Origin of the sequence: Enterobacter sp. ECC-175 (assembly GCF_043968675.1) — a bacterium.
In the GTDB taxonomy this organism is placed as follows: domain Bacteria; phylum Pseudomonadota; class Gammaproteobacteria; order Enterobacterales; family Enterobacteriaceae; genus Enterobacter.
Map to the genome: position 1 here is coordinate 1,485,769 of NZ_CP143776.1, position 228,782 is coordinate 1,714,550.

At 56.3% G+C, this 228,782-nt stretch carries 213 protein-coding genes, 5 tRNA genes, 3 rRNA genes, 1 other RNA gene and 1 other annotated feature (2 of these 223 only partly in view); of the genes, 142 read left to right on the top strand and 80 right to left on the bottom strand.

The genetic code is table 11. The annotated features are described in order from the left end of the window. The 5 genes from dnaE to tilS form a co-directional block, all read left to right on the top strand. Positions 1-1,811, top strand: the 3' portion of a protein-coding gene (dnaE, locus tag V1599_RS06950) for a DNA polymerase III subunit alpha (protein WP_112012867.1). It extends 1,672 nt beyond the left edge of the window; only the last 1,811 of its 3,483 coding nucleotides appear in the window; its start codon lies beyond the left edge, outside the window; its stop codon occupies positions 1,809-1,811. Between the two features lie 12 nt (positions 1,812-1,823). Next, positions 1,824-2,783: an acetyl-CoA carboxylase carboxyl transferase subunit alpha gene (gene accA / locus V1599_RS06955; RefSeq protein WP_112012869.1), complete on the top strand. Its 960-nt coding sequence runs from the start codon at positions 1,824-1,826 to the stop codon at positions 2,781-2,783. Between the two features lie 100 nt (positions 2,784-2,883). Then, positions 2,884-5,025 carry a lysine decarboxylase LdcC gene (locus tag V1599_RS06960; protein WP_395301247.1) on the top strand — a complete coding sequence of 714 codons (2,142 nt, stop codon included), beginning with the start codon at positions 2,884-2,886 and terminating at the stop codon, positions 5,023-5,025. A 66-nt stretch (positions 5,026-5,091) separates the two neighbouring features. Continuing rightward, complete coding sequence (locus V1599_RS06965) at positions 5,092-5,481, top strand: VOC family protein (protein ID WP_395301248.1); 390 nt, start codon at positions 5,092-5,094, stop codon at positions 5,479-5,481. A 58-nt stretch (positions 5,482-5,539) separates the two neighbouring features. Then, positions 5,540-6,826 carry a tRNA lysidine(34) synthetase TilS gene (gene tilS / locus V1599_RS06970; RefSeq protein ID WP_112012873.1) on the top strand — a complete coding sequence of 429 codons (1,287 nt, stop codon included), beginning with the start codon at positions 5,540-5,542 and terminating at the stop codon, positions 6,824-6,826. 28 nt (positions 6,827-6,854) lie between these two features. Here the strand turns inward: tilS and rof are convergent, their stop codons facing one another. After that, positions 6,855-7,115 carry a Rho-binding antiterminator gene (gene rof / locus V1599_RS06975; protein WP_112012875.1) on the bottom strand — a complete coding sequence of 87 codons (261 nt, stop codon included), beginning with the start codon at positions 7,113-7,115 and terminating at the stop codon, positions 6,855-6,857. Beyond that, positions 7,102-7,302 (bottom strand): YaeP family protein, encoded by a 201-nt coding sequence (locus tag V1599_RS06980; RefSeq protein ID WP_112012876.1) that lies wholly within the window; start codon positions 7,300-7,302, stop codon positions 7,102-7,104. The genes rof and V1599_RS06980 overlap by 14 nt, the downstream gene beginning before the upstream one ends. Positions 7,303-7,497: 195 nt before the next feature. On the opposite strand from V1599_RS06980, the gene V1599_RS06985 reads away from it, so the two are divergent. From V1599_RS06985 to nlpE, 3 genes are read left to right on the top strand one after another with little or no spacing between them, the layout of a single operon-like run. Next, on the top strand, positions 7,498-8,043 hold the full coding sequence (locus V1599_RS06985; RefSeq protein ID WP_112012878.1) for a YaeQ family protein: 546 nt from the start codon (positions 7,498-7,500) through the stop codon (positions 8,041-8,043). Then, positions 8,040-8,462, top strand: a complete 423-nt coding sequence (gene arfB, locus V1599_RS06990) for an alternative ribosome rescue aminoacyl-tRNA hydrolase ArfB (RefSeq protein WP_112012880.1) — start codon at positions 8,040-8,042, stop codon at positions 8,460-8,462. Before V1599_RS06985 ends, arfB begins: the two co-directional genes overlap by 4 nt. Before the next feature lie 35 nt (positions 8,463-8,497). Beyond that, a complete protein-coding gene (gene nlpE / locus V1599_RS06995; RefSeq protein ID WP_112012881.1) occupies positions 8,498-9,196 on the top strand; it encodes an envelope stress response activation lipoprotein NlpE in 699 nt (232 codons plus the stop codon). A 50-nt stretch (positions 9,197-9,246) separates the two neighbouring features. Here the strand turns inward: nlpE and proS are convergent, their stop codons facing one another. The 6 genes from proS to metN form a co-directional block, all read right to left on the bottom strand. After that, positions 9,247-10,965 carry a proline--tRNA ligase gene (proS, locus tag V1599_RS07000; protein WP_112012883.1) on the bottom strand — a complete coding sequence of 573 codons (1,719 nt, stop codon included), beginning with the start codon at positions 10,963-10,965 and terminating at the stop codon, positions 9,247-9,249. Between the two features lie 112 nt (positions 10,966-11,077). Next, positions 11,078-11,785 carry a tRNA (N6-threonylcarbamoyladenosine(37)-N6)-methyltransferase TrmO gene (tsaA, locus tag V1599_RS07005; RefSeq protein WP_112012885.1) on the bottom strand — a complete coding sequence of 236 codons (708 nt, stop codon included), beginning with the start codon at positions 11,783-11,785 and terminating at the stop codon, positions 11,078-11,080. Continuing rightward, positions 11,782-12,186: an Rcs stress response system protein RcsF gene (gene rcsF, locus V1599_RS07010; protein ID WP_395301249.1), complete on the bottom strand. Its 405-nt coding sequence runs from the start codon at positions 12,184-12,186 to the stop codon at positions 11,782-11,784. The genes tsaA and rcsF overlap by 4 nt, the downstream gene beginning before the upstream one ends. A gap of 107 nt (positions 12,187-12,293) precedes the next feature. Beyond that, complete coding sequence (gene metQ, locus V1599_RS07015) at positions 12,294-13,109, bottom strand: methionine ABC transporter substrate-binding lipoprotein MetQ (RefSeq protein ID WP_112012888.1); 816 nt, start codon at positions 13,107-13,109, stop codon at positions 12,294-12,296. A gap of 40 nt (positions 13,110-13,149) precedes the next feature. Then, the gene (locus tag V1599_RS07020; protein ID WP_112012890.1) at positions 13,150-13,803 is read right to left on the bottom strand and encodes a methionine ABC transporter permease MetI; all 654 of its coding nucleotides are present in this window, start codon (positions 13,801-13,803) and stop codon (positions 13,150-13,152) included. After that, a complete protein-coding gene (gene metN, locus V1599_RS07025; RefSeq protein ID WP_112012892.1) occupies positions 13,796-14,827 on the bottom strand; it encodes a methionine ABC transporter ATP-binding protein MetN in 1,032 nt (343 codons plus the stop codon). Before metN ends, V1599_RS07020 begins: the two co-directional genes overlap by 8 nt. Positions 14,828-15,015: 188 nt before the next feature. Here metN and gmhB point away from each other — a divergent pair, with 188 nt between their 5' ends. The 8 genes from gmhB to dkgB all read left to right on the top strand — a co-directional run bounded on the left by gmhB (position 15,016) and on the right by dkgB (position 22,124). Beyond that, positions 15,016-15,582: a D-glycero-beta-D-manno-heptose 1,7-bisphosphate 7-phosphatase gene (gmhB, locus tag V1599_RS07030; protein WP_297118381.1), complete on the top strand. Its 567-nt coding sequence runs from the start codon at positions 15,016-15,018 to the stop codon at positions 15,580-15,582. 366 nt (positions 15,583-15,948) lie between these two features. Further along, a 16S ribosomal RNA gene (locus V1599_RS07035) occupies positions 15,949-17,488 on the top strand. A 70-nt stretch (positions 17,489-17,558) separates the two neighbouring features. Further along, a tRNA-Ile gene (locus V1599_RS07040) sits at positions 17,559-17,635 on the top strand. A 42-nt stretch (positions 17,636-17,677) separates the two neighbouring features. After that, positions 17,678-17,753, top strand: a tRNA-Ala gene (locus V1599_RS07045). 180 nt (positions 17,754-17,933) lie between these two features. Continuing rightward, positions 17,934-20,839: ribosomal RNA gene (locus tag V1599_RS07050) — 23S ribosomal RNA — on the top strand. 71 nt (positions 20,840-20,910) lie between these two features. Next, positions 20,911-21,026, top strand: a 5S ribosomal RNA gene (gene rrf, locus V1599_RS07055). Together the 16S, 23S and 5S rRNA genes with 3 tRNA genes alongside form the textbook arrangement of a ribosomal RNA operon. A gap of 55 nt (positions 21,027-21,081) precedes the next feature. After that, positions 21,082-21,158: transfer RNA gene (locus V1599_RS07060), tRNA-Asp, on the top strand. Between the two features lie 162 nt (positions 21,159-21,320). Further along, entirely contained in the window at positions 21,321-22,124 is an 804-nt protein-coding gene (gene dkgB / locus V1599_RS07065; protein WP_112011159.1) for a 2,5-didehydrogluconate reductase DkgB, read from the top strand. Positions 22,125-22,144: 20 nt separating this feature from the next. Here the strand turns inward: dkgB and yafC are convergent, their stop codons facing one another. Beyond that, on the bottom strand, positions 22,145-23,059 hold the full coding sequence (gene yafC / locus V1599_RS07070) for a DNA-binding transcriptional regulator YafC (protein ID WP_112011160.1): 915 nt from the start codon (positions 23,057-23,059) through the stop codon (positions 22,145-22,147). Positions 23,060-23,161: 102 nt separating this feature from the next. Here yafC and V1599_RS07075 point away from each other — a divergent pair, with 102 nt between their 5' ends. From V1599_RS07075 to V1599_RS07085, 3 genes are all read left to right on the top strand, one after another. Then, on the top strand, positions 23,162-24,337 hold the full coding sequence (locus tag V1599_RS07075; RefSeq protein ID WP_112011161.1) for an MFS transporter: 1,176 nt from the start codon (positions 23,162-23,164) through the stop codon (positions 24,335-24,337). Between the two features lie 138 nt (positions 24,338-24,475). Further along, positions 24,476-25,276 carry an endonuclease/exonuclease/phosphatase family protein gene (locus V1599_RS07080; RefSeq protein WP_112011162.1) on the top strand — a complete coding sequence of 267 codons (801 nt, stop codon included), beginning with the start codon at positions 24,476-24,478 and terminating at the stop codon, positions 25,274-25,276. Between the two features lie 78 nt (positions 25,277-25,354). After that, positions 25,355-26,131 (top strand): class I SAM-dependent methyltransferase, encoded by a 777-nt coding sequence (locus V1599_RS07085; protein WP_395301250.1) that lies wholly within the window; start codon positions 25,355-25,357, stop codon positions 26,129-26,131. 51 nt (positions 26,132-26,182) lie between these two features. On the opposite strand, the gene mltD is transcribed toward V1599_RS07085, so the two are convergent. Continuing rightward, on the bottom strand, positions 26,183-27,547 hold the full coding sequence (gene mltD / locus V1599_RS07090) for a murein transglycosylase D (protein ID WP_112011164.1): 1,365 nt from the start codon (positions 27,545-27,547) through the stop codon (positions 26,183-26,185). A gap of 68 nt (positions 27,548-27,615) precedes the next feature. Then, positions 27,616-28,374, bottom strand: a complete 759-nt coding sequence (gene gloB / locus V1599_RS07095) for a hydroxyacylglutathione hydrolase (protein ID WP_112011165.1) — start codon at positions 28,372-28,374, stop codon at positions 27,616-27,618. A 32-nt stretch (positions 28,375-28,406) separates the two neighbouring features. Here gloB and V1599_RS07100 point away from each other — a divergent pair, with 32 nt between their 5' ends. Further along, positions 28,407-29,141 (top strand): class I SAM-dependent methyltransferase, encoded by a 735-nt coding sequence (locus V1599_RS07100; protein WP_395301251.1) that lies wholly within the window; start codon positions 28,407-28,409, stop codon positions 29,139-29,141. Here V1599_RS07100 and rnhA read toward each other — a convergent pair. Then, positions 29,123-29,590 carry a ribonuclease HI gene (gene rnhA / locus V1599_RS07105; RefSeq protein ID WP_395301252.1) on the bottom strand — a complete coding sequence of 156 codons (468 nt, stop codon included), beginning with the start codon at positions 29,588-29,590 and terminating at the stop codon, positions 29,123-29,125. The two genes, V1599_RS07100 and rnhA, sit on opposite strands and share 19 nt — an antisense overlap. A 64-nt stretch (positions 29,591-29,654) precedes the next feature. On the opposite strand from rnhA, the gene dnaQ reads away from it, so the two are divergent. Both dnaQ and V1599_RS07115 read left to right on the top strand, forming a co-directional pair. Then, entirely contained in the window at positions 29,655-30,386 is a 732-nt protein-coding gene (dnaQ, locus tag V1599_RS07110) for a DNA polymerase III subunit epsilon (protein ID WP_220092926.1), read from the top strand. 131 nt (positions 30,387-30,517) lie between these two features. Further along, a tRNA-Asp gene (locus V1599_RS07115) sits at positions 30,518-30,594 on the top strand. Between the two features lie 111 nt (positions 30,595-30,705). Here the strand turns inward: V1599_RS07115 and V1599_RS07120 are convergent. Beyond that, positions 30,706-31,476: an amidohydrolase gene (locus V1599_RS07120; RefSeq protein ID WP_112011169.1), complete on the bottom strand. Its 771-nt coding sequence runs from the start codon at positions 31,474-31,476 to the stop codon at positions 30,706-30,708. 108 nt (positions 31,477-31,584) lie between these two features. Then, a complete protein-coding gene (gene fadE / locus V1599_RS07125; protein WP_395301253.1) occupies positions 31,585-34,029 on the bottom strand; it encodes an acyl-CoA dehydrogenase FadE in 2,445 nt (814 codons plus the stop codon). A gap of 239 nt (positions 34,030-34,268) precedes the next feature. Here fadE and lpcA point away from each other — a divergent pair, with 239 nt between their 5' ends. Both lpcA and V1599_RS07135 read left to right on the top strand, forming a co-directional pair. Then, entirely contained in the window at positions 34,269-34,847 is a 579-nt protein-coding gene (lpcA, locus tag V1599_RS07130) for a D-sedoheptulose 7-phosphate isomerase (protein WP_112011171.1), read from the top strand. A 46-nt stretch (positions 34,848-34,893) separates the two neighbouring features. Continuing rightward, complete coding sequence (locus tag V1599_RS07135; RefSeq protein ID WP_112011172.1) at positions 34,894-35,661, top strand: class II glutamine amidotransferase; 768 nt, start codon at positions 34,894-34,896, stop codon at positions 35,659-35,661. Here the strand turns inward: V1599_RS07135 and dpaA are convergent. Then, positions 35,632-36,372 (bottom strand): peptidoglycan meso-diaminopimelic acid protein amidase, encoded by a 741-nt coding sequence (gene dpaA, locus V1599_RS07140; RefSeq protein ID WP_112011173.1) that lies wholly within the window; start codon positions 36,370-36,372, stop codon positions 35,632-35,634. The genes V1599_RS07135 and dpaA overlap by 30 nt on opposite strands. 299 nt (positions 36,373-36,671) lie before the next feature. On the opposite strand from dpaA, the gene V1599_RS07145 reads away from it, so the two are divergent. From V1599_RS07145 to dinB, 8 genes are all read left to right on the top strand, one after another. Then, positions 36,672-38,015, top strand: coding sequence for a Na(+)-translocating NADH-quinone reductase subunit A (locus V1599_RS07145; RefSeq protein ID WP_395301254.1), 1,344 nt, complete (start codon positions 36,672-36,674; stop codon positions 38,013-38,015). Positions 38,016-38,018: 3 nt separating this feature from the next. Then, complete coding sequence (locus tag V1599_RS07150) at positions 38,019-39,254, top strand: NADH:ubiquinone reductase (Na(+)-transporting) subunit B (protein ID WP_112011175.1); 1,236 nt, start codon at positions 38,019-38,021, stop codon at positions 39,252-39,254. After that, on the top strand, positions 39,247-40,041 hold the full coding sequence (locus V1599_RS07155; protein ID WP_112011176.1) for a Na(+)-translocating NADH-quinone reductase subunit C: 795 nt from the start codon (positions 39,247-39,249) through the stop codon (positions 40,039-40,041). Before V1599_RS07150 ends, V1599_RS07155 begins: the two co-directional genes overlap by 8 nt. Then, positions 40,034-40,672, top strand: a complete 639-nt coding sequence (locus V1599_RS07160; RefSeq protein WP_112011177.1) for an NADH:ubiquinone reductase (Na(+)-transporting) subunit D — start codon at positions 40,034-40,036, stop codon at positions 40,670-40,672. The genes V1599_RS07155 and V1599_RS07160 overlap by 8 nt, the downstream gene beginning before the upstream one ends. Before the next feature lie 6 nt (positions 40,673-40,678). Then, positions 40,679-41,275 (top strand): NADH:ubiquinone reductase (Na(+)-transporting) subunit E, encoded by a 597-nt coding sequence (gene nqrE / locus V1599_RS07165; protein WP_112011178.1) that lies wholly within the window; start codon positions 40,679-40,681, stop codon positions 41,273-41,275. A 10-nt stretch (positions 41,276-41,285) separates the two neighbouring features. Continuing rightward, positions 41,286-42,509, top strand: coding sequence for an NADH:ubiquinone reductase (Na(+)-transporting) subunit F (gene nqrF / locus V1599_RS07170; RefSeq protein WP_112011179.1), 1,224 nt, complete (start codon positions 41,286-41,288; stop codon positions 42,507-42,509). Then, complete coding sequence (gene nqrM, locus V1599_RS07175) at positions 42,509-42,712, top strand: (Na+)-NQR maturation NqrM (protein ID WP_112011180.1); 204 nt, start codon at positions 42,509-42,511, stop codon at positions 42,710-42,712. Before nqrF ends, nqrM begins: the two co-directional genes overlap by 1 nt. A gap of 104 nt (positions 42,713-42,816) precedes the next feature. After that, on the top strand, positions 42,817-43,875 hold the full coding sequence (gene dinB / locus V1599_RS07180) for a DNA polymerase IV (protein ID WP_112011181.1): 1,059 nt from the start codon (positions 42,817-42,819) through the stop codon (positions 43,873-43,875). Between the two features lie 62 nt (positions 43,876-43,937). On the opposite strand, the gene pepD is transcribed toward dinB, so the two are convergent. Continuing rightward, positions 43,938-45,395, bottom strand: coding sequence for a cytosol nonspecific dipeptidase (gene pepD / locus V1599_RS07185; protein ID WP_112011182.1), 1,458 nt, complete (start codon positions 45,393-45,395; stop codon positions 43,938-43,940). A gap of 260 nt (positions 45,396-45,655) precedes the next feature. On the opposite strand from pepD, the gene gpt reads away from it, so the two are divergent. The 3 genes from gpt (at position 45,656) to crl (ending at position 47,921) form a co-directional block, all read left to right on the top strand. Further along, on the top strand, positions 45,656-46,114 hold the full coding sequence (gene gpt / locus V1599_RS07190) for a xanthine phosphoribosyltransferase (RefSeq protein ID WP_003863205.1): 459 nt from the start codon (positions 45,656-45,658) through the stop codon (positions 46,112-46,114). 103 nt (positions 46,115-46,217) lie between these two features. Continuing rightward, positions 46,218-47,462 carry an esterase FrsA gene (frsA, locus tag V1599_RS07195; RefSeq protein WP_395301255.1) on the top strand — a complete coding sequence of 415 codons (1,245 nt, stop codon included), beginning with the start codon at positions 46,218-46,220 and terminating at the stop codon, positions 47,460-47,462. Between the two features lie 57 nt (positions 47,463-47,519). Beyond that, entirely contained in the window at positions 47,520-47,921 is a 402-nt protein-coding gene (crl, locus tag V1599_RS07200) for a sigma factor-binding protein Crl (protein WP_297118190.1), read from the top strand. Positions 47,922-48,023: 102 nt separating this feature from the next. Here the strand turns inward: crl and phoE are convergent, their stop codons facing one another. Next, positions 48,024-49,076, bottom strand: coding sequence for a phosphoporin PhoE (gene phoE / locus V1599_RS07205; RefSeq protein ID WP_297118192.1), 1,053 nt, complete (start codon positions 49,074-49,076; stop codon positions 48,024-48,026). A gap of 304 nt (positions 49,077-49,380) precedes the next feature. On the opposite strand from phoE, the gene proB reads away from it, so the two are divergent. The 17 genes from proB (at position 49,381) to V1599_RS07290 (ending at position 65,236) form a co-directional block, all read left to right on the top strand. After that, complete coding sequence (proB, locus tag V1599_RS07210; RefSeq protein WP_112011186.1) at positions 49,381-50,484, top strand: glutamate 5-kinase; 1,104 nt, start codon at positions 49,381-49,383, stop codon at positions 50,482-50,484. A gap of 11 nt (positions 50,485-50,495) precedes the next feature. After that, positions 50,496-51,749: a glutamate-5-semialdehyde dehydrogenase gene (gene proA, locus V1599_RS07215; protein WP_395301256.1), complete on the top strand. Its 1,254-nt coding sequence runs from the start codon at positions 50,496-50,498 to the stop codon at positions 51,747-51,749. A gap of 111 nt (positions 51,750-51,860) precedes the next feature. Further along, positions 51,861-51,936 (top strand) — tRNA-Thr (locus V1599_RS07220). A gap of 164 nt (positions 51,937-52,100) precedes the next feature. After that, positions 52,101-53,291 (top strand): tyrosine-type recombinase/integrase, encoded by a 1,191-nt coding sequence (locus V1599_RS07225; protein ID WP_395301257.1) that lies wholly within the window; start codon positions 52,101-52,103, stop codon positions 53,289-53,291. Beyond that, complete coding sequence (locus V1599_RS07230; RefSeq protein ID WP_045324667.1) at positions 53,281-54,078, top strand: hypothetical protein; 798 nt, start codon at positions 53,281-53,283, stop codon at positions 54,076-54,078. The genes V1599_RS07225 and V1599_RS07230 overlap by 11 nt, the downstream gene beginning before the upstream one ends. A gap of 107 nt (positions 54,079-54,185) precedes the next feature. Further along, positions 54,186-54,386 carry an AlpA family transcriptional regulator gene (locus V1599_RS07235; RefSeq protein ID WP_045324665.1) on the top strand — a complete coding sequence of 67 codons (201 nt, stop codon included), beginning with the start codon at positions 54,186-54,188 and terminating at the stop codon, positions 54,384-54,386. Positions 54,387-54,408: 22 nt separating this feature from the next. Next, the gene (locus V1599_RS07240; protein WP_227413369.1) at positions 54,409-55,293 is read left to right on the top strand and encodes a hypothetical protein; all 885 of its coding nucleotides are present in this window, start codon (positions 54,409-54,411) and stop codon (positions 55,291-55,293) included. Positions 55,294-55,307: 14 nt separating this feature from the next. After that, entirely contained in the window at positions 55,308-56,312 is a 1,005-nt protein-coding gene (locus V1599_RS07245; protein ID WP_063623700.1) for a P2 family phage major capsid protein, read from the top strand. A gap of 108 nt (positions 56,313-56,420) precedes the next feature. Beyond that, entirely contained in the window at positions 56,421-56,975 is a 555-nt protein-coding gene (locus tag V1599_RS07250) for a host cell division inhibitor Icd-like protein (protein ID WP_074136102.1), read from the top strand. Next, the gene (locus V1599_RS07255) at positions 56,972-57,211 is read left to right on the top strand and encodes a hypothetical protein (RefSeq protein WP_042713601.1); all 240 of its coding nucleotides are present in this window, start codon (positions 56,972-56,974) and stop codon (positions 57,209-57,211) included. Before V1599_RS07250 ends, V1599_RS07255 begins: the two co-directional genes overlap by 4 nt. Continuing rightward, complete coding sequence (locus tag V1599_RS07260) at positions 57,201-57,611, top strand: hypothetical protein (RefSeq protein ID WP_063137331.1); 411 nt, start codon at positions 57,201-57,203, stop codon at positions 57,609-57,611. The genes V1599_RS07255 and V1599_RS07260 overlap by 11 nt, the downstream gene beginning before the upstream one ends. After that, positions 57,608-60,295, top strand: a complete 2,688-nt coding sequence (locus V1599_RS07265) for a DUF927 domain-containing protein (RefSeq protein WP_217801285.1) — start codon at positions 57,608-57,610, stop codon at positions 60,293-60,295. The genes V1599_RS07260 and V1599_RS07265 overlap by 4 nt, the downstream gene beginning before the upstream one ends. A 277-nt stretch (positions 60,296-60,572) precedes the next feature. Then, positions 60,573-60,845 carry an ogr/Delta-like zinc finger family protein gene (locus tag V1599_RS07270; RefSeq protein ID WP_042713596.1) on the top strand — a complete coding sequence of 91 codons (273 nt, stop codon included), beginning with the start codon at positions 60,573-60,575 and terminating at the stop codon, positions 60,843-60,845. 490 nt (positions 60,846-61,335) lie between these two features. Continuing rightward, a complete protein-coding gene (locus tag V1599_RS07275) occupies positions 61,336-62,694 on the top strand; it encodes a hypothetical protein (RefSeq protein WP_395301258.1) in 1,359 nt (452 codons plus the stop codon). 49 nt (positions 62,695-62,743) lie between these two features. Beyond that, entirely contained in the window at positions 62,744-63,643 is a 900-nt protein-coding gene (locus V1599_RS07280; RefSeq protein ID WP_395301259.1) for a hypothetical protein, read from the top strand. A gap of 295 nt (positions 63,644-63,938) precedes the next feature. Then, complete coding sequence (locus tag V1599_RS07285) at positions 63,939-64,715, top strand: hypothetical protein (protein ID WP_395301260.1); 777 nt, start codon at positions 63,939-63,941, stop codon at positions 64,713-64,715. A gap of 200 nt (positions 64,716-64,915) precedes the next feature. Then, positions 64,916-65,236 carry a putative quinol monooxygenase gene (locus V1599_RS07290; protein ID WP_395301261.1) on the top strand — a complete coding sequence of 107 codons (321 nt, stop codon included), beginning with the start codon at positions 64,916-64,918 and terminating at the stop codon, positions 65,234-65,236. A 19-nt stretch (positions 65,237-65,255) separates the two neighbouring features. Here the strand turns inward: V1599_RS07290 and V1599_RS07295 are convergent, their stop codons facing one another. Next, positions 65,256-65,852, bottom strand: a complete 597-nt coding sequence (locus V1599_RS07295) for a helix-turn-helix domain-containing protein (protein WP_395301262.1) — start codon at positions 65,850-65,852, stop codon at positions 65,256-65,258. A 43-nt stretch (positions 65,853-65,895) separates the two neighbouring features. Here V1599_RS07295 and V1599_RS07300 point away from each other — a divergent pair, with 43 nt between their 5' ends. Next, a complete protein-coding gene (locus V1599_RS07300) occupies positions 65,896-66,585 on the top strand; it encodes a B3/4 domain-containing protein (protein WP_395301263.1) in 690 nt (229 codons plus the stop codon). Positions 66,586-66,602: 17 nt separating this feature from the next. Here the strand turns inward: V1599_RS07300 and V1599_RS07305 are convergent, their stop codons facing one another. The 3 genes from V1599_RS07305 to V1599_RS07315 form a co-directional block, all read right to left on the bottom strand. Further along, positions 66,603-67,547: a glycosyltransferase gene (locus V1599_RS07305; RefSeq protein ID WP_395301264.1), complete on the bottom strand. Its 945-nt coding sequence runs from the start codon at positions 67,545-67,547 to the stop codon at positions 66,603-66,605. Between the two features lie 477 nt (positions 67,548-68,024). Then, positions 68,025-69,809, bottom strand: coding sequence for a diguanylate cyclase (locus V1599_RS07310; RefSeq protein WP_395301265.1), 1,785 nt, complete (start codon positions 69,807-69,809; stop codon positions 68,025-68,027). Positions 69,810-69,928: 119 nt separating this feature from the next. Next, positions 69,929-71,038 (bottom strand): AI-2E family transporter, encoded by a 1,110-nt coding sequence (locus V1599_RS07315; RefSeq protein ID WP_395301266.1) that lies wholly within the window; start codon positions 71,036-71,038, stop codon positions 69,929-69,931. 159 nt (positions 71,039-71,197) lie between these two features. Here V1599_RS07315 and mmuP point away from each other — a divergent pair, with 159 nt between their 5' ends. The 6 genes from mmuP (at position 71,198) to tauD (ending at position 77,108) form a co-directional block, all read left to right on the top strand. After that, positions 71,198-72,598 carry an S-methylmethionine permease gene (mmuP, locus tag V1599_RS07320; protein ID WP_395301267.1) on the top strand — a complete coding sequence of 467 codons (1,401 nt, stop codon included), beginning with the start codon at positions 71,198-71,200 and terminating at the stop codon, positions 72,596-72,598. After that, the gene (gene mmuM / locus V1599_RS07325; RefSeq protein WP_395301268.1) at positions 72,585-73,517 is read left to right on the top strand and encodes a homocysteine S-methyltransferase; all 933 of its coding nucleotides are present in this window, start codon (positions 72,585-72,587) and stop codon (positions 73,515-73,517) included. Before mmuP ends, mmuM begins: the two co-directional genes overlap by 14 nt. Before the next feature lie 178 nt (positions 73,518-73,695). Beyond that, positions 73,696-74,658 (top strand): taurine ABC transporter substrate-binding protein, encoded by a 963-nt coding sequence (gene tauA / locus V1599_RS07330; RefSeq protein ID WP_395301269.1) that lies wholly within the window; start codon positions 73,696-73,698, stop codon positions 74,656-74,658. Between the two features lie 10 nt (positions 74,659-74,668). After that, positions 74,669-75,436 carry a taurine ABC transporter ATP-binding subunit gene (tauB, locus tag V1599_RS07335; protein ID WP_112011196.1) on the top strand — a complete coding sequence of 256 codons (768 nt, stop codon included), beginning with the start codon at positions 74,669-74,671 and terminating at the stop codon, positions 75,434-75,436. Then, positions 75,433-76,260 carry a taurine ABC transporter permease TauC gene (gene tauC / locus V1599_RS07340; RefSeq protein WP_395301270.1) on the top strand — a complete coding sequence of 276 codons (828 nt, stop codon included), beginning with the start codon at positions 75,433-75,435 and terminating at the stop codon, positions 76,258-76,260. Before tauB ends, tauC begins: the two co-directional genes overlap by 4 nt. After that, a complete protein-coding gene (tauD, locus tag V1599_RS07345) occupies positions 76,257-77,108 on the top strand; it encodes a taurine dioxygenase (RefSeq protein ID WP_395301271.1) in 852 nt (283 codons plus the stop codon). Before tauC ends, tauD begins: the two co-directional genes overlap by 4 nt. A 198-nt stretch (positions 77,109-77,306) precedes the next feature. Here the strand turns inward: tauD and hemB are convergent, their stop codons facing one another. Beyond that, a complete protein-coding gene (hemB, locus tag V1599_RS07350) occupies positions 77,307-78,281 on the bottom strand; it encodes a porphobilinogen synthase (protein WP_395301272.1) in 975 nt (324 codons plus the stop codon). A 451-nt stretch (positions 78,282-78,732) separates the two neighbouring features. Here hemB and V1599_RS07355 point away from each other — a divergent pair, with 451 nt between their 5' ends. Together V1599_RS07355 and V1599_RS07360 are read left to right on the top strand one after the other, a co-directional pair. Beyond that, positions 78,733-81,510, top strand: a complete 2,778-nt coding sequence (locus V1599_RS07355; protein WP_395301273.1) for an autotransporter outer membrane beta-barrel domain-containing protein — start codon at positions 78,733-78,735, stop codon at positions 81,508-81,510. 92 nt (positions 81,511-81,602) lie between these two features. Continuing rightward, positions 81,603-82,229 (top strand): helix-turn-helix domain-containing protein, encoded by a 627-nt coding sequence (locus tag V1599_RS07360; protein ID WP_112011201.1) that lies wholly within the window; start codon positions 81,603-81,605, stop codon positions 82,227-82,229. Here V1599_RS07360 and ampH read toward each other — a convergent pair. Further along, positions 82,226-83,392 (bottom strand): D-alanyl-D-alanine-carboxypeptidase/endopeptidase AmpH, encoded by a 1,167-nt coding sequence (ampH, locus tag V1599_RS07365; protein ID WP_395301274.1) that lies wholly within the window; start codon positions 83,390-83,392, stop codon positions 82,226-82,228. The genes V1599_RS07360 and ampH overlap by 4 nt on opposite strands. 357 nt (positions 83,393-83,749) lie before the next feature. Here ampH and sbmA point away from each other — a divergent pair, with 357 nt between their 5' ends. Both sbmA and V1599_RS07375 read left to right on the top strand, forming a co-directional pair. Beyond that, on the top strand, positions 83,750-84,970 hold the full coding sequence (gene sbmA, locus V1599_RS07370; RefSeq protein WP_112011203.1) for a peptide antibiotic transporter SbmA: 1,221 nt from the start codon (positions 83,750-83,752) through the stop codon (positions 84,968-84,970). Positions 84,971-84,984: 14 nt separating this feature from the next. Further along, on the top strand, positions 84,985-86,082 hold the full coding sequence (locus tag V1599_RS07375) for a DUF1615 domain-containing protein (protein ID WP_395301275.1): 1,098 nt from the start codon (positions 84,985-84,987) through the stop codon (positions 86,080-86,082). 1 nt (position 86,083) lies between these two features. On the opposite strand, the gene V1599_RS07380 is transcribed toward V1599_RS07375, so the two are convergent. Further along, complete coding sequence (locus V1599_RS07380; protein WP_112011205.1) at positions 86,084-86,386, bottom strand: DUF2755 family protein; 303 nt, start codon at positions 86,384-86,386, stop codon at positions 86,084-86,086. A gap of 249 nt (positions 86,387-86,635) precedes the next feature. Here V1599_RS07380 and V1599_RS07385 point away from each other — a divergent pair, with 249 nt between their 5' ends. Continuing rightward, positions 86,636-86,872, top strand: coding sequence for a DUF2754 domain-containing protein (locus V1599_RS07385; RefSeq protein WP_112011206.1), 237 nt, complete (start codon positions 86,636-86,638; stop codon positions 86,870-86,872). On the opposite strand, the gene ddlA is transcribed toward V1599_RS07385, so the two are convergent. Next, entirely contained in the window at positions 86,869-87,969 is a 1,101-nt protein-coding gene (ddlA, locus tag V1599_RS07390) for a D-alanine--D-alanine ligase (RefSeq protein ID WP_297118275.1), read from the bottom strand. The two genes, V1599_RS07385 and ddlA, sit on opposite strands and share 4 nt — an antisense overlap. A gap of 104 nt (positions 87,970-88,073) precedes the next feature. Between ddlA and V1599_RS07395 the strand changes: the two genes are divergently transcribed. The 6 genes from V1599_RS07395 to adrA all read left to right on the top strand — a co-directional run bounded on the left by V1599_RS07395 (position 88,074) and on the right by adrA (position 93,764). After that, on the top strand, positions 88,074-88,757 hold the full coding sequence (locus V1599_RS07395; RefSeq protein ID WP_297118278.1) for an extensin family protein: 684 nt from the start codon (positions 88,074-88,076) through the stop codon (positions 88,755-88,757). 167 nt (positions 88,758-88,924) lie between these two features. Then, positions 88,925-90,139 (top strand): multidrug efflux MFS transporter, encoded by a 1,215-nt coding sequence (locus tag V1599_RS07400; protein ID WP_297118281.1) that lies wholly within the window; start codon positions 88,925-88,927, stop codon positions 90,137-90,139. A 231-nt stretch (positions 90,140-90,370) separates the two neighbouring features. Beyond that, complete coding sequence (gene iraP, locus V1599_RS07405) at positions 90,371-90,631, top strand: anti-adapter protein IraP (protein ID WP_297118284.1); 261 nt, start codon at positions 90,371-90,373, stop codon at positions 90,629-90,631. 99 nt (positions 90,632-90,730) lie between these two features. Beyond that, entirely contained in the window at positions 90,731-92,146 is a 1,416-nt protein-coding gene (phoA, locus tag V1599_RS07410) for an alkaline phosphatase (protein ID WP_395301276.1), read from the top strand. Positions 92,147-92,237: 91 nt separating this feature from the next. After that, a complete protein-coding gene (psiF, locus tag V1599_RS07415) occupies positions 92,238-92,558 on the top strand; it encodes a phosphate starvation-inducible protein PsiF (protein ID WP_112011212.1) in 321 nt (106 codons plus the stop codon). Between the two features lie 102 nt (positions 92,559-92,660). Beyond that, positions 92,661-93,764 (top strand): diguanylate cyclase AdrA, encoded by a 1,104-nt coding sequence (adrA, locus tag V1599_RS07420; RefSeq protein WP_297118293.1) that lies wholly within the window; start codon positions 92,661-92,663, stop codon positions 93,762-93,764. Positions 93,765-93,780: 16 nt separating this feature from the next. On the opposite strand, the gene proC is transcribed toward adrA, so the two are convergent. Further along, entirely contained in the window at positions 93,781-94,590 is an 810-nt protein-coding gene (gene proC, locus V1599_RS07425; RefSeq protein ID WP_395301277.1) for a pyrroline-5-carboxylate reductase, read from the bottom strand. A gap of 96 nt (positions 94,591-94,686) precedes the next feature. Between proC and V1599_RS07430 the strand changes: the two genes are divergently transcribed. The 5 genes from V1599_RS07430 (at position 94,687) to ppnP (ending at position 97,322) form a co-directional block, all read left to right on the top strand. After that, entirely contained in the window at positions 94,687-95,145 is a 459-nt protein-coding gene (locus tag V1599_RS07430) for a YaiI/YqxD family protein (RefSeq protein ID WP_297118296.1), read from the top strand. Positions 95,146-95,287: 142 nt separating this feature from the next. Next, a complete protein-coding gene (aroL, locus tag V1599_RS07435; protein WP_297118299.1) occupies positions 95,288-95,812 on the top strand; it encodes a shikimate kinase AroL in 525 nt (174 codons plus the stop codon). Positions 95,813-95,856: 44 nt separating this feature from the next. After that, a complete protein-coding gene (gene yaiA, locus V1599_RS07440) occupies positions 95,857-96,048 on the top strand; it encodes a protein YaiA (RefSeq protein WP_112011217.1) in 192 nt (63 codons plus the stop codon). A 237-nt stretch (positions 96,049-96,285) separates the two neighbouring features. After that, complete coding sequence (locus V1599_RS07445; protein ID WP_112011218.1) at positions 96,286-96,963, top strand: AroM family protein; 678 nt, start codon at positions 96,286-96,288, stop codon at positions 96,961-96,963. 71 nt (positions 96,964-97,034) lie between these two features. Beyond that, a complete protein-coding gene (gene ppnP, locus V1599_RS07450) occupies positions 97,035-97,322 on the top strand; it encodes a pyrimidine/purine nucleoside phosphorylase (protein WP_003859131.1) in 288 nt (95 codons plus the stop codon). Between the two features lie 45 nt (positions 97,323-97,367). Here the strand turns inward: ppnP and rdgC are convergent, their stop codons facing one another. Next, the gene (rdgC, locus tag V1599_RS07455) at positions 97,368-98,282 is read right to left on the bottom strand and encodes a recombination-associated protein RdgC (protein WP_112011219.1); all 915 of its coding nucleotides are present in this window, start codon (positions 98,280-98,282) and stop codon (positions 97,368-97,370) included. 123 nt (positions 98,283-98,405) lie between these two features. On the opposite strand from rdgC, the gene mak reads away from it, so the two are divergent. Then, positions 98,406-99,311, top strand: coding sequence for a fructokinase (mak, locus tag V1599_RS07460; protein ID WP_395301278.1), 906 nt, complete (start codon positions 98,406-98,408; stop codon positions 99,309-99,311). 179 nt (positions 99,312-99,490) lie between these two features. Here the strand turns inward: mak and sbcC are convergent, their stop codons facing one another. Both sbcC and sbcD read right to left on the bottom strand, forming a co-directional pair. Next, positions 99,491-102,622 carry an exonuclease subunit SbcC gene (sbcC, locus tag V1599_RS07465; RefSeq protein ID WP_395301279.1) on the bottom strand — a complete coding sequence of 1,044 codons (3,132 nt, stop codon included), beginning with the start codon at positions 102,620-102,622 and terminating at the stop codon, positions 99,491-99,493. Next, a complete protein-coding gene (gene sbcD / locus V1599_RS07470) occupies positions 102,619-103,824 on the bottom strand; it encodes an exonuclease subunit SbcD (protein ID WP_395301280.1) in 1,206 nt (401 codons plus the stop codon). The genes sbcC and sbcD overlap by 4 nt, the downstream gene beginning before the upstream one ends. A gap of 187 nt (positions 103,825-104,011) precedes the next feature. On the opposite strand from sbcD, the gene phoB reads away from it, so the two are divergent. The 8 genes from phoB (at position 104,012) to V1599_RS07510 (ending at position 114,508) form a co-directional block, all read left to right on the top strand. Beyond that, positions 104,012-104,701 (top strand): phosphate response regulator transcription factor PhoB, encoded by a 690-nt coding sequence (gene phoB / locus V1599_RS07475; protein ID WP_112011223.1) that lies wholly within the window; start codon positions 104,012-104,014, stop codon positions 104,699-104,701. 21 nt (positions 104,702-104,722) lie between these two features. Continuing rightward, entirely contained in the window at positions 104,723-106,018 is a 1,296-nt protein-coding gene (gene phoR / locus V1599_RS07480; RefSeq protein ID WP_395301281.1) for a phosphate regulon sensor histidine kinase PhoR, read from the top strand. A 409-nt stretch (positions 106,019-106,427) separates the two neighbouring features. Further along, a complete protein-coding gene (brnQ, locus tag V1599_RS07485; RefSeq protein ID WP_112011225.1) occupies positions 106,428-107,747 on the top strand; it encodes a branched-chain amino acid transporter carrier protein BrnQ in 1,320 nt (439 codons plus the stop codon). An 81-nt stretch (positions 107,748-107,828) separates the two neighbouring features. After that, positions 107,829-109,202, top strand: coding sequence for a proline-specific permease ProY (gene proY, locus V1599_RS07490; RefSeq protein WP_297118332.1), 1,374 nt, complete (start codon positions 107,829-107,831; stop codon positions 109,200-109,202). 161 nt (positions 109,203-109,363) lie between these two features. Continuing rightward, complete coding sequence (gene malZ, locus V1599_RS07495; protein ID WP_297118335.1) at positions 109,364-111,181, top strand: maltodextrin glucosidase; 1,818 nt, start codon at positions 109,364-109,366, stop codon at positions 111,179-111,181. 201 nt (positions 111,182-111,382) lie between these two features. Next, on the top strand, positions 111,383-112,024 hold the full coding sequence (locus V1599_RS07500; protein ID WP_112011228.1) for a hydrolase: 642 nt from the start codon (positions 111,383-111,385) through the stop codon (positions 112,022-112,024). A 48-nt stretch (positions 112,025-112,072) separates the two neighbouring features. Continuing rightward, positions 112,073-112,618, top strand: coding sequence for an antibiotic biosynthesis monooxygenase (locus V1599_RS07505; RefSeq protein WP_112011229.1), 546 nt, complete (start codon positions 112,073-112,075; stop codon positions 112,616-112,618). Between the two features lie 21 nt (positions 112,619-112,639). Beyond that, positions 112,640-114,508, top strand: coding sequence for an amidohydrolase (locus tag V1599_RS07510; protein WP_395301282.1), 1,869 nt, complete (start codon positions 112,640-112,642; stop codon positions 114,506-114,508). A 45-nt stretch (positions 114,509-114,553) separates the two neighbouring features. On the opposite strand, the gene V1599_RS07515 is transcribed toward V1599_RS07510, so the two are convergent. After that, positions 114,554-115,156, bottom strand: coding sequence for a peroxiredoxin C (locus tag V1599_RS07515; RefSeq protein WP_010428037.1), 603 nt, complete (start codon positions 115,154-115,156; stop codon positions 114,554-114,556). A gap of 127 nt (positions 115,157-115,283) precedes the next feature. Then, a complete protein-coding gene (gene acpH, locus V1599_RS07520) occupies positions 115,284-115,865 on the bottom strand; it encodes an ACP phosphodiesterase (protein WP_112011231.1) in 582 nt (193 codons plus the stop codon). Positions 115,866-115,957: 92 nt separating this feature from the next. Here acpH and queA point away from each other — a divergent pair, with 92 nt between their 5' ends. The 7 genes from queA (at position 115,958) to V1599_RS07555 (ending at position 122,623) form a co-directional block, all read left to right on the top strand. Next, the gene (queA, locus tag V1599_RS07525; protein WP_395301283.1) at positions 115,958-117,028 is read left to right on the top strand and encodes a tRNA preQ1(34) S-adenosylmethionine ribosyltransferase-isomerase QueA; all 1,071 of its coding nucleotides are present in this window, start codon (positions 115,958-115,960) and stop codon (positions 117,026-117,028) included. A 55-nt stretch (positions 117,029-117,083) separates the two neighbouring features. Then, the gene (gene tgt, locus V1599_RS07530; RefSeq protein WP_112011233.1) at positions 117,084-118,211 is read left to right on the top strand and encodes a tRNA guanosine(34) transglycosylase Tgt; all 1,128 of its coding nucleotides are present in this window, start codon (positions 117,084-117,086) and stop codon (positions 118,209-118,211) included. Positions 118,212-118,233: 22 nt separating this feature from the next. Next, positions 118,234-118,566 carry a preprotein translocase subunit YajC gene (gene yajC, locus V1599_RS07535; RefSeq protein ID WP_003021544.1) on the top strand — a complete coding sequence of 111 codons (333 nt, stop codon included), beginning with the start codon at positions 118,234-118,236 and terminating at the stop codon, positions 118,564-118,566. Positions 118,567-118,593: 27 nt separating this feature from the next. Continuing rightward, positions 118,594-120,441 carry a protein translocase subunit SecD gene (gene secD, locus V1599_RS07540; RefSeq protein ID WP_112011234.1) on the top strand — a complete coding sequence of 616 codons (1,848 nt, stop codon included), beginning with the start codon at positions 118,594-118,596 and terminating at the stop codon, positions 120,439-120,441. 10 nt (positions 120,442-120,451) lie between these two features. Further along, positions 120,452-121,423: a protein translocase subunit SecF gene (secF, locus tag V1599_RS07545; protein ID WP_112011235.1), complete on the top strand. Its 972-nt coding sequence runs from the start codon at positions 120,452-120,454 to the stop codon at positions 121,421-121,423. 142 nt (positions 121,424-121,565) lie between these two features. Then, entirely contained in the window at positions 121,566-121,931 is a 366-nt protein-coding gene (locus V1599_RS07550) for a VOC family protein (protein ID WP_112011236.1), read from the top strand. Positions 121,932-121,942: 11 nt separating this feature from the next. Next, positions 121,943-122,623 carry a YafY family protein gene (locus V1599_RS07555; RefSeq protein WP_112011237.1) on the top strand — a complete coding sequence of 227 codons (681 nt, stop codon included), beginning with the start codon at positions 121,943-121,945 and terminating at the stop codon, positions 122,621-122,623. Between the two features lie 121 nt (positions 122,624-122,744). Here the strand turns inward: V1599_RS07555 and V1599_RS07560 are convergent, their stop codons facing one another. Together V1599_RS07560 and V1599_RS07565 are read right to left on the bottom strand one after the other, a co-directional pair. Continuing rightward, on the bottom strand, positions 122,745-123,629 hold the full coding sequence (locus V1599_RS07560; protein WP_112011375.1) for a nucleoside-specific channel-forming protein Tsx: 885 nt from the start codon (positions 123,627-123,629) through the stop codon (positions 122,745-122,747). 268 nt (positions 123,630-123,897) lie between these two features. Beyond that, on the bottom strand, positions 123,898-124,437 hold the full coding sequence (locus V1599_RS07565) for a DUF3251 domain-containing protein (protein WP_112011238.1): 540 nt from the start codon (positions 124,435-124,437) through the stop codon (positions 123,898-123,900). Positions 124,438-124,589: 152 nt separating this feature from the next. On the opposite strand from V1599_RS07565, the gene nrdR reads away from it, so the two are divergent. From nrdR to thiL, 5 genes are all read left to right on the top strand, one after another. Further along, positions 124,590-125,039, top strand: coding sequence for a transcriptional regulator NrdR (nrdR, locus tag V1599_RS07570; RefSeq protein ID WP_112011239.1), 450 nt, complete (start codon positions 124,590-124,592; stop codon positions 125,037-125,039). 4 nt (positions 125,040-125,043) lie between these two features. Beyond that, positions 125,044-126,147 carry a bifunctional diaminohydroxyphosphoribosylaminopyrimidine deaminase/5-amino-6-(5-phosphoribosylamino)uracil reductase RibD gene (ribD, locus tag V1599_RS07575; protein ID WP_395301284.1) on the top strand — a complete coding sequence of 368 codons (1,104 nt, stop codon included), beginning with the start codon at positions 125,044-125,046 and terminating at the stop codon, positions 126,145-126,147. An 87-nt stretch (positions 126,148-126,234) separates the two neighbouring features. After that, a complete protein-coding gene (ribE, locus tag V1599_RS07580) occupies positions 126,235-126,705 on the top strand; it encodes a 6,7-dimethyl-8-ribityllumazine synthase (protein ID WP_006176874.1) in 471 nt (156 codons plus the stop codon). Between the two features lie 20 nt (positions 126,706-126,725). Further along, a complete protein-coding gene (nusB, locus tag V1599_RS07585; protein WP_112011241.1) occupies positions 126,726-127,145 on the top strand; it encodes a transcription antitermination factor NusB in 420 nt (139 codons plus the stop codon). A gap of 79 nt (positions 127,146-127,224) precedes the next feature. After that, positions 127,225-128,196, top strand: a complete 972-nt coding sequence (gene thiL, locus V1599_RS07590; protein ID WP_297118375.1) for a thiamine-phosphate kinase — start codon at positions 127,225-127,227, stop codon at positions 128,194-128,196. Between the two features lie 590 nt (positions 128,197-128,786). Here the strand turns inward: thiL and V1599_RS07595 are convergent. From V1599_RS07595 to xseB, 4 genes are read right to left on the bottom strand one after another with little or no spacing between them, the layout of a single operon-like run. Continuing rightward, complete coding sequence (locus V1599_RS07595; protein ID WP_297119698.1) at positions 128,787-129,761, bottom strand: aldo/keto reductase; 975 nt, start codon at positions 129,759-129,761, stop codon at positions 128,787-128,789. Positions 129,762-129,819: 58 nt separating this feature from the next. Beyond that, a complete protein-coding gene (dxs, locus tag V1599_RS07600; protein WP_297119696.1) occupies positions 129,820-131,682 on the bottom strand; it encodes a 1-deoxy-D-xylulose-5-phosphate synthase in 1,863 nt (620 codons plus the stop codon). 24 nt (positions 131,683-131,706) lie between these two features. Next, complete coding sequence (ispA, locus tag V1599_RS07605) at positions 131,707-132,606, bottom strand: (2E,6E)-farnesyl diphosphate synthase (protein ID WP_297119694.1); 900 nt, start codon at positions 132,604-132,606, stop codon at positions 131,707-131,709. A 1-nt stretch (position 132,607) separates the two neighbouring features. Then, positions 132,608-132,850 (bottom strand): exodeoxyribonuclease VII small subunit, encoded by a 243-nt coding sequence (gene xseB / locus V1599_RS07610; protein ID WP_045328337.1) that lies wholly within the window; start codon positions 132,848-132,850, stop codon positions 132,608-132,610. A 172-nt stretch (positions 132,851-133,022) separates the two neighbouring features. Here xseB and thiI point away from each other — a divergent pair, with 172 nt between their 5' ends. Next, on the top strand, positions 133,023-134,471 hold the full coding sequence (thiI, locus tag V1599_RS07615; protein ID WP_112011246.1) for a tRNA uracil 4-sulfurtransferase ThiI: 1,449 nt from the start codon (positions 133,023-133,025) through the stop codon (positions 134,469-134,471). Between the two features lie 114 nt (positions 134,472-134,585). Here the strand turns inward: thiI and yajL are convergent, their stop codons facing one another. Further along, positions 134,586-135,176: a protein deglycase YajL gene (gene yajL / locus V1599_RS07620; protein WP_112011247.1), complete on the bottom strand. Its 591-nt coding sequence runs from the start codon at positions 135,174-135,176 to the stop codon at positions 134,586-134,588. Continuing rightward, positions 135,136-136,050, bottom strand: coding sequence for a 2-dehydropantoate 2-reductase (panE, locus tag V1599_RS07625; protein WP_112011248.1), 915 nt, complete (start codon positions 136,048-136,050; stop codon positions 135,136-135,138). The genes yajL and panE overlap by 41 nt, the downstream gene beginning before the upstream one ends. Positions 136,051-136,174: 124 nt before the next feature. Between panE and V1599_RS07630 the strand changes: the two genes are divergently transcribed. Further along, positions 136,175-136,666, top strand: a complete 492-nt coding sequence (locus V1599_RS07630; protein ID WP_040076922.1) for a YajQ family cyclic di-GMP-binding protein — start codon at positions 136,175-136,177, stop codon at positions 136,664-136,666. A 31-nt stretch (positions 136,667-136,697) separates the two neighbouring features. On the opposite strand, the gene V1599_RS07635 is transcribed toward V1599_RS07630, so the two are convergent. The 8 genes from V1599_RS07635 to V1599_RS07670 all read right to left on the bottom strand — a co-directional run bounded on the left by V1599_RS07635 (position 136,698) and on the right by V1599_RS07670 (position 145,569). Further along, the gene (locus V1599_RS07635; RefSeq protein ID WP_112011249.1) at positions 136,698-138,059 is read right to left on the bottom strand and encodes an MFS transporter; all 1,362 of its coding nucleotides are present in this window, start codon (positions 138,057-138,059) and stop codon (positions 136,698-136,700) included. 149 nt (positions 138,060-138,208) lie between these two features. Next, positions 138,209-139,096, bottom strand: coding sequence for a heme o synthase (cyoE, locus tag V1599_RS07640; protein ID WP_112011250.1), 888 nt, complete (start codon positions 139,094-139,096; stop codon positions 138,209-138,211). Positions 139,097-139,107: 11 nt separating this feature from the next. After that, the gene (locus V1599_RS07645) at positions 139,108-139,434 is read right to left on the bottom strand and encodes a cytochrome o ubiquinol oxidase subunit IV (protein ID WP_006176899.1); all 327 of its coding nucleotides are present in this window, start codon (positions 139,432-139,434) and stop codon (positions 139,108-139,110) included. Further along, positions 139,434-140,048: a cytochrome o ubiquinol oxidase subunit III gene (locus V1599_RS07650; protein WP_297119681.1), complete on the bottom strand. Its 615-nt coding sequence runs from the start codon at positions 140,046-140,048 to the stop codon at positions 139,434-139,436. Before V1599_RS07650 ends, V1599_RS07645 begins: the two co-directional genes overlap by 1 nt. Continuing rightward, positions 140,038-142,029 (bottom strand): cytochrome o ubiquinol oxidase subunit I, encoded by a 1,992-nt coding sequence (gene cyoB / locus V1599_RS07655; protein ID WP_395301285.1) that lies wholly within the window; start codon positions 142,027-142,029, stop codon positions 140,038-140,040. Before cyoB ends, V1599_RS07650 begins: the two co-directional genes overlap by 11 nt. A 16-nt stretch (positions 142,030-142,045) precedes the next feature. Next, positions 142,046-142,993 carry a cytochrome o ubiquinol oxidase subunit II gene (gene cyoA, locus V1599_RS07660; RefSeq protein ID WP_112011253.1) on the bottom strand — a complete coding sequence of 316 codons (948 nt, stop codon included), beginning with the start codon at positions 142,991-142,993 and terminating at the stop codon, positions 142,046-142,048. Between the two features lie 475 nt (positions 142,994-143,468). Then, positions 143,469-144,944, bottom strand: a complete 1,476-nt coding sequence (ampG, locus tag V1599_RS07665) for a muropeptide MFS transporter AmpG (RefSeq protein WP_112011254.1) — start codon at positions 144,942-144,944, stop codon at positions 143,469-143,471. Positions 144,945-144,990: 46 nt separating this feature from the next. Further along, positions 144,991-145,569: a lipoprotein gene (locus V1599_RS07670; protein WP_395301286.1), complete on the bottom strand. Its 579-nt coding sequence runs from the start codon at positions 145,567-145,569 to the stop codon at positions 144,991-144,993. Between the two features lie 305 nt (positions 145,570-145,874). Between V1599_RS07670 and bolA the strand changes: the two genes are divergently transcribed. The 9 genes from bolA to V1599_RS07715 all read left to right on the top strand — a co-directional run bounded on the left by bolA (position 145,875) and on the right by V1599_RS07715 (position 156,242). After that, positions 145,875-146,192, top strand: coding sequence for a transcriptional regulator BolA (bolA, locus tag V1599_RS07675; protein ID WP_112011256.1), 318 nt, complete (start codon positions 145,875-145,877; stop codon positions 146,190-146,192). Positions 146,193-146,522: 330 nt separating this feature from the next. Then, positions 146,523-147,821, top strand: coding sequence for a trigger factor (gene tig / locus V1599_RS07680; RefSeq protein ID WP_112011257.1), 1,299 nt, complete (start codon positions 146,523-146,525; stop codon positions 147,819-147,821). 258 nt (positions 147,822-148,079) lie between these two features. Next, on the top strand, positions 148,080-148,703 hold the full coding sequence (clpP, locus tag V1599_RS07685; RefSeq protein ID WP_112011258.1) for an ATP-dependent Clp endopeptidase proteolytic subunit ClpP: 624 nt from the start codon (positions 148,080-148,082) through the stop codon (positions 148,701-148,703). Positions 148,704-148,830: 127 nt separating this feature from the next. Further along, complete coding sequence (gene clpX, locus V1599_RS07690; RefSeq protein ID WP_112011259.1) at positions 148,831-150,105, top strand: ATP-dependent protease ATP-binding subunit ClpX; 1,275 nt, start codon at positions 148,831-148,833, stop codon at positions 150,103-150,105. A gap of 184 nt (positions 150,106-150,289) precedes the next feature. Next, positions 150,290-152,644: an endopeptidase La gene (gene lon / locus V1599_RS07695; protein WP_112011260.1), complete on the top strand. Its 2,355-nt coding sequence runs from the start codon at positions 150,290-150,292 to the stop codon at positions 152,642-152,644. Between the two features lie 211 nt (positions 152,645-152,855). Further along, a complete protein-coding gene (gene hupB / locus V1599_RS07700; RefSeq protein ID WP_002444653.1) occupies positions 152,856-153,128 on the top strand; it encodes a nucleoid-associated protein HU-beta in 273 nt (90 codons plus the stop codon). A gap of 212 nt (positions 153,129-153,340) precedes the next feature. After that, on the top strand, positions 153,341-155,212 hold the full coding sequence (ppiD, locus tag V1599_RS07705; protein WP_112011261.1) for a peptidylprolyl isomerase: 1,872 nt from the start codon (positions 153,341-153,343) through the stop codon (positions 155,210-155,212). Between the two features lie 151 nt (positions 155,213-155,363). Next, complete coding sequence (locus V1599_RS07710) at positions 155,364-155,744, top strand: helix-hairpin-helix domain-containing protein (RefSeq protein WP_112011262.1); 381 nt, start codon at positions 155,364-155,366, stop codon at positions 155,742-155,744. Between the two features lie 99 nt (positions 155,745-155,843). After that, a complete protein-coding gene (locus V1599_RS07715) occupies positions 155,844-156,242 on the top strand; it encodes a YbgC/FadM family acyl-CoA thioesterase (RefSeq protein WP_006176913.1) in 399 nt (132 codons plus the stop codon). Positions 156,243-156,302: 60 nt separating this feature from the next. On the opposite strand, the gene queC is transcribed toward V1599_RS07715, so the two are convergent. Together queC and V1599_RS07725 are read right to left on the bottom strand one after the other, a co-directional pair. After that, positions 156,303-156,998 (bottom strand): 7-cyano-7-deazaguanine synthase QueC, encoded by a 696-nt coding sequence (queC, locus tag V1599_RS07720; RefSeq protein WP_112011263.1) that lies wholly within the window; start codon positions 156,996-156,998, stop codon positions 156,303-156,305. Positions 156,999-157,063: 65 nt separating this feature from the next. Then, entirely contained in the window at positions 157,064-158,764 is a 1,701-nt protein-coding gene (locus tag V1599_RS07725; RefSeq protein ID WP_395301287.1) for an SgrR family transcriptional regulator, read from the bottom strand. A 101-nt stretch (positions 158,765-158,865) separates the two neighbouring features. Here V1599_RS07725 and cof point away from each other — a divergent pair, with 101 nt between their 5' ends. Beyond that, positions 158,866-159,684, top strand: a complete 819-nt coding sequence (gene cof / locus V1599_RS07730; RefSeq protein WP_112011265.1) for an HMP-PP phosphatase — start codon at positions 158,866-158,868, stop codon at positions 159,682-159,684. A 41-nt stretch (positions 159,685-159,725) separates the two neighbouring features. Here the strand turns inward: cof and V1599_RS07735 are convergent, their stop codons facing one another. After that, positions 159,726-160,772, bottom strand: coding sequence for a PLP-dependent cysteine synthase family protein (locus V1599_RS07735; protein WP_395301288.1), 1,047 nt, complete (start codon positions 160,770-160,772; stop codon positions 159,726-159,728). Positions 160,773-160,887: 115 nt separating this feature from the next. On the opposite strand from V1599_RS07735, the gene V1599_RS07740 reads away from it, so the two are divergent. From V1599_RS07740 to amtB, 5 genes are all read left to right on the top strand, one after another. After that, positions 160,888-161,346, top strand: coding sequence for an Lrp/AsnC family transcriptional regulator (locus tag V1599_RS07740; protein WP_023310581.1), 459 nt, complete (start codon positions 160,888-160,890; stop codon positions 161,344-161,346). Between the two features lie 30 nt (positions 161,347-161,376). Next, on the top strand, positions 161,377-163,149 hold the full coding sequence (locus V1599_RS07745; protein ID WP_395301289.1) for a SmdA family multidrug ABC transporter permease/ATP-binding protein: 1,773 nt from the start codon (positions 161,377-161,379) through the stop codon (positions 163,147-163,149). After that, positions 163,142-164,923, top strand: coding sequence for a SmdB family multidrug efflux ABC transporter permease/ATP-binding protein (locus V1599_RS07750; protein ID WP_297119661.1), 1,782 nt, complete (start codon positions 163,142-163,144; stop codon positions 164,921-164,923). Before V1599_RS07745 ends, V1599_RS07750 begins: the two co-directional genes overlap by 8 nt. 223 nt (positions 164,924-165,146) lie before the next feature. Further along, the gene (gene glnK, locus V1599_RS07755) at positions 165,147-165,485 is read left to right on the top strand and encodes a P-II family nitrogen regulator (protein ID WP_112011270.1); all 339 of its coding nucleotides are present in this window, start codon (positions 165,147-165,149) and stop codon (positions 165,483-165,485) included. A gap of 35 nt (positions 165,486-165,520) precedes the next feature. Further along, positions 165,521-166,807 (top strand): ammonium transporter AmtB, encoded by a 1,287-nt coding sequence (amtB, locus tag V1599_RS07760; protein ID WP_297119658.1) that lies wholly within the window; start codon positions 165,521-165,523, stop codon positions 166,805-166,807. Between the two features lie 85 nt (positions 166,808-166,892). Here amtB and tesB read toward each other — a convergent pair whose 3' ends face one another. Beyond that, complete coding sequence (tesB, locus tag V1599_RS07765) at positions 166,893-167,753, bottom strand: acyl-CoA thioesterase II (RefSeq protein WP_112011272.1); 861 nt, start codon at positions 167,751-167,753, stop codon at positions 166,893-166,895. A gap of 204 nt (positions 167,754-167,957) precedes the next feature. On the opposite strand from tesB, the gene V1599_RS07770 reads away from it, so the two are divergent. Beyond that, positions 167,958-168,485, top strand: coding sequence for a YbaY family lipoprotein (locus V1599_RS07770; RefSeq protein WP_395301290.1), 528 nt, complete (start codon positions 167,958-167,960; stop codon positions 168,483-168,485). Between the two features lie 30 nt (positions 168,486-168,515). On the opposite strand, the gene V1599_RS07775 is transcribed toward V1599_RS07770, so the two are convergent. Further along, the gene (locus tag V1599_RS07775; RefSeq protein WP_395301291.1) at positions 168,516-168,827 is read right to left on the bottom strand and encodes an MGMT family protein; all 312 of its coding nucleotides are present in this window, start codon (positions 168,825-168,827) and stop codon (positions 168,516-168,518) included. A 175-nt stretch (positions 168,828-169,002) separates the two neighbouring features. Here V1599_RS07775 and ffs point away from each other — a divergent pair. The 3 genes from ffs to V1599_RS07790 all read left to right on the top strand — a co-directional run bounded on the left by ffs (position 169,003) and on the right by V1599_RS07790 (position 169,841). Next, an RNA gene (ffs, locus tag V1599_RS07780) (signal recognition particle sRNA small type) lies at positions 169,003-169,099 on the top strand. A 278-nt stretch (positions 169,100-169,377) separates the two neighbouring features. Continuing rightward, entirely contained in the window at positions 169,378-169,629 is a 252-nt protein-coding gene (locus V1599_RS07785) for a hypothetical protein (protein ID WP_112011275.1), read from the top strand. Beyond that, a complete protein-coding gene (locus V1599_RS07790; protein ID WP_112011276.1) occupies positions 169,626-169,841 on the top strand; it encodes a hypothetical protein in 216 nt (71 codons plus the stop codon). Before V1599_RS07785 ends, V1599_RS07790 begins: the two co-directional genes overlap by 4 nt. 61 nt (positions 169,842-169,902) lie before the next feature. On the opposite strand, the gene V1599_RS07795 is transcribed toward V1599_RS07790, so the two are convergent. Then, the gene (locus V1599_RS07795) at positions 169,903-171,324 is read right to left on the bottom strand and encodes a PLP-dependent aminotransferase family protein (protein ID WP_112011277.1); all 1,422 of its coding nucleotides are present in this window, start codon (positions 171,322-171,324) and stop codon (positions 169,903-169,905) included. A gap of 85 nt (positions 171,325-171,409) precedes the next feature. On the opposite strand from V1599_RS07795, the gene V1599_RS07800 reads away from it, so the two are divergent. From V1599_RS07800 to V1599_RS07810, 3 genes are all read left to right on the top strand, one after another. Beyond that, a complete protein-coding gene (locus tag V1599_RS07800; RefSeq protein ID WP_112011377.1) occupies positions 171,410-172,021 on the top strand; it encodes a YitT family protein in 612 nt (203 codons plus the stop codon). A 77-nt stretch (positions 172,022-172,098) separates the two neighbouring features. Then, positions 172,099-173,169: a LacI family DNA-binding transcriptional regulator gene (locus tag V1599_RS07805; protein WP_395301561.1), complete on the top strand. Its 1,071-nt coding sequence runs from the start codon at positions 172,099-172,101 to the stop codon at positions 173,167-173,169. A gap of 102 nt (positions 173,170-173,271) precedes the next feature. Then, positions 173,272-176,364, top strand: coding sequence for a beta-galactosidase (locus V1599_RS07810; RefSeq protein WP_395301292.1), 3,093 nt, complete (start codon positions 173,272-173,274; stop codon positions 176,362-176,364). A gap of 20 nt (positions 176,365-176,384) precedes the next feature. Here V1599_RS07810 and V1599_RS07815 read toward each other — a convergent pair whose 3' ends face one another. Further along, positions 176,385-177,953 carry an EAL domain-containing protein gene (locus tag V1599_RS07815; RefSeq protein WP_395301293.1) on the bottom strand — a complete coding sequence of 523 codons (1,569 nt, stop codon included), beginning with the start codon at positions 177,951-177,953 and terminating at the stop codon, positions 176,385-176,387. A 218-nt stretch (positions 177,954-178,171) separates the two neighbouring features. On the opposite strand from V1599_RS07815, the gene V1599_RS07820 reads away from it, so the two are divergent. Both V1599_RS07820 and ykgO read left to right on the top strand, forming a co-directional pair. After that, entirely contained in the window at positions 178,172-178,432 is a 261-nt protein-coding gene (locus tag V1599_RS07820; protein ID WP_112011280.1) for a type B 50S ribosomal protein L31, read from the top strand. 2 nt (positions 178,433-178,434) lie between these two features. After that, positions 178,435-178,575, top strand: coding sequence for a type B 50S ribosomal protein L36 (gene ykgO / locus V1599_RS07825; RefSeq protein ID WP_003859006.1), 141 nt, complete (start codon positions 178,435-178,437; stop codon positions 178,573-178,575). Here the strand turns inward: ykgO and V1599_RS07830 are convergent. Beyond that, the gene (locus tag V1599_RS07830; protein WP_395301294.1) at positions 178,572-179,282 is read right to left on the bottom strand and encodes a GNAT family N-acetyltransferase; all 711 of its coding nucleotides are present in this window, start codon (positions 179,280-179,282) and stop codon (positions 178,572-178,574) included. The genes ykgO and V1599_RS07830 overlap by 4 nt on opposite strands. Before the next feature lie 101 nt (positions 179,283-179,383). Between V1599_RS07830 and V1599_RS07835 the strand changes: the two genes are divergently transcribed. Beyond that, positions 179,384-180,844 carry a PLP-dependent aminotransferase family protein gene (locus tag V1599_RS07835; RefSeq protein WP_395301295.1) on the top strand — a complete coding sequence of 487 codons (1,461 nt, stop codon included), beginning with the start codon at positions 179,384-179,386 and terminating at the stop codon, positions 180,842-180,844. Here V1599_RS07835 and V1599_RS07840 read toward each other — a convergent pair. The 6 genes from V1599_RS07840 to acrA all read right to left on the bottom strand — a co-directional run bounded on the left by V1599_RS07840 (position 180,792) and on the right by acrA (position 187,645). Beyond that, complete coding sequence (locus V1599_RS07840; RefSeq protein WP_112011283.1) at positions 180,792-181,283, bottom strand: YlaC family protein; 492 nt, start codon at positions 181,281-181,283, stop codon at positions 180,792-180,794. The genes V1599_RS07835 and V1599_RS07840 overlap by 53 nt on opposite strands. Positions 181,284-181,391: 108 nt before the next feature. Beyond that, positions 181,392-181,949: a maltose O-acetyltransferase gene (gene maa, locus V1599_RS07845; protein ID WP_112011284.1), complete on the bottom strand. Its 558-nt coding sequence runs from the start codon at positions 181,947-181,949 to the stop codon at positions 181,392-181,394. A gap of 214 nt (positions 181,950-182,163) precedes the next feature. Beyond that, on the bottom strand, positions 182,164-182,382 hold the full coding sequence (locus tag V1599_RS07850) for an HHA domain-containing protein (RefSeq protein WP_015571250.1): 219 nt from the start codon (positions 182,380-182,382) through the stop codon (positions 182,164-182,166). A 27-nt stretch (positions 182,383-182,409) separates the two neighbouring features. Continuing rightward, on the bottom strand, positions 182,410-182,784 hold the full coding sequence (gene tomB / locus V1599_RS07855) for an Hha toxicity modulator TomB (RefSeq protein WP_112011285.1): 375 nt from the start codon (positions 182,782-182,784) through the stop codon (positions 182,410-182,412). A gap of 498 nt (positions 182,785-183,282) precedes the next feature. Continuing rightward, complete coding sequence (acrB, locus tag V1599_RS07860; RefSeq protein ID WP_112011286.1) at positions 183,283-186,429, bottom strand: multidrug efflux RND transporter permease subunit AcrB; 3,147 nt, start codon at positions 186,427-186,429, stop codon at positions 183,283-183,285. Between the two features lie 22 nt (positions 186,430-186,451). Then, entirely contained in the window at positions 186,452-187,645 is a 1,194-nt protein-coding gene (gene acrA, locus V1599_RS07865) for a multidrug efflux RND transporter periplasmic adaptor subunit AcrA (protein ID WP_112011287.1), read from the bottom strand. A 141-nt stretch (positions 187,646-187,786) separates the two neighbouring features. On the opposite strand from acrA, the gene acrR reads away from it, so the two are divergent. Beyond that, complete coding sequence (gene acrR, locus V1599_RS07870) at positions 187,787-188,440, top strand: multidrug efflux transporter transcriptional repressor AcrR (protein WP_112011288.1); 654 nt, start codon at positions 187,787-187,789, stop codon at positions 188,438-188,440. Positions 188,441-188,552: 112 nt separating this feature from the next. After that, the gene (gene mscK / locus V1599_RS07875) at positions 188,553-191,918 is read left to right on the top strand and encodes a mechanosensitive channel MscK (protein WP_395301296.1); all 3,366 of its coding nucleotides are present in this window, start codon (positions 188,553-188,555) and stop codon (positions 191,916-191,918) included. Between the two features lie 40 nt (positions 191,919-191,958). On the opposite strand, the gene rsmS is transcribed toward mscK, so the two are convergent. Beyond that, positions 191,959-192,150 carry a pleiotropic regulatory protein RsmS gene (gene rsmS / locus V1599_RS07880; protein WP_395301297.1) on the bottom strand — a complete coding sequence of 64 codons (192 nt, stop codon included), beginning with the start codon at positions 192,148-192,150 and terminating at the stop codon, positions 191,959-191,961. A gap of 12 nt (positions 192,151-192,162) precedes the next feature. Further along, positions 192,163-192,690 carry a primosomal replication protein N'' gene (gene priC / locus V1599_RS07885; RefSeq protein ID WP_112011291.1) on the bottom strand — a complete coding sequence of 176 codons (528 nt, stop codon included), beginning with the start codon at positions 192,688-192,690 and terminating at the stop codon, positions 192,163-192,165. 50 nt (positions 192,691-192,740) lie between these two features. Here priC and V1599_RS07890 point away from each other — a divergent pair, with 50 nt between their 5' ends. The 9 genes from V1599_RS07890 to V1599_RS07930 all read left to right on the top strand — a co-directional run bounded on the left by V1599_RS07890 (position 192,741) and on the right by V1599_RS07930 (position 202,142). Continuing rightward, positions 192,741-193,109: a DUF454 family protein gene (locus tag V1599_RS07890; protein ID WP_112011292.1), complete on the top strand. Its 369-nt coding sequence runs from the start codon at positions 192,741-192,743 to the stop codon at positions 193,107-193,109. Positions 193,110-193,269: 160 nt separating this feature from the next. After that, positions 193,270-193,821, top strand: a complete 552-nt coding sequence (gene apt / locus V1599_RS07895; RefSeq protein WP_395301298.1) for an adenine phosphoribosyltransferase — start codon at positions 193,270-193,272, stop codon at positions 193,819-193,821. Between the two features lie 88 nt (positions 193,822-193,909). Beyond that, positions 193,910-195,838 carry a DNA polymerase III subunit gamma/tau gene (dnaX, locus tag V1599_RS07900; protein ID WP_395301299.1) on the top strand — a complete coding sequence of 643 codons (1,929 nt, stop codon included), beginning with the start codon at positions 193,910-193,912 and terminating at the stop codon, positions 195,836-195,838. Then, positions 195,168-195,232, top strand: a sequence feature (DnaX frameshifting element). Its footprint overlaps the gene before it by 65 nt. A 53-nt stretch (positions 195,839-195,891) precedes the next feature. Beyond that, complete coding sequence (locus V1599_RS07905) at positions 195,892-196,224, top strand: YbaB/EbfC family nucleoid-associated protein (protein ID WP_112011294.1); 333 nt, start codon at positions 195,892-195,894, stop codon at positions 196,222-196,224. Further along, positions 196,224-196,829, top strand: coding sequence for a recombination mediator RecR (recR, locus tag V1599_RS07910; RefSeq protein WP_112011295.1), 606 nt, complete (start codon positions 196,224-196,226; stop codon positions 196,827-196,829). Before V1599_RS07905 ends, recR begins: the two co-directional genes overlap by 1 nt. Positions 196,830-196,939: 110 nt before the next feature. Beyond that, positions 196,940-198,814 (top strand): molecular chaperone HtpG, encoded by a 1,875-nt coding sequence (gene htpG / locus V1599_RS07915; RefSeq protein ID WP_112011296.1) that lies wholly within the window; start codon positions 196,940-196,942, stop codon positions 198,812-198,814. A 229-nt stretch (positions 198,815-199,043) separates the two neighbouring features. Continuing rightward, positions 199,044-199,688: an adenylate kinase gene (gene adk, locus V1599_RS07920; RefSeq protein WP_112011297.1), complete on the top strand. Its 645-nt coding sequence runs from the start codon at positions 199,044-199,046 to the stop codon at positions 199,686-199,688. A 124-nt stretch (positions 199,689-199,812) separates the two neighbouring features. Further along, complete coding sequence (gene hemH, locus V1599_RS07925) at positions 199,813-200,775, top strand: ferrochelatase (protein ID WP_112011298.1); 963 nt, start codon at positions 199,813-199,815, stop codon at positions 200,773-200,775. 62 nt (positions 200,776-200,837) lie between these two features. Next, positions 200,838-202,142 (top strand): inosine/guanosine kinase, encoded by a 1,305-nt coding sequence (locus V1599_RS07930; RefSeq protein WP_112011299.1) that lies wholly within the window; start codon positions 200,838-200,840, stop codon positions 202,140-202,142. A 277-nt stretch (positions 202,143-202,419) separates the two neighbouring features. On the opposite strand, the gene ybaL is transcribed toward V1599_RS07930, so the two are convergent. Next, entirely contained in the window at positions 202,420-204,096 is a 1,677-nt protein-coding gene (ybaL, locus tag V1599_RS07935) for a YbaL family putative K(+) efflux transporter (protein WP_112011300.1), read from the bottom strand. Positions 204,097-204,328: 232 nt separating this feature from the next. Next, the gene (locus tag V1599_RS07940; RefSeq protein WP_395301300.1) at positions 204,329-205,531 is read right to left on the bottom strand and encodes an MFS transporter; all 1,203 of its coding nucleotides are present in this window, start codon (positions 205,529-205,531) and stop codon (positions 204,329-204,331) included. Positions 205,532-205,694: 163 nt separating this feature from the next. Between V1599_RS07940 and ushA the strand changes: the two genes are divergently transcribed. Further along, the gene (gene ushA, locus V1599_RS07945) at positions 205,695-207,347 is read left to right on the top strand and encodes a bifunctional UDP-sugar hydrolase/5'-nucleotidase UshA (RefSeq protein ID WP_297119587.1); all 1,653 of its coding nucleotides are present in this window, start codon (positions 205,695-205,697) and stop codon (positions 207,345-207,347) included. A gap of 109 nt (positions 207,348-207,456) precedes the next feature. Here ushA and ybaK read toward each other — a convergent pair whose 3' ends face one another. From ybaK to copA, 3 genes are all read right to left on the bottom strand, one after another. Further along, on the bottom strand, positions 207,457-207,936 hold the full coding sequence (gene ybaK / locus V1599_RS07950) for a Cys-tRNA(Pro)/Cys-tRNA(Cys) deacylase YbaK (protein WP_112011303.1): 480 nt from the start codon (positions 207,934-207,936) through the stop codon (positions 207,457-207,459). Between the two features lie 200 nt (positions 207,937-208,136). Next, entirely contained in the window at positions 208,137-208,931 is a 795-nt protein-coding gene (locus V1599_RS07955) for a TraB/GumN family protein (RefSeq protein WP_395301301.1), read from the bottom strand. A gap of 50 nt (positions 208,932-208,981) precedes the next feature. Continuing rightward, positions 208,982-211,480 (bottom strand): copper-exporting P-type ATPase CopA, encoded by a 2,499-nt coding sequence (copA, locus tag V1599_RS07960; protein WP_395301302.1) that lies wholly within the window; start codon positions 211,478-211,480, stop codon positions 208,982-208,984. A gap of 108 nt (positions 211,481-211,588) precedes the next feature. On the opposite strand from copA, the gene cueR reads away from it, so the two are divergent. Next, complete coding sequence (gene cueR, locus V1599_RS07965; protein WP_112011344.1) at positions 211,589-211,999, top strand: Cu(I)-responsive transcriptional regulator; 411 nt, start codon at positions 211,589-211,591, stop codon at positions 211,997-211,999. Here the strand turns inward: cueR and V1599_RS07970 are convergent. Next, positions 211,996-212,448: an NfeD family protein gene (locus V1599_RS07970; RefSeq protein ID WP_395301303.1), complete on the bottom strand. Its 453-nt coding sequence runs from the start codon at positions 212,446-212,448 to the stop codon at positions 211,996-211,998. The genes cueR and V1599_RS07970 overlap by 4 nt on opposite strands. Continuing rightward, a complete protein-coding gene (locus tag V1599_RS07975) occupies positions 212,445-213,359 on the bottom strand; it encodes an SPFH domain-containing protein (RefSeq protein ID WP_112011348.1) in 915 nt (304 codons plus the stop codon). Before V1599_RS07975 ends, V1599_RS07970 begins: the two co-directional genes overlap by 4 nt. A gap of 135 nt (positions 213,360-213,494) precedes the next feature. Between V1599_RS07975 and fetA the strand changes: the two genes are divergently transcribed. Both fetA and fetB read left to right on the top strand, forming a co-directional pair. Continuing rightward, a complete protein-coding gene (fetA, locus tag V1599_RS07980) occupies positions 213,495-214,166 on the top strand; it encodes an iron efflux ABC transporter ATP-binding subunit FetA (protein ID WP_112011350.1) in 672 nt (223 codons plus the stop codon). Next, a complete protein-coding gene (fetB, locus tag V1599_RS07985) occupies positions 214,159-214,941 on the top strand; it encodes an iron efflux ABC transporter permease subunit FetB (protein ID WP_112011351.1) in 783 nt (260 codons plus the stop codon). Before fetA ends, fetB begins: the two co-directional genes overlap by 8 nt. Before the next feature lie 70 nt (positions 214,942-215,011). On the opposite strand, the gene V1599_RS07990 is transcribed toward fetB, so the two are convergent. The 3 genes from V1599_RS07990 to tesA are packed head-to-tail and all read right to left on the bottom strand — an operon-like array spanning position 215,012 to position 217,348. Beyond that, positions 215,012-215,866 carry a co-chaperone YbbN gene (locus V1599_RS07990; RefSeq protein WP_112011352.1) on the bottom strand — a complete coding sequence of 285 codons (855 nt, stop codon included), beginning with the start codon at positions 215,864-215,866 and terminating at the stop codon, positions 215,012-215,014. Positions 215,867-215,925: 59 nt separating this feature from the next. Beyond that, a complete protein-coding gene (locus tag V1599_RS07995; RefSeq protein WP_395301304.1) occupies positions 215,926-216,735 on the bottom strand; it encodes an SDR family oxidoreductase in 810 nt (269 codons plus the stop codon). Then, positions 216,716-217,348: a multifunctional acyl-CoA thioesterase I/protease I/lysophospholipase L1 gene (tesA, locus tag V1599_RS08000; RefSeq protein WP_395301562.1), complete on the bottom strand. Its 633-nt coding sequence runs from the start codon at positions 217,346-217,348 to the stop codon at positions 216,716-216,718. The genes V1599_RS07995 and tesA overlap by 20 nt, the downstream gene beginning before the upstream one ends. Here tesA and ybbA point away from each other — a divergent pair. From ybbA to V1599_RS08015, 3 genes are all read left to right on the top strand, one after another. Continuing rightward, a complete protein-coding gene (gene ybbA / locus V1599_RS08005) occupies positions 217,319-218,005 on the top strand; it encodes a putative ABC transporter ATP-binding protein YbbA (RefSeq protein WP_112011355.1) in 687 nt (228 codons plus the stop codon). The genes tesA and ybbA overlap by 30 nt on opposite strands. Next, on the top strand, positions 218,002-220,416 hold the full coding sequence (gene ybbP, locus V1599_RS08010; RefSeq protein WP_395301305.1) for a putative ABC transporter permease subunit YbbP: 2,415 nt from the start codon (positions 218,002-218,004) through the stop codon (positions 220,414-220,416). Before ybbA ends, ybbP begins: the two co-directional genes overlap by 4 nt. A gap of 182 nt (positions 220,417-220,598) precedes the next feature. Then, entirely contained in the window at positions 220,599-221,744 is a 1,146-nt protein-coding gene (locus tag V1599_RS08015) for a porin (RefSeq protein ID WP_112011357.1), read from the top strand. 108 nt (positions 221,745-221,852) lie between these two features. On the opposite strand, the gene mnmH is transcribed toward V1599_RS08015, so the two are convergent. The 5 genes from mnmH to ppiB form a co-directional block, all read right to left on the bottom strand. Beyond that, the gene (mnmH, locus tag V1599_RS08020) at positions 221,853-222,923 is read right to left on the bottom strand and encodes a tRNA 2-selenouridine(34) synthase MnmH (RefSeq protein WP_395301306.1); all 1,071 of its coding nucleotides are present in this window, start codon (positions 222,921-222,923) and stop codon (positions 221,853-221,855) included. Between the two features lie 83 nt (positions 222,924-223,006). Beyond that, positions 223,007-224,074: a 5-(carboxyamino)imidazole ribonucleotide synthase gene (gene purK, locus V1599_RS08025; protein WP_395301307.1), complete on the bottom strand. Its 1,068-nt coding sequence runs from the start codon at positions 224,072-224,074 to the stop codon at positions 223,007-223,009. Continuing rightward, on the bottom strand, positions 224,071-224,580 hold the full coding sequence (purE, locus tag V1599_RS08030; protein ID WP_112011360.1) for a 5-(carboxyamino)imidazole ribonucleotide mutase: 510 nt from the start codon (positions 224,578-224,580) through the stop codon (positions 224,071-224,073). Before purE ends, purK begins: the two co-directional genes overlap by 4 nt. A gap of 118 nt (positions 224,581-224,698) precedes the next feature. Then, the gene (gene lpxH / locus V1599_RS08035; RefSeq protein WP_112011361.1) at positions 224,699-225,421 is read right to left on the bottom strand and encodes a UDP-2,3-diacylglucosamine diphosphatase; all 723 of its coding nucleotides are present in this window, start codon (positions 225,419-225,421) and stop codon (positions 224,699-224,701) included. 3 nt (positions 225,422-225,424) lie between these two features. After that, complete coding sequence (ppiB, locus tag V1599_RS08040) at positions 225,425-225,919, bottom strand: peptidylprolyl isomerase B (protein ID WP_000256009.1); 495 nt, start codon at positions 225,917-225,919, stop codon at positions 225,425-225,427. Positions 225,920-226,093: 174 nt separating this feature from the next. On the opposite strand from ppiB, the gene cysS reads away from it, so the two are divergent. After that, a complete protein-coding gene (cysS, locus tag V1599_RS08045; protein ID WP_297119536.1) occupies positions 226,094-227,479 on the top strand; it encodes a cysteine--tRNA ligase in 1,386 nt (461 codons plus the stop codon). Between the two features lie 90 nt (positions 227,480-227,569). Here cysS and V1599_RS08050 read toward each other — a convergent pair whose 3' ends face one another. Further along, entirely contained in the window at positions 227,570-228,097 is a 528-nt protein-coding gene (locus tag V1599_RS08050; protein ID WP_395301308.1) for a metal-dependent hydrolase, read from the bottom strand. Between the two features lie 73 nt (positions 228,098-228,170). Further along, positions 228,171-228,782, bottom strand: the 3' portion of a protein-coding gene (gene malI, locus V1599_RS08055; RefSeq protein WP_395301309.1) for a Mal regulon transcriptional regulator MalI. The gene runs 405 nt beyond the window's last position; only the last 612 of its 1,017 coding nucleotides appear in the window; its start codon lies off the right edge, out of view — the gene reads right to left on this strand; it ends in the stop codon at positions 228,171-228,173.

Genomic DNA, 228,782 nt, shown 5'->3' on the forward strand with positions numbered 1-228,782 from the left:
GCCTGCGCACGCTCACCATCATTAACTGGGCGCTGGAGATGATCAACGCCCGTCGCGAGAAGAACGGCGAGCCGCCGCTGGATATCGCGGCCATCCCGCTGGATGACAAGAAAAGCTTCGACATGCTGCAGCGCTCGGAGACCACCGCGGTCTTCCAGCTTGAATCCCGCGGCATGAAAGATCTGATTAAACGCCTGCAGCCCGACTGCTTCGAAGATATGATCGCGCTGGTGGCCCTGTTCCGTCCGGGCCCGCTGCAGTCCGGGATGGTTGATAACTTTATCGACCGTAAGCACGGGCGTGAAGAGATTTCCTATCCGGACGTTCAGTGGCAGCACGAGTGCCTGAAGCCCGTGCTGGAGCCAACCTATGGCATCATCCTGTATCAGGAACAGGTTATGCAGATCGCCCAGGTGCTCTCTGGCTACACCCTCGGCGGCGCGGACATGCTGCGTCGCGCGATGGGTAAGAAAAAGCCGGAAGAGATGGCCAAGCAGCGCGGCACCTTCGAAGAAGGCGCGAGAAAAAACGGCATTGATGGCGAACTGGCGATCAAAATCTTTGACCTGGTAGAGAAATTCGCCGGGTACGGATTTAACAAATCCCACTCCGCCGCCTATGCGCTGGTCTCCTACCAGACGCTGTGGCTGAAGGCGCACTATCCGGCTGAATTTATGGCGGCGGTGATGACCGCCGATATGGACAACACCGAGAAGGTGGTGGGCCTGGTGGACGAGTGCTGGCGCATGGGGCTGAAGATCCTCCCGCCGGACATCAACTCGGGCCTGTACCATTTCCACGTCAACGATCACGGTGAAATTGTTTACGGGATCGGCGCGATCAAAGGCGTCGGTGAAGGCCCGATCGAGGCGATCATTGAAGCGCGTAACAATGGCGGTTACTTCCGCGAGCTGTTCGACCTTTGTGCGCGTACCGATACCAAAAAGCTGAACCGCCGCGTGCTGGAAAAGCTGATCATGTCCGGTGCGTTCGACAGGCTCGGGCCGCACCGCGCTGCGCTGATGAATTCGCTTGGCGATGCGCTGAAAGCCGCCGATCAGCACGCGAAAGCGGAAGCGATTGGTCAGGCTGATATGTTCGGCGTGCTGGCGGAAGAGCCGGAGCAGATCGAGCAGTCTTACGCTAACTGCCAGCCATGGCCGGAACAGGTGGTGCTGGACGGCGAGCGTGAAACGTTAGGGCTATACCTGACGGGACACCCGATCAACCAGTATATTAAAGAAATTGAGCGCTATGTCGGAGGCAACAGGCTGAAAGACATGCATCCGACGGATCGTGGTAAAATCACCACGGCGGCGGGGCTCGTGATTGCTGCAAGGGTAATGGTCACCAAGCGCGGCAATCGTATCGGCATCTGTACGCTGGATGACCGTTCCGGACGTCTGGAGGTGATGTTGTTCACCGACGCGCTGGATAAATACCAGCAATTGCTGGAAAAAGACCGCATACTTATCGTCAGCGGACAGGTCAGCTTTGATGACTTCAGCGGGGGGCTTAAAATGACCGCCCGCGAAGTGATGGACATTGACGAAGCCCGTGAAAAATATGCACGCGGGCTTGCTATCTCGCTGACGGACAGGCAAATTGATGACCAGCTTTTAAACCGACTCCGTCAGTCTCTGGAACCCCATCGCTCGGGGACCATTCCAGTACATCTCTACTATCAGAGGGCGGATGCGCGCGCGCGGTTGCGCTTTGGTGCAACGTGGCGTGTCTCTCCGAGCGATCGTTTACTAAACGATCTCCGTGGCCTCATTGGTTCGGAGCAGGTGGAACTGGAGTTTGACTAATACAGGAATACTATGAGTCTGAATTTCCTTGATTTCGAACAGCCGATTGCAGAGCTGGAAGCGAAAATCGATTCTCTGACAGCAGTGAGCCGTCAGGATGAAAAACTGGATATTAACATCGACGAAGAAGTGCATCGTCTGCGCGAAAAAAGCGTAGAACTGACGCGCAAAATCTTTGCCGATCTCGGCGCATGGCAGATTGCCCAGCTGGCGCGTCATCCACAGCGCCCGTACACCCTGGATTATGTCCGCCTGGCGTTTGATGAATTTGACGAGCTGGCAGGCGATCGCGCTTATGCTGACGATAAAGCCATCGTCGGCGGTATCGCACGCCTGGATGGTCGCCCGGTGATGATCATTGGTCATCAGAAAGGTCGTGAAACCAAAGAGAAGATCCGTCGTAACTTTGGTATGCCGGCACCGGAGGGCTATCGTAAAGCCCTGCGCCTGATGGAGATGGCCGAGCGTTTCAACATGCCGATCATCACCTTCATCGACACCCCGGGTGCTTACCCTGGCGTGGGCGCGGAAGAGCGCGGTCAGTCTGAAGCCATCGCGCGCAACCTGCGTGAGATGTCTCGTCTGAAAGTACCGGTCATCTGTACCGTTATCGGTGAGGGTGGCTCCGGCGGCGCGCTGGCGATTGGCGTGGGTGATAAAGTGAATATGCTGCAGTACAGCACCTATTCCGTTATCTCTCCGGAAGGCTGCGCGTCCATTCTGTGGAAAAGCGCCGACAAAGCGCCGCTGGCTGCCGAAGCGATGGGCATCATTGCTCCACGCCTGAAAGAGCTGAAGCTGATCGACAGCGTGATCCCGGAACCTCTGGGCGGGGCGCATCGTAAGCCGGAAGTCATGGCCGCTTCTCTGAAGGCGCAGCTGCTGGCAGACTTGGCGGATCTGGACGTGCTGAGCAAAGAAGATCTGCTGAACCGTCGCTATCAGCGTCTGATGACCTACGGTTACGCATAAGCTTCACATTTATCTGAAAAGCCGCACACCGTTGCGGCTTTTTTTTTACCTGCGGTTTAGCCTGGCTATGCTTAGCTGATGTATTTCAAGGAGGTAAACCATGAACATCATTGCCATCATGGGGCCACATGGGGTCTTTTATAAAGACGAACCCATCAAGGAGCTGGAGAAAGAGCTGCAGTCTCTGGGGTATCAGCTTATCTGGCCGCACAACAGCGCCGACCTGCTTAAGTTTATCGAACACAACCCGCGCATCTGCGGCGTGATTTTTGACTGGGACGAATACGATCTGGAGCTGTGCAGCGAAATTAATAAGCTGAACGAATATCTGCCGCTGTACGCGTTTATCAATACCCACTCCACGATGGACGTCAGCGCCCAGGATATGCGCATGGCGCTGTGGTTCTTTGAGTACTCTCTCGGCGTTGCAGAAGATATTGCGACCCGCATCCAGCAATATACCCGTGAGTACCTCGATAACATCACGCCGCCGTTTACCCGCGCGCTGTTTACCTACGTGAAGGAGGGAAAGTACACCTTCTGCACCCCGGGGCACATGGCGGGCACGGCCTATCAGAAAAGCCCGGTGGGCTGCCTGTTCTATGATTTCTTCGGCGGAAACACGCTTAAGGCCGACGTGTCGATTTCGGTTACCGAGCTTGGCTCGCTGCTTGACCACACCGGTCCGCATCTGGAAGCCGAGGAGTACATCGCCCGTACCTTTGGCGCCGAGCAGAGCTATATGGTGACCAACGGCACCTCGACCTCGAACAAGATCGTCGGCATGTACGCCGCGCCCGCCGGCAGTACGTTGCTGATCGACCGCAACTGCCATAAGTCGCTGGCGCACCTGCTGATGATGAGCGACGTGGTGCCGCTGTGGCTGTCGCCTACCCGCAACGCCCTCGGCATTCTCGGCGGTATTCCGCGCCGTGAGTTTACGCCTGCGTCTATTGAGACCAAGGTTGCGGTAACTCCAGGCGCAAGCTGGCCGATCCACGCGGTGATCACCAACTCAACCTACGACGGGCTGCTCTATAACACCAACTGGATCAAGCAGACGCTGGACGTGCCGTCGATTCACTTTGATTCCGCATGGGTGCCGTATACCAATTTCCATCCGATTTACGAAGGGAAAAGCGGCATGAGCGGTGAGCGGGTGCCGGGCAAAGTCTTCTTCGAAACCCAGTCGACGCACAAGATGCTGGCGGCGTTTTCCCAGGCCTCGCTGATCCACATTAAAGGTGAATACGATGAAGACACCTTTAATGAAGCCTTTATGATGCACACCACCACCTCGCCGAGCTATCCGCTGGTGGCGTCGATTGAAACGGCGGCGGCGATGCTGCGTGGAAATCCGGGCAAGCGTTTGATTAATCGCTCGGTGGAACGCGCGCTGCATTTTCGCAAAGAAGTACAGCGGCTGAAAGACGAGGCCGACGGCTGGTTCTTTGATATCTGGCAGCCGGAAGAGATCGACGAGGCGGCGTGCTGGCCCGTCTCGCCGGGCGAAAGCTGGCACGGTTTCCGCGATGCTGACGCGGACCACATGTTCCTCGATCCGGTAAAAGTGACGATCCTGACGCCCGGCATGGACGGGCAGGGCGCAATGAGCGATGAGGGCATTCCGGCCGCGCTGGTGGCGAAATTTCTCGATGAGCGCGGCGAGCGCGGCGTAGTGGTTGAGAAAACAGGGCCTTACAACCTGCTGTTCCTGTTCAGCATCGGAATCGATAAGACCCGCGCGATGGGCCTGCTGCGCGGCCTGATGGAGTTCAAGCGCGCCTACGATCTCAATTTGCGGGTGAGGAACATGCTGCCGGATCTCTATGCGGAAGATCCCGACTTCTACCGCAACATGCGTATTCAGGATCTGGCGCAGGGGATCCACAGGCTGATCCGCCAGCACGATCTGCCGCGCCTGATGCTGCAGGCGTTTGACGTTCTGCCTGAAATGAAGCTTACCCCGCACAGGGCCTGGCAGCAGCAGGTTAAAGGGGAAGTGGAAACCGTTGAGCTGGAAAATCTCGTTGGGCGCGTATCGGCCAACATGATCCTGCCCTATCCGCCGGGCGTGCCGCTGCTGATGCCGGGGGAGGTGATTACCGAAGAGAGCCGCGCGGTGCTCGATTTTCTGCTGATGCTCTGCTCGGTAGGTCGCCATTATCCGGGCTTCGAGACGGATATTCACGGGGCTAAGCGCGATGAGCAGGGCGGTTACTGGGTACGAGTCCTAAAATAGGCCCGGTCGCTTGCCCCGGGCGCGCAGTCGGTTGTAACGTTCAGGGCATCATAAAAAGGAGACCCTATGCTCGGTTTAAAACAGGTTCATCATATTGCGATTATTGCCACCGACTACGCAAAAAGTAAGGCGTTCTACTGCGATATTCTTGGCTTCACGCTGCTCGGCGAAGCCTACCGGGAAGAGCGCGACTCCTGGAAAGGTGACCTCGCGCTAAACGGGCAATACGTGATTGAGCTGTTTTCATTCCCTTTTCCGCCCGCGCGACCTTCCCGGCCGGAAGCCTGCGGCCTGCGTCATCTGGCTTTCAGCGTTGACGACATCGATCGCGCGGTTGCACATCTGGAAGACCACGGCGTGACCTGTGAAGCGATTCGCGTCGATCCGTTCACGGATAAGCGTTTTACCTTTTTCAACGATCCCGATGGTCTGCCGCTGGAGCTTTACCAGCAGTAATGTTCATCCTGTGTGATAATGCCCGCTCAGTACGGGCATTTTTTATGTGTAATTTTCTATGACCTTACCCGCTATCGCACAAGCCGTTTCACCTTACCGCCAGCTGCTGGTGGGGTTTAGCGGCGGGCTGGATTCCACCGTTTTACTCCATCGGCTAAAGCTCTGGCGCGATGCCAATCCTGACGTGCAGCTCCGGGCAATTCACATCCATCACGGACTGAGCCCTCATGCCGACGCGTGGGCGGCACACTGCGAAGCGCTCTGTGCCGGGTGGAAGATCCCGCTCGTGATTACGCGCGTAACGCTGCGGGAAGAGGGGCTGGGCGTTGAGGCACAGGCGCGCAAAGCCCGGTATGCCGCCTTTGCCGACACGCTGCGCGCTGGCGAAGCGCTGGTGACGGCCCAGCATCTGGACGATCAGTGTGAAACCTTTTTACTTGCCCTCAAGCGGGGAAGCGGCCCGGCAGGACTCTCGGCTATGCCTGCGCGCGCTGACTTCGCGGGAGCGCATCTGATTCGACCGCTGCTGGGCGAAACGCGCGCGTCGCTGGAAGCGTGGGCGCAGGAGCACGATCTTCGCTGGATTGAGGACGAAAGCAATCAGGATGACGGCTACGATCGCAACTTTCTTCGCCTTAAGATTTTGCCGCTTTTGACCGCGCGCTGGGCGCATTTCGCCGAGGCGACGTCGAGAAGCGCCGCGCTCTGCGCCGAGCAGGAAGGCCTGCTGGATGAACTGCTGGGGGAGGAGTTGGCTAAGCTGACGTCTGCCGACGGCGCGCTGGCCATTGCGCCGCTTGAGGACGTAAGCGCCGCTCGCCGCGCCGCGCTGCTGCGCCGCTGGCTGGCCTCTCATCATGCGCCAATGCCGTCCCGCGCCATGCTCGTTCGAATCTGGGATGAAGTCGCGCAGGCGCGAGAGGACGCTGAGCCACGCGTGCATCTTAGCGGTTACGAAGTGAGGCGCTATAAGGGCCGCCTCTGGTGGATCGGCGCGACGCCGTCTCTGGCGGATACCGTACTGAGCTGGGCCGATACGAACGACGCGCTGGTGCTGCCCGGCCGCGCGGGCCATGTTTGCCTCGCCCCTTCCGGCAACGTCCGTTTACCTCGAGCCGATGAAGCGGTTACCGTGCGCTTTAAGGCCGGCGGCATGCTGCACATTGTGGGGCGCAACGGCGGGCGCAAGCTAAAAAAAATCTGGCAGGAGCTTAACGTGCCGCCCTGGCGGCGCGATACCACGCCGCTGCTGTTTTACAACGAAACGCTGATTGCGGCGGCGGGCGCTTTTGTTACGCAAGAAGGATGGGCGGAAGAGGGCGTTTGCTTTCAGTGGAAAAGGTAGCGGGCAGCCAGGCTGCCCGTGAAAATTATCAGGATTCGCTTACCACGACGGTGCCGATTTGCGGGTGGCTAAAGCTGGCAATTCTATCAAGGCGCAGTTCGCGCGTTGCGCCCGTTTCTTCTACGACCAGATATTCCACATTTTTGCGTGAAACCAGGTCGCTGGCCTTTGCCTTCAACACCTCGCCATCTTTAAGCTCCAGCGTCAGTAATAAATGATGCTGGCAGGCGAGTTCGAGGTTGTCATAGTCATCACAATTGATGGGTTGATAAGTATCATTCATCGACATAATCGCTCACCAGTAAATTCGCCGCAGCATACGCTGCTTTTTCCCTGACCGATTCAGAAAGGCTCTCATCCGAGGCCATTTCATTTAGCACTTTCAATACACAGCCCAGAGCATCTGGAATATAGCCCAGATCGCCGCTGGCGATTTCCGCATACCGTTTGCGAATTAACTCACAATAATTATTCACATCCCCTCCCGCCAGCGCACTGACTTACTGTGAGATATCCATAAGCCTACGAAGATAAACTCGGTTTAGCAAGGTGACTATACCATACTCATTTAAGCAATATCAGCGCCTTGATGGGGGCTAAACATCAATGTGTAACAGCCTTTTGACGCGGTTTTCGCTACAATGTGCGCCTGATACGAAAGGAGTTTTCTCATGGCGCTGAAAGCGACAATTTATAAAGCGGTGGTCAACGTGGCGGATCTTGACCGCAATCAGTTCCTTGATGCGTCATTGACCCTGGCACGTCATCCTTCAGAAACCCAGGAGCGGATGATGCTGCGCCTGCTGGCGTGGATTAAGTATGCCAACGAGCGCCTGCAATTCACCCGCGGACTCAGCGCGGAAGACGAGCCGGAAGCCTGGCTGCGTAATGACCACATGGGTATCGATCTGTGGATTGAGCTCGGCCTGCCGGACGAGCGTCGGATTAAAAAGGCGTGCACCCAGTCCGCGGAAGTGGCGTTGTTTGCATATAATCAGCGTGCGGCTGAAATTTGGTGGCAGCAGAACAAAAGCAAGTGCGGGCAGTTTGCCAACCTGGCCGTCTGGTATCTGGACGATGAGCAGCTGGCGCAGCTGAGCGCGTTTGCTGGCCGCACGATGGTCCTGCAGGCGACGATTCAGGACGGTGCGATTTGGCTTTCTGATTCTCAGAATAATCTGGAAATTCACTTCACGGCGTGGCAGCCCGCGCCATGATTGTTTTGTCCCGTAATGTCAGCATTCCTGACAGCGAGCTTGAGATCACCGCCATCCGCGCGCAGGGGGCGGGCGGGCAGCACGTCAATAAGGCATCAACGGCTATCCATTTGCGCTTTGACATTCGGGCCTCTAGCCTGCCAGAGTATTATAAAGAGAGCCTGCTGGCCGCTAGCCATCATCTGATCACCAGCGACGGTGTGATTGTGATTAAGGCACAGGAGTACCGCAGCCAGGAATTAAACCGTGAGGCGGCGATGGCAAGGCTGGTCGCCCTCATCAAAGAATTAACCGCAGTGCAGAAAACTCGTCGGGCTACGCGTCCAACCCGCGCCTCGAAAGAGCGCCGGTTGTCGTCAAAGTCGCAAAAATCCACGGTAAAAGCGCTGCGCGGTAAAGTTCGTCGCCCTATGGAGTGACGAAATGGAACACACTTTTTCATAAGGGATTCATTGTGAAAAAAGCACTATTTTCAGCATTAGCCGTGACGACGCTCTTTGCGCTTTTCGGGTGTAACAATCGTTCAGAAACGCAGGTATTACAGCCTGCGCCCACCGAAGAATTAAAACCGATGCAGCAGAGCTGGCGCGGCGTATTGCCGTGTGCGGATTGCGAAGGTATCGAAACCACGTTATTCCTCGAAAAGGATGGCTCTTGGGTAATGAACCAGCGCTATCAGGGGGCAAAAGAACCTTCATCCTTTGCCTCTTACGGAACCTGGGCGCGCACGGCTGAGAAGCTGGTGTTGACCGATACCACCGGAGATAAAACCTATTTCCGCGCTAAAGGTGAAGGAATGGAGATGCTCGATCGCGAGGGCAACCCGATTGAATCTCAGTTTAACTACACCCTCGCGCCGGTAAAAGCGGCGCTGCCTGCTACGCCGATGGCGATGCGCGGCATGTATTTCTACATGGCGGATGCGGCAATCTTTACCGACTGTGCAACCGGCAAGAAAGTGAGCGTAGCGAATAATGCCCAGCTTGAGCGTGATTATGCCGTTGCGCGAGGCAATGACAGCAAGCCGGTGTTGTTGACGGTGGACGGTCATTTTACGGTGGAACCGAACCCGGACAGCGGGGAGCTGGTGAAAACGCTGGTGGTGGATAAAGACGCGAAGTTTGCCGCGGGTAAAGACTGTAGCAGCAAATAGCTTCTTCGAGAGCCAATAAAAAACCCCGCCTGAGCGGGGTTTTTGTTTTTTTAGCCTTTGATGGCTTTTATCAGGTAATCAAGGATGTCGCCGGTCTTGATCATCTGCTTCTCGCCGTTACGACGGTACTTGTATTCAATCTCATCGTTGTCGAGGTTACGGTCGCCGATAACGATGGTATGTGGGATACCGATCAGTTCCATATCGGCGAACATCACGCCTGGGCGCTCTTTACGATCGTCCATCAGCACGTCAACGCCCTGAGCGCGCAGCTCGTTATACAGCTTTTCTGCCAGTTCCTGAACGCGGTAAGACTTGTGCATGTTCATTGGCAGGATGGCTACCTGGAACGGCGCAATGTTGTCCGGCCAGACGATACCGCGCTCGTCGAAGTTCTGCTCAATAGCGGCAGCAACCACGCGCGTGACCCCGATACCGTAGCAACCCATGGTCAGCACTTGGTTACGACCATCTTCGCCCTGAACCGCCGCATTCATGGCGCGGGAGTACTTATCGCCCAGCTGGAAGATATGGCCCACTTCGATACCGCGTTTAATCATCAGCGTACCCTGGCCGTCCGGGCTTGGATCGCCCGCAACCACGTTACGGATATCAGCCACTTCTGGCGTCGCGACGTCGCGGTCCCAGTTAATGCCGAAGTAGTGTTTACCGTCGATGTTAGCGCCAGCAGAGAAGTCGCTCATCGCGGCAACCGTGCGGTCAACGACCACAGGAATTGGCATATTCACCGGGCCCAGAGAGCCAGGACCGGCGTTCACGACGGCACGGATTTCTGCTTCCGTAGCAAACGTCAGCGGGCTGGCAACCTGTGGCAGTTTTTCTGCTTTCACTTCGTTCAGCTCGTGATCGCCACGCACTAGAAGGGCAACCAGCGGGTATGCGCTGCCTTCGGCCGATTTAACCAGCAGCGTTTTAACCGTTTTCTCAATCGGCAGATTGAACTGCTCAACCAGCTCGGCGATGGTTTTGGCGTTCGGCGTATCAACCAGAGTCATCTCTTCGGTTGCTGCGGCGCGTGGCGCTTTTGGTGCCAGGGCTTCTGCAAACTCGATGTTAGCGGCGTAATCAGAGGAGTCAGAGAAGATCACATCGTCTTCGCCGCTCTGCGCCAGAACCTGGAACTCGTGGGATGCGCTACCGCCGATTGAACCGGTATCAGCCTGTACAGCACGGAAATCCAGACCCATGCGGGAGAAGATTTTGCTGTAAGCTTCATACATTTTATCGTAGGTCTCCTGCAGAGATTCCTGAGAGGTATGGAAAGAGTAAGCATCTTTCATCAGGAATTCGCGGGAGCGCATCACGCCAAAACGTGGACGCACTTCGTCACGGAACTTGGTCTGGATCTGGAAGAAGTTCAGCGGCAGCTGCTTGTAAGAGCTCAGCTCGTTGCGGATCAGATCGGTAATGACCTCTTCATGCGTTGGGCCGAGAACAAACGGACGATCGCCGCGATCGGCGATACGCAGCAGTTCGGGACCGTACTGCTCCCAGCGACCACTCTCCTGCCACAGTTCAGAGGGCTGAACCACGGGCATTAACACCTCGATTGCACCGGCGTTGTTCATCTCTTCACGCACGATGTTTTCGACTTTTTTCAGGACGCGCACGCCGGTCGGCAACCAGGTGTACAATCCGGAGGCCAGCTTGCGGATCATCCCGGCGCGCAGCATCAGCTGGTGGCTGATCACTTCGGCGTCGGCAGGTGTCTCCTTCAGAGTGGAGAGCAGATATTGGCTAGTACGCATGTTGTTACGGTTCCATTTCGACGATTTGAACAGGCTGAATCACCAGCCTGACACAAAAAAAGTGGTTTAGTTTACCAGTGTGGCAAAGATGCCAAAAGAGAGAAGGATAAAATTACCTGGGCTCGAGGGCAAAGACTTCGAATCCTGCCTCGGTCACGCGCCAGCGAACGTTAAAATCCAGCAGCCAGACGGCGTAGGTTTTACCTGCATCCTCTTCTTTACGGTAGGCGGGACGGGGGTCCTGAGCCAATACTTCCGCAATAAAGTCACGAAGGTGCGGGTAGCGTTTTTCAAGCTGCGTAAGCTGATCGGCAATCGTCTGCGTGAAATAGACTGGCATATCTGCCCGCGGCGCATCCTGTGCGTAGCTGGCGCGGGCGTTAGGCAGCGATTCCGCAAAAGGTAGATATGGCTTAATGTCGACAACCGGCGTGCCGTCGACCAGGTCGAGGCTGCCAAGCTCCAGGATGACCTTCTCTTTCTCACTGCGTATGCCTTTCAGTTCAACCAGCGACATGCCGATGGGATTTGGGCGAAACGTTGAGCGCGTCGCAAACACGCCCATTCTGGCGTTTCCACCCAGACGCGGTGGGCGTACCGTAGGGCGCCAGCCGCCTTCCATCGTTTGATGAAAGACAAAAAGTACCCACAGATGGCTGAACGCCTCAAGCCCGCGTACGGCATCGCTCTGATTATAAGGCGCAATCAGATGAAGCTCGCCACCGCAGTTTTTGACCAGACCCGGCTGGCGCGGTACGGCGAATTTCTCTTTATAGGGTGAGCGGATGACGCCAATTTGCTCAAACTGAAATGCACTCATTTCGCCGTGATGTTAAGCGCAGAGCCGATGCAAACCGCCTGACGGTAGCAGCCTGGCGTGCCGCTGGTGACTTCACAGCTGTGCAGCAGGACCGCGTTGGCTTTCATCTTCGACGCGTTAATCTGCATGCGCTTACGCGCCGTTGGGATATTCGGCGGTGAGTCCTGATTGGTTGCCTGGCAGGATTCGCCGCTGACTTCACCCAGCTCGCGGAAAGGCTTGCCTACAAGATCGTCGGCTTTGGTGATGATGCGCACCGGTGCGGGGCGCGAGGCTTTCGGTTTTGCTGGCTCCGCTTTTGGCGGGGTTGCAGTGCTTTGAACGGGTTCAACAGGAGATCTGCTTAGCATGGAACAGCCGCTCAGCATCAGTGCTAATAGACAGATCGGTAAAGCACGCATAATAGTTCCTCAATGGATAATCAAAACGTCAGATATTGAATCAGTTGCCCGCATAAATGACAAGGACGGGCATAAGCCCGTCCTGATGATATTACACTGCGGTAAGATTACCAGCCTTTAACAGCGCCGCCGTTAAACACTTTGTTGGCTTCCTGATAAACTTCTTCAGACTGGTATGCCTGAACAAATTTTTTCACGTTTTCCGCGTCTTTGTTGTCTTCGCGCGTCACGATCAGGTTGACGTACGGGGAGTCCTTGTCTTCAACGAAGATGCCGTCTTTCGCTGGCGTCAGGCCAATCTGGCTGGCGTAGGTGGTGTTGATAACGGCCAGTGCGATCTGCGCATCGTCCAGGGAGCGCGGCAGCTGCGGCGCTTCCAGCTCAACCAGTTTCAGATTTTTCGGATTCTCGGTCACATCAAGAACGGTTGGCAGCAGGCCAACGCCGTCTTTCAGCTTAATCAGGCCCACTTTTTGCAGCAGCAGCAGGGAGCGGCCAAGGTTGGTCGGATCGTTAGGTACCGCAACCTGAGAGCCCGGCTGCAGCTCGTCCAGCGATTTAATTTTCTTCGAGTAGCCCGCAATTGGGTAAACGAACGTGTTGCCCACACCGACCAGCTTGTAGCCGCGATCTTTGATCTGCTGGTCCAGGTAAGGTTTGTGCTGGAAGGCATTGGCATCAATATCGCCCTTGCTCAGCGCTTCGTTAGGCAGAACGTAATCGTTGAAGGTCACCAGCTCGACGTCCAGACCGTATTTCTCTTTTGCTACTTTCTGAGCCGCTTCAGCCACCTGCTGCTCGGCACCCACGATCACGCCGACTTTAATGTGATTTGGATCTTTCTCGTCCTGGCCACAACCCACGAGGGCCAGAGAACCAATCAGCGCGCCTACCGCAGCAAAGGTCTTTAATTTAAACGTCATGTCTTATCCTTAACTCGTCGAGTTTGTGTTGTGTGTAACGTTATTTATGCGTAACAGCCCGGACGATACGATCGCCAGAGAATTGGATTAAATAAACCAGAACGACCAGCAATACCAGAACGGTATTCATTACGGTAGCGTTATAACCAATATAACCGTACTGATAGCCAATCTGGCCCAGGCCGCCGGCGCCAACCGCCCCCCCCATCGCGGAATAACCGACGAGGGTAATCAGCGTGATGGTGGCCGCGTTCACCAGGCCCGGCATGGCTTCAGGCAGCAGGACTTTGCGCACGATCTGCATCGGCGTGGCTCCCATAGCGCGGGACGCCTCAATCAGGCCCGTTGGGATCTCCAGAAGCGCATTTTCAACCATACGTGCGATAAACGGTGCTGCGCCCACGGTCAGCGGCACAATGGCGGCCTGCAGGCCGATAGACGTACCAACGATCACGCGCGTGAACGGAATCATCCATACCAGCAGAATAATGAACGGAATGGAGCGGAAGATATTCACCAGCGCGGAAAGCGTGCGATACAGCTTCGCGTTCTCAATAATTTGCCCTGGACGCGTGACGTACAGCAGCACGCCGACAGGCAGGCCAATCACGAAACCAAAGAATCCCGATACGAAGGTCATTGCCAGCGTTTCCCAAACGCCGCGAACCAGCAGCCACATCATCGGCTCAGACATAACCCAGTACCTCTACTTTTACATGGTGTTCTTGCAGCCAGGCAATGGCCGCCTGTGTTTCTTCTTGCGCGCCGTGCATTTCGGTCAGCATGATGCCGAACTTCACGCCGCCGGCGTAATCCATCTGCGCGCTGATAATGTTGTTATTGACGTTAAAACGACGCGCGGTTTCGGAAAGCAGAGGGGCATCAACCGACTGGCCTGTGAACTCCATGCGCAGCATAGGAACGCTGTCTGCCGTGGCTTGAGTTTTTAAACGCTCCAGATAATCTTCCGGAATATCCAGATGCAGCGTGGACTGAATGAACTGCTGCGCCAGCGGCGTCTTCGGATGTGAGAACACTTCGCTTACCGTATCCTGCTCAATCAGTTCACCGTTGCTGATCACTGCCACGCAGTCGCAGATGCGTTTCACCACGTCCATCTCGTGCGTAATAAGGAGGATCGTGAGGCCCAGACGGCGGTTAATATCTTTCAGCAGCTCAAGAATGGAGCGCGTGGTGGCCGGATCAAGTGCGCTGGTGGCTTCATCGCACAGCAGCACTTTTGGATTGCTTGCCAGCGCACGGGCTATCGCTACGCGCTGCTTTTGCCCGCCGGAGAGGTTGGCCGGGTAGCTATCATGCTTGTCGCCCAGCCCGACCAGGTCGAGCAGTTCGGTTACGCGGCGCTTCACTTCATCTTTCGGCGTATTGTCCAGTTCAAGCGGCAGCGCAACGTTACCAAAAACGGTGCGAGAGGCCAGCAGGTTAAAATGCTGGAAGATCATGCCAATCTGGCGACGTGCTTTTGTTAATTCTTTTTCAGAAAGAGCGGTAAGTTCCTGGCCGCCCACCTCAACGCTGCCCTGGGTTGGACGCTCAAGCAGGTTAACACAGCGGATGAGCGTGCTTTTACCCGCTCCCGATGCGCCAATGACGCCATAAATTTGACCAGCAGGAACGTGCAGGCTGACGTTGTTTAGCGCCTGAATCGTACGGTTTCCCTGCTGGAACACCTTGGTGATATTGGAAAGTTTAATCATTAGATTATTTTTATCGTATGTAAGTTAGCCGTGGCATTTTCTTCTGCCAGATACGGGTGATGACCGTAAACAAAATGGATGTTAAGGCATCCAGACGTCTAAATCAATCCAGCTGTGTACGATGAGCACTTTATTGCTTACCAATTCATGAGATACTAGCGGGAAATGCCTTTTTCAGGAGCAAACCGGTGGCAAATTCCGTACCCGCAATTTTTCTCGATCGTGATGGCACTATTAATGTCGATCATGGCTATGTGCATGAGATAGATGAATTTGAATTTATCGACGGCGTAATCGATGCAATGCGCCAGCTAAAAGAGATGGGCTATGCGCTGATCGTCGTGACCAACCAGTCCGGTATCGCGCGCGGTAAATTCACCGAGGCGCAGTTCGAGACGCTGACAGAATGGATGGACTGGTCGCTGGCCGATCGCGGTGTTGATCTTGATGGTATCTACTACTGCCCGCATCATCCGCAGGGAACTGTAGAAGAGTATCGCCAGACCTGTGATTGCCGTAAGCCGCATCCGGGGATGTTCATCTCTGCGCAGGAGTTCCTGCACATTGATATGGATGCTTCCTATATGGTGGGCGACAAATTCGAAGATATGCAGGCGGCTACAGCGGCTGGCGTTGGCACTAAAGTATTAGTGCGTACGGGTAAGCCAGTAACGCCTGAAGCGGAAAGCGCTGCGGATTGGGTGATTAATAGCCTGGCCGATCTGCCAAAAGAGATTAAAAAGAACCAAAAATAGCCTTTTTGGTGAAAAGGTGAGCGGTTAAAATAAAAATGCATTTTTCCGCTTGTCATTCCTCGGCGGCTCCCTATAATGCGCCTCCATCGACACGGCAGATGTGAATCACTTCACAAACAACCCGCTCGGTTGAAGAGAAAAAATCCTGAAATAACGGGTTGACTCTGAAAGAGGAAAGCGTATTATACGCCACCTCGCAACGGTGAGCGAAAGCCGCGTTGCACTGCTCTTTAACAATTTATCAGACAATCTGTGTGGGCACTCAAAGTGACATGGATTCTTAACGTCCTCGGACGAAAAATGAATGCCAAGTCTCTGAGTGAACACGTAATTCATTACGAAGTTTAATTCACGAGCATCAAACTTAAATTGAAGAGTTTGATCATGGCTCAGATTGAACGCTGGCGGCAGGCCTAACACATGCAAGTCGAGCGGTAGCACAGAGAGCTTGCTCTCGGGTGACGAGCGGCGGACGGGTGAGTAATGTCTGGGAAACTGCCCGATGGAGGGGGATAACTACTGGAAACGGTAGCTAATACCGCATAACGTCGCAAGACCAAAGAGGGGGACCTTCGGGCCTCTTGCCATCGGATGTGCCCAGATGGGATTAGCTAGTAGGTGGGGTAACGGCTCACCTAGGCGACGATCCCTAGCTGGTCTGAGAGGATGACCAGCCACACTGGAACTGAGACACGGTCCAGACTCCTACGGGAGGCAGCAGTGGGGAATATTGCACAATGGGCGCAAGCCTGATGCAGCCATGCCGCGTGTATGAAGAAGGCCTTCGGGTTGTAAAGTACTTTCAGCGGGGAGGAAGGCGATAAGGTTAATAACCTTGTCGATTGACGTTACCCGCAGAAGAAGCACCGGCTAACTCCGTGCCAGCAGCCGCGGTAATACGGAGGGTGCAAGCGTTAATCGGAATTACTGGGCGTAAAGCGCACGCAGGCGGTCTGTCAAGTCGGATGTGAAATCCCCGGGCTCAACCTGGGAACTGCATTCGAAACTGGCAGGCTTGAGTCTCGTAGAGGGGGGTAGAATTCCAGGTGTAGCGGTGAAATGCGTAGAGATCTGGAGGAATACCGGTGGCGAAGGCGGCCCCCTGGACGAAGACTGACGCTCAGGTGCGAAAGCGTGGGGAGCAAACAGGATTAGATACCCTGGTAGTCCACGCCGTAAACGATGTCTATTTGGAGGTTGTGCCCTTGAGGCGTGGCTTCCGGAGCTAACGCGTTAAATAGACCGCCTGGGGAGTACGGCCGCAAGGTTAAAACTCAAATGAATTGACGGGGGCCCGCACAAGCGGTGGAGCATGTGGTTTAATTCGATGCAACGCGAAGAACCTTACCTACTCTTGACATCCAGAGAACTTAGCAGAGATGCTTTGGTGCCTTCGGGAACTCTGAGACAGGTGCTGCATGGCTGTCGTCAGCTCGTGTTGTGAAATGTTGGGTTAAGTCCCGCAACGAGCGCAACCCTTATCCTTTGTTGCCAGCGGTTAGGCCGGGAACTCAAAGGAGACTGCCAGTGATAAACTGGAGGAAGGTGGGGATGACGTCAAGTCATCATGGCCCTTACGAGTAGGGCTACACACGTGCTACAATGGCGTATACAAAGAGAAGCGACCTCGCGAGAGCAAGCGGACCTCATAAAGTACGTCGTAGTCCGGATTGGAGTCTGCAACTCGACTCCATGAAGTCGGAATCGCTAGTAATCGTGGATCAGAATGCTACGGTGAATACGTTCCCGGGCCTTGTACACACCGCCCGTCACACCATGGGAGTGGGTTGCAAAAGAAGTAGGTAGCTTAACCTTCGGGAGGGCGCTTACCACTTTGTGATTCATGACTGGGGTGAAGTCGTAACAAGGTAACCGTAGGGGAACCTGCGGTTGGATCACCTCCTTACCTTAAAGAACCTGCCTTTGTAGTGTCCACACAGATTGTCTGATGAAAAAACAGCAGTAAAAATCTCTGCAGGCTTGTAGCTCAGGTGGTTAGAGCGCACCCCTGATAAGGGTGAGGTCGGTGGTTCAAGTCCACTCAGGCCTACCAAACTCCTTTTAAAGGATGAGCGGTACAGAGATTGCAAACGATGGGGCTATAGCTCAGCTGGGAGAGCGCCTGCTTTGCACGCAGGAGGTCTGCGGTTCGATCCCGCATAGCTCCACCATCTTTACTGCATAAACAAGAAAACTTCAGAGTGAACCTGAAAAGGTGCACTGCGAAGTTTTGCTCTTTAAAAATCTGGATCAAGCTGAAAATTGAAACGACACACATATTATGTGTGTTCGAGTCTCTCAAATTTTCGCAATCACAATGATGAATCGAAAGAAACATCTTCGGGTTGTGAGGTTAAGCGACTAAGCGTACACGGTGGATGCCCTGGCAGTCAGAGGCGATGAAGGACGTGCTAATCTGCGAAAAGCGCCGGCGAGGTGATATGAACCCTTGACCCGGCGATGTCCGAATGGGGAAACCCAGTGTGATTCGTCACACTATCGTTAACTGAATACATAGGTTAACGAGGCGAACCGGGGGAACTGAAACATCTAAGTACCCCGAGGAAAAGAAATCAACCGAGATTCCCCCAGTAGCGGCGAGCGAACGGGGAGCAGCCCAGAGTCTGAATCAGCTTGTGTGTTAGTGGAAGCGTCTGGAAAGTCGCACGGTACAGGGTGACAGTCCCGTACACGAAAGCACACAGGCTGTGAACTCGAAGAGTAGGGCGGGACACGTGGTATCCTGTCTGAATATGGGGGGACCATCCTCCAAGGCTAAATACTCCTGACTGACCGATAGTGAACCAGTACCGTGAGGGAAAGGCGAAAAGAACCCCGGCGAGGGGAGTGAAAAAGAACCTGAAACCGTGTACGTACAAGCAGTGGGAGCACCTTCGTGGTGTGACTGCGTACCTTTTGTATAATGGGTCAGCGACTTATATTCTGTAGCAAGGTTAACCGTATAGGGGAGCCGAAGGGAAACCGAGTCTTAACTGGGCGTTAAGTTGCAGGGTATAGACCCGAAACCCGGTGATCTAGCCATGGGCAGGTTGAAGGTTGGGTAACACTAACTGGAGGACCGAACCGACTAATGTTGAAAAATTAGCGGATGACCTGTGGCTGGGGGTGAAAGGCCAATCAAACCGGGAGATAGCTGGTTCTCCCCGAAAGCTATTTAGGTAGCGCCTCGTGAACTCATCTTCGGGGGTAGAGCACTGTTTCGGCTAGGGGGCCATCCCGGCTTACCAACCCGATGCAAACTACGAATACCGAAGAATGTTATCACGGGAGACACACGGCGGGTGCTAACGTCCGTCGTGAAGAGGGAAACAACCCAGACCGCCAGCTAAGGTCCCAAAGTCATGGTTAAGTGGGAAACGATGTGGGAAGGCACAGACAGCCAGGATGTTGGCTTAGAAGCAGCCATCATTTAAAGAAAGCGTAATAGCTCACTGGTCGAGTCGGCCTGCGCGGAAGATGTAACGGGGCTAAACCATGCACCGAAGCTGCGGCAGCGACACTCAGGTGTTGTTGGGTAGGGGAGCGTTCTGTAAGCCGTTGAAGGTGGCCTGTGAGGGTTGCTGGAGGTATCAGAAGTGCGAATGCTGACATAAGTAACGATAAAGCGGGTGAAAAGCCCGCTCGCCGGAAGACCAAGGGTTCCTGTCCAACGTTAATCGGGGCAGGGTGAGTCGACCCCTAAGGCGAGGCCGAAAGGCGTAGTCGATGGGAAACAGGTTAATATTCCTGTACTTGGTGTTACTGCGAAGGGGGGACGGAGAAGGCTATGTCAGCCGGGCGACGGTTGTCCCGGTTTAAGCATGTAGGCGGAGGTTCCAGGTAAATCCGGTACCTTATTAACGCTGAGGTGTGACGACGAGGCACTACGGTGCTGAAGTGATAAATGCCCTGCTTCCAGGAAAAGCCTCTAAGCATCAGGTAACACGAAATCGTACCCCAAACCGACACAGGTGGTCAGGTAGAGAATACCAAGGCGCTTGAGAGAACTCGGGTGAAGGAACTAGGCAAAATGGTGCCGTAACTTCGGGAGAAGGCACGCTGATATGTAGGTGAAGCCCCTGCGGGTGGAGCTGAAATCAGTCGAAGATACCAGCTGGCTGCAACTGTTTATTAAAAACACAGCACTGTGCAAACACGAAAGTGGACGTATACGGTGTGACGCCTGCCCGGTGCCGGAAGGTTAATTGATGGGGTTAGCGGCAACGCGAAGCTCTTGATCGAAGCCCCGGTAAACGGCGGCCGTAACTATAACGGTCCTAAGGTAGCGAAATTCCTTGTCGGGTAAGTTCCGACCTGCACGAATGGCGTAATGATGGCCAGGCTGTCTCCACCCGAGACTCAGTGAAATTGAACTCGCTGTGAAGATGCAGTGTACCCGCGGCAAGACGGAAAGACCCCGTGAACCTTTACTATAGCTTGACACTGAACACTGGTCCTTGATGTGTAGGATAGGTGGGAGGCTTTGAAGCGTGGACGCCAGTCTGCGTGGAGCCAACCTTGAAATACCACCCTTTAATGGCTGGTGTTCTAACGTAGACCCGTGATCCGGGTTGCGGACAGTGTCTGGTGGGTAGTTTGACTGGGGCGGTCTCCTCCCAAAGAGTAACGGAGGAGCACGAAGGTTAGCTAATCCTGGTCGGACATCAGGAGGTTAGTGCAATGGCATAAGCTAGCTTGACTGCGAGAGTGACGGCTCGAGCAGGTGCGAAAGCAGGTCATAGTGATCCGGTGGTTCTGAATGGAAGGGCCATCGCTCAACGGATAAAAGGTACTCCGGGGATAACAGGCTGATACCGCCCAAGAGTTCATATCGACGGCGGTGTTTGGCACCTCGATGTCGGCTCATCACATCCTGGGGCTGAAGTAGGTCCCAAGGGTATGGCTGTTCGCCATTTAAAGTGGTACGCGAGCTGGGTTTAGAACGTCGTGAGACAGTTCGGTCCCTATCTGCCGTGGGCGCTGGAGAATTGAGGGGGGCTGCTCCTAGTACGAGAGGACCGGAGTGGACGCATCACTGGTGTTCGGGTTGTCATGCCAATGGCACTGCCCGGTAGCTAAATGCGGAAGAGATAAGTGCTGAAAGCATCTAAGCACGAAACTTGCCCCGAGATGAGTTCTCCCTGACCCTTTAAGGGTCCTGAAGGAACGTTGAAGACGACGACGTTGATAGGTCGGGTGTGTAAGCGCAGCGATGCGTTGAGCTAACCGATACTAATGAACCGTGAGGCTTAACCTTACAACGCCGAAGGTGTTTTGGCGAAGAGACGAACAATCAAAATTCAGCCTGATACAGATGAACAGAATTTGCCTGGCGGCTTTAGCGCGGTGGTCCCACCTGACCCCATGCCGAACTCAGAAGTGAAACGCCGTAGCGCCGATGGTAGTGTGGGGTCTCCCCATGTGAGAGTAGGGAACTGCCAGGCATCAAATTAAGTAGTAAGCCGGTGCATAAATCCGGTGGTTACAGCAGTCTTCGGTGGAGCGGTAGTTCAGTCGGTTAGAATACCTGCCTGTCACGCAGGGGGTCGCGGGTTCGAGTCCCGTCCGTTCCGCCACTTATTAAAAGCCCTGAGTTAACGCTCAGGGCTTTTTCTTATCCGCTTTATAATTTTTGCTAAATTAGCAAATATCCTCTGCATTTTATGCCCTTTTTCGGCATAACCGTACCAGCGATAATCTTCCTCATAACGCAAATACTATGATTAACGAGGAATAATATGGCTATCCCTGCATTTGGTCTCGGTACCTTCCGCCTGAAAGATGATGTTGTTATCACATCAGTAAAAACTGCACTTGACCTAGGCTACCGCGCCATTGATACAGCGCAAATCTATGAGAACGAAGCGGCCGTTGGTCAGGCAATTGAAGAAAGTGGTGTACCGCGTAACGAGCTTTTTATCACCACAAAGATCTGGATTGAGAACCTCAGTAAGGACAAGCTGATCCCAAGTTTGAAAGAGAGCCTGAAAAAACTGCGTACCGACTACGTGGATCTTACCCTTATCCACTGGCCATCACCTAACGATGCGGTTTCGGTTGAAGAGTTTATGCAGGCACTGCTGGAAGCGAAAAAGCAGGGGCTAACGCGTAAAATCGGGATCTCCAACTTCACTATTCCGCTGATGGAAAAAGCAGTTGCGGCAGTTGGCGTAGAGAATATTGCCACTAACCAGATCGAACTGTCACCATATCTGCAAAATCGTAAAGTGGTCGAGTGGGCAAATCAGCATGGTATACATATCACTTCTTATATGACGCTGGCCTATGGTAAAGCGCTGAAGGACGAGGTAATTGCACGTATCGCAGATAAGCACAGCGCGACGGCTGCTCAGGTCATTCTGGCATGGGCAATGGGGGAAGGTTATGCAGTTATCCCATCCTCAACCAAACGCGAAAACATGGCCAGTAACCTGTTAGCGCTTGAGCTTAAGCTGGATGACGACGATAAAAAAGCGATCGCTGAACTGGATCGCAACGATCGCCTGGTGAGCCCGGAAGGACTGGCGCCAAACTGGGATTAACATGTAATCCCCTCTGTATGCTAAAACCCTCTCACAGCTCCTTCAGGAGCTGTTTTTATATGCTCGCTCAGGAAGTCGATAAATGCGCGAATGCGCGTGCTTACGGCCCTGTCGCTGTAATATACCGCGCTAAAAGGCATTTCTACCGGCAAACGTTGCTCAGCCATCAACTCCACTAGTTCACCGCGGGCTATTTCCTTATCAATCATATAATCAGATAAACAGGCAATCCCATTCCCTTCCAGGCACAGCTGCTTGAGCGTTTCACCGCTATTGGAAGACAGCCCGCACTGAATCTCATGCAGCTGTCCGTCGTGACACGCAACAGGCCAGGTATTGAGCGATGAAGGCTCGGTAAAGCCAAGGCAAAGATGCTGCTTGAGCTCTTCAACCGTCACTGGTTTTCCAAACTGGGCGATATACTCCGGAGATGCGATGATTTTCCGATAGCTGGTAAACAGCGGGCGCGCGCGTAAGCTTGAATCAGTTAATGTTCCCGCCCTAATCGCCACGTCGACTTTTCTTTCAATCAAATTAATAAATGTCTCAGAAGAAACCAATGAGAGCGTCATCTCCGGATACCGTTCACGGAAGGGTTTAATCAGCGGCATCAGAAAATGCAAAACGACAGGCGTTGCCGCATCGATTCGCAGGAGACCGCGCGGCGTGTTACGCGACTCAATAATTTCGGTTTCGGCGGCAGCCATCTCCTGCAGGACCGATTGTACGCGCCGAAAATAGCGCTCACCTTCTTCCGTCAGGCTCAGCTGGCGCGTTGTCCTATTGAGTAAACTCACACCCAGCTTGGATTCCAGCTTTTTCACCGAGCGGCTAACGGCCGAATTAGCCTGTCCCAGCTGTTCCGCTGCGCGGCTAAAACTACCGCTTTCGACAACGGCAACAAAGATCGTTAACTCTTCAGAGGTCGCCTTCATTATTGCACCACCCGCAAAATTAAATTGATATTTTGACCATTTTTGTTATTTAAGCACCGGCGCATACTGCCTGTCATCTTAATTCTGAATACGGAGTATGTTATGCCACTGGCGCTACTGGCCCTGACAATCAGTGCTTTTGCTATCGGTACAACTGAATTTGTGATCGTGGGCCTTATTCCTACGATTGCCGATCGGCTCGCCATCTCTTTGCCCTCTGCCGGGCTATTGGTCTCTATCTACGCACTTGGCGTTGCAGCTGGTGCCCCCGTGCTGACGGCGCTGACCGGGCGCTTTCCACGCAAACAGCTGCTGGTTGCTCTGATGGTGTTGTTTACTGTGGGGAATGTCATTGCATGGCAGGCACCCGACTACACCACGCTGGTCATTGCGCGGTTGTTAACCGGCCTTGCACACGGCGTCTTTTTCTCAATTGGCTCTACCATTGCAACGAGTCTGGTCCCGAAAGAGAAAGCCGCATCGGCCATTGCCATTATGTTTGGCGGTCTTACCGTTGCGCTGGTGACCGGCGTACCGCTCGGCACCTTTATTGGCCAGCATTTTGGCTGGCGCGAGACGTTCCTCGCAGTGTCATTGCTGGGCGTTATTGCGCTCGTTGCAAGCCTGCTGCTGGTGCCTTCCAGTATACCGAGCCGTGCGAGTGCCAGCCTTAAAGAACAGCTCCACGTTTTGACTCATCCACGCCTGCTGCTCATCTACGCGGTAACCGCGCTAGGATACGGCGGCGTGTTCACGGCTTTCACCTTCCTGGCCCCGATGATGCAGGATCTCGCTGGGTTCTCTTCCAACGCGGTGAGCTGGATCCTGCTGGGATACGGCATCTCAGTGGCGATTGGCAATATCTGGGGCGGCAGGCTGGCTGATAAACATGGAGCGGTCCCTGCGCTGAAATTTATCTTTGCAGCTCTGGTTGTGCTGCTGACGATCTTCCAGTTCACCGCATCCATGCAATATGCTGCTCTGGCTACGGTACTGGTAATGGGAATATTTGCCTTTGGTAACGTGCCAGGCCTGCAGGTTTACGTCGTGCAGAAAGCCGAGCTTTACGCGCCAAATGCGGTAGACGTGGCTTCAGGGCTTAACATTGCAGCGTTTAATATTGGTATTGCTCTGGGCTCCATCGTCGGTGGACAAACGGTAGAGCATTTCGGCCTTGCACAAACGCCGTGGATTGGCGCAGTCATCGTGCTTGTGGCATTACTGCTGATTGGCCTGAGTGGCCGCCTTGATAAACCCGCGCGTATTGCCCTCAATTAAAACGCAGCAAGTGCTTGCTTACAAAACTGGAAAGCGGTTTCTTAGAAATTGCGTTGAAAGTGAAGCATAAAGCCCCTATAACAGTAGAACCAGTCCGTTTTCCGGGCTGGTTCATTGCTATAGAGGTTGTTTCCAAAAGTGCGAAAAAATACCTATGCCATGCGCTATGTTGCCGGATTACCCGCGGAGAGGATTTTACCTCCGGGGTCGTTTGCAAGCCTTAGCCAGGCATTACCCGCCGGCGCCCCGTTAAGCAGCGATGAAAAAATTCGCGTGCTGGTGTGGAACATTTTTAAGCAGCAGCGCGCCGACTGGTTGTCCGTGCTGAAAAACTTTGGCAAAGATGCGCATCTTGTACTGTTACAGGAGGCGCAAACAACCCCTGAACTGGTACGGTTTGCGACAACGAATTATCTCGCTGCCGATCAGGTGCCCGCATTCGTCTTACCGCAACATCCTTCTGGGGTGATGACACTTTCTTCTGCACATCCCGTCTATTGCTGCCCATTGCGCGAACGCGAGCCGCTGCTGCGCCTCGCAAAATCCGCGCTGGTAACCGTTTATCCTCTGCCAGACAGCCGCCTGCTGATGGTGGTAAATATCCATGCGGTAAACTTCAGCCTGGGCGTTGATGTTTATAGTAAGCAGTTACTTCCTATTGGCGACCAGATTGCGCATCACAGCGGTCCCATAATTATGGCCGGAGATTTTAACGCCTGGAGCCGCCCACGCATGAACGCGCTGTATCGCTTTGCGCGCGAAATGTCCCTGCGTGAAGTTCGCTTTACCGACGACCATCGCAAAAAAGCTTTTGGTCGTCCTCTTGATTTTGTCTTCTATCGTGGCTTGAGCGTGCATGACGCCTCCGTACTGGTAACGCGCGCCTCCGATCACAATCCGCTACTCGTCGAATTTAGTCCCGGCAAACCTGATAAATAATGGTGTGTCAGGTCTGCCGTGGGGCAGACCGGCTCGCGGTGCTGCCCTTAATTTTTTAACCAACAAAAGGACAGCACAATGACGACAACGACACATTCCCATCATGACAACGTAGAAAAACAGTTTGGCTCTCAGGCAAGCGCTTATCTGAGCAGCGCAGTTCATGCCTCCGGGCGTGACCTGGCGCGTCTTGGTGAACGCCTGTCTGTATTCCCGCAGGCTCATCTGCTGGATTTAGGCTGCGGGGCAGGGCACGCCAGCTTTACGGCTGCGCAGCATGTAGAGCAGGTAACGGCGTACGACTTGTCGAGCCAAATGCTGGACGTTGTCAGAGAGGCGGCTAAAGACAAAGGGCTGAGTAACGTAGCGACGTGTCAGGGCTACGCCGAGTCGTTACCTTTTGCCGATGCATCTTTTGACATTGTCATCAGCCGCTACTCCGCGCACCACTGGCACGATGTTGGACTGGCGCTGCGTGAGGTAAAACGCGTTCTCAAGCCCGGCGGGCTCTTCATCATTATGGATGTAATGTCTCCGGGCCATCCGGTTCGAAACATCTGGCTGCAGACGGTTGAGGCGCTGCGCGACACGTCGCACGTACAAAACTACTCAAGCGGGGAGTGGTTAACGTTTATCACCGAAGCAGGATTGATATCGCATTCATTCATCACGGACCGTCTGCCGCTTGAGTTCAGCTCATGGATCGCCCGCATGCGGACGCCGGAAGCGTTAAGCAAGGCTATTCGGCTGTATCAGGAAAGTGCATCTGCGGAGGTGAAGAAATACTTTGAGCTGCAGGATGATGGCTCCTTTACCAGTGATACCCTCATGGCAGAAGCGTACAAAGCGGGATAAAGCAAAAAGGCACCGAGGGGAATCGGTGCCTTTTAACATTAGGTCTAACGATCAGGAATCCGGCGTAGCGTTGTTTTTCACAAACAGCGTTAGCTGGTCGCCTGGCTGTAGGTTGTCAGTATCATGATTCCAGCGCATCACATCCTTGATGTTCACGCCGTGTCGTTTAGCGATACTGGACAGCGAATCACCCTTGCGTACGCGATAGGTAATGCTATCGCTGTTTCGGGCGAGACGCTGCGCACTGCTACCTGCGCCAACCGTTAGCGTTTGACCGACTTTCAGGCTAGAACCGCGCAGATTGTTCCACTGCTGCAGATCTTTACTGTTCACGCCTAGACGTGAAGCAATGCCCGAAAGCGTATCACCCGAACGGACCTTATAGCTGCGGCTGCTTACCGGTGAGGTATCGGCGATCAGCGTTGACTGAACCGCAGCAATCTCACCAGAAGCTAAAGACTCGCGTAACTGGTCAGCATGTTTCTGCGGGACCATTACATACTGCGGGCCGCTCGCCCCCAGCGTTGAGCCTTTAACACCGGCATTAAAGGTTTTAAGCTTACTAACCGACATACCCGTCATATCAGCGACCTGTTGAATATCAACTGGACTGCTGAGGCGAACGCGCGCCAGTGCACGACTTTCGTCTGGTGTTGGCAGTTGCACACCGTAACGCTTGCTGTTCTTGAGAATATCACTCAGGGCCAGCATCTTGGGTACGTAGATCTTCGTTTCCTGTGGCAGTGAAAGCGACCAAAAATCGGTGGACTTACCACGCGCTTTATTCGCTTTCATTGCCTTCATTACGCGACCTTCACCGCTGTTATATGCTGCGACCGTTAACAACCAGTCGCCGTCAAACATCTTGTTCAGACGTTGCATCATGTCGAGAGCCGCTGTCGTTGAGGCGACAACATCGCGACGCGCATCGTAACTGCGGGTCTGTTTCAAACCATAATTGCGCCCTGTGCTCGGAATGATCTGCCAAATACCTGCGGCATTGGCGCCAGACGTTGCGTGTGGGTCAAAAGCGCTCTCCACTATGGGTAGGAGTACCAGCTCCATAGGCATGTTACGTTTCTTAACCTGCCCGGCTATCCAGTACATATACGGCTCTGCCCGTAACGTTACATCGTGGAGATAGCTCTTATTTCTTAGATACTTCTGTTTCTGTTCGCGAATCCGGCTGTTTTCCGGAATTCCCATCTTTAGCTCGTCGCCAATAGAGGTCCACAAGTTCTGTTCCTGCGCGAATGTTGTCCCATCGTCCAACCATCGTGCCGAACTTGCAAACTTCCCTGCTTCCCCTTGACCAGCTGCAGAAAGGCTCTGTGCGTGCTGTTGTACGTTACTGGCGTTTTGCGCCTGGCAACCGACAAGCAGGACAGAGGCGAGTAATATCGCTTTTGCCTTCATGTGTGTGTCAATAGTTGCTTAAAAGACGAGCGATGATAACGGCGAAATTTTGAAAAGGCAACCCGCATTTATCTGAAGTTATCTTTCTTTGACCTTAACCATGCAAATCGTGCCTCTGGTTGTTGCAAATTTGTTTCTTGGTTAATTTTGTTAATTAAATCAATATCATCAGTTCGTAAAAATAAATTTATTTTACGCTCGTTTTTCAGAATTACGGGCAGTGTTTTTTGGTTTTTTGCACGTAACTCCTTCACTTTCTGGTAATAATCCTGAATCGCGGAATCGTCAGGTAAGATGCTGGCGGAAAACTTCATATTCCCTAATGTATACTCATGTGCGCAACATATGACGGTATCATCGGGAAGTGCATTAATCTTTTGTAAAGATTGATACATTTGCTCTGGCGCACCCTCAAACAGCCTTCCGCAACCGCCTGAAAACAGCGTGTCACCGCAAAAAAGATAAGGTTTACTGTAGAAACAGAGATGTCCAGAAGTGTGACCAGGGGTGGCAATTACGGAAAAATCCCACTGACGTATGTGGATAGTTTCGCCCTCTTTGACTACTTGCGTTGTACCCTTATTTTGTGTCTCAGCGGGCCCATAAATCGCGATATGTGGAAATTTAGCGACTAAATCGGAAACACCACCGACATGATCGTTATGGTGATGCGTTAAAAGAATGGCTTCAGGTATCCAGCCATTTTCATTGATCGCGTGTAATACGGGCGCTGATTCACCCGGATCGACAATGATGCAGCGTTTCTCATCGTCAGATAAAACCCAGATGTAGTTGTCCTGAAAGGCTGGAATACTGATAAGATTCATACATTACCTCTTACAACGTGGCGGATGTGTTGATGAAACCGGCAAGGATACCTCAGGCTGTCGCAGCACCGGAACGTTGGGCTGAGCTGCCCTGGGGTGAATACTATCGCGAGGCGCTTGAACTCCAGCTTAAACCCTGGCTCGCAAAAATGTACGGTTTTCACCTGCTTAAGATTGGCAACCTCAGCGCAGAAATCAATACTGAAAGCTGCGCTATCTCTCATCAGGTCAATGTCTCGCTTGGCGGATTACCCGTTCAGGTGGTCGCTGACCCGCTGCATTTGCCTTTTGCTGAAAAATCCGTTGATGCATGCCTGCTCGCCCATACCTTGCCCTGGTGCAGCGATCCCCATCGACTTCTGCGTGAAGCCGATCGGGTTCTGATTGACGACGGCTGGCTGGTGATCAGCGGTTTTAATCCTTTGAGTTTGATGGGCTTGCGTAAGCTGGTTCCCGTGCTGCGCCGCAAAGCGCCCTACAACAGCAGAATGTTTTCGATGATGCGCCAGCTAGACTGGCTTTCACTGTTGAATTTTGAGGTGCTTTACTATGGTGGTTTCCAGGTCCTTCCCTGGACGCGGCAGGGCGGCCTGCTGCTCAGCACGCATTTGCCCGCGCTAGGCTGCATGCAGTTTATTGTGGCGCGCAAGCGGACGATCCCTCTTACGCTTAACCCAATGAAACAGTCTAAATCGAAATCGCAACTTCGTCAGACCGTTGGCGCCACGCGGCAGTATAAACACCGCGATCAGGATTCAGGCTGGTAGCCGACGTCTTCGTGAATGGGATTAGAGGCCGCCGCACGCGCCAGTTCGTCGCAACGCTCGTTTTCAGGGTGCCCGGCGTGGCCTTTTACCCACTCCCATTTGATTTCGTGCTGGCCTAAGGCAGCGTCAAGACGCTTCCACAGGTCGACGTTCTTAACCGGCTTTTTCTCTGCCGTTTTCCAGCCGCGTTTTTTCCAGTTATGGATCCACTGCGTAATCCCCTGACGAACGTACTGGCTGTCGGTGCTCAGCGTAACGTCGCAGTGCTCCTTAAGCGCTTCGAGCGCGACAATTGCCGCCATCAGCTCCATGCGGTTGTTGGTCGTCAGAAAATAGCCTTCGCTAAAGGTTTTTTCATGCTGACGATAGCGCATAATGGCGCCATAGCCACCGGGCCCTGGGTTACCCAGGCAAGATCCATCGGTGAAAATTTCTACCTGTTTACGCATCTCTGGTAGACTTCCTGTATTTGAAACGATCAGTTAAACGATAAGTCTGACATAAATGACCGCTATGAGCACAGCAATAACTCGCCAGATTGTTCTCGATACCGAAACCACCGGTATGAACCAAATTGGCGCGCACTATGAAGGGCATAAGATCATTGAGATCGGTGCCGTTGAAGTGGTGAACCGCCGTCTTACGGGAAACAACTTCCATGTTTACCTCAAGCCCGACCGGCTGGTGGACCCGGAGGCTTTTGGCGTTCACGGTATTGCCGATGAGTTCTTGCTCGATAAGCCGACCTTTGCGGACGTCGCGGATGAATTTCTGGAATACATCAGAGGCGCAGAGCTTGTCATCCATAACGCATCGTTCGATATCGGCTTTATGGACTATGAGTTCAGCAAGCTCAATCGTGATATTCCGAAGACAAACACTTTCTGTAAGGTCACGGATAGCCTGGCGCTGGCGAGGAAGATGTTCCCCGGCAAGCGTAACAGCCTCGATGCGCTTTGCTCGCGCTACGAAATAGACAACACCAAGCGAACGCTGCACGGCGCGTTGCTCGATGCCCAGATCCTTGCGGATGTCTATCTGACTATGACCGGCGGGCAGACGTCGATGAAATTCAGCATGGAGAATGAATCGCAGCAGACCCAGGGCGAAGCGGGTATTCAGCGCATTGTCCGGCAGGCAAGCCGTCTCCGGGTGGTTTTAGCCAGCGACGCCGAGCTGCTCGACCATGAATCGCGCCTGGATCTCGTGCAGAAGAAGGGCGGAAGCTGCATGTGGCGCGCGTAAAGCGTGCATATGTGTGTGTAAAATCACCGTTTGGGCGATTTTTACAGCAAACGATTCAAATCGTGAGAAAAAGCGTTGACGAGTTCAGAGGCAGACCGTAATATTCGCCTCGTTCCCCAAACGGGAACAGTGGAGCGGTAGTTCAGTCGGTTAGAATACCTGCCTGTCACGCAGGGGGTCGCGGGTTCGAGTCCCGTCCGTTCCGCCACTATTCAGAAGGCCTGAATCAGAAATGATTCAGGCCTTCGTCGTTTTCATCTTATAAAAATATTACGTCACGCACATGCCGGGCCAGACGCAAGCGACGCCCGGCTTTGGTTTAGCCGATGCTAAACGGGTCAGCATCCTGCCAGGCCGGAAATTTCTCCCGATACTCTCTCAGCGCCGTCATCGACAGCTCCGCATCAATTCGCGTGGCCTGATGCGGTTCGGCGGTGGCAATAATTTCACCCTGAGGATTTATTACCCGGCTGTCGCCGCGATAGTGATGTCCATTGCCGTCGGTTCCGACGCGGTTACAGCCCACCACGTAGGCCTGATTTTCAATGGCGCGCGCTACCAGCAGCGCCTGCCAGTGCAGAGAGCGCGGGGAAGGCCAGTTGGCAACGTACAGCGCCAGGTCATAGTCGTTGCGGTTGCGCGACCAGACCGGGAAGCGCAGGTCATAGCAGACCAGCGGCAGGATACGCCAGCCGCGCCACTCAAAGACGATGCGCTCATTACCTGCTTCATAATGATGATGCTCGTCCGCCATGCGGAACAGGTGTCGCTTGTCGTAAACATGTACTTTCCCTTCCGGCTCAACCAGCAGGAAGCGGTTGACCGGCCCGCGCTCGGTTTGCAGCGCGGCGCTCCCGGCAATCAGGGCATTTGTCTGCTGCGCTTTAGCGTGCATCCACGCGACAACCTCTTTCTCTGGCATAGACTGTTTAGCCGCTTCCATGGCGAAGCCGGTGGTGAACATCTCGGGCAGAACGATGACATCGCGCCCGGTAATCTCTTCCAGCTGACGATCGAAATGACGAAGGTTGGCAGGGCCATCCATCCAGACTAAAGGTTGCTGCAAAACGGTAATCTTCAGACCAGACACAATACAGACTCCTCGAAGAACGGCTTTTTCACACTGTAGCACGACATAAACAGAATGGGAGGCAATAAAAAACCCCGCGCAGGGCGGGGTTTGTAGAAGCGAAACGCGTTACGCGGCTTCAGGTTTACGGTGTTTCTCCGGCAGCTTTACCGGCTGCGTTGCCAGCTCGTCCGGTTCGAAATCATCCACGTTAATACTGCGCAGGCGGCTCTCTTCGGCCTTAACCAGTACGGCCGCTTCATCCTGACTGATGATACCGCCAGACAGAGCCTGTTTCGCCAGTTCATCCAGGCGGGTAAACGGCAGGTTCTTGCCCAGCTGCTTGCAAATCTTCTGATGGATTGGGTCGGCGGCCATCACGTCCCGCAGCGCCTCTTCCAGCAGGCCCACCGGATTATGCTCGGTTGGTGCCAGATACTGACCGCGGCCAATGCGTAAACGCGTTGCGCTCGGTATCTGCAGGATCTTCGCCACTTTGTGATCCAGCTTATCTGACGGTGCCAGATAGTGACGGCCGGTCGGGAAGATCGTAGCGCGCAGAAGGCCTGCCACAAAGCGGTTCGGGAAGTTCGCCAGCAGATCGTCAATCGCCTGTTCTGCCTGGTAAAGCGCGTCCTGAACGCCCCAGTGTACCAGCGGCAAATCCGCTTCCTGTCGGCCTTCGTCGTCGTAACGCTTGAGCACCGCCGAGGCCAGGAAGATCTGACTCAGCACATCGCCCAGACGAGCAGAGATACGCTCGCGACGCTTCAGGCTTCCGCCCAGCACGGCCATTGAAACGTCGGACAGCAGGGCCAGGTTGGCGCTCAGGCGGTTCAGGTGCTGGTAGTAACGTTTGGTCGCGTCACCGGTTGGGCTCGCGCTGGTAAGACCGCGCGTCAAGCCCAGCCAGAAGCTGCGCACCTTGTTGCTGCCCACGTGCCCGATATGCTTAAACAGCAGCTTATCAAAAGCGTTTACGTCGTTATTCTGCGCGGCGGCCATCTCTTCAAGTACGTACGGATGGCAGCGGATGGCGCCCTGGCCGAAGATCATCATACTGCGCGTCAGGATGTTTGCCCCTTCAACGGTGATGGCAATCGGTGAGCCCTGGTAGCCGCGCGCCAGGAAGTTGCCTTCGCCGAGCATAATGCCTTTACCACCCGCGATATCCATTGCGTCAATGATGGACTGCTGCGCGCGGTGGGTGCAGTGGTACTTCACAATCGCCGACAGCACGGCCGGTTTCTCGCCAAGCATAATGCCGTAGGTAATCAACGATGCGGCGGCGTCCATCACGTAGGCGTTGCCCGCAATGCGCGCCAGCGGCTCTTCGATCCCTTCCATCTTGCCGATAGAGATTTTGAACTGACGGCGGATATGCGCGTATGCGCCAATCCCCATCGCCACGGACTTCAGGCCGCCCGTAGAGTTCGACGGCAGTGTAATACCGCGGCCAACGGACAGACATTCCACCAGCATGCGCCAGCCCTGGCCGGCCATTTTTGGACCACCGATGATGTAGTCAATCGGCACAAAGATGTCCTGACCGCGGGTAGGACCGTTCTGGAACGGCACGTTGAGCGGGAAGTGGCGACGGCCAATTTCAACGCCCGGCGTTGAGGTTGGGATCAGCGCGCAGGTAATGCCCAGGTCTTCCGCGCCGCCCAGCAGTTTTTCCGGGTCGGAAAGCTTAAATGCCAGGCCCAGCACGGTCGCGATAGGGGCGAGCGTAATGTAACGTTTGTTCCAGGTCAGGCGCATACCGAGCACCTGCTCTCCCTGCCATTCGCCCATGCACACGACGCCGGTATCCGGTATCGCGCCCGCATCGGAGCCCGCTTCCGGGCTGGTCAATGCGAAGCATGGGATCTCCTGACCGCGCGCCAGACGCGGCAGGTAGTGATCTTTCTGTTCTTCAGTGCCGTAGTGCTGCAGCAGTTCGCCCGGGCCTAACGAGTTAGGCACGCCAACGGTAATTGCCAGGATACCCGACACGCCCGCCAGTTTCTGCAGCACGCGAGACTGCGCGTAAGCGGAAAACTCAAGACCGCCATACTCTTTCTTAATGATCATCGCGAAGAAGCGATGCTCTTTCAGGTAGGCCCACAGCTCCGGCGGCAGGTCGGCCATTTCGTGGGTAATCGCGAAGTCGTTTGCCATGCGGCACGCTTCTTCCACCGGGCCATCAATAAAGGCTTGCTCTTCAGCGGTCAGGCGCGGCTGCGGATAGTTATGCAGCTTTTTCCAGTCCGGGTTGCCCTGAAACAGATCGCCTTCCCACCAGGTGGTGCCCGCATCAATTGCTTCTTTCTCCGTGCGCGACATCGGCGGCATCACTTTACGGAAGCCTTTAAACACCGGTGCGGAGATCATGGACTTACGCATCGGTGTAAGATTCAGCGGCAGAAGAATAAGGGCCAGCGGAACCAATACCCAGATATTCCAAAGACCTGCGACGCCAAGCACAGCCGTCCAGGCCAGAAGTATCAGGCTGCTCAGGAATAAACTTACGCGGTGATAGAACAGCACACCGATAAGAACTACGGTTGCGATAATGCTCAAAATCATCATAAAGAAAAGCTCCCTTGCTTGTAGGAGGTCTGACCACTTGTGATGATATGGTTGTAGTTGATGGCATTTCTTTTAGCAATGTGTTTACAAAATAATTACAACCTGGTTCACATTGTTCGCGTTAAGACGGGCACGAAAAATCAAAACGCCCGATGAATCGTATGGCTTAAGCTTCTCGCTTTTAGCGCTATCCGGTACACTCCACTGTGTTATTTCATCAATACTGAAGGATTATCCTCATGTACCAGGATCTTATTCGTAACGAACTGAACGAAGCGGCGGAAACGCTGGCTAACTTTCTGAAAGATGATGCCAATATTCATGCCATTCAGCGCGCGGCGGTTCTGCTGGCGGACAGCTTCAAAGCGGGTGGTAAAGTGCTGTCCTGCGGTAACGGTGGCTCCCACTGCGACGCCATGCACTTCGCGGAGGAGCTGACCGGGCGCTACCGTGAAAACCGTCCGGGCTACCCGGCGATTGCGATCTCTGACGTGAGCCACATCTCCTGCGTGAGCAACGACTTTGGTTACGACTATGTCTTCTCTCGCTACGTGGAAGCAGTAGGCCGTGAAGGTGATGTGCTGCTGGGTATTTCTACTTCCGGTAACTCCGCTAACGTGATCAAGGCGATTGCCGCCGCGCGTGAAAAAGGGATGAAAGTCATCACGCTGACCGGTAAAGACGGCGGTAAAATGGACGGCACGGCGGACGTTGAAATCCGCGTTCCGCACTTCGGTTATGCTGACCGTATTCAGGAAATTCACATCAAAGTGATCCACATCCTGATCCAGCTGATTGAAAAAGAGATGGTTAAGTAAGACTTCGCTGGGGGCACTCTTGCCCCCGCTGTTGTGGAGGTGACGTATGTGCGAACTGCTCGGGATGAGCGCCAATGTGCCAACCGATATCTGCTTTAGTTTCACCGGGCTGGTTCAGCGCGGTGGAGGAACCGGGCCGCATAAAGACGGCTGGGGCATCACATTCTACGAAGGCAAAGGGTGTCGCACGTTCAAAGATCCTCAACCCAGCTTCAATTCGCCGATTGCCAAACTGGTGCAGGATTATCCGATCAAATCCCGCTCGGTGATCGCCCACATTCGCCAGGCAAACCGCGGCGAAGTGGCGCTTGAGAACACGCATCCCTTTACCCGCGAGCTGTGGGGACGAAACTGGACCTACGCGCACAACGGCCAGCTTACGGGCTACAAATCTCTTGAGACCGGTAATTTCCGCCCGGTTGGCGAAACCGACAGTGAAAAAGCCTTTTGCTGGCTGCTGCACAAGCTGACCGAACGTTACCCGCGAACCCCGGGCAACATGGCCGCCGTGTTTAAGTACATTGCGTCGCTGGCGTCTGAGCTGCGCGAGAAGGGCGTATTTAATATGCTGCTGTCTGACGGTCGCTACGTTATGGCGTTCTGCTCCACGAATCTATTCTGGATCACCCGACGCGCGCCCTTTGGCGTGGCGACGCTGCTCGACCAGGATGTGGAGATAGACTTCCAGAAAGAGACCACACCAAACGATGTGGTCACCGTGATTGCGACGCAGCCGCTGACGGGCAACGAAACCTGGCAAAAGATTATGCCAGGCGAGTGGGTACTATTTTGCCTCGGGGACCGCGTAATTTGACGCCAGCTGCGGCTGAACGACTTCGTGGCTCAGCGGCTTGCTGACCACGTAGCGGCCATCAACGATAGAGACCACAGGTGGCTTGTGGGTCTGCTCAAAGTAGTCATAGCCCGGCTTCAGCTGTTTCCAGAAATCAGCGTAGTAAGAGTACTTATGCCGCGCCATGTTGGCATCGGTCATGCGGAACGGGTAGATGCTGACCTGTACGTTGGGCTGACCAAATACCAGCGCCCCGGTCACAAACTGGAAAATCTCATCAATACCGGTATCCGTCATCGCATAACAGCCGACTGACACGCAGGCACCGTGAATCATCAGGTATTTACCTTCGTAGCCGTGCGCACGGTCATAGGCATTTGGGAAACCGATATTGATCGCTTTATAAAAGCGGCTGTCTGGCTTCAGCTGATTACGTTGAACGTTGTAGAACCCCTCCGGGCTTTTGAAATCGCCCTGACGCTGTTTAGGCCCCAGTCCGCCGGAGTAGTTACAAATTTTGTAGCTATCAAGTAGCTGATAAGTCTCGCCCATTTTCACAAACAGATCGAGGGTGCGCTCTTCCTTGAAGATTTGAATATAAACCGGCGATCCCATTAACTGCTGCTTATATTCTTTGCTGATTGGCGTGGTGGAGCTGTTGCTGCTGAGCAGCCCGGCGAACGACACACACGGAATCAGAAGCATCGCAATGAACAATGCGATTTTACGCATACTGCTAGTTCCTTGATAAAACCATAACCAACTTGCCAGGACGGCAAAAGAGACCCGAAATCAGACTAATCTGGACAGGAGCGCTCACATTAGCATCGCCATAGATTTTCGCAATAGCCACGCTGTCAGTTTACACATTAGTTTTACGCGATAAACGATGAAAAACCCGTAGCCTTAAGAACTTTGCGTAACGGCTCGCACTTTGGGGCGCCGGACGGCAGATTCACTGCCGCCGACGCGGTGGAAACTGTTACAATTCGTCCCCTCTGGTTTGATGTATACGGATACCTGCTAACCACATGTTTAGAATAAGAAAAGGACTTGATTTACCGATCGCAGGCGTGCCTGAGCAGCACGTTACAGCCGGTGCTGACATTCGTCATGTTGCTTTGTTAGGCGACGACTACGTTGGGATGCGCCCCTCGATGCTGGTACAGGAGGGCGATCGCGTCATTAAAGGACAGGCGCTTTTCGAGGATAAAAAAAATCCTGGCGTTCTGTTCACGGCACCGGCCAGCGGCACCGTTGTGGGCATTCATCGCGGGGAGCGCCGCGTTTTCCGCGCGGTGGTCATTCGTCTCGAAGGGGACGAGCAGCGTGAATTTGCCCGCTATGACGCAGCGGATCTCACAGCCCTCACTCGCGAGACCGTTCAGGCCCAGCTATTGGATTCCGGCCTGTGGACCGCTTTGCGCACGCGTCCCTTCAGTAAATCACCCGTTCCCGGTACCACGCCTGCCGCTATTTTCGTTACGGCTATCGACACGAATCCGCTGAGCGCCGATCCCGAGCCTCTCATCCTGGCGGAAAGAAAGGCATTTGATGCCGGGCTAACCGTGTTAACGCGGCTAACGTCGGGTAAAGTCCACGTTTGCCAGGCGAGCGGAGGCAAGCTCGGCGGCCATCCGCAGGGGCAGGTCACCTTTAACGCTTTTGCTGGCCCCCATCCGGCGGGGCTCGCGGGCACCCATATCCATTTCCTCGAGCCGGTCAGCCTGACGAAGCAGGTATGGCATCTCAATTATCAGGACGTGATTGCCATCGGCAAGCTTTTCACCACCGGCGAGCTGTGGACCGAGCGGACGATCGCCATCGGCGGGCCGCAGGCCACGCATCCACGTCTGGTGCGTACGCTCCTGGGGGCGGACATAAACGAACTGCTGGTGGGTGAAGCCAAGGCTGGTGAAAACCGCCTGATTTCCGGGTCGGTGCTCAGCGGCAGGCATGCGGTGGGCGAGCAGGCGTTCCTTGGCCGCTTCCATTTGCAGGTGAGCATCGTTCAGGAAGGGCGCGAGAAGGAGCTCTTTGGTTGGGTGCTGCCGGGGGCGGATAAGTTTTCGGTAACCCGCACCACGTTTGGTCACTTCCTGCGAGACAAGCTTTTCAACTTCTCAACCAGCACCCACGGCGGTGAACGCGCCATGGTTCCCATCGGTAACTACGAGCGAGTAATGCCGCTGGATATTTTGCCAACGTTGCTGCTGCGCGATCTGCTCGCCGGGGATACCGACAGCGCGCAGGCGCTAGGGTGCCTGGAATTAGATGAAGAAGATCTCGCGCTCTGTACCTATGTCTGTCCGGGAAAATACGAATATGGACCCGTATTACGCGAGGTGTTAACCCGCATTGAGCAGGAAGGATAACTGATGGGCTTAAAACACCTCTTTGAAAAACTGGAGCCGCACTTTACCGAGGGTAAGCTGAAGAAGTATTACCCGCTGTTTGAAGCGACGACGACCATTTTCTATACCCCTGGGCAGGTGACGAAAGGCGCAGCGCACGTCCGCGACGCCATCGATCTCAAGCGAATGATGATATTGGTCTGGTTTGCGGTCTTCCCGGCCATGTTCTGGGGCATGTACAACGTGGGCCTGCAGACCATTCCGGCGCTGCACCATTTATACGATGCCCCACAGCTGGCGCAGGTTATCCAGTCTGACTGGCACTACAGGCTAGCGCAGTCCCTTGGCGTGAGCTTCGCGGCCGACGCGGGCTGGATAAGCATGATGACGCTGGGCGCCGTATTCTTCCTGCCAATTTACCTCACGGTGTTTATCGTCGGCGGCTTCTGGGAAGTGCTGTTTGCCATTATCCGCAAGCACGAGATTAACGAAGGCTTCTTCGTCACCTCCATTCTGTTTGCGCTGATTGTTCCCCCGACGCTGCCGCTCTGGCAGGCGGCGCTGGGCATCAGCTTTGGCGTAGTGATCGCTAAAGAGATCTTCGGCGGAACCGGGCGTAACTTCCTGAACCCGGCGCTGGCGGGGCGCGCGTTTCTGTTCTTCGCCTACCCGGCGCAAATCTCTGGCGATCTGGTATGGACGGCGGCCGACGGATTCTCCGGCGCGACGCCGCTGTCCCAGTGGGCAGCGCACGGCGGTGAAACGCTGGTCAATAACGCCACCGGACAGCCCGTGACCTGGTTTGATGCCTTTATTGGCACAATCCCTGGTTCCATTGGTGAGGTTTCAACGCTGATGATTTTGATTGGCGGAGCCATTATTTTGTTCGGGCGCGTGGCGTCGTGGCGGATTGTGGCGGGCGTTATGCTGGGCATGGTGCTCACCGCCACCCTGTTCAACGCTATCGGTTCAACGACCAATCCGATGTTCTCTATGCCGTGGTACTGGCATCTGGTACTGGGCGGTTTTGCCTTCGGCATGATGTTTATGGCAACCGATCCCGTTTCGGCCTCGTTTACCGACAAGGGAAAATGGTACTACGGCGCGCTCATCGGCGTGATGTGCGTACTGATTCGCGTGGTCAACCCGGCCTATCCGGAAGGGATGATGTTGGCCATTTTGTTTGCCAACCTGTTTGCGCCACTCTTCGATTATCTGGTCGTGCGCGCCAACATTAAGCGGAGGAAGGCGCGTGGCTGAAATCAAAAACAATGACAGCATCGGTAAAACGCTGCTGGTGGTGCTGGTTCTTTGCCTGGTGTGTTCCATCGTGGTTGCCGGCTCTGCCGTGGGCTTAAAGCCTCTACAGCAGGAGCAGCGCGCGCTGGACAAACAGCGCAATATTCTCGCCGTTGCCGGGCTGATGCAGGAAGGCATGAGCGCTGAAGACGTTTCGACCCTCTTTGCCGAGCGCATTTCGCCGCGGCTGGTGGATTTGCAAACGGGCGAACTGCTGGACAAGGACCCGTCAACGTTTAACCAGGCGCTGGCGCTGAAAGATCCGCAGATGAGCTTATCGCTGGAGCCTGACCAGGACCCGGCCGGCATTAAGAGACGCAGCAACCTCGCCGAGATCTATCTGGTGCGCGACGAGCAAAAGCGGGTTCAGGAAATGGTGCTGCCGATTTACGGCAACGGCCTGTGGTCGATGATGTACGCCTTTGTTGCGCTCGATACGGATGGCCGCACCGTTAAGGGCATTACGTACTATGACCAGGGCGAAACGCCGGGATTAGGCGGCGAAATTGAGAACCCTAACTGGCGAGCGCAGTTTGTCGGCAAGAAAGTGCTCAATGACAGCGGCGAGCCCGCGCTGAAGGTGGTGAAAGGTGGGGCCCGTCCCGGCGATGAGTACGCCGTCGACGGGCTCTCCGGAGCAACGCTCACCTCTAACGGGGTACAGCACAGTTTTGATTTCTGGATGGGCGAGATGGGCTTTGGGCCTTTCCTGAAAAACGTACGTGAAGGAGCGCTGAATAATGGCTGATACGGGTGAACTAAAAGAAGTCAAAAAGGTGCTAATTGGCCCCCTGCTGGCCAATAACCCGATTACGCTGCAGGTGCTGGGCGTTTGTTCGGCGCTTGCGGTCACCACCAAGCTGGAAACCGCGCTGGTGATGACCGTTGCGGTCACGCTGGTTACGGCGTTTTCCAGCATGTTTATCTCGATGATCCGCCACCACATTCCGAACAGCGTGCGGATCATCGTTCAGATGGCGATCATCGCGTCGTTGGTGATCGTGGTCGATCAGCTGCTGCGCGCGTTCGCCTACGAAACTTCAAAGCAGCTTTCGGTGTTCGTCGGTCTGATTATCACCAACTGCATCGTCATGGGGCGCGCGGAAGCCTACGCCATGAAAATGCCGCCGCTGGCGAGCTTTATGGACGGCATCGGTAACGGCCTGGGATATGGCGCGATCCTGCTGACCGTGGGGTTCCTGCGCGAGCTTATCGGCAGCGGCAAGCTGTTTGGCATCCCGGTGCTGGATACGGTGCAAAACGGCGGCTGGTATTTACCAAATGGCTTATTCCTGCTGGCGCCAAGCGCATTTTTCATTATCGGGCTGCTGATTTGGCTGATTCGTACGCTGAAGCCTGAACAGCAGGAAAAGGAGTAACCGACAATGGCTCATTACCTGAGTTTGTTTGTGCGCGCGGTGTTTGTAGAAAACATGGCGCTCGCGTTTTTCCTCGGCATGTGCACGTTCCTCGCGGTATCCAAAAAGGTATCCACGGCCTTCGGTCTGGGCGTTGCGGTCACGGTTGTATTGGGGCTTTCTGTACCCATCAATAATCTGGTGTTCAACTACGTACTGCGCGACGGGGCGCTGGTGGAGGGCGTTGATCTCAGCTTCCTGAACTTCATTACCTTCATTGGGGTGATTGCGGCGCTGGTCCAAATCCTGGAGATGATCCTCGATAAATATTTCCCGTCGCTCTATAACGCGCTCGGTATCTTCCTGCCGCTGATCGCCGTGAACTGTGCGATTTTTGGCGGCGTCTCGTTCATGGTGCAGCGTGACTACAACTTTAGTGAATCTATTGTCTATGGTTTTGGATCGGGCGTTGGCTGGATGCTGGCAATCGTCGCCATGGCGGGGATACGCGAAAAAATGAAATATGCCAACGTCCCTGCGGGACTGCGCGGCTTAGGGATCACCTTTATCACCACCGGGCTAATGGCGCTGGGCTTTATGTCCTTCTCCGGTGTGCAGCTTTAAGGGCAATTGAATGGAAATTATTCTTGGCGTAGTGATGTTCACGCTGATTGTGCTGGTGCTGTCCGGGCTGATTCTTGTCGCGCGGGCAAAGCTGGTCAACACCGGCGACGTTATCATTGATATAAACGACGAACCGCAAAATCAGATCCGCACGCCGGCGGGGGATAAACTGCTTAACACGCTCTCCGGCAATGGAATTTTTGTCTCTTCCGCCTGCGGTGGCGGCGGCTCATGCGGGCAGTGCCGCGTCACGGTAAAAGAGGGCGGGGGTGATATTCTGCCAACCGAGCTGGCGCATATTACCAGGCGTGAAGCAAAAGAGGGCTGCCGTCTGGCCTGTCAGGTTGCCGTCCGCCAGAACATGAAGATTGAGCTGCCGGAGGAGATCTTCGGCGTCAAAAAATGGGAATGCGAAGTTATTTCCAACGATAACAAGGCCACCTTCATCAAAGAGCTTAAGCTGCGCGTACCTGATGGGGAAGATGTGCCCTTCCGTGCGGGAGGCTATATCCAGATCGAGTGCCCGGCACATACCGTTGCGTATGCGGATTTTGACGTGCCTGATGAATACCGCGCCGACTGGAATAAGTTTAACCTTTTCCGCTTTGTCTCTGACGTGAAGGAGCCAACGCTGCGCGCCTATTCCATGGCTAACTACCCGGACGAAAAGGGCATCATTATGCTCAACGTGCGTATCGCCACGCCACCGCCAAATGTGCCGAACGCGCCGCCGGGGATCATGTCATCGTATATCTGGTCCCTTAAGCCCGGTGACAAGGTGACCATCTCTGGTCCGTTCGGCGAATTCTTTGCCAAAGACACCGACGCGGAAATGGTCTTCATCGGCGGCGGTGCCGGTATGGCCCCGATGCGATCGCACATTTTCGATCAGCTTAAGCGGCTCGGGAGCCAGCGTAAAATCAGCTTCTGGTACGGCGCCCGCTCGCTGCGCGAGATGTTCTATGACGACGAGTTTGTACAGCTGGCGCGGGAGAATCCGAACTTTACCTTCCACGTGGCGCTCTCCGATCCGCAGCCGGAAGATAACTGGACGGGATACACGGGGTTCATCCATAACGTGCTCTATGAAAACTACCTCAGGCAGCATCCGGCGCCAGAGGACTGCGAGTTCTATATGTGTGGACCGCCGATGATGAACGCCGCCGTGATTAAGATGCTGAAGGACCTCGGCGTCGAAGATGAGAACATCATGCTTGATGACTTTGGAGGCTGATGATGCTGACGTTTCTGGCAACCTTTGTGGTTTTTGTCTTTGTCATCTTCGGCATGTCGTTAGGCTGGATCGTTAAGCGAAAAAGCATTCAGGGCAGCTGCGGTGGTATTTCATCCATTGGCATGGAAAAGGTCTGCGACTGCCCGGAACCGTGCGATGCGCGGAAAAAAAGAATGGCGCGCGATCGGCAACGCATTATTTAACTTTTGTTGGCCGGGTAAGGCAAAGCTGTCACCCGGCGTTCTTGCTGCTTCTCAACCCTTATTTGTTTACTGTATACTTATCCAGTGACGAGTGAGGGCTTACTATGCGCAAAATTATCCATGTTGATATGGACTGCTTTTTTGCCGCAGTGGAGATGCGTGACAATCCGGCGCTGCGGGATATCCCCATCGCCATTGGCGGCAGTCGCGTTCAGCGCGGCGTGATCAGCACGGCCAACTATCCCGCGCGAAAATATGGCGTGCGCAGCGCCATGCCTACCGCAATGGCCCTAAAACTTTGCCCTCATCTCACGCTCCTCCCTGGCCGCTTTGAAGCTTACAAAGAAGCGTCCCTGCACATTCGGGAGATCTTCTCTCGCTATACGTCGCTGATTGAGCCGCTTTCGCTGGACGAAGCCTATCTTGATGTCACTGACAGCCTGCATTGCCATGGCTCAGCCACGCTGATGGCGCAGGAGATCCGCCAGACCATCTCAGACGAGCTAAACCTGACCGCATCGGCAGGCATCGCGCCGGTGAAGTTTCTGGCGAAAATCGCGTCCGATCTCAATAAGCCCAACGGTCAGTACGTCATCACCCCTGAGGAGGTTCCGGCGTTTTTGAAAACCCTGCCGCTCGGTAAAATTCCCGGCGTGGGGAAAGTTTCCGCCGCTAAGCTGGAAAGCATGGGATTACGAACCTGCGAGGACGTGCAGCGAAGCGATCTGGCGATGCTGCTCAAGCGTTTTGGCAAGTTTGGCCGCGTACTGTGGGAGCGCAGTCAGGGAATAGACGATCGTGATGTTAACAGCGAACGGCTGCGCAAATCCGTCGGGGTTGAGCGCACCCTCAGTGAAGATATTCACGACTGGTCCGCGTGTGAAACCATCATTACGGAACAGCTCTACCCGGAGCTGGAGCGGCGTTTAAGCAAGGTAAAGCCCGACCTGCTGATTGCGCGTCAGGGCATCAAGCTGAAGTTCAATGACTTCCAGCAGACGACGCAGGAGCACGTCTGGCCGCGCCTGAATAAAGACGATCTTATCGCAACGGCAAAAAAGGCCTGGGAGGAACGGCGGGCAGGGCGTGGGGTTCGGCTGGTGGGGCTGCACGTCACGCTGCTTGATCCGCAGCTGGAGCGACAGCTGGTGTTGGGGTTGTAAAAAAGTCCGGTGGCGAGACGTTGTTCACCCTCTCCCATTGGGAGAGGGCTGGGGGGAGGGGATTACTTCGCAGGAATCGCCTTCAGCAGTTCGGTCAGCAGCGTCCAGTAATGGCCCACGCTTTCAATATGAACCTGCTCATCCGGCGAGTGCGGCCCGGTGATGGTTGGCCCAATGGAGACCATGTCCATGTCCGGATACGGTTTCTTGAACAGACCGCACTCCAGGCCCGCGTGAATCACCTGGATGTTTGGCGTGCTGTTGAACAGACGCTGGTAAGTTTCACGCACCAAAGCCATTACCGGAGAGCTTGCATCCGGCTGCCAGCCCGGGTAGCTCCCTTTCGCAGACGTTTTCGCGCCTGCCAGGGTGCCCAGTGATTCCAGCATGCTCACCACGTACTCTTTACCGCTGTCGATAAGCGAGCGGATCAGGCAGATGATCTCCGCGCTGTCGTCGCTCATGGTTACTACGCCCACGTTCAGTGAGGTTTCCACCACGCCTTTCGCCACGTCAGAGTTGCGGATCACGCCGTTTGGCGTCGCGTTCAGCAGCTGTACAAAGGCGTCACGAGACTGCGCGGTCAGCGCGGATTTATCGGTCGAGACGGACTCCAGCACCACGGTCAGGTTTTTCTCTTTAGCTGACAGTTCGTTTTTCAGGATATCCAGATAAACGCCGGAGAGCTTTTTCAGCTCGTCCGCTTTTGCAGCGGGTGCGGCAACGGTGGCGAACGCTTCGCGCGGGATGGCGTTGCGCAGCGTGCCGCCGTTGAAATCGACCAGACGCAGATCCAGCTCGGCCGCGTGGCCCGCCAGGAAGCGCGCCAGCAGCTTGTTGGCATTCCCCAGGCCCAGGTGAATGTCACCGCCGGAGTGACCGCCCTTCAGCCCTTTCAGCGTCAGCTTGAAGGTCTCAAAACCAGCAGGAATCGCTTCACGGGAGAGTGGCAGGGTGGAGATGAAATCAATCCCGCCCGCGCAGCCCATGTAGATCTCACCTTCTTCTTCGGAGTCGGTGTTGATCAGGATGTCCGCCTGCAGCCAGTTCGCCTGCAGGCCAAACGCACCGTCCATGCCCGCTTCTTCGGTCATGGTCAGCAGCACTTCCAGCGGGCCGTGCTCAACGCTGTCGTCAGCCAGCACCGCCAGCGCAGAGGCCATACCGATACCGTTATCCGCGCCGAGCGTGGTGCCGCGCGCTTTCACCCACTCACCGTCGATGTACGGCCGAATAGGATCTTTGGTGAAGTCGTGAACGGTATCGTTGTTTTTCTGCGGAACCATATCCAGGTGCGCCTGCAGCACAACCGGTTTACGGTTTTCCATCCCTGCGGTCGCGGGTTTGCGAATCAGGATGTTGCCCACCTGGTCACGCTCGGCGTGCAGGCCTTTTTCCTTAGCCCAGCCCATAATGTGTTCGGCTAATTGTTCTTCATGGTAGGACGGGTGTGGAATAGAACAGATTTTGGCAAAAATATCCCACAGCGGCTGTGGCGATAATTGAGACAGTTCAGACACGATAAGTCTCCTTGTCGATGCGCTGCAAATCAGGTCGCAGGGCAGAGGGTTAGCAGGTTAATAGTTACCACAAGTCAGGCTTGCGAGATGTCTCTGAGAATACCACTTTCTCCGGGCGCGGGTAGCATAAAGCATGCAAAAACTCAGGCTCGGGGCGCTAAAGACTGGTTTTTAGTGCGTCAGATCTCTATAATCTCGCGCAACCTATTTCCCCCTCGAACACTTTTTAAGCCGTATAAAAACAGGCTGGGACACTTCACATGAGCGAAAAATACGTCGTCACCTGGGACATGTTGCAGATTCACGCACGCAAGCTGGCTGCGCGTCTGATGCCTTCCGAACAGTGGAAAGGCATTATTGCCGTCAGCCGTGGCGGTTTAGTACCGGGGGCGCTGCTGGCACGTGAGCTGGGTATTCGCCATGTCGATACCGTTTGTATCTCCAGCTATGACCACGACAACCAGCGCGAGCTGAAGGTGCTGAAACGCGCGGAGGGCGACGGTGAAGGCTTCATCGTCATTGACGATCTGGTGGACACCGGTGGTACCGCGGTCGCTATCCGTGAAATGTATCCAAAAGCGCATTTCGTGACCATCTTTGCGAAGCCTGCAGGCCGCCCGCTGGTTGACGACTACGTGATTGATATCCCGCAGGACACCTGGATTGAACAGCCATGGGATATGGGCGTGGTCTTCGTACCGCCTATCTCTGGCCGCTAAGTCAGAACGTAACTTTACACGCCCGGCACTGCCGGGCGTTGTTCTTTTTAGCCTGTAGCGCGTTACAATGGTCTCTATATGACGTATTCATGGAGGCAACGTAATGACGCAGGCGAATCTCTCCGAGACGCTCTTTAAACCCCGCTTCAAGCACCCGGAAACCTCGACGCTGGTGCGTCGCTTCAATCCCGGAACAATGCCTGCCGTGCAATCCGCGTTAGACGGTAAAAACGTGCCCCACTGGTACCGCATGATTAACCGCCTGATGTGGGTCTGGCGCGGCATCGATCCCCGTGAAATTCTCGACGTGCAGGCGCGCATCGTGATGAGCGAGGCTGAGCGTACCGACAGCGAGCTCTACGATACGGTGGTGGGCTACCGCGGCGGAAACTGGATTTATGAGTGGTCCACGCAGGCGATGCTCTGGCAGCAAAAGGCCAGCCAGGAACAAGATGCCGCGCTAAGCGGCAAGCACTGGCTGCATGCGGCCAACCTTTATAGCATTGCGGCTTACCCGCACCTCAAGGGCGACGAGCTGGCAGAGCAGGCCCAGGCGCTGGCAAATCGCGCCTATGAAGAGGCCGCGCAGCGCCTGTCGTGCCGCATGCGCGAAGTTGAGTTTACGATTCCAAACGGATCGCCGGTGACGGGATTCCTGCACATGCCGGACGGGGAAGGCCCTTTCCCGACGGTGCTAATGTGCGGTGGCCTGGATTCGCTGCAAATCGACTATTTCAGCCTGTTTGAGCGCTATTTCGCCCCGAAAGGGATCGCGATGCTCACGCTGGATATGCCTTCAATTGGCTTCTCGACGAAGTGGAAACTGACGCAGGATTCCAGCCTGCTGCACCAGCACGCGTTGAAAGCGCTGGAAAACCTTCCCTGGATCGATCACACCCGCGTCGCCGCATTCGGCTTCCGCTTCGGTGCGAACGTCGCGGTGCGGCTGGCGTACCTCGAGTCCTCGCGCCTGAAAGCGGTGGCGTGCCTCGGGCCCGTCGTTCACGCGCTGCTCAGCGATCCGACGCTGCAGGGCAGCGTGCCGGAAATGTATCTCGACGTGCTGGCGAGCCGCCTCGGCATGCACGATGCCTCCGATGATGCGCTGCGCGTTGAGCTGAACCGCTACTCGCTGAAAACGCAGGGGCTGCTGGGGCGCCGCTGCCCAACGCCGATGCTGTCGGGCTTCTGGAAAAACGATCCATTCAGCCCGGAAGAAGAGTCGCGTTTAATCACCTCGTCATCTTCGGATGGCAAACTGCTTGAGGTGCCGTTCAGCCCGGTGTATCAGAATTTTGACAAAGCGCTTAACGAAATTACGCGGTGGATAGAAAAGAGATTGTGTTAAGAGATTGCTAAATTTTGCTGGTTTGGTAAAACAGTGGCTTCACAAAAGGAGATCGCAATGACGTTACCGAGTGGACACCCGAAAAGTAGACTGATTAAGAAGTTCATGGCTCTTGGCCCGTATATTCGAGAAGAGCAGTGTGAAGAGAATCGCTTTTTTTTCGACTGCCTGGCTGTTTGCGTCAATGTGAAGCCTGCACCCGAAAAACGTGAGTTTTGGGGCTGGTGGATGGAAATGGAAGCAGAAGAAAAGCGCTTCACCTATAGCTATCAGTTTGGCCTGTTCAATAAAGACGGCAACTGGCAGGCAGCGCCTATTAAAGATCAGGAAGTGATCGATCGTCTTGAGCATACGCTGCAGGAGTACCTCGGCAAGGCTCGTGCACTGCTGGCAACGCTGGAGCTGAAGCTGGAACCAGCGGATGATTTTTCAAGCGAGGCGGTGAAGCTAACGGCATAGGTTGGCAATCTTATCCGGCCTGCTCGATCCCGTAGGCCCGGTGAGCACAGCGCCACCGGGCACAAAAAAACCGGCTCAAAGCCGGTTTTTATTACCGCATAATCAGAACTGGTACGTCATACCCAGGGCAACGATATCATCGCTGCTCACGCCGAGCTTATTGTTGTCATCGATCTGGTTGATTTTGTAATCAACAAATGCGGACATATTTTTGTTGAAATAATAGGTCGCGCCGACGTCGATGTATTTCACGATGTCTTCGTCACCGATGCCTTCAATATCCTTGCCTTTAGACTGGACGTAGCCCAGGGACGGACGCAGGCCAAAATCAAACTGATATTGTGCAACCACTTCGAAGTTTTGCGCTTTATTTGCAAAGCCGCCGGAAATGGGCGCCATATTGCGGGTTTCAGAATAGATAGTCGCAAGGTAAATATCGTTGGCATCATATTTCAGGCCGGTCGCCCATCCTTCCGCTTTTTTACCTTCACCGCGCGCCTGCAGGTTCTGTTCGTTGGTGCGGTCCGAGCTGGCGTAAGCGCCAATGACGGAGAAATCGCTGCCGCCGAAGTCATAGCTCAGAGAAGTCCCGAAGCCGTCGCCGTTCTGTTTTTTCACGTCGCGGTTTTCGTTTTTACCCTGATATTGCAGGGTCATGTCCAGGCCATCAACCATTCCGAAGAAGTCGGTATTGCGGTAGGTGGCAAGGCCGCTGGCGCGTTTGGTCATGAAGTTATCGGTCTGGGCCAGGCCGTCACCGCCAAATTCAGGGAACATATCGGTATAGGCGGCAACGTCATACAGCGCGCCCAGGTTACGGCCATAGTCGAAAGAGCCGAAGTCTTTGAGCTTAATACCCGCGAAGGCCAGACGGGTTTTCTGTGATGAATCACTTTCCGCTTTATTGCCCGCAAATTCGGCTTCCCAACGGCCGTAACCCGTGAGCTGATCGTTAATCTGCGTTTCGCCTTTAAATCCGAAACGCACGTAGGTCTGGTCGCCGTCTTTAGCGTCGTCATCACTGATGTAGTGCATCGCTTTTACTTTGCCGTACACGTCCAGTTTATTTCCATTTTTATTATAAACTTCTGCAGCGTGAACAGATGCGGAAGCCACGACGCCCATTACCACCAATGCCAGAGTGCTTTTTTTCATTTTCGATCCTGAGTGTTTTATAAACGCGCTAATATTCGCTGAACGATAAGCTCATGCTTATGTCCCGTGAAAAACAGGAAGGGTTTTAACGCTCTGGAATGAAAGTTTTATGACAAATTGAGAATTAATCTAAAAATTTGTGTTTTATTATTTCAGTCATGAAAATGTCAAAATCTGCCGCTACGCTTCCTGATCCCGCGCAACAAAGTGTTCCGCTTTGTGCTAAGGCTGTTGGCAACGGGGCTGAGTCCTGCTAAAACGTCTGCTTACATCACTTTCCCTTATTGTTGAACGGCAGAGAATCATGAGTGACAGCCAGACGCTGGTGGTAAAACTCGGTACCAGTGTTTTAACAGGCGGATCGCGCCGCCTTAATCGCGCCCACATCGTTGAGCTTGTACGCCAGTGCGCTCAGCTGCATGCCGCAGGGCATCGTATCGTTATTGTGACTTCCGGGGCGATTGCTGCCGGGCGCGAGCACCTGGGCTACCCCGAACTCCCCGCGACGATCGCCTCCAAACAGCTGCTGGCCGCCGTGGGACAAAGCCGACTTATTCAGCTTTGGGAACAGCTGTTCTCCATCTATGGCATCCACGTTGGGCAGATGCTGCTGACGCGTGCGGATATGGAAGACAGAGAGCGCTTCCTGAACGCCCGCGACACGCTGCGCGCGCTGCTGGACAACAATATCGTTCCCGTCATTAACGAAAATGACGCCGTCGCGACCGCTGAAATCAAAGTGGGCGACAACGATAATCTCTCCGCGCTGGCCGCGATTCTGGCAGGGGCGGATAAGTTACTGCTTCTGACCGACCAGCAGGGGCTGTTTACCGCCGACCCACGCTCTAACCCGCAGGCCGAGCTGATTACCGATGTGCATGGCATCGACGACGCGCTGCGCGCCGTGGCAGGCGATAGCGTTTCCGGTCTTGGCACTGGCGGCATGGGCACCAAGCTGCAGGCCGCCGACGTGGCCTGCCGCGCCGGAATCGACACCATCATCGCCGCAGGCAGCCGCCCAGGCGTGATCGGCGATGTGATGGAAGGCATTTCGGTAGGCACGCGCTTCCACGCGCAGGAATCGCCGCTGGAAAACCGCAAGCGCTGGATTTTCGGCGCGCCGCCGGCCGGTGAGCTGACCGTGGATGAAGGGGCCACCGCGGCAATTCTGGAAAGAGGGAGTTCATTACTTCCAAAAGGAATTAAAAGCGTGACAGGTAACTTCTCCCGTGGTGAAGTGATCCGCATTCGCAATCTTGAAGGTCGCGACATCGCCCACGGCGTGAGCCGCTATAACAGCGACGCGCTGCGCCGCATTGCCGGCCACCACTCGCAGCAGATCGACGCCATTCTGGGCTATGAATATGGCCCGGTTGCCGTGCATCGCGACGACATGATTATTCGTTAAGGAGCCTGAACATGCTGGAAAAAATGGGCGCAGCCGCGAAGGCCGCCTCGTATAAGCTGGCGCTCCTTTCCAGCCGCGAGAAAAACCGCGTGCTGGAAAAAATCGCTGATTATCTGGAATCGCAATCCGCTGAGATCCTGCGAGCCAATGAGCAGGATTTAGCGCAGGCGCGTGAAAACGGCCTCAGCGACGCCATGCTCGACCGCCTGGCGCTGACCCCGGCACGCCTTAAAGGCATCGCCGACGATGTTCGTCAGGTCTGCAGTCTGGCCGATCCGGTCGGCCAGGTGATTGACGGCGGGCTGCTCGACAGTGGGCTGCGCCTTGAGCGCCGTCGCGTGCCGCTCGGCGTGATTGGCGTGATTTACGAAGCGCGTCCGAACGTTACCGTAGACGTTGCCTCCCTGTGCCTGAAAACCGGTAACGCCGCCATTCTGCGCGGCGGGAAAGAGACCTGGCGCACCAACGCCGCGACGGTGAAAGTCATCCAGCAGGCGCTGGAGGAGTGTGGCTTACCGGCGGGGGCCATACAGGCCATCGAAAGCCCGGATCGCGCGCTGGTGAACGAAATGCTGCGCATGGATAAATACATCGACATGCTGATCCCGCGCGGCGGCGCGGGGCTGCACAAGCTGTGCCGCGAGCAGTCGACCATTCCGGTGATCACAGGCGGGATCGGCGTGTGCCATATCGTGGTCGATGACAGCGCCGAAATTGAGCCCGCGCTGAAGATCGTTGTGAATGCAAAAACCCAGCGCCCGAGCACCTGCAACACGGTTGAAACGCTGCTGGTGCACGAGGGCATTGCGAGTGCGTTCCTGCCGGCGTTAAGCAAGCAAATGGCGCAAAGCAAGGTTACGCTTCACGCCGATGCTAACGCTCTGGCGCTGCTTCAGGATGGCCCGGCTAACGTTGTTCCCGTCAAAGCCGAGCAGTATGACGACGAGTTCCTGTCGCTGGATCTGAACGTGAAGGTGGTCGCCGATCTCGATGACGCTATCGCGCACATTCGCGAGCACGGTACGCAGCACTCCGATGCGATCCTCACGCGCACGCTAAGCAACGCCGCGCGCTTTGTGAATGAAGTGGACTCGTCTGCGGTATACGTGAACGCTTCTACGCGCTTTACCGACGGCGGCCAGTTTGGTCTTGGCGCCGAGGTGGCGGTAAGCACGCAAAAACTTCACGCCCGCGGCCCGATGGGCCTCGAAGCGCTGACCACCTACAAGTGGGTCGGCATCGGCGATGATACTATTCGTGCGTAATTAACTGCGGGTGATGCAAAAATAGCCGTTTGAATCGCAAGGCCATTGACGCATCACCCCAATAGATCTACTCTTTTGCCCCGTGGTTACGCTCGTAACTGGCCTCTCAGGGCCGATATAGCTCAGTTGGTAGAGCAGCGCATTCGTAATGCGAAGGTCGTAGGTTCGACTCCTATTATCGGCACCATCTACTAGTTTTCTCAAGTCAATCCACATCAACAAAATCCTTTGAAAACATAGCAGTTACGTTGTTTTCAGTCATTTGGCGTCAACCTCTATCTATTGAAATCAACATGCCTTTGGGGGCACAATCAGGGGCATGTTCTGTTCGGTCTAGGAAATGTGCCCCCAATGATGCTGAATGCCCGAAAGGTTGAAGCCGCGAAAGGAAAAGAGAAGAGCTACAAGCTGTCTGATGGAGGTGGTCTGTATCTTCAAGTAGAACCCAATGGCTCGCGTTACTGGCGTATGAAGTACCGTTTTGCTGGCAAAGAGAAGCGTTTATCTTTTGGTGTCTATCCAACGGTTTCTTTGGCTGATGCCAGGCAAAAGCGTGAAGACGCAAAGAAATTGCTCGCAGCCGGTGAAGACCCTGGCGAAGTGAAGAAAGCCAAAAAACATGCTTTAACCGCTGCTACAGAGATACTCAATCCATTCAGAGAAGTGGCGTTAGAGTGGCACAAAATGAAGTCACCTAAATGGTCTGAGGGCTACGCTTCAGACATTATCGAGGCATTTGAGAAAGACATTTTCCCGCACATTGGCCATCGACCCATTGCTGATATTAAGCCCTTAGAGCTGCTTGAAGTTCTGAGATTAATAGAAGCCAGAGGAGCAATGGAAAAAGCGAAGAAAGTCCGTCAACGATGCGGTGAAGTATTCCGCTACGCCATCGTAACAGGTCGAGCGATCTACAACCCGGCACCGGATCTTGCCAGTGCAATGCAAGGGCACGAAGCAGTTCACTATCCATTCCTGAAAGCTAACGAGCTGCCGGAGTTCTTTACTGCTCTTAACGCTTATTCAGGAAGTCCGATTGTATTACTGGGTGCATATTTGCTCATCTTAACAGGTCTCAGAACTGGAGAGTTACGAGCAGCGGAATGGCGTGAGGTGGATTTTGAGAACGCACTGTGGGAAATCCCTAAAGAACGCATGAAAATGCGTAGGGCTCATATTGTACCTCTATCAAGACAAGCATTAGCTCATCTCGGGCGATTGAAAGAACTGACAGGCAACTATCCGCTCATGTTTCCTGGACGCAACGATCCCAGTAAGTGCATGAGTGAAGCCAGCATCAACCAAGTTTTTAAACGTATTGGATATGCTGGTCGTGTGACGGGGCATGGTTTCAGGCATACGATGAGTACGATTCTACACGAGAAAGGTTTTAACAGTGCTTGGATTGAAACCCAGCTTGCACATTTGGATAAAAATTCTATTCGTGGGATTTACAACCATGCTCAATATTTAGAAGGGCGCAGGAATATGATGCAATGGTATGCGGATTTTATTGAGGGAATTAATCTTAATGGCAAATAAATCTACTCCTTTAAAATTATTTCGCACACATTATAAAGTGGCTGAAGTTGCTAAGATACTAAGTTGTGAAGAAGAAGATATTTTGTATCTGGCCGGGGAGAACGATTTTTTGTTCTCAGCCTATGTAGGCAGGGAGGGTAACTTTTCAAAGCATCGAGTAAGAAATATAAGTGAATTTATTAATCATATTGATTCATTGGATAAGGACGATGAGGGTTATAGTTATATTAGTCAATATAGCCTCATAAAAATATATGAAGTAAAAAATGATAAAAATTTAGTTATTGCACGTATCAAAGGTTATTTTAAATATCCGCCAAAAGTCCAAAAAGACTTTATCTTTTTTAGTGGTCAATTTCCAGATTACCCTTCACTTCTCGTTCCAGCTGGGAAAGTGTTTTCAAATGATGTTAAATTTATCCAGATGGACTGGAAAAATTCGGATGGCTTTTTTTTGGAGCATGATGGGTATCTTGAAAGCGAGGACGTTCGAAAGCTTCATAACATCATTAATAATGAGTCATCGTCTGCTGATGTATATAAAACGCTATCAATTGCTCAACAAGAGCGACATGCAGCAAAAAGAAATCAAGTTTTGAGTGTGGCCATTTATCTTTATAAAGAAAATTCGAATGTTAAAAAAGACAACGCTACAGCGTTAACAGAGCTTATCTTCACCCGAGCCGATGAATTTTGGCCTGATAAGAAAGAACCTCCGTTGTCTTTCGCAGTAATTAGTAAGTTGATTTCAAGTATTTTCAAAAAACCTGTTTTTACAAATAATTAACATTATTGGCGAGTAAGTTTTTTTTACTTACTCGCCTTTTTTACATCCAAACCAAGTGCTTTAATCCTCTCCGTTGACACGAATTGATGAATTGAGAGGAACGAATCATGGCGCTCACTGATACTCGCCCTAGTGCAGACTCACTAATTGATATGAAGTATATCACCTCTGATTGCTTGTTTACTGATAAGTGGATTTATAAGCTGATCTCTCTTGGTAAATTCCCGAAGCCGATTAAGTTAGGACGTATGTCAAGGTGGCGTGCTGGTGATTATTATGCCTGGAGAGATAGTCACACATCTAATTAAAATTGTTAAGAATAGGACCAATATGACTAATATGACATCTATTAAACTCCCAATGGAGGGTAAATCCTTTTATCCTTCTCTTAAATGCGAACAAGTTACGGTATTAGATACTTATAAGGTCAGTATCTTCAATGAAGGATATGGTGATTCTGCATGTATAATAAGAATCATCGAGATCTTTATGTTAAATAAACTGCGTCATAAAGGAGAGGAATTACGTTCTTTAACAGGGCTAACAATCCCCGATACGGAAGCGACTGCCGATGAAATCAATCTCTTAATGAGTCGACTTGAGGTGCTATGTCAGCGTGAAGAAGAAGAGTTATCCTTCCGACAAAAGGATGTTAGCTCTGCCGAGTACGCATTAAAAAATGCAGGGTTGAATGTTAACTCCAGAACAGTTTCTGAAGTAAAAAACAAAAATGCCGTGAAAGGGGCGCGTGATGCCTATGAACGACAGTACAATTCTGCATTTTTACGACAGAAAGAGCAGCAAACGCGGGTAAGTCTCTTCAGAGGATTCGGAAGTTTGTTACTTGAAGAGGCTGAACATATCGGGAAGAACATTAGTAAAAAATATCTTAACTCGTTTTCCAGACCGTTAACTTCTCCCGCTGAGTTTATTAACGTTTTAAACGATGCGACTTTAGTTCGGGATGTGAGATTTATCTTGGATGCTCTATGTGCACTGGATAATGCAGTTGAGCACATTCTTAAATGTTGTGCATACCCAAATGACCGTTACGAACTGGAAAGAGGTGGGATAAGTCGAACTATGGCCTATCGGGAGTACTATCGCGCTGAAAATGCCATTCTTCGCTCCGTAGTAAGCGATCGTGAATATGCAGAGCATGCTGTGAAATATAATCAGCTCTCTGAATACAAGAAAAAAATATTTCGTAAATAATAAAAGGATAAATCATGTACGCATTCAAAGCCGAAAGGCCGGACGCTGCACGCCGTTATCACAGTAAATTCGTATCTGGTACAAATTACCAGGAATCTTCAAATAGACGGTTTTCATTAAGCAAACCAACTGAAAATATTTTGCGAAGCTCAATTCTTGAGTCTGGTTGGTTAATCAATAATATCACTTTGCGTGACGTTAATGCTATTTCAGGTAATGCCATTAATATTGGAGCCAGCGAGTTACATACAGGACGAGTTCACGGTGGCAGATTCCATAAGATGTTAGCGATAAATGGCACTGAATTTTTTCTGTCCGAAACTGACACATGTGCACGAATCAGCTATTTAGATATGTCACATATTTATCATACAGGTGCTCAGGGCGAATTTGATAAATCGGTCAGTGCGTTTTTTAGTCAGGCTTATGCACTTGATATGTTGCGGGTTGGTTTTAATGGAGAGTCAATTGCCGATACGACTGATCCAGAGATGAATAAAAAAGGTGAAGACGTAAATATCGGGTGGCATGCGCTGGCAAAAAACTATCAGGGTGGTCAACAAGTCTTAACTACTCCTGTAACCCTCGGTGAAACCGGGGAATGGAAGAATCTCGACCTGCTTGCTAATCACCTCATTACAGAGCTGATTGCCGAACCTTATCGTGAAGATCCACGCTTGGTGGTTCTCGTGGGTGCCGAGCTTGCTGCTAAACAGCGACTTAAGCTCTTCAACGCGGCTGATCGCCCGGCTGATGTGGATGCTGCGCAAATGGCAGTCAGTTCGGTTGCCGGACGGTTTGCTTTTATCCCGCCGTTCATGCCGGGAAAACGTCTTGCGGTCACTACGCTGGATAATCTGCACATTTATACCCAGTCCCGAACCCGATCATTCCGGGCTGAGTTTGATGATGAGAAAAGTGAATACGTTAATTCTTATCTTCGCAATGAAGGCTATGCGCTGGGGGAGCCTGAGCTTTATGCCGCTGTGGATGAGAGCGCTGTAACTTTCTCCGACTGATGCTGAAGAAATAAAAAGACCCGCTAATAAGCGGGTCTGTTTCACAGCGTAGGAAAAATGAAAAACTCAACTTCAAACTGAGGCTTAAGCATGTCAGGATTTAGATGGATGTTCAATAAACTAAATTCGGTTATAAATTTCTTGCGCCTTGCCAATTGCTCGGGCTATATTCGCACCGTTGCCGCAAAATCGGCAACCGGGCGTGGAAACCCGTGTAATCTGAAGGCGACACCAGACGCGCCACGCGTCTTTTTTTGTGTCCGTGTCTTTGCACACCTATTGCTTTTACAGCGGTTTCTTTGCCGTTGTAGCTATCGAGTAATGGTGGCTCAGGCGGGGCTGACTTCGGTCAGGCCGGTATCCTTCAGAGCCGGTATTTCCACCCCCGTCTGGGCTACCACCAGTGGGCGTGGAAACTCCGGTGGTAGCGTTAACCGCTATCTGAAGGAGATTGCCGCCATGGCTTCGATCCCTACATTGTCACATCCAGAATTTACCTTTGTTTTTCTCGCAGTGCGCCGTACTGATTATGCCGCGCGTCCATTCGCTGTGCGTACTGTTGCAACCTGCGAGCGTGCTGCCCGCATGAAACTCGTTGCCGATTTTGTACTGAGCTTCGCCGCACGTATTCCGATGAACAATCTCGGGGAGGTGAGCGCATGAGTCATTTACCCATCCCTAACCACGGTTGCACCTTGACTGAAGCAGGCGAGAACCGTCTTTTACGGGCTGCGCTGGCGAGCGAGTTCTTGGCCGAAGTTCTGTCATTTCCTGCGATGAGTGGGCAGAGAACAGTTTCTGCTGAGGGAGCCGCAGCAATCATGGCCTGTATTGCAGAACAGCTGGAGGGTGTGGTGAGAGAAACCAGTACCATTAAAGGAGAAAAGCATGAACGCTAATCTCGTAGTCCATTCACCTGAGTTTCGGGCGGCATTTCTGCGTTCCTGCATTGCTGATGCCTATATTTCCCTGATGCAGCGGATTAATGGAGAAGCTGTGTATATCGAGGATGGCGAGCGTATCGAGCTGACACCTGATCGTGTGGCCATGAATATTCTTTATCATATTGAAGCACCCTGGATTAACGAATTCGGCCAGGAAGAGGGGCATCGTCTGGCATGTGACGTTCTGGAGCGAATGCTGTCACCCGGTTACATGGCTGAAAATATTCGCCTTTCCGCATTTGGTGTTTCTGAGCTACGTGAAGTGTACCGGGACATCGTTTTCGGTGCGCCCGATGGAGAAGTACCTCCAGGTTTCAGCATTACCACTGCGGGAGTCGGGGAGGTACTGTTATGAAAGTTCAGTCTGTATCTGCGGTTTCGGGGGCAGCAAACGGGCGATGGCCACACATCCTTTCCGCGTTAGGGATTAATGTTCCTTCCGCCCGACGCCACGGTGCCTGTCCGGCCTGCGGCGGAAAAGATCGCTTCCGTCTTGATGACAAAGAGGGGCGCGGAACATGGTTCTGTAATCAGTGCGGCAATGGCGATGGCCTTGATTTAGTCCGTCTGGTGACAGGACGCTCAGTGAAGGAGGTCGCGGGAATGGTCTCTGAGGTTCTGGCATTACCTGAAGTACAGGATAAACCCGCTATGCCAGCCAGGAAAAAGGTGGCGGGAAAAGAGACCGGAGCAGACCGCTATCAGAAACTTAAAAAGCTGTCTCAAAACGGTGAATCAGCTTATCTGACCGGAAAGGGATTGCAGGGTTACTCTTTACCGCTTCTTACTGCTGCCATCAATCTGGCGGGGATGACTTTTCCAGCCGGGTCGCTGCTGCTGCCTTTAACTGACATCACCGGGAATGTTACAGGCGGTCAGCTTATTAACTCTGATGGTGATAAAAGTCTTTTACCCGGCAGTCAGCTGTCAGGTGCTTTTATTGCCGTGGCTGATGTTCCGTCTGATGCTCCGGAACAGGTCATTATCACTGAAGGATATGCCACTGCGTTGACCGTCAGCCTCCTGGCTGACGGTTGGATCGTTGCTGCCATTGCGGCCACAAATTTGGTAAAGGTTGCTGAGCAAATCCGCATTCGATGGCCGGAAACCCGGATTATCCTGGCTGGAGATAACGATCTTGTAGACGGGAAAGAGAACACTGGCCGGGTATGGGCTGAAAAAGCGGCGAAAGCCGTAGATGGTTGGGTAACGCTTCCTCCGGTACGTCATAAAGCCGACTGGGATGATTATCGTCAGGAAACCGGGAAGGAAAGGGCGCGTGAAGCCTTCCGGGAGGAAATGACGTTGCACGGAAAAGGGCAAACCAGATTGCCGCAGGGGTTCAGGCTCACGAAAGAATATTTGTGGTATGACAAGCTGGTGAACAAATCAGATGGTGACACAGAGATCCGCAATATCAAGATTTGCAGCCCGCTGCGTGTGACAGCTATCACCAGCGATGCTGACGGCAGCAATTATGGCCGCCTGCTGGAATGGGAAGACACCAACGGCATTAGCCGAAAATGGGCAATGCCGATGGAAATGCTGGGTGGTAGCGGAGAGGAACTGCGGCGCGTACTGCTGGTCAATGGGCTTTCTTATATCAATATCAACGGGATGGCCAGAGCGCACCTAATGGAATACATCTCCCTGTGCAAGCCCGACAGAAAAGTGACCTGCGTAAATAAAACAGGCTGGCATGGCGGCGTTTATGTTCTTCAGGATGAAGTGATCGGCAAAGAGTCACAGTCTGTCATTCTCCAGACTTCCAGCGTTCAGGGGCGTGATTTTCGTGTTACGGGCACCACGAAAGAATGGCGGGAAAATATAGGCCGCTATTGCGTCAATAATGCCCGACTGGCGTTTGCCGTAAGCCTGGCATTCGCCGCGCCGCTTCTGAAGCTGGTTGGTATAGGTGGCGGCGGTTATCACCTGAAAGGTGAATCTACAGACGGTAAAACCACGACCATGAAAGTGGCGGCTTCGGTGTGCGGTGGTACGGATTTTTGGCATACATGGCGTGCTACCGGGAACGCGCTGGAAGGAACGGCCAGCCGCCGCAATGATGCCACACTGATGCTTGATGAAATCCGCGAGGTGGATGGCAGAGAGGCTGGGAATATTGCCTACATGCTGGCGAACGGCCAGGGCAAAGCCCGCGCCCGAACTGATGGTTCGGTACGGGAAACAAACCGCTGGAATTTGTTGTTTCTTTCCACGGGGGAGCTGTCACTGGTCGAGCACGCCGCCAATGCCGGAGAGCGAACCTACGCCGGGGTTGAAGTACGCATGATCCAGATCCCGAGTGATTCGGGCAAGCATGGAGTATTTGAGGAGCTGCACGGCTTTAGTGGTGGTAAAGCGCTGGCGGAGCATCTGGAACACGCCGTTATTCATTATCATGGCTCACCCTTCCGCGACTGGCTGCATTGTCTGACAGCCGATCTCCAGGAACTGACCAGCCAGGCGAAAGCGCTGCTGAAGGACTACACCCGCAGGCTGACCCCAGCGGATGCAGGAAATCAGGTTGGGCGCGCCGTTACCCGTTTTGCGCTGGTTGCTATGGCTGGAGAACTTGCCACACAAGCCGGGATAACCGGATGGCCTGAAGGTGAGGCGTTCAGGGCTGCTGAGTGTTGTCTTGCCTCATGGATGGCTGATCGTGGGCATACCGCGAACCAGGAGGATAAAACCGCACTGGAGCAGGTCAGGGATTATATGACACGTAACCAGTTCAGCCGCTTTGCTGACTGGCACGACGACAGGAACCGCCCACTGTCGATGATGGGGTTCAGGAAAGTGGACAAGGGCGACAACGTGACAGAGTCCACTGTGACCTTCTACGTATTGCCATCTGGCTGGAAAGAAATTTGTAAAGGGTTCGATTCACGAAAGGTGGCCCGATTGTGTGTTGAGGCGGGCTGGCTGAAAGCCGGGGAGGACGGGAGAACGCAAAACAGCGTTCGCCTGCCAGAAATAGGGCTTAAGCGTGTGTACCAGTTTAATACGCAAGTACTGGGTAGCACCGATCCCGAATAGTAATCGCGTGAGTCTTATTTTTATGAGGTAACACTGGTAACAGAGGTAACAGGCAGTGACGACAAGGCTTGCCACTGTTACCAGTCAGAAATAGCCACTGGTAACAGTGGTAACAAAAATCAGTGTGTTACCACGCGTTACCTCTTTATTTAGGTCACTGGTAACAGATTAATTTCAATTAAATCAACGACGTTACACGTGTTACCAGTGTTACACGTACAGAACAAGAGGAAAGGAACCAAAATCCCTTCTTCTGGCAGGCAACAGAGGTTTAGCTATGCGAGTGATGAAAATTTACTGCCCGGAGTGTATGTCTGCGGCAACGGTGAGGAAAACAAACCGAAAGCACCCCAAATTATCAGATGTGTACTGTTATTGCTCAAATGTAGAGTGTGGGCATACGTTTGTGATGAACGTTTCCTTCTCACATACGATTAGTCCCAGCGCTTTGAGCGGTCAGGGACGGATTAAAGAGCTAATGGATGCCCTGCCACCGGACGAGCGACAAAAAGCATTAGAACTCCTGTTGGCAGCCAAAGAGAGCCAGTGAACGGCTCGCCGGGAGTAACTAAAATTTTCCCGGCTTCGGTTCATTAAATTTCAGTTGCTTAAGAAAAAATGTTTATAAGAATCAGCTGCTTAATTTTTAAGTGTGTCGTCAGTTATCATGAAAAATCTCACTTAAAATTTTATATCTCTTTACTATCAATAACTTAATTAAAGTTATTACGATTTTGTAGTAAAGCTAACTGAAAAAAACTGAAATTCTTTTCACTCTTTTCAGTTCCCTGCTCGCTGTAAGTCCCCAGTTGTGGCGCGGTCTGGCGCTATCCTTTGTAAAAAATTCCAACTGAAAAATTTTTGCGATCTGAAAACCGCAGGCGGGTGCGGTGTAGTGCGATTTCGGTCATAAATAGAAATTTTTGGCATGATTTTGTTGATTGCCGGATGTAAGCTATAAAAAACATGCTCTTGCAACACAACGTTGCGACACTTATAAAATGAAATCTATTTTTCTAGGAAGTTTTGGAAGGAAATAAATGAATAGACAGCAAAAAGAACAAGTATTAGGGCTTTTAGATGCTTTCGATGCAATTAACTTCAATGACAAAGTGGCTGAATCATTTAAAGACAGTGGCGATATTTCCCAAGTCATGCTTGGTGATATCAATGTATATGATTATGTCACTCTAGTTAATAAGGTTCGTAATCATTTTAGGCAGGAGTTCGATGATTTGAATTATGTGACATTGCCATTTTCTTATAATTATGGCAGTGAAATTGGTTCTGGTAATTTGCTTTCTGATCTTTCAAATATGAATGCAAATATATCTGGTGCTAATTATAGTAATTCACTCGCATTTGTGTATCGATTGGCAAATTATCAGAGGGTAAATGGTTTTTGGGAGTTGAATACTAGAAGAGCTTTCAAAAAGACCGAAAGAAAACTTCAAGAAGAATATGAGCTTCTTGAAATGAAAAAGTCACTAATTGAACAAAGGATTTTAGAGTTAGATAATTTTGTAAAAAGGGTTGAGGATGCTGAAGTTAGTGTGAGTACATTTCTTGATGAATGCCAGTCTCAAGTTAAAAACTATGAGGCTTTGCTTCAAAATTTAGTATCACAGAATGATTCTATAAATAACATGTTCAACTCTACAACTAGCGTTGTTGAAAAAATAAACTCACAACTAGCTCTCTCTGAAAATAAAAATAATAGCATTGATAAGGTTTTCGATGATTCTGAAAAGGCATTGAATGCAATTAAATTAAATATTTCACAATATAAAGATGAGTATAGTGAAATAAGTAAGAAACTGATCGCACTTAATAGCTCATTTGATGAAAAGTTAGCTTTTGTCGCTGACAAAGAATCATACTTTAAAGAACGAAATGATTATCTTGATGCTCTGATTGGTAGAGAGGTTGGAGCATCACTTTTTGAAACATTTAAACAGCGAAAAAATGAACTTGCACCATCTGTCAATTTTTGGAAGTACGCAGTACCATTTCTTGCAGTTTCAACTGTACTTTGGATATTTTTCCTGTTCCATTTATCCGAAGGGCAGACTATGGATTATAAACTGATAATAATAAACTCTATCAAAGCATTACCTGCAATAGGGTTGCTTCTATTTGGTATTGCACAATATAGCAAGGAGCGTAATTTTCAAGAGGAGTATGCCTTTAAATCGGCCGTAGCATTAACATTAAAAGCATATGCTGAACAGCTCATAAGTGAAGAGAATAAAGATGCGTTAATCCTTTCATCTGTATCGTCAATATACAAATCACCAATATATCATTCAAAATTAAAAGTTGAGGATGGTAAAAGTGCTATAGATTCGGTGTCGGATTTACTAGGAAAATTTAAAGATATTAATTTGACAAAAAAATAGGTCTTATAAAGTGAATGTCTTTTTTTAATGTTGTTGAAAAAGGTGAGCTATGATTGATGAAATAAAAATACTTAACAAGTTCAAGTCTTTAACTGAGGATGAAAGAGAGTTAATAAATTTAAAATATGCTGAGGAGAACCATCGACAGTTTAATGAATTTAAAAGTGCATATGTTAACGATGAATGTTACCTTTGTGGGAAATCGTTCAAAACGATTAGTAAAGAAACGCCATGTCTTCATTGGCTTTTAAGACGTTGCAAATTCAAGACGAAAGATTTTCCTCTGCTCTATAATAAATATGGATATGTAAATATTGCCGCTTTTCTACGGTGGTGCGCTAATATGGAAAAACCATTGATTAATATAAATGATCTTCCATTGGAAATGCCAAAAGGTAAAGTTTTATCTAGTACCATCAAATGGAAGAATATTGAATGGACTTTTGATTGTTCTGAATCGGATTTTAAAGGCCATGCAGGAACAGCAGTAGAATATCCGCATTATCATTTCCAAATGAGAATTGATGGTATGCAGTTTATAAATTTTAATACGTTCCACTTACCTTTCAGCAACGATGATCTATTTGCACTAACTATGGGACGTAACCATCCTGATAAATTTACACATAACTTCGGTCAATTCGGAATGGGTATGGAAGCTGCAATGGCGTTTGTGGAAGACGATCCTGAATGGGCTTTAGAAAGTATGAGCCGTTCAGATGACGAGGCAGACTCAACCTACCACATATCTACACTAGCTATTGCTGGAGAGGGAGAAAAGATATCAGGAGATCTAATTGCTGATTTGATCGAAGAGTCACGTGTAACAGGAGTCCCATTAAGTAAATTAATGCAGGAGCGTTTGCCGGAAAAAACGAATGTTCGCACGTTGATATCTCCCAGTGAGGCAGTACCGGAGATTGCGAAAAGAACAGAGCATAAAAAATGAACTTGGTTAAGTGCCCTTATTAAAATGGGGGCACTTTAGGGGGCATTTTATCATTTGTTATTTTGTAAATGCTTTTAAAACAGGTGGTTACATTTATTTTTTGTTCCTATTATCGGCACCATCTTTTTATACGCTTTCTGCATAGTTGAATTGTTTATTGATGTTGATTGACCCACTTTCAACACAATTTTATTGATCTTATATATTTATGATAATAATAATTCCAACTATGGAACCGATGGAATGATTTAACTAAAAAATCTTTAGTCAATAAACCTTATATGGAAAATCAATAATGAAAAAATGGATGTTGAGCAAAGCAGTATTGTCGTTATGTCTAATGTCCCTGGTTGCGCAGCTTTCGGGATGCGGAACGTTAGCACGTGGTGATAGTTACAAAGATACTTATCGTGGTGTAGATCGTGACAAGAGAGAGATAGCGAATGCTTATCTGTGGGCACCTTCGTTTGGGCTATGGCCGCTTTTTCACATAATTTCCCTTCCGATTGACGCTGTTATTGATACCGTATTGCTTCCTGTCGACCTTGTCCTTAAGCACGCACCTAAAAAAGAGCTTGCTCAGTCAGCGGAAGATATCCCCGTATTTGCTGCCAACTTAACGAATTTACCTGACTTCAGCTATAGCATCCAAAATAAACTGACGGGTGTTGTTCTGACGACAGGGAGAACAAGCAAAATACCTCAAAGTGGCAGTATGTCACCAACGTTGGATATTTTTTCAGTTGTGAAGACAAAATATCCTGAACCGCGTATTGACCCTGTAGAAATTAAATGGGAAGTCTCACCCGGCAGCGGTAATTTACGTGGCGAAACTACCTTTACTGAAACACGTACGCCAACGAGCAGTCTCCGTCTTGCGAAGGGCATTATTATACTATTTATGCCTTGCAATTCAGTAATGGTCATCAATTCTGAACGTTCGTTCTATAATTCCAATATTATTAATCAAAAATCAATACAGGATAGCTACAAAAAGCTCACGCAAATGGCGATGCAGTCACAATGTGCTCCGGCAGAGATTAACCCGGAAATACAAGACGTATGGAAATAGTGAGGAGTGAGGAAGACCGTACTCTCCATAGACATAATTGCATGTGTACGCCTCCGAAAGTATCAATGCCCCGTGGGTTCTCGGTCCAAAAGTGATGAGACTGTACCGCTGGCGAAACCCAACGTTCACCACTACGCTGTTTAACGGAATATCGCGCCCTCGCTGGCGCGGTTGTTGTCCATTTTTTAACAGGAAGACTTATGAGCGAAGTGAAAATTGTTGCCACCCTGACGCCGTTCCCGGAGCATGTGGATGCGGTGAGAACCGCCGCGAAAAATATGGTGAAACCAACCCACGGTGAAGAGGGTTGTCTGCAGTACGATCTGCACGAAAGCCGGGCGGTGCCGGACGTTCGCGAGCTGGAAAATGAGGGCAGCGTGTCGTTCGTATTTATCGAGCGCTGGAAATCCGCAGAGGATTTGAAAAAGCATGTCGCCATGCCCTATCACGATGAGTTTCTTGAAATCCTCGACGGCAAGCTGGAGAGCCTGAACGTTCAGCGCCTGACCCCGCTTTTCTAGCGCTCGCCGTCGGGATCCCTCAGCGTCCCCGCTCGCTCACCGTCATCGTGAACGTGAGCGGGCCGCCTTCCACACACCTGTAGCTATGCGGCAAATCCGTTCTGGCAATCGCTGAACTGCCCTCATTCACCGTCAGGCTTTCCTCGCCTAAAGTGAGGTGAAGAGCGCCTTCCACAACATGTAAAAGTTCACACGTGCCGGCAGAGTGCCCCGGGGAAGTGAAAATCTCTCCGGGATGCATCTTCCACTCCCATAGCTCGATCATGTCCGGTCCGCTGGTGCCCGCAAGCAGCCGTGCGGTACCGCCGCGCTCGCCGCGCCACAGGCAGGGAATTTCTTCTGCAGCAATAAGGTGTACGCTGGGTTTACTGGCGACGTTAACGATATCCGCCACCGAGACGCCCATCGCCGATGCCAGCTTGCAGAGCAGGGCGATGCTGGGATTTGCCCTGCAGGCTTCAATTTCCACCAGCATCCCCTTGCTTACCCCCGCCTGACGCGAGAGCTCATCCAGCGACATTTTTTTCTCGCTGCGATACTGCTTCAGGGAAGCTGAGAGCGCCTCATTAATTACGGACGCGTCGGTCCCGGTCGTTATATTGACTTTTTTGTTCATCGGTCATTATCATAATCTAAAACGGTCATTTTAGGATTATGAAATGTTCACTGCACATCCGTCAATCGGCGCTGACGTTGCCCGCCTGGCGCCGGGCTTCCGCGCGCTGAGCATCAGCGTAACGGCTGCTCCGCTCGTTAACCCCGGCTTTGGGGAAGAGGCGCTCATAAGCGCGTGTAAGGCCGTCCTCGACGGGGAACCCGCGTGGGCAGAGGCTCATCTGAACGCATGGTCAGAGGCCTTTCGCGCTTTTGGCGCAAAGCCCAAACGCACGCCTTGTTCAGCCGAAGCCCTGCGCAAGCGGGTGTTGCGCGACGGATCAATGACGGCGCTGGACCCGGTGGTGGACCTGTATAACGCCGTCAGCCTGCGCTACGCCATTCCTGTCGGGGGTGAAAATCTGGATGCCTATTCCGGCATGCCGCGCCTCATTATCTCAGACGGCAGCGAGCCGTTTGACACCTTCAAAGACGGCAATCCGATTATCGAGAATCCTGAACCGGGAGAAGTGATTTGGCGTGACGAACTGGGCGTCACGTGCCGCCGCTGGAACTGGCGGCAGGGAATAAGAACGCGCCTGAGCGCTTCCGATAAGCACATGTGGTTTATTCTGGAAAGCCTGCGGGAGATGCCGCTCGAGGCTCTGCATGAGGCAGGAAAAATGCTCACAGACGGACTGAACGTCATGATGCCGGGCGTGCGGTTCGACGTGACGCTCATTGACGCGGGCTAAGCCGTCCGCACGGTGAGCTAACGGGGAGCCTGGCGATAAATGTTGTAAGCCAGCTTGATGAGAAAGAAGACGTCACTCATCGTGCGGATGGCCGGGACGAGCCTGTAAAGCTGAATGCGTGAACGGAACCGGGCGCGCAGCGCCTGACGGTTGCTCACCTTACGCCGGTAGAGGCCCAAAAAATGCCGGGACTCCACGAGCGCATGTCGGGCAAGCGCATTTTTGATGTCCCTGTACTGCGGCTTTGCGCTGATGGCAACGATCTCAGCAATGACATCGATATAGCTGGTCGCGCGGACGTCGTAATAGTCCTGGCGGTGCGTAATCGAGGCCGGATTATTGATATAGAGATAATCTTTTATGTCAGAGAAATAAAACCGACCGTTTTCGGCGGCGAGGTGCAGCGTCCACACGATATCCTTGTGGCTCTTTCCCGCCTGAAAGCTCAGATTATTTTGTCGGATATAGGACGAACGCACCATCTGAAGCCATAAATAATGCGGCCACTCCCGCTGGTTGACGCAGCGGTGAATCCATTGCCATCCGCTCAGCATCTTTCTGTAGGGTTGTTTATGATGCACGGGATGGGCGCTATCTCCGTGCCAGCCGTTGAAAATAACGACATCGGCCTGCGCCTCGCAGGCTATAGCGAAACGCTCGCGCAGAAAATGGTCCTCAATCCGATCGTCGGCATCCAGAAAAATGACCCACTCTCCGCGATGAACCGCCAGCGCGGCGTTCCTCGCTGCATACACGCCCTGATTATTCTGGCTTATGACGATAAGGCGTTCATCGTCGAGCGTGCGAAGTACCGCTTCGGTGGCATCCGTTGAGCCGTCGTTAACGACGATAATTTCAATGCTCGCAGTCTTTTCGCTAAGGAGTTTAGCTACCAACGGAACGATAGCGTCCTGAGCGTTAAATACTGGAATAATGACGCTGATATCGATTTTATTTTTCATAATGGAGCGTAAAACAGTGAAGGGATCGGCTTGTTAAGAAGGGAAATACGCCTGGCAGGGCGTTATTTTTTGTCATGAGCGTCCCGGCTCGATGCAGGAATACTTATTTTCGTTCTTATTTCCTGATTAATCACCAGCAGGCATTTATCACAGTACTCTTTATCCAGCCCAAAGAATCTGGCCAGAAAGCCTCTTTTCTTTTTACACCGCATGCATCTTTTCATTCCATCACCTGCTGTCATAGCCCGCGTCGTATTTTGGACGAAAATACCCCTGCCCGTCGGATGACAAGATAATCATTTATAACAATGAATTTACGTGATGGCGGAATTTAGCATGCGTGATGGCGGGAGGATAATTCATTTTGCAGATCGATTTTTTTTAATCGATCGGTTTTATCGATCATGGTAACGCCCCTGAAAGGGGGCCAGGGTTAATGTTGGCCGCTTTCCCTGCGTGCTGCGCGCACCCCCTCTTTTACTCTGCCTTTAGCATGCCGAAGCTGACGATGCGCGAGCGGCCGAGCTCTTTTGCCCGATAGAGCGCAACGTCCGCGGCGCGCAGCAGGTTGTCGCTTTGGGCATGTTGCGGATAGCTGGCGATGCCGATGGAGACATCCACCGGGCCGATTTCAGTCAGCCCGTAGCGGATGCTCAGCGTATGCACCTCGCGATGGATTTCGCTGGCGCAGGCGAACGCCGCGTCTTCATTTGCGCCGGCTAACAGGGCTAAAAACTCCTCGCCGCCGTAGCGGAACGCCATCCCGCCGTCGCGGACGGCGCGTTTGACAATGCCCGCCACGCTCTTAATCACCTCATCTCCCGCTTCATGGCCGTAGCGGTCATTAATGGTTTTGAAGTGGTCAATGTCGATCATCAGGCAGCTCAAGGATTCGCTACTGCGCATTGCCTGCGCCAGTTGCGTGCGCAGCGTATCGTCCAGATGATGGCGATTGCGCAGCCCGGTGAGCGGGTCGAACAGCGCTTTCTCCAGCAGCGCATCGCGCAGCCGCTGGTTTGCCAGCGCCAGCCCCAGCGCTTCGGCCATCAGCTCAAGGTAGGCGCGGGCGGGCGCGTTGTCCGGCGTGATGTTCTGGAAAGAGAGCAGGCCAATCGCCTCGCCCTGCGCGATCAGCGGAACGCACAGGGAGCAGTCCGCGCTGGACGGCGGCAGATGGTAGCAGGCGATATCCGGTTCGCCGCTGACCGGCGGGTGGCTCTGCCCACGGCGAATGGCCCAGCACGCGTCCGAATCAAAGGGATGATTATCGCCGTCGGGGTCAAGCCATTCCGCCACGCAGCGCATCTGCCACGGATCGCGTTCCAGAATATACAAGCGCCCGGCCACCCCCGGCGCCACGTTCGGGGCAAACAGCTCGGCGACGTTAATCACGTCAGCGAAGTTTTCACAGCCCTGCAGGCGCTGGGTCATCCGCGCCAGCAGCTCGCGGATGGCCCAGTCCGCGTCGCGCTCGCGTTCGAGCCGCTGCCGCGCCAGGCCGTTTTCACGAAAAATATGAATGGCCTGCGCCATGTCGCCGATCTCATCAATCTGGTTAAAGTTGGGCGTCTCTACCGCGTAGTCCTGCGAGGCGAGGCGATGCACCACGTCGCTCAGGCGAACGACCGGGCGCAGCACGCGGCGCTTTAGGATGAAGCCAAGGACAAAGAGAAAGAGCAGGGCGGTTAGGCCGACCATGATTTCCGAGGCGGTGCGCAGGGTTTTCGAGGTTTTGGTGGCGGCCTGCACCTCTGCGATGATGCGTGAGTCGAGCATCTGGCGAAAATGGTCAATCTGCCGCTGCGCGCGCTCAATCTCGAGCTCGTAGGCGCTGCCGAACAGCAGGTCCACGGCCTGCTGTCCTTCACCGCGCGCCACGCTGGAGAGCGCGGCCTGCTGCTCATCCTGCAGCTCATCAATTATTTTTAGCCCCTCACCAAGCAGCATCAGTTCTCCGCTGGTGGCTCCTGCATCTTTCAGCTGCACCATACGATGCTCGGTGCGTTTCAGGACGCTTTCTTTTTGCTGGAACTCGTCAAGGATGGCCGGCTCTTTTTTGATGACGTACAGGCGCGCAAGGTCGGACAGCATCCACGCGTCCGTCTCCACCTCTTCCGTGATCTGATCGAACTGCTGGCGCTGCTTAACGGCCTGACGCTCAACGCTGTCAGCATTCGAGGCCAATATCATGACGACGCCGGAGGCAATAGTCAGGCATACCGTGGCCCCATAGGCCCAGTTTGTGATCGTGGCGATTCGCACCAGCGGGTTCCTTATACGGCAAGAGTGGATGCGTTATTTCAAATTATAGAAAAGCTTTGATTTATGGTGAAAAAAAAGGCGGCATTGCGCCGCCCGGTATGAAGTCTGTCCGCCAGGGGTTACAGGTCCGGCGGGTTTCTTCCTTCCTCAATAAAATCAGCATCCAGCTCTTCGGCGTTCCCCGCGTGGTCGCGGCCGGAGAAGAGGTTCCAGCAGGCGATAAACAGCGCCGCGATCAGGGGACCAATCACAAAGCCGTTAATGCCGTACAGCTCCATGCCGCCGAGCGTGGAGATAAGGATCAGGTAGTCCGGCATTTTGGTGTCTTTCCCCACCAGCAGCGGACGCAGAATGTTGTCTGCCAGCCCGACGATAATCACGAAGAAGCCGACGATAAACAGCCCCTGCCAGATCTGGTGCGTGGCGAACAGGTAAATGGCGGCAGGCACCCAGACAATCGCCGAGCCCACGGCGGGCACCAGTGAAAGAAACGCCATCAGCGCGCCCCAGAGGATGCTGCCGTCAATGCCGACAATCGCAAAGGCGATGCCGCCGAGCGTGCCCTGAACCACGGCGACGACCGCCGTGCCTTTCACCGTCGCCCGCGACACGCCGACAAACTTGGCAAACAGGTGCTGTTTGACAAAGTCGCTTAGTGGCAGAGAGTCGAGGATCTGGCGCACCAGGTACGGCCCGTCCTTGAGCAGGAAAAACAGCAGGTAAAGCATGATGCCGAAGCTAATGGCAAAGCCAAACGTCCCTTTACCGATCAGGAACGCGCTGCCCGCCAGGTATTGCCCGCCCTGCAGCGCCACGTCGGAAAGTTTTTTCTGGATTTGCGCGGCGTTGGTGAGGTTGTGATCGGCCAGGAAGCCGCTGGCCCAGTCGGGCAGGCGGTTAAAGATGCCCGCCACTACTTCCGGGAACTGGGTGTTGTTTTGCTGCAGCTTGGTGTAGACCACGTTCAGCTCGATGGCGAGCGATGAGAGGATCACCATTAAGGGAATAAAGACGATCAGGCAGATGATGCACAGCGTCAGGAACGAGGCCAGCCCGTTGCGATCGCCCATCGCCACGCGCAGCTTGTTTTTTACCGGGTTGAAAATAATCGTGAGGATGGCGGCCCACAGAATCGCGGAGAAATAGGGCGACAGCACGTCAAAGAAGGCCCACGTGACAAGGGCAAGAATGAAGATGAAGAAACCTTTAGTCAGTCCATTAAAACGCATTGATGTGTCCTGTTTGCTAAGAAACTGTGACGACTATAGAACTGATTTGAGGATTTACCAATATTTGCGCGGCGAACGGCGCGTCTGGCTATTTGTTAACAATCGCGGTATAACACTCCTTCTTTGGATGTTTAGATGTCCATACGTGTAGAAGGTAATATGCAAAAAGAACTCGAAAATGGGCAGCTTAAGCGCACCATGAAAACGCGCCACCTGATTATGCTCTCGCTGGGGGGCGTCATCGGCACAGGGTTATTCTTTAATACGGGCTACATCATCTCCACGACCGGAGCCGCGGGCACGCTGCTGGCGTACCTGATTGGCGCGCTGGTGGTGTGGCTGGTGATGCAGTGTCTGGGCGAACTTTCGGTCGCGATGCCGGAAACCGGCGCGTTTCACGTATACGCCGCGCGCTATCTTGGCCCGGCAACGGGCTACACCGTGGCGTGGCTCTACTGGCTGACCTGGACGGTGGCGCTGGGGTCAAGCTTTACCGCCGCCGGTTTCTGCATGCAGTACTGGTTCCCGCAGGTGCCCGTCTGGGCATGGTGCGTGGTGTTCTGCATGGTCATCTTCGGCCTCAACGCCGTCTCGACCCGCTTCTTTGCCGAAGGCGAATTTTGGTTCTCGCTGGTGAAAGTGATCACCATCATCGCGTTCATCGTTCTCGGCGGCGCGGCCATCTTCGGCTTTATCCCGATGGCGGACGGTTCTCCCGCGCCGGGCCTGGCGAACATCACCGCCGAAGGCTGGTTCCCTCACGGCGGGCTGCCGATCCTGATGACCATGGTGGCGGTAAACTTTGCCTTCTCCGGGACGGAGCTGATCGGCATTGCGGCCGGGGAGACGGAAAACCCGCATAAGGTCATTCCGGTGGCGATCCGCACCACCATCGCGCGGCTGATCCTCTTCTTTATTGGCACCGTGTTCGTGCTGGCGGCGCTGATCCCGATGCAGCAGGCGGGCGTCGAGAAAAGCCCGTTCGTGCTGGTGTTTGAAAAGGTCGGCATTCCCTACGCGGCGGATATCTTCAACTTTGTGATCCTGACGGCGATCCTCTCGGCGGCGAACTCCGGGCTGTATGCGTCCGGGCGCATGCTGTGGTCCCTCTCCAACGAGAAAACGCTGCCGCGCTGCTTTGCCCGCGTCAATAAACGCGGCGTGCCGCTGACGGCGCTCTCCGTTTCCATGCTCGGCGGCGTGCTGGCGCTGTTCTCCAGCGTGATTGCGCCGGACACGGTATTCGTGGCGCTGTCGGCCATTTCAGGCTTTGCGGTGGTGGCGGTGTGGATCAGCATCTGCGCGTCGCACTTCGTCTTCCGCCGCCGCCATCTTCAGTCCGGCCAGCCGCTCGACGCGCTTGCGTACCGTGCGCCGTGGTATCCGCTGGTGCCGGTGCTCGGGTTTGTGCTGTGCCTGGTGGCCTGCGTCGGCCTGGCCTTCGACCCAGGCCAGCGCATTGCCCTTTACTGCGGGCTGCCGTTCGTCGCCCTGTGTTATGGTGCGTACTCTCTGACCCAAAAAACGACGACGCAGGAGCCTGAACATGTCGCAGAATAATCCGCTTACCGCTCTTCTTGAACAACGGCCTTTCGTGGTGCTGGACGGGGCGATGGCCACGGAGCTGGAGGCGCGTGGCTGTAACCTGGCCGACAGCCTGTGGTCCGCGAAGGTGCTGATGGAAAACCCGGAGCTGATCCGCGAGGTCCATCTCGACTACTACCGGGCGGGTGCGCAGGTGGCGATCACCGCCAGCTATCAGGCCACCCCAGCGGGCTTTGCGGCGCGCGGGCTGGACGAGGCCCAATCCCGCGCCTTGATCGGCAAAAGCGTGGAGCTGGCGCGCAAGGCGCGCGAAGCATACCTGGCCGAGAACGCCCATGCGGGCACGCTGCTGGTGGCCGGTTCCGTTGGGCCATATGGGGCGTATCTGGCGGATGGCTCCGAGTACCGCGGAGATTACGCGCGCAGCGCTGAGGAATTTAGCGCGTTCCACCGTCCGCGCGTGGAAGCGCTGCTGGACGCCGGAGCCGATCTGCTGGCCTGCGAAACGCTGCCTTCGTTTGCGGAGATCGGGGCGCTGGTTTCGCTACTCGCGGAATACCCCCGCGCCCGGGCGTGGTTCTCGTTAACCCTGCGCGACAGCGAGCACCTGAGCGACGGCACGCCGCTGCGCGACGTGGTGGCCGCGCTGGCCGATAATCCGCAGGTTGTCGCGCTCGGCATCAACTGCATCGCGCTGGAAAATACCACCGCGGCGCTGAAGCATCTGCAGGGCCTGACGGCGCTGCCGCTGGTGGTTTACCCGAACTCGGGCGAGCACTACGACGCGGTGACCAAAACCTGGCATCACCACGGCGAGGCGTGCGAGACGCTGGCGGGCTATCTGCCGCAGTGGCTGGCGGCGGGCGCGAAGCTGATTGGCGGCTGCTGCCGGACGACGCCGAAGGACATTGCTGAGCTGAGCGCGCAGCGCTGATGCCCTCACCCTGACCCTCTCCCACAGGGAGAGGGGAAAAAACGAACCGCACAAAACCAACTATCCTTTCCCGCTTTTTATCTAAAAACGAATCGCTATTAGCGATGCCTTTTTATTCCTTTATCAAAATAGCCGCGCCGGAAATACTGCCTCCATAACAACAAGGGGAGCAGGCACTATGGCCATTTCATCGCGAATCACATTACTCGGCGCGCTGGCGCTGTGGGCATTCCAGGCGCAGGCGGTCGACGTCACCGTCGCCTACCAAACCTCCGCCGAACCGGCGAAAGTCGCGCAGGCGGATAACACCTTTGCCAAAGAGAGCGGCGCGAAGGTCGACTGGCGCAAGTTCGACAGCGGCGCGGCCATCGTGCGCGCGCTGGCCTCCGGCGACGTGCAGATCGGTAACCTCGGCTCAAGCCCTCTGGCCGTCGCGGCCAGCCAGCAGGTGCCGATTGAGGTTTTCCTGCTGGCTTCCCAGCTCGGCAACTCCGAGGCGCTGGTGGTGAAGAAAAATATCACCAAACCTGAAGATCTTATCGGCAAGCGTATCGCCGTGCCGTTCATCTCCACCACCCACTACAGCCTGCTGGCGGCCCTGAAGCACTGGGGAATCAAGCCGGGCCAGGTGCAAATCATCAACCTGCAGCCGCCGGCGATTATCGCGGCCTGGCAGCGCGGCGATATTGACGGAGCCTACGTCTGGGCCCCCGCAGTGAACGCGCTGGAAAAGGACGGCACCGTATTGACCGATTCCGAAAAGGTGGGCCAGTGGGGATCGCCGACGCTCGACGTGTGGGTGGTGCGCAAGGATTTCGCCGAGAAGCATCCTGACGTGGTGAAAGCCTTTGCCAAAAGCGCCATTGACGCGCAGCAGCCCTACATTGCCAACCCGGACGCATGGCTGAAGCAGCCCGCCAACCTGGAGAAACTTTCCCGCCTGAGCGGCGTGCCGGAAGCGGACGTCCCGGGGCTGGTGAAGGGCAACACCTATCTGACGCCTGCCCAGCAGGTACAGCAGCTGACCGGGCCGGTGAACAAGGCGATTGCGGATACCGCAACCTTCCTGAAAGAGCAGGGCAAAGTGCCTGCCGTCGCGGCGGACTATAGCCAGTACGTTACCGATCGCTTCGTGAAATAAGGAGAGCGCCATGCTGAGCATCACCAACCTGTACGCCAGCTACGGCGGCAAGCCCGCGCTGGAGGATATCAACCTGACGGTGGACAGCGGCGAGCTGCTGGTGGTGCTTGGCCCTTCCGGCTGCGGGAAAACCACGCTGCTGAACCTGATTGCCGGATTTGTGCCGTATCAGCACGGCGCTATTCAGCTGGACGGCATAAAGGTTGATGGGCCCGGCGCCGAGCGCGGCGTGGTATTTCAGAACGAAGGGCTTTTGCCGTGGCGCAACGTGCAGGAAAACGTGGCGTTCGGCCTGCAGCTGGCGGGCATCGGCCGCGAGCAGCGGCTGGAGACGGCGCGGCAAATGCTGAAAAAGGTCGGGCTTGAGGGCGCGGAAAAACGCTTTATCTGGCAGCTTTCCGGCGGCCAGCGCCAGCGCGTTGGCATTGCCCGCGCGCTGGCGGCGAATCCGCAGCTGTTGCTGCTGGACGAGCCTTTTGGCGCGCTGGATGCGTTCACCCGCGAGCAGATGCAAACCCTGCTCCTGCGCCTGTGGCACGAGGGCGGCAGGCAGGTTCTGCTGATCACCCACGACATCGAAGAGGCCGTTTTTATGGCGACCGAGCTGGTGCTGCTTTCGCCGGGGCCGGGCCGCGTGCTGGAGCGCCTGCCGCTCGATTTTGCCCGCCGCTTCGTGGCGGGAGAGCCGGTGCGCAGCATCAAGTCCGACCCGCGCTTCATTGCGCTTCGCGAATACGTTTTGGGCCGCGTGTTTGAGCAGCGGGAGGCCTTCTCATGAGCCTTGTAGCCAATGAAAAAACGCCGCGCGCGCGTCTTGCCCTGCGCTGGCCTTTCTCGCGTCAAATGACGCTGAGCGTCGGCACGCTGCTGGTGCTGCTGGCGATATGGTGGATGGTGGCGGCGCAGGCGTGGATAAGCCCGCTGTTTCTGCCGCCGCCGGGGCAGGTGCTGGCAAAGCTGATTGCCATCGCCGGGCCGCAGGGCTTTATGGACGCCACGCTCTGGCAGCACCTCGGCGCAAGCCTGGCGCGCATCCTGGTGGCGCTGCTGGCGGCGGTGATTATCGGCGTGCCGGTCGGGATCGCGATGGGGCTCAGCCCGACGGTGCGCGGCATTCTCGACCCGCTGATTGAGCTTTACCGCCCGGTGCCGCCGCTGGCGTATCTGCCGCTGATGGTGATCTGGTTTGGCATCGGCGAAACCTCAAAAATCCTGCTGATTTATCTGGCGATTTTCGCCCCGGTTGCCATGTCGGCGCTGGCGGGCGTAAAGAGCGCTCAGCAGGTGCGCATTCGTGCGGCGCAGTCGCTGGGCGCCAGCCGCGCGCAGGTATTGCTGTTCGTCATTTTACCCGGCGCGCTGCCGGAGATTTTAACCGGCCTGCGCATCGGGCTCGGCGTCGGCTGGTCCACGCTGGTGGCGGCGGAGCTGATTGCGGCCACGCGCGGCCTTGGGTTTATGGTGCAGTCGGCGGGAGAGTTCCTGGCGACTGACGTTGTGCTGGCAGGGATCTCGGTCATCGCCGTGATTGCCTTTGGTTTAGAACTGGGGCTGCGCGCGCTTCAGCGCCGCCTGACGCCCTGGCATGGAGAAATGCAATGAGTGAACGTCTGACCATCACCCCGCTGGGGCCGTACATTGGCGCACAGGTTTCCGGCCTGGATGTGACTCGCCCCCTGAACGATAACCAGTTCGAACAGCTCTACCACGCGGTGCTGCGCCATCAGGTGGTGTTTCTGCGCGAGCAGGCCATTACCCCGCAGCAGCAGCGCGCGCTGGCGATGCGCTTTGGCGATCTGCATATTCACCCGGTCTACCCGCATGCGGAAGGGGTAGAAGAGATCATCGTGCTGGACACCCATAACGATAATCCGCCGGACAACGACAACTGGCATACGGACGTGACCTTCATCGACACGCCGCCCGCCGGGGCGATTCTGGCGGCAAAGCGGCTGCCGGAAAACGGCGGCGACACGCTGTGGGCCAGCGGCATTGCGGCGTTTGAGGCGCTCTCCGCGCCGTTCCAGGCGCTGCTGAGCGGCCTGCGGGCGGAGCACGATTTCAAAAAATCATTCCAGGAATACAAGTATCGCAAAAGCGAAGAGGAGCACCGGCGCTGGCAGGAGGCCGTGGCGAAACACCCGCCGCTGCTGCATCCGGTCGTGCGTACCCATCCGGTCACGGGAAAGCAGGCGCTGTTTGTGAACGAAGGGTTCACCACCCGCATCGTGGACGTGAGCGAGAAGGAGAGCGAGGCGCTGCTGGGCTTCCTGTTCGCGCATATCACGAAGCCGGAGTTTCAGGTGCGCTGGCGCTGGCAGGAAAACGATCTGGCGATTTGGGATAACCGCGTAACGCAGCACTATGCCAACGCGGACTACCTGCCGCAGCGCAGGATTATGCACCGGGCGACGATTCTGGGGGATAAGCCCTTTTATCGTGCGCCGTGATCCCCTCTCCCCGAAGGGACGAGGGGACTGCTCGGTGCGGTTTGCCTTCAGGTCGCTACCAGCCCGTCCAGGGGGCGGGCCCCGCCCGAGGCCAAAGGTCGTCAAGAACGCTATCGAGACTGAACATGATGGCTCCTCCTGCCGTCTTGCGAAGACGGTAGAAGGAGCGGGTGTCGGTTGTATTGCAGCGGGTGAAGATTAGCGGAGGATTTTTTTCTCGGCCAGATCCAGCGCGAAGTAGCTGAAGATCAGATCTGCACCCGCGCGCTTGATCGCGCCGAGGCTTTCGAGGATCACTTTCTCTTCGTCGATCGCGCCCGCCTGCGCGGCAAATTTGATCATCGCGTATTCGCCGCTCACCTGGTAAGCGCCCAGCGGCAGCTCGGTGCGCTCGCGGATATCGCGCAGGATATCCAGATATGCGCCCGCCGGTTTCACCATCAGGCAGTCTGCGCCCTGGGCTTCATCCAGCAGGGACTCGCGGATCGCCTCGCGGCGGTTCAGCGGGTTCATCTGGTAGGTTTTGCGATCGCCCTTCAGCGCCGTGCCCGCGGCTTCACGGAACGGACCGTAGAAGGAGGAGGCGAATTTGGTGGAGTAGGACATGATGGCGGTGTCGGTGAAGCCGGCGGCGTCCAGCGCCTGGCGGATTGCCTGAACCTGTCCGTCCATGGCGGCAGAAGGGGCGATGAAGTCAGCGCCCGCGGCGGCGGCAACTACCGCCTGCTTGCCCAGGTTGAGCAGGGTTGCGTCGTTGTCTACGCCGTGGTCGCACAGCACGCCGCAGTGGCCGTGGGAGGTGTATTCGCAGAAGCAGGTGTCCGACATCACGATCATCTCCGGCACGGCCTCTTTGCAGATGCGGGACATGCGGGCGACCAGGCCGTCCTCTTTCCAGGCATCGCTGCCCGTGGCGTCGGTGTGGTGAGAAATGCCGAAGGTCATTACCGAACGAATACCCGCATTGGCAATGCGTTCAATCTCGCGCGCCAGGTGCTTTTCTGGAATGCGCATCACGCCCGGCATGGCGTCGATGGCCTTGTAGTCGTGGATCTCTTCTTCAACAAAAATCGGCAACACCAGATCGTTTAAGGTGAGCGTTGTCTCTTCAAACATAGCGCGAAGTGCCGGAGACTTGCGCAGGCGACGGGGGCGAGCAATTAAATCGGTCATGATATGCCTGACGTTTGTGGAACAAAGGAGCCCTAGTGTACCTGAAGATGGGCGGGGGTGTTTTACTAAAGTGGGCGTTATGGATATGCGTTCTCAGGGGCTCAGATCACCCCTTTTTACCGCGCGACGAGAGGGCGCGTAACACGGATAATAAATGATATATTATGTATTTTTTCTGTGGGATTTGGTAAGTTAGAGGTTGGTCAAGTTCACGTCCTGATTATTATACTTAAAACTTTTACGTTATTTCCCGTTTGCGCATTTTTGTCCGTGCTTATTATCGGTTTTGAAAATGTTTTAAGGTTTATCTCTATTACTTGTCTGGATTCGGACTAAATAGAAACATTGATTGAACCTTTTCGAAATGAAACTGCATAATTCCCTCCGCAATTAAATATTGCAAATTCATTGATGGACAAACTTGCTTACGTCCCTGAGGAGGGATGACCCAATGCAAACATGGAAAAAGAAACTGGTTGTATCTCAACTTGCATTAGCCTGCACTATGGCTATCGCTTCTCAGGCCAATGCGAAAGATATTTCCGGTACGACATATAATACTTTTGGATATGATAATACCGCGTCAACGCCCTGGTATTATGGTTATGCCGACTGGAATTACTCGGATGCCATCCACGACGGTGATATTTATCCCGTGATTAATAAATCCACGGTGAATGGTGTTATTTCAACGTACCATCTGGATGATGGCGTAAATGGCCGTGCAAATGCGCTTAGCATTTCTAACAGCACCATTAATGGCATGATTACGTCAGAGTGCATGACCACGACGTGTGCCGATGGCGTCGATACCGACGGCACCCAGCATGCTCAGTACGATCGTTTTAGCCTGACGGTTGACCACTCCACCATTAACGATGCCTACGAACACTACGCGTATGACGTCGTTAATGGCGACACCACAGAAACGCATTACCTTGATACCTATGGTCTTGGGAATGCCATTACCCTGGACGTAGAGTCCGATATCGTTATCCAGAACAACTCCCACGTTGCGGGTATCACGCTGACGCAGGGCTACCAGGAGCTGGATAATACTCCTTACGACGGCGTTGAAGGCGTTGCCAACAGCAGCAACATCTTTACCAACAGCGTGGTGGTGAAAGATTCCGTGCTGACGTCCGGCGCGTACCGCGATCTGGGCACCAGCGGCTTCTATGGCCAGACCGCGAAGCCGAGCGATTATAGCGAAACGAACGCCACGGGCGCGGATGACGCGGCGCTGATCGTTATCGCCGGTGCATCTGATAACGCCATGCAGACCACGGCGACCTTCGACCGTTCAACCGTGACCGGAGACATTCTGTTCTCCAGCACCTTTGATAACAACTTCTACGTCAACGGCGATCCGCAGACCGATACCACCGAAGACGGCGTGTACAACCCAACCACCAACGGCTGGGACGGTACCGACAAGCTTGACGTTACGCTGACCAACGGCAGTAAGTGGGTCGGTGCAGCGCAGACCATCAAAGTTGATGCCATCGGCACCTCACAGATGTATGGTCAGGGCTACAGCAACGTTGACTGGCACGGCCTGTCTCCGAACAGCATCTGGCCTGATTCTACCTTCGACAGCAACGGCCACGTTGCGGGTGAAGAGGTCTACCAAAGCGGCCTGTTCAACGTCGCGCTGGATAACGGCTCAGAATGGGATACCCGCAAGACCTCTAACATTGACGCGCTGAAGGTGAACAACCAGTCGCAGGTCAACGTCGAAAACTCCGGCCTGCTGGCGGATTCCATCACCCTGACCAATGCGTCTACGCTGAATATCGGCGACAGCGGAGCCGTGGCTACAGACAGCCTGTATCTCGACAGCTATAGCCGCGCGGCGCTGACCGAAGAGACGGCAGAGCTGTATGCCAACACCCTTACGGTAGACAACCATGCCGAGCTGGCGCTGGGTCTGGGTCAGGTAGATACGCACAACATGGTGCTCACCGATGGCGGCGTGCTCAACGTTGCCAGCCGCGATTACGTGCTGAACAGCGATCTGAACAACGCGCGTTATATCACCAACGACCGTTACAAATCTGACTACGACCACGGCGTGATTGCGCTCAACTCTGACGGCCACCTGGCCGTGAACGGCGACGTTGCGGGTAACTACAGCGTGCGTATTGACGATGCAACCGGCGCGGGTTCCGTCGCGGAGTACAACAACAGAGAGATCGTTCGCGTCTACGACAATAACGCGGACACCAGCGCTCGCTTTACCGCAGCCAACAAGGCCGATCTGGGGGCGTATACCTATGAGGCGCAGCAGCGCGGCGACACCGTTGTGCTGGCGCAGCAAGAGCTGACCGACTCGGCCAATATGGCGCTGAGCATTCCTTCTGCGAATACCAACATCTGGAACCTGCAGCAGGATACGCTGGGGGCTCGTCTGACCAACGCCCGTCACGGCCTGGCGGATAACGGCGGCGCGTGGGTGAGCTACTTCGGCGGTAACATCGACGCGGATAACGGCGTGGTGAGTTACGATCAGGACGTGAGCGGCATCATGGTGGGTGTTGATACTCTGATTGACGGTAACAACGCGAAGTGGACCGTGGGTGGCGCAGCTGGCTTCGCGAAAGGCGATGTCAGCGACCGTACCGGTCAGGTCGATCATGATAGCCAGACGGCGATGATTTACGCGTCCGCGAAGTTTGCGAACGATGTCTTCCTCGACAGCTCCCTGAACTATACCCGCTTCAACAGCGACCTCTCTGCGAGCATGAGCAACGGTCAGTACGTGGACGGTAATACCACTACCGATGCCGTCGGCTTTGGCCTGAAGCTGGGCTACGACTGGAAACCTAACCTGTCTGGCTACGTTACGCCTTATGCTGCCGTATCGGGTCTTTTCCAGTCGGGTGATGATTATCGTCTGAACAACGACATGCGTATCGACGGCCAGTCTTACGACAGCCTGCGCTATGAGCTCGGCGTTGATGCGGGTTACACCTTCAACTACGGCGGCGATCAGGCCCTGACGCCTTACTTCAAGCTGGCGTACGTGTATGACTATGCGGACAACACCGCGAATATCAACGGTGACACCATCGACAACGGCATGGAAGGTTCTGCCGTTCGCGTGGGGCTGGGTACGCAGTTTAGCTTCACCAAAAACTTCAGCGCATACACCGATGCTACCTACCTGGGCGGCGGCGACGCTGAGCAGAACTGGGGCGCAAACCTGGGCGTGAAATACACCTGGTAAATCTAAAAGCGGGAGAGATCGTCTCTCCCGCTTTTTACTGTAACAAGAGAAAATAATATAGAACCGAAAAAGACAGATGACTTGAGGTCTGCATGAACGTTGATGCGAAACCACTTGCTGAATTAAGCCGGCTTGAACGGTGCCTGAAACCCGAAGGCATTCCTTTTACAATACCTAAGCACCATATTCTTTCTTATCGTTGCGCTGATGATTCTCCTACCACCGTTGTTTTGCAAACGGGCATTGTCGCCGTTCATCGTCAGTCAGATGAATTATTGATCGGTATTGCGACCGCGCCTTTCATATTTGGCCTTACGTCCGATATGCTGGGTAACCCGTCCGAATATAATATTGTCGCAAGAACACCCTGTAGCGGGTTTTATTTACCTGCCATAAAAAACTATCAGCGTATTGATGAAGAAAATATTTGGCAGGATGCCTTTACCTGGATTTTGTGGATTAATCGGCTATTGCAGCGGCGCGATATGCAGCTGGTTGGCAATAATTCATATGCCCAGATCCGGGCCATGCTGCTTAATATGGCTACATGGGATGATAATCTGCGCTCTAAAATAGGCGTAATGAATCATATTCAGCGAAGCACACGTATTTCACGCTCGGTAGTGGCAGAAGTGCTGGCCGCACTGAGAGAGGGAAATTACATCAGCATGAGCAGGGGCAAACTGGTCAGCGTAAACCGTTTGCCCGCTGAATATTAATTCTGGTTAGAGGCCGTCAGCACCTGCGCTTTGTTAGCACTCAGTTCGGCGACTAAATTATTAACCCCGTCGCTCATGTTGACGAAGCGCGTGTTCGGCGAGCGGGTGACCACCACAAACGCGCCCACGTTTGACTGGGGGATCATCGCCATATAGGTAATAAATCCGCCGCCGCCGCCGGTTTTCTGGATGATCCCCGGACGGCCGTCTTTCGGCTCCATATACACCCATCCCAGCCCCAGCGCGTCCGCTTTACCCGGCACGTCCATGCCCACCAGGCGCGTTAGCTGACTGCGCTTGTAGATCAGGGTCTGCATCCTGTCCGCCTGCGGGCTGCGCGAGTAAAAATCGGATGAGAGGAACTGCTGCATCCAGCGCATCATATCGCCCGGCGTGGAATAGACGCCGCCGCTGCCGACGGCGGCCAGGGTGTTGTTACACGGGCTGGCGCCTTTTTCCGCTATCATCAGGCGTTTACACTGGTCCGGCGACGGGGTGAAGGTGGTGTCCTTCATGCCCAGCGGGCGGGTAATCTGCTCTTCAAAAAGCTGGGTATACGGTTTGCCGGATGCCGAGGCTAAGGCGTCGGCCAGCAGATCGAAGGCCAGGTTGGAATAGGCCGCCTGCGAGCCCGGGGCGGTCTTCAGCGCGGCGGTGCTGAGATAGTTCCAGCGCTGCTCGCGGGTTGGCCAGACGAATACCGGACGATGGGCTGCTCCGCCCGGCTGCTCGCGCGGCAGGGCGCTGGTGTGGGTTGCGAGGTTGACCAGCCGAATCGGCGTGCCCTGGTAGGTTGGGACGCGCGCGCCCGGTGGGGCGTACTTGCTGAGCGGATCGTCAAGTTTGACCACGCCCTGGTCGAGCAGCTTCACCAGCATTTCGCTGGTCATCAGCTTGGTGATGGAGGCAATGCGGATCACCGAGTCCAGCTGCGGGTGGACGTTATTTCCCGGGCGCGTTTCGCCAAAGCTGCGAAACACACGCTGATTGCCGTCGATCACGACCAGCGCCATGCCCGTCGCGCCGCTGCCGTAGTAGATCAGATTGGCGTAGCGATCGGCAATATCTGAAGCCAGCGCGGGCGCCGTCAGCGGCTGGGCTGCCTGGGCGGGAGCGACGCTCGCCGCACACAGCGCGGCGATAAAAAGCAGACAACGTTTCAACGAAATGCATCCATAGAGGTGAACAGGAAAAGTAATGGGTATTTATACTACTAAACGATTCCGCGCAATGGCCCGAATTACATAACCATAGCGAGAAAAACGTAATGATGGGTAAACGTAAACAATTTCCGCAAGACGCATCTCCCATTTTGTGACGTCGGCCTTATGATAGGGCGCGGTGTTCCAGCCTCATGGCGTTTGAAACGCACCGAAACAATTCTCGAAACGGGAAAACGAACTAATAATCACGCGTCGGGTCTGACCATTTTACCCGGGCCGGGAGACGGGCTCGGGCAGGTTTTAAGTAGGGCGAAGTGTTGTACACAGCAACAGCCATAACAACAAGAAGGAAGCAATATGTTTACGTCTTTTTTCCCAAAGCCGGGGCCTTTTTTCCTGTCGGCATTTATTTGGGCACTGATCGCCGTCCTGTTCTGGCAGGTGGGCGGCGGCGCGTGGCTAATGCGCCTCACCGGCGCCGCGAGCGACGTGCCGATTAGCGCAGCGCGCTTCTGGTCGCAAAGCTTCTTGCTCTTTTACGCCTACTACACCGCGTGCGTGGGGCTGTTTGCCCTGTTCTGGTTCAAATACTCTCCGCACCGCTGGCAGTACTGGTCGATTTTAGGATCCGCACTGATCATTTTCGTCACCTGGTTCATGGTGGAAGTGAGCGTTGCGATTAACGCCTGGTATGCTCCGTTTTACGACCTCATCCAAAAAGCGCTGAGCGCTCCGAATAAGGTTCCCATTGGTGAACTCTATGCCGGTCTCGTGAGCTTTATGGGCATTGCCATGATTGCCGTAACGGTCGCGGTCCTGAATAACTTCTTCGTGAGCCATTACGTTTTCCGCTGGCGCACCGCGATGAACGAATACTACATGGCGAACTGGCAGCGCCTGCGCCATATCGAAGGCGCCGCGCAGCGTGTTCAGGAAGACACCATGCGCTTTGCATCGACGCTGGAGGACATGGGGGTCAGCTTGCTCAATGCCGTGATGAAGCTCATCGCGTTTTTACCCATTCTGATTGCGCTTTCCCCCCACGTGCCTGAACTTCCGATCGTGGGCCATCTACCCTATGGTTTGGTTATCGCGGCGCTGGTCTGGTCTCTTATGGGGACGGGGATGCTTGCGGTTGTGGGGATTAAGCTGCCGGGGCTACAGTTCAAAAACCAGCGCGTGGAAGCGGCCTATCGAAAAGAGCTTGTGTATGGCGAGGACGATCCCTCCCGCGCCGCGCCGCCAACGGTTAAAGCGCTGTTTAAAAACGTACGCTATAACTATTTCAAGCTCTACTTCCACTATATGTACTTCAATATTGCGCGCATTTTGTATCTCCAGGCTGATACGGTTTTTGGAATAGTCCTGTTGTTCCCGTCAATAGTTGCAGGGACAATTACCCTGGGCCTAATGACCCAAATCACCAACGTCTTTGATCAGGTGAGAAGTTCGTTCCAGTACCTGATCAGCTCCTGGACCACGCTGGTCGAGCTGATGTCCATCTATAAGCGTTTACGCAGCTTCGAGCGCGAGCTGGACGACAAAGACCTGCAGGAAGTAACCAATACCTTTAGCTAAAACAGGGAGTTGCTATGTCTTTTGCCGTACCCCGCGCGTTACCGCTGTCCTTCGTTGCCGCCTTCGTGCTGGCGGGCTGTGCCGATAAGGGCGCCGCGCCGCTCAAAAAGGGCGAGAAGCCCGTGGACGTGGCGAGCGTGGTGCGGCAAAAAATGCCCGCCAGCGTCAAGGATCGCAGCGAATGGGCTGATGCCTTAGCAAAAACCTTCGAAAGCCAGAAGATTGCTCCTACCGAGGAGAACATCTGCTCGGTGCTGGCGGTGGCGCAGCAGGAGTCGATGTACCAGTCGGACCCGGCCGTGCCCGGCCTGAATAAAATTGCCTGGAAAGAGATCGACCGTCGCGCCGAATCCATGCACATTCCGGTGTTCCTGGTGCATACCGCGCTGAAAATCACCTCGCCAAACGGTAAAAGCTACAGCGATCGGCTGGACGCGGTGAAAACCGAGAAGCAGCTGAGCGCCATTTTTGATGATTTTATCGGCATGGTGCCGATGGGGCAGAAGCTGTTTGGCTCGCTCAACCCGGTGCACACCGGCGGCCCGATGCAGGTCAGCATCGCGTTTGCTGAAAAACATACCGACGGCTATCCGTGGAAAATCGACGGCACGGTGCGTCAGGAGGTCTTTTCCCTGCGCGGCGGGCTGTGGTTTGGCACATATCACCTGCTGAACTATCCGGCGAACTACGATGAGCCTTTATACCGCTTCGCGGACTTTAACGCCGGCTGGTACGCGAGCCGAAATGCCGCCTTCCAGAACGCGGTCAGCCGCGCGAGCGGCGTCAAGCTGGCGCTGGATGGCGATCTGATCGCCTACGGCAGCAGCGAGGCGGGCAGCACCGAGCGAGCGGTGCGTAAGCTTTCCACGAAGCTTGGGATGAGCAACAGCGAAATCCGCCGCCAGCTGGAGAAGGGCGATAGCCTGGCGTTCGAGAAAACCGATCTGTATCAGCAGGTATTTAAGCTTGCGGAGCAGAAGAGCGGGAAAGCGTTACCGAAAGCGATGCTGCCCGGCATTCAACTTGAGAGCCCGAAGATCACGCGTAATCTGACCACCGCGTGGTTCGCTAAGCGCGTGGACGATCGTCGGGCTCGCTGTATGGGGCTGTAGGTCAGCGGGGGCGGCGGAAGCGGAGCACCAGGGCGATGGCACCGAGGACCGCGCAGCCGAACAGGAAAGGAATAAGCCCGAACACGGTGCTTACGCCCAGGCCAATCTCAACGCGCGGGCGGCCGCTGTCCTGAACCTGCATCAGATGTTCATAAACGCCCGGCGCGTGAACCAGCACGTTCAGCAGCTGTGACCCTGCCCAAAAGCAGAACAGCACAAACAGAGCATAAGCGATGTTCCCCGCCGTGGAGGTTTTGGGGTGTTTGCCGCCAAAAATCGGTTTTGATAAGGTGAAATCAGCCATAAAAGACCTCCCGGAATCGCACTGTTCAGAATGGCGTCGTACAGGGTGAGTGTGACAGGTCATAGCATTTGTCAATATCAGAATCGTGGTAATTTGCCGTCAGGAATCCTCCTGGATTATCGAATTCTGTGGCACATCACAATTTGGTGACTTAAGTGAAACTGCGTCGCGTTTCAGATTTTCCGCATCCGCCACAGACCTGGCCGAAAAACTGTGAGAGGATAGCCCTCTTTCCCTGCCGGAGTTGTCATGAAGCTCACTTCCAAATTACGCCGTGACTGGCATTACTACGCCTTTGCGATTGGCCTGATCTTTATTCTGAACGGCGTGGTCGGCCTGCTGGGGTTTGAAGCGAAAGGCTGGCAAACGTATGCCGTGGGGCTGGTGACGTGGGTGATTAGCTTTTGGCTGGCCGGGTTTATTATCCGCCGACGCCCTGAAGAGGCGTCAGCGGGCGAGGCGGAAACGGCAAATAAGGCCGATTAGCCGTTGACGGAGCTTTTCAGGGCGCTGTCGGCGGCGTGACGCTCCAGCGCCAGCTCGATCAGGCGGGTGATGAGTTCCGGGTAGCTCAGGCCGCTGGCCTGCCACAGCTTGGGATACATGCTGATGTTGGTAAAGCCCGGCAGCGTGTTGATTTCGTTGATCACCACCTCATTTTCCGGCGTCAGGAACACGTCCACGCGCGCCATTCCGCAGCAGCCCAGCGCCTGATAGGCCTCAACGGCGATCGCGCGGATCTTATCGTTGATGGCCGGATCGAGATCCGCTGGCACCACAACCTGCGCGCCTTTATCGTCTATGTATTTGGTGTCGTACGAGTAGAAATCGCTGTTCAGCACCACTTCACCGCAGGTGCTTGCCTGCGGGAAATCGTTGCCCAGCACGGCGCACTCAATTTCACGCCCTTTAATTCCCTGCTCAACCACCACCTTGTGGTCAAACTCAAACGCCAGGCGAACCGCGTCGCTGAACTGCGCTTCGCGGGTCACCTTGCTTACGCCCACGGACGAGCCCTGGTTGGCGGGCTTAACGAACAGCGGCAGGCCGAGCTTTTCGCTGATTTGAGCAAAACTGTGCCTGTCGCGATTGGCGCGGGTCAGGGTGACGAACGGCGCGATGTTGAGACCGGCGTCGCGCAGCAGGCGCTTGGTGACCTCTTTATCCATGCAGGCGGCGGAGCCCAGCACGTCGGAACCGACAAACGGCAGGTTAGCCATGCGCAGCATTCCCTGCAGGGAGCCGTCTTCACCCAGCGTGCCGTGTACAATCGGGAACACCACGTCAATTTGCGCCAGCGCGCGGGCATTTCCCGCATCGATAAACTGGCCCTGAGCAACGCCCGGCACGGTGGCAACGCTGGTTTCGGAAGGATTTAGCGCGATATGCGCCGGATCGTTAGCGTTTAACAGATACTGGCTTGCGTCGTTGATATGCCATTGGCCCTGCTTATCAATGCCCAACAGCACCACGTCGAAACGGTTTTTATCAATCGCATCGACAATATTTTTTGCCGACTGCAATGAAACCTCGTGTTCCGCCGATTTACCCCCAAAGACAATACCCACCCGCTGCTTTGCCATTTCACTCTCTTCCAGTCTGACGAAAAGCCTATAACATACCACGATGCCCTGCGGGTTTCGCGGCCTTCTGCCATAATGTTTTGAGGCGATAAGGGGGGAGATAAGTGAAAGGAAAAAGCCTGCTGATGATTCTGCTAATCGCCGGAGCTGCCGCGGTCGGATACCGCTGGCTGCCGTCCTATTACAACCCGTTCACGCCGCTTACGCTCGACGATCCGCCCGGTAAAATCACGCAGTTCAAGCTTAGGCGCCTGACGCCAGAGGCGTGCGAACAACTGTTGGTCCAGGCCAACCGGCGCGCGCTAATCCGCACGCAGGCCGTTGCGGACAGCGACGGCGCTTGCCCGCTGCGCAACGTGGTGCGGGTGCGCAGTTTCGGCCCGGTCGCCCTTAGCGGCAGCTTTCTGGCCAGCTGCCCGCTGGCGCTCAGCTCCGCGCTGTTTGTCAGCCAGCAGGCCCGTCCGCTGACCCGAGCCTATATGGGCAGCGAGCTTGCGCAAATTGAGCATCTGGGCAGCTTTGCCTGCCGAAATATTTATCATCGCCCCGATGCGCGCCTGAGCGAACACGCCACCGCCGACGCGCTGGATATCAGCGCCTTTCGGCTGGCAAACGGACGGCGCGTGACGATCCTTAACGGATGGACGTCGGCCGGCACGCAGCCCTGGCTGCAGGCGCTTCTGGCGGCCAGCTGCGGCTATTACGGGAATGGGCTTGGGCCGAACTATAACGCCGCGCACGCCAACCATTTTCATCTCGGGATGCGCGGCTTCGGCGCGTGCCGGTAAAGCATAATCTTCCGCCGGAAAATGGTTAAGTTGTGACATGTTTCACAAATATGATGACTGGGAAGATAAAACGCCAAAGTCGTCGGAGCCGCACCTCTGGTACCACGCTAGCGAACGTAACTTGCTAATCTGTGGGCGAATTTGCTTAAAACGAAGACCGAATCCGTATGGAATCCTGGAAAGTTAACCTCATCTCCGTCTGGTTTGGCTGTTTCTTTACCGGACTTGCCATCAGCCAGATCCTGCCGTTTTTGCCGCTGTACGTGGCGCAGCTGGGCGTGTCATCTCACGAAGCGCTCTCGATGTGGTCGGGGCTGACCTTCAGCGTAACGTTTTTGGTTTCCGCCATCGTCTCTCCCATGTGGGGCAGCCTGGCGGACCGTAAGGGCCGCAAGCTGATGCTGCTGCGGGCGTCGCTGGGCATGGCCATCGCCATACTCCTACAGGCGTTTGCCACTAACGTCTGGCAGCTGTTTATTCTCCGCGCGATTATGGGGCTAACCTCCGGGTACATTCCGAACGCCATGGCGCTGGTGGCCTCGCAGGTTCCGCGCGAGCGTAGCGGCTGGGCGCTCAGCACGCTCTCCACGGCGCAAATTAGCGGGGTGATTGGCGGCCCGCTGATGGGGGGCTTTCTGGCTGACCACGTTGGGCTGCGCGCGGTGTTTTTCATCACCGCGATCCTGCTGGTCGTGAGCTTTCTGGTCACGCTCTTTCTGATCAAGGAAGGGGGAAGGCCGACCGTCAGTAAAGCCGAACGCCTGAGCGGCAGGGCGGTGTTTGCCTCGCTGCCGTACCCCGGCCTGATGATTAGCCTGTTTGTCACCACCATGGTGATCCAGCTCTGTAACGGCTCGGTGGGGCCCATTCTGGCGCTGTTTATCAAATCAATGGCGCCGGACAGCAACAACATCGCGTTCCTCAGCGGAATGATTGCCGCCGTGCCCGGCGTCTCGGCGCTGATTTCCGCCCCGCGTCTGGGCAAGCTGGGGGACAGGATCGGTACGGCGAGAATACTGATGGCGACGCTGATTTTTGCGGTGGTGCTGTTCTTTGCGATGTCGTTCGTGACGTCACCGTTCCAGCTGGGCGTGCTGCGCTTCCTGCTCGGGTTTGCCGACGGTGCTATGCTGCCCGCCGTGCAAACGCTGCTGGTGAAATATTCCAGCGACCAGGTCACCGGGCGTATTTTTGGCTATAACCAGTCCTTCATGTATTTAGGCAATGTTGCCGGTCCGCTCATTGGCGCGTCCGTCTCGGCGATGGCGGGGTTCCGCTGGGTATTTGCCGCAACGGCGGTGGTGGTCATGCTGAATATTATCCAGCTCGCCTTTGCGCTGCGTCGTCGGGGGCAAATCGCGGCGGCAAAATATCAGCGTTAATATTATATATTCTTATGGTAGCCCTGTTGTTCATAACTAAATGTGGGCTACCGGATGAGAATGTACCCATGTCGGGATAATGGTTTTTATAATAGCAAAACGTTTCGCTGATAATTAAATTATCCGGTTTATGAACTAACTTCACTTTTGCATAAGATAATACTTTTCTTCTCTTTGCATTACGAAAGGAGAGTGCTAAGTTCAGGAAAAATCTGATAAGGAAATAGCACGATGAAAAACCTCATTGCTGAGTTGCTGCTGAAGCTTGCACAAAAGGAAGAAGAGTCAAAAGAGCTGGTCGCCCAGGTCGAGGCGCTGGAAATTGTCGTCACCGCGCTATTGCGACACATGTCTAAGCAGGAACAGGATGCGCTCATTCAAAGCGTGGAAGGCGCGCTGGAAAGTACAAAGCCCGATCCGCAGGTTCCCGCACACGACGCGGAGATGCTGCAACAATACGTAAAAAAGCTATTAAGGCATCCTCGCAGTTAACCTTTCAAAGACACTGAATGCGTGTCATAGAAATGTCATGCAGGTTGCCTATAGTCGCTCTGTTTTATTTTTTATGTATTTGTACATGGAGAAAATAAATTGAAACAGAGCGCACTTTTCATTGCTTTAATCCCCCTGTTATTTACCCCCGTAATTCATGCCGATACCGCAAATAATCCACAGCAGGATAATCGCGCCGCAAAAGGTGATATCACCGAGCCGGGCGGTGCCCGTCGCCTGTCAGAAGATCAAACCGCGGCCATTCGCGCATCGCTAATCGATAAACCCGCTAAAAATATCATTCTGCTGATCGGCGACGGCATGGGTGACTCCGAAATCACGGCCGCGCGAAATTACGCTGAAGGCGCGGGCGGCTTTTTTAAGGGGATCGATGCGCTGCCGCTGACCGGGCAATATACCCACTATGCGCTGGATAAAAAAACCGGCAAGCCGGACTACGTGACCGACTCCGCCGCGTCCGCTACGGCGTGGTCAACCGGGGTAAAAACCTATAACGGCGCGCTGGGCGTAGATATACACGAAAAAGACCATCAAACGATCCTTGAAATGGCAAAAGCGGCGGGGCTGGCAACCGGCAACGTCTCAACCGCCGAGCTGCAGGATGCCACCCCGGCAGCGCTGGTGTCGCACGTTACGTCCCGTAAATGCTATGGGCCGTCCGTCACCAGCGAAAAATGCCCTACCAACGCGCTGGAGAAGGGCGGCAAGGGCTCCATCACCGAACAGCTGCTGAACGCGCGCCCGGACGTGACGCTGGGCGGCGGGGCAAAAACCTTCGCGGAAACCGCGACGGCGGGCGAGTGGCAGGGCAAAACGCTGCGCGAGCAGGCGCAGGCGCGCGGCTACCAGATGGTCAGCGACGCGGCGTCTCTGGCGGCCATCACGGAAGCGAATCAGGATAAGCCCGTGCTGGGGCTGTTCTCGGACGGCAATATGCCGGTGCGCTGGGAAGGGCCGAAAGCCTCTTATCATGGCAACCTCGACAAACCGGCCGTGACCTGTACGCCAAACCCGAAGCGCGACGGCAGCGTGCCGACGCTGGCAGACATGACGGATAAGGCCATCTCCCTGCTGAGCCACAATGAAAAAGGCTTCTTCCTGCAGGTGGAAGGCGCTTCCATCGACAAGCAGGACCACGCGGCGAACCCGTGCGGCCAGATTGGCGAAACGGTTGACCTGGACGAAGCGGTGCAAAAAGCGCTCGCGTTCGCGAAGAAGGATGGCAATACGCTGGTCATCGTCACCGCTGACCACGCCCACGCCAGCCAGATCGTTCCGCCGGACGTTAAAGCCCCTGGCCTGACGCAGGCGTTGAATACCAAGGACGGCGCGGTGATGGTGATGAGCTACGGTAACTCGGAAGAAGAGTCGATGGAACACACCGGCACGCAGCTGCGCATCGCGGCGTATGGCCCTCACGCGGCCAACGTGGTCGGGCTGACCGATCAGACGGATCTGTTCTACACCATGAAGGCGGCCCTCGGCCTGAAGTAAGCGAAACGCCCGGCAGAAATCCGCGCTGTCGGGTGGTTTTTTTTCCGCGACGAACCAGACTTAGGATGGAACTTCACAAAAGGATGGTGCAATGAAAACAACATTACTGGTTACCCTACTTTCAGGCCTGTTTCTCATCTCGAATGCCCACGCGGCAGAAAAGACGCTTACTCCGCAGCAGCAGCGCATGAGCACCTGTAACCAACAGGCAACCGCGAAAACGCTGAAAGGGGATGAGCGTAAAACCTACATGAGCGACTGCCTCAAAAATGGTGCTGCTAAACCGGGCGAGAAAAGCCTGACCCCGCAGCAGCAAAGAATGCGTGAATGTAACGCTCAGGCCACGCAGCAGATGCTGAAGGGAGACGATCGCAGCAAGTTCATGAGCGGTTGCCTGAAAAAACAAGCGTAGTCCGAACGGGTGAGCGCCTGACGGGGCTCACCCGAAATTTCATACTTTCCCCGCAGACCCCCTCTCTATAATTTGGGAAATTGTTTCAGAATATTCCCAAAAATGATGAATGATGAATTTTATGACAATGATGAGAACATTCGGGAAGAGTGGTCCTGCAGCCTTTCTCCGGATGATCCCCACCGATCCGGCATCCCGTTTTCGCGGCGGATCCGGCTGGCGCGTATCGTTGGGCTGGCGGGGCTCTTTCTCCCTATGGCCAGCGTGCTAGTCACCCATTTTCTGTCAGGCGGATGGTGGCTTCTGCTGGTCGGCTGGGCCTTCGTCTGGCCGCATCTGGCGTGGCAGTTAGCCTGCCGCGCGGCCGATCCCTGCGCGCGCGAGATCCTGAACCTCAAAGTGGACGCGATGGTGGCGGGCATCTGGATCGGCCTGATGGGCGTGAACGCCCTGCCAGCGGTGGCGCTGGTGGTGATGATCGCCATGAACATGATGGGGGCGGGCGGATGCCGGTTATTTATCGCCGGGCTTGCCATCACCGTTCTGTCAACGCTGGTGACCCTGCAGCTGGCGGGCAGCGTCAGCGCGTTCTCTCCCGATCCGCTTGAGTGGGGGCTAACCCTGCCGTTTTTGGTGTGCTACCCGATACTCTTTGCCTGGCTAAGCTACCGAACGGCAATCCGGCTGGCGGAACACCGGCGGCGGCTGGCGCTGATGAGCACGCGCGACGGCATGACGGGCGTCTTTAATCGCCGCCACTGGGAAATGCTTCTGCGCAACGAGTATGAAACGTGTCGCCGCAGCCGCCAGGGGGCGACGATCCTGCTCATCGATATCGATCGCTTCAAGAATATCAACGATACCTGGGGGCACGACGTGGGGGATGAGGCGATTATCGCCATCACGCGGCAGCTGCAGATGACGCTGCGCGCCGGGGATTGTATCGGCCGCTTCGGCGGCGACGAATTTGCGGTGATCATGTCCGGCACGTCGGCCGAAAGCGGGATTGCCGCCATGTCACGCGTGCACGAGCGTCTGGAGCATATGTCGCTTCCCGGCGCGCCGGGCGAGCGGTTGCAGATAAGCGTGGGGGTTGCCGCCTGGGGGCCCCAGTTTGAACACTACCGCGCGTGGCTGAAGGCGGCGGACGTTGCCCTGTACAAGGCCAAAAATGCCGGGCGTGGCCGCACCGAAGTGGCAGCCTGACGCCCGATGATTTCCTTCAGGACTTACTGAGCTTCTCTGATTTTTCCATGCATTTTTCCATTGCCTCGATCACCGCCGAACGGAAGCCGCGATCCTCCAGCACGCGCACGGCTTCAATGGTTGTGCCTCCTGGGGAGCACACCATGTCCTTGAGCTCGCCCGGATGCTTACCGGTTTCCAGCACCATTTTGGCGGAGCCCATCACCGCCTGGGCCGCAAATTTATAGGCCTGAGCGCGCGGCATACCGCCCAGCACGGCGGCGTCGGCCATGGCTTCGATGAACATAAAGACGTACGCGGGAGCGGAGCCGCTGACGCCCACTACCGGGTGGATCATCGATTCGGCAATCACTTCGGCTTCACCGAAGCAGCGGAAAATATTCAGCACGTCGGCCACGTCTTCGGACGTAACCAGCGCGTTCGGGGTGACGGAAGTCATCCCTGCATTGACCAGCGACGGCGTGTTCGGCATGGCGCGCACAATCTTGCGGTCGTGCCCGAGCGCGCGGGCCAGCTGATCGAGGGTGACGCCCGCGGCAATGGAAACCACCAGCGTCTCTTTATTCAGGCTGGAGGTTATTTCGCTCAGCACCTTAATCATGATGTTAGGCTTGACGGCACCGAAGACGATGTCGGCCACCTGGGCCACTTCCTGCGCGCTTTCGGCAGCGTTAATGCCGTACTCGTCGCGCAGCGCGGCGACCTTATCCGGTGATGGGGTATAGACCCAAATCTGCCCCGGCAGCACCTGGCCGCTGGCGATCAGGCCGCCGAGAATGGCTTTGCCCATGTTGCCGCAGCCGATAAACCCGATTTTCTTATCCATCACGTTTCTCCGTTATTATGCCTCGTTATCTCTGATGGATAGCTTAACAATGAAAAGCAGGCGACAATAGCCGTCAATGTCATTAGGGGAGAGAATATGGCGATTTGGGTTGATGCGGACGCGTGTCCGAATGTCATTAAAGAGATTTTATTCCGCGCCGCCGAGCGCGTGCAGATGCCGATGACGCTGGTGGCGAACCAGAATATCCGCGTTCCGCCGTCCCGCTTTATCCGCTCTATGCGCGTTCCGGCTGGTTTTGACGTGGCGGATAACGAAATTGTGCGGCAGTGCAGCGCGGAAGATTTAGTGATTACGGCAGACATTCCGCTGGCCGCCGAAGTGCTGGAGAAAGGGGCCGCGGCGCTGAACCCGCGCGGTGAACGCTACTCGCCCGCCACCATTCGCGAAAAGCTCACCATGCGCGATTTTATGGACACCCTGCGCGCCAGCGGCGTGCAAACCGGCGGGCCGGACTCCTTATCCCAAAGGGATCGCCAGCAGTTTGCCGCCGAGCTGGATAAATGGCTGCTGGAAGTTAAACGCCGCACGGCTTAATGATAATTGTTTTCATTTATGGTAGGGTGAGACGCATCGGGGTTGTCTTTCCCTGCTGCTTTGCAGTAAAGTTAGCGCAACATCTTCTGCAATCATTTCTTTACAGTCTTCAGCCATCCGGCATCAAGGGGAACACCTGGTTATGACCCAACCCATCTTTTTAGTTGGCCCCCGCGGCTGTGGGAAAACCACCGTTGGCCTCGAACTGGCGCGCGCGTGCCAAAGCCAGTTTGTCGATACCGACCACCGGCTTCAGGCGGTTGCCGGCGAAACCATCGCCGAGATTGTCGAGAAAGAGGGCTGGGAAAGCTTTCGCGCGCGTGAAACCGCCGCGCTGGAGGCCGTTGCCGCGCCTTCAACCGTGATTGCCACGGGCGGTGGAATTATCCTGGCAGAGCAAAACCGCCAGTTCATGCGCGAAAAAGGGATTGTGATTTACCTCTGCGCGCCGGTCGACACGCTGGTGGGCCGCCTTGAGGCGTTTCCGGAAGAGGGCCAGCGGCCAACGCTGACGGGCAAACCGATTAGCGAAGAGGTCAGCGACGTGCTGGAGGAGCGCGATGCGCTCTACCGCGAGGCGGCGCACCATGTTGTTGATGCCTCTCTTTCGCCGCAGGAAGTGGTAAATCAGATTATTACCGTCCTGCCTTTAGCCTGCGCCAGCTAGCCGCCGTCTATACTCATAGCTCAGACAAAAAATAAGGATGAGCTATGCCAACCAGACCTCCCTATCCGCGCGAAGCGCGCATCGTGACCGTAGAAAAAGGCAGCACCGATCGGACCGTGACCTGGTACCAGCTGCGGGCCGATCACCCTAAGCCCGATTCGCTAATCAGCGAACATGAAACCGAGCAGGAAGCGCTGGACGCCAAGCGGCGCTACGAAGATCCTGAAAAGTCCTGATAGAAATCCTAAATTCGTCACAACCGTGCCTGAATCACACTTTTAACTCATCGGTGTTGTTAAGCAGGGGTTAATATTTAGTTATTACAGGTAGATTCGGAAAGGCCGCCAGATCTTTACACTTCGCTGTAGAGATCTGCTGCTACGCTTTTTTGCTGTTTATTTGAAAATAAAACCGTACAGCGTAGTGAGCCTGTGCCTGTGTTAACGCAGTGGTAGTGATTGAAGGCGAAAAAAATGAAGGCAACATTGGCGATCCTCACGATCGGGGTGGTTCCTGTAAGCGAAGTATTACCGCTCTTAACGGAGCATGTCTCTGAACAACAGATCTCGCATTTGAGCCTGCTCGGCAAGATGAGTCGGGAAGAGGTCATGGAAGACTACGCGATAGAACCGGGAGAGGACCCCCTGCCGACATTGTTAAGCGACGGTAAAATGGCGCACGTTTCCCGGCAGAAGATCGAGCGCGCCCTGCAGGGCGTGATTGAAGTGCTGGATAATCAACGCTATGACGTCATTTTGTTGATGAGCACGGCTCCGATTACCGGGCTGGTCGCGCGAAATGCGATCCTGCTCGAACCGATGCGCATCATCCCGCCGCTGGTGGCTTCGATCGTGGACGGGCATCAGGTTGGGGTGATCGTGCCAATCGAAGAACTTATTGATAATCAGGCCAACAAGTGGAAGGCGCTGGCGAATCCGCCGCACTATGCGCTGGCGAACCCGTTCTGGGACAGCGAAACCAAGCTGATTGCCGCAGGGCGCGAGCTGATAGAGTCGGGCGCGGATGTTTTGATGCTGGACTGCCTTGGTTTTCACCAGCGCCATCGCGACCTTTTGCAAAAGGCGCTGGACGTTCCCGTACTTTTATCGAACGTTCTGGTGGCCCGCCTGGCCTCCGAGCTGCTGGCCTGATGATTTTGCGTGACAGGTTACAAGCATGGCCCCTATAGTGGATTTTTATCTAAAAATACAAGGGACAGCCCATGCTTCAGAGTAACGAATACTTTTCCGGTAAAGTGAAATCGATTGGTTTTACCAGCAGCAGCACTGGCCGCGCCAGCGTTGGCGTTATGGCTGAAGGGGAATACACCTTTGGTACGGCGGAAGCGGAAGAAATGACGGTGGTCAGCGGTGCGCTGAACGTCTTACTGCCGGGGGAAACGGAGTGGAAGGTCTATTCTGCCGGGCAGGTTTTCAACGTGCCGGGCCACAGCGAGTTTCATTTACAGGTTGCTGAGCCAACCTCTTATCTGTGCCGATATCTGAAATAATTTTTTCCCTCTCCCCTATGGGGAGAGGGTTAGAGTGAAGGGCGATTATCTCTGCGCTTCGCCGCCGAGACCTTCCACCAGGCTCTGGATCAGCGCCGCCAGCTCGCCGGTCATCAGGATAAAGTCCGCGTCGAAGCGCTGGGCGTAATCTTCCCGATCGATATCTTCGTTCTGATCGCGCAGCTCATCACAGAACTTCAGACGCTTCACCGAGCCGTCGTCGCACATCACGAACTGAATGCGCTGCTGCCAGTCCAGCGCCAGCTTGGTCACCACCTTGCCCGCCTCAATGTGTACGGCGATTTCGTCGCTGACCAGATCCTGTTTTTTCGCGCGGATCACGCCGCCGTCTTCGAGCAGCGCCTTAAGTTCCGCTTCGTCGAGGATCTGGAAGCCCTGCGCGGCCGTCCCGCTGCGCACCCACTCGGTCAGCGTCAGCTCGATCGGCGTTTCCAGCGCCAGCGGTACCACCGGCAGCGAGCCGAGGCTCTTACGCAGCAGGGCCAGCGTATCTTCCGCTTTCTTGGCGCTGGCGCAGTCCACCATAATCAGGCCGTTGACCGTATCGATCCACATCATCGTCTGGCTAAAGCGGCTGAACGCGCGCGGCAGCAGAGAGTGCAGCACTTCGTCTTTCAGCGAGTCTTTTTCCGTTTTTTTCAGCTTGCGGCCCTGTTCGGCTTCCAGCTTGAAGATCTTCGCTTCGAGCGCCTGCTTCACCACCGGCGTCGGCAGGATCTTCTCCTCTTTACGGGCGCAAACGATGATTTGCCCCGTGCTGCTGGCGTGGGTCAGCGCATCGCTTTGTGAACCCATTGGCGGAACCCAGCCGGTTTTCGCCATATCCTGGCTACCGCAAGGGGAAAAGGTGTAAGCGGCTAACTGTTTTTCCATCTCTTCTGCACGCAGCGAAACGTCGCGGCTGAGACGGTAAACCATCAAATTTTTGAACCACAGCATGATAATTTCCACGGCCTTGTCGTTAAATCAGCGGGCATGATAACGAATTGTCGCATCCCTTGCATTGCTAATCGGGAAGCGTGCTTCTACTCTGTTGATAATCAAGATAATGAGGAGTCACCCGTGCGTATTGGTATTGATTTGGGCGGTACGAAAACAGAAGTGATTGCGCTGAGCGAACAGGGGGAGCAGCTGTTTCGCCACCGCCTGCCTACGCCGCGCGATGATTATCGCCAGACAATCGAGACGATCGCCCGGCTCGTTGAGATGGCGGAGCGGGAGACGGGGCAGACGGGCACCGTCGGGATGGGCATACCGGGATCGATTTCGCCCTACACCGGGGTGGTTAAAAACGCCAACTCGACGTGGCTCAACGGCCAGCCGTTCGATAAGGACCTGAGCGCGCGCCTGAACCGCGAGGTGCGGCTGGCAAACGATGCGAACTGCCTGGCGGTGTCTGAAGCTATCGACGGCGCGGCGGCCGGCGCGCAGACCGTGTTTGCGGTGATTATCGGCACCGGCTGCGGTGCGGGCGTGGCGTTCGGCGGGCGGGCGCACATCGGCGGCAACGGCACGGCGGGCGAGTGGGGGCACAACCCGCTGCCCTGGATGGACGAGGACGAACTAAAATACCGCGCGGAAGTGCCGTGCTACTGCGGCAAGCAGGGCTGTATTGAGACGTTTATCTCCGGCACCGGCTTCGCGACCGACTACCACCGCCTGAGCGGTCAGCCGCTGAAGGGCAATGAAATTATGCGGCTGGTCGAAGAGCAGGATCCGGTTGCGGAGCTGGCGCTCAGCCGCTACGAGCTGCGGCTGGCGAAATCGCTGGCGCACGTGGTGAATATTCTCGATCCCGACGTGATTGTGCTCGGCGGCGGCATGAGCAACGTGGATCGGCTATACGCCACGGTGCCGAACCTGGTGAAGCAGTGGGTGTTCGGCGGCGAGTGCGAAACGCCGATCCGTAAAGCGGTACACGGCGACTCCAGCGGCGTGCGCGGCGCTGCGTGGCTGTGGCCGGAATAAAAGCAAAACAGCAACGTAAGTTGCTGTTTTTGATGTTTGTACCCTCTCCCTGTGGGAGAGGGCCAGGGTGAGGCAAGGTAAAAGCAAAACAGCAACGTAAGTTGCTGTTTTTGGTGTTTTTACCCTCTCCCCGTGGGAGAGGGCCAGGGTGAGGGCATCAGACCGCACCATTCCCCCATTTATTCCACCGCAAACGCCTTATCCAGCCTGCTGTACCCCAGCCCGTTAATTTTCTTCACCTTGATCTGCACCGGAATCCGCTCCTTCATCGCCTCAACGTGGCTAATCACGCCGATGGTTTTACCGGTGGCGTTCAGCGCGTCGAGGGCGTCCAGCGCCGTATCCAGCGTTTCGCTGTCCAGCGTGCCGAAGCCTTCATCGAGGAACAGCGAATCAATGCGCGTTTTATGGCTCACCAGATCGGAAAGCGCCAGCGCCAGCGCCAGGCTGACCAGGAAGCTTTCGCCGCCGGAAAGGGTGCGGGTATCGCGTACCGCGTCGGCCTGCCAGGTATCCACCACTTCCAGCTCCAGCGCGTCGCTCGGTTTGCGCTGCAGCAGGTAGCGCCCGTGCAGGCGGTTAAGCTGCTGGTTGGCGAGCCAGACCAGATTATCGAGCGTCAGCCCCTGCGCGAACTTGCGGAATTTGTCCCCGGTGCTGGAACCGATGAGCGCGTTAAGATATCCCCAGTCGTCCGCCAGCCGTGAAGCCTCCGCAATTTGCTGCATCAGCGTCTGCTGATGAGCGCGGTTATCGCTGTCCTGCTTGAGCTGCTGGCGGATCTCGCCCTGACGCGTGGTATTTTCACGCAGTTTTTGCGCCAGCTGCGTCAGCGTCGCCTGCAGCGCTGGCGCATCGGCCTCCAGCCCCTGTGGGCGAAGCGTCTGATGCCCGGCAAGCAGCTGATTGGCCTGCCCGGCCAGCGCCGTGGCCTGCTGGAGCTGATTCTCGAGCGTCTGTTTAAGCTGCTCAAGGCGGCGGAGGGTATCGTCATCCAGCAGTGCGGCGAGGAACGCGTCGCGATCGGCGAAGCAGCTTGCGTCCAGCGCGGCGCTGAACTGGGCCTGAGAGTGCTGGAGCCGTTCGCGCTCCAGCGTTTCTTGCTGCTGAAGCGTATTGAGCTGGCTTTGCAGCGACACGCACTCGTCGTGGATCGCGCGCCAGTGTTCAGGAATCACCGCTTCGGCTTGTGCGTCGTCGCCGACCGGCAGCGTGTCCAGAATGGGCATCAACGCGTTTATACGTTCCTGAATCGCCGCGTGCTGGGTCTGTTTTTCCTGCCATTGGGCATATTCGGTTTCGCGTGCGCTGAGCCAGACGCTCTCAGCCCCCTCATCGGGCACGTTAAGCGACAGCGGCTGGAGCGAGGACGACAGCGCCTGGCCCGTCGAGGTCAGCTGCTGCTGGTACTGGTGCGCCTGTGCGTCCAGCTCATTGAGCTGGTTTTGCAGGGTCAGGCGCTGGCTGAGCTGATAGAGCTGGCGCTCGTAGTGCTCCTGCTCGTTCATCCAGGGGGCGATATCATCCTGAATGTTCAGCGCTATGTTCAGGGAGGTGCAGACCTCCAGCCACTCTTTAGTGAGCGCTTGCTCTTCCTGAGAGATCGCCTGAGCGTCTTCTGTCTCGCGCTGGATCTGTTGGGTCAGGGCATTCACCTGCCCGAGCACCAGCAGCCCTTCGTCTTTCAGCGCGGCAACCTCTTTGGCGAGCGCGTCACGGCGCAGCTGGTTGGCGCTCAGCTCCAGCGCCCGGTATTCCGTGACGGCCGGATGAGTGGTTGAACCACAGAGCGGACAAGGTTTGCCTGACTGCAAATCTGACCGCTCCGCCTCCAGTTTCTTGATGGTCTTTTCTTGCTCGCAAAGCGTAACAACATCCTGATAGTGCTGATTTTTTTCTTTGTACTGCTGACGGCGCAGGCTCAGGGTTTCGTTAAGTTTTACCTGCTCAGCCTGCGCTTTCTGCACGCTTTCCGCATTCTGGCGCAGCCGTTTTTGCAGTGGCTGATAGCGCGCGTGAAGCGCGGTCAGGCGCTGGCGGAGCGCCCGCGACTGCGCCTGCTGCTCCATTGCCGTTGTGATGGCCTCCGCCGTCAGCGTCAGCGCGTTCTCCGGCATTTCAGCCAGCTTCTGGCGCAGTTCAGCAATGCGCGCCGATTGCGCTGCAAGCTGGTGTTTATCGCGATTTAGCTGCGCGAACTGCGCCCGCCAGCCGGCAATCTGCTGTCCCCACTGGCCAAAACGTTCATGCTCGCTCAGCCATTGCGCCAGGGCCGTATGCTCGGCCTGAAGCTGCTCCCGATGGCGGAGCGCGGCGTTGCGAATACGCGAGCGAAGCGCTGCTCTATCGAGTAAGCGAGTATTTACTTCAGCAATGGCCTGGGTGGTCTGCGCCAGGCGGGTGGTTTGCTCCTGCTGGCGCTCCCACAGCGGGCGCAGCTGGGCGGCGGGGTGAGCGAGCTGGAGCTTTGCCAGCTCCGGCGCGGCATCGGTCAGTGCCTGCTGCGCCTGCTGCTGCGAAGCGGCGGCACGCTGCTGTTCACGAATCAGCTCGTCGCTGCGCGTCAGCCACTGGAACGCTTTCTGGTGGTTTTGCTGCTCAGCCAGCAGGATTTTCTCTTCGTCAGTAAGCGCCTGCAAACTTTGCTGCAACTGCTGCTGCTGTTCTTCGTCAAGCAGCACCACGCCCGCGGCCTGCGCTTCGCATATCTCAAGCGCGCTGCGGGCGGCCTTGTGTTTTTCAAAGACCATGGCCGAAATCTGGCCGTAAATTTCCGTGCCGGTCAGCTCTTCTAACAGCTCGGCGCGATCGCTCGGTTTGGCATTCAGGAAGGCGGCAAACTGCCCCTGAGAGAGCAGCATTGAGCGGGTGAAGCGGCCGTAGTCCAGGCCGGTGAGCGCGGCGGTTTGCTCCAGCTTATCGCTGGCTTTGTCCGCGAGGATTTTACCGTCTTCGCAGCGCGCCAGCTCAACGCGCGGCGCCTGCAGGTTGCCGTCCGGCTGGTTTCGCGCGCGGTTCTGGCTCCAGAACGCGCGGTAGGCGATGCCTTTTACTTCAAATTCAACTTCCGCCAGGCACTCGGCGGTGTCGCGCGTCATCAGATCGTTTTGCGCCTGGGAGACCTTATTCAGGCGCGGCGTCTCGTGGTAAAGCGCCAGGCAGATGGCGTCCAGCAGGGTGGTTTTACCCGCGCCTGTCGCGCCGGTAATGGCAAACAGCCCGTTGCTGGCAAACGGCTCTGCGGTAAAGTCGATTTTCCATTCACCCTTGAGCGAGTTGAGGTTTTTCAGGCGCAGGCTCAAAATTTTCATGCGTTGTCGTCCTCGTCGTTCAGCGCCTGGAGAGTATGGCTAAACAGTTCGCTAAGCCTTGCGCGCTTCGCATCGTCGATTTCCTCCTGCGAAAGCCTGCGTTCAAATACCTCTTCAACCCGCAGCTCGCTGAGCGTTTCCCGCTGCGCGCTTAACAGGATTTTCTCGCGCTGCTCGCGGCTGCGGCGCACCAGCAGCACTTCCACCGGCAGATCCTCCGTCAGCGTCTGAATTTTGCGCTGCATATCGTGCAGGTAGTCGTCGGTGGTGATTTCGATATCCAGCCAGACGGGCGGATTCAGCGCGGCATCGCGCCATTGCTCAAGCTGGGCGGTAATGGCGTCAAGATCGCCCTTGAGCACCGCCAGCGGCTGGGTGACGGGCACCTCCAGCGTCTCGACGGCGCTGAGTTTTCCGTCGGTGAAGCTCACCAGATGCACGGATTTTGCTTTGCCGGTTTCATCAAAGCTGAGCGAAATGGGCGATCCGCAGTAGCGAATATGTTCGCAGCCGCCGATGACCTGCGCGCGGTGAATGTGCCCGAGTGCGATGTAGTCCGCTGGGGGGAAATTTTGCGCCGGGAAGGCATCCAGCGTGCCGATATAGATGTCGCGCACCGCGTCGCTTTTGCTGGCGCCAACGGTGGTGAGGTGCCCGGTCGCAATCACTGGAATTTGCTGTTCGCCGCGCAGGGCGCAGGCGTCGGCATACTGCTGGTGATAGTACTCGGTAATGCGTTGCAGCAGATGCTGCTGCTTTTCACCGCCGGAAAGCCCGGCCTGGCTTTGCACGATATCGCGCGGGCGCAGGAAGGGAACCGGGCACAGCACCGCGCCGGGCGTGCCGTCGCGCTTGTTCAGGATCTGCGGCGCGTGTCCGGCGCTGGCGACGACGGTCGTGTTGAGGAACGCCAGAATATCGCGGGATTCATTCAGCGTTGCCACGGAGTCGTGGTTGCCGGCGACAATCACCAGATGGCAGCCCGTTTTCTGAAGATTCACCACGAAGCGGTTATAAAGCTCGCGCGCATAGCTCGGCGGCTGGCCGGTATCAAAAATATCGCCCGCCACGATAATGGCATCCACCTCCTGCTCCCGAGCCGTGTTCAGCAGCCAGCGCAGGAACGCGTCGTGTTCGGCCGCGCGGCTTTTGCTGTAAAAATTTTGACCCAGATGCCAGTCCGAGGTGTGAAGTAGGCGCATAACAGTTCCGTGGCAATAAAAGGGAAACGCGATTATAAACGTTCAGGGGGCGGAAAATAACCGCTGTAATAAAACAACAGTTTGCCATTGATGGTGGTAATGTTTTTCATAAATCTGTCATAAATCTGACGCATAATGGCGCCGCATTACACACTTGTAACTTAAATAAGAGAAGACAGGGCAAAGTATGGCGAGACGTATTCTGGTCGTAGAAGATGAAGCTCCGATTCGTGAAATGGTGTGCTTCGTGCTCGAACAAAACGGCTTCCAGCCGGTTGAAGCGGAAGATTATGACAGCGCGGTGAACCAGCTGAATGAACCCTGGCCCGATCTGATCCTGCTTGACTGGATGCTGCCCGGCGGCTCTGGGCTACAGTTTATCAAGCACATTAAGCGCGAAGCGATGACCCGCGACATTCCGGTGGTGATGCTGACGGCGCGCGGCGAAGAAGAGGACCGCGTGCGCGGTCTGGAAACCGGCGCGGATGATTACGTTACCAAACCGTTCTCGCCGAAAGAGCTGGTTGCCCGCATCAAAGCCGTGATGCGCCGCATTTCGCCGATGGCGGTGGAAGAGGTGATTGAGATGCAGGGGCTGAGCCTTGACCCAACCTCGCACCGCGTGATGACCGGCGAAAGCCCTCTTGATATGGGGCCGACCGAATTTAAGCTCCTGCATTTCTTTATGACGCACCCGGAGCGCGTTTACAGCCGCGAACAGCTGCTAAACAACGTCTGGGGCACTAACGTATACGTCGAAGATCGAACGGTAGACGTGCATATTCGCCGCCTGCGTAAAGCGCTGGAACTGAGCGGCCACGATCGCATGGTGCAGACGGTCCGCGGCACGGGTTATCGTTTTTCGACCCGTTTCTGAATAATGACAGGAGTGTGACGCGTGCTGGAACGTCTGTCATGGAAAAGGCTCGTCTTTGAACTGATCTTATGCTGTATTCCGGCCCTTATTCTGGGGGCTATTTTTGGTCATCTGCCGTGGTTTTTGCTGGCGTCAGTTACCGGGCTGTTGATTTGGCACTTCTGGAACCTGCTGCGCCTTTCCTGGTGGCTGTGGGTGGACAGAAGCATGACGCCACCGCCCGGAAGCGGGAGCTGGGAGCCGCTGCTCTACGGTCTGCACCAGATGCAGATGCGCAATAAAAAGCGTCGCCGCGAGCTGGGAAGCCTGATCAAACGCTTCCGTAGCGGCGCGGAGTCGCTGCCGGATGCGGTCATTCTGACCACGGAAGAAGGGACCATCTTCTGGTGTAACGGCCTGGCGCAACAGCTGCTGGGCCTGCGCTGGCCGGACGATAACGGCCAGAATATTCTTAACCTTCTGCGCTACCCCGAGTTCACGCTGTATCTGAAAAAGCGCGACTTTACGCGCCCGCACAACCTCAAGCTTAACAACGGCCGACATCTTGAAATCCGCGTGATGCCCTACAGCGACAGGCAGTGGCTGATGGTGGCGCGCGACGTGACGCAAATGCACCAGCTTGAAGGGGCGCGGCGTAACTTCTTTGCTAACGTCAGCCACGAGCTGCGCACGCCGCTGACGGTGCTGCAGGGCTATCTGGAGATGATGCAGGAGCAAACGCTGGAGGGCGCGCCGCGCGAGAAGGCGCTCCATACCATGCGCGAGCAAACGCACCGCATGGAAGGGCTGGTGAAGCAGCTGCTGACGCTGTCAAAAATCGAGGCCGCGCCGTCCCTGGCCCTGAACGACACCATTGACGTGCCCGTCATGCTTCGCCTGGTCGAACGGGAAGCGCAAACCCTGAGCCACAGTCGTCATGAGCTGCTATTTGACGTCGACAGCGGCCTGAAGGTGCTGGGCAGTGAAGATGAGCTGCGAAGCGCCGTGTCGAACCTGGTGTACAACGCGGTGAACCATACGCCCGAGGGGACGAAGATCGTGGTGCGCTGGCAGCGCGTGGGGGCCGGCGCAGAGTTTAGCGTCGAGGATAACGGACCGGGGATCGCGCCGGAGCATATTCCGCGCCTGACCGAGCGTTTCTATCGCGTGGACAAAGCGCGATCGCGGCAGACCGGGGGCAGCGGCCTGGGGCTGGCCATCGTCAAGCACGCGGTAAACCACCATGAAGGACGCCTGGAAATTCAGAGTACGGTGGGGAAAGGCACGCGCTTTAGCTTCGTTATTCCGGAACGATTAATTGCCAAAAAAAGCGCCTGACCGCGGGCGTGTTATCTCACCTTTCCACGGGCCAGCGATTGCTGGCCCGTTTTCTTTGCGGTCAAGCGAAACGCGGATGAATTTTATACGGTTGATGCTTTTTTGTTCGCATGATTAGCCATGGGTTTTTCGGATAATTAGCGTATTGTGCTAGCCTGTATTTTCATACTGGCATATTGTTCTGGTTTTACGATCCCTCCTTGCCTTTAAACGTTATAAGCGTTTAAATTCCCCACCTGATACTGTCATACCGACTGTATTTGCGTGGTAAATCGAAAAACTATTCTTCTCCACGCCAGGACGGGAGAATATCCCGCTGAAATTGAGCAAATTTTCTGCTGTATTGTCCCGTGAGGGATGGCGAAAAACTCAACGTTTACAACACCACATCCACAGGCAGTAAGGTTTTATGACCCATCATTTAAAATCGCGTGACATCATCGCGCTGGGCTTTATGACATTCGCGCTGTTCGTTGGCGCAGGCAACATCATTTTTCCACCCATGGTTGGCTTACAGGCGGGTGAACACGTCTGGACGGCTGCGTTTGGGTTCCTGATTACTGCCGTGGGCCTACCGGTTCTGACCGTGGTTGCGCTGGCGAAAGTCGGCGGCGGCGTAGATAGCCTCAGCACCCCGATTGGCAAAGTGGCTGGCGTTCTGCTGGCAACCGTCTGCTATCTGGCCGTCGGCCCGCTGTTCGCCACCCCGCGCACCGCGACCGTTTCTTTCGAAGTGGGGATTGCTCCGCTGACCGGCGATGGCGCGATGCCGCTGTTTATCTACAGCCTGGTTTACTTCGCGATTGTGATTCTGGTCTCCCTCTATCCGGGCAAGCTGCTGGATACCGTAGGTAACTTCCTGGCACCGCTGAAAATTATTGCGCTGATCGTGCTGGCCGTTGCGGCCATCGTTTGGCCTGCTGGCCCAATCAGCGATGCGATGGATGCTTATAAGAACGCCGCGTTCTCTAACGGTTTCGTGAACGGCTATCTGACCATGGATACGCTGGGGGCGATGGTGTTTGGCATCGTTATCGTCAACGCCGCACGTTCGCGTGGCGTGACCGAAGCGCGCCTGCTGACCCGCTACACGATTTGGGCCGGCCTGATGGCAGGCGTGGGCCTGACGCTGCTGTATCTGGCGCTGTTCCGCCTGGGCTCCGACAGCGCGACGCTGGTTGACCAGAACGCCAACGGTGCGGCAATCCTTCATGCTTACGTGCAGCACACCTTCGGCGGCGCGGGCAGCATGCTGCTGGCGGTACTGATCTTCCTCGCGTGCCTGGTGACGGCGGTTGGCCTGACCTGCGCCTGCGCAGAGTTCTTTGCGCAGTACCTGCCGCTCTCATACCGCACGCTGGTGTTTATCCTCGGCATCTTCTCCATGGCGGTGTCTAACCTCGGTCTGAGCCACCTGATCCAGGTCTCCATTCCGGTGCTGACGGCGATTTATCCGCCGTGCATCGTGCTGGTGGTGCTGAGCTTCACCCGCCCGTGGTGGAATAACTCATCGCGAATTATTGCGCCAGCCATGTTTATCAGCCTGATTTTTGGTATCCTTGACGGGATCAAAGCATCAGCATTCGCAGAAATCCTGCCTGCCTGGACACAGCGTCTGCCGCTGTCCGAGCAGGGACTGGCCTGGCTGATGCCTACCGTTGTTGCACTGGTGCTGGCGATTATCTGGGACCGTGCTGCAGGGCGTCAGGTGGCATCGAACGTCCATTAATCAACGGCAACAAACTGTTTAACCACGGGGCTTAAGGCCCCGTGGTTTTTTGTTTTTTTCGTGTTGAATGGCAAGATTTAAATGGAAAGCACTAACAAACTTAAGCGTGGACTGAGCACGCGCCACATCCGCTTTATGGCGCTTGGCTCTGCTATCGGTACCGGTCTTTTTTATGGCTCGGCAGATGCCATTAAAATGGCCGGTCCCAGCGTGCTGCTGGCGTACATCATCGGCGGCGTGGCGGCGTATATCATCATGCGCGCGCTGGGGGAAATGTCCGTTCATAACCCGTCAGCCAGCTCCTTCTCACGCTATGCGCAGGAAAACCTGGGCCCGCTGGCGGGATTCATCACCGGCTGGACCTACTGCTTTGAAATCCTGATCGTGGCCATCGCTGATGTGACCGCGTTTGGCATCTACATGGGCGTCTGGTTCCCCGCCGTGCCGCACTGGATATGGGTGCTGAGCGTGGTGCTGATCATCTGCGCCGTCAACCTGATGAGCGTGAAGGTGTTTGGCGAGCTGGAGTTCTGGTTCTCCTTCTTTAAGGTTGCCACCATCATCATCATGATTCTTGCCGGTTTCGGCATCATCATCTGGGGAATTGGCAACGGCGGGCAGCCGACCGGTATCCACAACCTCTGGAGCAACGGCGGCTTCTTTAGCAACGGCTGGCTCGGGATGGTGATGTCGCTACAGATGGTGATGTTTGCCTACGGCGGGATCGAAATCATCGGCATTACCGCCGGTGAAGCGAAGGACCCGGAGAAGTCCATTCCGCGCGCCATCAACTCCGTACCGATGCGCATCCTGGTGTTCTACGTGGGCACGCTGTTTGTGATTATGTCCATCTATCCGTGGAACCAGGTAGGCACTAACGGCAGCCCGTTCGTGTTGACCTTCCAGCACATGGGCATCGCCTTTGCCGCCAGCATTCTGAACTTCGTGGTGCTGACCGCCTCGCTTTCTGCCATTAACAGCGACGTCTTCGGCGTCGGCCGTATGCTGCACGGCATGGCGGAGCAGGGCAGCGCGCCGAAGGTCTTTGCCAAAACCTCACGCCGCGGCACGCCGTGGGTAACGGTAGTGGTGATGACCGTCGCGCTGCTGTTCTCGGTCTATCTGAACTACATCATGCCGGAGAACGTCTTCCTGGTGATTGCGTCGCTGGCAACGTTTGCGACCGTGTGGGTGTGGATTATGATCCTGCTGTCGCAGATCGCGTTCCGCCGCCGCCTGTCCCCGGAAGAGGCAAAAGCGCTGAAGTTCAAGGTGCCGGGCGGGGTGCCTACCACCGTGGCTGGCCTGATCTTCCTGGTGTTTATCATCGCGCTGATTGGCTACCATCCGGATACCCGTATTTCGCTGTACGTTGGCTTCGCGTGGATCGTCCTGCTGCTGGTGGGCTGGGTGTTTAAACGCCGCCGCGACCGCCAGCTGGCGCAGGCGCAGTAATCCTCTTTCCCCTCTCCCCGTGGGAGAGGGGCAGGATGAGGGCATCAGGCCGCACTGATGCCTCATCCCCCGTCCTCCTCCCCCAATAAATTTCGTCATGGTGAGCTAACCTTCATTCCCCTGTGGCAAGGTGGCGTCAATTTCATCAAAGGGGATGCGTGATGTTAAATGCCTGGCACCTTCCGGTTGCCCCATTCGTTAAGCAAAACAAAGACAACCTTATGATTACGCTTTGGCTGGCGGGAGAAAATCAGCCCGAGCGCGTGACGCTTCGCACCGACGTGGATAACGAAGAAACGTCGCTAACAATGCACAAGCAGCGCAGCCAGCCGCAGCCCGGGGTGACGGCGTGGCGGGCAAACATCGATTTACGCAGCGGGCAGCCGCGCCGCCGCTACAGCTTTAAGCTGCTTTGGAACAGCCGCCAGCTGTGGTTTACCCCGCAGGGGTTCAGCCGCTTCCCGCCCGCTCGGCTGGAGCAGTTTGCCGTGGATTACCCTGACGCGGGCCCGCAGTGGGTGAGCGAGCAGGTCTTTTACCAGATCTTCCCGGACCGCTTTGCGCGAAGCGCTCAACGCACGGAGCATCAGGACAAGGTGTACCACCACCACGCGGCGGGCCACGATATTATTCTGAAGGACTGGGACGATCCGCTCACCGCTCAGGCAGGCGGCTCGACGTTCTACGGCGGCGATCTCGACGGCATTAGCGAAAAGCTCCCGTACCTCAAAAAGCTCGGCGTTACCGCGCTGTACCTCAACCCGGTATTTAAGGCGCCGAGCGTCCATAAGTACGATACCGAAGATTACCGCCGCGTGGACGCGCAGTTTGGCGGCGACGAGGCGCTGCTCCGGCTGCGGGAAAATACCCAAAGCGAAGGTATGCGCCTGATCCTGGACGGCGTGTTTAACCACAGCGGCGATTCGCACGCCTGGTTTGACCGCCATAACCAGCACCTGCGCGGGGCGTGTCACAACCCGGACTCGCCGCAGCGCGACTGGTACAGCTTTGATGAGGAAGGCCGCGCGCTCGACTGGCTGGGCTACGCTAGCCTGCCGAAGCTGGATTTCCGGTCCCCTACGCTGGTTAACGAAATCTACGGCGATGATGACAGCATCGTGCGCCACTGGCTGAAGGCGCCGTGGAGCATGGACGGCTGGCGGCTGGACGTGGTGCATATGCTCGGGGAAGGGGGCGGGGCGCACAACAACCTCCAGCACGTCGCCGCGATTACCCGTGCGGCCAAAGCCGCCAACCCCGAGGCGTTTGTTTTCGGCGAACACTTCGGCGACGCGCGGCAGTGGCTGCAGGCCGACGCGGAAGATGCGGCGATGAACTATCGCGGGTTTACCTTCCCGCTGTGGGGCTTCCTCGCGAACACCGATATCTCTTACGATCCCAACCCTATCGACGCTGAAACCTGCATGGCGTGGATGGACAACTACCGCGCCAGCCTGTCGCATCAGCAGCAGCTGAGGATGTTTAACCAGCTCGATAGCCACGACACCGCGCGGTTTAAATCGCTGCTCGGCAAAGACGTCGCGCGCCTGCCGCTGGCGGTAACGTGGCTCTTTACCTGGCCCGGCGTGCCGTGCATTTATTACGGCGATGAGGTGGGGCTGGACGGCAATAACGATCCGTTCTGCCGCAAAACCTTCCCGTGGGACGAGGCGAAGCAGGATAAGACGCTGTTTAGCCTCTATCAGCGCCTGGCGACGCTGCGCAAGCAAAGCCAGGCCCTGCGCTACGGCGGCTGCCAGGTGGTCTACGCGCACGATAGCGTGGTGGTGTTTGCTCGCGTTTATAACCAGCAGCGTGTGCTGGTGGCGATCAACCGGGGTGAAGCCTGCGAGGTGGTGCTTGACCACTCTCCGCTGCTGGCCGTGAAGGCGTGGCAGCTCAAAGAAGGGAAAGGGGGAATTCAGGAGGGGATACTCTCATTACCTGCGATCTCTGCGTCCGTTTGGTTCGGTAATTAACCCTGCTAATTGCAGCAGGTATTTATTGCCTGCTGCAAAATATATTTCATCTTGTTCTGTTTAATTCACCAGAGGAGACAAATTTCTTTAATATCCTCTTAATTAATTCTCGCTATACTCAATTTGCTTAATCAGTCAGGGCCCTTTCTCATTTAGCACACACAATCGTTGGCTTTTAACATCTTGATAAAAGGTACTTTTATGTCTATCCGTGAACTGATTGACCCGCAAAATTCCGCGCTGATTTTTATCGATCACCAGCCGCAAATGTCGTTTGGCGTAGCAAATATTGACCGTCAGTTATTAAAGAATAATACGGTGGCGCTGGCGAAAGCGGGCAAAATATTTGATGTGCCGGTTATCTATACCTCAGTCGAAACAAAAAGCTTTAGCGGATATATTTGGCCGGAACTGCTGGCGGTGCACCCGGACGTGAAGCCGATTGAACGAACCTCAATGAACTCCTGGGAAGATGACGCGTTTGTTGCGGCGGTCAAAGCAACGGGCCGCAAAAAACTCATCATCTCTGCCCTGTGGACCGAAGTGTGCCTGACCTTCCCGGCGCTAATGGCACTTGATGAAGGTTTTGACGTTTACGTGGTGACGGATACGTCCGGCGGTACCTCCGTGGATGCCCACGAACGCGCCATTGACCGCATGGTGCAGGCCGGTGCGGTGCCGGTGACCTGGCAGCAGGTGCTGCTTGAGTACCAGCGCGACTGGTCGCGCAAAGGCACTTACGACGCGGTAATGGACCTGGTGCGCGAGCACAGCGGCGCGTACGGCATGGGCGTTGATTATGCCTATACCCTCGTCCACGGCGCGCCAGAGCGCAAAGCATAATTCTTTCCGGGCGGGGCTCTCCCGCCCGTTAATGACCAGAGAACCCTTATGGCGCAAACATCTCATGTGACGCTGGTGATCGCCCATACCCTTCTTCCGGGACAGGCAGAACGGTACGAGCAGTGGCTGGGGAAAATCATGCCCATCGCGGCGGAATTTCCCGGCCACCTCGGGGCGAACGTGATTCGCCCGTCAGAGGGACAATCCCTCTGGACGGTGATCATCCGCTTCGATACCCCCGAACACCTCTATGCGTGGACGCAGTCTGAAACCCGTAACGCGCTGGTGAAAGAGATTGAACCGGCGCTGGCAGACGGGGACAAAACCGAAGTGCGCACCGAGGCGGCCTTCTGGTTTACCCCGCCCGAGCCGCACGTGCGTAAGCCAAAGCAGTGGAAGCAGTTTCTCATCACCCTGCTGGTGATTTTCCCCAGCACCAACGTGGTGCCGCTGGTGACCGGGGCGCTGCTTCCTGGTCTGAAAGGATCTTTATTACTGCATTTGATTAACGATGCCTGTGTGGTCGCGCTGGTGGTCTGGCTGTGGATGCCCATCGTGACCCGTCTGTTCGCCGGATGGCTGAAAAAGGCCTGATTCGGCTCAAAGGAGTACGTTATGTCTCAAACTGCCACACTGATCTTAACCAAGGGTAAGATCCACACCCTCGATCGTGAAAACCCGCTCACCGAAGCGGTGGCCATCGCCAACGGAAAGATCCTCGCCACGGGCGACCACGACCGCATCATGAGCTATGCGACGCAGGGCACCCAGATCGTTGACCTGAAGGGAAGTACCGCGATCCCCGGCCTGAACGATTCACACCTGCACCTGATCCGTGGCGGGCTGAACTACAACCTCGAGCTGCGCTGGGAAGGCGTGCCCTCGCTGGTGGATGCGCTGCGGATGCTGAAAGCGCAGGCCGATCGCACGCCGTCACCGCAGTGGGTGCGCGTGGTCGGCGGCTGGAGCGAGTTCCAGTTCGCCGAACGCCGGATGCCGACCATCGAAGAGCTCAACGAGGCCGCGCCGGACACGCCGGTCTTTGTGCTTCACCTCTACGATCGCGCGCTGCTCAACCGCGCCGCGCTAAAGGCCGTGGGCTACACCAAAGATACGCCGAACCCGCCGGGCGGCGAGATCGTACGCGATAACCACGGCAACCCGACCGGGATGCTGATCGCCAAACCCAACGCGATGATCCTCTATGCAACGCTGGCGAAAGGGCCGAAGCTGCCGATTGAGCAGCAGGTGAACTCGACGCGACAGTTTATGCGCGAGCTGAACCGCCTGGGGCTGACCAGCGCCATCGACGCGGGCGGCGGCTTCCAGAACTACCCGGAAGATTATGAAGTGATCGCCGAACTGCACGCCAAAGAGCAGATGACGGTGCGTATCGCCTATAACCTCTTTACCCAGCGCCCGAAGCAGGAGCTGGAAGACTTTGAGCGCTGGACCGATATGCTCAAGCCGGGACAGGGAACGGACTTCTACCGCGCCAACGGGGCGGGCGAAATGCTGGTCTTCTCTGCGGCGGACTTTGAGGATTTCCTCCAGCCGCGCCCGGACCTGCCCGAAGGCATGGAAGACGAGCTCGAGCGCGTGGTGCGCCACCTGGTGGAACACCGCTGGCCGTTCCGCCTGCACGCGACCTATGACGAATCCATCAGCCGCATGCTCGACGTGTTCGAGAAGGTGAACCGGGATATTCCGTTCAACGGCCTGCACTGGTTCTTCGACCACGCGGAGACCATTACCGAGCGCAACATCGAGCGCGTGAAGGCGCTCGGCGGCGGAATTGCGGTGCAGCACCGCATGGCCTTCCAGGGCGAGTATTTTGTCGACAGGTACGGCAAAGAGGCGGTGAAGCACACGCCGCCGGTAGCGAAAATGCTGGAGCTGGACGTGCCGGTTGGCCTGGGCACGGATGCGACCCGCGTGGCGAGCTACAACCCGTGGACGGCGCTCTACTGGCTGGTCTCTGGGCGCACCGTCGGCGGGCTGGCGATGTATGACGACGGCAACCGCCTGCCGCGCGACGTGGCGCTGGAGCTGTGGACCGCAGGCAGCGCCTGGTTCTCCAGCGAGCAGGGGAAAAAGGGGCGCATTGTTGAAGGGCAGCTTGCCGATCTGGTGGTGCTGTCGAAAGACTACTTCAGCGTGGCGGAAGAGGAGATTAAGGGCATTGAGTCGGTACTGACGGTGGTGGATGGCAAGGTGGTTTATGCCGCCGGGCACTTTAGCCCGCTGTCGCCGCCGCCGATCCCGGTCGTGCCGGAGTGGTCACCGGTGGTGAAGGTGCCGGGGCACTATCGCTCCGCGCCGCCTGCGGCCAGCAAGGTGGGCGCGGTGGTGCAGATGCATCAGTGTATTGGCAGCTGCGGCGTGCACGGGCATGCGCACGGCATTGCGCGCCAGTCGGAAATTCCGGTGTCTGATGAACAGGCGTTCTGGGGCGTGTTAGGGTGTTCGTGCTTCGCGTTCTAAACAAAAAGGCCCGCATATGCGGGCCTTCTTCGTAAACCGTGCCGATTACAGGCTGGATACGTTCTCAGACAGGTATTTAGCCACGCCGTCCGGAGACGCGTTCATGCCTTCTTTACCTTTTTCCCACTGAGCCGGGCACACTTCGCCGTGCTCTTCGTGGAACTGCAGCGCGTCAACCATGCGCAGCATTTCGTCGATGTTACGGCCCAGCGGCAGATCGTTCACGACCTGGTGACGAACGATGCCGTTCGCATCGATCAGGAAGGAGCCGCGCAGCGCAACGCCAGCGTCCGGATGCTCGATACCGTAAGCCTGCTGGATTTCGCGTTTGATGTCCGCAACCATTGCGTATTTCACCGCACCGATGCCGCCGTTTTCGACAGGGGTGTTACGCCATGCGTTGTGTACAAATTCAGAGTCGAAGGAGACGCCAACCACTTCTACGCCACGCTTCTGGAATTCTTCATAACGTTTGTCGAACGCGATCAGCTCAGACGGGCAAACGAAGGTGAAGTCCATTGGCCAGAAGAACAGAACGGTCGCTTTACCGTTGGTGTGCTGTTTGAAGTTGAAGTTTTCAACGATTTCACCGTTGCCCAGTACTGCTGCAGCTGTAAAATCCGGAGCCGGACGAGTTACCAGAACCATATGATTCTCCTGTAGATACTAAGGTTATTTGGAACGCAACGCGGGCCAGTATAGAGAGTGTTCATGGATAAGACAAAGAGGTGATGACAATCGTTCCACCAGCTTTTACCTATCAATCAAACCGACATCACAGTTCTTTATTTTTCGCCTGCGCCACCATGCGCGGGTAGAACTGCCAGAATTGGGTCTCGAGCGCGTCATAATGCTCATCCAGATCGTGCCAGGAGTCGCGCAGCGCGTCCAGACGCGGGCGGCGGCTCGCCATCCCGTTCAGGACGTTCTGGATGAAGTCCATCTCGCGATAGCGCTCCAGCCAGCGTTCCGACCACAGGTAATTATTCAGGTTCACAAAGCGCGGCGGCGAGTCGGGCAGAATGAGGGCGACCTGCTCGCGGGCGTAGCGCACAAATTCCGGCAGCGGCATCTCCGGCGACAGCTGTGCCCAGTGGCGCGACAGGAAGTGATCCCACATCACGTCGAGCGTGATCGGCGCAACGCGGCGGGTTTCCGGACGGAACCACGCTTTGGCTTCCTGCACTTCCGGCAGGTTATCGGTCAGCACGTCGATACGCCGGTGCATGAAAATACCGTCAACCACCTCCGCGGAATAAGCTTCAGCGGGATTACCGCGCACGAAATCGGCCAGCAAATTGCCGGAAAGGGAGCTGTCAGCGAGGTGGGCGAGATGCAGGTGAGCGAGAAAATTCATGCGTTTTATCTGTCCAAAGTCGGCTAGTTGTTGCAGCAAAAGGGTGTGAGCACTAGACTATGCCGCCTGTTTTTAAGTCACGAGTATACGTCATGCGCGTCGCCGATTTCTCCTTTGAACTGCCTGAATCCCTGATTGCTCACTATCCCATGCCTGAGCGCAGCAGCTGTCGCCTGCTGTCACTGGACGGGCCAACGGGCGCGCTGACGCACGGTACTTTCACCGATTTGCTCGACAAGCTCAACCCTGGCGATCTGCTGGTCTTTAACAACACCCGCGTGATCCCGGCGCGCCTGTTTGGCCGTAAGGCCAGCGGCGGCAAGATTGAAGTGCTGGTCGAACGTATGCTCGATGATAAGCGTATTCTGGCACATATTCGCGCGTCTAAGGCGCCGAAGCCGGGCGCGGAGCTGCTGCTGGGCGATGACGAGAGCATCAAAGCGACCATGACCGCGCGCCACGATGCGCTGTTTGAAGTGGAATTCCACGACGAGCGCACGGTGCTGGATATCCTCAATACCATCGGCCACATGCCGCTGCCGCCGTACATTGAGCGCCCGGACGAAGAGGCGGATCGCGAGCTGTATCAAACCGTTTATAGCCAGAAGCCTGGCGCGGTGGCCGCGCCGACGGCGGGCCTGCACTTTGACGAACCCTTGCTGGAAAAACTGCGCGCAAAAGGCGTTGAGATGGCGTTTGTGACGCTGCACGTCGGGGCCGGTACCTTCCAGCCTGTGCGCGTGGACAGCATTGAAGATCACATCATGCATTCCGAGTATGCAGAAGTGCCGCAGGAGGTTGTGGATGCGGTGCTGGCGGCGAAGGCGCGCGGCAGCCGCGTGGTTGCGGTAGGCACCACCTCCGTGCGTTCCCTTGAGAGCGCGGCGCAGGCGGCAAAAACCGATCTTATCGAGCCGTTCTTTGGCGATACGCAGATCTTTATCTACCCGGGCTACCAGTACAAAGTGATTGACGCGCTGGTGACCAATTTCCATCTGCCTGAATCGACGCTGATTATGCTGGTTTCCGCCTTTGCGGGTTACCAGCATACGATGAATGCCTACAAGTCTGCGGTAGAACAAAAATATCGCTTTTTTAGCTACGGTGACGCGATGTTTATCACGTACAATCCGCAGGCTTTGAACGAGCGTGTCGGGGAATAACTCCGCGGCACCAGAATAATGTGTTGGACTGTTTTTCTGGCACAGAGGAATAAAAATGAAATTTGAACTCGATACCACCGACGGCCGCGCGCGCCGCGGTCGCCTGGTGTTTGATCGCGGCGTGGTGGAAACCCCCGCGTTTATGCCTGTGGGTACGTACGGCACCGTAAAAGGGATGACGCCGGAAGAAGTTGAAGCCACTGGCGCACAGATTATCCTCGGTAACACCTTCCACCTGTGGCTGCGTCCCGGCCAGGAGATCATGAAGCTGCACGGCGACCTGCACGACTTCATGCAGTGGAAAGGCCCTATTCTCACCGACTCCGGCGGTTTCCAGGTCTTCAGCCTGGGCGACATCCGCAAGATCACCGAAGAGGGCGTGCACTTCCGCAACCCGATCAACGGCGATCCGATTTTCCTCGATCCCGAAAAATCGATGGAGATTCAGTACGATCTCGGCTCCGATATCGTGATGATCTTCGACGAATGTACGCCATATCCGGCGGACTGGGATTATGCCAAGCGCTCTATGGAGATGTCCCTGCGCTGGGCGAAGCGCAGCCGCGACCGTTTTGACTCCCTGCAGAACAAAAATGCGCTGTTCGGCATTATCCAGGGCAGCGTTTACGAAGATTTACGCGATATCTCCGTTAAAGGTCTGGTAGAGATAGGTTTTGATGGCTACGCTGTCGGCGGTTTGGCTGTGGGCGAGCCGAAGGAAGACATGCACCGAATTCTGGAGCACGTCTGCCCGCAAATCCCGGCCGATAAACCGCGGTACCTGATGGGTGTGGGTAAACCAGAAGATCTGGTTGAAGGCGTACGTCGCGGCATCGATATGTTCGACTGCGTAATGCCAACCCGTAACGCGCGTAACGGTCATCTGTTTGTTACCGATGGCGTGGTGAAAATCCGTAACGCGAAGCATAAGAGTGACACCAGCCCGCTCGATTCCGAGTGCGATTGCTATACCTGTCGCCATTATTCTCGCGCGTATCTGCATCATCTCGATCGTTGTAACGAGATTTTGGGCGCGCGTCTCAATACCATTCATAATCTTCGTTATTATCAGCGCTTAATGGCTGGTTTACGTAAGGCTATCGAAGAGGGTAAATTAGAGAGCTTCGTGACGGATTTCTACCAACGTCAGGGTCGTGATGTCCCACCGTTGAACGTTGATTAATTTTAATAATGAGGGAATTTGAATGAGCTTTTTTATTTCTGATGCGGTAGCAGCAACAGGTGCACCAGCCCAGGGCAGCCCAATGTCTCTGATTCTGATGCTGGTTGTGTTCGGTCTGATCTTCTACTTCATGATCCTGCGTCCACAGCAGAAGCGTACCAAAGAGCACAAAAACCTGATGAACTCCATTGCGAAAGGCGATGAAGTGCTGACTAACGGTGGCCTGGTCGGTCGCGTAACCAAAGTAGCGGAAAGCGGCTACATTGCTATCGCCCTGAACGACACCACTGAAGTGGTCATCAAACGTGACTTCGTAGCCGCCGTTCTGCCGAAAGGCACCATGAAGGCGCTGTAATCCCAACTTTTCCCAAAGGGAACTGCCGTGTTAAACCGTTATCCTTTGTGGAAGTACATCATGCTGGTCGTCGTGATTATCGTCGGCCTGCTGTACGCACTTCCCAACCTGTATGGTGAGGATCCGGCCGTTCAAATCACTGGCGCGCGCGGTGTCGCCGCCAGTGAGCAAACGCTGATCCAGGTCCAGAAAACGTTACAAGAAGAAAAAATTACCGCTAAGTCTGTGGCACTGGAAGAGGGCGCAATTCTTGCTCGCTTCGACACCACCGACACGCAGCTCCGCGCCCGTGAAGCGCTGATGGGCGTGCTGGGTGATAAATACGTCGTGGCGCTTAACCTTGCTCCTGCAACCCCGCGTTGGCTGGCTGCGCTGAACGCAGAGCCAATGAAACTCGGTCTTGACCTGCGTGGTGGCGTTCACTTCCTGATGGAAGTGGATATGGATACCGCACTCGGCAAGCTGCAGGAACAGAATATCGACAGCCTGCGCAGCGATCTGCGTGAAAAAGGCATCGCGTACACCACCGTGCGTAAAGAAGATAACTACGGTTTAAGCATCACCTTCCGCGACAGCGCGGCGCGCGATCAGGCCGTTACTTACCTTTCTCAACGCCATCGCGATCTGGTGATTACCTCTCAGGGCAGCAATCAGCTGCGCGCGGTAATGACCGATGCTCGCCTGAGCGAAGCGCGTGAATATGCCGTTCAGCAGAACATCAATATTCTGCGTAACCGTGTCAACCAACTGGGCGTCGCCGAGCCGCTGGTACAGCGTCAGGGTGCTGACCGTATCGTGGTAGAGCTGCCGGGTATCCAGGATACCGCGCGGGCGAAAGAGATTCTGGGCGCGACTGCAACCCTGGAATTCCGTCTGGTGAACACTAACGTCGATCAGTCCGCTGCCGCTTCTGGCCGTATTCCGGGCGATTCCGAAGTGAAACAGACCCGTGAAGGTCAGCCGGTTGTGCTGTACAAGCGCGTGATCCTGACCGGTGACCATATCACCGACTCCACTTCAAGCCAGGACGAATACAACCAGCCGCAGGTTAACATCTCGCTGGATAGCGCGGGTGGCAACATCATGTCTAACTTCACCAAGGACAACATCGGTAAACCGATGGCGACCCTATTCGTGGAGTACAAAGACAGCGGTAAGAAAGATGCCAACGGTCGCGCGGTGCTGGTGAAAGAGGAAGAGGTGATTAACATCGCCAACATCCAGTCCCGTCTGGGTAACAGCTTCCGTATTACCGGTATCAACAACCCGAACGAAGCCCGTCAGCTCTCTCTGCTGCTGCGTGCCGGTGCGCTGATTGCGCCGATTCAGATCGTTGAAGAACGTACCATCGGCCCAACCCTGGGTATGCAGAACATCAAGCAAGGTCTGGAAGCATGTCTGGCCGGTCTGGTGGTCTCCATTCTCTTCATGATCTTCTTCTACAAGAAGTTCGGCCTGATTGCGACCTCTGCACTGATCGCCAACCTGGTGCTGATCATCGGCATCATGTCCCTGCTGCCGGGGGCGACGCTGACCATGCCGGGGATTGCGGGTATCGTGCTTACCCTTGCGGTGGCGGTCGACGCCAACGTACTGATAAACGAGCGTATCAAAGAAGAGTTGAGCAACGGTCGCTCTGTTCAGCAGGCGATTGAAGAAGGTTATAAAGGCGCGTTCAGCTCCATCTTCGATGCGAACGTAACAACACTGATTAAGGTTCTTATCCTGTATGCAGTGGGTACTGGCGCTATCAAAGGCTTTGCGATTACTACCGGTATCGGTGTCGCAACGTCGATGTTTACCGCTATTGTCGGCACCCGTGCCATCGTGAACCTGCTGTATGGCGGCAAGCGCGTCAAAAAGCTGTCTATCTGAGGAGTGCGTTGTGGCACAGGAATATACTGTTGAACAATTGAACCACGGCCGTAAAGTCTGGGACTTTATGCGCTGGGACTACTGGGCCTTCGGCATTTCAGGTTTTCTGCTGATTCTGTCCATCGTCATTATGGGCGTGAAAGGCTTTAACTGGGGTCTCGATTTCACCGGTGGTACGGTGATTGAAATCACCCTGGAAAAACCGATCGACATGGACCAGATGCGCGAGTCGCTGCAGAAAGCGGGCTTCGAAGAGCCGCTGCTGCAGAACTTCGGCAGCAGCCGCGATATCATGGTGCGTATGCCGCCGGTACACGATGCTAACGGCAGCCAGGAGCTGGGCAGCAAGGTCGTACAGGTTATAAACGAAACGACCCGTCAGGATGCAACGGTTAAGCGTATTGAGTTCGTCGGCCCGAGCGTGGGGGCGGACCTGGCGCAGACCGGTGCAATGGCGCTGATGGTCGCGCTGATTTCCATCCTGATTTACGTCGGTTTCCGCTTCGAGTGGCGTCTGGCAGCCGGTGTGGTTATCGCCCTGGCGCACGACGTGGTGATCACCATGGGGATACTGTCGCTGTTCCACATTGAGATTGACCTGACGATTGTGGCATCCCTGATGTCCGTTATCGGTTACTCGCTGAACGACAGCATCGTGGTATCTGACCGTATTCGTGAAAACTTCCGTAAGATCCGTCGCGGTACGCCGTACGAAATCTTTAACGTGTCGTTGACCCAGACGCTGCACCGTACCTTGATCACCTCCGGTACCACCTTGATGGTGATCCTGATGCTGTTCCTTTTCGGTGGCCCGGTGCTGGAAGGCTTCTCGCTGACCATGCTGATCGGTGTGTCTATCGGTACCGCGTCGTCTATCTACGTCGCGTCCGCGCTGGCACTGAAACTCGGCATGAAGCGCGAGCACCTGCTCCAGCAGAAGGTTGAGAAAGAAGGGGCGGATCAGCCGTCCATTCTGCCGTAAGGCGTTGAATTGCGTGTTATTGAAATCCCGGTCGGTTGACCGGGATTTTTTTTACCTGCGCCTGACAAACACTCCTGACAGTATGCTGTCAGGAGCCCTGTCGTAGACTCCTTCTGAACCCCAATAACAGGCAGGAGGACGTATGAAAAGTGTGATTAACTGGTTTGAAATTCCCGTGGTAGATATGGATCGCGCCATCAAATTTTACGAGACGGTGATGCAGGTTGTGCTGCGTCGCGAGAAGATGGACGTGGCTGAGCTGGCGATTTTCCCGCACGAGGATCCGGCCACCGGCGGCGCGCTGGCGAAATTTGACGGCGTTACACCGTCTTCGCAGGGCGCTATTATTTACCTGCATACTGACAGCCTGACGGCTACGCTCGATCGCATTGCCGCATCGGGCGGTGAGTGCGTGTTTGGCCCGCTAGAGCTGCCGGACGGTATCGGCACTATAGCTCTGTTTACCGACAGCGAAGGTAATCGCGTCGGCCTCCATCAACCGGCCTGAGAGTAACCCAGATGACCCGACGCGCTGACCGTTTGTTTCAGATTGTGCAGATCCTGCGGGGTAGACGTCTGACAACGGCAGCGCATCTGGCGGACCGGCTTGGCGTGTCCGAGCGAACGGTTTACCGCGATATCCGCGATCTGTCGCTTTCCGGCGTGCCGGTGGAGGGCGAGGCGGGAAGCGGATATCGGCTGATGTCGGGCTTTGATTTACCGCCGCTGATGCTGACCAATAAGGAGTCTGAGGCGCTGATGGTGGCGATCCGCCTGCTCAAAACCTGGGGAGGCGAATCGCTGTCGCGCGAGCTGGAGTCTGCCCAGGAGAAGGTGCTGGCGATCCTGCCGGAGGAAAGCAGGCGCAAGGCTGAGCAGACGCGGATCTACGCACCGGACATTGCGCTTCAGCCGCATTCGCGCAGCGGATTTGATGTGATCCATCAGGCGATATCCGCCCAGCGCGTGCTGGCGCTGCACTATCGCGATGAGGCCGGGCAGCTCACAAAGCGCGAGGTTCAGCCGCTGGGGCTGTTCTTCTGGGGCGAGCACTGGCTGCTGGCCGCATGGTGCGAGCGACGCGATGACTACCGCTGCTTCCGGCTCGACAGGTGTTTGAATATAGCATTGACGGAAAGACGCTTTAGCGAGAGTGCGGACAGGTCTTTGGCTGATTTTTTGCGGAAGGTTAAGCAGTAAAAGCCGGGCGGCAAGGTAAAAGCAAAACGGCAACGTGTGTTGCCGTTTTTTGTGTTTGTTCCCTCAGCCCTGTGGGAGAGGAGCAGGGTGTGGGCATCAGCCCGCACGGTCCCTGCACTGATTAGAAGTTGTAACCCACAACCAGGTAACCACCCCAACCGGTAGAACGCACGCTGAAGTCGCCGTTGCCGAAGTTCAGGCTGGCGTCGTCGTTCCACTGGCCACCGTTGTGCCAGTAACGCGCAACCACGGAGTAGTGCCAGTGATCGTAGTTCAGCGCCAGGATGTGGCTGGAGGCGATAGAGTCATTGGTGCGCGCCTTCTTACCGTTCAGATCGCGGAAGTCGTTGTCGCCCAGGTCTGAACCCCAGTCAAAGTTGGTGAAGCCGATGTAGCTCAGGTTGCCGCCCCACAGCTGGGTGATTGGCACAAAGTATTTCACCTTGAAGCGGTAGCCGTCCCACTCGTTTTCGTTTGCGGCACCGTAGTTCTGCCACTGGTACTTGGCATAGACGTTCATGGACAGGCTCATTGGCAGACCCGTGTCGATGTCCGTACCCAGACCCATGTACCAGGTGCTCTGGCGACCGGACGCGTTGCGGCCCATGTCGTAGATGTAGTTGTTCGCGAAATACCACTCTTTGAACGGACCGAAGCTCAGGTCTGTGCCGGTCAGCTTATCGATAGAGAAACGCGGTTCGATTTCCATGAACAGCGGAGAACCGTGGTTCCAGATACCTTTCGCATCGCTGTTACCGCCGAAGAATACCGGTGCATCCATATAGCCGTAGAAATCAAACCAGTCTTTTTTAGCGAACGCTTCATATTCCAGGTAGGTATCGTTGCGGATCTGCGGTCCGAAACGGGTGTGGTAGCTACCTACCACGTTAACGCTCTGGTGCCACCAGTCGGAGAGGTACTGTGGTTTGTCGTTTTCCGCCGCGTTAACGGTGAAAGAGGCGGAAAGTGCCAGCGCTGCACCGGCTGCGAGTAATGTTTTTTTCATAATCATGCCACTGATTGAAATTCCCTTCCGGGAGTGAAAAATGCGCGAATTGCGTTTCTAAATGTTTCGTGTTTCTGCGGAGCCTATTATAGGAATCCTTGCTCACAAAAATACGTGTTGTTTCACAGTTCTCTCACATACGTAATCGATTGCGTTCACGTTTGCGTACTTTAACGGCGGGGATTGTAACGGCAATCATTTATGTTGCCAATATTTGCGGGATGTAAAATGTTAGCGGAGTAACAATCTACTCCGCTAAAAGAGGGGATTACCGGGCGGCGGGCTGAATATCGTGAATGCGGATAAAGCCTAATTGCTCTGGCGTAAGGCCGCTCAGCTGAACGGGAATATCAACGTCGCTCGGCGCCAGCACGCTGGCCGGAGCGGTGATCAGCTGATTCTTAACGTTCACTTCCTGATAATTTTCGGTTGTGCCCTGAATTTGCCCCCACTCTACGGTGCCGCTGAAGGCCGGAAGCGGGTCATTGGACTCGCCCTGAATCCGCAGGGTGGCGCGCGTGCCGTCAGCGTTTGCCGCCACGTTTACCAGCGACATTTTAAGCGTGCCGATCTGGCTGTTCAGGCGGGCAGGCGTGTTCGCGCCCGGCAGAAGGTAAACGCCGCTGCTGGATTTCGCATTCAGCGCATTCTGCTGGGTGATCTTCACGGTTTCTTTATTCAGCTTTTCCATCGCAGAGTTCAGCGTCCTGACGCTTTGCTTCATCTCGCGGACTTCCGTTTGCTGTGCACAGGCGCTAAGGCTGAAGAGGCTTCCCACCAGCAAAATACGTAAATAACGTCTTGTCATTGCGTTTATTTCCTTGAAGTAACGGATAGGCGTAATGGTAGGCAGTATTGCGCCGTCAGGTATAGATCCTTTGTCTCAAAAAGCTCTTCCTTTGTTGTCAGCCCAGATCAGGGTAAAATAGAAATCAGACAACCAGATACCAGGGATACCGTATGCATTGCCCATTTTGCTCCGCCGTGGATACCAAAGTTATTGATTCTCGCCTCGTGGGTGAAGGGTCATCCGTACGCCGTCGTCGGCAATGTCTGGTGTGCAACGAGCGTTTTACGACCTTCGAAGTCGCAGAGCTGGTGATGCCGCGCGTGGTGAAAAGCAACGACGTGCGCGAGCCGTTTAACGAAGAGAAGCTGCGCAGCGGGATGCTCAAGGCCCTGGAAAAACGCCCCGTCAGCGCAGATGACGTCGAGATGGCCCTGAACCACATTCGCTCCTATCTTCGTGGGCTGGGCGAGCGCGAGGTGCCGAGCAAAATGATCGGCAACCTGGTGATGGAACAGCTGAAAAAACTCGATAAAGTCGCCTACATCCGCTTTGCTTCCGTTTACCGCAGCTTCGAAGACATCAAAGAGTTCGGCGAAGAGATCGCCCGCCTACAGGATTAAGCGCATGCAGGATGAGATTTACATGGCGCGTGCGCTGAAGCTGGCGCAGCGCGGCCGTTTTACCACCCATCCCAACCCGAACGTGGGGTGCGTCATCGTCAAGGACGGCGAAATCGTCGGTGAAGGTTTCCACTATCGCGCGGGCGAGCCTCACGCGGAAGTTCACGCCTTACGTATGGCGGGTGAGAAGGCGCGCGGGGCGACGGCCTACGTAACGCTTGAGCCTTGCAGCCATCACGGCCGCACGCCGCCGTGCTGCGACGCGCTGATTGCAGCGGGCGTCGCGCGGGTGGTGGCTTCGATGCAGGATCCTAATCCGCAGGTGGCGGGCCGCGGCCTGTATCGCCTGCAGCAGGCGGGGATCGACGTCAGCCACGGCCTGATGATGAACGATGCCGAAGCGGTGAATAAAGGCTTCCTGAAGCGCATGCGCACCGGATTCCCGTACATTCAGCTCAAGCTCGGCGCGTCGCTTGATGGCCGCACGGCGATGGCGAGCGGCGAGAGCCAGTGGATCACGTCGCCGCAGTCAAGGCGCGATGTGCAACGTCTGCGCGCGCAAAGCCATGCTATCCTCACCAGCAGTGAAACGGTTTTAGCTGACGATCCGGCCATGACGGTGCGCTGGGACGAACTCAATGCAGATACCCAGGCGCTCTATCCGCAGGAAAACCTGCGCCAGCCGCTGCGCATCATCATTGACAGCCAGAACCGCATCACGCCCGAGCACCGCATCGTTCAGCAGCCGGGGGAAACCTGGATTGCCCGAACAAAAGAAGATTCGCGCGGATGGCCGGACGGCGTGCGCAGCATCATGGTGCCGGAGCATAACGGCCATCTCGATTTGGTGGTGCTGATGATGCTCCTCGGCAAGCAGCAGGTGAACAGCATTTGGGTTGAAGCGGGCCCGACGCTGGCGGGCGCATTGCTTCAGGCCGGGCTGGTGGATGAACTGCTCGTCTACGTCGCGCCTAAGCTGCTGGGCAGCGATGCGCGCGGCCTGTTTGTGCTGCCGGGCCTTGAAAAACTGGCCGACGCGCCGCAGCTTAAATTCAGCGAGATTCGTCCGGTCGGTCCGGATGTCTGCCTCCATTTAACGACAGCGTAATTGCTCCCGAAATAGGGAAGCAGTGCGCAAAGTATTATGATAAAATCCGCCCCCCTGCGGGGCCAAATGAACCCGTAAAGGAAGAGTATGAACATTATTGAAGCTGCTGTAGCTACCCCGGACGCTCGCGTCGCCATCACCATTGCGCGTTTCAACAACTTCATCAACGACAGCCTGCTGGAAGGTGCCATTGACGCCCTGAAGCGTATCGGCCAGGTTAAAGATGACAACATTACCGTTGTTTGGGTTCCAGGTGCTTACGAACTGCCACTGGCAGCGGGCGCGCTGGCGAAAACCGGTAAATATGACGCGGTGATTGCGCTGGGTACGGTTATTCGTGGCGGCACTGCGCACTTCGAATACGTTGCGGGCGGTGCAAGCAACGGTCTGGCACACGTTGCGCAGGATGCTGAAATTCCTGTCGCGTTTGGCGTGCTGACCACCGAAAGTATTGAACAAGCCATCGAACGTGCTGGCACTAAAGCCGGTAACAAAGGTGCAGAAGCTGCGCTGACCGCGCTTGAAATGATCAATGTATTGAAAGCCATTAAGGCCTGATTTTTTGTAAGGGGAATTCCGTGAAACCTGCTGCTCGTCGCCGCGCCCGTGAATGTGCCGTCCAGGCACTTTACTCCTGGCAGTTGTCCCAAAACGACATCGCTGATGTTGAGTACCAGTTCCTGTCAGAACAGGACGTTAAAGACGTTGACGTTCTGTACTTCCGTGAACTGCTGTCGGGAGTGGCGACTAATAGCGCGTATCTCGATGGCCTGATGAAGCCTTACCTGTCCCGCCTGCTCGATGAGCTGGGTCAGGTAGAAAAAGCGGTGCTGCGTATCGCCCTGTTTGAGCTGTCCAAGCGTGACGATGTGCCGTACAAGGTGGCCATCAACGAAGCGATTGAGCTGGCGAAAACCTTCGGCGCTGAAGACAGCCACAAGTTCGTCAACGGCGTGCTGGATAAAGCCGCTCCCGCGATCCGTCCCCGCAAAAAGTGATCCGCAAGCCGGAGCCTCGCATTGCCCAACCGGCGGTGCGGCTCCGGTTTTTTTTATTTAATTTGCTGAGGCATAACGTATGGCATGCGGCGAATTTTCCCTGATTGCCCGTTATTTTGACCGTGTCAGAACCTCTCGTCTCGACGTTGAAACCGGCATCGGCGATGACTGCGCACTTCTCAATATTCCCGAAAAGCAGACGCTGGCAATCAGCACCGACACGCTGGTGTGCGGTCGTCATTTCTTACCCGATATCGATCCTGCCGATCTGGCTTACAAAGCGCTCGCCGTTAACGTGAGCGATCTGGCGGCGATGGGCGCCGATCCCGCGTGGCTAACGCTGGCGTTGACCTTGCCGAACGTCGATGAAGCCTGGCTTGAAGCCTTCAGCGACGCGCTCTTTGACCAGCTTAACTACTACGACATGCAGCTGATCGGCGGCGACACCACCGCCGGGCCGCTGTCGATGACGCTGGCTATCCACGGTTACGTCCCGGTCGGGCGCGCGCTCAAGCGCTCCGGGGCGAAGCCCGGTGACTGGGTTTACGTTACCGGTACGCCGGGTGACAGCGCGGCGGGCCTGGCGATCCTACAGGACCGACTGGCGGTAGCAGACGAGGACGATGCAGCGTATCTGGTCAAGCGTCACCTGCGCCCGACGCCGCGCATTCTTCACGGCCAGGCGCTGCGCGATCGGGCAAGCTCTGCTATCGATCTTTCCGACGGGCTGATCTCCGATCTGGGCCATATTCTTAAGGCCAGCGGCGTCGGCGCGCGTATCGACCTCGACCAGTTCCCGCTGTCAGAGCCACTGCTGCGCCATGCCGAACCGGAGCAGGCCCTGCGCTGGGCGCTCTCAGGGGGGGAAGATTACGAGCTGTGCTTTACGGTTCCCGAGCTGAACCGCGGAACGCTGGACGTGGCGTTGGCCCATCTCGGCGCGCGGTTTACCTGCATTGGGCAAATCATGCCGGAGAGTGAAGGGCTGCAGTTTGTACGTGATGGCGCTCCGGTCACGCTCGACTGGAAAGGTTACGATCACTTCGCGTAAGTTTTGCCGAGGGCGCTGCGCTTACCCGGCCTGCGGGTTTTGTTCCCTCTCCCTTTGGGCTGAGGGTTCCCCACAAATTCCAGTCTGGCACCGAATACCCCCTCTCCCTGGAGGGAGAGGGCCGGGGTGAGGGGGGAACATACGGCAGTGGTGGTTATTCCGTTCACTTTATGAGCGTTGCTACTCTGAAATCACATTACTTGTGAACGTGTTAAGGAGGCTCACCGCCGCCTCCTTAACAATCCGGGCTCCCGGCAGAGAAAATCGCCGCTTCGCAGGTTGTTCGCCCCATCCCTGGGGCTCCCCCCTTCGGGGCCAGCACAAGTGCTGTCCAAAATTGCTCCCGGCAATTTTGTCTTCGGCTTATTCCTTCCGGCTTATCGGGGACGGGCGGAGGCAACGTCCCTGTAAAGCCGCCCTCTCGGCGCATCCCTGCGCCTCGCCCCGGCCTGCAGGAAACGCCTCAGCGATTTTCAGCCGGACCGGGGGGCGCTGTAAGCTCTTTATTCTGTTAATAAAAACTTAATCGCTTCTGAATAAAATTTTTCTGGGGACTACTCAGCCCTCTGGGAGAGGGTTAGGGTAAGAGCTTACTTAAATCCTGCCACCGGATGCTGCTGATACGGCGTCTCCAGCTCGGCAATCTGCTCCGGCGTCAGCGTTATATCTACGGCGCTTAACAGCTCATCCAGCTGTTCCTCTCGTGAGGTGCCGATAATCGGTGCGGCAACGCCGCGTTTACTCAGCAGCCACGCCAGCGCCACCTGTGCGCGCGTCGCGCCGAGATCGTCCGCAATGCCCGCTAAGCGCTCGGCAATCAGCGCATCGCTGGCTTCCGTCCCTTCGTACAGGTTTTTCCCCACCTCATCCGACACCAGACGGGCCGTGGTTTCGCCCCACGGGCGGGTCAGGCGGCCCCGGGCCAGAGGACTCCAGGGGATCACCGCCACGCCTTCCTGATAGCAGAGCGGCAGCATGTCGCGCTCCTCTTCACGGTAGATCAGGTTGTAATGATCCTGCATGGTTACAAACCGCGCCCAGCCGTGCTGTTTTTGCAGATCGAGCGCCTGCGCAAACTGCGAGGCGTGCATAGACGACGCGCCGATATAGCGCGCTTTGCCGGCCTTCACCACGTCGTTAAGCGCCTCCAGCGTCTCTTCTATCGGCGTGTTGTAATCCCAGCGGTGGATTTGCAGCAGGTCGACGTAGTCCATGTTCAGACGACGGAGGCTGTCGTCAATGGAGCGCAGGATCTGCCCGCGGGACAGGCCCTCGGCCAGGTCGCCCACCGGGAAGTACACCTTGGTGGCGACGACAATCTCATCGCGGCGAGCAAAGTCGCGAAGGGCGCGGCCGACGATCTCCTCGCTGCTGCCGTCGGAGTAGCTGTTGGCGGTATCAAAGAAGTTAATGCCGCCGTCGAGGGCGCGCTTGATGATCGGGCGGCTGCTCTCTTCCGGCAGCGTCCAGGCGTGATTGCCCCGGTCAGGCTCGCCGAAGGTCATACAGCCCAGGCAAAGTCGGGACACCTTGAGATCGGTTTTTCCTAATGTGTTGTATTGCATGGTTCGCTCCTGCTTTTAAACATTACGTTAAGCATAGCAGGAGCGAAAAGGGGAGGGATTAGTCCAGCCAGGTGCGGATTTTGGCTTCGATACCGGCGGCGTCCAGGCCGATCGCCGCGCGCGCTTCGTCCTGGGTGCCCTGCGGGATAAAGTAGTCAGGCAGGCCGAGGTTAAGCACCGGAACGGCTTTGCGGTTCGCCATCAGCACTTCGTTTACGCCGCTGCCCGCGCCGCCCATGATGGCATTCTCTTCCAGGGTAACCAGCACCTCGTGGCTTTCCGCCATGCTTAGAATCAGCGATTCATCAAGCGGCTTCACGAAGCGCATATCTACCAGCGTTGCGTTCAGCGCTTCCGCTGCTTTCGCCGCTTCAGGCATCAGCGTGCCGAAGTTCAGGATGGCTACTTTCTCACCGCGACGCTTCAACAGGCCTTTACCGATCGCCAGTTTTTCCAGCGGCTGCAGTTCAACGCCGACCGCATTGCCGCGCGGATAGCGCACCGCACTTGGGCCATCCTGATAGTGGTAGCCGGTGAACAGCATCTGGCGACATTCGTTTTCGTCAGACGGCGTCATGATCACCATATCCGGAATGCAGCGCAGGAACGACAGGTCGAACGCGCCCTGGTGCGTCTGGCCGTCCGCGCCGACGATGCCCGCGCGGTCGATTGCAAACAGCACCGGCAGCTTCTGGATCGCCACGTCGTGGATCACCTGATCGTAAGCGCGCTGCAGGAAGGTGGAGTAAATCGCGACAATTGGCTTGTAGCCGCCTATCGCCAGGCCCGCGGCGAACGTCACCGCGTGCTGCTCGGCAATCGCCACGTCAAAGTACTGGTCAGGGTATTTTTTGGAAAACTCGACCATGCCGGACCCTTCACGCATCGCGGGGGTGACGGCCATCAGCTTGTTGTCCTTCGCGGCGGTTTCGCACAGCCAGTCGCCGAAGATCTTCGAATAGCTCGGCATGCCGCCGCTGCTTTTCGGCAGGCAGCCGCTGGTCGGGTCGAATTTTGGCACCGCGTGGAAGGTGATCGGATCTTTTTCCGCCGGTTCGTAACCGCGCCCTTTTTTGGTCATGATGTGCAGGAACTGCGGGCCTTTCAGGTCGCGCATGTTCTTGAGCGTGGAGACCAGCCCCAGCACGTCGTGGCCGTCGACCGGGCCAATGTAGTTAAAGCCCAGCTCTTCAAAAAGCGTGCCCGGCACCACCATGCCTTTAATATGTTCTTCGGTGCGCTTGAGCAGCTCTTTAATCGGCGGTACGCCGGAGAAGACTTTTTTACCGCCTTCGCGCAGGCTGGAGTACAGCTTGCCGGAGAGAAGCTGCGCCAGATGGTTATTCAGCGCGCCGACGTTTTCAGAGATCGACATCTCGTTATCGTTGAGGACAACCAGCATGTCCGGCTTGATATCGCCCGCGTGGTTCATCGCTTCGAAGGCCATACCGGCGGTGATCGCGCCGTCGCCAATCACGCAGACGGTGCGGCGCTGCTTGTTCTCTTTTTCTGCGGCGACGGCAATACCGATCCCGGCTGAAATGGAGGTGGAAGAGTGGCCGACGCTTAAGACGTCATACTCGCTCTCACCGCGCCACGGGAACGGGTGCAGGCCGCCTTTCTGGCGAATGGTGCCAATTTTGTCGCGACGACCGGTCAGAATTTTGTGCGGATAGGCCTGATGACCCACGTCCCAGATCAGCTGATCGAACGGCGTGTTGTAGACGTAGTGCAGCGCCACGGTCAGCTCAACCGTGCCAAGCCCGGAGGCGAAATGTCCGCTGGAGCGACTAACGCTGTCGAGCAGGTAACGACGCAGTTCGTCGCACAGCTTCGGCAGGCTCTCTTTCGGCAACAGACGTAGCTCCTGGGTGGAATCCACTAACGCCAGCGTCGGGTATTTGGCAATATCAAAACTCATCAAAGGCTCATCGTGACAGGTTGTTTATTTATTACGCTGGATTATGTAGTCCGCTAGCGCTTCCAGTGCCGAGGTATCCAGCGATTGCGCGGCCAGCGCATTCAGCGACTGGCGGGCATCCTCTATCAGGTCCCGGGCTTTACGTTGGGCTTGCTCAAGGCCCAGCAGGGCGGGGTAGGTACTTTTGCCAAGCTGCTGGTCCGCACCCTGACGTTTACCCAATGTTGCAGTATCGCCCACCACATCCAGAATGTCATCCTGAACCTGGAATGCCAGGCCGATACTTTCCGCGTATCTGTCGAGAATCGGCAGGGCGTTACGCCCCCGTTCACCCGCGCTCAGCGCGCCCAGGCGAACGGCTGCGCGAATGAGCGCTCCCGTTTTGTGACGGTGGATGCGCTCGAGCTGTTCAAGATTCACCTGACGGCCTTCAGCCTCGAGGTCGAGCGCCTGGCCGCCGCACATGCCGGCCACGCCGCTGGCCATTGCCAGTTCGGACACCATCGCCAGGCGATCGCGATCGTTCACTTCAACCATCGGCGCATCGCTCAGGATTGAGAACGCCAGCGTTTGCAGAGCATCGCCCGCCAGAATGGCATTCGCTTCGCCAAACTTAATATGGCATGTGGGCTGGCCGCGGCGCAGATCGTCGTCGTCCATGGCGGGTAAATCATCGTGGATCAGCGAATAGGCATGGATGCACTCAACGGCGGCAGCCGGGGCGTCCAGCGTGGTGTCGCTGATGCCAAACATATTGCCTGTCGCATAGACCAGGAACGGACGCAGGCGCTTTCCACCCAAGAGTGCGCCATAGTGCATGGCTTCCACCAGTGGAGTGTTCTGAAAAGGCTGTGGCGCGATAAAACGGCGCAGCGCGTCGTTGGCGCGAACCACGCGCGCCTGAAGCTCGTTGGCGAAATCCATTTTACTCGGCGTCCGGTGTGAAAGGCGTTGTTTTTGCATCTTCGCTGTCGGACAGCAGGATCTGCACGCGCTGCTCGGCCTGCTGCAGTTTGACCTGACCCTGGCGCGCCAGCTGTACGCCGCGCTCAAATTCGTTGAGCGCCTCTTCCAGCGGGAGATCGCCGCTTTCAAGACGGGTGACGATCTGCTCAAGTTCATTCAGCGCAGTTTCGAAGCTGGCCGGTGCGTCATTTTTCTTTGGCATAGTGAATGTGACTCTTTCTATTTTTTGCCCCGTCATGGTAACGGACTCAGGCGGAGAAGCAAATAACGCGCAATGGTGATATACTCGCGCGCCTGGATGCAGCCACGGGTGTGGGCTGCTGTACTCTTTCCATCACAAGCCTTTTCGGGCTTGCCTAAGAAACATTGCCGCCATGAAGTTTATCATTAAATTGTTCCCTGAAATCACCATCAAAAGCCAATCTGTGCGTTTGCGCTTTATTAAGATCCTGACCGGGAACATTCGTAACGTATTAAAACACTACGACGAAACCCTTGCCGTGGTGCGCCACTGGGACCACGTTGAAGTGCGTGCCAAAGACGAAAATAAACGTCTTGATATTCGCGACGCCCTGACCCGCATTCCGGGCATCCACCATATTCTGGAAGTGGAAGACGTCCCGTTCAGCGATATGCATGACATCTTCGAAAAAGCGCTGGTCCAGTACCGCGACCAGATCGAAGGAAAAACCTTCTGCGTGCGCGTGAAGCGCCGCGGCAAGCATGAGTTTAGCTCCATTGAAGTGGAGCGCTACGTTGGCGGCGGCTTGAACCAGCACGTTGAATCCGCGCGCGTGCGCCTGACCAACCCGGACGTCACCGTTAACCTGGAGATCGAGAACGATCGCCTGCTGCTGGTGAAGGGCCGCTACGAAGGGATTGGCGGCTTCCCGATCGGCACACAGGAAGACGTGCTGTCGCTGATCTCCGGCGGCTTCGACTCCGGCGTGTCCAGCTATATGCTGATGCGTCGCGGCTGCCGCGTACACTACTGCTTCTTCAACCTCGGCGGCGCGGCGCATGAAATCGGCGTACGTCAGGTGGCGCATTACCTGTGGAACCGCTTCGGCAGCTCCCACCGCGTGCGTTTTGTGGCGATCAACTTTGAGCCCGTGGTGGGCGAAATCCTTGAGAAGGTCGACGACGGCCAGATGGGCGTCATCCTGAAGCGCATGATGGTGCGTGCGGCCTCCAAAGTGGCCGAGCGCTACGGCGTGCAGGCGCTGGTCACCGGTGAAGCGCTGGGCCAGGTCTCCAGCCAGACGCTGACCAACCTGCGCCTTATCGACAACGTGTCCGATACGCTGATCCTGCGTCCGCTGATTTCTCACGATAAAGAGCACATCATCGATCTGGCGCGCGAAATTGGCACCGAAGATTTTGCTCGCACCATGCCGGAATACTGCGGCGTGATCTCAAAAAGCCCGACCGTCAAAGCGGTGAAAGCTAAGATCGAGGCGGAAGAAGAGAACTTCGATTTCAGCATTCTGGATAAAGTGGTGGAAGAAGCGTCCAACATTGATATCCGCGAGATTGCCCAGCAGACCGAGCAGGAAGTGGTCGAAGTTGAAACCGTGAGCGGTTTCGGCGCGAACGATGCGATTCTGGATATCCGCTCTATTGACGAGCAGGACGACAAGCCGCTGCAGGTTGAAGGCGTCGACGTGGTTTCCCTGCCGTTCTACAAGCTGAGCACGAAGTTTGGCGACCTCGACCAGAGCAAAACGTATCTGCTTTGGTGCGAGCGCGGGGTGATGAGCCGCCTGCAGGCGCTCTACCTGCGCGAGCAGGGCTTTGCGAATGTGAAGGTGTATCGCCCGTAGTTCATTGTAGGGGAGTGCGGCCTGATGCCCTCATCCCGGCCCTCTCCCACGGGGAGAGGGCGAAGAGATGAGCTCGTGTAGGCCGGGTAAGCGTAGCTGCCACCCGGCTTTTTATTACTCGTAGTAGTTATAAATCCCCGCGGCCATCACCAGCGATGACGCCACTTCATACGCCTTTTCGCGCCCTACCACCAGATCGATAATCTTCAGGCCAAAATCAATCGCCGTGCCCGGTCCCTGGCTGGTCAGCAGGTTAACGCGCGGGTCCCATACAACGCGCTTGTCCACCCACTGATCTTCCGGAATGGTCTCCTTCAGCGCCGGGAAGCCGGTCATGTTGCCGATCGGGAAGATGTCGTGCGGCACCAGTACCGTACCCGCCGCCGCGCAGATGGTTGCCACGATGCGCCCGGAAAGATGGAACTGGCGGACGGTTTCGACCAGCAGCGGGCTGTCACGGAAACATTCGGCGCCTTTCAGGCCGCCGGGCAGCACGATGATGTCGTAATCGCCATCTGCCACTTCAACCAGCGGCGCATCCGCGAGGATCTTCACGCCGCGTGAGCAGGTAATCGCCAGGCTACCATCGCTGGCGACGCTGGCCGTTGTGACGTCAATACCGCCACGCACCATTAAATCAATGGTGGTGACCGCTTCCATCTCTTCACTCCCAGGGGCGAGACAGACCAGTGCCGACGCGCTCATATTCACTCTCCTTACGTTTAACTCTGTCATACAGGCGGGCGTTTTCCGGCACGCTGATACCGTGCGCGCGGGCGCGCTTTAGCAAATAGCCGGTGATGTAGTCGATTTCCGTGTGGCGCAATCCCCGAACGTCCTGCAGCATCGAGGAGATATTTTCTGCCGTACTATCAATCACCTGCTCGACATAATAGCGTAAATCGTCTGCCGAGGTGTGTAAGCCCTCACGTTCGACCACGGCGGCGACCTCGGCGCACAGCGCTGCTATCTCCTGCGGGTGGTTTTTCAGCGCGCCGTTGGGGCAGTCCCACAGGGCCGTCAGCGGATTGATAACGCAGTTCACCGCCAGCTTTCGCCACAGCTGGGGAAGAATGTTGTTGTGCCAGGCGACGTCCGGCAGGACTTTTTGCAGAACGTCCGCCAGATAGCTGTAGTCACCCTCGCGCTCGCGGGCCGGGCCGACGTGCGTCACGCCGCTGGCGACGTGAACGATGATATTACCGTCACGCCGCGCCGCGTGGGTGGTTGTCGCCATCAGCAGCGGCTGGCGGATGTTTTTTAACTCATCAAGGGTGCCCATGCCGTTATGCAGCAGCAAAATGGGCGACGTCGGGGGGAGCTGTCCAGCAAGGGCTTTCACCGCGTCTGAAACCTGCCAGGCTTTCAGCGTGACCAGCAGCAGGTCGCTTTGCGCCAGGAAGTCGGGATCGTTCGCGGTCAACGATTCGTTAAAGATGCTTCCGTCTTCAGCGATCAAGTTCACGCTGCAATAGGGCTGCGGCACGCGTAGCCAGCCCTGAACGTCGTGTCCGTGCGTGCGGAGCGCGGCCAGCCACAGCTGGCCCAGGGCGCCGCATCCGAGCACTGTAATTTTCATGGTTCCTCCTCACCCGCAACTGCGCCGGGTGTTACGGCCTAAGTATAGCGCCGTCAGCTAAGCTTCTCGTTATGCCTCGTTGCGGGTATTATGCAACGCAACAAAAGTGAAGGGAGAAGAAAAGATGCCATCTTTCGATATTGTTTCCGAAGTTGATATCCAGGAAGTACGCAACGGCGTGGATAACGCCAGCCGTGAAGTTGAGTCACGTTTTGATTTTCGCGGCGTTGAGGCGACGTTTGAGCTGAACGACGCGAATAAGACCATCAAGGTGCTGAGCGAGTCTGATTTCCAGGTCAATCAGCTGCTGGACATTCTGCGCGCCAAGCTGCTCAAGCGCGGCATTGAAGGGACGTCCCTGGATGTGCCTGAAGAGTTTGTGCACAGCGGCAAAACCTGGTTCGTTGAAGCGAAGCTGAAGCAGGGCATTGAGAGCGCGGTGCAGAAGAAAATCGTTAAGCTCATCAAGGACAGCAAGCTGAAGGTGCAGGCGCAGATCCAGGGCGAAGAGATTCGTGTGACCGGTAAATCTCGCGATGACCTGCAGTCCGTGATGGCGCTGGTGCGCGGTGGCGATTTGGGACAGCCGTTCCAGTTTAAAAACTTCCGCGATTAAAACGAAAATGCCCGGTTTACCGGGCATTTTTTCAGGCTTTTAGCGCCTGCTCGACCTCAAAGCGGTTCGTCACCTTGCTGTCGATTTTGACGTAAACGCTTCTTTCCTCCGGCACGACCAGCACCTCGCTCACGCCATCTTTCTCTTCCAGACGCTGCTTAAGGTTGTCCCCAATTTCGACGTCCTCGGGAATTTCCACGCGCAGGCTGCTGACATACTGCGGCTCTTTCATTGTGCTGGAGACCAGCAGCCAAACCATCGCCAGCAGAGCGCCCGCCAGGAAGACGGTTTGCGAATCAAATAGCCCGTCTACCCAGCCGCCGAGCGAGCCACCGATGGCCACGCCGAGAAACTGGCTGGTGGAGTAAATGCCCATCGCGGTGCCTTTATAGCCTGCCGGAGACTCTTTGCTAATTAGCGACGGCAGCAGGGCTTCCATGAGGTTAAACGCCAGGAAGAAAATCTGGACGCCGATAACCAGCTCCCAGAAGTGCGGGCCGGAACCCCACAGCACGATTTCCGCTATCACCAGCAGCGCCACGCAGCCCACGAAGACGCGCTTCATCCTGCGCTTCACTTCGGCATAGATGATAAACGGCACCACGGAGACGAACGAAATCAGCATCGTCACCAGGTAAATTTTCCAGTGTTCGGCGGCCGGGAAACCTGCGGCGGCAAGCTGGCCGGGCAGGGCGACGAAGGTGGACATCAGCAGGATGTGCAGACACATAATGCCGAAGTTGAGTTTTAGCAGCCGCGGCTCAACGATGACTTTGCTAAAGCAGCCTTTCACCATGCCGGATTCACGGTTAAGAACGTGGTTTTTGCTGTCCGGCACCACCCACAGCGTCAGGGCGATGCCGGCGGTTGCCAGCGCGGCAATCATCCAGAACAGGGCGTGCAGGCCCAGCTTATGCGTAATGATGGGGCCGAGCACCATCGCAATCGCAAAGGTCACGCCGAAGCTGACGCCGATAAAGGCCATCGCCTTGGTGCGGTTCTGCTCGCGGGTTAAGTCTGACAGCAGCGCCATGACGGCGGCGGCAATGGCGCCGGAGCCCTGAAGCGCGCGGCCAAGAATGATCCCCCAGATGGAGTGGGAGAGGGCGGCGATGACGCTGCCGAGCACAAAGATAAGCAGCCCGCCGACGATCAGGGGCTTGCGGCCCACGCGGTCCGAAAGCAGGCCGAAGGGGATCTGGAAAACGGCCTGCGCCAGGCCGTAGATGCCAATCGCCAGGCCAATCAACGCCTCGCTGGCCCCCTGAAGCGCCATGCCGTAAGTGGTCAGAACGGGCAGGACCATAAACATGCCAAGCATCCGCAGCGAGAAAACAGTCCCTAAGCCCCAGGTCGCGCGTAGCTCGCCCGGCGTCATTTTATAATCGTTCATTACCACCTCAGTTCAAGAGCAGGCCATAGTGTAGTGCGGGGAAGGGACGGGGTAAATAATGGGTTATTTAACAAATATTACATGCGTAACCAATAGATTTGGTGAATAAAAAAGGGTGCCGAAGCACCCTTTTAATCACTTAACGTGGCTTACCAGACGTAAGTCAGCAGGCTATGCGAGTCCGGTACCATAAAGTCGACGGACATCATCACGCTCAGAGCGGTAATGGCGATGATAGAGAAGCCGAACAGCTTGCGCGCCCAGACCTTGTCATCTTCCACTTTGTAACCGCGCAGCGCCATGCCGAGCCACCAGACGCTTACCGCAGCCGCGACGATGAGATATTTATATCCCGCGTAGCCGCCCAGCGAAAGCATCAGCGTTGCCACGGCAAAGGCGATGATGTACAGCGTAATGTGGTTCTTGGCGACCGAAATGCCCTTCACGACCGGCAGCACCGGAATGTTCGCTGCCTGATAATCCTTGAAGCGGAAAATCGCGATGGCGTACGAGTGCGGCATCTGCCACAGGCTAAAGATAGCCAGCAGGATCAGCGCACCGCTGTCGAACTCGTTCGTGACGGCACAGTAGCCAATCACCGGCGGCGCAGCGCCGGAGAGAGAGCCAATCAGCGTGCCGTAGACGGAGTGGCGCTTCATATACAGGCTGTAAACGCCCACATAGACCACGAACCCCATCACGGCGAGCCAGCAGGCCAGCGGATTAGCCCCGAACCACAGCAGCATAAAGCCAGCAATACCCAGCAAGGTGGCGTACACCAGCGAGACGGAAGGGGCGATCAGGCCTTTCACCAGCACCCGATTTTTAGTCCTTTCCATCTTCTTGTCGATATCCATGTCGATGTAGTTGTTAAATACACAACCGGACGCAACAACCAGTGACACCCCAACCAGCGTGCATGCGAAGAGGGTGTAGTCAATGCTGCCCTTCGAGGCCAGCAGGAACCCTCCGATCACGGAGATCAGGTTGCCAAAGATGATGCCTGGTTTCGTTACTTGCAGGTATTGCTTAAACATACTCGCCGCTCTTAGTGAACCATCATGTTGTAGTTAAGGTTCCACATAATCCAGATGGAACCGACTACCAGGATAGCGATGATAATCACGGTAAAGATAAAGGCGGTCATATTCCAGCCTTCATCGGACTTGGTGTTCATGTGCAGGAAGCAAACCAGATGCACCAGAATCTGAATCACCGCCGTTACCAGGATTGCACCCAGGATAACCGGCTTAGACGCAGAACCGCTCATCACCATCCAGAACGGGATCACCGTGAGGATGATCGACAGGATGAAACCTGTCATGTAGGTTTTTACGCTACCGTGGGAAGCGCCATGATCGTTTGAATGACTCATTACATCGCCCCCATCAGATAAACAACTGAGAACACACAGATCCATACCACGTCCAGGAAGTGCCAGAACAGGCTCAGGCACATGATACGGGTACGGTTAGTGCTGGTCAGGCCGCGACGGGATACCTGGAACATCAGTACCGCCATCCAGATCAGGCCCGAGGTTACGTGCAGACCGTGCGTACCGACCAGCGCGAAGAACGCGGACAGGAAGCCGCTGCGATCCGGACCCATGCCTTCAGCAATCAGGTGATGGAATTCATAGAGTTCCATCCCGATAAAGCCAGCACCAAACAGCCAGGTCAACGCCAGCCAGGAGACAACCTGGCTCTTGTTGTTTTTGTACATGGCGATCGCCGCCATGCCGTAGGTGATGGAGCTGAATAACAGCAGTGCGGTTTCTACCAGCACGAACGGCAGCTCAAAGATGTCCTTGCCGGTCGGGCCGCCCGCCGTGCCGTTCACCAGAACGGCATAGGTCGCGAACAGACAGCAGAACAGAATGCAGTCGCTCATCAGGTAGATCCAGAAACCGAAGACTTTCGTCGGTCCCGTATCGTGGTGCGCATGTTCATGCGCGTGGGCAGTCGAGTGCGCCAGAGTATCAGTTGCCATTTTTCAGCCCCGCTTTAGAAATCTCATCGAAATGCTGGTTTTCCAGTTTTTCGACTTCACGGACTGGTACGTAGTAGTCCACGTCCTCGTCAAAGCTCTTCACAATCCAGCTGATGACGATGCCGGCAAAGCCAACGATCGCCAGCCACCAGATGTGCCAGATCATTGCGAAACCAAATACCGTAGCGAAGGCGGCAATCACAATGCCCGCACCGCTGTTTTTCGGCATGTGGATTTCTTCGTAATGCTCAGGTTGCTTGTACGCTTCGCCTTTCTCTTTCATTTCCCAGAATGCGTCACGCTCATGAATGTGCGGCACAACGGCAAAGTTATAGAACGGAGGAGGGGAGGAGGTTGCCCACTCCAGCGTACGGCCACCCCATGGGTCACCGGTCAGGTCACGGTTCTGATCGCGGTCGCGAATAGACACGTAGTACTGAATCAGCTGGCACAGGATACCGCAGGCAATCAGCGCCGCGCCGCCCGCTGCAATCATTAGCATTGGGTGGAACTGCGGGTCGATCTGCTGGCTGAGGCGACGAGTCATCCCCATGAAGCCCAGCACGTACAGCGGCATAAACGCCACGAAGAAGCCGATGATCCAGAACCAGAACGCGCGTTTGCCCCATTTTTCGTTCAGCGTGAAGCCAAACGCTTTAGGCCACCAGTAGGTTACGCCAGCGAAGCAGCCGAAGACGACGCCGCCGATGATAACGTTGTGGAAGTGCGCAATCAGGAACAGGCTGTTGTGCAGAACGAAGTCAGCGCCCGGAACCGCCAACAGTACGCCGGTCATCCCACCTACGGAGAAGGTGACGATGAAGCCGATGGTCCACAGCATCGCTGAGTGGAACACGATACGGCCCTGGTACATGGTGAACAGCCAGTTGAAGATCTTCACCCCGGTAGGGATGGCGATAATCATGGTGGTGATACCGAAGAAGGCGTTTACGTTCGCGCCCGCACCCATGGTGAAGAAGTGGTGCAGCCAAACGATGAACGACAGCACGGTAATACACACGGTTGCCCACACCAGAGAGGTGTAACCAAACAGGCGCTTACGCGAGAAGGTCGCCGCGATTTCGGAGAACACACCGAACACAGGCAGAACCAGAATGTACACTTCCGGGTGACCCCAGGCCCAAATCAGGTTGATGTACATCATCATGTTGCCGCCCATATCATTCGTGAAGAAATGGGTGCCCAGATAGCGATCCAGGGTCAGCAGCGCGATGGTGACGGTCAGAATTGGGAACGACGCGATAATCAGGACGTTGGCGCACAGAGATGCCCAGGTAAATACCGGCATCTTGAACATCGTCATGCCTGGGGCACGCATCTTGAGAATGGTCACGAAGAAGTTAATACCGGTCAGCGTGGTACCGACACCGGAGAGCTGTAGCGCCCAAATCCAGTAGTCAACGCCCACGCCCGGACTGTACTCAATTCCCGAAAGCGGCGGATAGGCCAGCCAGCCGGTCTGAGCAAATTCGCCCACGCCCAGAGACAGGTTAACCAGGATAACGCCGACAACCGTGAACCAGAAGCTCAGGTTGTTCAGGAACGGGAACGCAACGTCGCGCGCGCCGATTTGCAGCGGCACAACCACGTTCATCAGGCCGATAACCAGCGGCATCGCCACGAAGAAGATCATGATAACGCCGTGAGCGGTAAAGATCTGATCGTAGTGGTGCGGCGGCAGGAAGCCCGCTTCACCCGCGGACGCAAGCGCCTGCTGGCTACGCATCATGATCGCATCCGCAAAGCCACGAATTAACATGACGATACCGACGATGCAGTACATGATGCCGAGTTTTTTGTGGTCGACGGAGGTCAGCCACTCTTTCCACAGATAGCTCCACTTACCAAAGTAAGTGATTAAGGCCACTAAGGCCGCGCCACCGATGATAATTGCAGCCACCGTAACCATGATAATCGGTTCATGGTAGGGCACTGCATCCAGTGTTAATTTTCCGAACATTTTCTTCCTCGGCCCCTTAGTGAGCGGTTTCCGCGTGGCTCATGTCCATGCCTTCCATACCTTCGTGCGAGCTGTGCTCACCTTCAGGCTGGGTCATGTCCATGCTCATGCCGTGATCCATAAATTTGCCAATAACGTCTTTGAACAAATTCGGTTTCACGTTAGAGAAGTACTCCACCTTGTTGTATTCGCTAGGTGTCGCCACTTTTTCGAACGCCGCCATGTCAGACATGGTGTTGGTAGACTGTTTCGCTTTTTCGACCCACTGGTCGAAGGTTGCGCGGTCTGGCGTAGCGATAGCTTTGAACTTCATACCCGAGAAGCCCGGGCCGCTGTAGCTGGCGGAGATACCGTCGTAGGTGCCTGCTTCATTGGCAATCAGGTGCAGGTTAGTCTGCATACCGGCCATCGCGTAAATCTGGCTGCCCAGACGCGGAATAAAGAAGGAGTTCATTACGGAGTTAGATGTCACTTTGAACTGAACCGGAGTGTTCGCCGGGAAGGCGATTTCATTCACGGTAGCAATGCCCTGCTCTGGATAGATGAAGAACCATTTCCAGTCCATGGAGACCACTTCGATGGTAATAGGTTTTTCATCGTGAACCAGCGGTTTGCTAGGCTCAAGCGCGTGAGTGGTTTTCCAGGTCAGTACGGCAAGGAACAGGATGATCAGAATAGGCACCGTCCAGACCACAGCTTCAACTTTGTTGGAGTGTGACCAGTTAGGGCTATACTTCGCATCTTTGTTGCTCGCACGATACTTCCAGGCGAAACCAACAGCCATCAAAATGGCTGGAATAACCACAATCATCATCAGGCCAAATGCCGTCAGAATCAGCGAACGTTGTTCCAGTCCAATCTGTCCTTTGGGGTCTAGTAGTGCAGAATCGCAGCCACTGAGTAATACAGTGCCCGCGAATAATGACAACCATCCCAAACTTTTATTGTATTTCCCGAGTCTCATTTAACGACCTCAATTCCACGGAGTCTGGTGGCGTTTAAAGTGTGGGGGCATTTTACGGGAAGGTTACATTACTGTAAACATCATTAGGGCTGTGTCAGGAAGGTGTTACTGGGTTCTGCCGCACATGTCACAAGTGTTGCAAATTATGTCGATTTCTAAGACAGAGGCCGCATGGCGTGGGCATTATAACGAAAGGCGTTTTTAGCATACCCTAAACGGGGCAATTGGTATAACCATTATGAAATTTATACAAATAATTAACAATTAATTATCAATAAAAGGACAATTGAAAAACGAAAATTTAATCAGCTCGATGCTGAATCGTTTAATGAAAAATAGCGAACGCCCCGAGGCTCCAATAATTTCCGAAAGCTATCCCGCACAAAACAACAAATATATTTTCAGCGAGCGTCGGTTATTTCCCGTTATAATTTCACTTCGTGATTACAACGGGAAATAACCGTTCGTCTTTTCTCTATGTCATATGCGTTTTACGCAATGACAGGAAATCCAGCAGGCCGCCGGTGACAATCCCCACGACAATCAGCAGGGCGCCCACATCAAGGAGAAGCGGTTCCACCGAAAGTGACAGCGCGGTGGAGGCGTTGATAATCAGCGCGATAAGCCAGAGTGCCAACGCCAGACAGCCGACCATCAGCAGACGCAGTGCGAACCGATAGGCGCTATGGTATTCGGTACGTGGAATAAACTGTTCCGTGCGCTGGGTATATTCCAGCGTCTGGCGACAGACCAGCAGGAGTAAAATCCCCGGTACGGCTGCCACGACGGAAAAGAGATAAAATGTCGGCCACCCGTGCGCTTCAACAAACCAGCCCGCAATCGGCCCGACATACACGCGGCCGACGGCAGAAAGGGCCGAGAGCAGGGCAAACTGCGTGGCGGAAAATGATTTATTGCACAGCGTCATCAGCAGCGCGACGAACGCCGCCGTGCCCATACCGCCGCAGAGGTTTTCAAAGAATACCGCCGTGGCCATGCTGATCATATGCTTATCGGTAATCGACAGCAGCCAGTACCCAGCGTTTGACACCCCCTGAAGGATGCCGAAGATCAGCAGCGCGCGGAACAGGGTAAGACGCTGCATCAGCACGCCGCCGTAGAGCGCGCCGAGGATGGTGGCAAACAGCCCCAGCGTTTTATTCACCACCCCAACTTCTCCCGCATCAAACCCTACGCCGCGAATAAGGAAGGTGGTGGTCAGGCTCATGGCAAACGCGTCGCCGAGCTTATAAAGGACGATCAGCAGCAGGATTAGCCAGGCGTTGTTACGCCCAAAGAAGTCTCGAAGCGGCTCCGCAACCGCCTGCTCCAGCGTGCGGGGAACCGGTATTACGTCGCTCGGCTCAGGGGCGAAAAGGGTAGCGATAATGCAGGGAATAAGCAGGGCGGCCATCAGCCAGTACATACCCTGCCAGCCGAGATAGCGATCCGCCAGCCATAGCGCCAGCCCACCGGATACCAGCATCCCCAGGCGATAGCCCAGCACGCTGATCGCCGCACCGGCACCGCGCTCTTCGGCGGGAAGAACGTCCGTTTTCCAGGCGTCAAAAACGATATCCTGCGATGCGGAACAGAAGGCGATAACCACCGCAAGCGCAGCCATCCAGCGCAGCTGCGTGGAAGGTTCGAGGAAGCCCATCGCGGCAATCGACAGCAGCAATAGCACCTGCGTCATCACTAACCAACCGCGGCGCCGTCCTAAAAATGGCGGCGTGTAGCGGTCCATCACCGGTGACCAGAGGAACTTAAATACGTAGGCCTGGCCCACGAGCGAGAAGAAACCGATCGTTTTAAGATCGATGTTCTCGACGGTCATCCACGCCTGCAGCGTGCCGGAAGTGAGTGCGAGCGGTAAACCGGAGGCGAAGCCCAGGATCAGCAGAATAGCTGATTTGGGCTGCTGAAAAATTCGTAAGTAATTGCTGGGCATAGTCTTATAAGGCCGACCCGGCGTAATGACGGGTCAGCCGGCAGGATTAACGCGAGTTTTGCTTGATGAAGTCGTGGATGCTGGTGTCCTGCGCCATGTCGGCGATGGTATCGGTCAGCACGCTGTTGACGGCGTCAGCAATGTTTTTGTTGGAGGCCTGAAAAGCGCCTTCAACGGAGTAGCTGGCGCGGTAGTTTTTGTTCATCTTGTTGCCGTTCTTCGCCGTAGCGATGATGGCGATGTCCGCTTTAGTAGAAATGTTATAGCGAACGTTACCCTGAGAGACGTCCGCATACAGGTTGTTCACGATAATCTGCAGATCAACCGCGCCGCTTGGCCCAATCATATAGCCGCGGGAGGTCATCTGTTTTTCCAGCACTTCCTGCAGCAGGAAACGCAGGTCGCGGGATGCGGTCAGGGTAACCTGCTGGTTGTCGCGGGTCACTTTTGCCAGCGCCTGATCCTGACGCTGGTCAGCGCCGTTAATGCTGACGGTAATGCCCATCAGGCTTGGGTCCTGCTGCGGCAGGGCAATTTTAGGTGAAACCTCAATGGTAGTTGGCGGGGTGGCGCAACCGGCGAGCATAAAAAGTGCTACCAACGGAAAGAAGAGTTTTTTTAACATTTTCAGGTTCTCAACGAATCGTAAGCATTTACAGAGAATAATTGCCGCCATCATAACATCGCTAACGGCGAGGGGAAGTGGTCAACGCATGTAAATTCATCGCCTTGTCCGAAAACTAACCGCCCTGGCGTTTTTCTCCGTCTGAATGACATGAAAGGCATGAGCCTTAGAGTGAACTTCATTCGTTTGAATGAGAAAATCAGACGAAAGCTAAATATTTGTTGTCGGAATGCAATGAAAACGGTAAAAGCGGCTAATATTTAAAGGGATGGGTGACATCCTGGCGTTGTCGGAGGAGTAATTTCATGATGATACGTGAACAGATAGAAGAAAAATTAAGGGCAGCGTTCAACCCTGTGTTCCTCGAAGTCGTCGACGAAAGCTATCGTCATAACGTACCGGCAGGTTCTGAAAGCCACTTCAAAGTGGTTCTGGTCAGCGATCGCTTCATGGGAGAACGTTTCCTGAACCGCCATCGTCTGATCTACAGCACTCTGACGGAAGAACTCTCCACAACCGTACATGCGCTCGCATTGCATACCTATACCATTAAGGAATGGGAAGGGTTGCAGGATACGGTTTTCGCCTCCCCGCCATGCAGGGGTGCAGGCTCAATAGCCTGAGAAATCGGATTTGCAACCGCCTGAGATTTTCCAGTATGTTGCATACAGATCATGTCAAAACGGCCTTATGGCCGTTTTGTTTTGTCTGAGTTTTGAACGTATGGTGCGTTTTTAAGGCCAAAAATAGCCTTAATTTGTGAAAAAAGCCGCAGCAACTGACCCCAACCGTTCTCGACTCCCCTTAGTGATGCCGCTATAATGCCGCGTCTTATTGAATGTCTTCGGCATGATTCTGGCGACAGGGAATGTGAATCTGCACTATGAGAGCATCCCGGTAAAACAGACAGATTCAGAGTTGACCGAGCACTGTGATTTTTTTGAGGTAACAAGATGCAAGTTTCAGTTGAAACCACTCAAGGCCTTGGCCGCCGTGTAACGATTACTATCGCTGCTGACAGCATCGAAACTGCTGTGAAAAGCGAGCTGGTCAACGTAGCAAAAAAAGTACGTATTGACGGCTTCCGCAAGGGCAAAGTACCAATGAATGTTGTTGCTCAGCGTTATGGCGCTTCCGTGCGTCAGGATGTGCTGGGTGAACTGATGAGCCGCAATTTTATTGATGCGATCATCAAAGAAAAAATTAATCCAGCCGGCGCGCCGAACTACGTTCCAGGCGAATACAAGCAGGGCGAAGATTTCACCTACTCTGTAGAGTTCGAAGTGTACCCAGAAGTTGAGCTGAAGGGTCTGGAATCTATCGAAGTTGAAAAACCGATCGTTTCCGTGACTGACGAAGACGTTGACGGCATGCTGGACACCCTGCGCAAGCAGCAGGCGAACTGGAAAGAAAAAGAAGGCGCAGTTGACGCTGAAGATCGCGTGACTATCGACTTCACCGGTTCTGTTGATGGCGAAGAGTTCGAAGGCGGTAAAGCGTCTGACTTCGTACTGGCCATGGGCCAGGGTCGTATGATCCCAGGCTTCGAAGACGGCATCAAAGGCCACAAGGCTGGCGAAGAGTTCACTATTGATGTGACCTTCCCGGAAGAATACCACGCTGAAAACCTGAAAGGTAAAGCAGCGAAGTTCGTCATCAACCTGAAGAAAGTTGAAGAGCGCGAACTGCCAGAACTGACTGAAGAGTTCATCAAGCGTTTCGGCGTGGAAGATGGTTCCGTTGCCGGTCTGCGCGCTGAAGTGCGTAAAAACATGGAGCGCGAGCTGAACGGCGCGGTGCGTAACCGTGTTAAATCTCAGGCCATTGACGGTCTGGTAAAAGCGAACGAGATCGACGTTCCTGCTGCCCTGATCGACAGCGAAATTGACGTACTGCGCCGTCAGGCTGCACAGCGTTTCGGTGGCAACCAGCAGCAAGCGATGGAACTGCCGCGCGAGCTGTTCGAAGAGCAGGCTAAACGCCGCGTTGTTGTTGGCCTGCTGCTGGGCGAAGTGATTCGCACCCACGAGCTGAAAGCTGACGAAGAGCGTGTGAAAGGCCTGATCGAAGAGATGGCTTCTGCTTACGAAGATCCATCAGAAGTGATTGAGTTCTACGGTAAGAACAAAGAGCTGATGGACAACATGCGCAATGTTGCCCTGGAAGAGCAGGCTGTTGAAGCGGTACTGGCGAAAGCGAAAGTGACCGAAAAAGAGACCTCTTTCAACGAACTGATGAACCAGCAGGCGTAATTTCGCCACAACGGTTTAAAGTTTGAACAAAAAACCCGTTGCCCCGGCGACGGGTTTTTTTTATCGCAGCAATAGCTCAGGAAGAGTGCTAAAACGCCCTTTCAGTGTTAGCGTAACACCAAAAGGTTGTTATGCTTGAAATAGGGCAATGTGAACCCCATAAGTATGAAATCACGATGAATGAGACTGGCTGATAATCCGTCCATAAGGTTACAATCAGTACAGCAGGTGTTTTCAATTTTGATCCAGGAGACGGAAATGTCATACAGTGGCGAACGAGATAACTTTGCACCCCATATGGCTCTGGTGCCAATGGTTATTGAACAGACCTCACGCGGTGAGCGTTCTTTTGATATCTATTCCCGTCTGCTCAAGGAACGCGTTATCTTTTTGACTGGCCAGGTGGAAGACCACATGGCTAACCTGATCGTGGCGCAGATGCTGTTTCTGGAAGCGGAAAACCCGGAAAAAGACATTTACCTGTACATTAACTCGCCGGGCGGTGTGATTACGGCGGGCATGTCTATTTATGACACCATGCAATTCATCAAGCCGGATGTGAGTACCATTTGTATGGGACAGGCGGCATCCATGGGCGCGTTCCTGCTGACCGCAGGCGCGAAGGGCAAGCGTTTCTGCCTGCCAAATTCCCGCGTGATGATTCACCAGCCGCTGGGTGGCTATCAGGGCCAGGCGACGGATATTGAAATCCACGCCCGTGAAATATTGAAAGTAAAATCGCGCATGAATGAACTTATGGCGCAGCATACGGGTCAATCTCTCGAGCAGATCGAGCGCGATACCGAGCGCGATCGCTTCCTCTCTGCTTCCGAGGCAGTTGAGTACGGCTTAGTCGACTCCATTTTGACCCATCGTAATTGATGCCCGCGACGCGAGTGGGCCGCTATACTAAGGTAGGGCGGCATTGTGCTTAATGGCAGCTTGCGTCTGAAAATGGCATTTGCGTCGTCATGTGCGGCACAAAGAACTTAAAAAGAGGTTTGGACTCATGACAGATAAACGCAAAGATGGTTCGGGCAAACTGCTGTACTGCTCTTTTTGCGGCAAAAGCCAGCATGAAGTGCGTAAACTGATTGCCGGGCCGTCCGTGTATATCTGCGACGAATGTGTTGATTTATGTAACGACATCATTCGCGAAGAGATTAAAGAAGTCGCACCGCACCGTGAACGCAGCGCGCTGCCCACCCCGCATGAAATTCGTCATCACCTCGATGACTACGTCATCGGTCAGGAGCAGGCGAAAAAGGTGCTGGCTGTGGCGGTGTACAACCACTACAAACGCCTGCGCAATGGCGATACCAGCAATGGCGTAGAACTGGGTAAAAGTAACATTCTGCTGATCGGGCCTACGGGTTCCGGTAAAACGCTGCTGGCTGAAACGCTGGCGCGCCTGCTGGACGTTCCCTTCACTATGGCAGATGCCACCACGCTGACCGAAGCAGGCTATGTGGGTGAAGACGTTGAGAACATTATCCAGAAGCTGCTGCAGAAATGTGATTACGACGTGCAGAAAGCCCAGCGCGGGATCGTCTACATCGATGAGATTGATAAAATCTCCCGTAAGTCCGACAACCCGTCCATCACCCGTGACGTGTCGGGCGAAGGCGTGCAGCAGGCGCTGCTGAAGCTGATCGAAGGTACGGTTGCGGCCGTTCCACCGCAGGGCGGACGTAAGCATCCTCAGCAGGAGTTCCTGCAGGTAGATACCTCCAAGATCCTGTTTATCTGCGGCGGTGCTTTCGCTGGCCTGGACAAAGTGATCTCTCACCGTGTTGAAACCGGCTCCGGCATAGGTTTTGGCGCGACGGTGAAATCAACGTCTGAAAAGCCGAACGAAGGCGAACTGCTGTCGCAGGTGGAACCAGAGGACCTGATTAAGTTTGGTCTGATCCCTGAGTTCATCGGCCGTCTGCCGGTTGTTGCGACGCTGAACGAACTGAGCGAAGACGCGCTGATTCAGATCCTGAAAGAGCCGAAAAACGCGCTGACCAAGCAGTATCAGGCATTGTTCAATCTTGAAGGTGTGGATCTCGAATTCCGCGACGAAGCGCTGGATGCGATCGCCAAAAAAGCGATGGCGCGTAAAACCGGTGCCCGTGGCCTGCGTTCTATCGTTGAAGCGGCGTTGCTCGATACCATGTACGACCTTCCTTCCATGGAAGACGTCGAGAAAGTGGTTATTGACGAATCCGTCATCGGCGGTCAAACAAAACCGCTGCTGATTTACGGCAAGCCGGAAGCACAGCAGGCATCTGGCGAATAATTCGCCAAATCATACAAGTAGTTAATCAAAAAGGGGGGATTTTATCTCCCCTTTACTTTTTCCTGATTCATAGCGTTGAATGTGTGGAATACATCCCCATATACTGGATTACATGTTAATGGTTGTGCGAGGCACAGTCGCATGACCAGTTTACCTGGCGGACACTAAACTAAGAGAGAGCTCTATGAATCCTGAGCGTTCTGAACGCATTGAAATCCCCGTATTGCCGTTGCGCGATGTGGTGGTTTATCCGCACATGGTCATACCCTTATTTGTAGGGCGGGAAAAATCTATCCGTTGCCTTGAAGCCGCCATGGATCATGATAAAAAAATCATGTTGGTTGCGCAGAAAGAAGCATCAACGGATGAGCCGGGTGTAAACGATCTTTTCACCGTCGGGACCGTGGCCTCTATTTTGCAGATGTTGAAGCTGCCGGACGGCACCGTGAAGGTGCTGGTCGAAGGCTTGCAGCGTGCGCGTATTACCACTCTGTCTGACAATGGCGAGCACTTCTCTGCAAAGGCAGAGTATCTTGATTCGCCTGAGCTTGACGAGCGCGAGCAGGAAGTGCTGGTTCGCACCGCGATTAGCCAGTTTGAAGGCTATATCAAGCTGAACAAAAAAATCCCACCAGAAGTGCTAACGTCGCTGAACAGCATCGACGATCCTGCACGCCTGGCTGACACCATCGCGGCGCATATGCCGCTCAAGCTCGCGGACAAACAGTCCGTGCTGGAAATGTCCGACGTGAACGAGCGTCTGGAATATCTGATGGCGATGATGGAGTCTGAAATCGATCTGCTGCAGGTTGAGAAGCGTATTCGCAACCGCGTGAAAAAGCAGATGGAAAAATCACAGCGTGAGTACTATCTGAACGAGCAGATGAAGGCCATTCAGAAAGAGCTCGGCGAGATGGACGACGCGCCGGATGAAAACGAGGCGCTGAAGCGCAAGATCGACGCGGCGAAAATGCCGAAAGAGGCAAAAGAGAAAGCGGAAGCCGAGCTGCAGAAGCTGAAAATGATGTCTCCTATGTCGGCTGAAGCGACCGTCGTGCGCGGCTATATCGAGTGGATGGTGCAGGTTCCGTGGAACGCCCGCAGCAAGGTCAAAAAAGACCTGCGCCAGGCCCAGGAAATCCTTGATACCGACCATTACGGCCTTGAGCGCGTGAAAGACCGCATTCTTGAGTACCTTGCGGTGCAGAGCCGTGTGAACAAAATTAAAGGGCCAATCCTGTGTCTGGTTGGGCCTCCAGGGGTGGGTAAAACCTCTCTGGGCCAGTCCATCGCGAAAGCGACCGGACGTAAGTACATCCGTATGGCGCTGGGCGGCGTTCGCGATGAGGCGGAAATCCGCGGTCACCGTCGGACCTACATCGGCTCTATGCCGGGTAAACTGATCCAGAAAATGGCAAAAGTGGGCGTTAAAAACCCGCTGTTCCTGCTGGATGAGATCGACAAAATGTCTTCCGACATGCGTGGCGATCCGGCGTCGGCTCTGCTGGAAGTGCTTGATCCAGAACAGAACGTGGCGTTCAGCGATCACTATCTGGAAGTGGACTACGATCTGAGCGACGTCATGTTCGTGGCAACCTCCAACTCCATGAACATTCCGGCCCCGCTGCTGGATCGTATGGAAGTGATTCGCCTCTCCGGCTATACCGAAGACGAGAAGCTGAACATCGCCAAGCAGCACCTGCTGCCGAAGCAGATTGAGCGTAACGCGCTGAAGGCCAGCGAACTGACCGTTGAAGACAGCGCGATTGTGGGCATCATTCGCTACTACACCCGTGAAGCGGGCGTGCGTAGCCTTGAGCGTGAGATCTCTAAACTGTGCCGCAAGGCGGTTAAACAGCTGCTGCTGGATAAGAGCCTGAAGCACATTGTGATCAACGGTGAAAACCTGCATGCCTACCTGGGCGTTCAGCGCTTTGACTATGGCCGTGCGGACAACGAAAACCGCGTAGGCCAGGTGACCGGCCTGGCGTGGACGGAAGTGGGCGGCGATCTGCTGACCATTGAAACCGCCTGCGTTCCGGGTAAAGGCAAGCTTACCTACACCGGCTCGTTGGGTGAGGTGATGCAGGAGTCCATCCAGGCGGCATTGACCGTGGTGCGCGCGCGCGCGGAAAAACTGGGTATCAACCCTGATTTCTACGAAAAACGCGACATCCACGTTCACGTACCGGAAGGTGCAACGCCGAAGGACGGCCCAAGCGCAGGTATTGCGATGTGTACCGCACTGGTCTCATGCCTGACGGGGAACCCGGTTCGCGCCGACGTGGCGATGACTGGGGAAATTACCCTGCGTGGTCAGGTTCTGCCTATCGGTGGTTTGAAAGAGAAGCTGCTGGCGGCGCATCGCGGCGGAATTAAAACCGTGCTGATCCCAGACGAAAACAAACGCGATCTGGAAGAGATTCCTGACAACGTGATTGCCGATCTGCAGATCCATCCTGTGAAGCGGATTGAGGAAGTTCTCAGTCTCGCGCTGCAGAATGAGCCGTCTGGAATGCAGGTTGTAACCGCAAAATAGTGACCTCGCGCAAAGAGCGTCAATAAAAACAGGGCTGGTAAGTGATTTCGTACTTGCCAGCCTTTTTTTGTATAGCTAATTTAGATTGCTGATTGGGCCAGCCATCAACAACGGGTGTTGTAAGCTCATGGCAGGCCTGATATAACTGCTGCGCGGTCGCGTTGTGAAGGATTCAGGCGCGATATAAATTATAAAAGAGAGGAAGAGAACAGTGAATAAATCTCAACTGATTGACAAAATTGCTGCGGGTGCTGATATTTCTAAAGCTGCAGCTGGACGTGCGTTAGATGCTTTAATTGCTTCTGTTACTGAATCTCTGCAAGCTGGGGATGACGTTGCGCTGGTAGGTTTCGGTACTTTTGCTGTTAAAGAGCGTGCTGCCCGTACTGGCCGTAACCCTCAGACCGGTAAAGAGATCACCATTGCTGCTGCTAAAGTTCCTGGCTTCCGTGCCGGTAAAGCGCTGAAAGACGCAGTAAACTGATTGCTTTCTCGCTTCAGGGAAGCCGAAAAGTACAAGGGCGCATCATTTGATGTGCCTTTTTTGTATGTCCAGACCTGATTTATACGAGTTTATGCGAGTTGTGGGCTGACAATCACCCTGGTTTCTTGTCACAATACGCCTTTACGCGCGACGGTCAGGATTCTCCGTGAGCGTCAGGTAACCAGTCACATACAGCGGAGTGTAGTTACACCATGATGGACAGCTTACGCACGGCTGCTAACAGTCTCGTGCTCAAGATTATTTTCGGTATCATTATCGTGTCGTTCATATTGACCGGCGTGAGTAGTTACCTCATCGGCGGTAGCGCCAACTATGCCGCTAAAGTGAATGGCCAGGAGATCAGCCGCGGGCAGTTCGAAAATGCGTTTGCGGGTGAACGTAACCGCATGCAGCAGCAGCTGGGCGAACAGTTCTCCGAGCTTGCGGCTAACGAAGGCTATATGAAAACGCTGCGTCAGCAGACGTTGAACCGCCTGATCGACGAGGCTCTGCTGGATCAATATGCCAAAAGCCTGGGGCTTGGCATTAGTGACGATCAGGTAAAAAAAGCCATCTTCGCCACGCAGGCCTTCCAGTCAAACGGCAAGTTCGACAACGCGCGCTATAACAGCATTGTGAATCAGATGGGCATGACGGCCGATCAGTACGCCCAGGCGCTGCGTAACCAGCTGACGACCCAACAGCTGATCAATGCCGTTGTTGGTACGGATTTCATGCTGAAAGGCGAAACTGACGAACTGGCGGCGCTGGTCGCGCAGCAGCGCGTTGTGCGTGAAGCGACCATTGATGTCAATGCCCTGGCGGCGAAACAGCAGGTCAGCGACGCAGAAGTTAATGCCTATTATGAGCAGAACAAAAACAGCTTTGTTGCGCCAGAGCAGTTCCGCGTCAGCTACATCAAACTTGACGCCGCTGCGCTGCAGGAAACGGCTTCTGACGCGGAAATTCAGTCTTTCTACGACCAGCATCAGGATCAGTTCACGCAGCCTCAGCGTAACCGCTATAGCGTGATTCAGACTAAAACCGAAGCGGACGCTAAAGCGGTACTGGACGAACTGAACAAAGGCGCTGATTTCGCTACCGTGGCGAAAGCAAAATCTACCGATATTATCTCTGCGAAAAACGGCGGCGATATGGGCTGGCTGGAAGACGCGACCACGCCTGACGAGCTGAAAAATGCGGGCCTGAAAGAGAAAGGCCAGCTGTCTGGCGTGATCAAATCCTCCGTGGGCTTCCTGGTGGCGCGTCTGGACGACGTTCAGGCCGCAAAAACCAAGCCGTTAGCTGACGTTCGTGATGACATCGCGGCGAAAGTGAAGCAGGAAAAAGCGCTGGATGCATTTTACGCGCTGCAGCAGAAAGTGAGCGATGCGGCGAGCAACGACAATGAATCTCTGGCGGGTGCTGAACAGGCCGCAGGCGTGAAAGCGGTTGAGACCGGCTGGTTTGGCCGTGACAATCTGCCTGAAGAGCTGAACTTCAAACCGGTTTCTGACGCTATCTTCAACGGCGGTCTGGTTGGCGAAAACGGCACGCCGGGCAGCAACTCGGACATCATCACCGTTGACGGCGACCGCGCCTTTGTTCTGCGCGTGAGCGAGCACAAAGCGGAAGCGGTGAAACCGCTGGCAGACGTGAAAGAGCAGGTTGTTGCTCAGGTAAAACACACCAAAGCTGAACAGCAGGCGAAGCTGGATGCTGAAAAAGTATTGGCTGAACTGAAGGCGGGCAAGGGCGATGCGGCGATGAAAGCGGCCGGTCTGAGCTTTGGTGAAGCGAAAACCCTGAGCCGTACCGGTCAGGACCCTATCAGCCAGGCGGCGTTTACCCTGAGCCTCCCAGCGAAGGACAAGCCGAGCTTCGGTTCCGCGACCGATATGCAGGGCAATGTGGTTCTGCTGGCGCTCGACGAAGTGAAAGCGGGTACCTTGCCAGAAGCGCAGAAGAAAGCGATGGTACAGGGTATTACCCAGAATAATGCTCAGATCGCTTTCGAAGCGATGATGAGCAACCTGCGTAAAGACGCCAAAATTAAGCTGGGTGATATCATTACACAGCAGTAATTATTACGCGTTTGCTCGCAGAATTTCGTAACGCTCTGCAAAAACTAAAGGCCGCTTTCGCGGCCTTTTCCACATTTGTAATCTGCTGTTTGTGCCTGTTTTCTCGTAGGGTTATCGTGCCGTGGCTGTCAACAAACAAGGAGATAACAGCATGAAACGTGGAATCAAAGCACTGTTAATTACGCTGGCAATGGCTACCGCCGGGATGAGCAATGGCGCACTGGCGGCGACGCCAGCGGCGAAAACACAGGCCGCGCAGGCCCAGTCTGATGCAACCGCGCAAACGCCCGTGCAGACAAAAGCCGTAGGGGCAGCCAGGGTCTCTGATGACGATGGTTCGCGAGTGAGCATCAATTCTGGCTCCGCGGAGGATCTGGCTCGCGTAATGAACGGAGTAGGGCTTAAAAAGGCACAGGCGATTGTGAGCTACCGCGAAGAGTATGGTCCTTTTAAAACGCTTGACGATCTCAAGCAGGTGCCGGGAATGGGCAGCGCGCTGGTTGAGCGCAACCTCTCACACCTGACGTTGTAATCGCGCAATTTCTTGCACTGCGGCAAAATTTTGCCAGGATAAAGAGGTCATACCAGTTATGACCTCTAACCCTATAACAACAGTAAAGGCTATTGCGCTATGCAGACAAAAATCAAAGTACGCGGTTTCCATCTTGATGTTTACCAGCACGTCAATAACGCCCGCTATCTCGAATTTCTGGAGGAGGCGCGGTGGGACGGGCTTGAAAACAGCGACAGCTTTCAGTGGCTGACCGCGCACAACATCGCCTTTGTGGTCGTCAACATTAACATTAACTACCGCCGCCCGGCCGTGTTGGGCGATGTGCTCACAGTAACCAGCCAGGTACAGCAGTTAAACGGTAAGAGCGGGGTGTTAAGCCAGGTGGTGACGCTGGACCCTGAAGGCCAGGTGGTCGCCGACGCGCTGATTACGTTTGTCTGTATCGATCTCAAAACGCAGAAAGCGCTGCCGCTGGAGGGAGAGCTGCGCGAAAAGCTGGAGCTAATGATCGTTTAGGTAATAGTGAGGAGTAACCGTGCTGTCGATATGTACCCTTCGACAGCACGGTAGCGTCACTTATTTCAGACCGGTCTTTTTCTTCATCGCGGTCATCACGCCGACCTTATCGGCAAGATAATGATTCAGGCCGTTAGCGCGCAGGTTACAGGCGGCGCACTGGCCGCATCCATCGCCTTTAATGCCGTTGTAGCAGGTCAGGGTCTCTTCGCGAACCAGGTCCAGCTTGCCCCAGTAGTCTGCCAGCGCCCAGGTTTCCGCCTTATCCAGCCACATCAGCGGCGTTTCAAAACGCGTTTCTTTTGCCATGCCCAGATTAACGGCGTGGTTCAGGGCCTTCACAAACTCGTCGCGACAGTCCGGGTAGCCGGAAAAGTCCGTTTCGCATACGCCGGTAATCACCGCTTCGGCCTTCACCTGATAGGCATAGATCGCCGTGAGGGTCAGGAAAAGAATATTGCGACCGGGAACAAAGGTATTTGGAATGCCGCTGGCGTCCGGCTCGTAGTCCGGTACGGGAATGCTGTCGCGGGTGAGGCTGCTGACGGCCAGTTCGTTCAGCAGCGTTACGTCCAGCACCTTGTGCGCGCGTGCGCCCAGTTTTAACGCCAGCTCCCGCGCTACGTCGATTTCAGCGCGATGACGCTGGCCGTAATCGAAAGTAACGCAGTGAACTTCATCATATTGCTGAAGCGCCTGAACCAGGCAGGTAGTGGAATCTTGTCCTCCGCTGAACACGACGACGGCACGTTTCATAAATCATCTCAACAGTTACGGTAAAACATTATGGTAACGCCTGGCCACAGCGGGGACCAGCTTCTTCATGCTTTGGGCGCGGGAAGCCAGGCTTCGGTGAAATCAAACCAGCCCCGCGTGTTTAGGTGAATGCCGTTAACGCCCGGCGGGGCGCTGACCTGATACTGGTAATTAAACAGGGGCGTTAACACCGCATTTTCCATCAGCCGGATAAAGATGGCCTTCAGGCCGGCGTGCCGGGCCCGCTCGTCGATCTGGCTCTGAACGGCATCAAGGGTTGCCTGCAGATGCGCGTATTGCGGGGCGCTCAGAAGGTGCGGCCAGAGCGCATCGCAGCGTAGCCACTGTTCAAGGGTATATTCCGGCGCTTCACCGATGAGGCGGTCGCCCATCATAATATCTGCCTCCGCAAGCGCCGGGCAGCCGTCCCAGGTTTTGGCATCATGGAATATCACCTTGAGCGTGCAGCCCTGCCTGGCCAGATAGCGTTTTAGCTGATTAGCCATGGTGTGTAACTCCACGGGGAGGTGATACACCAGCGTCAACGCATCGGGCAGGGAAACGTTCGTTAAATCCGACCACTGGGGGATCAGCCAGCCCGGCAGCAGCTCCTCCGTGGGCATAATTAGCCCTTCATCCAGCGGAAGCGTGTGCAGCAGCGTGGAGAGATGAATGATGTTGATCAGCCGCCGCGCCTGCATTTCGCTCAGATTCGGACCCTGCTTCAGCGTGAGATAGCAAAACCCCAGGCTGGTGCTGTTGCCGACCTTTCGGAGGCTGGACAGCTCTTCAGGCTCGCCAATGGCGATTTGCACGGGATGACGACAGCTTGTTCCCAAACCCCGATCGAAAAGCTGTGGCGTGATCCAGTACTCGATGGCTTTCAGCAAGGGGTGGCTAAGATGATATTGCTCATGGCTTTCCAGGCGCACCAGCTCGGGATCGTAGGCGACGATCCTGAAGGGTCCGCTCCCCGTCATGGGCCGATCGGGGTGCGCCAGGCGGCTGCAGTAGCTCGCCAGCCGGTGCGCAAGCCAGTAGTCCGGCTGATGCAGCCGAAACGTCAGGCACTGCGGGTGGGTAACGTCAACGCTTATCACGCTTTGAAAGAGCTTGTTCAGAGCCGGCAATGCCAGCAGCGCCGTCAGGCTTTGCTGAAGCTGCGCCGTGCTGATTTTGTCACCGTTGTGCCAGTGCAGCGTCGAGCGAATATAAAAGTGCCAGCGCAGGCCGTCGGGAGAGACCTCCCAGTGGTGGGCGAGATCGCCTACCGGCTCGCTGCCGTCGCCGTGAAAGCGCGTGAGCCCGGAGAAAACGTGCCCAGCCAGATGCTGTTCGGCGCGGCCGGGTAAAAAGCCGGGATGAAGCGGGTCCAGCGAACGGTAGTAGGGAATCCGCAGCGTCGGCGTATCGTTTTGCCACTGTCCGCCCAGAAACGGATGCAGCAGCACGCGTAAATCGTCGGGCGCAAGCTGGGCCAGCTCAAGAGCGTTATGCTGCTGCCCGCTCCTTAAGGCCTCTTCCATCATCGTATTGCGCAGGGAATCCGGCGTAACGTGAAACGTCAATTCACCGCGCTTGCCGCGGCCTGACCGCGCGCGCCAGCTGAGCCATCCCGCCTCCTGGGCCTGGCGCAGGAGCGTGCGCACGTGTCGCTCGCTGCAAAAGCAGCGGTCGGCAAGTTCGGCGACGGTGACCTGCTGCGTCGCACCGGCAGAAGGATGCCAAAGGCGCTGGTACTGATTAAGGCGGTTAAGCTGACGCATAATAAACCCGGAACAATAATCATCATCTATTCACTATTACTTCCGTATATCTCACGTAATACTGATGCACAAGTTAACCGCATCACACTTCAGGAGTATTTATGGCCCGGCTCGCTGCATTTGATATGGACGGTACGCTGCTAATGCCGGATCACCGCTTAGGCGATAAAACCCTGGCCACCCTGAAGCGGCTGCGCGAGCGCGACGTTACCCTGACGTTTGCTACGGGGCGCCACGAGCTGGAGATGCGTCATTTGCTGGGCGCGCTTTCTCTGGACGCGTATTTGATCACCGGCAACGGCACGCGCATTCACTCCGTTGAAGGGGACGTGCTGCATCGCGAGGATCTCAACCCGGAAGTGGCGGATATCGTTCTCCACAGCGCCTGGGATACGCAGGCCAGCGTCCACGTTTTCAATGACGGCGGCTGGTTTACCGGCCGGGAAATCCCTGAGCTTTTGCACGCGCACGTCTACAGCGGTTTTAAATATCAGCTTATCGACCTGCGCCGTCTCCCCGCCCATGCGGTGACCAAAATCTGTTTCTGCGGCGATCGTGATGATTTGTGCCGTTTACGCATCCAGCTAAACGAAGCGCTGGGCAACCGTGCGCATCTGACGTTCTCGGCGGTGGATTGTCTGGAAGTGCTGCCGGTAGGGTGCAATAAAGGATCGGCCCTCGCGGTGTTGAGCGACCATCTCGGCTTCACCATGCAGGACTGTATGGCGTTTGGCGACGCGATGAACGACCGCGAGATGCTCGGCAGCGTCGGTCGCGGTCTGATCATGGGTAATGCGATGCCGCAGCTCATTGCGGAGCTGCCTCATCTTCCGGTTATTGGACACTGCCGTAATGAAGCGGTGTCCCATTTTTTGACACATTGGCTGGACAACAACAACCTCCCGTATTCCCCCGAATAGTGAGATCCTTCCAGCAAGCCAGGCTTCTGCCTGGCTTTTTTTTATTTCACCAGCTCGGCAATCTCCGCTTTCCACGGGGCAATGTCGCCAATATTGGCCTTCACCCATTCAGCGTTGTAATAGGTATCCAGATAGCGCTCGCCGCTGTCGCACAGCAGGGTAACGATCGAGCCCGTGCGGCCCTCTTCGCGCATCCGGGCGGCCAACTGCAGCGCGCCCCACATGTTAGTACCGGTGGATGCTCCCACCTTGCGGCCCAGCTGCGTTTCCAGCCAGTGTGCCGTAGCGACGCTGGCGGCGTCCGGCACGCGGAGCATTTCGTCTACCACGTCAGGAATAAAAGACGGCTCCACGCGCGGGCGACCAATTCCTTCAATTTTACTCCCCACGGGGCTGCGCAGGCCCGCATCGCGGGTTTGCCAGTAGTCGAGGAACACGGAGTTCTGCGGGTCAACCACCATCAGCTGGGTATCGTACCCCTGGCAGCGAATGTAGCGGCCGATGGTGGCCGACGTTCCGCCCGTCCCCGCGCTCATCACCACGTAAGACGGAACGGGATGCGGCTCGTGGGTCATCTGGCGGAAAATACTGTCCGCGATGTTGTTATTGCCGCGCCAGTCGGTCGCGCGTTCGGCAAAGGTGAACTGGTCCATGTAGTGGCCGCGAAGCTCGCGGGCCAGCATTTCGGAAGCGGCGTAGATTTCACAGGCGCTTTCCACGAAGTGGCAGCGTCCGCCGTAAAATTCAATCTGCTCGATTTTGCGTTTTGCCGTGCAGGAAGGCATCACGGCGATGAACGGCAGGCCCAGCAGGCGGGCAAAATAGGCTTCGGAGACGGCGGTCGAGCCGGATGACGATTCAATAATCGTCGTGCCCTCGTTAATCCAGCCGTTGCACAATCCGTACAGAAACAGGGACCGAGCAAGGCGATGCTTCAGGCTGCCGGTAGGATGCGTGCTCTCATCCTTCAGATAGAGCTGAATGCCGGGAAATCCAGGCAGGGCAAGGCGAATGAGATGGGTATCTGCTGAACGCTGATAGTCGGCATTTATCTCGCTGATGGCATGTTTAACCCAGGTGGTATTCATCGTAATTATCCGTTTGTCATTTTGTGCCCAGCATAGCGAATAGCACAGAAAAAATTGTTGCTATCTGGCCTTTAAAATAGAATTAAGGGAGAAAAATTTTCTCTGTGAGGTGAGCATGTTAGATAAAATTGACCGCAAGCTGCTTTCACTCCTGCAAAACGACTGCACCCTCTCTTTGCAGGCGCTGGCAGATGCCGTTAATCTGACCACCACGCCGTGCTGGAAGCGCCTGAAAAAGCTGGAAGACGACGGCATTCTGCTGGGGCGCGTCGCGCTGTTAGATCCCGAAAAGCTGGGGCTTGGGCTGACGGCCTTTGTTCTGATAAAAACGCAGCACCACAGCAGCGAATGGTACTGCCGCTTCGTTACCCAGGTTTCAGAGATGCCCGAGGTGCTCGGCTTCTGGCGCATGGCGGGAGAATACGACTATCTGATGCGCGTTCAGGTGGCGGATATGAAGCGTTACGATGATTTCTACAAGCGGCTGGTCAACAGCGTCCCGGGCTTATCGGACGTCACCTCGAGTTTCGCGATGGAACAGATTAAATACACCACTGCATTACCCATTGAATAACCAAGTAAAATACCTTCAGGAAAAGACCGCGTGCGATTATTTGCCCAATTAAGCTGGTACTTTCGTCGGGAATGGCAACGCTATCTCGGCGCAGTATTCCTGCTTATTATCATTGCCATTCTGCAGCTGATCCCACCCAAGGTGGTCGGGTACGTCGTGGATGGCGTTACGGAACAGCATTACACCGCCGCACGGGTGTGGATGTGGATTGGAACGCTGGTGCTCACTGCCGTCGTCGTCTACCTGCTGCGCTACGTCTGGCGCGTCCTGCTGTTTGGCGCGTCCTATCAGCTGGCCGTTGAGCTTAGGGAAGATTTCTACCGCCAGCTGAGCCGCCAGCATCCGGAATTTTATCTGCGCCACCGCACCGGGGATCTGATTGCCCGCGCGACCAACGACGTAGATCGCGTGGTGTTTGCCGCAGGGGAAGGGGTGCTCACGCTGGTGGACTCGCTGGTGATGGGCTGTGCGGTGCTGATCGTCATGTCTACACAGATAAGCTGGCAGCTGACGCTGCTGGCGCTGCTGCCGATGCCGATCATGGCCCTGGCGATTAACCGCTTTGGCGAACAGCTGCACGAGCGCTTCAAGCTGGCGCAGGCGGCGTTTTCGTCGCTGAACGATCGCACGCAGGAGAGCATGACCAGCATCCGCATGATTAAGGCGTTTGGTCTGGAAGACCGTCAATCCTCGCTGTTTGCCGCAGATGCGGCGGATACCGGCGCGAAAAACATGCGCGTAGCGCGTATCGACGCCCGTTTCGACCCGACGATCTATATCGCCATCGGGATGGCAAACCTGCTGGCCGTTGGCGGCGGAAGCTGGATGGTCGTGCGGGGCACGATGACGCTCGGCCAGCTGACCAGCTTCGCGATGTACCTTGGGCTCATGATTTGGCCGATGCTGGCGCTGGCCTGGATGTTTAACATCGTCGAGCGCGGCAGCGCCGCCTACAGCCGCATCCGCGCGATGCTGGCCGAGGCGCCGGTAGTCAACGACGGCACCAGGCCGGTACCTGAAGGCCGCGGGGTGATTGAGGCGTCTGTTCGCGAGTTTGTCTACCCGCAGGCGGAGCGGCCGGTGCTGGAAAACGTCAACTTCACGCTGCAGCCAGGACAAATGCTGGGGATCTGCGGCCCGACGGGGGCGGGGAAAAGCACCGTTCTGTCGCTGCTCCAGCGCCACTTTGACGTCACCCAGGGCGATATCCGCTTCCACGATATTCCGCTCGCCGAGCTGCTGCTGGACGACTGGCGCAGCCGCCTGGCGGTCGTTAGCCAGACGCCGTTTTTATTCTCCGATACCATCGCCAACAACATCGCGCTGGGCTGCCCGGCAGCAACCCAGGAGGAGATTGAACACGTGGCGCGCTTAGCCAGCGTCCACGAGGATATTTTGCGGCTGCCGCAGGGCTATGAAACGGAAGTGGGCGAGCGCGGCGTAATGCTGTCCGGCGGGCAAAAACAGCGCATCTCCATTGCGCGCGCGCTGCTGCTGAACGCTGAAATCCTGATCCTGGACGACGCGCTTTCTGCCGTCGACGGCCGCACCGAGCACCAGATCTTGCATAACCTGCGCCAGTGGGGCGAGGGGCGCACGGTGATCATCAGCGCCCACCGTCTTTCTGCGCTGACGGAGGCCAATGAAATTTTAGTGCTTCAGCACGGGCATATTGCCCAGCGCGGCCAGCACGAGCAGCTTGCCGATCGGCCGGGCTGGTATCGCGATATGTACCGCTACCAGCAGCTCGAAGCAGCGCTGGATGATGCTCCGGAGCAGGGGCAGGAGGCGAAAGATGCGTAATTTTGGACAGCTGTGGCCAACGCTCAAGCGCCTGCTGGCGTACGGCTCCCCCTGGCGCAAGCCGCTGTCGATTGCCGTGCTTCTGCTGTGGATCGCGGCGATTGCCGAAGTGAGCGGCCCGCTGCTCATTAGCTACTTCATCGACAATATGGTGGCGAAGAGCTATATGCCGCTGGGGCTGGTGGCCGGGCTTGGCGTCGCCTATGTGGGGCTGCAAATCACCGCGGCCTCGCTGCACTACGCCCAGTCTCTGCTCTTTAACCGGGCGGCCGTTGGCGTGGTACAGCAGCTGCGAACGGACGTGATGGATGCGGCGCTGCGCCAGCCGCTCAGCGAGTTCGATACCCAGCCGGTCGGGCAGGTGATTTCTCGCGTCACTAACGATACCGAGGTGATTCGCGATCTTTACGTCACCGTCGTCGCCACCGTGCTGCGCAGCGCGGCGCTGATTGGTGCGATGCTGGTGGCGATGTTCAGCCTTGACTGGCGCATGGCGCTGGTGGCCATCACCATCTTCCCGGCGGTGCTGATCGTGATGGTGATTTACCAGCGCTACAGCACGCCGATCGTTCGCCGCGTGCGCGCCTATCTGGCGGACATCAACGACGGCTTCAACGAAGTGATTAACGGCATGAGCGTGATCCAGCAGTTCCGCCAGCAGGCGCGGTTTGGCGAACGCATGGGCGAAGCCAGCCGCTCGCACTATATGGCGCGCATGCAAACCCTGCGCCTTGACGGCTTTCTGCTGCGTCCGCTATTAAGCCTCTTCTCCGCACTGGTGCTGTGCGGGCTGCTGATGCTGTTTGGCCTGACGACGCGCGGCACTATTGAAGTGGGCGTGCTGTACGCGTTCATCAGCTATCTTGGGCGGCTTAACGAGCCGCTGATCGAGCTAACAACCCAGCAGTCGATGCTGCAGCAGGCGGTGGTAGCCGGGGAGCGCGTGTTCGAACTGATGGACCGGCCGCGGCAGACCTACGGCAGCGACGAGCGCCCTCTGCAAAGCGGCAGCATCGCGTTCGATGACGTCTCATTTGCCTATCGTGAAGACCGGCTGGTGCTGCAGAATATTAACCTCGAGGTTCCGTCGCGCGGCTTTGTGGCCCTTGTCGGGCACACCGGCAGCGGCAAAAGTACGCTCGCCAGCCTGCTGATGGGCTACTACCCGTTAACGCAGGGGGAAATCCGCCTGGACGGCCGTCCGCTCGCCTCGCTCAGCCATGGCGTGCTGCGCAAAGGCGTGGCGATGGTGCAGCAAGATCCTGTCGTGCTCGCGGATACGTTCTATGCCAACGTCACGCTGGGCCGTCCGTACACCCAGGAGCAGGTGTGGGACGTGCTGGAAAAAGTGCAGCTGGCGGAGCTGGCGCGCGGGTTCAGCGACGGGATCAATACGAAGCTGGGCGAGCAGGGGAATAACCTCTCCGTCGGCCAAAAGCAGCTTCTGGCGCTGGCGCGCGTGCTGATTGAGACGCCGCAGGTGCTGATCCTGGATGAAGCGACGGCCAGCATCGACTCCGGCACGGAGCAGGCCATCCAGCAGGCGCTGGCCGCCGTTCGCGACCATACGACGCTGGTGGTAATTGCCCACCGCCTTTCCACGATCGTTGAGGCAGACACCATTCTGGTGCTGCATCGCGGACAGGCCGTCGAGCGCGGGACGCACAAACAGCTGCTGGAGGCTAAAGGCCGCTACTGGCAGATGTATCAGCTCCAGCTGGCGGGCGAAGAGCTGGCCGCCAGCGCGCGCGAAGAAGAGACCCTTAGCGCCTGATGCACTAAAAGCAGGCAATGCGCTGACCCTCGTCGCTGTTGGTGCAAAACGGAAACGCGCCATGCACTGCCATGGTGCGTTTTTTTTTCGCCCGACGTTTCCTTCCCGCGCATTTACGCGCGTTCAACCGCGTATTCCCACTTTTCTCTTTTCTGGCACACCGCTTGCAATAGCTTCTTCGTGTGAGCTGCGGCCATTGGCAAATTCTGACTGGAGAGGATTTATGAAGCTGGTTACGGTGATTATTAAACCATTCAAACTTGAAGACGTGCGTGAAGCGCTCTCTTCCATGGGCATTCAGGGCCTGACGGTCACCGAAGTGAAAGGCTTTGGTCGTCAGAAGGGGCATGCCGAGCTCTATCGTGGAGCGGAGTACAGCGTCAACTTTCTGCCGAAAGTGAAAATAGACGTCGCGATTGCCGACGATCAGCTCGATGAGGTCGTTGATGCGGTGAGCAAAGCGGCCTATACCGGAAAAATTGGCGACGGCAAAATTTTCGTTGCCGAACTGCAGCGCGTCATTCGCATCCGTACCGGCGAATCTGACGAAGCGGCACTGTAAATAACGCCTGGCACACAGTGATAGGGATCGAGAAAATGAAGATAGCAAAAATGAAAACAGGTCTGGCATCGTTGGCGCTGCTGCCGGGTGTGGCGATGGCTGCCCCTACGGTAGCGGATAAAGCCGACAACGCGTTTATGATGATCTGCACCGCCCTGGTGCTGTTCATGACTATCCCGGGCATTGCGCTGTTTTACGGCGGCCTGATCCGCGGTAAAAACGTGCTGTCCATGTTGACCCAGGTTGCCGTGACCTTCGCGCTGGTCTGCGTGCTGTGGGTGGTGTACGGCTATTCGCTGGCCTTCGGGGAAGGCAACGCCTTCTTCGGCAACTTTAACTGGGCGATGCTCAAAAACATCGAATTGACCGCGCTGATGGGGAGCTTCTACCAGTACATCCACGTCGCGTTTCAGGGCTCGTTCGCCTGTATCACCGTGGGGCTGATCGTCGGCGCGCTGGCGGAGCGCATCCGCTTCTCGGCGGTGCTGATTTTCGTGGTGGTCTGGCTGACTCTCTCTTACGTACCGATTGCGCACATGGTCTGGGGCGGCGGCCTGCTGGCGTCACACGGTGCGCTGGACTTTGCGGGCGGTACCGTTGTCCACATTAACGCCGCGGTGGCGGGCCTGGTAGGCGCCTACCTGATCGGCAAGCGCGTGGGCTTTGGCAAAGAGGCGTTCAAACCGCATAACCTGCCGATGGTGTTTACCGGTACGGCGATCCTCTACTTCGGCTGGTTTGGCTTCAACGCGGGCTCTGCCAGCGCGGCGAACGAAATCGCGGCTCTGGCTTTCGTTAACACCGTTGTTGCCACGGCGGGGGCCATCCTCTCCTGGGTATTTGGCGAGTGGGCCGTTCGCGGCAAGCCGTCGCTGCTGGGCGCCTGTTCCGGTGCGATTGCCGGCCTGGTCGGGATCACGCCAGCCTGTGGTTATGTGGGCGTGGGCGGCGCGTTGCTCGTCGGTCTGGTCGCCGGTCTGGCGGGCCTGTGGGGCGTTACCGCGCTGAAGCGCGTGCTGCGCGTTGACGACCCTTGCGACGTATTCGGCGTCCACGGCGTTTGTGGGATCGTCGGCTGTATTATGACGGGCATCTTCGCGGCGAAATCGCTGGGCGGCGTGGGCTACGCGGAGGGCGTGACCATGGTTCATCAGGTGCTGGTACAGCTGGAAAGCATCGGCATCACCGTGGTCTGGTCCGGCGTAGTGGCGTTTATCGGCTACAAGCTGGCGGACATGACGGTTGGCCTGCGCGTACCGGAAGAGCAGGAGCGCGAGGGGCTGGACGTCAACAGCCACGGCGAGAATGCGTATAATGCATAAATAAACAGCAAAACGGCAGCGTCAGTTGCCGTTTTGAGTACTTGTTTCCTCTCCCCGTGGGAGAGGGCAGCAGGCCGCACAATGATCACCCGCGATTGCGCATCACCCCTTCCTGCACCGTTGACGCCACCAGAACGCCATCCTTTGTGTAGAACTCACCGCGCACAAACCCGCGCGCGCTCGAGGCCGACGTGCTCTCAACGCTATAGAGCAGCCAGTCGTTCATATCAAACGGACGGTGGAACCACATCGAGTGGTCGATAGTCGCAACCTGCATCCCTTTTTCCAGGAATCCGACGCCGTGCGGCTGAAGCGCAACCGGAAGGAAATTGAAATCAGACGCATAGCCCAGCAGGTTCTGATGGACGCGAAAATCCTCCGGCACCGTGCCGTTGGCGCGCATCCAGACCTGGCGTTTTGGCTCGGCGGTATGTCCCTTCATCGGGTTGTGAAATTCCACCGGGCGGATCTCCAGCGGCTTGTCGCACAGGAATTTTTCCTTCGCCTGCGGGGGCAGCAGGTGGGCGAGCGCGCGGGCGATCTCCGTCTCTGATTTCAGATCGTCCGGCGACGGCGCAGGCGGCATCGTTTTTTGATGCTCGTAGCCCGGCTCCGGCGCCTGGAAAGAGGCGGTCATGTAGAAGATCGGCTTACCGTGCTGTATCGCCGCCACGCGTCGCGCGCTAAAGCTGTTGCCGTCGCGAAGCACCTCAACGTCGTACACGATCGGCTTTGCGCTATCGCCAGGGCGCAGAAAGTAGCTATGGAAGGAGTGCACCAGACGGTCTGCCGGAACGGTCTCCTTTGCGGCATACAGCGCCTGCCCCACGACCTGCCCGCCGAAGACCTGGCGCAGGCCTAAATCTTCGCTTTGCCCGCGGTAGAGCCCTTCCTCAATTTTTTCCAGATTCAGTAATGTCAGCAGATTGTTCAGTGCCTGACTCATAGTGGTCCTCAATAAAACGCCGTAGCGAAAGATACGCTGATTATAACCCAGAAATGTAAGTGGTCCGACGGGTAGAATAATCTTAATATCCGGGCGAAATTAAGCATAAATCCGTGATTTGTGCCACACTTGTTTACGTTATGTGAATGAAACGACATCAGATGGGATCGATCCCGCTGGTGCATTGATGATAAGGAGACTTCAATGAAACTCGTGCCTATGGTAAGTGGTGTGGCAATTGCGGTGGCGCTGTCCGCCTGTGCCGGTAAGAGTGCCGATGTGCCGGTGCCAACAGCAGGTCAAAACGGGATCAATACCCCATCACAGCAGGCCATTCAGCAACCGAATGTTTCCGGTACGGTCTGGATTAAACAGAAAGTAGCGCTGCCGCCGGACGCGGTGTTAACCGTTACGCTGTCTGATGCGTCGCTGGCCGATGCTCCTTCTAAAGTGCTGGCGCAGCGCGCGGTACGCACCGAAGGCAAGCAGGCACCGTTCAGCTTCGTGCTGCCGTATAATCCAGCGGACGTGAAGCCTAACGCGCGCATCCTGTTAAGCGCTGCGGTGACCATTAACGATAAGCTGGTCTTCATTACCGACACGGTTCAGGAAGCTGTCAACCACGGCGGTACGAAGATTGACCTGAATCTGGTTCCGGTGCAGCAAACGGAAGTGCCGGTCGCGCCGCAGGGCAATCAGCCCTCTCTGCCAACGCCTCCGACTCAGCTTTAATCGCACAGCCCTCTTCTTCGGAAGGGGGCATCAGTACACCCATCGATATTTCTGCAAATCAATTTTCCCGCCGCCCGAAACCTGCACGCCTTCTGAAAGCAGGGCCTGACGCTGGCGCTGCAGATCTGGACCGGTTAACGAAATCGCACCGTGGCGATTCACCACCCGATGCCAGGGCAAGGTGCTGCCTTCAGGCAACCTTTTCAGCACGCCCCCAACCTGCCGCGCCGCGCGCGGCGACCCTGCCAGACGAGCCACGTCGCCGTAGGTGGTGACATACCCTTCGGGAATTGAGGCGACAATCTGCCACACGCGCTGGGGGAATGTATCCTGTTCGTCCATGGGGGCTCCTGTCTGGCGGTTTACGGCGCTACGATCGGCAAAAGTGAGATATTACCTGATTACAACGCAAGTTTGCGCAATAAACCAGCATCCAGATGCCGTCGGCTTGCAATTGCCGGGCGGCATAGCGATAATGCGGCTGCGCGTTGGTTAACAACGCTCTCAATGGGGGCTCTGTTGGTTCTCCCGCAACGCTACTCTGTTCACCAGGTCAGGTCCGGAAGGAAGCAGCCAGGGCAGACGACGTGTGTGCCGGGATGTAGCTGGCAGGGCCCCCACCCATTTCGGCCCTCCGTATGCATTCTCCTTGCTTTGCTATTTCCTTTATTTTTTCATGGATAATTAATCCATAGCGTAATCATGGTTATTGAATTAATTTTTAATATATTATTCATTCGCCTGAAATATTTCTGTCATAAAGGTGAAATAAAAGCGTGCCATTTTATATTTGGCCGTAATTACTCCGTCATAATCAAAAAATATATGTCTGGATTACCGCCTCACGTTCGTGTATTTAATTAAGCACTTATTCCGAAGGGAAGTGACCATCATGGCGACTGCGGTATTAAACGTTAAAATCGATGAAGCGCTAAAAGAAAGACTTCGCCACTACGCTGAAGTGAACAATGAAAACCTTAGCGTGACCACTGAGAAGCTGCTGCTGCTGGCGTTTGAAGCGGAAGCAGAGGCGGGAGTATCGGAAGAGGATATCGACAATCAGCATACGGAAGAAGAGAGTGTTTCTCCATTTACTCCTAAAGAAATCAAGGCACTGCGTAAACTTCTGAAGAAGAGAAAATGAAACAACAACCGTCAAACGCCCACGACTACAAAGAAGCCTGCGATCTTTTACGCTCGGGCTATGTTAAACACGTCCGGCTTGACTGGAACGTCGGAAGCGATGAGTTCTTTCGAATTGCGTCGGACTGGTGTGACACCGGTGCAAAAATAAAGAAAGACGGGGATAATTTTGTTATTTCCCTGAAAGGTTTCCCTATTCCTCCTCAGCACTGACCCCATGCCGGTGAAAACGGCTGACTGCACCTGCTTCAGTCAGCCGTTTTTATGCTTTATTTCATACGAAACTTCGCTTAATAGCGGGGGCGGCGTTATTAAGCGCCAGCCACAGCGGTTTGATTCTTAACAGCGCCTGCTCTAATTCCTCTGACGGAAGTGAAAAGGGCATACGCAAATAACGATCGAACGCGCCCGAAAGACCAAACCGCGTCCCGGTACCCAGGTTAATGCCAATCGTTTCTGCACGCGCCGCTAGCTGCGTGGCCTGCATGCCGGGCAGCGCAATCCAGTAGGAAAGGCCGCCTTCAGCCTCGTCAAACGTCCAGTCGGGAAAATGCTCGCGCAGCAGTTCCCGGCACCGGTTGCGCCGTTCTGCCAGCATGTTTCGGCGCGCGGGGAGAAATTCGTCGCCGTGCTCAATCAGCCACTGCGTGGCCAGCTGCTCCAGCAGGGGTGAGCCTAAATCCAGCGTATCGCGCGTCTGGACCAGCGTCGCAATCGTACGCGACGAGGCGCGGATCCAGCCAAGACGTAATCCTCCCCAGAAGCTTTTGCCCGTTGAGCCGAGCGTGATAACCGTGGCCTCAGGATTAAAAGAGGCCAGCGGCGGCGGCGGGGGAGCATCAAACCACAGGTCCACCATCGTTTCATCCACCACCAGCGCGGTGCGTGTTTGTGCCGCAATGTCCGCTACCGCCTGACGGGTGGGAACGTCCATGCAGCGGCCCGTCGGATTATGAAAATCAGGCATCAGGTAGGCCAGGCGGGGAGCCGTCTGGGCGATGGTGGCGGCGAAGCCATCGGTATCCCATCCTTTTTCGGGCAGTGAGACGCCAACCGGGCGGCAAAGCGCCCCCTGAATGGCGGCAATTGCCAGCGCGTAGGTGGGATGATCGACCACGACGCGGTCGCCTGGGCCGGTCATCATCCGCAAGACCAGCGCAAAGCCGCTGACCGCGCCGTTCACCACCATCACCTCATCCGGCCGCGTTGGCAGCCCGCGCGCGGTGTAGCGGGCGGCAATCGCCTCGCGCAGGGCGGGCAATCCCAGCTGATCGTAACCCGTTAGCGTCAGGTGCTGCGCAAGCATCGTCAGCGCGTGGCTGTAGGCCTGGTGAATTTCAGGACCGGCGCCGAGCGCTGCGGTGGAAAGATCCAGCGCCGCGCTGGCGGTTGAAAGCGTGGGGACGGCGTGCGAGTCCGGTAAAATCACGCGCGACCCGCTGCCGTGGCGACTTTCGAGATAGCCTTCTTCACGCAGGAGCCCGAGGGCGCTACTTATTGTGGTGCGGCTGACCTCCAGCGCGGCGGCAAGCTCCCGCTCGCCCGGCAGGCGCGTGTGCAGCGCCAGCCTGCCGTCCAGAATGAGCATGCGCAGCGCGTCCGCCAGCTGGCGCCACAGCGGCGTGCGGGAACCGGGGTGCTGCCAGTTGCCCAGCAGGCGCACCAAAGACTGACTACCGAAACGACGAGCTGACATATGCAGTCCACTATTTGAAAACTGGACATTAATCATAGAGCCATTTTCACCGATGATGAAAGCCTGGTTTTTGGGAGAAGAAAAAATGGTACGTCGTCTGATTCAGCTTTACGTCGGCCTGGGGCTTTACGGCCTGTCGACCGCGATGTTTATCCGCTCCGATCTGGGCGTCGATCCGTGGGATGTATTCCACCTGGGCGTGGCGCTACAGCTGGGCGTGAGCATCGGCACGGTGATCATCGTGACGGGGGCGCTGGTCCTGTTGCTGTGGATCCCGCTGCGGCAGATGCCCGGCCTTGGAACGATCAGTAACGTTATTTGCATTGGCCTCGCGGCGGATGCGTCGATGGCGCTGATCCCGGACATCGCCTCGCTGCCGATCCGCATCGCGCTGTTAGTCTCGGGGATCGTCGTGAATGCGATCGCCACCGGGATGTATATCGGCGCGGGGTTTGGCGCGGGGCCGAGAGACGGCCTGATGACCGGCATGCACGCCCGCTTCGGCTGGTCGATTCGCGTGGTGCGGACGGCCATTGAGGTCTCCGTACTGCTGATCGGCTGCGTGCTGGGCGGAACGTTCGGGGTCGGAACGGTGCTGTACGCGCTGACCATCGGTCCGCTCATCCAGCTCTGCCTGCCGTGGTTCCGGCAAAAGCCAAGAGTGCAGGTGGTAGCTGAACCCGAGCGCATTGTTTAATTCTGCGAAGCGCTCACATGCTTTAACAGCGTGCCTGTGCCAGAATGGCGGAATCTCTTCTGGCGATGCAGGTACGCATGAAAGCTATCACTCTCTATGACGTGGCCCGCCTGGCGGGCGTCTCTTATCAAACGGTTTCCCGCGTGCTTAACGGCGCGGAGCACGTGTCTGAACGAACGCGCGAAAAGGTGCAGCGGGCCATGGCGGAGCTGCACTACGTGCCTAACCGCGGCGCGCAGCAGCTGGCGGGCAAGCGCAGCCGCACGCTGGGGCTGATCGCTACCGATCTGGCCCTGCACGCTCCGTCGCAAATTGTCTCGGCGGTAAAATCCCGCGCGGTTGAGCGGGGGGCAAGCGTGCTGATCTCCATGGTGGAATCTGCCGAACAGTGCCTGGCCGCGCTGCAGGAGCTGCTGTCGCAGCGGGTAGAAGCGCTGCTGGTGAACGTTCCGCTGGAGGATGCGCACGCCGAGGCGCTGCGCGAGATGGCTTCGCCGGTTCCGGTACTGTTTCTGGACGTTGCGCCGACGGCGCGGGTTCACAGCCTGATTTTCAACGCGGACGAAGGGGCGAGGCTAGGCGTGCAGCACCTGCTCGGCCTCGGCCATCAGCGAATTGCGCTGCTGGGCGGGCCGGAAAGCTCGGTTTCCGCACGGGCGCGCCTGGCGGGCTGGAAAGCGGCGCTGGGCCAGGCCGGGCTAGAGCCCGCGGGGATAGCCAGCGGCGACTGGAGCGCAGCATCCGGTTATGAAAAGGGGCACCTCCTGCTTTCGGGAGTAATGCATCCGGAGGCTATCCTGGTGGCTAACGATCAGATGGCGCTGGGCGTGATGCGCGCCTGCGCGGAAAAGGGGCTGGCGGTTCCCGGGCAAATCTCCATCGTTGGCTTTGACGATACGGCAGACAGCGCGTGGTTTTCTCCGCCGCTGACCACGGTGCGCCAGGCGTTTCGCGAAGCGGGTATGCGCAGCGTCGAGTGGCTTTTAGCGCCAGTCAACGTTGACCGCTGCTGGCAGGTTCAGCTTCCCGTTACGCTGGTCGCCCGCCATTCTTCTGCGCCCCGGGGGGCAGGGCAGGGCGATCGTGAAGCGCTTGCGCAACAGCTCCGCAGCCTGGCTGCCCTCGCCGAGCAGCTGGCGCGCGAATAAGACTTTGTGATCTGACTCGCTTCATTGCACGCGCGCGCTTTACCGCACGAGATTATCAGGGCATGTTGCATCAAATTGTGAGCGCTTCGCAAAGAGGTTGATATGTCCACGTTACCCCCGCTGACCCTCAGCGCACTTCTGGCCCGTCGGGACTGGGAAAATCCCGGCGTTAGCCAGTGGAACCGTCTGGCCGCACACCCGCCTTTTCACAGCTGGCGCGATGTAACGCTCGCGAGGAGGGATGCACCATCGCAGAGCCGACGCTCGCTGAACGGCGAGTGGCGCTTCAGTTTTTATTCTGCGCCAGAGCAGGTGCCGGAGGCGTGGGTAGCGCAAGACTGCGCCGAGGCCGTCGACATGCCCGTGCCGTCAAACTGGCAGAGGCAGGGCTTCGATACGCCCATCTACACCAACGTAACCTATCCGATTCCCGTCAATCCGCCGTTCGTGCCGGCAGAAAATCCGACCGGCTGTTACTCGCTCACATTTGATGTGGATAGCGCCTGGCTGGCGCAGGGGCAAACCCGGATTGTCTTCGACGGCGTTAACTCGGCCTTCCACCTGTGGTGTAACGGCACGTGGATCGGCTATTCCCAGGACAGCCGCCTGCCCGCCGAATTTGACCTCACGGCGGTTCTTCGTCCGGGGCAAAACCGCATTGCCGTCATGGTGCTGCGCTGGTGCGACGGAAGCTATCTGGAAGATCAGGACATGTGGCGCATGAGCGGCATTTTCCGCGACGTTTCGCTGCAGCATAAGCCTGAAACGCATATTGCCGATTACCAGGTGACCACTGACCTGAACGCCGAGTGCGATCGGGCGGTTCTGAAGGTCGATATCGCGCTGGCGGGCCCGCGCTACGCGGAGTGCGAGGTGGAATGCACGCTTTGGCGCAACGACGAGCCGTGCGTCAGCGCCACGCGGCGGGCGGGCTCAGCGGTTGTCGACGAGCGCGGAGGCTGGGCTGAGTGGCTCACGGTGTCGATGCCCGTTGAGGAACCGGCGCTGTGGAGCGCGGAGACGCCCGCCCTGTACCGCCTGACGATGACGCTGCGCACCGCGCAGAATCAGCTGCTCGAAACCGAAGCCTGCGACGTCGGCTTTCGCCGCGTGGCAATCGAAAACGGGCTTTTGAAGCTGAACGGTAAACCGCTGCTGATCCGCGGCGTCAACCGCCATGAGCATCACCCTGAAAACGGGCAGGTCATGGATGAGGCGACGATGCGCCGCGACATTGAGCTGATGAAGCAGCACAACTTCAACGCCGTCCGCTGCTCGCACTATCCCAACCATCCGCTCTGGTACACCCTCTGCGACCGCTACGGCCTGTACGTGGTTGACGAGGCCAATATTGAAACGCACGGCATGGTGCCGATGAGCCGCCTTGCTGACGATCCCCGCTGGCTGCCCGCCATGAGCGAGCGCGTCACGCGGATGGTGCAGCGCGATCGTAATCACCCCTCCGTTATCATCTGGTCGCTCGGCAATGAATCCGGGCACGGCGCGAATCACGATGCGCTCTACCGCTGGGTGAAGGCGACGGACCCAACCCGGCCGGTGCAGTACGAAGGCGGAGGAGCCAACACGGCGGCGACCGATATCGTCTGCCCGATGTACGCCCGCGTCGACTGGGATCAGCCGTTTCCGGCGGTCCCGAAATGGTCGATTAAGAAATGGATCGGCATGCCGGACGAAGCGCGCCCGCTGATCCTCTGCGAGTATGCCCACGCGATGGGCAACAGCTTCGGCGGGTTCGCCAAATACTGGCAGGCGTTTCGCGACCATCCGCGCCTGCAGGGCGGGTTCGTCTGGGACTGGGTTGACCAGGCGCTGACGAAGAGGGACGACGAAGGCCGGGCGTTCTGGGCCTACGGCGGTGATTTCGGCGACAGGCCGAACGATCGTCAGTTCTGCCTGAACGGGCTGGTGTTCCCGGACCGAACGCCGCATCCTGCGCTGTTCGAAGCGCAGCGCGCCCAGCAGTTCTTCACCTTTACGCGGGCCAGCGCCTCGCCGATGGTGGTTGAGGTGCACAGCGACTATCTGTTCCGCACGACCGACAACGAGCGGCTGAGGTGGTCCGTTGCCCGCGACGGGCTTGTGCTTGCATCCGGTGAGGTGGCGCTTGACGTTGCGCCTCAGGGCACGCAGCGCGTGGAAATCGCTTTACCAACGCTGTCCGCCGCGCCGGGCGAGGTCTGGCTTAACGTAGAAGTGTACCAGCCGCAGGCGACGCCGTGGTCACCGGCGGGCCACCGCTGCGCCTGGGATCAGTGGCAGCTTCCGGCACCGATGCACGTCGCGCCACCGGCGCGCGTGGGAACTCCGCCGGTATTGACGGAACGGGCCGATGCGTTCGAGGTTACCCATGAGCGGCAGCGCTGGTGGTTCGATCGGGCATCCGGCCACCTGACGCAGTGGTGGAACCACGACGTGGAAACGCTGCTTTCTCCGCTGACGGATAATTTCACCCGCGCGCCGCTGGATAATGACATCGGCGTCAGCGAAGCCGCGCGTATCGATCCGAACGCCTGGGTTGAGCGCTGGAAAGCGGCAGGCATGTACGAGATGTCGTCGCGCGTTTTGCTGTGCGAAGCGCAGCAGCGGGGGCATGAGGTAGTGGTGACAACGCGCCACGTCTGGGAACATTGCGGCAACGCGCTATTCCTGAGCGATAAGATCTGGCGAGTGGACGACCACGGCGCGCTGCACGTCGATGCGACGGTTTTGGTCGCGTCTGATATTCCCGAGCCCGCGCGCGTGGGCGTTAGCGTCCAGCTCGCGCAGGTGCCGGAAACGGTCACCTGGCTTGGCAGAGGGCCTCTGGAAAACTATCCGGACCGGAAGCTGGCCGCGCAGCTTGGGCGCTGGACGCTACCGCTCGCGGCGCTGCATACGCCCTACATCTTCCCAACGGAGAACGGCCTGCGCTGCGACACGCGCGAGCTGGCGTTTGCCGGGCATCAGCTTCAGGGGGATTTCCACTTCTCGCTGAGCCGCTACGGCCAGCAGCAATTGCACGTGACGACGCACCAGCACCTGCTGCGTGAAGAGCCGGGCTGCTGGCTGAGCCTGGACGCCTTCCACATGGGGCTGGGCGGGGACGACTCCTGGAGCCCAAGCGTTTCACCCGAGTTTCTGCTGCCAACGCGCCGGGTGCGCTATGCGTTTAGCTGGCAGCAAACGCCGCGCTAGCCGGGAACGCCCCGCCGCCGTCAGGACTGCGGCGGCGGGGCGAGTTTGTGCTCTGCCCAGAAAATATATTCCACTTTTGGCAGCGCCCTGCTGAAATACCAGCCTTGCCCGTACTGCACGCCGTGGCGGCGCAGCCAGGCAAGCTGGCCTTCCGTTTCAATGCCTTCTGCCACCATGGTCAGCTTCAGCGATTTTGCCATCTCGATAATGTGCGGCGTCACGTTTTTGTATTCCAGCGCGTTCACGAAGGACTTATCGATCTTCAGCGTATCAACGTCCAGGTCCTGCAGATAGCTCAGGCTGGAATAACCGGTGCCGAAATCGTCGATGTAAACGGCATGGCCCGCGCGGCGAAACGCGGCGATGGCCGGGGCGCTCACTTTTGGATCGGCAAAACCGCGTTCGGTGAGTTCAAGAGCAATCTGCCCGGGGTGAACGCCCCATTTGTTCAGAAGGCCGTGCATCAGCGGCAGCAGCCTGCCGGAGGTTAAATCCGCGGGGGCGAGATTGATAGAGATGTGCTGGTCCGGGTGTAAATGCAGCCAGCTTCCCATGTCTTCGAAGACTTTTTCGATAATGAGCTCGGTGAGCTGCGAAATCAGCCCCGTCTGCTCCGCCAGCGGAACGAAGATATCCGGTGAAAGATAGCTCCCGTCAGGCTGAGGCCAGCGGGCGAGAGCCTCTGCGCCGGCGATTTTACCGCTGCCGAGCGCCACGATGGGCTGATAGTTCACGATGAAATCACGGCTAGCGATCGCGTCAAGCAGGCGATTACGCGGGGATTGCAGGCGGCGCAGGATCCGCAGCACGAAGAGCGCGGCGATCAGGCTAACGAGCACGCCGAAGGGGAGCCAGAAAATCAGCTGCTTGTGCCAGCTTTCGGCCAGCGGTTTTAAAGGCGCCCACGCGATAACGGCGATGCCCAGCTCCGGGATGGCCTTGCGGATATACATTGCGCCAGCATACTCAAGCTGCGCCAGCCCTTTGCTTTCCATGAGCTGCTTAACGTGCTGGCTAAGCTCGCTGCTGCTGGCGAAAACCAGATGGCTGGTGCTGCCTATCAGGGCGGCGTCGATAACGACCGTTCCGAAAGGAATCACGTCCACAAGCGATGCCGGATCGATCATGACCAGGTAATTTCCTTTCCCCAGCACGGCCATGTAGTGATGAAACCCGAGATCGTTTTGCGGCGTAATCCAGGCGCTGAAACCGTCGGAGGTGTGGCGCATAGGCGGTGGGAACGGTGCGCTTCTGCTGCTCTGCTCCAGAGAGGAGCAGATCGGCCTGCGGTTTTCGACGTAAATGGCTTCCTGAATATAGCGGCGGGAAAAGGCAACCTGGCGTATCTCCCGTAGGTGCTGACGACTGCACGGGACGCCTTTGGACCGCTGCAGCTGCGTTAGGGCATCTTTTGCCTGATCAACAACTTTGTCCGTGCGCAGCAGCACGCGTGATGCGTAATTATCAAGCGTATCAATAAATTCCTCTTCTGCCTGGAGATGTGCCAGCCAGATGCTCAGGCAGATGGGGATCAGTACGGACAAGATCAAAATCCCTGTGACCAGGCTGACCAGATGTCGGGTTTTCATGCTGCCGTTCCTTCCTCTTGTGCCCGCTCCCGGGCAGCGACGACGTTTGCCTGAGGAGAAATAATTTCACCGTGAAATGATACAGTTATAGCATGAGAAAACATTGATCTTGTAGCGGAGGCAGGGGATCGATAGCTGTTCTCGATCGAGAGGGGGTTGTTTTTGGCCAAAAGCTTCGCTATTCTTTTGTTATGTTATAACAAAACAAAAGGCCCATTATGAAACCGAATATTCATCCTGCCTATCGCACCGTGGTTTTCCACGACACCAGCGCCAACGAATATTTCAAAGTCGGTTCAACGATCAAAACCGACCGCGAAATTGAGCTCGACGGTGAAACCTATCCCTATATCACCATCGAGGTGTCATCAAAATCGCATCCGTACTATACCGGCAAGCAGAAGACCTTTTCGACGGAAGGCAGCGCGGCCCGCTTCCGCCAGCGCTTTGGTGGCTTTCTTAACGCGAAGCGAGGTTAATCATGCAGGTACTTAACTCGCTGCGCAGCGCAAAACAGCGCCATCCCGACTGCCAGATCGTTAAGCGCAAAGGACGCCTGTACGTTATTTGTAAGTCTAATCCGCGTTTTAAAGCGGTGCAGGGACGTAAAAAAAGACGCTAAATGCGCGCTTCACGCCAGCTCTCCAGGGTTTTTCGCTGCTTGCCATCGTCGGTAAAATTGTCGTTGGCAAGCCAGCGTTGAAACGCCTGCGAAATTCGCGGCCACTCGCTGTCGATAATCGAAAACCAGTCCGTATCCCGGTTGTGGCCCTTCACGACCAGCGCCTGACGGAAACGCCCTTCATACTGAAACCCCAGACGCAGCGCCGCGCGACGGGAAGGTTCGTTCAGGCTGTTACATTTCCACTCGTAGCGACGATAGCCCAGCGTATCGAACGCGTACTGCATCAGCAGAAACTGCGCTTCTGTCGACATCGGCGTACGGCTAAGCAGGGGCGAAAAATGCACGTGTCCCACTTCGACCACGCCGTTTTGTGGATCGATGCGCATCAGCGCGAGCGTTCCCACGGGGGCCTGGGTTTTATTATCGATCACGGTGAAATGGATCGGATCGGGCTGTTCGCACACGCTCGCGACCCAGCGGGTGAACTCGCCCGGGGTGGCGTCCGGCTCGCGAAGCAGCCAGGTCCAGCTACGGGTATCTTCAGCCAGCCGATAGGCGTTAAACAGCGCGTCGGCATGCGCCACGCTCAGCGGCTCAAGCCGACAGTAACGCCCGCTTAGCGTTACGCGGGAGGGGTGAGGGCGCGGCTGCCAGTCAAAAAGCGCTTCGCCCACGGGCTGTCCAAATTCATTTAACGTATTCATTTTTAACTCTCATTGGGAGGGGAAGAACGCCAGATTATGGAAAATCTGGTTCCTTAAAAAGCACCACAAGCGTATGTTCTGGTGGTACCACGGAGAGAAAAATGAATATACCCAGCGATGACTTTTATACCTTGATACACGCTGCGCTTGCCCATCGCGGCGCTGAAACCCTGCAACGAGCGCTTTATCACGCGCTGCGGGAGGCGATCCTGTGCGGCAGGCTTCAGGCTGAAAGCCGCCTGCCGGGCTCGCGCGTCATCGCACAACAGCTTTCCCTTTCACGCAATACCGTGAATGCCGCGCTTGAGCAACTGACGCTTGAAGGGTATCTACGCCGAAGCAGACGGGGCACGCAGGTGGCCGCGCAGGTTTATCGTGCTCCCGATCGGGCGCTGCCAGAGCCTGCCGTGACGCTTGCCAAACGCGTGGCCCGGCTCCCGGGCCCCACGCCGAGGGGAACGCCGGTGCCTGCGCTGACGCCCGGCACGCCGGCGATTAACTACTTTCCGCTGCCGCTCTGGCGGCGCTTGTATGACCGCGTGCTGCGCGAGGAGGGAAGCGCGCTGCTGGGCTATGGCGATCCGGCAGGGGAACCGCTCCTGCGTGAGGCCATTGCACGCCACCTGGCGCTGTCGCGCGGAATTGATTGCGATGCGGGCCAGGTCATCATCACCGAGGGCGCGCTTGAGGGCGTTAACCTGTGTACCCAGCTGCTGAGCGAGCCCGGCGACGTGGCGTGGGTAGAAAACCCGGGATATGCCGGAGCCAAAAGCGCCTTTGCCATAGCGGGGCTGGCGATGGCCGGTATCCCTGTCGATGAAGAGGGGATGTGCTGGGAGGGATTAACGCTTCCTCCTCCCGCGCTGATTTTCAGTTCACCCTCGCACCAGTTTCCCTACGGCAGCGTGCTCAGCGCGCGCCGCCGTCTGGCGCTGCTGGCGCTGGCCCAGCGGCACGGCGCATGGATTATTGAGGATGACTACGACAGCGAGTTTCGCTATTCCGGCGAGCCCGTGCCCGCCATGCTCGGGATGGTGAAAAATGCGCCCGTGGTCTATCTCGGCACATTCAGTAAAACGCTGTTTCCGTCCCTGCGGATCGGCTTTATGGTGCTTCCTCCTGCGCTGGCGAACGCCGCGCGTCCTGCCATCGGCGCGCTGCTGCGGGGCGGCCATCGCGCCGAGCAGCGCACCCTGGCGCGGTTTATTGAAGAGGGGCATTACGCGCGCCACCTTGCCGCGATGCGTCGGCTCTATCGCAAGCGCTATCGGCAGCTGCGTGAGGCGATCGATACAGAGCTTCACGTGGCGCATCGCGTGCTGGCGGGAGAGGGCGGAATGCACCTGACGGTGGCGATTGACGGGATTGACGATGTGGCTATTGTTCAGCGGGCGCGGGCTTTTCAGCTGGCGCCCGCTGCGCTGAGCGGGTACTACCTCGATGCGAAGCAGGGGCAAACCGGGCTGGTTATCGGATACGGTAATACCTCTGCGTCACAGTTTGCGCCGGCTATCCGACGCTTACAGCATTTGATTGGGCAACAGACGGGCGGGAAAGCGTAAAGACGTCATAAAACGAAAGCTCGCCCTTGGTTGTGAGCATTTTCTGCAGCTTCTCTTTCTGTCCGGGGTCCACCGCAGGAGAGCTCATGATGCTGTGAATCAGCTCTGCGGGTACAAAGCGGGTGTTGTACCACTCGCCGTTGTAGCAAACGCGAAAATCAAGCACGTCGATATCTTCATAGCGGTAGCGCGGATTAACGTCGAAGAAGAAAAAGGCGTTAAACACCACGAACAGCACGACCAGAAGCCAGACCGAGTCCACCAGGGTTTCGGATTTGAGCATGACAATCAGCGTTGCCAGCCAGGCGGCGTACATGGCGATAAACAGGCCCGGATGTTTACGGATAAAGCTGATGCTAAAGCGCGGGCGATTATCGCGCTTTTCGCGGGTATTCAGGTCGTCGATGGTTACAGTGAGCAGGCGCTGTATCTCTGTCATTTTTTGCCTTCATGAATCGTGAAAATACAGGGGATCTGCCCATTTTAGAGGAGCGGTTCAGCCTGAAAAAGTAACAGTTCTTAGCTGAAAGACCATAACAGATGCGCGCTAGCCCTCAAGCATCTTAATCACCTTCGCCGGGTTGCCGCCCACAACCGCGTTAGCCGGAACGTCTTTCGTGACAACGGCGCCTGACGCAATCACCACGTTGTCACCGATAGTGACGCCCGGATTAATCACCGCGCGACCGCCGATCCAGACGTTGTTGCCGATAGTCACGGGCTTGCCAAACTCTACGCCGCTGTTTCGCTCAACCGCGTCCAGCGGATGGGTTGCCGTATAGATGTGCACGCCCGGCGCGAGCATGCAGTTATCCCCAATGTGAATAGGGCAGACGTCCAGCATCACGCAGTCGAAGTTGGCGTAAAAATCTTTTCCGAGAAAAATGTTGTAGCCGTAATCGCAGCGGAAGCTCGGTTCAATATAAGCGCCTTCAGCGCGTCCCAGCAGAGCGGTCAGCAGTTCCTTGCGTTCGGCTTTTTCATCGGGAGCGGTGTGGTTGTAGCGGTGAATCAGATGGCGAGCGCGCATGCGGTCGGTTCGTAACGTCTCATCACCGGGGCGATAGGGTTCCCCGGCAATCATCTTTTGCTTTTCAATACTCATTGTAACCTCTCCAGTGGTGTCCATTATCTCAGCAGAGTAACGGAGGGATACCGAAAAGGGAACGTTCCCAAAATATGGGTGTGACGATAATCACAACTTTATTGTCGCAAAGCACTCTGCCAAGGGGGCCCGTCTTTCATCCAGGAGGGATCACTCGAAAGGTTAATTCTGCTACACAGTGCGACGTAGAGACTCTACAGCCACAGTTCAGTATTTAACGTACAAATTTCCACACAGAAGACGGTATCTTGTCATACAGCTTATTCATTGTTAACTCGGCAAGGCGGTGGTCAGCGGCTGAATAAAATACAGCCAGTTCATTGTCAGAGAGCTCGTATTTATTTTTTTCAATGACGCGCTCGAGTGTGTCAATTGACTGACAGCGTCGTAAGCGCATCAAATAATCGACTTTTGTGAGTGGTTTATCAGACATAAATTCACCTTAATAATTGTAATAATTTTAACAGGAAAGGCTAACAGGGTTAGCTCTGCTCACATTGATGAAACAGCGGAATAGTCTGTTCCCGGACTTTCGCCATTTCTGTAAATCCTGTGCATTAATGCCGTAGCTGCTGAACAACATAAAGGTGTCGTCCAGATATTCATCAATTTGCTCAATCAATTTATTATCGTCATTGTACTTAATTTTATAATTAAGTGCGAAGGTCGCGATATGCTCGATCAGTTCATTGAGCTGTAAATTGATAGCTGAGGTTGGATCGTTTACCCAGCCATGGTTGCTTTCATCAAGATTGGCAAGGCAGTCATGGTACAAGGATTCGCAGAGAAATTTCAACTGCGCGATATCATGCCTTTTTGGCGAGTACTCGTCCATAGCGCATCCCCTTTTGAGTGATTTCTTACTCACCGAGCATCAACGTCGGGATGGATACCACATACTTAACTACATGGGTGCTGTGTTCCTGATACCTCTAACTATATGTCACTCTGATCAAGATTTCACCGCGCTATTACGAAAAATTACAATTAAAGCACGAGGCTGCGAGCGGCTACGCAAATGTTAGCCTCCGGCAAGTCCGCCTCTCAAATTTAAACGCGTGAAGATGGAGGCTTCCTTATGTTTCATTACGTTAGCACGCACTTTCAGTTGAAGCGTTTGCATGTGACGCTCTAACCACCAGGAATATTCCTAATGTTTTACAGGCGACTTTATAATTAAAAAATTGAAAAAAAGATGAACGCGTTATTCATTAATTATGATGTGCCTAATAGCACCATAAAAATAAATGAAGGAACAATAAGCCTATTTTATGATTTTTTATTGATGTAAAAAAGGCCGCTAATGCGGCCTTTTTAGGATGTGAAACCGGTATCAGTGATGTTCTACTGAATGGCTGTGCTCAACGTCTTCATTCTTGCGGCTGAAGCGGCGGCGAACCACCACGAAGAACACCGGTACGAAGAAGATGGCGAGAACAGTCGCTGTAACCATACCGCCCATTACGCCTGTACCTACGGCGTTCTGCGCACCGGAGCCCGCGCCGGAGCTAATAACCAGCGGCATAACCCCGAGGATAAACGCCAGGGAGGTCATCAGGATTGGGCGCAGACGCATACGTACCGCTTCAAGCGTTGCCTCAATCAGCCCTTTGCCCTCTTTCTCCATCAGGTCCTTGGCGAATTCAACGATCAGTATCGCGTTCTTCGCCGACAGGCCAATGGTTGTGAGCAGGCCCACCTGGAAGTACACGTCGTTCGTCAGGCCGCGGAAGGTTGCGGCCAGCAGCGCGCCGATAACGCCCAGCGGAACAACCAGCATAACGGAGAACGGAATCGACCAGCTCTCGTACAGCGCCGCCAGGCACAGGAACACCACGATCAGTGAAATGGCGTACAGGGCAGGGGCCTGGTTACCGGACAGACGTTCCTGGTAGGACATGCCCGTCCAGTCGTAGCCGATACCCGCTGGCAGCTTGCTGGCCAATTGCTCCATCATCGCCATCGCTTCACCGGTACTTCTGCCTTCAGCTGCCTGGCCCAGGATTTCCATGGACGGCAGGCCGTTGTAACGTTCAAGACGCGGTGAACCGTATTCCCAATGCGAGGTTGAGAAGGCGGAGAACGGAACCATCTGACCGTTGCTGCCGCGGACGTACCAGTTGTTAATATCGTTCGGCAACATGCGGTATTCCGCTTCGGACATCACGTACACTTTCTTCACGCGACCGCGGTCGATGAAGTCGTTGACGTAGCTGCCGCCCCAGGCCGCGCCCAGCGTGGTGTTGATGTCGCTAATGGACACGCCCAGCGCCTGCGCTTTTTCCTGATCGACGTCGATCTTGTACTGCGGGGTATCTTCCAGGCCGTTAGGACGCACGCCGACCAGCAGGTCAGGGTGTTTCGCCACTTCACCGAACAGCTGGTTACGCGCCTGCGTCAGTTTTTCATGACCCAGACCGCCCTGGTCGATCAGCTGGAAGTCGAAGCCCGTCGCGGTACCCAGTTCAACAATCGCCGGCAGGTTAAAGGCGAAGACCATCGCATCTTTAATCTGCGAGAAGGCTCCCATGGCGCGACCCGTGATGGCCTCAACTTTGTTCTCTTTGCCCGGACGTTCAGACCAGTCCTTCAGCGAGACGAAGGCGATACCGGTGTTCTGACCGCGACCCGCAAAGCCAAAGCCGTTAACCGCAAACACGGATTCAACGTTGTCCTTCTCTTTGGTGAGGTAGTAGTCGGTCATCTCATCCAGCACTTTCTGGGTACGCTCTTGCGAGGCACCCGCCGGAAGCTGGGCCATGCTCAGGAACACGCCCTGGTCTTCATCCGGCAGGAACGAGCTTGGCAGACGAACAAACAGGAAGGCCATGCCCGCCACGATGATGATATACAGCAGCAGGTAACGACCGGTGCTGCGCAGGATGTTGCCCACGCTGTCGGTGTAGTGGTGCGTGCTCTTATCAAACATGCGGTTAAACCAGCCGAAGAAGCCTTTATGCTCGCCGTGACCGCCTTTCTGAATTGGCTTCAGCATGGTGGCACACAGGGCTGGCGTCAGGATCAGCGCAACCAGTACAGAGAGCGCCATCGCCGAAACGATGGTGATGGAGAACTGGCGGTAAATCGCACCGGTGGATCCTCCAAAGAAGGCCATCGGGATAAATACCGCGGACAGTACCATCGCGATACCGACCAGCGCGCCCTGGATCTGGCCCATGGATTTACGCGTTGCTTCCTTCGGCGGCAGTCCCTCTTCGGCCATAACGCGCTCGACGTTCTCAACCACGACGATGGCGTCATCCACCAGCAGGCCGATGGCGAGCACCATCCCGAACATCGTCAGGGTGTTTATCGAATAGCCAAATATCGCCAGTATCGCAAACGTCCCCAGCAATACGACCGGTACGGCGATGGTTGGAATCAACGTCGCGCGGAAGTTTTGCAGGAACAGATACATCACCAGGAATACCAGGATGATCGCTTCAACCAGCGTTTTCACCACTTCGTGAATGGAGATTTTCACGAACGGAGTGGTGTCATACGGGTAAACAATCTTCAGGCCTGACGGGAAGAACGGTTCCATCTTCTTCAGTTCTTCGCGGATTGCGTTGGCGGTGTCCAGCGCGTTCGCGCCCGTCGCCAGCTTGATACCCAGGCCGGAGGCCGGCTTGCCGTTGAACTTCGCAATCACGTCGTAGTTTTCACCGCCCAGCTCTACCTTGGCCACATCGCGCAGGCGAACCTGAGAACCGTCCTGGTTCACTTTCAGCAGAATTTTGCTGAACTCATCGGCGGAGGTCAGACGGGTTTGCGCGATGATCGAGGCATTAAGCTGCTGGCCTTTCACCGGCGGCGTACCGCCGAGCTGGCCTGCGGCCACCTGGGCGTTCTGCGCTTTGATGGCGCTGATTACGTCAACCGGCGTCAGCTGGAAGTTGTTCAGCTTGTTGGGGTCCATCCAGATACGCATCGCGTACTGGGAACCGAACAGCTGAACGTCACCCACGCCTGACGTACGGCTGATGGCGTCCTTCATGTTGGCGCCCACGTAGTCGGAAATATCCTCCTGCGTCATGGTGCCGTTGGTGTTGATAACGCCGACAACCATCAGGAAGCTGCTGGACGATTTCTCAACGCTCACGCCCTGCTGCTGGACTTCCTGCGGCAGAAGCGGCATGGCCAGCTGCAGTTTGTTCTGCACCTGAACCTGCGCGATATCTGCATCAGTACCGGATTCAAAGGTCAGCGTAATCTGCACCGTACCGGTGGAGTCACTGTTGGAGGACATGTACATCAGGTTATCGATACCGTTCATGTTCTGTTCGATAACCTGCGTAACGGTATCCTGCACCGTTTTGGCATCAGCCCCGGGGTAGGTTGCGGAGATCGTCACCGCCGGTGGCGCAATCGTTGGATATTGCGCAACAGGCAGCTTCAGGATCGCAAGTCCCCCGGCTAGCATGATGATAATGGCGATCACCCACGCAAATATGGGGCGATCGATAAAGAAATTAGGCATGTCTTAACGGCTCCTGTTTAAGTTAAGACTTAGGTTGTTCTGACTGACCACCAGCTGCGGCTTGTTGTTTATCGTCAGACTTCACTTCCTGAACTTTTACCTGCGCACCGGGACGCACTTTCTGCAGGCCCTCGATAATGACGCGATCGCCATCCTTCAGGCCTTCCGTAACCAGCCACTTGTCGCCAATCGCCTGCGTTGCGGTGATATTGCGCGTTTCGACTTTGTCATCAGCACCGACAACCAGCGCGCTCGCATCGCCGCGCGGCGTACGGGTCACACCCTGTTGAGGAACCAGAAGGGCCGTTGGGTTCGTCCCTTCTTCCAGACGTGCGCGAACGAACATGCCCGGCAGCAGATTTTTGTCAGGGTTCGGGAAAATCGCGCGCAGGGTAATAGACCCGGTGGTCTGATCGACCGTCACATCAGAAAATTCCAGTGTGCCCGTCTGCGGGAACTTGATACCGTCATTGGTAACGAGCTCGACTTTGGCCTTGCCGTTTTCCTGCTTCAGCGTGCCGTTAGCCAGCTCTTGCTTTAAACGCAGGAAATCGTTGCTGGACTGCGTGACGTCAACGTAGATCGGATCAAGCTGCTGCACGGTGGCCAGCGCGTTAGTTTGGCCGTTCTGCACCAGCGCACCTTCCGTAACGGAAGATTTGCCAATGCGACCGCTGATAGGGGAGGTCACTTTGGTGTAGGCCAGGTTAATACGCGCCGTCTCTACCGCTGCTTTTGCTGCGACAACGGCTGCATTAGCCTGCTGTGCATCTGCCATGGCAGTATCGTAATCCTGTTGGCTGATGTACCTGGTGCCGAGCAGTTTTTGATAACGATTGAGCGTCACCTGGGCAATTTTCGCGGCGGCCTGGGCCTTCGCTAAATCGCCTTTCGCGCTCTCGTAAGACGCCTGATAGGTTGCTGGATCAATCTGATACAGAGACTCACCGGCCTTAACGTCACCACCTTCGGTGAAGTTACGTTTGAGGATAATGCCACTTACCTGAGGACGAACTTCCGCAATGCGGTAAGCGCTGGTACGGCCCGGTAATTCGGTAGTCATCTGGAGAGGTTCGGATTTGAGCGTCACGACGCCCACTTCCGGCATCTGCTGCGCTCCTTGTTGAGCCTGTTTGTCGTCACATCCTGTAAGCGCTAAGCTGCCTGAGAGCATCAGAACGACCGCCAGAGGCGTTAACCCTCTGTTTTTGTTCATATGTAAACCTCGAGTGTCCGATTTCAAATTGATCAATGGTCCTGAGTCTAAAAACCCATTGCTGCGTTTATATTATCGTCATGCTATGGTACATACATTCATAAATGTATGTAAATCTGACTCCTGTAAATTCACAGACGTATGGCACGAAAAACCAAACAACAAGCGTTGGAAACCCGGCAACACATCCTCGATGTGGCAATGCGTCTGTTCTCACAGCAAGGTGTTTCATCAACCTCGCTGGCGCAGATTGCTCAGGCCGCGGGCGTCACGCGGGGAGCGATTTACTGGCATTTTAAAGACAAGTCAGATCTGTTTAGTGAAATCTGGGAGCTTTCAGAATCCAGCATTAGCGACCTTGAGAATGAGTATCGGGCAAAATTCCCTGACGATCCACTCTCAGTATTAAGAGAGATATTAGTATATATCCTTGAAGCAACGGTAGTTGAAGAACGCCGGCGCCTGATGATGGAGATCATTTTTCATAAATGCGAGTTCGTTGGCGAAATGGCAGTGGTTCAGCAGGCGCAGCGCAGCCTGTGCCTGGAGAGCTATGACCGCATAGAGTATACGCTAAATCAATGTATTCAGGCGAATTTACTCCCCGCCAATTTGCTGACGCGCCGCGCGGCGATCCTGATGCGCAGCTACATTTCCGGTATAATGGAAAACTGGCTGTTTGCCCCGCAATCCTTTGACCTGAAAGCCGAAGCGCGCAGCTACGTCGCAATCCTGCTGGAGATGTGTCAATTCTGCCCGACGCTGCGCGCGTCATCCTCTACGCCTGCCGTCTGAGTTCCCAGGAATTATCTTAGAGGACCACGTTACCGCTATTCTGGTCCATGCGGGCATGATATTCTGCACGCCGGACTATTTTCGGTCATCTGCTCAGATCAAACTCACGACTATGCTGCACTCCAATCGCTCGCAAGCTTCTGTTTTTGCATTTATTTTTTCAATGCTGTTTCTTTTGGTCGCGGTACCCGCTGCGTATGCCCGCGCGGACAATACCAGCGACGTCCCAACGCGTGCTGACGTTCAGTCGCAGCTGGACACCCTTAACAAGCAGAAAGACCTTTCTCCTCAGGAAAAGCTTGTTCAGCAGGATTTGACGGAAACCATGGAAACGCTGGATAAAATTGAGCGCGTCAAAGCCGAAACAACGCAGCTTCGCCAGAAGGTCGCGCAGGCGCCCGATAATATGCGCAAGGCGATGGACGCGCTGGCGGCCCTGAGCGACGTCGATAACGATGATGAAACGCGTAAAACGCTCGCGTCGCTTTCGCTGCGCCAGCTGGAATCTCGCGTGACGCAACTGCTTGACGATTTGCAAACCGCGCAGTCCGATCTCGCGACCTACAACAGCCAGCTTGTCTCGCTGCAAACGCAGCCCGAGCGCGTTCAAAACGCGATGTACGCCGCCTCGCAGCAGCTTCAGCAAATTCGCAACCGCCTTAACGGCACCGAGGTTGGCGAAGGGGCGTTGCGTCCTACCCAGCAAACGCTGTTTTTAACGCAGCAGATGTTGCTAAATGCTGAAATTGAGCAGCAGCGTAAGAGCCTGGAAGGGAATACGGTGCTGCAGGATACGTTGCAAAAGCAGCGTGATTACGTCACGGCCAACATTAACCGCCTGGAGCACCAGCTGCAGCTGCTGCAGGAAGCGGTGAACAGCAAGCGCCTGACGCTAACGGAAAAAACGGCGCAGGAGGCGGTATCGCCGGACGAAACCGCCCGCATCCAGGCGAACCCGCTCGTTCGCCAGGAGCTGGAGATTAACCACCAGCTCAGCCAGCGGCTGATTACGGCAACCGAAAGCGGCAACTCGCTGGTTCAGCAAAACATCAAGGTTAAAAACTGGCTGGATCGCGCGCTGCAGGCCGAGCGCAACATTAAGGAACAAATTGCGGTGCTGAAGGGCAGCCTTCTGCTGTCGCGCATTCTCTACCAGCAGCAGCAGACGCTGCCGTCGGCGGACGAGCTGGAAGACATGACCAACCGCATCGCCGATTTACGCCTCGAGCAGTTTGACGTAAACCAGCAGCGCGACACCCTTTTCCAGAGCGATACCTTTGTCGCCAAAATTGAAGAGGGCCACTCCGCGGAGGTGAATCCGGAAGTCCACGATGCGCTTTTGCAGGTGGTTGACATGCGCCGCGAGCTGCTCGACCAGCTTAACAAGCAGCTTGGCAACCAGCTGATGATGGCCATCAACCTGCAGATTAACCAGCAGCAGCTGGTGAGCGTGTCCAAAAACCTGCAGGAGATTTTGACCCAGCAGATTTTCTGGGTAAACAGCAACAAGCCGATGGACTGGGACTGGATCAAGTCCTTCCCTGAGACGCTGAAATCCCAGATCAAGAGCATGAAAATCACCGTGAACTGGGAGAAAGCCTGGCCTGCGGTGATGATTGCGTTCCTCGCCGGATTGCCGCTGCTGCTCATTGCGGGCCTGATCCGCTGGCGCTTGCGCTGGCTGAAAAACTACCAGGCGAAGCTGGCGGGCGAAGTGGGGCAGCTGCGCAATGACAGCCAGCTGCATACGCCGAAAGCGATCCTGATCGATCTTATCCGCGCCTTGCCGGTCTGCCTGCTGATCCTCGCCGCGGGGCTGATCCTGCTGACGATGCAGCTCAACGTCAGCGATCTGCTGTGGGCCTTCAGTAAAAAGCTGGCGCTGTTCTGGCTGGTGTTTGGCCTGTGCTGGAAGGTGCTGGAAAAAGACGGCGTGGCAGTACGTCATTTCAACATGCCGGAGCAGCTTACCAGCCACTGGCGTCGTCAGATTGTGCGCATTAGCCTTGCGCTGCTGCCGCTGCACTTCTGGTCGGTGGTGTCCGAGCTTTCTCCGCTGCACCTGATGGATGACGTCCTGGGCCAGCTGGTCATCTTCCTCAACCTGCTGCTGATTGCCGTGCTGATGTGGCCTATGTGCCGCGACAGCTGGCGCGACAAGGAGTCCCACAATTTACGGCTGGTCACCGTGACGGTGCTGGCGATCATTCCGCTGGCGCTGATGGTGCTGACGGCCACCGGCTACTTTTACACCACGCTGCGCCTTGCCGGGCGATGGATTGAAACCGTTTATCTGGTGATTATCTGGAACCTGCTGTTCCAGACCGTGCTGCGCGGATTGAGCGTGGCGGCGCGCCGTATTGCCTACCGCCGCGCGATTGCCCGTCGCCAGCATCAGGTGAAAGAGGGCGCCGAAGGGGCCGAGCCGCAGGAAGAGCCGACCATTGCCCTGGAGCAGGTCAACCAGCAGACGATGCGTATCACCATGCTGGTGATGGTAGCGCTGTTCGCGGTGATGTTCTGGGCCATTTGGTCCGATCTCATCACCGTGTTCGCCTATCTGGACAGCGTTACGCTCTGGCAGTACAGCGGCACCGAAGCGGGCGCGACGGTGATGAAAAGCGTGACCATGGGCAGCCTGCTCTTTGCGCTGGTTTCGCTGGTCGTCGCCTGGGCGCTGATCCGCAACCTGCCCGGCCTGCTGGAAGTGCTGGTGCTGTCTCGCCTGAATCTGCGGCAGGGGGCGTCGTACGCGATCACCACCATCCTCAACTACGTGATCATTATCGTCGGCGCGATGACGGTCTTTGGATCGCTGGGCGTGTCGTGGGATAAACTGCAGTGGCTGGCCGCCGCGCTGTCTGTCGGCCTGGGTTTTGGCCTGCAGGAGATCTTCGGTAACTTCGTTTCCGGCCTGATCATCCTGTTCGAACGTCCTGTGCGCATCGGCGATACCGTGACGATCGGCACGTTCTCCGGGACCGTCAGCAAGATCCGCATTCGCGCGACCACCATTACCGACTTCGATCGCAAAGAGGTGATCATCCCGAACAAAGCGTTCGTGACCGAGCGCCTGATCAACTGGTCGCTCTCGGATACCACCACCCGCGTGGTGATCCGCCTCGGCGTGGCCTACGGTTCCGATCTGGACAAGGTGAAAGAGGTTCTGCTGAAAGCGGCGAACGACCATCCGAAGGTGATGCACGATCCGGCGCCGTCGGTATTCTTCACCACCTTTGGCGCGAGCACGCTGGATCACGAGCTGCGCTTATACGTTCGCGAGCTCCGCGATCGCAGCTACACCGTCGATGAGCTGAACCGCGCTATCGATCGCCTGTGCCGTGAAAACGACATTAATATCGCCTTCAACCAGCTCGAAGTTCACCTGCACAATGAGAAGGGTGATGAGCACACGGAAGTGAAGCGCGAGATTAAGGGTGATGATAACTCTAACCCTCACCCTAACCCTCTCCCTTGAAGGGAGAGGGAACAGTCTGGTGCGGGCTGAATGATTGTCTCTAGTCCGCTTTTCCCCCTCTCCCCTCAGGGGAGAGGGCCGGGGTGAGGGGTGAAGGCAATTTACCCTCAAAATCCTTTCTAACAATCTCCAGCGCCTTCAGCACCGTCTCTGCCGGAATAGCGTGATCCTCCAGCAGCATAATTAAATCGACGGCCAGTTTGACCTCGTCGGGGGCGTTTTCCAGTGACATGCAGGGCTCCAGTTATCGGGTCAGGCGTTCAATCACGCGTTCAATCTCATCCAGCGCCTGGCGGCAGCGAACGAGTCGTCCTTCCAGGGCGCTAATCTCTCGCATCAGTAATTGCTGCTCCTCCAGCGTTTCGGCAGCGTTTAGCCGCGTTTCCCGCTCATGCTTCATTTCAAACAGCCGGCGCTCAAACTCCTGGTTTTCCAGACGCTTGCGCTGCCATTTACCCAGCCCCGGTGAGGCGCTGTCCCAGGCGCGCAGCGGCCAGGCGATGATCTCGCGGTGCAGGGCGGTGAGCTGCTCGGTGAGGTGTTCGGCAAGCCAGGCCACCTGGTTTTTCTGCTCGCTCTCTACCGCATGGCGCAGCGCGTCGAGCTGGGTTTGCGCTTCGGTAAGATAGTCCTGAATGCGCGTGCTGCGGGTGCGAAAAAGCTGTCGGTCGAAGCGCGGCTTGAGCGTGGCGTGCCCCATCAGCGGTGCGGCCTGCGCGCGCAGCGCGGTCAGCTGATTTTGCAGCGTTTCCAGAAGCAGGGCTGTTTTCAAAACGCTCTCCAGTGGTAAAGTAGCCGTTCAGTTTGATAACGATTCGCATTATGCAGCGTACTATTTTAATCATCATTGGCTGGCTCGCGGTAGTGCTTGGCACGCTGGGCGTTGTGTTGCCCCTGCTGCCGACCACGCCGTTTATCCTGCTGGCGGCCTGGTGCTTCGCCCGCTCGTCGCCGCGCTTTCACCACTGGTTGCTCTATCGCTCGTGGTTCGGCGGCTATCTGCGCCACTGGCAAAAGCACCGCGCGATGCCGCCGGGCGCGAAGCCGCGCGCAGTTGCGGTGATCCTGGTGACCTTCGCGATTTCACTGTGGCTGGTGAACATGCTGTGGGTGCGTATTCTGCTGCTTATTATCCTCAGTTGCCTGCTTTTCTTCATGTGGCGAATCCCCGTCGTGGACGAAAAGCAATAAAAGCACGGAAGCCTTATCATGGCTGTTGCAATTATCGCGCGCAGCCAGTAAATTCGACCGTTTTCGAGCACAGGTGCGCCTGGTTAAAGGTTAAACAATTGTTACCTTGACCGACTCGTCGCGCGCCGTGAGTCACACTGTTTCATTTAGGCACAAACCGATGACCGCAACTGCACAGCAGCTTGAATATCTTAAAAACAGCATCAAAAGCATCCAGGACTATCCAAAGCCTGGCATTCTTTTCCGTGATGTCACCAGCTTGCTGGAAGACCCGAAAGCGTACGCGCTCAGCATTGAACTGCTGGTCGAGCGTTATAAGAACGCCGGGATCACCAAAGTCGTAGGGACCGAAGCCCGCGGCTTCCTGTTTGGCGCACCGGTTGCGCTGGCGATGAGCGTCGGTTTTGTACCGGTGCGTAAACCGCGCAAGCTGCCGCGCGAAACTATCGCGGAAAGCTACGAGCTGGAATACGGCACCGATCAGCTGGAAATCCACGTTGATGCCATTAAGCCAGGCGACAAAGTGCTGGTGGTGGACGATCTGCTGGCAACCGGCGGCACCATCGAAGCGACCGTGAAGCTGATCCGTCGTCTGGGTGGTGAAGTGACCGACGCGGCCTTCATCATCAACCTGTTCGATCTGGGCGGCGAACAGCGCCTCGAAAAACAGGGCATTACCAGCTACAGCCTGGTGCCATTCCCGGGTCATTAATCCCGGTTTTCACAACCTCGCTCAATGGGTGAGGTTGTGATAGCATTCCCCTCCATAAATTCACCTTCCAGCGTTGCAGAGCCTGCCCATGAGTTATCAGGTGTTAGCCCGTAAATGGCGACCACAAACCTTTGCTGACGTTGTCGGTCAGGAACATGTGCTGACGGCCCTGGCGAACGGCTTGTCGCTAGGTCGCATTCATCACGCCTATCTTTTTTCCGGCACCCGCGGCGTCGGTAAAACGTCTATTGCCCGCCTGCTGGCAAAGGGACTGAACTGCGAAACCGGGATCACCGCGACGCCGTGCGGCGTGTGCGACAACTGCCGTGAGATCGAGCAGGGGCGCTTTGTCGACCTGATCGAAATTGACGCCGCCTCGCGCACAAAAGTGGAAGATACCCGCGACCTGCTCGATAACGTGCAGTACGCGCCGGCGCGCGGCCGCTTCAAGGTCTACCTGATCGATGAAGTGCACATGCTGTCGCGCCACAGCTTCAACGCCCTGCTGAAAACGCTGGAAGAGCCGCCGTCGCACGTGAAATTCCTGCTGGCGACGACCGATCCGCAAAAGCTGCCGGTGACGATCCTGTCGCGCTGCCTTCAGTTCCATCTGAAGGCGCTGGACGTCGATCAGATCCGCACCCAGCTTGAGCATATTCTCGACGAAGAGAAGATTGTCCACGAGCCTCGCGCCCTGCAGCTGCTGGCGCGCGCGGCGGACGGCAGCCTGCGCGATGCGCTAAGCCTGACCGATCAGGCCATCGCCAGCGGTGACGGCCAGCTTTCGACCGAGGCGGTTAGCACCATGCTCGGCACGCTGGACGACGACCAGGCGCTCTCCCTCATTGAGGCGATGATTGCCGCCAACGGCGAGCGCGTGATGTCGCTGGTGAACGATGCCGCCGCCCGCGGCGTCGAGTGGGAATCGCTGCTGGTGGAAATGCTTGGCCTGCTGCACCGCGTGGCGATGCTGCAGCTCTCTCCGTCGGCCATTGGCGCGGATATGGCGTCCATCGAGCAGCGGATGCGCGAGCTGGCCCGAACCGTGCCGCCTGCTGACGTTCAGCTGTACTACCAGACCCTGCTGATTGGCCGCAAAGAGCTGCCGTTCGCGCCGGATCGCAGAATGGGCGTTGAAATGACGCTGCTGCGCGCGCTGGCGTTCCATCCGCGGATGCCGCTGCCGGAGCCGGAAGTGCCGCGACAGTCCTTTGCCCCGGTTGCGCCGACGGCGGTGTTGTCGCCGCAGCAGGTGCCGCCGCAGCCGACGCCGCCGCCACAGCAAAACGTGCCGCTGTCGGATGCCACCAGTTCGGTGCTTGCCGCACGCAGCCAGCTGCAGCGCGCGCAGGGAGTAACCAAACCAAAAAAGAGTGAACCGGCAGCGCCTGCAAGAGCGCGGCCGGTGAACAACGCCGCGCTTGAACGACTGGCTTCGGTAACGGAGCGCGTCCAGTCGCGCCCGGCACCGTCCGCGCTCGAGCAAAAAGCCCCGGTGAAAGAAGAGGCTTATCGCTGGAAGGCAACCACCCTCATCGAAACGGTGAAGGAAGAGGTCGCCACGCCGAAAGCGCTGAAAAAGGCGCTGGAGCATGAAAAAACGCCGGAGCTTTCCGCGAAGCTCGCCGAAGAATCTATCGCGCGCGATCCCTGGGCCGCTGAGGTCAGCAAATTACATTTGCCGAAGCTGGTAGAGCAGGTCGCGCTGAACGCCTGGAAAGAGCAGGAGGGGAATACTATCCGCCTGCATCTGCGCCCGGGCCAGCGGCATCTTAATTCCCCTGGCGCGCAAAAAGCGCTGGCAGAGGCGCTCTCGGCATTACACGGTGCGCCGGTTGAATTGACTATCATTGAAGATGATAATCCGGCGGTTAAAACGCCGCTGGAGTGGCGACAGGCTATTTATGAAGAGAAGCTCGCGCAGGCGCGCGAGTCGATAATTGCGGATAACAACATTCAGACCCTGCGTCGGTTCTTCGACGCCGACCTGGATGAAGAGAGTATTCGCCCCATTTGATCGTGAGTCTGACTCACGGTTTTAATCGTTAAACGTGAAAGAGAGAGAAGCCTATGTTTGGTGGAAAAGGCGGTCTGGGTGGCCTGATGAAGCAGGCTCAGCAGATGCAGGAAAAAATGCAGAAGATGCAGGAAGAGATCGCTCAGCTGGAAGTCACGGGTGAATCCGGCGCGGGTATGGTTAAAGTGACCATCAACGGTGCGCACAACTGCCGCCGCGTTGAAATCGACCCAAGCCTGCTCGAAGACGACAAAGAGATGCTGGAAGATCTGGTCGCTGCCGCGTTTAACGATGCTGCGCGCCGCATCGACGAAACCCAGAAAGAGAAAATGGCCTCTGTTTCCAGCGGCATGCAGCTGCCGCCGGGCTTTAAGATGCCGTTCTGATGCAAACCAGTCCGCTGCTCACGCAGTTAATGGAAGCACTGCGCTGCCTGCCGGGCGTTGGCCCGAAGTCGGCGCAGCGCATGGCGTTTACGCTATTGCAGCGCGACCGCAGCGGCGGGATGCGCCTGGCGCAGGCTTTGACCCGCGCCATGTCGGAAATTGGTCACTGTGCGGATTGCCGTACCTTTACCGAACAGGACGTGTGCAACATCTGCACAAACCCGCGTCGTCAGGAAAACGGTCAGATTTGCGTGGTGGAGAGTCCGGCGGACATCTACGCCATTGAGCAAACCGGGCAGTTTTCCGGCCGCTACTTCGTGCTGATGGGGCATCTTTCCCCGCTGGACGGCATCGGCCCGGACGATATCGGTCTGGACCGCCTTGAGCAGCGCCTTGAATCGGAAACGATCAAAGAGGTGATCCTCGCCACCAACCCAACGGTGGAAGGGGAAGCGACGGCGAACTATATTGCCGAGCTTTGCGGCCAGTACGGCGTTGACGCCAGCCGTATCGCCCACGGCGTGCCGGTCGGCGGCGAGCTGGAGATGGTCGACGGCACCACGCTGTCGCACTCTTTAGCCGGACGTCACAAGATTACTTTCTGACCAAACGGAGGCTGCCTTCGCGGCCTCCGCTTGAAATTTCTCCCCCTTATCCCCATCTCTCACTCAACGTTTTTAAACCCCATTAAATGGCATTGTTGAGGTCGACTTAGATGAAAGGACAAGAAACCCGCGGTTTCCAGTCAGAAGTAAAACAGCTTCTGCACCTGATGATCCATTCCCTGTATTCCAATAAAGAAATCTTCCTGCGCGAGCTGATTTCCAACGCCTCCGACGCGGCGGACAAGCTGCGCTTCCGCGCGCTGTCTAATCCGGATCTGTACGAAGGCGACGGCGAGCTGCGCGTGCGCGTCTCTTTTGACAAAGAGAACCGCACCCTGACCATCGCCGATAACGGCATCGGTATGAACCGCGACGAGGTGATCGACCATCTCGGGACCATCGCGAAATCCGGCACCAAGGCGTTTCTGGAGTCTATGGGCTCCGATCAGGCGAAAGACAGCCAGCTGATCGGCCAGTTCGGCGTGGGCTTCTACTCGGCATTCATCGTGGCGGATAAAGTCACCGTGCGCACCCGCGCGGCGGGCGACAGCGCGGAAAACGGCGTCTTCTGGGAATCCAAAGGCGAAGGCGAATACACCGTTGACGACATCACCAAAGCGGATCGCGGCACCGAGATCACCCTGCACCTGCGTGAAGGCGAAGATGATTTCCTGAACGACTGGCGCGTGCGCTCCATCATCAGCAAGTATTCAGACCACATCGCGCTGCCGGTTGAGATTGAAAAACGGGAAGAGAAGGACGGGGAAACCGTTGTCTCCTGGGAGAAAATCAACAAGGCGCAGGCCCTGTGGACGCGCAACAAGTCTGAAATCAAAGACGACGAATACAACGAGTTCTACAAGCACATCGCCCACGACTACACCGATCCGCTGACCTGGAGCCACAACCGCGTGGAAGGCAAGCAGGAGTACACCAGCCTGCTGTACATCCCGGCGCAGGCCCCGTGGGATATGTGGAACCGCGATCATAAGCACGGCCTGAAGCTGTACGTTCAGCGCGTCTTCATCATGGATGACGCCGAGCAGTTCATGCCGAACTACCTGCGCTTTACCCGCGGCCTGATTGACTCCAACGATCTGCCGCTGAACGTTTCGCGTGAAATCCTGCAGGACAGCACGGTGACCCGCAACCTGCGCAACGCGCTGACCAAGCGTACGCTGCAGATGCTGGAAAAACTGGCGAAAGACGATGCGGAAAAATACCAGACCTTCTGGAAACAGTTCGGCCTCGTGCTGAAGGAAGGCCCGGCGGAAGACACCGCGAACGTTGAAACTATCGCTAAGCTGCTGCGCTTTGCCTCCACGCACACCGACTCCTCCGCGCAGACCGTGTCGCTGGAAGAGTACGTTTCCCGCATGAAGGAAGGGCAGGAGAAGATCTACTACATCACCGCCGACAGCTACGCCGCGGCGAAGAGCAGCCCGCACCTGGAGCTGCTGCGTAAGAAAGGCATCGAAGTGCTGCTGCTTTCCGACCGCATTGACGAGTGGATGATGAACTACCTGACCGAGTTCGACGGTAAATCCTTCCAGTCCGTAGCGAAAGCCGACGAGTCCATCGACAAGCTGGCGGACGACGTTGACGAAAGCGCGAAAGAGGCCGAGAAGGCGCTTGAGCCGTTCGTTGAGCGCGTGAAAACCCTGCTGGGCGATCGCGTGAAAGAGGTGCGCTTCACCCACCGTCTGACCGATACCCCGGCGATTGTGACCACCGATGCGGACGAAATGGGCACCCAGATGGCGAAGCTGTTTGCCGCCGCGGGCCAGGCGATGCCTGAAGTGAAATACATCTTCGAGCTGAACCCGGATCACCCGTTGGTGAAACGCGCCGCCGATACCCAGGACGAAGCCCGCTTCGCCGAGTGGGTAGAGCTGCTGCTGGATCAGTCCCTGCTGGCCGAGCGCGGCACGCTGGAAGATCCTAACCTGTTCATTAAACGCGTGAATGCGCTGCTGCTGGCGTAATTTAACTCCTGCCCCTCACCCTGGCCCTCTCCCCAAAGGGGAGAGGGTGTAATCGTCCCCTCTCCCCTTTGGGGAGAGGGTTAGGGTGAGGGGGAACCAACCGCACTAACCCAAATTATCTCCCCCGTTAACCGTTTCAGCCTCCCCGCCTTCCTTGAGCCACGCCCGTTCTGGTGGTATTGTTTAGCGCTTTTGAAAAATTGAAACGACATTTGAGGGGATTTTCGCAATGCGTATTATTCTGCTTGGCGCTCCGGGCGCGGGTAAAGGAACTCAGGCTCAGTTCATCATGGAGAAATACGGTATTCCGCAAATCTCCACCGGTGATATGCTGCGCGCCGCTGTTAAATCTGGCTCCGAGCTGGGTAAGCAGGCGAAAGACATCATGGACGCAGGCAAGCTGGTCACTGACGAACTGGTTATCGCCCTGGTGAAAGAACGCATCTCTCAGGAAGATTGCCGCAACGGTTTCCTGCTGGACGGCTTCCCGCGCACCATTCCGCAGGCTGACGCCATGAAAGAAGCGGGCATCAACGTGGACTACGTGCTGGAGTTCGACGTGCCGGACGAGCTGATCGTTGACCGTATCGTTGGCCGTCGCGTACACGCTGCCTCTGGCCGCGTTTACCACATTAAATTCAACCCGCCGAAGGTTGAAGGCAAAGACGACGTGACCGGCGAAGAGCTGACCACCCGTAAAGACGATCAGGAAGAGACCGTGCGCAAGCGCCTGGTGGAATACCATCAGATGACCGCGCCGCTGATCGGCTACTACTCTAAAGAAGCTGAAGCGGGCAACACCAAATACGCCAAAGTTGACGGCACCAAAGCCGTGGCTGACGTACGTGCAGAGCTGGAAAAAATTCTCGGCTAATCGCGCGCCTCTCACCCGGATCCCCGGGTGAGAAATTTTCTCATTCTCCCTTTTGCTGCAATTGGTTCCGTTTAAACGCATTTCCGCTACAATTGACAACCTATCAAATGGTTAAGAGGCGTGAATGAGTCAGGCGAAAACCGGCATCCTGCTTGCCAATCTGGGCACACCAGAAGCACCTACATCAGACGCGGTAAAACGCTACCTGCGACAATTTTTAAGCGACACGCGCGTCGTGGATTTTCCAAGACTGCTGTGGTGGCCGCTGCTGCGTGGCGTCATTTTGCCGATTCGTTCTCCGCGCGTCGCCAAACTCTATCAGTCCGTCTGGATGGAAGAGGGCTCGCCGCTGATGGTATACAGCCGTCGCCAGGAAAAAGCGCTGGCCGCCCGCCTGCCGGATATGCCGGTGGCGCTGGGCATGAGCTACGGCAAACCGTCGCTGGAAAGCGCCGTGGAGGCGCTGCTGGCCCAGGGCGTTGATCACATCGTCGTGCTGGCGCTCTATCCGCAATATTCTTGTTCCACGGTGGCTGCCGTCTGGGACGAGCTGGCGCGCATTCTGGCGAAGCGCCGCCGCATTCCGGGCATCACCTTTATTCGCGACTACGCGGATAACGATCTCTACATCAGGGCGCTTGCCAACAGCGCGCGCGCGTCGTTTGAAAAGCACGGCGAGCCGGATCTGCTTCTGCTCTCCTATCACGGCATTCCGCAGCGTTTCGCCAACGAAGGGGACGATTATCCGCAGCGCTGCCGCGATACCACCCGCGAGCTGGTCTCCGCGCTCGGCCTGCCGCCTGAGAAGGTAATGATGACCTTCCAGTCTCGCTTCGGGCGCGAGCCGTGGCTCACGCCGTACACCGATGAAACGCTCAAAATGCTGGGCGAGAAGGGCGTGAAGCACATCCAGGTGATGTCGCCGGGCTTCTCGGCGGACTGTCTGGAGACGCTGGAAGAGATCGCCGTACAAAATAAAGAGTTCTTCCTGGAAGCGGGAGGAACGAAGTATGAATACATTCCGGCACTTAACGATTCTCCTGAGCATATCGAGATGATGGTTTCGCTGGTGACCAACAGCCGCTGATCGCGCTCAGGGCCGGGTTTGTGCTACCATTCCCGGCCCATATTCCTTGCATAGTTCTGACCATGAAATTTCCCGGTAAACGTAAATCCAAACACTACTTTCCCGTCAATGCCCGCGATCCGCTGCTGCAGCAAATTCAGCCCGTAAACGAAACGAGCGCGGCATGGGTGGTCGGTATCGACCAGACGCTGGTGGATATTGAGGCGAAAGTGGATGACGCGTTTGTCGCCCGTTACGGGCTGAGCGCCGGGCATTCTCTGGTCATTGAAGATGACGTTGCGGAAGCGCTGTATCAGGAGCTGGTGCGTGAAAATCTCATCACCCATCAGTTCGCCGGGGGAACCATCGGCAATACCATGCACAACTACTCCGTGCTGGCAGACGACCGCTCGGTGCTGCTGGGCGTCATGTGCAGCAATATCGAAATCGGCGGCTACGCCTATCGCTATCTTTGCAACACCTCCAGCCGTACCGATCTGAACTATTTGCAGGGCGTTGACGGGCCGATAGGCCGCTGCTTTACGCTGATTAGCGATTCCGGCGAGCGTACCTTTGCCATCAGCCCGGGCCACATGAACAAGCTGCGCGCTGAGAGCATCCCTGAAGAGGTGATCGCGGGCGCTTCTGCGCTGGTGCTGACCTCCTATCTGGTGCGCTGCAAGCCGGGCGAGCCAATGCCGGAAGCGACCATGAAGGCGGTGGAATACGCGAAGAAATACAACGTGCCGGTGGTCCTGACGCTGGGCACCAAATTCGTGATCGCCGATAACCCCGAGTGGTGGCAGGCGTTTCTGAAAGAGCACGTTTCCATTCTGGCGATGAACGAGGAAGAGGCCGAAGCGCTAACCGGCGAAAGCGATCCGCTGCTGGCTTCTGATAAAGCGCTGGACTGGGTCGACCTGGTGCTCTGCACCGCCGGGCCGGTGGGGCTGTATATGGCGGGCTTCACGGAGGAAGAGAGCAAGCGTAAAACCCAGCATCCGCTGCTGCCGGGGGCGATCGCCGAGTTCAACCAGTACGAATTTAGCCGCGCAATGCGCCACAAGGACTGCGTGAATCCGCTGCGCATTTTCTCCCATATCGCCCCGTACATGGGCGGGCCTGAGAAGATCATGAACACCAACGGCGCGGGCGACGGCGCGCTGGCGGCGCTGCTCCACGACATCACGGCTAACGCCTACCACAAAACCAACGTACCGAACTCCAGCAAGCACAAGTTTAGCTGGCTGACCTATTCGTCGCTGGCCCAGGTGTGTAAGTACGCGAACCGCGTGAGCTATCAGGTGCTGAACCAGCACTCGCCGCGCCTGACGCGCGGCCTGCCGGAAAGGGAAGACAGCCTCGAAGAGGCGTATTGGGACAGATAACATAAAACCCCTCACCCTAACCCTCTCCCCATAGGGGAGAGGGGATCGCACTGAGCCGTCTTTTGGGGCATCAGGCCGCACGAGGTAAAAGTAAAACGGCAACCAATGGTTGCCGTTTTTAGTGTTTGTTCCCTCTCCCCGTGGGAGAGGGCCAGGGTGAGGGCATCAGGCCGCACGAGGTAAAAGCAAAACGGCAACCGATGGTTGCCGTTTTTAGTGTTTTTTCCCCTCTCCCTGTGGGAGAGGGCCATGGTGAGGGCATCAGGCCGCACAAAACTTACCCCGTCACCGCCTCTTCTACCGGCGGTTTCTCCAGCAGCGTGTACATCGTATTTGCAATCTCACGCTCGCCCATCACCACCTGATTTGCGCCGCGCTCGGTGATGTACTCCACCTCGTCGTCATAGTGCGCGCGGGCGATAATCTCGATGGTCGGACACTTTTCTCGGGCGGTAGCCACAATCTCGCCTGCTTCATAGCCGTTAGGAATGGTAAGCAGCAGCCAGCGGGCGCAGTCCAGATGCGCCAGATTCATGATCTCTTCGTTGGCCGCATTGCCTAACACCGCGCGAATGCCGCGCTCGCGCAGCTCGTCAACGCGGGTGCGTGAGGTTTCAATCACCACCAGCGGAATGCCCTGCGCCATCAGCTTCTCGCCGAGCAGGCTGCCCACGCGGCCAAAGCCGACCAGCAGCGCGTGGTTGCAGATATCCACCGGGATCTGCTTCTCTTCTTCCGTCGCCTCTTCCAGCGTTTGCTCTTCAAGCGTTTCGGTTTTCTCGAGGTATTTCTCCAGCAGGGCAAACAATACCGGGTTGAGCATAATCGAAAGTATCGCCCCCGCCAGCACCAGGTTTTGTCCGGCCTGCGGCAGCAGGTTTAGCGCCATGCCCAGGCCCGCCAGGATAAAGGCAAATTCACCGATCTGCGCCAGGCTGGCGGCGATGGTCAGCGCCGTGCGCGGCGAGTGGCCAAACATCCGCACCAGGAAGAAGGCGGCAACCGACTTACCAAAGATAATGATCGCCAACGTGCCCAATACGGCCAGCGGCTGCTGAATCAGGATCAGCGGGTCGAACAGCATCCCCACGGAGACGAAGAACAGAACGGCGAACGCGTCGCGCAGCGGCAGCGTGTCGTGCGCGGCACGGTGGCTCAGCTCCGATTCGTTCAGCACCATCCCGGCGAAGAACGCACCCAGCGCGAAGGAGACATCGAACAGCTCGACGGCGCCGAAGGCGATACCCAGCGCCAGGGCCAGTACGGAAAGGGTGAACAGCTCGCGCGAGCCGGTTGCCGCGCTGCGGGACATGATCCACGGCACCAGGCGGCGGCCAACGAGCATCATGATGGCGATGAATGCCACCACTTTACCGATGGTAATACTCATATCCAGCGCCAGCGAGGCTAGGCCGACGTTGTCTTTTTCCATCATTCCGGCGACGGCGGGCAGCAGAACCAGCGTCAGCACCATCACCAGATCTTCAACAATCAGCCAGCCAATGGCGATTTGCCCACGCTGGCTGTCTATCAGCTGTCTCTCCTCAAGCGCGCGCAGCAGCACCACGGTGCTGGCGGTTGAAAGACACAGCCCAAAAACGATGCCGGTCATCAGCGACCAGCCCAGCAGGGCCGAAAGCGCCATCCCCAGCAGCGTCGCCACGCCAATTTGGGCGATTGCGCCGGGTATGGCGATAGCCTTTACCGCCATCAGATCCTTCAGCGAGAAGTGAAGACCCACGCCAAACATCAGCAGAATCACGCCTAATTCCGCCAGCTCAGGAGCCAGTTTGGTATCTGCAACAAAACCCGGCGTAAACGGACCCGCCAGCACACCCGCTAACAAATAGCCTACCAGAGGCGAAATACGCAGTTTATTGGCAATCATGCCGAGGATAAAAGCAAGCACAAGTCCACCAACAATGGTGGTGATAAGCGGTGTGGCGTGGTGCATTCCGTCTCCTTTCGTTGTGGGTGTTCCATTTTTGGCTAAAAAACCAAAAAACCGAGTAATAGTTTATGACAATTTATACGCTTATGTTTATGAATTATTGTTGAAGTTTGATTAAAACAGCAATATGCAGGAAAAAAAGCAGATTTTGCTACATTGCGAGGGGACAGGAAGAAGAAACCCTTATGGTATCAGGGTATCGGGCCGCCAAAGTTAAACTTTAGCGGCCCTTAATTTACGCTTTGTGACGGTTGTCAGGCAGGAATATGGTCAACATCCCAAGAAGTGGCAGGAAAGCACAGATTTTATAGACCAGGAAGATGCTGGTGTGATCTGCAACCATCCCCAGCACCGCTGCACCAAGGCCGCCCATCCCGAAGGCAAAGCCGAAGAACAGCCCGGAAACCATGCCGATCCGCCCCGGTAACAGCTCCTGCGCGTAGACCAGGATGGCCGAGAAGGCCGACGCAAGGATAAAACCAATGATCACGGTTAAAATTCCCGTCCACTCAAGGCTTGCGTAGGGCAAAATGAGGGTAAACGGCGCTACGCCGAGGATAGAGCCCCAAATTACGTATTTACGCCCAATCTTATCGCCCACAGGCCCGCCAATCACCGTACCGGCGGCCACCGCAAACAGGAAGGCAAACAGGTGGAACTGCGCATTTTGTACCGATAATCCGAATTTTTGCATCAGATAAAAGGTGTAATAGCTGCTGATGCTCGCCATATAGAAGTATTTTGAGAAAATCAGCACCAGCAGCACGCTAACGGCCAGAATAACCTTATTGCGAGGGAGGGGATTGATTACCTTCGCTACAGGTTTGCCTTTGTTGACGCGGTGCTGAGCGGCGTACCAGCGGCTGATCTGAATCAGCACGATAATCGCCAGCAGGGCGGCCAGCACAAACCACGCTACGTTGCCTTTGCCGTAGGGAGCGATGATGACCGCGGCCAGCAGTGGCCCCAGGGAACTGCCGAAGTTACCGCCGACCTGGAACAGCGACTGCGCCAGGCCGTGGCGGCCGCCGGAGGCCATGCGCGCCACGCGGGATGATTCCGGATGGAACACCGACGAGCCGGTGCCCACCAGCGCTGCCGCCACCAGCACGGCTTCGAAGCTGCCCGCCATCGCCAGCAGCACCAGCCCGCTTAGGGTGAAGCACATGCCAATCGGCAGCGACCACGGCATCGGATATTTATCCGTCCAGTAGCCCACCACCGGCTGCAGCAGCGAGGAGGCGAGCTGGAAGGTAAGGGTGATCATGCCGATCTGCACGAAGGTTAATGAAAACTCTGACTGCAGCAGCGGATAGATCGCCAGTATTAACGACTGGATCATATCGTTGAGCAGATGAGAGAGACTGATTGCGCCTAATACCTTAAAAGAGGTGCGCGACGTTGGCGGCGACGCCAGGGTTGATTCGCTGATTGCCATAAATACCACGTTGTTTTGTTATTAGAAGTGCAGGGAGTCATTATTATCCGACTAACATACCCGTCCGTGACTTTTGATGAAAGTCGCAATTCTGAAAACATATTTGTCTATTCTTATTACTCATTGTAATTTTTGCGTTTGTTTACGGGTCAGGGAGAGAGAGATGAAATTAATGAAGCGTGGCGTTGCGCTGGCGCTGTTCGCCGCATGGGGCATGGCAAGCCTGCCGGCGCAGGCCTACGAGCAAGATAAAACCTATAAAATTACTATCCTGCATACCAACGACCACCACGGCCATTTCTGGCGCAGCGAATATGGCGAATACGGTTTGGCGGCGCAGAAAACGCTGGTGGACGGTATTCGCAAAGAGGTTGCGGCGCAGGGTGGCAGCGTGCTGCTGCTTTCAGGCGGCGATATTAATACCGGCGTGCCGGAATCGGATTTACAGGACGCGGAGCCGGACTTCCGCGGCATGAATTTAATTGGCTACGACGCGATGGCCGTCGGCAACCACGAGTTTGATAATCCGCTCTCCGTTTTGCGCCAGCAGGAAAAGTGGTCCAAATTCCCGTTCCTCTCCGCCAATATTTACCAGAAAAGCACCGGCGAACGTCTGTTTAAACCCTGGGCGCTGTTTAAGCGTCAGGATCTGAAAATCGCGGTGATCGGCTTAACCACCGACGATACGGCGAAAATCGGCAATCCTGAATTCTTTACCGATATCGAGTTCCGCAAACCGGCAGATGAAGCGAAGCTGGTGATTCAGGAATTGCAGCAGAACGAGAAGCCGGACGTGATTATTGCCACCACGCACATGGGTCATTACGACAACGGCGAGCATGGATCAAACGCGCCGGGCGACGTGGAGATGGCGCGCAGCCTGCCTGCGGGTTCGCTGGCGATGATTGTAGGCGGTCACTCGCAGGACCCGGTGTGTATGGCCTCTGAGAATAAAAAACAGGTGGACTACGTGCCGGGCACGCCGTGCGCGCCGGATCGTCAGAACGGCATCTGGATCGTTCAGGCGCACGAGTGGGGTAAATACGTCGGCCGCGCGGACTTTGAGTTCCGCAACGGCGAGATGAAGCTGGTGCACTATCAGCTCATCCCGGTCAACCTGAAGAAAAAAGTCACCTACCCGGACGGGAAAAGCGAGCGCGTGCTGTACACCCCGGAAATTGCCGAGAACCCGCAGATGCTTTCCCTGCTGACGCCGTTCCAGAGCAAGGGCAAAGCGCAGCTGGACGTGAAGATCGGCACGCTCAACGGCCGTCTCGAAGGGGACCGCAGCAAGGTGCGGTTCGTTCAGACCAACATGGGCCGCCTGGTGCTGGCCGCGCAAATCGCCCGCACCAACGCCGACTTTGGCGTGATGAGCGGCGGCGGCATTCGAGACTCCATTGAAGGCGGGAACATTACCTATAAAGACGTGCTGAAGGTGCAGCCGTTCGGCAATATTGTGGTGTATGCCGACATGAGCGGAAAAGAGGTGATTGAGTACCTGACCGCCGTGGCGCAGATGAAGCCGGACTCCGGGGCCTATCCGCAGTTTGCCAACGTCAGCTTTGTCGCGAAAGATGGGCAGCTTAACGATCTTAAAATCAAGGGTGAGCCGGTCGATCCTGCCAAAACGTACCGCATGGCGACCTTAAGCTTTAACGCCACCGGCGGCGACGGCTATCCGCACATCGATAACAAACCGGGATACGTCAATACCGGCTTCATCGATGCGGAAGTGCTGAAGCAGTATATTCAGCAAAATTCGCCGATTGACGTAAATGCCTATGAGCCGAAAGGCGAGGTGAGCTGGCAGTAGTGGTGTGCGGCCTGATGCCCTCACCCACAGGGAGAGGGCGCGAACACAAAAAAACGGTAACGCCTGTTACCGTTTTGCTTTTACCTCGCAGCGCCACCGGGTAATTTTCTCAATCCCTGCGCGCAATATCCGCGAACGTCGCATCCAGCATTTTCGCCAAATCGCTCGCTGCCAGCTCAATATCCAGCCCGCGCTTGCCGCCTGAGATGTAGATGGTGTCAAACCCCTGCGACGGGGCATCAATCAGCGTCGGCAGGCGTTTTTTCTGCCCGAGCGGGCTGATCCCGCCGACCAGATAGCCGGTCGTGCGCTGCGCTACCATCGGGTCCGCCATATCGACTTTTTTCGCGCCCAGCGCCTTTGCCACTTTTTTCAGATCCAGCTGTCCGGCGACGGGCGTTACCGCAACGGCGAGGTGTTTCATATCACCGTTGACCGCGACCAGCAGCGTTTTATATACCTGGTCCGCGTTCAGACCCAGCTTGCGCACCACTTCGTCACCAAAGTTGGTCTCGTGCGGATCGTGATCGTAGGTGTGGATCGTGAAGGGAATCTTGTTTTTTTCGAGTAATTTAACGGCGGGAGTCATAGCTATCCTTCTTACGACAGACAATTCATGCTGACAGCATACGCCTGACGTTTGTCTAAAAAATAGCACCATCTTGCGCATATAGTATTGGCAGTGATGGTCACTTTGAGCGACAATCGGCTCAACCGAAGGTCTCCTTCGGCATAATAAAAACGATGAAATTCCTCTTTGACGGGCCAATAGAGATATTGGCCATTTTTTTATTTCAGCAGCGACGGCAAGTTTCCTTCTCCGTACAAATGCAGCGCCCCAACCGCCACCACGTATCGTCCGGCCGGCAGAGCATGCAGCATTTCTCGCCAGGCCCGATTGCGCGCGTTCATCAGCACATCATACAGCGACTCGCTGAACGTTGACGGGAGCAAGAACTTTCCGTCCGACGGCGGCGCGTCCAGCCACCAGCCAATCATCGTTTGCAGCAGCCGGGCGTTGGTGTGCCAGTGGGTCAGCGTATCGTCCAGCAGCATTTTGCCATCGTCCGGCAGCTGGCGCAGGAGCGCTATCTGGCTGTCCGTTCCTTCCAGCTCAATGATGGCAAGACTGCGCGCCCTTGCCACGTTCAGCAGCTGGTAATCAATGCCGTAATCACCGCGCAGGCCGAGACGCTGCGCCTGCGTTGCCTGTAATACCATCGCAATTTGCCACAGCGGCAGGGTGTCAATCATGGACAGCGAGACGCCCGTCTCATCCGCGACGCGCGTCAGTTCCGCAAGCCGGGTTTCATCAAGGCGTTCCGCCAGGGGAAGGGCGCTCTCAAGACCGGCAAACGGCGACTCGTGGCCAGAGATATCCGCCTCAACGACCAGCGCATCGGCGTGCTTCAACAGTTTAATCAGGCCGGGCGGCAGGGGGGACATATCCTGCGTACCCATGTGAATACTGCCGACCAGGTGCAGGTGTTGCCCGGCGGGGAGCGTAATATCCAGGCCGGGCCAGGCGTAACGGCGGGGGAACAGGGCGCGAAACGATGTTTTTATACGATGAAACAGACCCATACGCGCTCCATGATCGGAAAAGTTCATGCTAGCGCGTACGGGTACAAGGTTCAATCCTTCGGTTTAAACCGCAGCAGCCGGTTGGCGTTGCTCACCACGGTGATGGAGGAGAGCGCCATCGCCGCGCCCGCCACGACCGGATTCAGCAGGGTGCCGGTGAGCGGCCACAGGATCCCGGCGGCAATCGGAATGCCGAGGGAGTTGTAGATAAACGCCCCGAGCAGGTTCTGCTTCATGTTGCGCAGCGTGGCTTTTGAAATCGCCAGCGCGTCCGCCACGCCCATCAGGCTGTGGCGCATCAGCGTGATGGCCGCCGTTTCAATGGCGACGTCGCTTCCGCCGCCCATCGCAATCCCCACGTCCGCCTGAGCCAGCGCGGGCGCGTCGTTGATGCCGTCGCCAACCATGGCGACCTGACGCCCCTGGCCCTGCAGCCGCTTAATCGCGTCCGCCTTGCCGTCCGGCAGCACCCCCGCAATCACCTCGTCAATGCCCGCCTCTTTGGCGATGGCGTTGGCGGTGGTCGGGTTATCCCCGGTCAGCATCACCAGGCGATAGCCCGCGCGGTGCAGGCGCTCAAGCGCGTCGACGCTGTCCTGGCGCAGCGGGTCGCGAACGGCAAGCAGCGCGGCGGCTTTGCCGTCAACCGCGAGCAGAACCGGCGTAGCGCCCCGGGACGCCTGGGCCGTCAGTTCGCCGTCGAGCGCGGAGGTATCGATGCCGTTTTCATTCAGCAGCGCCTGGTTGCCCAGCAGCAGCGCATGGCCTTCGGCGTCACCGCTTACGCCAAGCCCGCGCAGGGTACGGAAGTTGGTCACCTCCGGCAGGGCCGCATCACCCGCTTTGTCGAGAACAGCGCGCGCCAGCGGATGGCTGGAGCCTTGCTCCAGCGCGGCGGCGAGGCGCAGCGCGTCGGCGTCTGATAAGCCAACGGCAGTCACGGACACGACCTGCGGCTTGCCTTCCGTCAGCGTGCCGGTTTTATCAAACACCAGCGTATCGAGCGTGCTGGCGCGCTGCAGGGCGTCGGCGTCGCGCACCAGCACGCCGAACTCGGCGGCGCGACCCACGCCGGAAATAATCGACATCGGCGTCGCCAGGCCAAGCGCGCACGGGCAGGCGATGATCAGCACCGTGGTGGCAATCACCAGCGTGTAGACAATCTGCGGCGCCGGGCCGAAGACGTACCAAATCGCGGCGCTCAGCAGGGCGATCCCCACGACCACGGGCACAAAAATGGCGGAGATTTTATCGGCCAGCTGGCCAATTTCCGGCTTGCTGCTCTGCGCCTGGCGCACCATGCGGATAATGCGCGACAGCGTAGTGTGGCTGCCGACCGCGCTGGCGCGGAACAGCACGCTGCCGTCCTGGACGACCGTCCCGGCATGAACCGCATCGCCCTGCGATTTTTGCTGCGGAATCGGCTCCCCGGTGAGCATCGCTTCGTCCAGCCAGGCTTCGCCCTGGGTTATTTCACCGTCCACCGGGACGCGGTCGCCGGTGGTCAGGCGCAGCGTCATGCCGGGCTGAACGTCAGACAGCGGCACGCTTTTTTCACCGTCGTCGGTGACCACGCGCGCGGTTGGCGGGGTTAAATCGAGCAGTCTTTCCAGCGCTTTTGAGGAGCGCTGGCGCGCGCGCGCTTCCAGCATATGGCCTAAGTTAATCAGGCCGATAATCATCGCGCTCGCTTCATAATAAAGATGGCGCGCTTCCATCGGGAACCACTGCGGCCAGACGTTAACGCTCATCGAATAGAGCCACGCTGCGCCCGTGCCGAGCGCAACGAGAGTGTCCATCGTCGCGGTGCGGTTTTTCAGGCTTTTCCAGGCGCTGGTGTAAAAATGCCCGCCCGCGAAGACCATCACGCCGAGCGTGATCAAGCCAATCACCAGCCACAGCGTGCGGTTGTCGTCGGTGACCATCATGTTGTCACCGATCATGCCCCACACCATCACCGGAATACCGACCAGCAGGGCGACAATCGCCTGCCAGCGGAAGCGCTTCATGGTGGCGATGGCGGTTTCCTGCTGGCGCTCGCGGCGCTTGAGGTCGTCCTCAATCGCTTCTGCGCCGTAGCCGGCTTTTTCTACCGCCTGTACCAAATCCGCGGCGGAAGCGTTGCCCATGACAAGCGCAGTGCGCTCCGCAAGATTTACCCGTGCCTGCGCGACGCCCGGTACGGCCTGCAAGGCGTTCTGTACCCGGGAGACGCAGCTGGCGCAGCTCATGCCGTTGATCAGCAGCTGTTGGCTGTCATCAATATCATCCGCTGCCGGAAGCTCTGGAATGGCCGCTGTCAGTGCTTCCGACGGGAGTGATGACTCTGCCAGCGGTTTAGCCTTTGGGTGGCTCAGCTCCGCCCCGTAGCCTGCCTGCTTAACGGTATCGATCAGCGCATCCGCGCTGGCGCTGCCGGTAACCACGGCGCTATCGACAGTGACTTCAGCGCTTTCCACGTCTGGGCGCTGTTCCAGGCTTTCTTTTACCCGTTTGACGCAGTGGCCGCAGGAGAGGCCGTCCAGCGTCAGGTTGATAATGTGAGACATAACAAAACTCCCGTATAATGTTCTGGTCAGTTGTTGACCGGAGTAACGCTTTTCGCTAACTGTTATAAAGGTTAAACCTTCCATCAAGGGGAAGGTCAAGGGGGAAATGTGAATATCAGCGATGTTGCCAAAAAAACCGGGTTAACCAGTAAAGCGATCCGCTTTTATGAAGAGAAGGGGCTGGTAACGCCGCCGCTGCGCAGCGAAAACGGCTACCGCAGCTATACGCAGCGGCACCTCGACGAACTGACGCTGCTGCGCCAGGCGCGGCAGGTCGGGTTTAACCTTGAAGAGTGCGGCGAGCTGGTGAACCTGTTTAACGATCCGAAGCGCCACAGCGCCGACGTGAAAAAGCGCACGCTGGAAAAGGTGGCGGAGATTGAACGCCATATCATCGAACTGCAGTCGATGCGCGAACAGCTGCTACAGCTGGCAGATTCCTGCCCGGGAGATGACAGCGCCGACTGCCCGATTATCGACAACCTTTCCGGCTGCTGTCACCGCAAGGCCAACGCCTAGCAGGCCCTAACCCGCAGCGTAATCCCTTCGACCGCCACGACCTCAACCTGCGTTCCGGCAGCGAGGTCTTCATCGGCAACCACTGGCCATGAGCTGTCGCTCACGCGCATGTGACCACGACCGTTCACCAGCGTGGTGTCCAGCGTAAAGCGCTGGCCGATAATCTGCTGGCCGCGCTGGTTAAGCCGGGCGTCTGCGGGCTTTTGCGCCTTCACCTGGCGGCTCAGCCAGCGCCACCACAGCCAGGCGGCGGCCAGGGTTAACACAGCAAACAGCGCGCCCTGCCACGCCCAGCCGAAGGGCAGCAGCCAGATAACCAGGCCCGTGATCACCGCGGCGATGCCGCTCCACAGTAAATAGCCGTTACCACCGAGCATCTCGGCGGCGAGCAGGAGGCCGCCAAGGCTCAGCCAAAAGGCGTGCGGATGCGCGACGATAAGCTCAATCATTTTCTACGCTCGTTGCCGCTGTCTTTTATCAGCTCGGCGATCCCGGCGATAGATCCCATCAGGCTGCTGGCGTCCAGCGGCATCATCACCACTTTGCTGTTATTGGCAGAGCCAATCTCCTTCAGCGCGTCGGTATATTTCTGCGCCACAAAGTAGTTCACCGCCTGGATATCACCGGAGGCAATTGCCTCGGAGACCATCTGGGTGGCGCGGGCTTCCGCTTCCGCTGAACGTTCACGCGCTTCTGCCTGCAGGAACGCCGACTGGCGCTCGCCCTCGGCCTTCAGGATCTGCGACTGCTTTTCCCCTTCCGCCTTGAGGATCTCGGCCTGGCGCACGCCTTCGGCTTCAAGAATGTACGCGCGCTTGGTTCGCTCGGCCTTCATCTGCGCGTTCATGGAGGCAATCAGCTCTGCCGGTGGGCGTACGTCGCGGATCTCAATGCGCGTGACCTTGATGCCCCACGGATTGGTGGCCTCATCAACGATGTGCAGCAGGCGGGTGTTGATGCTGTCGCGCTGGGAGAGCATCTCGTCCAGCTCCATCGAGCCGAGCACGGTGCGGATGTTGGTCATGGTCAGGTTCACAATCGCCAGCTCCAGGTTGCTGACCTCGTACGCGGCCTTCGGCGCGTCGATCACCTGAATAAAGCAGACCGCATCGATGGTGACGTTGGCGTTGTCTTTGGAAATCACTTCCTGAGACGGGATATCCAGCACCTGCTCCATCATGTTGATCTTACGACCAATCCTGTCCATGAATGGCACAATCAGGCTCAGGCCCGGTTGCAGGGTGTTGGTGTAGCGCCCGAAGCGCTCGACGGTCCACTGGTATCCCTGCGGCACGATTTTGACTCCGGCACCGACGATAACCAGCACCACAAAGATAAGGACCGGAACAACGATGAGCATAAAAACCTCCTGTTTTGCATGCTTCTGCGAAAATAAGTGACCGTTTGTTGAGTGTAAGTATACGAGGAAAGTCGCCTTACAATCACTAATCGCCGTAGACTACTGCTAATTATTGGGATGAGGACAGGAAATACTATGAAGGACAATAACGCGGTTTTAACAATCGCGGATATCGGCTACCGCGTGGGTGAAACCACAATCCTTGAAAACGTTAATTTTACCGTCTCCCCGGGCGAGTTTCGGCTGATTACCGGGCCGTCCGGCTGCGGAAAAAGCACGCTGCTGAAAATTATAGCCTCGCTGCTAAGCCCAACGTCGGGCGCGCTTTTTTTCGAGGGAAAGGATGTTGCCACGCTCTCTCCTGAAGCGTATCGCCAGCAGGTCTCGTATTCGGTGCAAACGCCGACCCTTTTTGGCGACACGGTGTACGACAACCTGATATTCCCCTGGCAGATCCGCAACAAGACGCCCGAACCCGAGCGGCTTTCCGCCGATCTGGCGCGCTTTGGCCTGCCGCAGGAGACGCTGACCAAATCCATCTCTGAACTTTCGGGCGGCGAAAAGCAGCGCATCTCGCTGATCCGCAACCTGCAGTTTTTGCCCCGCGTTCTGCTGCTGGATGAAATTACCAGCGCGCTGGACGAGATAAACAAGCGCAACGTGAATGACATTATTCATCGCTACGCGAAAGAGCAAAATATTGCCGTGCTGTGGGTTACGCACGATTCAAACGAAATAGAACACGCGGACGACGTGATAACGCTGCGGGCGCACGGTCGCAGCCAGCAGGAGGCACATCATGGGTGAACATAATATTACCAACGAATCGCTGGCGTTTTCGATGGTGCTGGTACTGGTTGCGATTGTCGTCAGCAACCGGGAAAAGCTGGGGCTGGAGAAGGATATCATCTGGAGCATCTGCCGCGCGGTGATTCAGCTGGTGATCGTGGGCTACGTCCTCAAATACATCTTTAACGTTGACCACGCGGTACTCACGCTGCTGATGGTGCTGTTCATCTGCTTCAACGCGGCGTGGAATGCGAAAAAGCGCAGCAAGTATATTGATAAGGCCTTTACCTCTTCATTTATCGCGATTACTGCCGGTACGGCGCTGACGCTGGCGGTACTGGTCTTCTCTGGCTCAATTGCGTTCACGCCGATGCAGGTGATCCCGATTTCCGGGATGATTGCGGGCAATGCGATGGTGGCGGTCGGGCTGTGCTACAACAATCTTGGGCAGCGCTTTAGCAGCGAACAGCAGCAGATTCAGGAGAAGCTCAGCCTGGGCGCCACGCCGAAGATGGCTTCCGCAAGGCTGATACGCGACAGCATTCGCTCGTCGCTGATCCCAACGGTAGATTCCGCAAAAACGGTGGGGCTGGTAAGCCTGCCGGGGATGATGTCGGGGCTGATTTTTGCCGGGATCGACCCGGTGAAGGCGATCAAGTATCAAATTATGGTCACGTTTATGCTGCTGTCTACGGCAAGCCTGTCGACCATTATTGCCTGCTACTTAACGTATCGGAAGTTTTACAACGCGCGCCATCAGCTGGTGGTGACGCAGTTGAAGAACGAGCGGTGAATGTGCCGGGCGGCACCGCCGACTCGCGTTTTGTAGGCCCGGTAAGCGCGAGCGCCACCGGGCGCTTTCATCAGTAAAGCAGAGCGTAAAGCTGGCGACGGTACTTCGACGCCAGCGCATCACCCGTTCCCAGCGCCGCCAGAATCTCCTGGAACATCTTGCGCGCCTGGCCGTCCGCGGCTGCCAGATCCGTTTTCAAATGGCCAAACAGCAGTTCCAGCGCCTCTTCGTTGCGCCCTACCTGATGCAGCTGCAGCGCCAGCTGGCTGGCCAGCGCGGCGTCGGCCGGGTTGTCGGCAACCTGCTGCGAAAGCTGCTGAATCTCCGGCGTATCTGCCGCCTGCTTGAGCAGATCAATCTGCGCCACCAGGCCCTGATAGCGGGTGTCCTGATCCTGCATTGGGATGGTCTTCAGCACGGCTTCTGCCTCTTCTGAGCGGTGCAGGGCAATCTGCGTTTCCGCCAGCAGCAGGCCAATCTGGCTGTCCTGGTTGGACAGCTGCCACGCCTCTTTCAGCAGCGGCAGCGCCTCGTCGTACTTGCCTTCCTGCATCAGCGCCATGGCTTCCTGCGCCTTCAGCTCTTCTTCGCGCGGCAGCACTTTATCCAGCAGGGCGCGGATCGCCTCCTCAGGCTGCGGCCCCTGGAAGCCGTCAACGGGCTGACCGTTCTGGAACAGATAGACGGTCGGAATGGCGCGCAGGCCAAACTGCGAGGCCACCATCTGCTCGGCGTCGCAGTCCAGTTTTGCCAGAAGGAACTGGCCGTTGTACTGCGCGGCAAGGCGTTCGAGTACGGGCGTTAGCTCAAGGCAGTGCTGGCTGCGTTCAGACCAGAAGTAGAACAGCACCGGTTTCGTCATCGACTGTTCGAGCGTCTGGTGCAGGTTTGCTTCGTTAATATTTACGATATTCTGTGCGGACATGCGGCCTTCTCTGTTTATCGGTTTGTTCTATACATGGGGATGCGCGACGAGGCTTCAACTCACCCCTGTAAAATTTTGTCCATCAGGCGGCCCGGCAGCAGGCGCTTGAGCAGGCCCACCGCGTGGGTGACCAGCGTCACCGGATAGCGCAGCTTTGGACGCTCGCTCTCAAAAGCGTGGCGCACTTTGGCGACGACGGCGTCGGGACCCAGCGTAAACCGGGCGGCTATGCCGGGGTTCTCGACCGGTTTATCCGCCTGCGTCTGGTTAACGTTTTCGGTAAAGCGGGTGCGAATGGGGCCGGGCTCAATCAGGCTCACCTTGATTCCGCTGTGGCGCAGCTCCATACGCAGGGCGTCGGACCAGGCCTCCAGCGCATATTTGCTTGCCGCGTACGCGCCGCGTCCCGGCGTGGAGATCAGGCCCATGACCGAGGAGGTCATGACGATACGACCCTCGCCGTGGGGCAGCATGGCGGGCAGCAGGCGCATCGTGAGCTGATGAACGCCAAAGAAATTGGCGGAAAACTGTTGCTCAAGCTGGTCGCGGGACAAGGTTTGCAGCGGGCCGTACACGCCGTAGCCGGCGTTATTAAACAGCCCGTACAGACGGTTGTTGGTCAGGGCGATAACCTCATCGGCGGCGCGTTCAATGCTCTGCGGCGAGTCCAGATCGAGCTGCACGCCTGTTAAGCCCATGCCGTTCATGCGGGCGACATCTTCGGGCTTGCGGCAGGCCGCCAGCACCCAAAATCCCTGGCGCTTCAGCTCAAGGGCGCTTTCAAGACCAATACCGCTGGAACATCCTGTAATTAAGACCGATTTTTGCATAACTTTACCTGTCATGAACTCAGCTTTTTGACGAGTCATGGTTAACTAAAGGAGCGAGCCGCGTTGCCATCCAGTCGGCAATAAACGGCTGCGCGTCGCGATTGGGGTGGATCCCGTCGTCCTGCATCCACTGAGGCTTCAGATAAACCTCTTCCATGAAAAACGGCAGCAGGGGAATATCGAACTCTTTCGCAAGCTTAGGGTAGATTGCGCTAAAGGCTTCATTATAGCGGCGTCCGTAGTTAGCGGGCAGGCGAATTTGCATCAGCAGCGGCTGCGCGTCAGCGGCTTTGATGCTTTGTAAAATGGTGCGCAGCGTTTGTTCGGTTTGCTGAGGCTGGAAGCCGCGCAGGCCGTCGTTGCCGCCGAGTTCGACCAGCACCCAGCGCGGCTGGTGCTGCTTGAGCAGCGCAGGCAGGCGCGCCAGCCCCTGCTGCGACGTATCGCCGCTGATGCTGCCGTTTACTACGGCCGGTTTGGTCTGCCATTTATCGCTAAGCAGAGCGGGCCAGGCGGCATTCGCCGCCATGCGATAGCCTGCGCTCAGGCTATCGCCGAGAACAAGTAACGTGTCCGCTGCCGCCGCGCGGAAGGTCATCAGAATCAAAAACAGGAAGGGCAAATGCCAGCGGAAAACAGTGTTGAAGTTCATCATCTTAAGAAGTCCGTCGGTCAGGGGGAACACGAGCTTTCCATCCTTACCGGAGTTGAACTCGTTGTCAAACGCGCCGAAACCATCGCGCTGATCGGGGAGTCGGGGTCCGGCAAGTCCACGCTGCTGGCGATTTTAGCCGGGCTGGACGACGGCAGCAGCGGCGAGGTACATCTGGTGGGCCAGCCGCTGCACGCCCTGGACGAAGAGGCGCGCGCCGCGCTGCGCGCTCGACATATCGGTTTCGTCTTTCAGTCCTTCATGCTCATTCCCACGCTCAACGCGCTGGAAAACGTCGAGCTGCCGGGCCTGCTGCGCGGCGAACATACCCGCCAGAGCCGCGATCACGCCAAAGCGCTGCTGGAACAGCTGGGGCTGGGAAAACGCCTCGATCATCTTCCGGCGCAGCTTTCCGGCGGAGAACAGCAGCGCGTGGCCCTGGCGCGCGCGTTTAACGGCCGCCCCGAAGTGCTGTTTGCCGACGAGCCGACCGGCAACCTTGACCGTAAAACCGGGGACAAAATTGCCGATCTGCTGTTTTCACTCAACCGCGAGCACGGCACCACGCTGATTCTGGTCACGCACGATCCGCAGCTGGCGGCGCGCTGCGACCGACGCCTGCGCCTGGTGAACGGTGTTCTTCAGGAGGAAGCATGATTGCCCGCTGGTTCTGGCGCGAATGGCGCTCGCCCTCGCTGCTGATCGTCTGGCTGGCGCTGAGCCTGGCGGTGGCGTGCGTGCTGGCGCTCGGCAGCGTGAGCGACCGCATGGAAAAAGGCTTAAGCCAGCAGAGCCGCGAATTTATGGCGGGCGACCGCACGCTGCAAAGCTCCCGCGCAATCTCCCCGGCCTGGGTAGAGGAAGCGCGCAGGCTGGGGCTGAAGGTGGGGGAGCAAATCACCTTCCAGACCATGACCTTCGCGGGGGATACGCCACAGCTGGCCAGCGTTAAGGCCGTCGATGGCATTTACCCGATGTACGGCGAGCTGCAGACCAGCCCGCCGGGCCTGAAGCCGAGGCCCGGCACGGTGCTGCTGGCCCCGCGCCTGATGGCGCTGCTTAATTTAAAAGCGGGCGACAGCATCGACGTCGGTGACGCCACGCTGAAAATTGCCGGGGAGGTGGTGCAGGAGCCTGATTCCGGCTTCAACCCGTTCCAGCTTGCTCCGCGCCTGCTGATGAACACGGCGGACGTGGCAAAGACCAATGCCGTTCAGCCGGGAAGCCGCGTCACCTGGCGCTACAAGTTTGGCGGCGCGCCCGAGCAGCTGGCGGCGTATGAAAAGTGGCTGCTGCCGCAGCTTAAGCCGGAGCACCGCTGGTTCGGGCTGGAGCAGGACGAGGGGGCGCTGGGCAAATCTCTTGAGCGCTCCCAGCAGTTCCTGCTGCTCTCGGCGCTGTTAACCCTGCTGCTGGCCGTGGCGGCCGTCGCCGTGGCGATGGGGCACTACTGCCGCAGCCGCTACGATCTGGTGGCGATCCTCAAAACCCTCGGCGCGGGCAGGGCGCAGCTGCGCAGGCTGATCGTCGGCCAGTGGCTGATGGTGCTTGCCCTGTCTGCCGTGACCGGCGGCGCAATAGGCCTGCTGTTTGAAAAGCTGCTGATGGTGCTGCTGAAACCGGTATTGCCCGCCGCGTTACCGCCGGCAAGCCTCTGGCCGTGGCTGTGGGCCATCGGTGCGATGACGGTGATATCGCTGCTGGTGGGGCTGCGTCCTTACCGGCTGCTGCTGGCGACCCAGCCCCTGTGCGTGCTGCGTCGGGACGCGGTGGCTAACGTCTGGCCGCTGAAGTTCTATCTTCCGGTCATCATCGCCGTGGCGGTGGGCCTGCTGGCCTGGCTGATGGGCGGCAGTACGCTGCTGTGGGCCGTGCTGGCGGGGGCCGTTGTGCTGGCTCTGCTGTGCGGCGCGGTGGGCTGGATGCTGCTTAAGCTCCTGAAGACATTAACGGTTAAATCCCTGCCGATCCGGCTGGCGGTGAACCGTCTGCTGCACCAGCCGTGGTCAACCCTGAGCCAGCTTTCGGCATTTTCGCTGTCGTTTATGCTGCTGGCGCTGCTGCTGGTGCTGCGCGGCGATCTGCTGGACCGCTGGCAGCAGCAGCTTCCGCCGGAGAGCCCGAACTATTTTCTGATCAACATTGCCCCGGAGCAGGTCACGCCGCTGAAGGCGTTCCTTGCCGAGCATATGATTGTCCCGGAATCGTTCTATCCGATCGTTCGCGCGCGGCTGACGCAGATTAACGGCCAGCCGACGGAGGGGAATAAGGACGAAGCGCTTAACCGCGAGCTGAACCTGACGTGGCAGGACACGCGCCCGGACCATAATCCGATTACCGCCGGGAGCTGGCCGCCGAAGGCGGGCGAGGTCTCGATGGAAGAGGGGCTGGCGAAACGCCTGAACGTGGGGCTGGGGGATAGCGTGACCTTCACCGGCGACACCCAGGACTTCAGCGCTAAGGTGACGAGCCTGCGCAAGGTCGACTGGGAAAGCCTTCGCCCGAACTTCTTCTTTATCTTCCCGCCCGGCGCGCTGGACGGTCAGCCGCAGAGCTGGCTGACGAGCTTCCGCTGGGAGAACGGCAACGGCATGCTGACGCAGCTTAACCGCGAGTTTCCAACGGTCAGCCTGCTGGATATTGGCGCGATCCTGAAGCAGGTAGGACAGGTGCTGGAGCAGGTGAGCCGCGCGCTGGAGGTCATGGTGGTGCTGGTGACGATCTGCGGCCTGCTGCTGCTGCTGGCGCAGGTGCAGGTCGGCATGCGTCAGCGCCACCAGGAGTTGGTTGTCTACCGCACGCTGGGAGCCAGCAGGCGCCTGCTGCGCACTACGCTCTGGAGCGAGTTTGCCCTGCTGGGGCTGGTGGCCGGTCTGGTTGCTGCCGTGGGCGCGGAAACCGCGCTGGCGGTGCTGCAAACTAAGGTCTTCGACTTCCCGTGGCAGCCCGATCTGCGACTGTGGCTGACGCTGCCCGTCGGCGGCGCGGTATTACTTTCGCTGTGCGGCGGCTGGCTTGGCACGCGGCTGCTTAAGGGCAAGGCGCTGTTCCGCCAGTTCGCGAGTTAGTTTACGGTCGTGATGATTACGCACCGGTTTATATGCTGGTGCGTAATCCCCTGGTAGCACAAAACGATAATACCCGGACGTTTAGTAGCACAAATCATTAAAAACCTGCCGACACAGCCCCTTTATTTCCAGTTAATATTCACCAGCTAAATATTTAGCAGCGTGTCTATCAAGGAAAAATAATGACTATAAAAACAACAGCGCTGGCAGCAGCCATTGGCGCAGCGGTGGCATTAACGTCTTTCGCTTCTCAGGCGGAAATCACTATCCTGAAACAAGATCCACAGGCGGGTAACCCGCTGAGCCGTCTGAACTTCACCGTGGGCGGCAGCATCCGTCCACAGTTCCAGAACATGACCGGCGACGATGGTAAAAACGGCTATAAGCGTAACGGCTTCGACGGCGGCACCCGTTTCCGCTTCGCGGCGGATTACTACCTGTTTGATGACATCAGCTGGATCAGCTACTACGAGCTGGGCGTGAACATTCCTGCTCAGTTCAACTGGGACAACCACTACGCCGACGGCGCGCACGATACCAGCCGCCGCATGCTTTACACCGGCCTGAAGAGCGATACCTGGGGTACGCTGACCTTCGGCCAGCAAAACAGCGTCTACTATGACGTGGTAGGTGCGAAAACCGATATCTGGGACTACGACATGATCGGCCAGGCGCCGGGTAACGGGATCAACGGCGACTACGACGGTTCCTACCGTTCACGCCAGATGCTGAAATACAAGAAAACCGTAGGCGATGCGGACATCTATGCTTCCTACCTGTTTGAAGACAGCGAATACCTGCCGGGCAACGGCCTGCGCTACAAGCGTAAAGGCGGCGGCTCGCTGGGTCTGGATTACCATCTGACCACCGACCTGACCTGGGGCGCAGCCTGGAACTACACCCGCGCGGATATGCGTAACCCGCAAAACGGCGACAGCAAATCCTACGATCAGAACATCCTGGGTACGGCCCTGAGCTGGACGCCGGATAACTGGACCTTCTCTGCAGGCGGCGGCTGGTATCAGAACTTCCTGACCACCAAAAAAGTCTCTACGGATAACTACTTCGCGGGCGACGCGTGGGGTATTGAATACTTCGCAGGGTATAAATTCCCAATCGGTCAGTACGCGGTGAAATCTATTCAGCCTTACTTCATGGGCGATCGCATCGAGTACGTGAACGGTCGTAACTACCAGCGCATCGACAACGGCGTGGGTATCAGCTTCCAGCTGGACTACGGCTTCCGCGTGGATTACGAACACGTGTTCACCTCAAGCACCGACAACCTGGGCGATATGAACCTGGTGCGTCTGCGCTACGACTTCTAAGGTCGTTTTGCCGGGTGCGGCCTGATGCCCTCACCCTGACCCTCTCCCACGGGGAGAGGGAACAAACATTTAAAACGGCAACCTGGTTGCCGTTTTGCGTTTACTTCGCTAGCGCTCAAGCCACTCGGCAATGTCTTCGAACGTTCCGCGAAAAACAATTTTCTCCGCTTTCTTTTCAAGCTGATAGCGGTACATCGGGTCGTAATAATCGTTCAGCAGCGGCGCGAGCCAGCTGAAGTGCGCCTCTGTGCTGCCGGAACGCTGCTGTTCCGCCAGCGCGGCATCGAGCAGCGCCGTGAACTCCGCAAAGCGCTGCAGCCCCAGGCGGCGGCGAATCGCATACAGGCCGTGGTGCAGGTATTCGCTGTACTCCGTCCAGCCCGCCTCTTCACCGTACGCGGCGGCAAAGTCGGCCCACATGTGGTCGAAATACTCTTCGCGCAGGCGCTCAAGACGAATATCAAACGGGTCTTCGACCACAACGATAGGGGCTTCAACCATGCGATCCCGCAGGCACTCCGGCAGGTGGTTAGAGCCAATCATTCGGCCTTCATCTTCCAGCACCCAGCGCGCCGCGTCTTTTTTCAACAGCTCAACCGCAAGGTGGTTTTCGAAGCTTGCCTGAGAGCGCTGCGGCGTCAGCGTGCGGCCAAACGACGAGCCGCGGTGGTGCGCCAGTCCTTCAAGATCAACGCCCTGCGCGTGCTGCTTCACCAGCAGCGTTTTGCCGCTGCCGGTACAGCCGCCGATCAGCACCATCGGCTTTTGTACCTGCTCGGCGGTAGCCTGAATCGCCGTCTGGCGCAGGGCTTTATAACCGCCCGCGACCAGCGGGTACTCCACGCCAGCCTCTTTGAGCCAGGCCTGCGTAATGTGCGAGCGCTGCCCGCCGCGCGCGCAGCAGAGATAGCCCCCGGGATTAGCAAGGCAGGCCTCGCGCCAGGCGGTGATTCTCGCCTCGCGGATATTTCCCTTCACCAGGCTATGGCCGAGTGCGAGCGCCGCCTCGGGCCCCTGGCGCTTGTAGCAGGTCCCCACGGCGGCGCGTTCGTCGTCGTTCATTAAGGGCAGGTTGATTGCGGCGGGCATCGCGCCCTGGGCAAATTCGATCGGCGCGCGAACGTCGATTAAAGGGGTATCGGACGCGAGGATCGCGCGATAGTCCGTTCCATCGTTCATGGTTATTCCAGAAGAAAACTGAGCAGCAATGGGCGGGATTGTACGCCGGGGAAGGGGAAGGTCAACTCCCCGGCGGGGGATACTTACTTCAGTTTTGACTGCGCCCAGACAATGCCGCTGGCATATTCTGGCGGCAGCAGCGGGACGATCGCTTCCAGCGTGGCGCTCAGACGATCGTTGTCGACGTCGTTCAGGTTCAGGTGGCCCACCTTCCGGCCGGGACGCACCTCTTTGTCGTACCAGTGCAGATGCACCAGCGGCAGCTTCAGCCAGTTGGCGTTCAGATCGGTGCCGATCAGGTTGATCATCACCGACGGGCTGTTCACCACCGGCTGCGGCATCGGCAGGCCGGTAATAGCGCGCAGGTGCAGCTCAAACTGGCTGATGGACGCGCCGTTTTGCGTCCAGTGGCCGCTGTTGTGCACGCGCGGCGCCAGCTCGTTGATCAGCAGGCCGGACGGAGTGACGAAGCACTCCATCGCCATCACGCCCACGTAGCCCAGCTCGTGCATGATGGCCGAGAGCATCTCTTCCGCCTGCGCCTGCTGGGCGGCATTGGCCTGCGGGAACGCCACGCTTGTGCGCAGAATGCCGTCCTGGTGCAGGTTATGGGTCAGCGGATAAAACACGGTGCTGCCGTCGTGGGCGCGTGCCCCTACCAGCGACACTTCGCCGCTAAAGTTGATGCCCTGCTCAACGATGCACTCGCCGTAGCACTCATCCGGCAGCTGGTTGGTTTCATCGGCGCGCAGCCGCCACTGGCCGCGACCGTCGTAGCCGCCGACGCGGCGCTTAACGATTGCCAGATCGCCGAGCATGGCGAAGACGTCGTTCCACTCGCCTTTATCCGAGAGCAATTGCCACGGCGCGGTGGCGAGCCCGAGCCTGTCGAACAGCTGCTTTTGCGTCAGGCGGTCGGCAATAATCGGGAACACGTCGCGGTTCACGAAGGCGCTGTGGCGCGCCAGCTCGCGGGTCAGGGCGGTCTCCGGCCAGCGCTCAATCTCGGCGGTGATCACGCTCTGGTGAAAGGGAACGGCTTCCGGTTCGGCGTCCAGCCCGACGGGCCAGACGGCGATGCCCAGCGGCTCGCCGGCCTGGCGCAGCATGCGGCCCAGCTGGCCGTTACCCAGTACGCAGACCTGCTTCATGCCGCACCTCGTGGATCCGGGTTGTCCAGCACCTCGTCGGTCTGGGCCTTACGCCAGTCCGCCAGGCGCTGGCGCAAGCCTTTGTCGTGGGTAGCCAGAATCTGCGCGGCCAGCAGGGCGGCGTTGGCCGCGCCCGCTTTGCCAATCGCCAGCGTGCCGACCGGAATACCGCGCGGCATCTGAACGATGGAGTAAAGGCTATCGACGCCGCTCAGCGCGGCGCTTTGTACCGGTACGCCCAGCACCGGCACCAGGGTTTTCGCGGCAATCATGCCCGGCAGGTGTGCTGCGCCGCCCGCACCGGCAATAATCACCTCATAGCCGTTCTCTTCGGCGCCTTCGGCGAAGCTGAACAGCTTATCGGGAGTACGGTGTGCGGAGACCACTTCAACGTGGTGCGGAACGTCCAGGATTTCGAAGATTTCGGCGGCGAACTGCATGGTGGCCCAGTCGCTTTTGGACCCCATCACGATGGCGACACGCGCCGGATTATTGCGGGAAGACATGCGTCTTAAAACTCCTGTGGTGCGAAACACACTGCTTTCGAGGGCACAGAGAATAGCATGGAATATCGGCAAGGAAAACGGTTGCGCGGCTAAAGACGCCGCAAAGTCGTACGGATATTTAGAACGGAAAAGCGATAAGTTCGACGCCGCCAGGCGTGACTTTCACCATCGATCCTTCGCTGTGCCAGGCGCCTAATACCACGCGATGGGCGGGTTCGCCGCTAGCGATAAGTTCGTGGACGTCAGGACGGTGGGTATGGCCGTGGATCAGCCACTGGACGCGGTGCTTTTCCATCACGTCGACAACCGCCTGCGGGTTAACGTCCATGATGGTCATCGATTTGCTGCTGTTGGCGGCCCTGCTGCCCGCGCGCATTCTGGCGGCGATGCGGCTGCGGATAAACAGCGGCAGGGCGAGGAACAGCCTTTGGATCCACGGCGTGTGGACCTTGGCGCGAAACGCCTGGTAGCCGACGTCATCCGTACACAGCGTGTCGCCGTGCATGATCAGAACCTTGCGGCCGTAGAGGTCGAGCACCTGTTCTTCCGGCAGCAGCGTCATGCCGCTTTCGCGGGCGTAGCGCCTGCCGATCAGGAAATCGCGGTTGCCGTGAATGAAATAGCAGGGAACGCCGGACTCAACCAGCGCCTTAATGGCGGAGGCCATTTCACGGTGCAGCGGGTTGGGGTCGTCGTCGCCAATCCAGGCTTCAAAGAGGTCGCCGAGGATATACAGCGCGTCGGCGCTTTTCGCTTCACCGCGTAAAAAACGCAGAAAACCGGCGGTAATCGCCGGTTCTTCCGTTTGCAGATGCAGATCCGCAATAAAGAGTGTCGCCACGAATTACTCGCTGACGGTCACGCTTGTAATCACAACGTCTTCTTTTGGAACGTCCTGATGCATGCCGCTGCGGCCGGTGGAAACGGCTTTGATCTTATCAACCACGTCCATCCCTTCAACCACTTCTGCGAATACGCAGTAGCCCCAGCCCTGCAGGCTTTCGCCGGAGAAGTTCAGGAAGTCGTTATCGGCCACGTTGATGAAGAACTGGGCGGTCGCGGAGTGTGGCGCCTGAGTACGGGCCATTGCCAGCGTACCACGGGTATTTTTCAGGCCGTTGTTCGCTTCGTTTTTGATCGCTTCTTTTGTCTCTTTCTGGCGCATGCCAGGTTCAAAACCGCCGCCCTGGATCATAAAGCCGTTGATCACGCGGTGGAAAATGGTGTTGTTGTAGAAACCTTCGCGGCAGTAGTCCAGGAAGTTTTTAACTGTTTCAGGCGCTTTGTCATCAAAGGTTTTGATTACGATATCGCCATGATTAGTGTGGAAAGTAACCATTTTTGCATCCTGTTCCGTTATTGTGGTGCATCGACCCGCGTTCGGGTCACATATAGGGGCCTGTTATAGCATAACCGCAGGACGCGATCACCTTGCATTGTGTGCTGCTTCGACGATGAATAATGGGTATGATAGAAAAGTTACTATCCACACACGTCTCACATGGAATCTTCGATGTTAAAAATTTTTAATACAATGACGCGCCAAAAAGAGGAATTTAAACCTATCCATGCCGGGGAAGTCGGCATGTACGTGTGTGGAATCACGGTTTACGATCTCTGTCATATCGGCCATGGCCGTACCTTTGTCTCTTTTGACGTGGTGTCGCGCTACCTGCGTTTTCTGGGCTATAAACTGAAGTACGTGCGCAACATCACCGATATCGACGACAAAATCATCAAGCGTGCCAACGAAAACGGCGAAAGCTTCGTGGCGCTGGTCGATCGCATGATCGTCGAGATGCACAAGGACTTTGACGCCCTGAACATTCTGCGCCCGGACAGCGAGCCGCGCGCGACGCACCACATCCACGAAATTATCGAGATCACCGAAAAGCTGATCGAACGCGGTCACGCCTACGTGGCGGAAAACGGCGACGTAATGTTCTCCGTGCCAACGGACCCGACCTACGGCTCGCTGTCCCGTCAGGATCTGGAGCAGCTCCAGGCCGGCGCGCGCGTGGACGTGGTCGACGTGAAGCGTAACCCGATGGACTTCGTGCTGTGGAAGATGTCGAAAGAGGGTGAACCAAGCTGGCCGTCCCCGTGGGGCGAAGGGCGTCCGGGATGGCACATTGAGTGCTCCGCGATGAACTGCAAGCAGCTGGGCAAACACTTCGACATTCACGGCGGCGGTTCGGATCTGATGTTCCCGCACCACGAAAACGAAATTGCCCAGTCCACCTGCGCCCACGGCGGCGAATACGTCAACTACTGGATGCACTCCGGCATGGTGATGGTTGACCGCGAGAAGATGTCAAAATCGCTGGGCAACTTCTTTACCGTGCGCGACGTGCTGAAGTACTACGACGCGGAAACCGTGCGCTACTTCCTGATGTCCGGCCACTATCGCAGCCAGCTGAACTACAGCGAAGAGAACCTCAAGCAGGCCCGCTCGGCGCTGGAGCGCCTGTACACCGCGCTGCGCGGCACCGACAAATCCGTTGCGCCTGCGGGCGGCGAGGCGTTCGAAGCGCGCTTCATTGAGGTGATGAACGATGACTTCAACACCCCGGAAGCGTACTCCGTGCTGTTCGACATGGCGCGCGAGGTCAACCGCCTGAAGTCAGAAGATATGGCCGCGGCCAACGCGCTGGCGTCGCATCTGCGCAAGCTCTCTTCCGTGCTCGGCCTGCTGGAGCAGGAGCCGGAGGCGTTCCTGCAGGGCGGCGCGCAGGCGGACGACGGCGAAGTGGCGGAGATTGAAGCGTTGATCAAGGCGCGCCTGGAGGCGCGTCAGGCGAAAGACTGGGCGGCGGCGGACGCGGCGCGTAACCGTCTGACCGAGATGGGTATTATTCTGGAAGACGGCCCGCAGGGAACGACCTGGCGCCGTAAGTAATTTCCACCCTCACCCTAACCCTCTCCCTAAGGGAGAGGGGATCGTTCGGTTGTCTCCCTCTCCCCGTGGGAGAGGGCCGGGGTGAGGGCATCAGCGCGCGCGTTTTCTCCACCACAGCAACCCCATCAGCACTACCCCCGGTAGCCACACCCACTGCAGTTCCGAGATAATTACCTGATGCCCGTACGGCGTAGCGTAGCGCGACAGCGCAAACGGCGCGACCTTGATCACCTGCCACGGCGCGAAGAACCGTTCATCCGACCACGGCCACAGCCAGCCGACGCCTTTCCCGCCCGTGGTGATCGAATCCAGCAGGCTGTGCGACAGCAGCGAGACGGTTAAAAACAGCCAGCACCGCGTCAGGCTGGCCCTGAACCATCGTCGGCCAATCAGCACGCAGAGTATCGGCACCACAAAGGCGAACAGCAGGGAGTGGGTAAAACCGCGATGGCCGAAAATATTTCCGTAGGCGACGCCGAATTTAAACGCCAGCACGTCGGCGTCCGGCAGCATCGCGAGCATGACGCCGGCAAACAGCAGGCGGGGAGGGATGACTTTAGTTCCCAGGCCTAAGCCCAGGCAAAGAGGTACAGCGGCGTGAGTGATAACGGTAGGCATTGCAATTATTCCCGGCAAATCATGGAAATATAGCAGCGAATTCGCCCCAGCAAACCTGCGCCGAATTCTGAATTTACGCCGACTCGCGCGTGATAAGCTGCCCGGACAGGGTAATGCGCTGGGTTTGTAGATCCGGCTCTTTCAGCCTGCGGATCATCAGCCCGGCGGCCTGACGCCCGGTCTCTTCGCTGGCGGAGGAGACGTAGGTAAACGACGGCGAAGTCAGGTTAACGTGCAGCATATCCTCAAAGCCCACCAGCGCGACCTGCTGGGTTAAAAATACGTCTTTCCCCACGGTACGCCCCACCTGATGAATACCCGAGAGAGAACCAATTATCGCGTCCGGCGAATGGCAGAGCAGGGCGGTAATGGTGTTGTTCTTTTCCAGCAGATGGCGGGTGGCGAAGCCGGCGGCCATCGTGTCATCGCTGCAGGCGGGGGAATAGTCGTCGCGCCAGATCAGGCCGTTTTGCGTCATCGCGCTGCGAAAGCCGAGCAGGCGCTGCTCGCGGATCAGGCAGCCCTCGCGCCCGCCGATGTAGGCGATGTTGCGGTGCCCGCGCTCGATCAGGTAGCGCGCGGCCAGGTTTGCCGCCTGGCGGTTGTCGCGCATCACCAGGTTGCATTTCTCATCAAGCAGCGACTGCGAAACCGCGACCAGCGGCAGCGGACACTGGCGGATCTG

What these genes read in the sequence shown, in the direction of transcription:
- accA (WP_112012869.1), top strand. Translation starts at nt 1,824, where the DNA reads ATGAGTCTGAATTTCCTTGATTTCGAACAGCCGATTGCAGAGCTGGAA.
- V1599_RS06960 (WP_395301247.1), top strand. Translation starts at nt 2,884, where the DNA reads ATGAACATCATTGCCATCATGGGGCCACATGGGGTCTTTTATAAAGAC.
- V1599_RS06965 (WP_395301248.1), top strand. Translation starts at nt 5,092, where the DNA reads ATGCTCGGTTTAAAACAGGTTCATCATATTGCGATTATTGCCACCGAC.
- tilS (WP_112012873.1), top strand. Translation starts at nt 5,540, where the DNA reads ATGACCTTACCCGCTATCGCACAAGCCGTTTCACCTTACCGCCAGCTG.
- rof (WP_112012875.1), bottom strand. Translation starts at nt 7,115, where the DNA reads ATGTCGATGAATGATACTTATCAACCCATCAATTGTGATGACTATGAC.
- V1599_RS06985 (WP_112012878.1), top strand. Translation starts at nt 7,498, where the DNA reads ATGGCGCTGAAAGCGACAATTTATAAAGCGGTGGTCAACGTGGCGGAT.
- arfB (WP_112012880.1), top strand. Translation starts at nt 8,040, where the DNA reads ATGATTGTTTTGTCCCGTAATGTCAGCATTCCTGACAGCGAGCTTGAG.
- proS (WP_112012883.1), bottom strand. Translation starts at nt 10,965, where the DNA reads ATGCGTACTAGCCAATATCTGCTCTCCACTCTGAAGGAGACACCTGCC.
- tsaA (WP_112012885.1), bottom strand. Translation starts at nt 11,785, where the DNA reads ATGAGTGCATTTCAGTTTGAGCAAATTGGCGTCATCCGCTCACCCTAT.
- rcsF (WP_395301249.1), bottom strand. Translation starts at nt 12,186, where the DNA reads ATGCGTGCTTTACCGATCTGTCTATTAGCACTGATGCTGAGCGGCTGT.
- metQ (WP_112012888.1), bottom strand. Translation starts at nt 13,109, where the DNA reads ATGACGTTTAAATTAAAGACCTTTGCTGCGGTAGGCGCGCTGATTGGT.
- V1599_RS07020 (WP_112012890.1), bottom strand. Translation starts at nt 13,803, where the DNA reads ATGTCTGAGCCGATGATGTGGCTGCTGGTTCGCGGCGTTTGGGAAACG.
- metN (WP_112012892.1), bottom strand. Translation starts at nt 14,827, where the DNA reads ATGATTAAACTTTCCAATATCACCAAGGTGTTCCAGCAGGGAAACCGT.
- dkgB (WP_112011159.1), top strand. Translation starts at nt 21,321, where the DNA reads ATGGCTATCCCTGCATTTGGTCTCGGTACCTTCCGCCTGAAAGATGAT.
- yafC (WP_112011160.1), bottom strand. Translation starts at nt 23,059, where the DNA reads ATGAAGGCGACCTCTGAAGAGTTAACGATCTTTGTTGCCGTTGTCGAA.
- V1599_RS07075 (WP_112011161.1), top strand. Translation starts at nt 23,162, where the DNA reads ATGCCACTGGCGCTACTGGCCCTGACAATCAGTGCTTTTGCTATCGGT.
- V1599_RS07085 (WP_395301250.1), top strand. Translation starts at nt 25,355, where the DNA reads ATGACGACAACGACACATTCCCATCATGACAACGTAGAAAAACAGTTT.
- mltD (WP_112011164.1), bottom strand. Translation starts at nt 27,547, where the DNA reads ATGAAGGCAAAAGCGATATTACTCGCCTCTGTCCTGCTTGTCGGTTGC.
- gloB (WP_112011165.1), bottom strand. Translation starts at nt 28,374, where the DNA reads ATGAATCTTATCAGTATTCCAGCCTTTCAGGACAACTACATCTGGGTT.
- V1599_RS07100 (WP_395301251.1), top strand. Translation starts at nt 28,407, where the DNA reads ATGAAACCGGCAAGGATACCTCAGGCTGTCGCAGCACCGGAACGTTGG.
- rnhA (WP_395301252.1), bottom strand. Translation starts at nt 29,590, where the DNA reads ATGCGTAAACAGGTAGAAATTTTCACCGATGGATCTTGCCTGGGTAAC.
- dnaQ (WP_220092926.1), top strand. Translation starts at nt 29,655, where the DNA reads ATGAGCACAGCAATAACTCGCCAGATTGTTCTCGATACCGAAACCACC.
- fadE (WP_395301253.1), bottom strand. Translation starts at nt 34,029, where the DNA reads ATGATGATTTTGAGCATTATCGCAACCGTAGTTCTTATCGGTGTGCTG.
- lpcA (WP_112011171.1), top strand. Translation starts at nt 34,269, where the DNA reads ATGTACCAGGATCTTATTCGTAACGAACTGAACGAAGCGGCGGAAACG.
- V1599_RS07135 (WP_112011172.1), top strand. Translation starts at nt 34,894, where the DNA reads ATGTGCGAACTGCTCGGGATGAGCGCCAATGTGCCAACCGATATCTGC.
- dpaA (WP_112011173.1), bottom strand. Translation starts at nt 36,372, where the DNA reads ATGCGTAAAATCGCATTGTTCATTGCGATGCTTCTGATTCCGTGTGTG.
- V1599_RS07145 (WP_395301254.1), top strand. Translation starts at nt 36,672, where the DNA reads ATGTTTAGAATAAGAAAAGGACTTGATTTACCGATCGCAGGCGTGCCT.
- V1599_RS07150 (WP_112011175.1), top strand. Translation starts at nt 38,019, where the DNA reads ATGGGCTTAAAACACCTCTTTGAAAAACTGGAGCCGCACTTTACCGAG.
- V1599_RS07160 (WP_112011177.1), top strand. Translation starts at nt 40,034, where the DNA reads ATGGCTGATACGGGTGAACTAAAAGAAGTCAAAAAGGTGCTAATTGGC.
- nqrE (WP_112011178.1), top strand. Translation starts at nt 40,679, where the DNA reads ATGGCTCATTACCTGAGTTTGTTTGTGCGCGCGGTGTTTGTAGAAAAC.
- nqrF (WP_112011179.1), top strand. Translation starts at nt 41,286, where the DNA reads ATGGAAATTATTCTTGGCGTAGTGATGTTCACGCTGATTGTGCTGGTG.
- nqrM (WP_112011180.1), top strand. Translation starts at nt 42,509, where the DNA reads ATGATGCTGACGTTTCTGGCAACCTTTGTGGTTTTTGTCTTTGTCATC.
- dinB (WP_112011181.1), top strand. Translation starts at nt 42,817, where the DNA reads ATGCGCAAAATTATCCATGTTGATATGGACTGCTTTTTTGCCGCAGTG.
- gpt (WP_003863205.1), top strand. Translation starts at nt 45,656, where the DNA reads ATGAGCGAAAAATACGTCGTCACCTGGGACATGTTGCAGATTCACGCA.
- frsA (WP_395301255.1), top strand. Translation starts at nt 46,218, where the DNA reads ATGACGCAGGCGAATCTCTCCGAGACGCTCTTTAAACCCCGCTTCAAG.
- crl (WP_297118190.1), top strand. Translation starts at nt 47,520, where the DNA reads ATGACGTTACCGAGTGGACACCCGAAAAGTAGACTGATTAAGAAGTTC.
- phoE (WP_297118192.1), bottom strand. Translation starts at nt 49,076, where the DNA reads ATGAAAAAAAGCACTCTGGCATTGGTGGTAATGGGCGTCGTGGCTTCC.
- proB (WP_112011186.1), top strand. Translation starts at nt 49,381, where the DNA reads ATGAGTGACAGCCAGACGCTGGTGGTAAAACTCGGTACCAGTGTTTTA.
- proA (WP_395301256.1), top strand. Translation starts at nt 50,496, where the DNA reads ATGCTGGAAAAAATGGGCGCAGCCGCGAAGGCCGCCTCGTATAAGCTG.
- V1599_RS07225 (WP_395301257.1), top strand. Translation starts at nt 52,101, where the DNA reads ATGATGCTGAATGCCCGAAAGGTTGAAGCCGCGAAAGGAAAAGAGAAG.
- V1599_RS07230 (WP_045324667.1), top strand. Translation starts at nt 53,281, where the DNA reads ATGGCAAATAAATCTACTCCTTTAAAATTATTTCGCACACATTATAAA.
- V1599_RS07235 (WP_045324665.1), top strand. Translation starts at nt 54,186, where the DNA reads ATGGCGCTCACTGATACTCGCCCTAGTGCAGACTCACTAATTGATATG.
- V1599_RS07240 (WP_227413369.1), top strand. Translation starts at nt 54,409, where the DNA reads ATGACTAATATGACATCTATTAAACTCCCAATGGAGGGTAAATCCTTT.
- V1599_RS07245 (WP_063623700.1), top strand. Translation starts at nt 55,308, where the DNA reads ATGTACGCATTCAAAGCCGAAAGGCCGGACGCTGCACGCCGTTATCAC.
- V1599_RS07250 (WP_074136102.1), top strand. Translation starts at nt 56,421, where the DNA reads ATGTTCAATAAACTAAATTCGGTTATAAATTTCTTGCGCCTTGCCAAT.
- V1599_RS07255 (WP_042713601.1), top strand. Translation starts at nt 56,972, where the DNA reads ATGAGTCATTTACCCATCCCTAACCACGGTTGCACCTTGACTGAAGCA.
- V1599_RS07260 (WP_063137331.1), top strand. Translation starts at nt 57,201, where the DNA reads ATGAACGCTAATCTCGTAGTCCATTCACCTGAGTTTCGGGCGGCATTT.
- V1599_RS07265 (WP_217801285.1), top strand. Translation starts at nt 57,608, where the DNA reads ATGAAAGTTCAGTCTGTATCTGCGGTTTCGGGGGCAGCAAACGGGCGA.
- V1599_RS07270 (WP_042713596.1), top strand. Translation starts at nt 60,573, where the DNA reads ATGCGAGTGATGAAAATTTACTGCCCGGAGTGTATGTCTGCGGCAACG.
- V1599_RS07275 (WP_395301258.1), top strand. Translation starts at nt 61,336, where the DNA reads ATGAATAGACAGCAAAAAGAACAAGTATTAGGGCTTTTAGATGCTTTC.
- V1599_RS07280 (WP_395301259.1), top strand. Translation starts at nt 62,744, where the DNA reads ATGATTGATGAAATAAAAATACTTAACAAGTTCAAGTCTTTAACTGAG.
- V1599_RS07285 (WP_395301260.1), top strand. Translation starts at nt 63,939, where the DNA reads ATGAAAAAATGGATGTTGAGCAAAGCAGTATTGTCGTTATGTCTAATG.
- V1599_RS07290 (WP_395301261.1), top strand. Translation starts at nt 64,916, where the DNA reads ATGAGCGAAGTGAAAATTGTTGCCACCCTGACGCCGTTCCCGGAGCAT.
- V1599_RS07295 (WP_395301262.1), bottom strand. Translation starts at nt 65,852, where the DNA reads ATGAACAAAAAAGTCAATATAACGACCGGGACCGACGCGTCCGTAATT.
- V1599_RS07300 (WP_395301263.1), top strand. Translation starts at nt 65,896, where the DNA reads ATGTTCACTGCACATCCGTCAATCGGCGCTGACGTTGCCCGCCTGGCG.
- V1599_RS07305 (WP_395301264.1), bottom strand. Translation starts at nt 67,547, where the DNA reads ATGAAAAATAAAATCGATATCAGCGTCATTATTCCAGTATTTAACGCT.
- V1599_RS07315 (WP_395301266.1), bottom strand. Translation starts at nt 71,038, where the DNA reads ATGCGTTTTAATGGACTGACTAAAGGTTTCTTCATCTTCATTCTTGCC.
- mmuP (WP_395301267.1), top strand. Translation starts at nt 71,198, where the DNA reads ATGCAAAAAGAACTCGAAAATGGGCAGCTTAAGCGCACCATGAAAACG.
- mmuM (WP_395301268.1), top strand. Translation starts at nt 72,585, where the DNA reads ATGTCGCAGAATAATCCGCTTACCGCTCTTCTTGAACAACGGCCTTTC.
- tauA (WP_395301269.1), top strand. Translation starts at nt 73,696, where the DNA reads ATGGCCATTTCATCGCGAATCACATTACTCGGCGCGCTGGCGCTGTGG.
- tauB (WP_112011196.1), top strand. Translation starts at nt 74,669, where the DNA reads ATGCTGAGCATCACCAACCTGTACGCCAGCTACGGCGGCAAGCCCGCG.
- tauC (WP_395301270.1), top strand. Translation starts at nt 75,433, where the DNA reads ATGAGCCTTGTAGCCAATGAAAAAACGCCGCGCGCGCGTCTTGCCCTG.
- tauD (WP_395301271.1), top strand. Translation starts at nt 76,257, where the DNA reads ATGAGTGAACGTCTGACCATCACCCCGCTGGGGCCGTACATTGGCGCA.
- hemB (WP_395301272.1), bottom strand. Translation starts at nt 78,281, where the DNA reads ATGACCGATTTAATTGCTCGCCCCCGTCGCCTGCGCAAGTCTCCGGCA.
- V1599_RS07355 (WP_395301273.1), top strand. Translation starts at nt 78,733, where the DNA reads ATGCAAACATGGAAAAAGAAACTGGTTGTATCTCAACTTGCATTAGCC.
- V1599_RS07360 (WP_112011201.1), top strand. Translation starts at nt 81,603, where the DNA reads ATGAACGTTGATGCGAAACCACTTGCTGAATTAAGCCGGCTTGAACGG.
- sbmA (WP_112011203.1), top strand. Translation starts at nt 83,750, where the DNA reads ATGTTTACGTCTTTTTTCCCAAAGCCGGGGCCTTTTTTCCTGTCGGCA.
- V1599_RS07375 (WP_395301275.1), top strand. Translation starts at nt 84,985, where the DNA reads ATGTCTTTTGCCGTACCCCGCGCGTTACCGCTGTCCTTCGTTGCCGCC.
- V1599_RS07380 (WP_112011205.1), bottom strand. Translation starts at nt 86,386, where the DNA reads ATGGCTGATTTCACCTTATCAAAACCGATTTTTGGCGGCAAACACCCC.
- V1599_RS07385 (WP_112011206.1), top strand. Translation starts at nt 86,636, where the DNA reads ATGAAGCTCACTTCCAAATTACGCCGTGACTGGCATTACTACGCCTTT.
- ddlA (WP_297118275.1), bottom strand. Translation starts at nt 87,969, where the DNA reads ATGGCAAAGCAGCGGGTGGGTATTGTCTTTGGGGGTAAATCGGCGGAA.
- V1599_RS07400 (WP_297118281.1), top strand. Translation starts at nt 88,925, where the DNA reads ATGGAATCCTGGAAAGTTAACCTCATCTCCGTCTGGTTTGGCTGTTTC.
- iraP (WP_297118284.1), top strand. Translation starts at nt 90,371, where the DNA reads ATGAAAAACCTCATTGCTGAGTTGCTGCTGAAGCTTGCACAAAAGGAA.
- psiF (WP_112011212.1), top strand. Translation starts at nt 92,238, where the DNA reads ATGAAAACAACATTACTGGTTACCCTACTTTCAGGCCTGTTTCTCATC.
- adrA (WP_297118293.1), top strand. Translation starts at nt 92,661, where the DNA reads ATGATGAATGATGAATTTTATGACAATGATGAGAACATTCGGGAAGAG.
- proC (WP_395301277.1), bottom strand. Translation starts at nt 94,590, where the DNA reads ATGGATAAGAAAATCGGGTTTATCGGCTGCGGCAACATGGGCAAAGCC.
- V1599_RS07430 (WP_297118296.1), top strand. Translation starts at nt 94,687, where the DNA reads ATGGCGATTTGGGTTGATGCGGACGCGTGTCCGAATGTCATTAAAGAG.
- aroL (WP_297118299.1), top strand. Translation starts at nt 95,288, where the DNA reads ATGACCCAACCCATCTTTTTAGTTGGCCCCCGCGGCTGTGGGAAAACC.
- yaiA (WP_112011217.1), top strand. Translation starts at nt 95,857, where the DNA reads ATGCCAACCAGACCTCCCTATCCGCGCGAAGCGCGCATCGTGACCGTA.
- V1599_RS07445 (WP_112011218.1), top strand. Translation starts at nt 96,286, where the DNA reads ATGAAGGCAACATTGGCGATCCTCACGATCGGGGTGGTTCCTGTAAGC.
- ppnP (WP_003859131.1), top strand. Translation starts at nt 97,035, where the DNA reads ATGCTTCAGAGTAACGAATACTTTTCCGGTAAAGTGAAATCGATTGGT.
- rdgC (WP_112011219.1), bottom strand. Translation starts at nt 98,282, where the DNA reads ATGCTGTGGTTCAAAAATTTGATGGTTTACCGTCTCAGCCGCGACGTT.
- sbcC (WP_395301279.1), bottom strand. Translation starts at nt 102,622, where the DNA reads ATGAAAATTTTGAGCCTGCGCCTGAAAAACCTCAACTCGCTCAAGGGT.
- sbcD (WP_395301280.1), bottom strand. Translation starts at nt 103,824, where the DNA reads ATGCGCCTACTTCACACCTCGGACTGGCATCTGGGTCAAAATTTTTAC.
- phoB (WP_112011223.1), top strand. Translation starts at nt 104,012, where the DNA reads ATGGCGAGACGTATTCTGGTCGTAGAAGATGAAGCTCCGATTCGTGAA.
- brnQ (WP_112011225.1), top strand. Translation starts at nt 106,428, where the DNA reads ATGACCCATCATTTAAAATCGCGTGACATCATCGCGCTGGGCTTTATG.
- proY (WP_297118332.1), top strand. Translation starts at nt 107,829, where the DNA reads ATGGAAAGCACTAACAAACTTAAGCGTGGACTGAGCACGCGCCACATC.
- malZ (WP_297118335.1), top strand. Translation starts at nt 109,364, where the DNA reads ATGTTAAATGCCTGGCACCTTCCGGTTGCCCCATTCGTTAAGCAAAAC.
- V1599_RS07500 (WP_112011228.1), top strand. Translation starts at nt 111,383, where the DNA reads ATGTCTATCCGTGAACTGATTGACCCGCAAAATTCCGCGCTGATTTTT.
- V1599_RS07505 (WP_112011229.1), top strand. Translation starts at nt 112,073, where the DNA reads ATGGCGCAAACATCTCATGTGACGCTGGTGATCGCCCATACCCTTCTT.
- V1599_RS07510 (WP_395301282.1), top strand. Translation starts at nt 112,640, where the DNA reads ATGTCTCAAACTGCCACACTGATCTTAACCAAGGGTAAGATCCACACC.
- V1599_RS07515 (WP_010428037.1), bottom strand. Translation starts at nt 115,156, where the DNA reads ATGGTTCTGGTAACTCGTCCGGCTCCGGATTTTACAGCTGCAGCAGTA.
- acpH (WP_112011231.1), bottom strand. Translation starts at nt 115,865, where the DNA reads ATGAATTTTCTCGCTCACCTGCATCTCGCCCACCTCGCTGACAGCTCC.
- queA (WP_395301283.1), top strand. Translation starts at nt 115,958, where the DNA reads ATGCGCGTCGCCGATTTCTCCTTTGAACTGCCTGAATCCCTGATTGCT.
- tgt (WP_112011233.1), top strand. Translation starts at nt 117,084, where the DNA reads ATGAAATTTGAACTCGATACCACCGACGGCCGCGCGCGCCGCGGTCGC.
- yajC (WP_003021544.1), top strand. Translation starts at nt 118,234, where the DNA reads ATGAGCTTTTTTATTTCTGATGCGGTAGCAGCAACAGGTGCACCAGCC.
- V1599_RS07550 (WP_112011236.1), top strand. Translation starts at nt 121,566, where the DNA reads ATGAAAAGTGTGATTAACTGGTTTGAAATTCCCGTGGTAGATATGGAT.
- V1599_RS07555 (WP_112011237.1), top strand. Translation starts at nt 121,943, where the DNA reads ATGACCCGACGCGCTGACCGTTTGTTTCAGATTGTGCAGATCCTGCGG.
- V1599_RS07560 (WP_112011375.1), bottom strand. Translation starts at nt 123,629, where the DNA reads ATGAAAAAAACATTACTCGCAGCCGGTGCAGCGCTGGCACTTTCCGCC.
- V1599_RS07565 (WP_112011238.1), bottom strand. Translation starts at nt 124,437, where the DNA reads ATGACAAGACGTTATTTACGTATTTTGCTGGTGGGAAGCCTCTTCAGC.
- nrdR (WP_112011239.1), top strand. Translation starts at nt 124,590, where the DNA reads ATGCATTGCCCATTTTGCTCCGCCGTGGATACCAAAGTTATTGATTCT.
- ribD (WP_395301284.1), top strand. Translation starts at nt 125,044, where the DNA reads ATGCAGGATGAGATTTACATGGCGCGTGCGCTGAAGCTGGCGCAGCGC.
- ribE (WP_006176874.1), top strand. Translation starts at nt 126,235, where the DNA reads ATGAACATTATTGAAGCTGCTGTAGCTACCCCGGACGCTCGCGTCGCC.
- thiL (WP_297118375.1), top strand. Translation starts at nt 127,225, where the DNA reads ATGGCATGCGGCGAATTTTCCCTGATTGCCCGTTATTTTGACCGTGTC.
- V1599_RS07595 (WP_297119698.1), bottom strand. Translation starts at nt 129,761, where the DNA reads ATGCAATACAACACATTAGGAAAAACCGATCTCAAGGTGTCCCGACTT.
- dxs (WP_297119696.1), bottom strand. Translation starts at nt 131,682, where the DNA reads ATGAGTTTTGATATTGCCAAATACCCGACGCTGGCGTTAGTGGATTCC.
- ispA (WP_297119694.1), bottom strand. Translation starts at nt 132,606, where the DNA reads ATGGATTTCGCCAACGAGCTTCAGGCGCGCGTGGTTCGCGCCAACGAC.
- xseB (WP_045328337.1), bottom strand. Translation starts at nt 132,850, where the DNA reads ATGCCAAAGAAAAATGACGCACCGGCCAGCTTCGAAACTGCGCTGAAT.
- thiI (WP_112011246.1), top strand. Translation starts at nt 133,023, where the DNA reads ATGAAGTTTATCATTAAATTGTTCCCTGAAATCACCATCAAAAGCCAA.
- yajL (WP_112011247.1), bottom strand. Translation starts at nt 135,176, where the DNA reads ATGAGCGCGTCGGCACTGGTCTGTCTCGCCCCTGGGAGTGAAGAGATG.
- panE (WP_112011248.1), bottom strand. Translation starts at nt 136,050, where the DNA reads ATGAAAATTACAGTGCTCGGATGCGGCGCCCTGGGCCAGCTGTGGCTG.
- V1599_RS07630 (WP_040076922.1), top strand. Translation starts at nt 136,175, where the DNA reads ATGCCATCTTTCGATATTGTTTCCGAAGTTGATATCCAGGAAGTACGC.
- V1599_RS07635 (WP_112011249.1), bottom strand. Translation starts at nt 138,059, where the DNA reads ATGAACGATTATAAAATGACGCCGGGCGAGCTACGCGCGACCTGGGGC.
- cyoE (WP_112011250.1), bottom strand. Translation starts at nt 139,096, where the DNA reads ATGTTTAAGCAATACCTGCAAGTAACGAAACCAGGCATCATCTTTGGC.
- V1599_RS07645 (WP_006176899.1), bottom strand. Translation starts at nt 139,434, where the DNA reads ATGAGTCATTCAAACGATCATGGCGCTTCCCACGGTAGCGTAAAAACC.
- V1599_RS07650 (WP_297119681.1), bottom strand. Translation starts at nt 140,048, where the DNA reads ATGGCAACTGATACTCTGGCGCACTCGACTGCCCACGCGCATGAACAT.
- cyoB (WP_395301285.1), bottom strand. Translation starts at nt 142,029, where the DNA reads ATGTTCGGAAAATTAACACTGGATGCAGTGCCCTACCATGAACCGATT.
- cyoA (WP_112011253.1), bottom strand. Translation starts at nt 142,993, where the DNA reads ATGAGACTCGGGAAATACAATAAAAGTTTGGGATGGTTGTCATTATTC.
- ampG (WP_112011254.1), bottom strand. Translation starts at nt 144,944, where the DNA reads ATGCCCAGCAATTACTTACGAATTTTTCAGCAGCCCAAATCAGCTATT.
- V1599_RS07670 (WP_395301286.1), bottom strand. Translation starts at nt 145,569, where the DNA reads ATGTTAAAAAAACTCTTCTTTCCGTTGGTAGCACTTTTTATGCTCGCC.
- bolA (WP_112011256.1), top strand. Translation starts at nt 145,875, where the DNA reads ATGATGATACGTGAACAGATAGAAGAAAAATTAAGGGCAGCGTTCAAC.
- tig (WP_112011257.1), top strand. Translation starts at nt 146,523, where the DNA reads ATGCAAGTTTCAGTTGAAACCACTCAAGGCCTTGGCCGCCGTGTAACG.
- clpP (WP_112011258.1), top strand. Translation starts at nt 148,080, where the DNA reads ATGTCATACAGTGGCGAACGAGATAACTTTGCACCCCATATGGCTCTG.
- clpX (WP_112011259.1), top strand. Translation starts at nt 148,831, where the DNA reads ATGACAGATAAACGCAAAGATGGTTCGGGCAAACTGCTGTACTGCTCT.
- lon (WP_112011260.1), top strand. Translation starts at nt 150,290, where the DNA reads ATGAATCCTGAGCGTTCTGAACGCATTGAAATCCCCGTATTGCCGTTG.
- ppiD (WP_112011261.1), top strand. Translation starts at nt 153,341, where the DNA reads ATGATGGACAGCTTACGCACGGCTGCTAACAGTCTCGTGCTCAAGATT.
- V1599_RS07710 (WP_112011262.1), top strand. Translation starts at nt 155,364, where the DNA reads ATGAAACGTGGAATCAAAGCACTGTTAATTACGCTGGCAATGGCTACC.
- V1599_RS07715 (WP_006176913.1), top strand. Translation starts at nt 155,844, where the DNA reads ATGCAGACAAAAATCAAAGTACGCGGTTTCCATCTTGATGTTTACCAG.
- queC (WP_112011263.1), bottom strand. Translation starts at nt 156,998, where the DNA reads ATGAAACGTGCCGTCGTCGTGTTCAGCGGAGGACAAGATTCCACTACC.
- V1599_RS07725 (WP_395301287.1), bottom strand. Translation starts at nt 158,764, where the DNA reads ATGCGTCAGCTTAACCGCCTTAATCAGTACCAGCGCCTTTGGCATCCT.
- cof (WP_112011265.1), top strand. Translation starts at nt 158,866, where the DNA reads ATGGCCCGGCTCGCTGCATTTGATATGGACGGTACGCTGCTAATGCCG.
- V1599_RS07735 (WP_395301288.1), bottom strand. Translation starts at nt 160,772, where the DNA reads ATGAATACCACCTGGGTTAAACATGCCATCAGCGAGATAAATGCCGAC.
- V1599_RS07740 (WP_023310581.1), top strand. Translation starts at nt 160,888, where the DNA reads ATGTTAGATAAAATTGACCGCAAGCTGCTTTCACTCCTGCAAAACGAC.
- V1599_RS07750 (WP_297119661.1), top strand. Translation starts at nt 163,142, where the DNA reads ATGCGTAATTTTGGACAGCTGTGGCCAACGCTCAAGCGCCTGCTGGCG.
- glnK (WP_112011270.1), top strand. Translation starts at nt 165,147, where the DNA reads ATGAAGCTGGTTACGGTGATTATTAAACCATTCAAACTTGAAGACGTG.
- amtB (WP_297119658.1), top strand. Translation starts at nt 165,521, where the DNA reads ATGAAGATAGCAAAAATGAAAACAGGTCTGGCATCGTTGGCGCTGCTG.
- tesB (WP_112011272.1), bottom strand. Translation starts at nt 167,753, where the DNA reads ATGAGTCAGGCACTGAACAATCTGCTGACATTACTGAATCTGGAAAAA.
- V1599_RS07770 (WP_395301290.1), top strand. Translation starts at nt 167,958, where the DNA reads ATGAAACTCGTGCCTATGGTAAGTGGTGTGGCAATTGCGGTGGCGCTG.
- V1599_RS07775 (WP_395301291.1), bottom strand. Translation starts at nt 168,827, where the DNA reads ATGGACGAACAGGATACATTCCCCCAGCGCGTGTGGCAGATTGTCGCC.
- V1599_RS07785 (WP_112011275.1), top strand. Translation starts at nt 169,378, where the DNA reads ATGGCGACTGCGGTATTAAACGTTAAAATCGATGAAGCGCTAAAAGAA.
- V1599_RS07790 (WP_112011276.1), top strand. Translation starts at nt 169,626, where the DNA reads ATGAAACAACAACCGTCAAACGCCCACGACTACAAAGAAGCCTGCGAT.
- V1599_RS07795 (WP_112011277.1), bottom strand. Translation starts at nt 171,324, where the DNA reads ATGTCAGCTCGTCGTTTCGGTAGTCAGTCTTTGGTGCGCCTGCTGGGC.
- V1599_RS07800 (WP_112011377.1), top strand. Translation starts at nt 171,410, where the DNA reads ATGGTACGTCGTCTGATTCAGCTTTACGTCGGCCTGGGGCTTTACGGC.
- V1599_RS07805 (WP_395301561.1), top strand. Translation starts at nt 172,099, where the DNA reads ATGAAAGCTATCACTCTCTATGACGTGGCCCGCCTGGCGGGCGTCTCT.
- V1599_RS07810 (WP_395301292.1), top strand. Translation starts at nt 173,272, where the DNA reads ATGTCCACGTTACCCCCGCTGACCCTCAGCGCACTTCTGGCCCGTCGG.
- V1599_RS07815 (WP_395301293.1), bottom strand. Translation starts at nt 177,953, where the DNA reads ATGAAAACCCGACATCTGGTCAGCCTGGTCACAGGGATTTTGATCTTG.
- V1599_RS07820 (WP_112011280.1), top strand. Translation starts at nt 178,172, where the DNA reads ATGAAACCGAATATTCATCCTGCCTATCGCACCGTGGTTTTCCACGAC.
- ykgO (WP_003859006.1), top strand. Translation starts at nt 178,435, where the DNA reads ATGCAGGTACTTAACTCGCTGCGCAGCGCAAAACAGCGCCATCCCGAC.
- V1599_RS07830 (WP_395301294.1), bottom strand. Translation starts at nt 179,282, where the DNA reads ATGAATACGTTAAATGAATTTGGACAGCCCGTGGGCGAAGCGCTTTTT.
- V1599_RS07835 (WP_395301295.1), top strand. Translation starts at nt 179,384, where the DNA reads ATGAATATACCCAGCGATGACTTTTATACCTTGATACACGCTGCGCTT.
- V1599_RS07840 (WP_112011283.1), bottom strand. Translation starts at nt 181,283, where the DNA reads ATGACAGAGATACAGCGCCTGCTCACTGTAACCATCGACGACCTGAAT.
- maa (WP_112011284.1), bottom strand. Translation starts at nt 181,949, where the DNA reads ATGAGTATTGAAAAGCAAAAGATGATTGCCGGGGAACCCTATCGCCCC.
- V1599_RS07850 (WP_015571250.1), bottom strand. Translation starts at nt 182,382, where the DNA reads ATGTCTGATAAACCACTCACAAAAGTCGATTATTTGATGCGCTTACGA.
- tomB (WP_112011285.1), bottom strand. Translation starts at nt 182,784, where the DNA reads ATGGACGAGTACTCGCCAAAAAGGCATGATATCGCGCAGTTGAAATTT.
- acrB (WP_112011286.1), bottom strand. Translation starts at nt 186,429, where the DNA reads ATGCCTAATTTCTTTATCGATCGCCCCATATTTGCGTGGGTGATCGCC.
- acrA (WP_112011287.1), bottom strand. Translation starts at nt 187,645, where the DNA reads ATGAACAAAAACAGAGGGTTAACGCCTCTGGCGGTCGTTCTGATGCTC.
- acrR (WP_112011288.1), top strand. Translation starts at nt 187,787, where the DNA reads ATGGCACGAAAAACCAAACAACAAGCGTTGGAAACCCGGCAACACATC.
- mscK (WP_395301296.1), top strand. Translation starts at nt 188,553, where the DNA reads ATGCTGCACTCCAATCGCTCGCAAGCTTCTGTTTTTGCATTTATTTTT.
- rsmS (WP_395301297.1), bottom strand. Translation starts at nt 192,150, where the DNA reads ATGTCACTGGAAAACGCCCCCGACGAGGTCAAACTGGCCGTCGATTTA.
- V1599_RS07890 (WP_112011292.1), top strand. Translation starts at nt 192,741, where the DNA reads ATGCAGCGTACTATTTTAATCATCATTGGCTGGCTCGCGGTAGTGCTT.
- apt (WP_395301298.1), top strand. Translation starts at nt 193,270, where the DNA reads ATGACCGCAACTGCACAGCAGCTTGAATATCTTAAAAACAGCATCAAA.
- dnaX (WP_395301299.1), top strand. Translation starts at nt 193,910, where the DNA reads ATGAGTTATCAGGTGTTAGCCCGTAAATGGCGACCACAAACCTTTGCT.
- V1599_RS07905 (WP_112011294.1), top strand. Translation starts at nt 195,892, where the DNA reads ATGTTTGGTGGAAAAGGCGGTCTGGGTGGCCTGATGAAGCAGGCTCAG.
- recR (WP_112011295.1), top strand. Translation starts at nt 196,224, where the DNA reads ATGCAAACCAGTCCGCTGCTCACGCAGTTAATGGAAGCACTGCGCTGC.
- htpG (WP_112011296.1), top strand. Translation starts at nt 196,940, where the DNA reads ATGAAAGGACAAGAAACCCGCGGTTTCCAGTCAGAAGTAAAACAGCTT.
- adk (WP_112011297.1), top strand. Translation starts at nt 199,044, where the DNA reads ATGCGTATTATTCTGCTTGGCGCTCCGGGCGCGGGTAAAGGAACTCAG.
- hemH (WP_112011298.1), top strand. Translation starts at nt 199,813, where the DNA reads ATGAGTCAGGCGAAAACCGGCATCCTGCTTGCCAATCTGGGCACACCA.
- V1599_RS07930 (WP_112011299.1), top strand. Translation starts at nt 200,838, where the DNA reads ATGAAATTTCCCGGTAAACGTAAATCCAAACACTACTTTCCCGTCAAT.
- ybaL (WP_112011300.1), bottom strand. Translation starts at nt 204,096, where the DNA reads ATGCACCACGCCACACCGCTTATCACCACCATTGTTGGTGGACTTGTG.
- V1599_RS07940 (WP_395301300.1), bottom strand. Translation starts at nt 205,531, where the DNA reads ATGGCAATCAGCGAATCAACCCTGGCGTCGCCGCCAACGTCGCGCACC.
- ushA (WP_297119587.1), top strand. Translation starts at nt 205,695, where the DNA reads ATGAAATTAATGAAGCGTGGCGTTGCGCTGGCGCTGTTCGCCGCATGG.
- ybaK (WP_112011303.1), bottom strand. Translation starts at nt 207,936, where the DNA reads ATGACTCCCGCCGTTAAATTACTCGAAAAAAACAAGATTCCCTTCACG.
- V1599_RS07955 (WP_395301301.1), bottom strand. Translation starts at nt 208,931, where the DNA reads ATGGGTCTGTTTCATCGTATAAAAACATCGTTTCGCGCCCTGTTCCCC.
- copA (WP_395301302.1), bottom strand. Translation starts at nt 211,480, where the DNA reads ATGTCTCACATTATCAACCTGACGCTGGACGGCCTCTCCTGCGGCCAC.
- V1599_RS07970 (WP_395301303.1), bottom strand. Translation starts at nt 212,448, where the DNA reads ATGATTGAGCTTATCGTCGCGCATCCGCACGCCTTTTGGCTGAGCCTT.
- V1599_RS07975 (WP_112011348.1), bottom strand. Translation starts at nt 213,359, where the DNA reads ATGCTCATCGTTGTTCCGGTCCTTATCTTTGTGGTGCTGGTTATCGTC.
- fetA (WP_112011350.1), top strand. Translation starts at nt 213,495, where the DNA reads ATGAAGGACAATAACGCGGTTTTAACAATCGCGGATATCGGCTACCGC.
- fetB (WP_112011351.1), top strand. Translation starts at nt 214,159, where the DNA reads ATGGGTGAACATAATATTACCAACGAATCGCTGGCGTTTTCGATGGTG.
- V1599_RS07990 (WP_112011352.1), bottom strand. Translation starts at nt 215,866, where the DNA reads ATGTCCGCACAGAATATCGTAAATATTAACGAAGCAAACCTGCACCAG.
- V1599_RS07995 (WP_395301304.1), bottom strand. Translation starts at nt 216,735, where the DNA reads ATGACTCGTCAAAAAGCTGAGTTCATGACAGGTAAAGTTATGCAAAAA.
- ybbA (WP_112011355.1), top strand. Translation starts at nt 217,319, where the DNA reads ATGCCAGCGGAAAACAGTGTTGAAGTTCATCATCTTAAGAAGTCCGTC.
- tesA (WP_395301562.1), bottom strand. Translation starts at nt 217,348, where the DNA reads ATGAACTTCAACACTGTTTTCCGCTGGCATTTGCCCTTCCTGTTTTTG.
- ybbP (WP_395301305.1), top strand. Translation starts at nt 218,002, where the DNA reads ATGATTGCCCGCTGGTTCTGGCGCGAATGGCGCTCGCCCTCGCTGCTG.
- V1599_RS08015 (WP_112011357.1), top strand. Translation starts at nt 220,599, where the DNA reads ATGACTATAAAAACAACAGCGCTGGCAGCAGCCATTGGCGCAGCGGTG.
- mnmH (WP_395301306.1), bottom strand. Translation starts at nt 222,923, where the DNA reads ATGAACGATGGAACGGACTATCGCGCGATCCTCGCGTCCGATACCCCT.
- purK (WP_395301307.1), bottom strand. Translation starts at nt 224,074, where the DNA reads ATGAAGCAGGTCTGCGTACTGGGTAACGGCCAGCTGGGCCGCATGCTG.
- purE (WP_112011360.1), bottom strand. Translation starts at nt 224,580, where the DNA reads ATGTCTTCCCGCAATAATCCGGCGCGTGTCGCCATCGTGATGGGGTCC.
- ppiB (WP_000256009.1), bottom strand. Translation starts at nt 225,919, where the DNA reads ATGGTTACTTTCCACACTAATCATGGCGATATCGTAATCAAAACCTTT.
- cysS (WP_297119536.1), top strand. Translation starts at nt 226,094, where the DNA reads ATGTTAAAAATTTTTAATACAATGACGCGCCAAAAAGAGGAATTTAAA.
- V1599_RS08050 (WP_395301308.1), bottom strand. Translation starts at nt 228,097, where the DNA reads ATGCCTACCGTTATCACTCACGCCGCTGTACCTCTTTGCCTGGGCTTA.